Annotated in this window: 207 protein-coding genes, 1 tRNA gene, 4 pseudogenes and 1 riboswitch (2 of these 213 only partly in view); of the genes and pseudogenes, 108 read left to right on the top strand and 104 right to left on the bottom strand. The window is 65.0% G+C overall.

Annotated elements, in window-relative coordinates; all coding sequences use genetic code 11:
* From ACVISU_RS15725 to ACVISU_RS15705, 5 genes are all read left to right on the top strand, one after another.
* Positions 1–520 carry the final stretch of a CobW family GTP-binding protein gene (locus tag ACVISU_RS15725; protein ID WP_456707527.1) on the top strand. 524 nt of this gene lie to the left of the window's left edge, so 520 of the gene's 1044 nt are visible here — the last part of the coding sequence; its start codon lies beyond the left edge, outside the window; its stop codon occupies positions 518–520.
* Positions 520–1539, top strand: coding sequence for a WD40 repeat domain-containing protein (locus tag ACVISU_RS15720; protein ID WP_456707526.1), 1020 nt, complete (start codon positions 520–522; stop codon positions 1537–1539). The genes ACVISU_RS15725 and ACVISU_RS15720 overlap by 1 nt, the downstream gene beginning before the upstream one ends.
* Before the next feature lie 44 nt (positions 1540–1583).
* Positions 1584–2300 carry an MgtC/SapB family protein gene (locus tag ACVISU_RS15715; protein WP_050405783.1) on the top strand — a complete coding sequence of 239 codons (717 nt, stop codon included), beginning with the start codon at positions 1584–1586 and terminating at the stop codon, positions 2298–2300.
* An 81-nt stretch (positions 2301–2381) separates the two neighbouring features.
* Positions 2382–2714, top strand: coding sequence for a hypothetical protein (locus tag ACVISU_RS15710; RefSeq protein ID WP_456707525.1), 333 nt, complete (start codon positions 2382–2384; stop codon positions 2712–2714).
* A gap of 121 nt (positions 2715–2835) precedes the next feature.
* Entirely contained in the window at positions 2836–3576 is a 741-nt protein-coding gene (locus ACVISU_RS15705; RefSeq protein WP_456707524.1) for an acetoacetate decarboxylase, read from the top strand.
* A gap of 134 nt (positions 3577–3710) precedes the next feature.
* Here the strand turns inward: ACVISU_RS15705 and ACVISU_RS15700 are convergent, their stop codons facing one another.
* The 5 genes from ACVISU_RS15700 to ACVISU_RS15680 all read right to left on the bottom strand — a co-directional run bounded on the left by ACVISU_RS15700 (position 3711) and on the right by ACVISU_RS15680 (position 8665).
* A complete protein-coding gene (locus tag ACVISU_RS15700) occupies positions 3711–5153 on the bottom strand; it encodes a homospermidine synthase (RefSeq protein ID WP_157113305.1) in 1443 nt (480 codons plus the stop codon).
* 40 nt (positions 5154–5193) lie between these two features.
* A complete protein-coding gene (locus ACVISU_RS15695) occupies positions 5194–5583 on the bottom strand; it encodes a RidA family protein (protein ID WP_050405785.1) in 390 nt (129 codons plus the stop codon).
* A gap of 281 nt (positions 5584–5864) precedes the next feature.
* Positions 5865–6470 (bottom strand): GNAT family N-acetyltransferase, encoded by a 606-nt coding sequence (locus ACVISU_RS15690; protein WP_050405786.1) that lies wholly within the window; start codon positions 6468–6470, stop codon positions 5865–5867.
* A gap of 129 nt (positions 6471–6599) precedes the next feature.
* Positions 6600–7742 carry a type III PLP-dependent enzyme gene (locus ACVISU_RS15685; protein ID WP_353702580.1) on the bottom strand — a complete coding sequence of 381 codons (1143 nt, stop codon included), beginning with the start codon at positions 7740–7742 and terminating at the stop codon, positions 6600–6602.
* Between the two features lie 662 nt (positions 7743–8404).
* A complete protein-coding gene (locus ACVISU_RS15680) occupies positions 8405–8665 on the bottom strand; it encodes a hypothetical protein (protein WP_430641515.1) in 261 nt (86 codons plus the stop codon).
* Positions 8666–8796: 131 nt separating this feature from the next.
* Here ACVISU_RS15680 and ACVISU_RS15675 point away from each other — a divergent pair, with 131 nt between their 5' ends.
* The 3 genes from ACVISU_RS15675 to ACVISU_RS15665 are packed head-to-tail and all read left to right on the top strand — an operon-like array spanning position 8797 to position 12637.
* A complete protein-coding gene (locus ACVISU_RS15675; RefSeq protein WP_456707523.1) occupies positions 8797–10872 on the top strand; it encodes a M3 family metallopeptidase in 2076 nt (691 codons plus the stop codon).
* Positions 10873–10886: 14 nt separating this feature from the next.
* Positions 10887–11525, top strand: a complete 639-nt coding sequence (locus ACVISU_RS15670; RefSeq protein ID WP_050405866.1) for a DUF1007 family protein — start codon at positions 10887–10889, stop codon at positions 11523–11525.
* Positions 11522–12637, top strand: coding sequence for a nickel/cobalt transporter (locus tag ACVISU_RS15665; protein WP_456707522.1), 1116 nt, complete (start codon positions 11522–11524; stop codon positions 12635–12637). The genes ACVISU_RS15670 and ACVISU_RS15665 overlap by 4 nt, the downstream gene beginning before the upstream one ends.
* A gap of 149 nt (positions 12638–12786) precedes the next feature.
* Here ACVISU_RS15665 and ACVISU_RS15660 read toward each other — a convergent pair whose 3' ends face one another.
* Positions 12787–13185, bottom strand: coding sequence for an MAPEG family protein (locus ACVISU_RS15660; RefSeq protein WP_456707521.1), 399 nt, complete (start codon positions 13183–13185; stop codon positions 12787–12789).
* Between the two features lie 115 nt (positions 13186–13300).
* Between ACVISU_RS15660 and hemH the strand changes: the two genes are divergently transcribed.
* From hemH to ACVISU_RS15645, 3 genes are all read left to right on the top strand, one after another.
* Entirely contained in the window at positions 13301–14338 is a 1038-nt protein-coding gene (gene hemH / locus ACVISU_RS15655) for a ferrochelatase (protein WP_456707520.1), read from the top strand.
* 168 nt (positions 14339–14506) lie between these two features.
* The gene (locus ACVISU_RS15650) at positions 14507–15511 is read left to right on the top strand and encodes an SPFH domain-containing protein (protein ID WP_456707519.1); all 1005 of its coding nucleotides are present in this window, start codon (positions 14507–14509) and stop codon (positions 15509–15511) included.
* Positions 15512–15552: 41 nt separating this feature from the next.
* Entirely contained in the window at positions 15553–15999 is a 447-nt protein-coding gene (locus ACVISU_RS15645) for an NfeD family protein (protein WP_456707518.1), read from the top strand.
* Here the strand turns inward: ACVISU_RS15645 and ACVISU_RS15640 are convergent.
* Positions 15996–16331 (bottom strand): winged helix-turn-helix transcriptional regulator, encoded by a 336-nt coding sequence (locus tag ACVISU_RS15640; protein ID WP_050405793.1) that lies wholly within the window; start codon positions 16329–16331, stop codon positions 15996–15998. The genes ACVISU_RS15645 and ACVISU_RS15640 overlap by 4 nt on opposite strands.
* A gap of 98 nt (positions 16332–16429) precedes the next feature.
* Here ACVISU_RS15640 and ACVISU_RS15635 point away from each other — a divergent pair, with 98 nt between their 5' ends.
* On the top strand, positions 16430–16969 hold the full coding sequence (locus tag ACVISU_RS15635; protein ID WP_456707517.1) for a carboxymuconolactone decarboxylase family protein: 540 nt from the start codon (positions 16430–16432) through the stop codon (positions 16967–16969).
* Between the two features lie 47 nt (positions 16970–17016).
* Here ACVISU_RS15635 and ACVISU_RS15630 read toward each other — a convergent pair whose 3' ends face one another.
* Positions 17017–18027, bottom strand: coding sequence for a KpsF/GutQ family sugar-phosphate isomerase (locus ACVISU_RS15630; protein WP_050405795.1), 1011 nt, complete (start codon positions 18025–18027; stop codon positions 17017–17019).
* A gap of 144 nt (positions 18028–18171) precedes the next feature.
* Here ACVISU_RS15630 and ACVISU_RS15625 point away from each other — a divergent pair, with 144 nt between their 5' ends.
* Together ACVISU_RS15625 and ACVISU_RS15620 are read left to right on the top strand one after the other, a co-directional pair.
* Positions 18172–19962 (top strand): outer membrane beta-barrel protein, encoded by a 1791-nt coding sequence (locus tag ACVISU_RS15625; protein WP_456707516.1) that lies wholly within the window; start codon positions 18172–18174, stop codon positions 19960–19962.
* Positions 19963–20516: 554 nt separating this feature from the next.
* Positions 20517–21365, top strand: a complete 849-nt coding sequence (locus ACVISU_RS15620; RefSeq protein WP_456707515.1) for a tetratricopeptide repeat protein — start codon at positions 20517–20519, stop codon at positions 21363–21365.
* Positions 21366–21449: 84 nt separating this feature from the next.
* On the opposite strand, the gene ACVISU_RS15615 is transcribed toward ACVISU_RS15620, so the two are convergent.
* On the bottom strand, positions 21450–22907 hold the full coding sequence (locus ACVISU_RS15615) for a glutamate synthase subunit beta (protein ID WP_456707514.1): 1458 nt from the start codon (positions 22905–22907) through the stop codon (positions 21450–21452).
* Positions 22908–23045: 138 nt separating this feature from the next.
* Positions 23046–27809, bottom strand: coding sequence for a glutamate synthase large subunit (gene gltB, locus ACVISU_RS15610; protein WP_456707513.1), 4764 nt, complete (start codon positions 27807–27809; stop codon positions 23046–23048).
* 472 nt (positions 27810–28281) lie between these two features.
* Between gltB and ACVISU_RS15605 the strand changes: the two genes are divergently transcribed.
* Entirely contained in the window at positions 28282–29061 is a 780-nt protein-coding gene (locus ACVISU_RS15605) for a hypothetical protein (protein ID WP_456707512.1), read from the top strand.
* A 169-nt stretch (positions 29062–29230) separates the two neighbouring features.
* Here ACVISU_RS15605 and ACVISU_RS15600 read toward each other — a convergent pair whose 3' ends face one another.
* Positions 29231–29701, bottom strand: a complete 471-nt coding sequence (locus ACVISU_RS15600) for an Hsp20 family protein (protein ID WP_456707511.1) — start codon at positions 29699–29701, stop codon at positions 29231–29233.
* A gap of 221 nt (positions 29702–29922) precedes the next feature.
* Between ACVISU_RS15600 and ACVISU_RS15595 the strand changes: the two genes are divergently transcribed.
* Positions 29923–30870 (top strand): alpha/beta fold hydrolase, encoded by a 948-nt coding sequence (locus ACVISU_RS15595; RefSeq protein ID WP_456707510.1) that lies wholly within the window; start codon positions 29923–29925, stop codon positions 30868–30870.
* Positions 30871–30896: 26 nt separating this feature from the next.
* On the opposite strand, the gene ACVISU_RS15590 is transcribed toward ACVISU_RS15595, so the two are convergent.
* Together ACVISU_RS15590 and ACVISU_RS15585 are read right to left on the bottom strand one after the other, a co-directional pair.
* Positions 30897–31556: a hypothetical protein gene (locus ACVISU_RS15590; protein WP_050405801.1), complete on the bottom strand. Its 660-nt coding sequence runs from the start codon at positions 31554–31556 to the stop codon at positions 30897–30899.
* A gap of 61 nt (positions 31557–31617) precedes the next feature.
* Positions 31618–33417, bottom strand: coding sequence for an adenylate/guanylate cyclase domain-containing protein (locus ACVISU_RS15585; RefSeq protein ID WP_456707509.1), 1800 nt, complete (start codon positions 33415–33417; stop codon positions 31618–31620).
* Positions 33418–33654: 237 nt separating this feature from the next.
* Here ACVISU_RS15585 and ACVISU_RS15580 point away from each other — a divergent pair, with 237 nt between their 5' ends.
* Complete coding sequence (locus tag ACVISU_RS15580; RefSeq protein ID WP_456707508.1) at positions 33655–34290, top strand: LysE family translocator; 636 nt, start codon at positions 33655–33657, stop codon at positions 34288–34290.
* Between the two features lie 70 nt (positions 34291–34360).
* Here the strand turns inward: ACVISU_RS15580 and ACVISU_RS15575 are convergent, their stop codons facing one another.
* The gene (locus ACVISU_RS15575; protein WP_050405803.1) at positions 34361–35113 is read right to left on the bottom strand and encodes a sulfite exporter TauE/SafE family protein; all 753 of its coding nucleotides are present in this window, start codon (positions 35111–35113) and stop codon (positions 34361–34363) included.
* A gap of 90 nt (positions 35114–35203) precedes the next feature.
* Between ACVISU_RS15575 and ACVISU_RS15570 the strand changes: the two genes are divergently transcribed.
* Positions 35204–36097 (top strand): LysR family transcriptional regulator, encoded by an 894-nt coding sequence (locus ACVISU_RS15570; protein WP_050405804.1) that lies wholly within the window; start codon positions 35204–35206, stop codon positions 36095–36097.
* Positions 36098–36116: 19 nt separating this feature from the next.
* On the top strand, positions 36117–36764 hold the full coding sequence (locus ACVISU_RS15565; RefSeq protein WP_456707507.1) for a glutathione S-transferase family protein: 648 nt from the start codon (positions 36117–36119) through the stop codon (positions 36762–36764).
* 2 nt (positions 36765–36766) lie between these two features.
* On the opposite strand, the gene ACVISU_RS15560 is transcribed toward ACVISU_RS15565, so the two are convergent.
* From ACVISU_RS15560 to ACVISU_RS15550, 3 genes are all read right to left on the bottom strand, one after another.
* Positions 36767–37744 (bottom strand): Bug family tripartite tricarboxylate transporter substrate binding protein, encoded by a 978-nt coding sequence (locus ACVISU_RS15560; protein WP_456707506.1) that lies wholly within the window; start codon positions 37742–37744, stop codon positions 36767–36769.
* A 74-nt stretch (positions 37745–37818) separates the two neighbouring features.
* Entirely contained in the window at positions 37819–38598 is a 780-nt protein-coding gene (gene hisN / locus ACVISU_RS15555; protein WP_050405806.1) for a histidinol-phosphatase, read from the bottom strand.
* A 567-nt stretch (positions 38599–39165) separates the two neighbouring features.
* Entirely contained in the window at positions 39166–40053 is an 888-nt protein-coding gene (locus ACVISU_RS15550; protein WP_456707505.1) for an N-formylglutamate amidohydrolase, read from the bottom strand.
* Positions 40054–40358: 305 nt separating this feature from the next.
* Between ACVISU_RS15550 and cpdR the strand changes: the two genes are divergently transcribed.
* The gene (gene cpdR / locus ACVISU_RS15545) at positions 40359–40718 is read left to right on the top strand and encodes a cell cycle two-component system response regulator CpdR (RefSeq protein ID WP_016843340.1); all 360 of its coding nucleotides are present in this window, start codon (positions 40359–40361) and stop codon (positions 40716–40718) included.
* 79 nt (positions 40719–40797) lie between these two features.
* A tRNA-Val gene (locus ACVISU_RS15540) sits at positions 40798–40872 on the top strand.
* 257 nt (positions 40873–41129) lie between these two features.
* Here ACVISU_RS15540 and ACVISU_RS15535 read toward each other — a convergent pair.
* On the bottom strand, positions 41130–41966 hold the full coding sequence (locus tag ACVISU_RS15535) for a hypothetical protein (RefSeq protein ID WP_456707504.1): 837 nt from the start codon (positions 41964–41966) through the stop codon (positions 41130–41132).
* Positions 41963–43393 carry a putative bifunctional diguanylate cyclase/phosphodiesterase gene (locus tag ACVISU_RS15530; RefSeq protein ID WP_456707503.1) on the bottom strand — a complete coding sequence of 477 codons (1431 nt, stop codon included), beginning with the start codon at positions 43391–43393 and terminating at the stop codon, positions 41963–41965. Before ACVISU_RS15530 ends, ACVISU_RS15535 begins: the two co-directional genes overlap by 4 nt.
* A gap of 1228 nt (positions 43394–44621) precedes the next feature.
* Between ACVISU_RS15530 and ACVISU_RS15525 the strand changes: the two genes are divergently transcribed.
* From ACVISU_RS15525 to ACVISU_RS15510, 4 genes are all read left to right on the top strand, one after another.
* Complete coding sequence (locus ACVISU_RS15525; RefSeq protein WP_456707502.1) at positions 44622–45617, top strand: helix-turn-helix domain-containing protein; 996 nt, start codon at positions 44622–44624, stop codon at positions 45615–45617.
* Positions 45618–45954: 337 nt separating this feature from the next.
* Positions 45955–51147: a beta strand repeat-containing protein gene (locus ACVISU_RS15520; RefSeq protein WP_456707501.1), complete on the top strand. Its 5193-nt coding sequence runs from the start codon at positions 45955–45957 to the stop codon at positions 51145–51147.
* Positions 51144–51722: an invasion associated locus B family protein gene (locus tag ACVISU_RS15515; RefSeq protein WP_456707500.1), complete on the top strand. Its 579-nt coding sequence runs from the start codon at positions 51144–51146 to the stop codon at positions 51720–51722. The genes ACVISU_RS15520 and ACVISU_RS15515 overlap by 4 nt, the downstream gene beginning before the upstream one ends.
* Before the next feature lie 79 nt (positions 51723–51801).
* On the top strand, positions 51802–52485 hold the full coding sequence (locus tag ACVISU_RS15510) for a hypothetical protein (protein ID WP_063695287.1): 684 nt from the start codon (positions 51802–51804) through the stop codon (positions 52483–52485).
* A gap of 31 nt (positions 52486–52516) precedes the next feature.
* Here the strand turns inward: ACVISU_RS15510 and ACVISU_RS15505 are convergent, their stop codons facing one another.
* On the bottom strand, positions 52517–53257 hold the full coding sequence (locus tag ACVISU_RS15505; RefSeq protein WP_456707499.1) for an SDR family oxidoreductase: 741 nt from the start codon (positions 53255–53257) through the stop codon (positions 52517–52519).
* A 52-nt stretch (positions 53258–53309) separates the two neighbouring features.
* Complete coding sequence (locus ACVISU_RS15500) at positions 53310–53876, bottom strand: TetR/AcrR family transcriptional regulator (RefSeq protein ID WP_456710829.1); 567 nt, start codon at positions 53874–53876, stop codon at positions 53310–53312.
* Between the two features lie 186 nt (positions 53877–54062).
* On the opposite strand from ACVISU_RS15500, the gene ACVISU_RS15495 reads away from it, so the two are divergent.
* The 10 genes from ACVISU_RS15495 (at position 54063) to uca (ending at position 65981) form a co-directional block, all read left to right on the top strand.
* Entirely contained in the window at positions 54063–54935 is an 873-nt protein-coding gene (locus ACVISU_RS15495; RefSeq protein WP_456707498.1) for a helix-turn-helix domain-containing protein, read from the top strand.
* Between the two features lie 121 nt (positions 54936–55056).
* Positions 55057–56253 (top strand): CaiB/BaiF CoA transferase family protein, encoded by a 1197-nt coding sequence (locus ACVISU_RS15490; protein WP_050405817.1) that lies wholly within the window; start codon positions 55057–55059, stop codon positions 56251–56253.
* A gap of 65 nt (positions 56254–56318) precedes the next feature.
* Positions 56319–57062 (top strand): SDR family NAD(P)-dependent oxidoreductase, encoded by a 744-nt coding sequence (locus ACVISU_RS15485; RefSeq protein WP_456707497.1) that lies wholly within the window; start codon positions 56319–56321, stop codon positions 57060–57062.
* A gap of 4 nt (positions 57063–57066) precedes the next feature.
* Complete coding sequence (locus ACVISU_RS15480) at positions 57067–57711, top strand: glutathione S-transferase family protein (RefSeq protein ID WP_050405819.1); 645 nt, start codon at positions 57067–57069, stop codon at positions 57709–57711.
* A gap of 297 nt (positions 57712–58008) precedes the next feature.
* Positions 58009–58119: riboswitch (guanidine-I (ykkC/yxkD leader) on the top strand.
* A 78-nt stretch (positions 58120–58197) separates the two neighbouring features.
* Positions 58198–59271, top strand: coding sequence for a putative urea ABC transporter substrate-binding protein (locus tag ACVISU_RS15475; RefSeq protein WP_456707496.1), 1074 nt, complete (start codon positions 58198–58200; stop codon positions 59269–59271).
* Between the two features lie 32 nt (positions 59272–59303).
* On the top strand, positions 59304–60122 hold the full coding sequence (locus ACVISU_RS15470) for an ABC transporter permease (protein WP_050405821.1): 819 nt from the start codon (positions 59304–59306) through the stop codon (positions 60120–60122).
* Positions 60119–60952 carry an ABC transporter ATP-binding protein gene (locus ACVISU_RS15465; RefSeq protein ID WP_456707495.1) on the top strand — a complete coding sequence of 278 codons (834 nt, stop codon included), beginning with the start codon at positions 60119–60121 and terminating at the stop codon, positions 60950–60952. Before ACVISU_RS15470 ends, ACVISU_RS15465 begins: the two co-directional genes overlap by 4 nt.
* Positions 60949–61794: an urea amidolyase associated protein UAAP1 gene (locus ACVISU_RS15460; protein ID WP_456707494.1), complete on the top strand. Its 846-nt coding sequence runs from the start codon at positions 60949–60951 to the stop codon at positions 61792–61794. The genes ACVISU_RS15465 and ACVISU_RS15460 overlap by 4 nt, the downstream gene beginning before the upstream one ends.
* Positions 61791–62435, top strand: a complete 645-nt coding sequence (locus ACVISU_RS15455; RefSeq protein ID WP_456707493.1) for an urea amidolyase associated protein UAAP2 — start codon at positions 61791–61793, stop codon at positions 62433–62435. The genes ACVISU_RS15460 and ACVISU_RS15455 overlap by 4 nt, the downstream gene beginning before the upstream one ends.
* A gap of 3 nt (positions 62436–62438) precedes the next feature.
* Positions 62439–65981, top strand: a complete 3543-nt coding sequence (uca, locus tag ACVISU_RS15450; RefSeq protein ID WP_456707492.1) for an urea carboxylase — start codon at positions 62439–62441, stop codon at positions 65979–65981.
* A gap of 22 nt (positions 65982–66003) precedes the next feature.
* On the opposite strand, the gene ACVISU_RS15445 is transcribed toward uca, so the two are convergent.
* On the bottom strand, positions 66004–66231 hold the full coding sequence (locus ACVISU_RS15445) for a hypothetical protein (RefSeq protein ID WP_456707491.1): 228 nt from the start codon (positions 66229–66231) through the stop codon (positions 66004–66006).
* A 148-nt stretch (positions 66232–66379) separates the two neighbouring features.
* Positions 66380–66568 (bottom strand): hypothetical protein, encoded by a 189-nt coding sequence (locus ACVISU_RS15440; protein WP_157113308.1) that lies wholly within the window; start codon positions 66566–66568, stop codon positions 66380–66382.
* 380 nt (positions 66569–66948) lie between these two features.
* On the opposite strand from ACVISU_RS15440, the pseudogene ACVISU_RS15435 reads away from it, so the two are divergent.
* From ACVISU_RS15435 to ACVISU_RS15425, 3 genes and pseudogenes are all read left to right on the top strand, one after another.
* Positions 66949–67512: pseudogene (locus ACVISU_RS15435) on the top strand (chemotaxis protein CheB); the annotation flags it as partial.
* Between the two features lie 245 nt (positions 67513–67757).
* Positions 67758–67907, top strand: coding sequence for a hypothetical protein (locus ACVISU_RS15430; RefSeq protein ID WP_456707490.1), 150 nt, complete (start codon positions 67758–67760; stop codon positions 67905–67907).
* A gap of 238 nt (positions 67908–68145) precedes the next feature.
* A pseudogene (locus ACVISU_RS15425) lies at positions 68146–70683 on the top strand (CheR family methyltransferase); the annotation flags it as partial.
* A gap of 67 nt (positions 70684–70750) precedes the next feature.
* Here ACVISU_RS15425 and ACVISU_RS15420 read toward each other — a convergent pair.
* The 5 genes from ACVISU_RS15420 to ACVISU_RS15400 all read right to left on the bottom strand — a co-directional run bounded on the left by ACVISU_RS15420 (position 70751) and on the right by ACVISU_RS15400 (position 73781).
* Positions 70751–70966: a hypothetical protein gene (locus ACVISU_RS15420; protein WP_456707489.1), complete on the bottom strand. Its 216-nt coding sequence runs from the start codon at positions 70964–70966 to the stop codon at positions 70751–70753.
* 56 nt (positions 70967–71022) lie between these two features.
* Positions 71023–71361 carry a hypothetical protein gene (locus tag ACVISU_RS15415; protein ID WP_456707488.1) on the bottom strand — a complete coding sequence of 113 codons (339 nt, stop codon included), beginning with the start codon at positions 71359–71361 and terminating at the stop codon, positions 71023–71025.
* A 507-nt stretch (positions 71362–71868) separates the two neighbouring features.
* Positions 71869–72375: a hypothetical protein gene (locus ACVISU_RS15410; RefSeq protein WP_050405831.1), complete on the bottom strand. Its 507-nt coding sequence runs from the start codon at positions 72373–72375 to the stop codon at positions 71869–71871.
* A gap of 290 nt (positions 72376–72665) precedes the next feature.
* Positions 72666–72902 carry a hypothetical protein gene (locus ACVISU_RS15405; protein WP_157113309.1) on the bottom strand — a complete coding sequence of 79 codons (237 nt, stop codon included), beginning with the start codon at positions 72900–72902 and terminating at the stop codon, positions 72666–72668.
* Between the two features lie 261 nt (positions 72903–73163).
* Positions 73164–73781, bottom strand: a complete 618-nt coding sequence (locus tag ACVISU_RS15400) for a GNAT family N-acetyltransferase (protein ID WP_456707487.1) — start codon at positions 73779–73781, stop codon at positions 73164–73166.
* Between the two features lie 68 nt (positions 73782–73849).
* Here ACVISU_RS15400 and ACVISU_RS15395 point away from each other — a divergent pair, with 68 nt between their 5' ends.
* On the top strand, positions 73850–74764 hold the full coding sequence (locus ACVISU_RS15395; RefSeq protein WP_456707486.1) for a LysR family transcriptional regulator: 915 nt from the start codon (positions 73850–73852) through the stop codon (positions 74762–74764).
* A gap of 6 nt (positions 74765–74770) precedes the next feature.
* Here the strand turns inward: ACVISU_RS15395 and ACVISU_RS15390 are convergent, their stop codons facing one another.
* From ACVISU_RS15390 to ACVISU_RS15365, 6 genes are all read right to left on the bottom strand, one after another.
* Positions 74771–75466 carry an ABC transporter ATP-binding protein gene (locus ACVISU_RS15390; RefSeq protein ID WP_050405835.1) on the bottom strand — a complete coding sequence of 232 codons (696 nt, stop codon included), beginning with the start codon at positions 75464–75466 and terminating at the stop codon, positions 74771–74773.
* A complete protein-coding gene (locus tag ACVISU_RS15385) occupies positions 75466–76215 on the bottom strand; it encodes an ABC transporter ATP-binding protein (RefSeq protein ID WP_456707485.1) in 750 nt (249 codons plus the stop codon). The genes ACVISU_RS15390 and ACVISU_RS15385 overlap by 1 nt, the downstream gene beginning before the upstream one ends.
* Entirely contained in the window at positions 76212–77504 is a 1293-nt protein-coding gene (locus ACVISU_RS15380) for a branched-chain amino acid ABC transporter permease (protein WP_456707484.1), read from the bottom strand. The genes ACVISU_RS15385 and ACVISU_RS15380 overlap by 4 nt, the downstream gene beginning before the upstream one ends.
* Positions 77501–78448, bottom strand: a complete 948-nt coding sequence (locus ACVISU_RS15375) for a branched-chain amino acid ABC transporter permease (RefSeq protein ID WP_021078464.1) — start codon at positions 78446–78448, stop codon at positions 77501–77503. Before ACVISU_RS15375 ends, ACVISU_RS15380 begins: the two co-directional genes overlap by 4 nt.
* 135 nt (positions 78449–78583) lie before the next feature.
* Complete coding sequence (locus ACVISU_RS15370) at positions 78584–79822, bottom strand: branched-chain amino acid ABC transporter substrate-binding protein (RefSeq protein ID WP_050405838.1); 1239 nt, start codon at positions 79820–79822, stop codon at positions 78584–78586.
* A gap of 378 nt (positions 79823–80200) precedes the next feature.
* On the bottom strand, positions 80201–81463 hold the full coding sequence (locus tag ACVISU_RS15365) for a TetR/AcrR family transcriptional regulator (protein ID WP_456707483.1): 1263 nt from the start codon (positions 81461–81463) through the stop codon (positions 80201–80203).
* A gap of 81 nt (positions 81464–81544) precedes the next feature.
* On the opposite strand from ACVISU_RS15365, the gene ACVISU_RS15360 reads away from it, so the two are divergent.
* Together ACVISU_RS15360 and ACVISU_RS15355 are read left to right on the top strand one after the other, a co-directional pair.
* The gene (locus tag ACVISU_RS15360; protein ID WP_456707482.1) at positions 81545–82609 is read left to right on the top strand and encodes a ketopantoate reductase family protein; all 1065 of its coding nucleotides are present in this window, start codon (positions 81545–81547) and stop codon (positions 82607–82609) included.
* Between the two features lie 142 nt (positions 82610–82751).
* Complete coding sequence (locus ACVISU_RS15355; protein WP_456707481.1) at positions 82752–82946, top strand: hypothetical protein; 195 nt, start codon at positions 82752–82754, stop codon at positions 82944–82946.
* Positions 82947–83191: 245 nt separating this feature from the next.
* Here ACVISU_RS15355 and rnk read toward each other — a convergent pair whose 3' ends face one another.
* The 4 genes from rnk to ACVISU_RS15335 form a co-directional block, all read right to left on the bottom strand.
* On the bottom strand, positions 83192–83611 hold the full coding sequence (rnk, locus tag ACVISU_RS15350; RefSeq protein ID WP_063695288.1) for a nucleoside diphosphate kinase regulator: 420 nt from the start codon (positions 83609–83611) through the stop codon (positions 83192–83194).
* A gap of 138 nt (positions 83612–83749) precedes the next feature.
* A complete protein-coding gene (locus ACVISU_RS15345; protein WP_157113310.1) occupies positions 83750–83896 on the bottom strand; it encodes a hypothetical protein in 147 nt (48 codons plus the stop codon).
* Between the two features lie 10 nt (positions 83897–83906).
* Positions 83907–84437, bottom strand: coding sequence for a chromate transporter (locus ACVISU_RS15340; protein ID WP_050405842.1), 531 nt, complete (start codon positions 84435–84437; stop codon positions 83907–83909).
* Positions 84434–85000 carry a chromate transporter gene (locus ACVISU_RS15335; protein ID WP_050405843.1) on the bottom strand — a complete coding sequence of 189 codons (567 nt, stop codon included), beginning with the start codon at positions 84998–85000 and terminating at the stop codon, positions 84434–84436. The genes ACVISU_RS15340 and ACVISU_RS15335 overlap by 4 nt, the downstream gene beginning before the upstream one ends.
* 107 nt (positions 85001–85107) lie before the next feature.
* Here ACVISU_RS15335 and ACVISU_RS15330 point away from each other — a divergent pair, with 107 nt between their 5' ends.
* Both ACVISU_RS15330 and ACVISU_RS15325 read left to right on the top strand, forming a co-directional pair.
* Positions 85108–86025: a LysR family transcriptional regulator gene (locus ACVISU_RS15330; protein WP_456707480.1), complete on the top strand. Its 918-nt coding sequence runs from the start codon at positions 85108–85110 to the stop codon at positions 86023–86025.
* 284 nt (positions 86026–86309) lie between these two features.
* Positions 86310–86858: a carboxymuconolactone decarboxylase family protein gene (locus ACVISU_RS15325; RefSeq protein WP_050405845.1), complete on the top strand. Its 549-nt coding sequence runs from the start codon at positions 86310–86312 to the stop codon at positions 86856–86858.
* A gap of 57 nt (positions 86859–86915) precedes the next feature.
* On the opposite strand, the gene ACVISU_RS15320 is transcribed toward ACVISU_RS15325, so the two are convergent.
* Positions 86916–87911, bottom strand: coding sequence for a GlxA family transcriptional regulator (locus ACVISU_RS15320; RefSeq protein WP_456707479.1), 996 nt, complete (start codon positions 87909–87911; stop codon positions 86916–86918).
* A 75-nt stretch (positions 87912–87986) separates the two neighbouring features.
* On the opposite strand from ACVISU_RS15320, the gene ACVISU_RS15315 reads away from it, so the two are divergent.
* Positions 87987–88697, top strand: a complete 711-nt coding sequence (locus ACVISU_RS15315) for a DJ-1/PfpI family protein (RefSeq protein ID WP_456707478.1) — start codon at positions 87987–87989, stop codon at positions 88695–88697.
* A gap of 7 nt (positions 88698–88704) precedes the next feature.
* On the opposite strand, the gene ACVISU_RS15310 is transcribed toward ACVISU_RS15315, so the two are convergent.
* Positions 88705–89148 carry a hypothetical protein gene (locus ACVISU_RS15310; RefSeq protein WP_083992005.1) on the bottom strand — a complete coding sequence of 148 codons (444 nt, stop codon included), beginning with the start codon at positions 89146–89148 and terminating at the stop codon, positions 88705–88707.
* A 300-nt stretch (positions 89149–89448) separates the two neighbouring features.
* Here ACVISU_RS15310 and ACVISU_RS15305 point away from each other — a divergent pair, with 300 nt between their 5' ends.
* From ACVISU_RS15305 to ACVISU_RS15285, 5 genes are all read left to right on the top strand, one after another.
* Positions 89449–90513, top strand: coding sequence for an amidohydrolase family protein (locus tag ACVISU_RS15305; protein WP_456707477.1), 1065 nt, complete (start codon positions 89449–89451; stop codon positions 90511–90513).
* Positions 90514–90608: 95 nt separating this feature from the next.
* Complete coding sequence (locus ACVISU_RS15300; protein WP_456707476.1) at positions 90609–91721, top strand: amidohydrolase family protein; 1113 nt, start codon at positions 90609–90611, stop codon at positions 91719–91721.
* Between the two features lie 7 nt (positions 91722–91728).
* The gene (locus ACVISU_RS15295) at positions 91729–92142 is read left to right on the top strand and encodes a Rieske (2Fe-2S) protein (RefSeq protein WP_050405851.1); all 414 of its coding nucleotides are present in this window, start codon (positions 91729–91731) and stop codon (positions 92140–92142) included.
* A gap of 156 nt (positions 92143–92298) precedes the next feature.
* A complete protein-coding gene (locus ACVISU_RS15290) occupies positions 92299–92916 on the top strand; it encodes a glutathione S-transferase family protein (RefSeq protein WP_456707475.1) in 618 nt (205 codons plus the stop codon).
* A 61-nt stretch (positions 92917–92977) separates the two neighbouring features.
* Positions 92978–95053, top strand: a complete 2076-nt coding sequence (locus ACVISU_RS15285) for an FAD-binding oxidoreductase (RefSeq protein ID WP_456707474.1) — start codon at positions 92978–92980, stop codon at positions 95051–95053.
* Positions 95054–95095: 42 nt separating this feature from the next.
* Here ACVISU_RS15285 and ACVISU_RS15280 read toward each other — a convergent pair whose 3' ends face one another.
* Together ACVISU_RS15280 and ACVISU_RS15275 are read right to left on the bottom strand one after the other, a co-directional pair.
* Positions 95096–95452: a hypothetical protein gene (locus ACVISU_RS15280; protein ID WP_050401205.1), complete on the bottom strand. Its 357-nt coding sequence runs from the start codon at positions 95450–95452 to the stop codon at positions 95096–95098.
* 142 nt (positions 95453–95594) lie between these two features.
* Positions 95595–96170: a TetR/AcrR family transcriptional regulator gene (locus tag ACVISU_RS15275; protein ID WP_456707473.1), complete on the bottom strand. Its 576-nt coding sequence runs from the start codon at positions 96168–96170 to the stop codon at positions 95595–95597.
* Between the two features lie 124 nt (positions 96171–96294).
* Here ACVISU_RS15275 and ACVISU_RS15270 point away from each other — a divergent pair, with 124 nt between their 5' ends.
* Positions 96295–97278 (top strand): zinc-dependent alcohol dehydrogenase family protein, encoded by a 984-nt coding sequence (locus ACVISU_RS15270; protein WP_456707472.1) that lies wholly within the window; start codon positions 96295–96297, stop codon positions 97276–97278.
* Between the two features lie 36 nt (positions 97279–97314).
* Here ACVISU_RS15270 and ACVISU_RS15265 read toward each other — a convergent pair whose 3' ends face one another.
* From ACVISU_RS15265 to ACVISU_RS15255, 3 genes are all read right to left on the bottom strand, one after another.
* Positions 97315–98085, bottom strand: a complete 771-nt coding sequence (locus tag ACVISU_RS15265; RefSeq protein WP_050401208.1) for a COG4705 family protein — start codon at positions 98083–98085, stop codon at positions 97315–97317.
* Between the two features lie 75 nt (positions 98086–98160).
* Positions 98161–98559, bottom strand: coding sequence for a hypothetical protein (locus ACVISU_RS15260; RefSeq protein WP_050401209.1), 399 nt, complete (start codon positions 98557–98559; stop codon positions 98161–98163).
* A gap of 58 nt (positions 98560–98617) precedes the next feature.
* The gene (locus tag ACVISU_RS15255; RefSeq protein ID WP_456707471.1) at positions 98618–99403 is read right to left on the bottom strand and encodes a COG4705 family protein; all 786 of its coding nucleotides are present in this window, start codon (positions 99401–99403) and stop codon (positions 98618–98620) included.
* A 234-nt stretch (positions 99404–99637) separates the two neighbouring features.
* On the opposite strand from ACVISU_RS15255, the gene ACVISU_RS15250 reads away from it, so the two are divergent.
* A complete protein-coding gene (locus ACVISU_RS15250; RefSeq protein ID WP_456710828.1) occupies positions 99638–100300 on the top strand; it encodes a response regulator in 663 nt (220 codons plus the stop codon).
* Positions 100297–101601, top strand: a complete 1305-nt coding sequence (locus ACVISU_RS15245) for a sensor histidine kinase (RefSeq protein ID WP_456707470.1) — start codon at positions 100297–100299, stop codon at positions 101599–101601. The genes ACVISU_RS15250 and ACVISU_RS15245 overlap by 4 nt, the downstream gene beginning before the upstream one ends.
* Positions 101602–101648: 47 nt before the next feature.
* On the opposite strand, the gene ACVISU_RS15240 is transcribed toward ACVISU_RS15245, so the two are convergent.
* From ACVISU_RS15240 to ACVISU_RS15220, 5 genes and pseudogenes are all read right to left on the bottom strand, one after another.
* Entirely contained in the window at positions 101649–102497 is an 849-nt protein-coding gene (locus ACVISU_RS15240) for a substrate-binding domain-containing protein (protein WP_456707469.1), read from the bottom strand.
* A 40-nt stretch (positions 102498–102537) separates the two neighbouring features.
* Positions 102538–103236: an ABC transporter permease gene (locus ACVISU_RS15235; protein WP_456707468.1), complete on the bottom strand. Its 699-nt coding sequence runs from the start codon at positions 103234–103236 to the stop codon at positions 102538–102540.
* A gap of 186 nt (positions 103237–103422) precedes the next feature.
* The gene (locus tag ACVISU_RS15230) at positions 103423–103821 is read right to left on the bottom strand and encodes a hypothetical protein (protein ID WP_244521949.1); all 399 of its coding nucleotides are present in this window, start codon (positions 103819–103821) and stop codon (positions 103423–103425) included.
* A 102-nt stretch (positions 103822–103923) separates the two neighbouring features.
* Positions 103924–105055, bottom strand: a pseudogene (locus ACVISU_RS15225) (acyl-CoA desaturase).
* Between the two features lie 268 nt (positions 105056–105323).
* Positions 105324–105932 (bottom strand): TetR/AcrR family transcriptional regulator, encoded by a 609-nt coding sequence (locus tag ACVISU_RS15220; protein ID WP_456707467.1) that lies wholly within the window; start codon positions 105930–105932, stop codon positions 105324–105326.
* A 112-nt stretch (positions 105933–106044) separates the two neighbouring features.
* On the opposite strand from ACVISU_RS15220, the gene ACVISU_RS15215 reads away from it, so the two are divergent.
* From ACVISU_RS15215 to ACVISU_RS15180, 8 genes are all read left to right on the top strand, one after another.
* Positions 106045–106740, top strand: coding sequence for a PspA/IM30 family protein (locus ACVISU_RS15215; protein ID WP_456707466.1), 696 nt, complete (start codon positions 106045–106047; stop codon positions 106738–106740).
* A 56-nt stretch (positions 106741–106796) separates the two neighbouring features.
* Positions 106797–107072: a YiaA/YiaB family inner membrane protein gene (locus ACVISU_RS15210; protein WP_050405667.1), complete on the top strand. Its 276-nt coding sequence runs from the start codon at positions 106797–106799 to the stop codon at positions 107070–107072.
* A gap of 251 nt (positions 107073–107323) precedes the next feature.
* Positions 107324–108379 carry a hypothetical protein gene (locus tag ACVISU_RS15205; RefSeq protein ID WP_206600782.1) on the top strand — a complete coding sequence of 352 codons (1056 nt, stop codon included), beginning with the start codon at positions 107324–107326 and terminating at the stop codon, positions 108377–108379.
* A complete protein-coding gene (locus tag ACVISU_RS15200; protein ID WP_456707465.1) occupies positions 108376–109251 on the top strand; it encodes a HesA/MoeB/ThiF family protein in 876 nt (291 codons plus the stop codon). Before ACVISU_RS15205 ends, ACVISU_RS15200 begins: the two co-directional genes overlap by 4 nt.
* Entirely contained in the window at positions 109248–110447 is a 1200-nt protein-coding gene (locus tag ACVISU_RS15195; RefSeq protein ID WP_456707464.1) for a hypothetical protein, read from the top strand. Before ACVISU_RS15200 ends, ACVISU_RS15195 begins: the two co-directional genes overlap by 4 nt.
* On the top strand, positions 110444–111565 hold the full coding sequence (locus tag ACVISU_RS15190; protein ID WP_456707463.1) for a GNAT family N-acetyltransferase: 1122 nt from the start codon (positions 110444–110446) through the stop codon (positions 111563–111565). Before ACVISU_RS15195 ends, ACVISU_RS15190 begins: the two co-directional genes overlap by 4 nt.
* The gene (locus tag ACVISU_RS15185; RefSeq protein ID WP_050405671.1) at positions 111562–112557 is read left to right on the top strand and encodes a nitroreductase family protein; all 996 of its coding nucleotides are present in this window, start codon (positions 111562–111564) and stop codon (positions 112555–112557) included. Before ACVISU_RS15190 ends, ACVISU_RS15185 begins: the two co-directional genes overlap by 4 nt.
* Positions 112558–112638: 81 nt before the next feature.
* On the top strand, positions 112639–112845 hold the full coding sequence (locus ACVISU_RS15180; RefSeq protein WP_050405689.1) for a hypothetical protein: 207 nt from the start codon (positions 112639–112641) through the stop codon (positions 112843–112845).
* Between the two features lie 125 nt (positions 112846–112970).
* On the opposite strand, the gene ACVISU_RS15175 is transcribed toward ACVISU_RS15180, so the two are convergent.
* The gene (locus ACVISU_RS15175; RefSeq protein WP_050405672.1) at positions 112971–113822 is read right to left on the bottom strand and encodes an SDR family NAD(P)-dependent oxidoreductase; all 852 of its coding nucleotides are present in this window, start codon (positions 113820–113822) and stop codon (positions 112971–112973) included.
* A gap of 248 nt (positions 113823–114070) precedes the next feature.
* On the opposite strand from ACVISU_RS15175, the gene ACVISU_RS15170 reads away from it, so the two are divergent.
* Entirely contained in the window at positions 114071–115567 is a 1497-nt protein-coding gene (locus tag ACVISU_RS15170; protein ID WP_456707462.1) for an aldehyde dehydrogenase family protein, read from the top strand.
* Between the two features lie 384 nt (positions 115568–115951).
* On the opposite strand, the gene ACVISU_RS15165 is transcribed toward ACVISU_RS15170, so the two are convergent.
* Positions 115952–116335: a winged helix-turn-helix domain-containing protein gene (locus ACVISU_RS15165; protein ID WP_050405674.1), complete on the bottom strand. Its 384-nt coding sequence runs from the start codon at positions 116333–116335 to the stop codon at positions 115952–115954.
* Positions 116336–116436: 101 nt separating this feature from the next.
* Between ACVISU_RS15165 and ACVISU_RS15160 the strand changes: the two genes are divergently transcribed.
* Together ACVISU_RS15160 and ACVISU_RS15155 are read left to right on the top strand one after the other, a co-directional pair.
* A complete protein-coding gene (locus tag ACVISU_RS15160; protein WP_456707461.1) occupies positions 116437–117564 on the top strand; it encodes an alkene reductase in 1128 nt (375 codons plus the stop codon).
* Positions 117565–117667: 103 nt separating this feature from the next.
* The gene (locus tag ACVISU_RS15155) at positions 117668–118183 is read left to right on the top strand and encodes a GFA family protein (RefSeq protein ID WP_456707460.1); all 516 of its coding nucleotides are present in this window, start codon (positions 117668–117670) and stop codon (positions 118181–118183) included.
* Positions 118184–118219: 36 nt separating this feature from the next.
* Here the strand turns inward: ACVISU_RS15155 and ACVISU_RS15150 are convergent, their stop codons facing one another.
* A complete protein-coding gene (locus ACVISU_RS15150) occupies positions 118220–119704 on the bottom strand; it encodes a hypothetical protein (protein WP_456707459.1) in 1485 nt (494 codons plus the stop codon).
* Positions 119705–119970: 266 nt separating this feature from the next.
* Between ACVISU_RS15150 and ACVISU_RS15145 the strand changes: the two genes are divergently transcribed.
* A complete protein-coding gene (locus tag ACVISU_RS15145) occupies positions 119971–121635 on the top strand; it encodes a thiamine pyrophosphate-binding protein (RefSeq protein ID WP_050405677.1) in 1665 nt (554 codons plus the stop codon).
* Positions 121636–121865: 230 nt separating this feature from the next.
* Here ACVISU_RS15145 and ACVISU_RS15140 read toward each other — a convergent pair whose 3' ends face one another.
* The gene (locus ACVISU_RS15140) at positions 121866–123245 is read right to left on the bottom strand and encodes an LLM class flavin-dependent oxidoreductase (protein ID WP_050405678.1); all 1380 of its coding nucleotides are present in this window, start codon (positions 123243–123245) and stop codon (positions 121866–121868) included.
* 225 nt (positions 123246–123470) lie between these two features.
* On the opposite strand from ACVISU_RS15140, the gene ACVISU_RS15135 reads away from it, so the two are divergent.
* The 3 genes from ACVISU_RS15135 (at position 123471) to ACVISU_RS15125 (ending at position 127367) form a co-directional block, all read left to right on the top strand.
* The gene (locus tag ACVISU_RS15135; protein WP_456707458.1) at positions 123471–124856 is read left to right on the top strand and encodes a M20 family metallopeptidase; all 1386 of its coding nucleotides are present in this window, start codon (positions 123471–123473) and stop codon (positions 124854–124856) included.
* A 196-nt stretch (positions 124857–125052) separates the two neighbouring features.
* Positions 125053–126342 carry an MFS transporter gene (locus tag ACVISU_RS15130; protein WP_456707457.1) on the top strand — a complete coding sequence of 430 codons (1290 nt, stop codon included), beginning with the start codon at positions 125053–125055 and terminating at the stop codon, positions 126340–126342.
* 182 nt (positions 126343–126524) lie between these two features.
* The gene (locus tag ACVISU_RS15125) at positions 126525–127367 is read left to right on the top strand and encodes an IclR family transcriptional regulator (RefSeq protein ID WP_456707456.1); all 843 of its coding nucleotides are present in this window, start codon (positions 126525–126527) and stop codon (positions 127365–127367) included.
* Between the two features lie 29 nt (positions 127368–127396).
* Here ACVISU_RS15125 and ACVISU_RS15120 read toward each other — a convergent pair whose 3' ends face one another.
* The 3 genes from ACVISU_RS15120 to ACVISU_RS15110 all read right to left on the bottom strand — a co-directional run bounded on the left by ACVISU_RS15120 (position 127397) and on the right by ACVISU_RS15110 (position 130524).
* Positions 127397–128905 (bottom strand): tripartite tricarboxylate transporter permease, encoded by a 1509-nt coding sequence (locus ACVISU_RS15120; RefSeq protein WP_456707455.1) that lies wholly within the window; start codon positions 128903–128905, stop codon positions 127397–127399.
* Positions 128906–128911: 6 nt separating this feature from the next.
* Positions 128912–129397 (bottom strand): tripartite tricarboxylate transporter TctB family protein, encoded by a 486-nt coding sequence (locus tag ACVISU_RS15115; protein WP_456707454.1) that lies wholly within the window; start codon positions 129395–129397, stop codon positions 128912–128914.
* Between the two features lie 158 nt (positions 129398–129555).
* Positions 129556–130524, bottom strand: a complete 969-nt coding sequence (locus tag ACVISU_RS15110) for a Bug family tripartite tricarboxylate transporter substrate binding protein (protein ID WP_050405693.1) — start codon at positions 130522–130524, stop codon at positions 129556–129558.
* Between the two features lie 381 nt (positions 130525–130905).
* On the opposite strand from ACVISU_RS15110, the gene ACVISU_RS15105 reads away from it, so the two are divergent.
* The 7 genes from ACVISU_RS15105 to ACVISU_RS15075 all read left to right on the top strand — a co-directional run bounded on the left by ACVISU_RS15105 (position 130906) and on the right by ACVISU_RS15075 (position 136462).
* Positions 130906–131322, top strand: coding sequence for a hypothetical protein (locus ACVISU_RS15105; RefSeq protein WP_456707453.1), 417 nt, complete (start codon positions 130906–130908; stop codon positions 131320–131322).
* Entirely contained in the window at positions 131319–132182 is an 864-nt protein-coding gene (locus ACVISU_RS15100) for an alpha/beta fold hydrolase (protein WP_456707452.1), read from the top strand. The genes ACVISU_RS15105 and ACVISU_RS15100 overlap by 4 nt, the downstream gene beginning before the upstream one ends.
* Before the next feature lie 27 nt (positions 132183–132209).
* Positions 132210–133127, top strand: coding sequence for an amino acid ABC transporter substrate-binding protein (locus ACVISU_RS15095; RefSeq protein WP_456707451.1), 918 nt, complete (start codon positions 132210–132212; stop codon positions 133125–133127).
* Positions 133128–133279: 152 nt separating this feature from the next.
* Complete coding sequence (locus ACVISU_RS15090; RefSeq protein ID WP_050405685.1) at positions 133280–134011, top strand: amino acid ABC transporter permease; 732 nt, start codon at positions 133280–133282, stop codon at positions 134009–134011.
* 2 nt (positions 134012–134013) lie between these two features.
* Positions 134014–134706, top strand: a complete 693-nt coding sequence (locus tag ACVISU_RS15085) for an amino acid ABC transporter permease (protein WP_456707450.1) — start codon at positions 134014–134016, stop codon at positions 134704–134706.
* 18 nt (positions 134707–134724) lie between these two features.
* Positions 134725–135456, top strand: coding sequence for an amino acid ABC transporter ATP-binding protein (locus ACVISU_RS15080; protein ID WP_050405686.1), 732 nt, complete (start codon positions 134725–134727; stop codon positions 135454–135456).
* A 145-nt stretch (positions 135457–135601) separates the two neighbouring features.
* Positions 135602–136462, top strand: a complete 861-nt coding sequence (locus ACVISU_RS15075) for a D-amino-acid transaminase (protein WP_063695293.1) — start codon at positions 135602–135604, stop codon at positions 136460–136462.
* A 156-nt stretch (positions 136463–136618) separates the two neighbouring features.
* Here ACVISU_RS15075 and ACVISU_RS15070 read toward each other — a convergent pair whose 3' ends face one another.
* The 3 genes from ACVISU_RS15070 to ACVISU_RS15060 all read right to left on the bottom strand — a co-directional run bounded on the left by ACVISU_RS15070 (position 136619) and on the right by ACVISU_RS15060 (position 140369).
* The gene (locus tag ACVISU_RS15070) at positions 136619–137077 is read right to left on the bottom strand and encodes a carboxymuconolactone decarboxylase family protein (RefSeq protein WP_063695294.1); all 459 of its coding nucleotides are present in this window, start codon (positions 137075–137077) and stop codon (positions 136619–136621) included.
* A 36-nt stretch (positions 137078–137113) separates the two neighbouring features.
* A complete protein-coding gene (locus ACVISU_RS15065; RefSeq protein WP_456707449.1) occupies positions 137114–138724 on the bottom strand; it encodes an MDR family MFS transporter in 1611 nt (536 codons plus the stop codon).
* Positions 138725–139220: 496 nt separating this feature from the next.
* Positions 139221–140369, bottom strand: a complete 1149-nt coding sequence (locus ACVISU_RS15060; RefSeq protein ID WP_456707448.1) for an HlyD family secretion protein — start codon at positions 140367–140369, stop codon at positions 139221–139223.
* Positions 140370–140510: 141 nt separating this feature from the next.
* Here ACVISU_RS15060 and ACVISU_RS15055 point away from each other — a divergent pair, with 141 nt between their 5' ends.
* The 4 genes from ACVISU_RS15055 to mctP all read left to right on the top strand — a co-directional run bounded on the left by ACVISU_RS15055 (position 140511) and on the right by mctP (position 144411).
* Positions 140511–141422 carry a LysR family transcriptional regulator gene (locus ACVISU_RS15055; protein ID WP_456707447.1) on the top strand — a complete coding sequence of 304 codons (912 nt, stop codon included), beginning with the start codon at positions 140511–140513 and terminating at the stop codon, positions 141420–141422.
* Between the two features lie 187 nt (positions 141423–141609).
* Positions 141610–142581, top strand: a complete 972-nt coding sequence (locus ACVISU_RS15050; RefSeq protein WP_456707446.1) for a Bug family tripartite tricarboxylate transporter substrate binding protein — start codon at positions 141610–141612, stop codon at positions 142579–142581.
* Positions 142582–142724: 143 nt separating this feature from the next.
* Positions 142725–142910, top strand: a complete 186-nt coding sequence (locus ACVISU_RS15045) for a DUF3311 domain-containing protein (RefSeq protein WP_024581224.1) — start codon at positions 142725–142727, stop codon at positions 142908–142910.
* 10 nt (positions 142911–142920) lie between these two features.
* Positions 142921–144411, top strand: a complete 1491-nt coding sequence (mctP, locus tag ACVISU_RS15040; protein WP_456707445.1) for a monocarboxylate uptake permease MctP — start codon at positions 142921–142923, stop codon at positions 144409–144411.
* On the opposite strand, the gene ACVISU_RS15035 is transcribed toward mctP, so the two are convergent.
* Positions 144382–147855, bottom strand: coding sequence for an indolepyruvate ferredoxin oxidoreductase family protein (locus tag ACVISU_RS15035; protein WP_456707444.1), 3474 nt, complete (start codon positions 147853–147855; stop codon positions 144382–144384). The genes mctP and ACVISU_RS15035 overlap by 30 nt on opposite strands.
* 156 nt (positions 147856–148011) lie before the next feature.
* Between ACVISU_RS15035 and ACVISU_RS15030 the strand changes: the two genes are divergently transcribed.
* Positions 148012–148467, top strand: coding sequence for an Lrp/AsnC family transcriptional regulator (locus ACVISU_RS15030; RefSeq protein ID WP_456707443.1), 456 nt, complete (start codon positions 148012–148014; stop codon positions 148465–148467).
* Positions 148468–148580: 113 nt separating this feature from the next.
* Here ACVISU_RS15030 and ACVISU_RS15025 read toward each other — a convergent pair whose 3' ends face one another.
* Together ACVISU_RS15025 and ACVISU_RS15020 are read right to left on the bottom strand one after the other, a co-directional pair.
* Positions 148581–149078 (bottom strand): hypothetical protein, encoded by a 498-nt coding sequence (locus ACVISU_RS15025; RefSeq protein WP_456707442.1) that lies wholly within the window; start codon positions 149076–149078, stop codon positions 148581–148583.
* Between the two features lie 81 nt (positions 149079–149159).
* Positions 149160–149513, bottom strand: a complete 354-nt coding sequence (locus ACVISU_RS15020) for a hypothetical protein (RefSeq protein ID WP_456707441.1) — start codon at positions 149511–149513, stop codon at positions 149160–149162.
* Positions 149514–149705: 192 nt separating this feature from the next.
* On the opposite strand from ACVISU_RS15020, the gene ACVISU_RS15015 reads away from it, so the two are divergent.
* Positions 149706–150626 carry a LysR family transcriptional regulator gene (locus ACVISU_RS15015; RefSeq protein ID WP_456707440.1) on the top strand — a complete coding sequence of 307 codons (921 nt, stop codon included), beginning with the start codon at positions 149706–149708 and terminating at the stop codon, positions 150624–150626.
* Positions 150627–150651: 25 nt separating this feature from the next.
* Here ACVISU_RS15015 and ACVISU_RS15010 read toward each other — a convergent pair whose 3' ends face one another.
* The 3 genes from ACVISU_RS15010 to ACVISU_RS15000 are packed head-to-tail and all read right to left on the bottom strand — an operon-like array spanning position 150652 to position 153891.
* Complete coding sequence (locus ACVISU_RS15010) at positions 150652–151437, bottom strand: fumarylacetoacetate hydrolase family protein (protein ID WP_456707439.1); 786 nt, start codon at positions 151435–151437, stop codon at positions 150652–150654.
* Positions 151438–151449: 12 nt separating this feature from the next.
* The gene (locus ACVISU_RS15005) at positions 151450–152814 is read right to left on the bottom strand and encodes an LLM class flavin-dependent oxidoreductase (RefSeq protein ID WP_456707438.1); all 1365 of its coding nucleotides are present in this window, start codon (positions 152812–152814) and stop codon (positions 151450–151452) included.
* A 24-nt stretch (positions 152815–152838) separates the two neighbouring features.
* A complete protein-coding gene (locus ACVISU_RS15000) occupies positions 152839–153891 on the bottom strand; it encodes an Ldh family oxidoreductase (RefSeq protein ID WP_456707437.1) in 1053 nt (350 codons plus the stop codon).
* A gap of 401 nt (positions 153892–154292) precedes the next feature.
* Here ACVISU_RS15000 and ACVISU_RS14995 point away from each other — a divergent pair, with 401 nt between their 5' ends.
* Positions 154293–158408, top strand: a complete 4116-nt coding sequence (locus tag ACVISU_RS14995; RefSeq protein WP_456707436.1) for a bifunctional diguanylate cyclase/phosphodiesterase — start codon at positions 154293–154295, stop codon at positions 158406–158408.
* Here ACVISU_RS14995 and ACVISU_RS14990 read toward each other — a convergent pair.
* The 3 genes from ACVISU_RS14990 to ACVISU_RS14980 form a co-directional block, all read right to left on the bottom strand.
* Positions 158382–158756: a hypothetical protein gene (locus ACVISU_RS14990; protein WP_456707435.1), complete on the bottom strand. Its 375-nt coding sequence runs from the start codon at positions 158754–158756 to the stop codon at positions 158382–158384. The genes ACVISU_RS14995 and ACVISU_RS14990 overlap by 27 nt on opposite strands.
* A gap of 23 nt (positions 158757–158779) precedes the next feature.
* Positions 158780–159019, bottom strand: a complete 240-nt coding sequence (locus tag ACVISU_RS14985; protein WP_050403738.1) for a DUF2171 domain-containing protein — start codon at positions 159017–159019, stop codon at positions 158780–158782.
* 71 nt (positions 159020–159090) lie between these two features.
* Positions 159091–159561, bottom strand: a complete 471-nt coding sequence (locus tag ACVISU_RS14980) for a cupin domain-containing protein (RefSeq protein WP_456707434.1) — start codon at positions 159559–159561, stop codon at positions 159091–159093.
* 220 nt (positions 159562–159781) lie between these two features.
* Here ACVISU_RS14980 and ACVISU_RS14975 point away from each other — a divergent pair, with 220 nt between their 5' ends.
* Positions 159782–160381 (top strand): 3-keto-disaccharide hydrolase, encoded by a 600-nt coding sequence (locus ACVISU_RS14975; protein WP_050403736.1) that lies wholly within the window; start codon positions 159782–159784, stop codon positions 160379–160381.
* Positions 160382–160440: 59 nt separating this feature from the next.
* Here ACVISU_RS14975 and ACVISU_RS14970 read toward each other — a convergent pair whose 3' ends face one another.
* The 7 genes from ACVISU_RS14970 to ACVISU_RS14940 all read right to left on the bottom strand — a co-directional run bounded on the left by ACVISU_RS14970 (position 160441) and on the right by ACVISU_RS14940 (position 169613).
* Positions 160441–161943 carry a hypothetical protein gene (locus ACVISU_RS14970; RefSeq protein ID WP_456707433.1) on the bottom strand — a complete coding sequence of 501 codons (1503 nt, stop codon included), beginning with the start codon at positions 161941–161943 and terminating at the stop codon, positions 160441–160443.
* A 91-nt stretch (positions 161944–162034) separates the two neighbouring features.
* On the bottom strand, positions 162035–163141 hold the full coding sequence (locus ACVISU_RS14965) for a glycoside hydrolase family 5 protein (protein WP_456707432.1): 1107 nt from the start codon (positions 163139–163141) through the stop codon (positions 162035–162037).
* A 65-nt stretch (positions 163142–163206) separates the two neighbouring features.
* On the bottom strand, positions 163207–165525 hold the full coding sequence (locus tag ACVISU_RS14960) for an exopolysaccharide transport family protein (RefSeq protein WP_456707431.1): 2319 nt from the start codon (positions 165523–165525) through the stop codon (positions 163207–163209).
* 153 nt (positions 165526–165678) lie between these two features.
* Complete coding sequence (locus ACVISU_RS14955; RefSeq protein ID WP_456707430.1) at positions 165679–166431, bottom strand: polysaccharide deacetylase family protein; 753 nt, start codon at positions 166429–166431, stop codon at positions 165679–165681.
* Positions 166428–167246 (bottom strand): class I SAM-dependent methyltransferase, encoded by an 819-nt coding sequence (locus tag ACVISU_RS14950; protein WP_456707429.1) that lies wholly within the window; start codon positions 167244–167246, stop codon positions 166428–166430. Before ACVISU_RS14950 ends, ACVISU_RS14955 begins: the two co-directional genes overlap by 4 nt.
* Before the next feature lie 4 nt (positions 167247–167250).
* A complete protein-coding gene (locus tag ACVISU_RS14945) occupies positions 167251–168693 on the bottom strand; it encodes a lipopolysaccharide biosynthesis protein (RefSeq protein WP_456707428.1) in 1443 nt (480 codons plus the stop codon).
* Positions 168687–169613, bottom strand: a complete 927-nt coding sequence (locus tag ACVISU_RS14940; protein WP_456707427.1) for a DUF6492 family protein — start codon at positions 169611–169613, stop codon at positions 168687–168689. Before ACVISU_RS14940 ends, ACVISU_RS14945 begins: the two co-directional genes overlap by 7 nt.
* A gap of 418 nt (positions 169614–170031) precedes the next feature.
* On the opposite strand from ACVISU_RS14940, the gene ACVISU_RS14935 reads away from it, so the two are divergent.
* The gene (locus ACVISU_RS14935) at positions 170032–171000 is read left to right on the top strand and encodes a glycoside hydrolase family 26 protein (protein ID WP_050403728.1); all 969 of its coding nucleotides are present in this window, start codon (positions 170032–170034) and stop codon (positions 170998–171000) included.
* Between the two features lie 74 nt (positions 171001–171074).
* Here the strand turns inward: ACVISU_RS14935 and ACVISU_RS14930 are convergent, their stop codons facing one another.
* Entirely contained in the window at positions 171075–172163 is a 1089-nt protein-coding gene (locus ACVISU_RS14930) for a radical SAM/SPASM domain-containing protein (protein WP_456707426.1), read from the bottom strand.
* 402 nt (positions 172164–172565) lie between these two features.
* On the opposite strand from ACVISU_RS14930, the gene ACVISU_RS14925 reads away from it, so the two are divergent.
* Together ACVISU_RS14925 and ACVISU_RS14920 are read left to right on the top strand one after the other, a co-directional pair.
* Positions 172566–173561 (top strand): glycosyltransferase family 2 protein, encoded by a 996-nt coding sequence (locus tag ACVISU_RS14925; RefSeq protein ID WP_456707425.1) that lies wholly within the window; start codon positions 172566–172568, stop codon positions 173559–173561.
* Positions 173562–173566: 5 nt separating this feature from the next.
* Positions 173567–174871: an O-antigen ligase family protein gene (locus tag ACVISU_RS14920; protein WP_456710827.1), complete on the top strand. Its 1305-nt coding sequence runs from the start codon at positions 173567–173569 to the stop codon at positions 174869–174871.
* Here ACVISU_RS14920 and ACVISU_RS14915 read toward each other — a convergent pair.
* On the bottom strand, positions 174868–175959 hold the full coding sequence (locus ACVISU_RS14915) for a hypothetical protein (protein WP_456707424.1): 1092 nt from the start codon (positions 175957–175959) through the stop codon (positions 174868–174870). The two genes, ACVISU_RS14920 and ACVISU_RS14915, sit on opposite strands and share 4 nt — an antisense overlap.
* 191 nt (positions 175960–176150) lie before the next feature.
* On the opposite strand from ACVISU_RS14915, the gene ACVISU_RS14910 reads away from it, so the two are divergent.
* Together ACVISU_RS14910 and ACVISU_RS14905 are read left to right on the top strand one after the other, a co-directional pair.
* The gene (locus ACVISU_RS14910; protein ID WP_456707423.1) at positions 176151–177122 is read left to right on the top strand and encodes a cupin-like domain-containing protein; all 972 of its coding nucleotides are present in this window, start codon (positions 176151–176153) and stop codon (positions 177120–177122) included.
* A 27-nt stretch (positions 177123–177149) separates the two neighbouring features.
* Positions 177150–178340 carry a GNAT family N-acetyltransferase gene (locus ACVISU_RS14905; RefSeq protein WP_456707422.1) on the top strand — a complete coding sequence of 397 codons (1191 nt, stop codon included), beginning with the start codon at positions 177150–177152 and terminating at the stop codon, positions 178338–178340.
* A gap of 23 nt (positions 178341–178363) precedes the next feature.
* On the opposite strand, the gene ACVISU_RS14900 is transcribed toward ACVISU_RS14905, so the two are convergent.
* From ACVISU_RS14900 to ACVISU_RS14890, 3 genes are all read right to left on the bottom strand, one after another.
* Entirely contained in the window at positions 178364–179311 is a 948-nt protein-coding gene (locus ACVISU_RS14900) for a DUF5996 family protein (RefSeq protein ID WP_456707421.1), read from the bottom strand.
* Between the two features lie 160 nt (positions 179312–179471).
* Entirely contained in the window at positions 179472–180071 is a 600-nt protein-coding gene (gene wrbA / locus ACVISU_RS14895) for an NAD(P)H:quinone oxidoreductase (RefSeq protein ID WP_456707420.1), read from the bottom strand.
* 87 nt (positions 180072–180158) lie between these two features.
* Positions 180159–180857 (bottom strand): pirin family protein, encoded by a 699-nt coding sequence (locus ACVISU_RS14890; RefSeq protein WP_050403720.1) that lies wholly within the window; start codon positions 180855–180857, stop codon positions 180159–180161.
* A 124-nt stretch (positions 180858–180981) separates the two neighbouring features.
* Between ACVISU_RS14890 and ACVISU_RS14885 the strand changes: the two genes are divergently transcribed.
* The 3 genes from ACVISU_RS14885 (at position 180982) to ACVISU_RS14875 (ending at position 185162) form a co-directional block, all read left to right on the top strand.
* A complete protein-coding gene (locus ACVISU_RS14885) occupies positions 180982–181896 on the top strand; it encodes a LysR family transcriptional regulator (RefSeq protein ID WP_050403719.1) in 915 nt (304 codons plus the stop codon).
* A gap of 184 nt (positions 181897–182080) precedes the next feature.
* Positions 182081–184504 carry a Nal1-like putative serine protease gene (locus ACVISU_RS14880; protein ID WP_456707419.1) on the top strand — a complete coding sequence of 808 codons (2424 nt, stop codon included), beginning with the start codon at positions 182081–182083 and terminating at the stop codon, positions 184502–184504.
* A gap of 199 nt (positions 184505–184703) precedes the next feature.
* A complete protein-coding gene (locus tag ACVISU_RS14875; RefSeq protein WP_456707418.1) occupies positions 184704–185162 on the top strand; it encodes a hypothetical protein in 459 nt (152 codons plus the stop codon).
* A gap of 3 nt (positions 185163–185165) precedes the next feature.
* On the opposite strand, the gene ACVISU_RS14870 is transcribed toward ACVISU_RS14875, so the two are convergent.
* Genes ACVISU_RS14870 through ACVISU_RS14855 form a run of 4 tightly spaced genes read right to left on the bottom strand, consistent with a single transcriptional unit; the run spans position 185166 to position 188175 of the window.
* Positions 185166–185651 (bottom strand): YbaK/EbsC family protein, encoded by a 486-nt coding sequence (locus ACVISU_RS14870; RefSeq protein ID WP_050403717.1) that lies wholly within the window; start codon positions 185649–185651, stop codon positions 185166–185168.
* 20 nt (positions 185652–185671) lie between these two features.
* Positions 185672–186415, bottom strand: coding sequence for a haloacid dehalogenase type II (locus tag ACVISU_RS14865; RefSeq protein WP_050403716.1), 744 nt, complete (start codon positions 186413–186415; stop codon positions 185672–185674).
* Complete coding sequence (locus ACVISU_RS14860; RefSeq protein ID WP_456707417.1) at positions 186412–187254, bottom strand: dienelactone hydrolase family protein; 843 nt, start codon at positions 187252–187254, stop codon at positions 186412–186414. Before ACVISU_RS14860 ends, ACVISU_RS14865 begins: the two co-directional genes overlap by 4 nt.
* A gap of 36 nt (positions 187255–187290) precedes the next feature.
* Positions 187291–188175: an amidohydrolase family protein gene (locus tag ACVISU_RS14855; RefSeq protein ID WP_456707416.1), complete on the bottom strand. Its 885-nt coding sequence runs from the start codon at positions 188173–188175 to the stop codon at positions 187291–187293.
* Between the two features lie 482 nt (positions 188176–188657).
* Here ACVISU_RS14855 and ykgO point away from each other — a divergent pair, with 482 nt between their 5' ends.
* Positions 188658–188783 (top strand): type B 50S ribosomal protein L36, encoded by a 126-nt coding sequence (gene ykgO / locus ACVISU_RS14850; RefSeq protein ID WP_002718645.1) that lies wholly within the window; start codon positions 188658–188660, stop codon positions 188781–188783.
* Between the two features lie 103 nt (positions 188784–188886).
* Positions 188887–189543, top strand: a complete 657-nt coding sequence (locus ACVISU_RS14845) for a tetratricopeptide repeat protein (protein ID WP_050403713.1) — start codon at positions 188887–188889, stop codon at positions 189541–189543.
* 110 nt (positions 189544–189653) lie between these two features.
* Here the strand turns inward: ACVISU_RS14845 and ACVISU_RS14840 are convergent, their stop codons facing one another.
* Positions 189654–189830, bottom strand: coding sequence for a hypothetical protein (locus tag ACVISU_RS14840; protein ID WP_172803524.1), 177 nt, complete (start codon positions 189828–189830; stop codon positions 189654–189656).
* 364 nt (positions 189831–190194) lie between these two features.
* Between ACVISU_RS14840 and ACVISU_RS14835 the strand changes: the two are divergent.
* Both ACVISU_RS14835 and poxB read left to right on the top strand, forming a co-directional pair.
* Positions 190195–191179, top strand: a pseudogene (locus ACVISU_RS14835) (alpha/beta fold hydrolase).
* A gap of 83 nt (positions 191180–191262) precedes the next feature.
* Positions 191263–192999: a ubiquinone-dependent pyruvate dehydrogenase gene (gene poxB, locus ACVISU_RS14830; RefSeq protein WP_456707415.1), complete on the top strand. Its 1737-nt coding sequence runs from the start codon at positions 191263–191265 to the stop codon at positions 192997–192999.
* A gap of 115 nt (positions 193000–193114) precedes the next feature.
* On the opposite strand, the gene cycA is transcribed toward poxB, so the two are convergent.
* On the bottom strand, positions 193115–193507 hold the full coding sequence (cycA, locus tag ACVISU_RS14825) for a cytochrome c-550 CycA (RefSeq protein WP_050403710.1): 393 nt from the start codon (positions 193505–193507) through the stop codon (positions 193115–193117).
* A gap of 249 nt (positions 193508–193756) precedes the next feature.
* On the opposite strand from cycA, the gene ACVISU_RS14820 reads away from it, so the two are divergent.
* Positions 193757–195250, top strand: a complete 1494-nt coding sequence (locus ACVISU_RS14820) for an FAD-linked oxidase C-terminal domain-containing protein (RefSeq protein WP_456707414.1) — start codon at positions 193757–193759, stop codon at positions 195248–195250.
* A 289-nt stretch (positions 195251–195539) separates the two neighbouring features.
* Complete coding sequence (locus ACVISU_RS14815; protein ID WP_456707413.1) at positions 195540–196682, top strand: acyltransferase family protein; 1143 nt, start codon at positions 195540–195542, stop codon at positions 196680–196682.
* 53 nt (positions 196683–196735) lie between these two features.
* Here ACVISU_RS14815 and ACVISU_RS14810 read toward each other — a convergent pair whose 3' ends face one another.
* Positions 196736–197221 (bottom strand): putative quinol monooxygenase, encoded by a 486-nt coding sequence (locus ACVISU_RS14810; protein WP_456707412.1) that lies wholly within the window; start codon positions 197219–197221, stop codon positions 196736–196738.
* Positions 197222–197536: 315 nt separating this feature from the next.
* On the opposite strand from ACVISU_RS14810, the gene ACVISU_RS14805 reads away from it, so the two are divergent.
* Entirely contained in the window at positions 197537–198775 is a 1239-nt protein-coding gene (locus tag ACVISU_RS14805) for an FAD-binding protein (RefSeq protein WP_456707411.1), read from the top strand.
* On the top strand, positions 198772–200088 hold the full coding sequence (glcF, locus tag ACVISU_RS14800) for a glycolate oxidase subunit GlcF (protein WP_456707410.1): 1317 nt from the start codon (positions 198772–198774) through the stop codon (positions 200086–200088). The genes ACVISU_RS14805 and glcF overlap by 4 nt, the downstream gene beginning before the upstream one ends.
* 185 nt (positions 200089–200273) lie before the next feature.
* Here the strand turns inward: glcF and ACVISU_RS14795 are convergent, their stop codons facing one another.
* Complete coding sequence (locus tag ACVISU_RS14795; protein WP_050403705.1) at positions 200274–200621, bottom strand: hypothetical protein; 348 nt, start codon at positions 200619–200621, stop codon at positions 200274–200276.
* A gap of 437 nt (positions 200622–201058) precedes the next feature.
* Between ACVISU_RS14795 and ACVISU_RS14790 the strand changes: the two genes are divergently transcribed.
* Positions 201059–202048 (top strand): TorF family putative porin, encoded by a 990-nt coding sequence (locus ACVISU_RS14790; protein ID WP_050403752.1) that lies wholly within the window; start codon positions 201059–201061, stop codon positions 202046–202048.
* 176 nt (positions 202049–202224) lie between these two features.
* Here the strand turns inward: ACVISU_RS14790 and ACVISU_RS14785 are convergent, their stop codons facing one another.
* Positions 202225–203970 (bottom strand): ABC transporter ATP-binding protein/permease, encoded by a 1746-nt coding sequence (locus ACVISU_RS14785; protein ID WP_456707409.1) that lies wholly within the window; start codon positions 203968–203970, stop codon positions 202225–202227.
* A gap of 309 nt (positions 203971–204279) precedes the next feature.
* Between ACVISU_RS14785 and ACVISU_RS14780 the strand changes: the two genes are divergently transcribed.
* Positions 204280–205950, top strand: coding sequence for an L-lactate permease (locus ACVISU_RS14780; RefSeq protein WP_456707408.1), 1671 nt, complete (start codon positions 204280–204282; stop codon positions 205948–205950).
* A gap of 198 nt (positions 205951–206148) precedes the next feature.
* A complete protein-coding gene (locus ACVISU_RS14775; protein WP_456707407.1) occupies positions 206149–206565 on the top strand; it encodes an META domain-containing protein in 417 nt (138 codons plus the stop codon).
* A 19-nt stretch (positions 206566–206584) separates the two neighbouring features.
* On the opposite strand, the gene ACVISU_RS14770 is transcribed toward ACVISU_RS14775, so the two are convergent.
* The gene (locus ACVISU_RS14770; RefSeq protein ID WP_456707406.1) at positions 206585–207205 is read right to left on the bottom strand and encodes a hypothetical protein; all 621 of its coding nucleotides are present in this window, start codon (positions 207203–207205) and stop codon (positions 206585–206587) included.
* A gap of 334 nt (positions 207206–207539) precedes the next feature.
* Between ACVISU_RS14770 and ACVISU_RS14765 the strand changes: the two genes are divergently transcribed.
* Positions 207540–208118 (top strand): bifunctional transcriptional activator/DNA repair enzyme AdaA, encoded by a 579-nt coding sequence (locus ACVISU_RS14765; RefSeq protein WP_456710826.1) that lies wholly within the window; start codon positions 207540–207542, stop codon positions 208116–208118.
* A 12-nt stretch (positions 208119–208130) separates the two neighbouring features.
* Complete coding sequence (locus tag ACVISU_RS14760) at positions 208131–208598, top strand: PaaI family thioesterase (RefSeq protein WP_456707405.1); 468 nt, start codon at positions 208131–208133, stop codon at positions 208596–208598.
* A gap of 95 nt (positions 208599–208693) precedes the next feature.
* Here ACVISU_RS14760 and ACVISU_RS14755 read toward each other — a convergent pair whose 3' ends face one another.
* From ACVISU_RS14755 to ACVISU_RS14745, 3 genes are all read right to left on the bottom strand, one after another.
* Positions 208694–209158, bottom strand: coding sequence for an ester cyclase (locus tag ACVISU_RS14755; RefSeq protein ID WP_456707404.1), 465 nt, complete (start codon positions 209156–209158; stop codon positions 208694–208696).
* Between the two features lie 198 nt (positions 209159–209356).
* Entirely contained in the window at positions 209357–210556 is a 1200-nt protein-coding gene (locus ACVISU_RS14750) for a hypothetical protein (RefSeq protein WP_456707403.1), read from the bottom strand.
* A 106-nt stretch (positions 210557–210662) separates the two neighbouring features.
* Positions 210663–211139 (bottom strand): MarR family winged helix-turn-helix transcriptional regulator, encoded by a 477-nt coding sequence (locus ACVISU_RS14745; protein ID WP_456707402.1) that lies wholly within the window; start codon positions 211137–211139, stop codon positions 210663–210665.
* Between the two features lie 96 nt (positions 211140–211235).
* Between ACVISU_RS14745 and ACVISU_RS14740 the strand changes: the two genes are divergently transcribed.
* Positions 211236–211604 carry an antibiotic biosynthesis monooxygenase family protein gene (locus ACVISU_RS14740; RefSeq protein WP_050403696.1) on the top strand — a complete coding sequence of 123 codons (369 nt, stop codon included), beginning with the start codon at positions 211236–211238 and terminating at the stop codon, positions 211602–211604.
* Positions 211605–211649: 45 nt separating this feature from the next.
* Here ACVISU_RS14740 and ACVISU_RS14735 read toward each other — a convergent pair whose 3' ends face one another.
* The 3 genes from ACVISU_RS14735 to ACVISU_RS14725 all read right to left on the bottom strand — a co-directional run bounded on the left by ACVISU_RS14735 (position 211650) and on the right by ACVISU_RS14725 (position 214167).
* Positions 211650–211898 carry a hypothetical protein gene (locus ACVISU_RS14735; protein ID WP_456707401.1) on the bottom strand — a complete coding sequence of 83 codons (249 nt, stop codon included), beginning with the start codon at positions 211896–211898 and terminating at the stop codon, positions 211650–211652.
* Positions 211899–212020: 122 nt separating this feature from the next.
* Positions 212021–213667 (bottom strand): chaperonin GroEL, encoded by a 1647-nt coding sequence (gene groL, locus ACVISU_RS14730; RefSeq protein ID WP_063695299.1) that lies wholly within the window; start codon positions 213665–213667, stop codon positions 212021–212023.
* Positions 213668–213870: 203 nt separating this feature from the next.
* Positions 213871–214167 (bottom strand): co-chaperone GroES, encoded by a 297-nt coding sequence (locus tag ACVISU_RS14725; protein WP_018269780.1) that lies wholly within the window; start codon positions 214165–214167, stop codon positions 213871–213873.
* Between the two features lie 331 nt (positions 214168–214498).
* Between ACVISU_RS14725 and ACVISU_RS14720 the strand changes: the two genes are divergently transcribed.
* A complete protein-coding gene (locus ACVISU_RS14720) occupies positions 214499–215017 on the top strand; it encodes a hypothetical protein (protein WP_050403750.1) in 519 nt (172 codons plus the stop codon).
* A gap of 361 nt (positions 215018–215378) precedes the next feature.
* Here ACVISU_RS14720 and ACVISU_RS14715 read toward each other — a convergent pair whose 3' ends face one another.
* Positions 215379–216155 (bottom strand): protein phosphatase CheZ, encoded by a 777-nt coding sequence (locus ACVISU_RS14715; RefSeq protein ID WP_050403694.1) that lies wholly within the window; start codon positions 216153–216155, stop codon positions 215379–215381.
* Positions 216156–216466: 311 nt separating this feature from the next.
* Here ACVISU_RS14715 and ACVISU_RS14710 point away from each other — a divergent pair, with 311 nt between their 5' ends.
* Complete coding sequence (locus ACVISU_RS14710; protein WP_050403693.1) at positions 216467–217276, top strand: L,D-transpeptidase; 810 nt, start codon at positions 216467–216469, stop codon at positions 217274–217276.
* 225 nt (positions 217277–217501) lie between these two features.
* Here the strand turns inward: ACVISU_RS14710 and ACVISU_RS14705 are convergent, their stop codons facing one another.
* The 6 genes from ACVISU_RS14705 to ACVISU_RS14680 all read right to left on the bottom strand — a co-directional run bounded on the left by ACVISU_RS14705 (position 217502) and on the right by ACVISU_RS14680 (position 223606).
* Positions 217502–218329, bottom strand: coding sequence for a DUF2076 domain-containing protein (locus tag ACVISU_RS14705; RefSeq protein ID WP_050403749.1), 828 nt, complete (start codon positions 218327–218329; stop codon positions 217502–217504).
* 136 nt (positions 218330–218465) lie between these two features.
* Positions 218466–219308, bottom strand: a complete 843-nt coding sequence (locus ACVISU_RS14700) for a ChbG/HpnK family deacetylase (protein ID WP_456707400.1) — start codon at positions 219306–219308, stop codon at positions 218466–218468.
* A complete protein-coding gene (locus ACVISU_RS14695) occupies positions 219305–220351 on the bottom strand; it encodes a glycosyltransferase family 2 protein (RefSeq protein WP_050403691.1) in 1047 nt (348 codons plus the stop codon). Before ACVISU_RS14695 ends, ACVISU_RS14700 begins: the two co-directional genes overlap by 4 nt.
* Positions 220352–220490: 139 nt before the next feature.
* Positions 220491–221468: an ATP phosphoribosyltransferase gene (gene hisG / locus ACVISU_RS14690; RefSeq protein WP_050403690.1), complete on the bottom strand. Its 978-nt coding sequence runs from the start codon at positions 221466–221468 to the stop codon at positions 220491–220493.
* Entirely contained in the window at positions 221465–222625 is a 1161-nt protein-coding gene (locus tag ACVISU_RS14685) for an ATP phosphoribosyltransferase regulatory subunit (RefSeq protein WP_456707399.1), read from the bottom strand. Before ACVISU_RS14685 ends, hisG begins: the two co-directional genes overlap by 4 nt.
* A gap of 237 nt (positions 222626–222862) precedes the next feature.
* Entirely contained in the window at positions 222863–223606 is a 744-nt protein-coding gene (locus tag ACVISU_RS14680) for a 16S rRNA (uracil(1498)-N(3))-methyltransferase (RefSeq protein WP_456707398.1), read from the bottom strand.
* A 435-nt stretch (positions 223607–224041) separates the two neighbouring features.
* On the opposite strand from ACVISU_RS14680, the gene ACVISU_RS14675 reads away from it, so the two are divergent.
* Both ACVISU_RS14675 and ubiA read left to right on the top strand, forming a co-directional pair.
* Complete coding sequence (locus tag ACVISU_RS14675) at positions 224042–224776, top strand: hypothetical protein (RefSeq protein WP_050403688.1); 735 nt, start codon at positions 224042–224044, stop codon at positions 224774–224776.
* Between the two features lie 10 nt (positions 224777–224786).
* Positions 224787–225392, top strand: partial view of a 4-hydroxybenzoate octaprenyltransferase gene (gene ubiA, locus ACVISU_RS14670; protein WP_050403687.1) — the 5' portion only. 327 nt of this gene lie beyond the right edge of the window; the window shows 606 of its 933 coding nt (coding positions 1–606); the start codon lies at positions 224787–224789; the stop codon falls past the right edge of the window.

The raw sequence follows: 225392 nt of genomic DNA, 5'->3' as shown, positions 1-225392 counted from the left end.
CCGCGGCATCAATCCGTATGCAAAGCTGCACCGCACCGAGCGCTGCCAGGTCGGGCTGACCGACGTGCTGGAGCGCGGCGCGTTCGACCTCGATCGCATCCTGGAGATCGAGCCCGACTTCCTCGAGGCCGGCGATGATCACGATCATGACCACGATCATCATAACCATGACCATGATCACCACCATGATCACGGCCACGGCCTGAAGCACTATCACGACGAGGACATGCAATCGCTGTCGCTGCGTTCGGAGAAGCCGCTCGATCCGACCAAGTTCATGCCGTGGTTGCAGAACCTCGTCGCCACCGAGGGTCAGAAGATTCTGCGCTCGAAGGGCATCCTCGCCTTCACCGGCGATGACGACCGTTACGTCTTTCAGGGCGTCCACATGATGCTGGAGGGCGACCACCAGCGGAAGTGGAAGGACGGCGAGAAGCGCGAGAGCCGCGTCGTGTTCATCGGTCGCGAATTGCCTGAGCAGGCGATCCGCGACGGCTTCGAGCAGTGCATCACCACGTGATGAAAGAGTTCGACCCGGGCGAGGCCCCTTCTTCCATCGTTTCGATCACCGATCGCGTCAAGCAGCTTCCGCTCGGCGCGGCAGTCGGTTCGGTGCATTTCCTCGGCGACCGCGCGTTCTTCGTCGGCGCCGAGGAGAGCGTCGCAATCGCGACCATCGACGGTGAGATCACGCGGACGGAAACCCATTTCGGCGCCATCCTGTGCGCGGCTTCCGACGGCAAACGGCTCGTCACCGGCGGCGACGACGGCAAGCTGATCGCGATCGATGCCAAGGGCGAGATCTCGACGATTGCGACCGACGCCAAGCGGCGCTGGATCGACAATGTCGCCCTGCACAGCGACGGCACCGTGGCGTGGTCGGCGGGCAAGACCGCGTTCGTCCGCAATCCCAAGGGCGAAGATAAAACCTTCGAGGTGCCGTCGACCGTCGGCGGGCTGGCATTCGCGCCGAAGGGGCTGCGGCTCGCGATCGCCCATTACAATGGTGTGACGCTGTGGTTTCCGAACATGGCCGCCAACCCGGAATTTCTGGAATGGGCCGGCTCGCATCTCGCGGTGACGTTCAGCCCGGACAACAAATTCCTGGTCACCGCGATGCACGAGGCCGCGATGCATGGCTGGCGGCTCGCCGATAACCGGCACATGCGGATGAGCGGCTATCCCGGCCGCGTGCGCTCGATGTCGTGGAGCGCCGGCGGCAAGGGGCTCGCGACCTCGGGCGCCGATACCGTGATCGTCTGGCCGTTCACCAGCAAGGACGGCCCGATGGGCAAGGAGCCGGCGATGCTGGCGCCGATGCCGGCGCGGGTCGCAGTCGTCGCCTGCCATCCGAAGAACGACATCATGGCGGTCGGCTATGCCGACGGCACCGTGCTGATGGTCCGGTTCGAGGACGGCGCCGAGATCCTGGTGCGCCGAAATGCCGGCACGGCGGTGTCCGCGCTGGGGTGGAATGCCAAGGGCACGCTGCTGGCCTTCGGCACGGAAGATGGTGACGCGGGCATCCTGGAAATGTAAGAGATCGCTGCATCGTTCTCGGGCGAGGAAGAATCGGCAGCGTCATGCGATTTCTCACCACATTCCAGCTCGCCGACTTCATCGACACGCTGGTCAGCCTGACGTCAGCTTTTGTGCTGGGCACGCTGATCGGGGCCGAACGGCAGTACCGGCAGCGCACCGCGGGGCTGCGCACCAATGTGCTGGTCGCGGTCGGCGCGGCCGCCTTCGTCGATCTGGCGATGCATCTGGCCGGCGCCGACGGCGCGGTGCGGGTGATCGCCTATGTGGTGTCGGGGATCGGCTTCCTCGGCGCCGGCGTCATCATGAAGCAGGGCATGGACGTGCGTGGCCTCAACACCGCGGCGACGCTGTGGGCCTCGGCCGCGGTCGGCTCCTGCGCCGGCGCCGACCTCGTGGCGCAGGCGGCGGCGCTGACCGTGTTCGTGATCGCCGGCAACACGCTGCTGCGTCCGCTGGTCAACGCCATCAACCGCATCCCGCTGAACGAGAAGGCGTTGGAAGCGACCTACTACTTCAAGCTGGCTGTGACCCCCGAGGCGCTGCCCGACATGCGCGACCGCCTGGTCGAGAAGCTCGAGGCCGCGAATTATCCTGTCGCCGATGTCAACGTGGTCGAGGCCGGAGACGACTTCCTCGAGATCGTGGCGGAGCTGGTCTCGACCGCGGTCGACCCCAACGAGCTGAACGCCGTGGTGGTCGACCTGCAGCATCAGCCGGGCGTGCGGCACGTGACCTGGGAAATCAGCACCACGGATTGAGGAGAGGTTCCTGTAAGTCCTGCTCAGGAACCATGCGGCAGCCCGATCGTTGACCCTGCTAATAATGCGCAGGTGAACGAGATGGCTGCGGATCGGACCAGGCTGCGGAACGACGTGCTGATCGCCTCCACGATGGTGGTGGCGGGCGTTGCGATCGCCGCGCTGTCGCTGCACGCGATCAACGCCGCCCCGCCGCAGGAAATGGCGCAGGCAACCCAGCCGCTACAGGCGACGCCGTCGCCGGAGCCGGAGAAGACCGCGCCGCCAGCGGAGTCGAAGCCCGGCGGCGATCGGCCGACCACGCCCGCGCCGGAGCCGGCGCGTCCCGACGCCGAGGCACAGAAGGCCGGCGCCAAGCCGGTGTTGCCGCCGGCGCCGGCTGAGAAGACCGCCCCGCCGATCGAGAAGAAATAGCGGCTGCCGGTCGACGCATTGTGACGCGCATTTGACTGACGCTGCCGATTATACGGTCTCGCCTCTGTCATCCCCGCCCGCCATAATCTGCCGTCTTTGCCAACGACAGATGGGGCTTTTCATGAAGATCGAGGACGTCCGGCGCACCGCCTATTCGATGCCGCTCACCAACCCGTCGTTTCCGCCGGGGCCGTACCGGTTCTTCGACCGCGAATATTTCATCATCACCTACAAGACCGACCCTGAGGCGCTGGCGGCGGTGGTGCCGGAGCCGCTCGAGGTCGCCGAGCCTGTCGTGAAGTACGAATTCATCCGCATGCCCGACTCGACCGGCTTCGGTGACTACACCGAGACCGGGCAGGTGATCCCGGTCCGCTTCAAGGGCGAGCTCGGGGCCTATACTCACGCAATGTATCTCGACGACGAGGCCCCGATCGCGGGTGGCCGCGAGCTGTGGGGATTTCCGAAGAAACTGGCGCGGCCGAAGATCTCGGTCGAGAGCGACGTGCTGGTCGGCTCGCTGCATTACGGCTCGGTGCTCTGCGCCTCCGCCACCATGGGCTACAAGTACCGCAAGGTCGATCACGACACGGTCCTGAACGCGATGAAGGCGCCGAACTTCATCCTGAAAATCATCCCGCATGTCGACGGCAGCCCGCGGATCTGCGAGCTGGTGCGCTTCCATCTCGACGACATCGTGCTGAAGGAGGCCTGGACCGGCCCCGCCGCGCTCGGCCTGTTTCCGCACGCGCTGTGCGATGTCGCCCGCCTGCCGGTGCGCGAGGTGATCTCGGCGCTGCATTACAAGGCGGATTTGACGCTCGGCCTCGGCTCAGTGGCGTTCGACTACATGGCGCGCTGAGCGGATGTCATTCCCCGGTGCGCAATCGCGCACCCGAGGGCCTGGCCCTTCGGGCCAGCCCGGAATGACGCGAGCCGGCCCATCGCCGGCTACTGTGCATGGGGTTGTTTTCGAGATTTTTGCCGGAACGCCTCTCAGCGCACCAGAATGTTCTTGAACTGCCAGGGATCTGAGGTGTCGATGTCTTCCGGGAACAGGCCCGGACGATCCGTCAGCGGGGTCCAGTCGGTGTAGAAGCCCTTCACCGGTCCGAGATACGGCAGCTGGATTTCCAAGAGGCGATCGAAGTCCATCTCGTCGGCTTCGACGATGCCCTCGTTCGGGTTCTCCAGCGCCCACACCATGCCGCCGAGCACGGCGGAGGTCACCTGCAGGCCGGTCGCGTTCTGATAGGGCGCGAGCCTGCGGGTCTCCTCGATCGAGAGCTGCGAGCCGTACCAGTAGGCATTGTTGTCGTGGCCGAACAGCAGCACGCCGAGCTCGTCGATGCCGTCGACGATCTCGTTCTCGTCGAGGATGTGGTGCTTCTCCTGCATCCTGGCGGCGCGGCCGAACATCTCGTGCAGCGACAGCACGGCGTCGTCGCACGGGTGATAGGCATAGTGGCAGGTCGGCCGATAGATCGCCTTGCCCGATGCGTCACGCACCGTGAAGTAATCCGAGATCGAGATCGACTCGTTGTGGGTGACGAGGAAGCCATACTGCGGGCCGCGGGTCGGACACCAGGTGCGCACGCGCGTGTTGGCGCCGGGCTGCATCAGATAGATGGCCGCGCCGCAGCCGGCTTCGTGGGTATGCGCATTCTCCGGCATCCATTTCTCATGGGTGCCCCAGCCGAGTTCGGACGGCTGCACGCCTTCGGACAGGAAGCCTTCCACCGACCAGGTGTTGACGAAGACATCGGGCTCCTTCGGCGTCTTGGCGCGCTGGGTGTCGCGTTCGGCGATGTGGATGCCCTTGATACCGGCCTGCCGCATCAGGTCGGCCCATTCGGCCTTGGTCTTCGGCCTCGGCGCATTGAGCTTCAGATCGGCGGCGACATTGAGCAGCGCCTGCTTGACGAAGAAGGAGACCATGCCGGGATTGGCGCCGCAGCAGGAGACTGCCGTGGTCGAGCCGGCCGGACGCGCCTTCTTGGCGGCCAGCGTCACTTCGCGCAGCGCGTAGTTGGAGCGCGCTTCCGGGCCCTTCGAGGCGTCGAAATAGAAGCCGAGCCAGGGCTCGTTGACGGTGTCGATGTAGAGCGCGCCGACCTCGTTGCAGAGCTCCATGATGTCGGTCGAGCCGGTATCGACCGACAGATTGACGCAAAAGCCCTGGCCGCCGCCCTCGGTGAGCAGCGGGGTCAGCAGCTCGCGATAATTGTCCCTGGTCACGGCCTTCTGGATGAATTTCACATTGTGCTTCTCGCAATGCGCCTTGCGGCCCTCGTCCTTGGGATCGATCACGGTGACGCGCGACTTGTCGTAATCGAGATGCCGCTCGATCATCGGCAAGGTGCCTTTGCCGATCGAGCCGAAGCCGATCATGACAATGGGGCCGGTGATTTTCGCGTAGATCTGCGAGGAGGGGCTCATCATTTTCTCCAGGAGAGCGCCGAGCGGCGGATAGAGTGGATCAGGGGTTGCGTCGCTTTGCGGTGACTTCGATCTCGACCTTCATCTCGGGCCTGTAGAGTCCCGCGACGATCAGCAGCGTTGCGGCCGGGCGGATGTCGCCGAGAACTTCGCCGCAGACCGCGAAATGGGCATCCACGTCACTGCTGTCAGTGAGGTAGTAGGTCGCGCGGACGATGTCGGCCATCGCAAAGCCTCCCTCTTTAAGGGCAGCTTCGATGGTCTTGAAGCAGTTCCGTGACTGGCTCGTGACATCATCAGGCATGGTCATGGTGGTGTAGTCGTAGCCGGTGGTCCCCGCGACGAAGGCGAAGTCGCCGTCGATCACGGCTCGGCTGTAGCCGGCGGTTTTCTCAAAGGGCGAGCCGGTGGAAATCAGACGGCGGGACATGTAGGACCTCGACGGAAAAAGGTTATGCGCGGGGTTTACGGGCATTTTTGGCGCCCGCGCAACCCCCGCATTCTGACCTGGGATTCTGGCCTTGCGGCCGGCGCTAGTGGGACTGCTGCGTGGCGTCCGGTGGGGACGGCGGCGAGCCGGCCCAGCGCCGGATCAGGATGTCCCGGACGATCATGACCGAGATCAGGACCAGCATGACCGTGGTCACGAAACCGCGCCAACGCGGGCGCGCGCCATCGGTTGCGGGAAGGTTCTCTGCCCTGGCGCCGGCCTTACGCTGCGTGCGGCACGGCGAGCGGTGCCTTCCGGTTGCGGGTTGCCTTGCCCTTGGGCAGCGGTGCGCCGGTCGGCGTGATCATGCCCCATGCTCCGTCGAGCGCGCCGTCGACCAGCTCGAGGCCGAGCAGCCGCTCGCGCTCGAAAGTACCGGGCAGCGACAATCTGCCGGTCCTGGCGGCGGTGAAGCCATAGCGGGCGTAATAGGGCGCATCGCCGAGCAGGATCACCGCGCCGTGGCCGCGGGCCTTCGCCACGGCCAGCGCGCGTTGCATCAGCGCGGCGCCGACGCCGAGGCCGCGGCAGTCGTCGTCGACGGCCAGCGGCCCCAGCATCAGCGCGCTGCGGCCCCCCGCGCTGACGTGCCACAGCCGCACGGTTCCAACCAGCCGGCCGTCCTGGCGCACGGCCACAAGGCTCAGGCCTTGGGCGGGCGCGCGTCCGTCGCGCAGGCGCTGGCAGGTGCGGGCATGGCGGTTGTCGCCAAAGCAGGCATCCAGCAGCGCTTCGCGCGCGACGACGTCCGAGGTACGCTCCGCGCGGATCGCGAACGGGGCGGCTTTTCGGATGAGGGCAACGGGCGTGTTCCGTTTTGCAGTCATGGCACGTCAGTCCCCGCTTGCAACGGCATGTCGCACGCCGCGCAAGCGTCGTTCAGAAAAATCAAAAATGATCGGGAAGGAGCCGGCGGGGCCGGCTCCCGGTTCATCAGGCCTCGAACAGGAGGCGGCTTAGATGTGGTAGGTCTTCAGCGGCGGAATGCCGTTGAACGCCACCGACGAGTAGGTCGACGTATAGGCGCCCGTGCCTTCGATCAGCAGCTTGTCGCCGATCTCGAGCGTCACCGGGAGCGGATACGGCAGCTTCTCGTACAGCACGTCGGCGCTATCGCAGGTCGGGCCCGCGAGCACGCACGGCGTCATGTCGGCCCCGTCATGCGGGGTGCGGATGGCGTAGCGGATCGACTCGTCCATCGTCTCGGCGAGACCGCCGAACTTGCCGATGTCGAGATAGACCCAGCGCACCTCGTCCTCGTCGCTCTTCTTCGAGATCAGAACGACTTCGGTCTCGATGATGCCCGCATTGCCGACCATGCCGCGGCCCGGCTCGATGATCGTCTCCGGGATCTGGTTGCCGAAATGCTTGCGCAGCGCGCGGAAGATCGACCGGCCATACTGCAGGACCGGCGGAACGTCCTTGAGATACTTGGTCGGGAAGCCGCCGCCCATGTTGACCATGGTGAGGTTGATGCCGCGCTCGGCGCAGTCACGGAACACGGTCGACGCCATCGCGAGCGCGCGGTCCCACGCCTTCACCTTGCGCTGCTGCGAGCCGACATGGAACGAGATGCCGCACGGCTCCAGCCCAAGGCGCTTGGCAAGGTCGAGCACGTCGACCGCCATCTCCGGATCGCAGCCGAACTTGCGCGACAGCGGCCACTCGGCGCCGGCGCAATCATAGAGGATGCGGCAGAACACCTTCGCGCCGGGAGCGGCGCGGGCGACCTTCTCGACCTCGGCGGCGCAATCGACCGCGAACAGGCGAATGCCGAGCGCGAAGGCGCGCGCGATGTCGCGCTCCTTCTTGATCGTGTTGCCATAGGAGATGCGGTCAGGCGTCGCACCGGCGGCCAGCGCCATCTCGATTTCCGCAACCGTCGCGGTGTCGAAGCAGGAGCCGAGCGAAGCCAGCAGCGACAGCACTTCGGGCGCGGGGTTGGCCTTCACCGCGTAGAACACGCGGCTGTCCGGCAACACCTTCGCGAAGGTCTGGTAGTTGTCGCGCACGACTTCGAGGTCGACGACGAGGCACGGCTCGGTGTCGAGACCATCCTGGCGGCGGTTGCGCAGGAATTCCTGGATACGTTCAGTCATGGCACTCTCCAACGGCCCCAGCGACGGGATCCGCATCAACGTGACGTCGGGTACGAGCGCTTCGGCCACATCGCGCGATGGAGGCGCGTTGAGGCCAAGAGACTCAAACCAGACTGTGCTGCCGTGGATTGGTTGGGAGAGTTTCCCGCCCGCTCACCTGGCAATGAAGGACAAGCCTTTTCAGTAGCCCGCGCCGGCGTTGGACCGCCGGTAGAGACCAAAAAAGCCCGATCCGTCGTTGCTTTAAGTCGCGTCCCCCGTGGAGAGCGGGGTGCGCCGGTTCGCCTCCGGCTGCCAGTCACGGTTGCAAAGAGTGGCGAGACCTTCAACAAGGCATCCCTGGAGAGAGATGCTGGCCGCTTCGTGTCCTAACGGACGTAAGCGACCCTCGGTTCTTCCACCCCTTGGCGGCTGTCCGGCCTCTTGTCCGGATACCTACCGACTGACACACGACCACAGGCACGTGCGAAATTGGGCAAGGCAGGAAATAAGTCTTTTGAATTCGCGGCGCAAGAATTTTTTTGCGATAGCGACAAATTTCCCTAACGCGTGCTTGCGATCTCGCGCGCAGCAGGCGCTGAAGATGAACGGCCGTTAAGAATGACTAACGAAGCGTGTGCGTCTAAGCCCTGTGCCGCAGCGCTTTCTTGAATCGCTTCAGCTCACGCACGGCGCGTGAACGGCTCGATGCGCTGAGCTGCGCGGATGAAGGCGATCATGATCAGGACGCCAATGCCGAACAGCACGGCCTGCAGGATGTGCGCGCCGAGATCACCGAGCCCGAGCACGATCGCGAGCGCCCAGCCGCCGGCGAAGGCCGCGCCGAACACTTCGGCGCCGATCAGGATCGCCGCCGAGATGACGGTGATGACGCTCGGCCAGGCGATGGCGCGATTGGTCGAGGCGGAGGGCTGCATGGTCATGGAATAAGGTCCTGTTCAGGGGGCGCAATCTCTCCGAAAAGTGCCCATCTATCAAGCGCAAAAGGCCCAAAAATGCCGTATCGCGTGATATAGATTGGGCCGCATTTTCAAGGCGAAAAACGGGATATTCGATGTCAGAAGCCAGCGCAGAGGTTCAAACCAATCCCCTCCTGAAGGCGTGGCAGACGCCGCTCGAGACCCCGCCCTTCGCCGAGATCAAGCCGGAGCATTTCCTCCCCGCCTTCGAGCAGGCCTTCGCCGACCATTCGGCTGAAGTGGCTGCGATTACCCATGATCCGGCGCTGCCGGACTTCGACAACACCATCACGGCGCTGGAGCGCTCCGGCAAGCTGCTGTCGAAGGTCTCGGCCGTGTTCTACGACCTGGTCTCGGCGCATTCGAGCCCTGCGATCCTGGAGATCGACAAGGAGGTCTCGCCCCGGATGGCGCGGCACTGGAATCCGATCATGATGAACGCTGTGCTGTTTGGCCGCATCGCCATGCTGCACGAGAAGCGCGCCTCGCTCGGCCTGACCGGCGAGCAGATGCGGCTGCTGGAGCGCACCTACACCCGCTTCCGCCGTTCCGGCGCCGGGCTCGACGACGCCGCCAAGGCCCGCATGGCCGAGATCAACGAGCGTCTTGCCCATCTCGGCACCTCGTTCAGCCACCACCTGCTCGGCGACGAGCAGGAGTGGTTCATGGAGCTCGGCGAGGGTGACCGCGCCGGCCTGTCCGACACATTTGTGGCAGCGGCCAAGGCTGCGGCGGAAGAGCGCGGCATGGCCGGCAAGGCGATCGTGACGCTGTCGCGCTCCTCGGTCGAGCCGTTCCTGCAGAGCTCGTCGCGGCGCGACCTGCGCGAGAAGGTCTACAAGGCGTTCACGGCCCGCGGCGACAATGGCAACGCCAACGACAACAACGCGACCATCGTGGAGATCCTCAGGCTGCGCGAGGAGACCGCGAAGATCCTGGGCTTCCCGACCTACGCCGCCTATCGCCTCGAGGATTCCATGGCCAAGACGCCGGAGGCGGTGCGCGGCCTGCTGGAGCGGGTCTGGAAGCCGGCGCGGGCGCGCGCGCTCGCCGACCGCGACGCGCTGCAGGCGCTGATCACCGAGGAGGGCGGCAATTTCACTCTGGCGGCCTGGGACTGGCGGTACTACGCCGAGAAACTGCGCCAGGCCAAAGCCAATTTCGACGATTCCGCGATCAAGCCGTATCTGGTGCTCGACCATATGATCGAGGCCGCGTTCGACTGCGCCACCCGCCTGTTCGGCGTCACCTTCGCCGAGCGCAAGGACGTGCCGGTCTGGCACCCGGACGTCCGGGTCTGGGAGGTCAAGGGCCGCGACGGCCAGCACAAGGCGCTGTTCTACGGCGACTACTTCGCGCGGCCGTCGAAGCGCTCCGGTGCCTGGATGACCTCGCTGCGCGACCAGCAGAAGCTCGACGGCGACGTCGCGCCGCTGGTCATCAATGTCTGCAACTTCGCCAAGGGCGCCGACGGCGCGCCCTCGCTGCTGTCGCCGGACGACGCGCGGACCCTGTTCCACGAGTTCGGCCATGGCCTGCACGGCATGCTCTCCAATGTGACCTATCCGTCGCTGTCGGGAACCTCGGTGTTCACCGATTTCGTCGAGCTGCCCTCGCAGCTGTACGAGCACTGGCAGGAGCGGCCCGAGGTGCTGCAGCGCTTCGCCCGCCACTACCAGACCGGGGAGGCGCTGCCGGACGACCTGCTGAAGCGCTTCCTCGCCGCGCGCAAGTTCAACCAGGGCTTTGCCACCGTGGAGTTCGTCTCCTCGGCGCTGGTCGACCTCGAATTCCACACCCAGCCGGCGGCGGCGAGCTGGGACGTCCGCGCCTTCGAGCAGAAGGAGCTCGAGAAGATCGGCATGCCCGCCGAAATCTCGCTGCGGCACCGACCGACCCAGTTCGGCCACATCTTCTCCGGCGACCACTATGCGTCGGGTTACTACAGCTACATGTGGTCGGAGGTGATGGACGCCGATGCCTTCGGCGCCTTCGAGGAGGCCGGCGACATTTTCGATCCCGCGACTGCCAAGCGGCTGCTCGACGACATCTATTCGTCGGGCGGCTCGCGCGATCCGGAGGAGGCCTATGTCGCCTTCCGCGGCCGCGAGCCCGAGCCGGACGCGCTCTTGCGCCGTCGCGGCCTGCTCGAGACGCCTGAGGCGGCCTGACGGTGCGGCAGTCCGTGAAATGCCTGGTCGCCTGGCTCGTGCTTGGGGTGTCCGTCGTGCTCGGTACGGCGGCCGCCGAGGCCCACCCGCATGTCTGGATCGTGGCCAAAAGCGAACTGATCTATGCGCCCGACGGCACCATCACCGGCGTCCGCCACGCCTGGACCTTCGACGACATGTTCTCGACCTATGCGCTGCAGGGCATCGAGACCAAGGTGAAGGGCGCCTACAGCCGCGACGAGCTGGCGCCGCTGGCCCAGACCAACGTCGAGTCGCTGAAGGAATACGCCTACTTCACCTTCGCCAAGGGCGACGGCAAGAAGCAGAAGTTCACCGAGCCGGTCGACTACTTCCTCGAATACAAGGATTCGGCGCTGACGCTGCACTTCACCCTGCCGGTGAAGACGCCGTTCAAGGCCCGGCAGCTCTCGCTCGAAGTGTTCGACCCGACCTACTTCATCGACTTCCAGTTCGCGGAGAAGGAGCCGGTCAAGCTGGTCGGCGCCGCGGCAGAGTGCAAGATGCAGTTCGAACGGCCGAATAGTGACGGCACCGCGGCCGCGCAGAAGCTAGGCGAGCAGAATTTTCTCGATGGTGGCAACGGCAATTTCGGCATGATGTTCGCCAACAAGATCACGGTGGATTGCCCATGACGCTGATCGCCTCGCGCGTGATGCGTGGCCTTGCCGTGTCCGCTGCGGTGCTGGCGGCAGTGGCGGTGCTCGATGGCGCCGTTCATGCGCTGCTGGCGCAAAATCCGTTCGGCGCACCGCGGACAGCGGAGCCGCAGGGCGGTATCTTCGGCTGGCTGTTGGCAAAGCAGTCGGAGTTCTATCGCGAGATCTCGCAGGCGATCCGCGCCGCGAAATCCGACGGTTCTGCGGTCTGGACGCTGCTTGCGATCTCGTTCGCCTACGGAATCTTCCATGCCGCCGGCCCCGGCCACGGCAAGGCGGTGATCTCGTCCTACATGGTCGCCAATCGCGAGACCGCGCGGCGCGGCATCGTGCTGTCGTTCGCCTCGGCGCTGATGCAGTCGCTGGTGGCGGTCGCCATCGTCGGGATCTGCGCCTGGCTGCTCAATGCGACGGCGAAGACCATGTGCGGGGCGGAGAAGGCGATCGAGATCGCAAGCTACGCACTGATCGCGGGGTTCGGCGCCCGGCTGGTCTGGCTCAAGGGCGGCGGCTTCTTCCGTGCGCTCCAGCCGGCGCGGCCGGCGCTGGCGATGGCCGGCGCGCAGCAGCACGATCACGACCACCATGATCACGATCACCGCGGCCATGGCCATGATCACCATCATCGTCACGCGTATGACGATGATGGCCATCATCATGGCCACGATCACGGTCATGATGCCCAGCACGTCCATGACGAGCATTGCGGCCATTCGCACGGGCCGACGCCCGCCGAGCTCGCCGGTCCCGGCGGCTGGCGGCGCGGCCTCAGCGCGATCTTCACGGTCGGCATCCGGCCGTGCTCGGGCGCGATCCTGGTCTTGGTGTTCGCGCTGGCGCAGGGCCTGTTCTGGGCCGGCATCGCCGCGACCTTCGTGATGGGCCTCGGCACCGCCATCACGGTGGCGGCAATCGCGCTGGTCGCGGTGTCGGCGCGCGGCGTGGCCGAACGGCTGAGCGCAGCGCGCGACGGCGGCGGCATGGTGATCATGCGCGGCCTGGAATTCGCCGCCGCGGGCCTCGTGCTGCTGTTCGGGCTCGGGCTCTTGTTCGGCTACGTCGCGGCCGAGCGGGCGACGTGTTTGTAGAGTCCTTCGTCCCCGCCGTGCCCTGATCCGTCACCCTGAGGAGCGCGTAGCGCGTCTCGAAGGGTCGACGGCCACAGGCCGGGCCGTCGACCCTTCGAGGCTCGCAAGAGCTCGAACCTCAGGGTGACGGATAACGGGGAGGCGTGCGCTCAGCTCGTCAGATACCTCCTGATCGCCGGCAGCAGGAAGATCGCGATGTTGATCGCAAAGCCGATGCTCCAGAGGATCGAGCGCAGCGTCGGGCGGTTGCCGATATAGGTGAAGACGTAGGCGATCCGCACGATCAGGAACAGCACGGCGAGCTCGTCGATCAGCCGCAGCGGGCCGACGCGGAATTCGGCGAGCAATACGGCGAAAGCGAAGAACGGCAAGGCCTCGATGCCGTTCTGGTGGGCGCCGAGCGCGCGCGAGCGGATCGGGTCGTCGTAGAAATCGGGATCGCGAGGTTTCGAATTGTCGAAGCCGCGGATGCCGGACCATTTCACCGATACGATCGTCAGCAGCGAGAGCAGCAGCGTTCCGAAGACGCACCATTCGGCGATCGTCATGGTTCCTCCCCATTCACGCATGGGAACGTAGCCAACCGGCACTCGGCTTGACAAGGTTGGCGCAACGCGCGAAGCCCAAAGCCCCCAAGCGAAGGACTTTGAGCGCAAGGCCATCATGAGCACGGTGATCCCGTTCGAGAGCGCGAAGCCTGCCGCGGCGCCGAAGCCGGAGCGCGTCGGCGTGCTGCTGGTCAATCTCGGCACGCCGGACACGGCCGATGCCGCGGGCGTGCGGGTCTATCTGAGGGAATTCCTGTCCGATCCGCGGGTGATCGAGGACCAGGGGCTGCTCTGGAAGCTGATCCTCAACGGCATCATTCTGCGCGTGCGCCCGGCCCGCAAGGCCCGGGACTATCTGAAGATCTGGAACACCGAGAAGAACGAGTCGCCGCTGAAGACCATCACGCGCTCGCAAGCCGACAAGCTGGCGGAGGCGATCGCCGATCACGACCATGTCGTCGTCGACTGGGCGATGCGCTATGGCAATCCTTCGATCAAGGACCGCATCGAGGCGCTGGCGGCGCAGGGCTGCACCCGCCTGCTGCTGGTGCCGCTCTATCCGCAATATTCCGCGGCTACGTCGGCGACCGTCTGCGACGAGGCGTTTCGCGTGCTGGCCGGCCTGCGCGCGCAGCCGACCCTGCGGGTGACGCCGCCTTACTACGATGACCCTGATTACATCGAGGCGCTCGCGGTCTCGATCAACGAACATCTCGCGACATTGCCGTTCCAGCCCGAGATCATCCTCGCCTCGTTCCACGGCATGCCGAAGGAATATGTCGACAAGGGCGATCCCTATCAGGTGCAGTGCATCGCCACGACCAACGCGTTGCGCAGGCGGCTCGGGCTCGATGCCGGCAGGCTGCTCCTCACCTTCCAGTCGCGCTTCGGCAATGCCGAGTGGCTGCAGCCCTATACCGACAAGACGGTCGAGAAGCTGGCCAAAGACGGCGTGCGGCGAATTGCCGTGGTCACGCCCGGCTTCTCCGCGGATTGCCTGGAGACGCTGGAGGAGATCGCACAGGAGAACGCCGAAATCTTCCGGCACAATGGCGGCGAGCAGTTCGCGGCCATCCCTTGCCTCAACGACAGCGACGGCGGCATGGACGTGATCCGCCAGCTCGTGCTGCGCGAGCTCCAGGGCTGGATCTGATTGTTAACGATCCGTGACGCCGGATGCGGCTATTCGTGCGCATCTGGTAGTCCGGCAACCACTTCCTATGTGCTAGGTAGAACAACAGCCGGCTGAACCGGCGGAGCGGTCCTGCCGACCAATGCACGACCGCGCTGGCGACGGTCTCGCTGGGCCCTGGAGGACTTCATGACTGGCTTCGACGTTTTCGCGATCGTCTTTGTTCTTCTCGTCATCGTCACGCTGTTCGCCGGGATCAAGACCGTTCCGCAGGGCTATGACTGGACCATCGAGCGGTTCGGCAAATACACCCGCACGCTGTCGCCCGGCCTCAATCTGATCGTGCCGTATTTCGATCGCATCGGGCGCAAGATCAACATGATGGAGCAGGTGATCAACATCCCCGAGCAGGAGGTGATCACCAAGGACAACGCCACCGTCACGGTGGATGGCGTCGCCTTCTATCAGGTGTTCGATGCCGCGAAGGCGAGCTACGAAGTCGCCAATCTCAACCAGGCGATTACCGTCCTGACCATGACCAACATCCGCTCGGTGATGGGCTCGATGGATCTCGACCAGGTGCTGTCGCATCGCGACGAGATCAACGAGCGGCTGCTCCGCGTGGTCGACGCCGCGGTCTCACCGTGGGGCGTCAAGGTCAACCGCATCGAGATCAAGGACATCGTGCCGCCGGCCGATCTCGTCGAGGCGATGGGCCGCCAGATGAAGGCCGAGCGCGTCAAGCGCGCCGACATCTTGCAGGCCGAGGGACAGCGGCAGTCGGAGATCCTGCGCGCCGAGGGCGCCAAGCAGGGTCAGATCCTGCAGGCCGAGGGCCGCCGCGAGGCGGCCTTTCGCGACGCCGAGGCGCGCGAGCGTCTCGCCGAGGCCGAAGCCAAGGCGACCCAGATGGTGTCGGAGTCGATCGCCAAGGGCGACGTCGCCGCGCTGAACTATTTCATCGCCGACAAATACATCAAGGCGTTCGGCCAGCTCGCGGAGTCGCCGAACCAGAAGGTCTTGATGCTGCCGATCGAGACCTCGAGCGTGCTGGGCTCGCTGGCCGGCATCGGCGAGATCGCCCGCGCCACCTTCGGGGAGAGCGCGGCATCGGCCACGGCTGCGGCGCGGCGCGGCGGCTCGGTGCCGTCGGCAGGTCCGGCTCCGCCACCGCCGGTGCCGCCGCAGCGGTGAGGGTGTGACGGCGATTGCCCGCAAATGTGAGAGGTCACGTCATGGCCGAGATGTTTTCGACATTGGGTACCTGGAACTGGCTGATCTTCGCCTTCATCTTGATGGCGCTGGAGCTCGCGGCGCCGGGCGTCTTCCTGTTCTGGCTCGGGCTCGCGGCGCTCGTGGTCGGCCTGCTGTCGTTCGTGTTCACGCCGTCCTGGCAGATGCAGCTCCTGATGTTCGCGGTGTTCGCCGCGCTCGCGGTGCCGGCGTGGCGGCATTTTGCCAGAGGCGCGACCGAGGCGAGCAAGACCAATCCGTTCCTCAACCGCCGCAACGAAGCCTTGGTCGGCCGCGAATTCACGCTGGAGAAGCCGATCATCGACGGATTGGGCACGGTGCGGATCGACGATACGGTCTGGCGCGTCGCCGGCCCCGATGCGCCGGCCGGCAGCCGGGTGAAGGTGGTCCGCGCCGATGGCGCCAGCCTGACGGTGGCCGCGGTCTAGCTGCCAGCGTGCTTGCTCCAGCGCTCGGCGAAGCGGTTGAGCGGCGTGAATGTCGCAAACAGCTCTCTCCCGAGCGCGGTTAGGCCATAGCCATCCTCCGTCAGTTCGACGAAGCCCGCCTCGCGCAGCTCGGTCAACCGCGTCTGCAGGATCGTCGGCGAGGCCTCGTCGCAGGCGGTGCGCAGCGCGCGCGAGGTCAGCGCGCCCTCGCGCAGCTCCCAGACGATGCGCAAGGTCCAGCGCCGTCCGAGCAGGTCGAGAAGTGCCATGATCGGGCGGCCGGTCCGTGAGCCGCGGACGCCGGATTTTGCAGTCGGAACCTGCTTTGCCATGAACCCCTCATGATTTCGCTTGCGCGAATCTCTCTTGCGCCATTTGCTACAGATATTGTAGCGTATCGCTACAGTAAATGTAGCGACGAGATCAGCCCATGTCACGCATCGCACCGCTCGATCCGCCCTATGCGGCGGACGTTCAACAGCATTTCGACCGCATCATGCGCGGCAAGCCGCCGCTGGTGCTGTTCCGCATGATGGCGGCGCACCCGCGCGCCTGGGAGAAGTTTCGCGGCGGCAGCCTGCTGGACCGCGGGCCGCTGACGTTGCGGGAGCGCGAGATCGTGATCGACCGCACCTGCGCGCTCAATGCATGCGAATATGAATGGGGCGTGCACGTCACCGCGTTCGGCGCCGCCGCCGGGCTGTCGGAGCAGCAGGTCCACGCCACCGTGCGCGGTGCGGCCGATGCCGACTGCTGGTCGCCGGCCGAGCAGGCGCTGATCGCGGCGGTCGATGCGCTGCATGCCCGGGCGACGCTGGATGACGCAGAGTACGCGGCGCTGGCAGCGCATTATGACGAAGATCAGGTGCTGGAGATCATCCTGCTGTGCGGCTTCTACCGCACGGTCTCCTACCTCGCCAACGCGCTGGCGCTGCCGCTGGAGCAAACGGCGGCGCGGTTTCCGAGCTAGCCGTCATTCCGGGTTCACGCTTCGCGTACCCCGGAATGACAGCGAAGTTACGCCACGCCGGCGCGCAGCAGATCGTGCAGATGGATGATGCCGACCGGCTTCTTCGCATCGGTCACGATCAATGTCGTGATCTTCGAGGCGTTGAGCAGCTCCAGCGCTTCGCCGGCCAGCGTGTCGCGGCCAATCGTCTTCGGTGTCCTGGTCATGACCTCGTCGACCGACAGCGTCAGCAACTCAGGGCGCGTCAGCTGCCGGCGCAAATCGCCGTCGGTGACGATGCCGACGAGATGGCCGTGGCGGTCGACGATACCGACGCAGCCGAAGCCCTTCGAGGTCATCTCGACCAGCGCGTCCGACATCCTGGTGCCGAGCGGCTTCAGCGGCAGCGCCTCGCCGCTATGCATCAGGTCGCGGGCATATTTCAGCAGCGCGCCGAGCTTGCCGCCCGGATGCAGCACGCTGAAATCGGTCGAGGTGAAGCCGCGGCCTTCGAGCAGCGCGATCGCCAGCGCATCGCCGAGCGCCAGCATCATCAGCGAGGAGGTGGTCGGCGCCAGATTATGCGGGCAGGCCTCGCGGGCCTTCGGCATGGTGAGCTGCACGTCGGCCGCCTTGCTCAGCGTCGAGTCCTTGTCGGCGGTCATCGCGATCAGCGGGATGCCGAAGCGCGCGGCATAGGCGATCAGATTGCGCATCTCCGGCTGCTCGCCGGACCATGACAGTGCCAGGATCGCGTCGTCGGCGGTGATCATGCCGAGATCGCCGTGGCTGGCTTCGGCGGTGTGCACGAAGAACGCCGGCGTGCCGGTGGAGGCGAAGGTCGCGGCGATCTTGCGGCCGATGTGGCCCGACTTGCCGAGCCCGGTCACGATCAGTCGCCCTTTGGCTTTGCGGATCAGTTCGGCCGCCGCCGTGAACGCCGCGCCGAGGTCGGACTTGAGTGCCGCAGACAGCGCAGCGACGCCGCTTGCTTCGGCATCGAGGGTGCGGAGCGCCGACTGAACGGCGCCGTCATCGGGGCCGGATGATTTGGTCATCAGCGGTTTCGGTTTGGCCATTTCGGATTCCAGGGGAGGGTTTTGCACCCGGGCGTCTCCCTTAGCACGTTCGATTCCGCGATGCGACGCGGCCGACGATCCTCAACGGCCCATTAACCATAATTGTTTTAACTCCATTAACGACGTTTTTCGCCGCCCGGCGGGATGCGTACGTCAAGTGCATGGATTCGTTGGAGTATTCCCATCGTGTGGCGGCGGCCAGCAAGCGGCCCAAATCGGCGCGGACACTTCGTTCGCGTGGTTTTGCCATGCCTCTTGCTGACTTTTTCGCTGACCGCGATGACCGGGCTCGCCAATGCCCAGACCGTGACGCCGGATCTGTTCAGCCCGAACCGACAGAGCCAGGTGATCACCCAGGACTCGCCGCTGCGCCGGACCACGGCCGATGCCACTGATCCGCTCAACGGCTTGAAGCTGCCCGACGCCGATCCTGCCCGGCGTGCCGCGTCGTCGTCGACATCAACCACGGACCGTGTCGGACAGGTCCCGACCTACGGTCTTCCTGCCGCCAATGGCGCGGCGACATCAGGTTATGACTCGCTCAACCGGAAGCGCCTGAAGCCGAAATATTATCCGGGCCAGGCCAAGCCGAAGCCGCCGCCGGGGCCCGGCTCGCCGGCGCCCACGCCGCCGCCGCTCACCGCCGCCGGGCAGTTGCGGCTGTCGATCCCGCCGTCGGAGACCGCCAGCAAGCCGCCGCTGCCGCCGGCGATGGCCGGCACCATTGTCGGCCAGCCCCCGCGCAGGCGGCTCAAGCTCGACGACGATCCGTTCGGCGCGGTCGGCGATTACGCCGGCTCGTTCATGGTCAAGACCGCGGTCGAGGTGATGGCGGGCTACGACACCAATCCGGGCCGCTTGAACTCGCCGCAAGGCAAGGCGTTCTACGTGGTCGCGCCGGAATTCGTCGCGATATCGGACTGGGAGCGGCACGCCGTCGTCGCCGATCTGCGCGGCTCGTTCACCGGCTACGGCTCCCAGCTCACGCCGGTCGACGGCACGCCGCTGTCGGCGCCGCTCGACATCGACCGTCCGAGCTTCACCGGGCATATCGATGGCCGTCTCGATGTGTCGAGGGACACGCATCTGACGGGACAGGCCCGCCTGCTGGTCTCGACCGACAATCCCGGCAGCCCGAACGTGCAGGCCGGCCTCGCCAAATATCCGATCTACACCACGGTCGGCGGCACCTTCGGCATCGACCAGAATTTCAACCGCATGCAGGTGTCGCTCGGCGGCACCGTCGACCGCACCGATTACCAATGGTCGAAGCTCACCGACGGCACCTCGTCGTCGAACGACGATCGCAACTTCACGCAATATGGCGGCGTCGGACGTGTCAGCTACGAGCTCAATCCGGCGGTAAAGCCGTTCGTGGAGGTGCAGGGCGACAGCCGCTTCCACGATCTCTATCTCGACCGCAACGGCTACGCGCGCAATTCGTCGGGCGGTTACGTCAAGGCCGGTACGTCGTTCGAATTCACGCGGATTCTGTTCGGCGAAATCTCGATCGGCTATGCCAGGCGTGACTATGTCGACCCGCGGCTCAGCCCACTCGAGGGCCTGCTGACCACCGCCTCGCTGACCTGGAATGCGACGCCGCTGACCACGGCCAAATTCTATTCCGATACCCAACTCGGCGAGACCACGCTGCCCGGCACCTCGGGCGTGCTGTCGCGCACCTACACCGTCGAGGTCGATCACGACTTCCGTCGCTGGCTGACCGGCATCGGCAAGTTCACCTACGGTACGCTCGACTACCAGGGCGATAACCGCAACGACACGATCTACTCGGTGTCGGGTGACCTGATCTACAAGATGACCCGTAGCCTCTGGATCAAGGGCACGCTGCGCCGCGACTGGCTGGATTCCAACCAGCCGGGACAGAGCTCGGCATCGACGGTGGTGATGCTCGGCGTGCGGGTGCAGAACTGAGCGAACGGGCGGTGCGTCACGCAGCCTCAGCTTATCAAGCTATTTTGATCCGCGCAGCTGTTTGATTGCGAATGCAGCGTTGCTGCGTCGCAGCGCAGCAATAGATCTCCCACGCCACCTGTGATTCGACTAATAGCAGCTGGACAATCACACAACTACCGGTAAGACGCTTAGAGGAGCATTGTTGTATAGAGCGTCGTGAAGAGTACTTCCAGGTTTCGGCGCCGATACGAGAGGCAATTCGTCGAGATAAGCGTTTCGAGAAGTCGAATACCTGGAAGCAATCAATTGGAACGAAGATTTGCGATCATCTCGCCACATACAAGAACGACGAGCACGTCTCAGTTGCGCTAGTTGAAAGTGCTGTGTTGGCTGCCGTCAGAGGAGCCGCAGTACCACAAGCCATATCTCTACTAATCTTACCATCTCACCTTCTGACGATAGCGCGATCATTCTATGACAAACGGCAGTTGTCGGACTGTGTTGAGTTTTGTAGACGCGCTTTCCAAATGCGAGGGCGCCTTACCGTAGATGGGCAAATTGAAGTTCTGCGCTTGTGGGGTCTGTCGGCAATTCGCGCTAGGGCAACAGCAGAGTACGACGAGATTGTAGGAAAGCTGCGCAACTTTAATACCAGAGCGGCAAATAGAATTGCTTTTTTCCTCGAAGGATTTCATTCGCGGCTTCGCAATGACTGGGACGGTGCCGAGCAGAAGTTTCTCGAATGCTGGAAGCTGTCAAAAGATAATCAAAGTACAAACCGAGAGTTGGCCAGTCTTTATTGCAAGCAACGGCGATATTCTGAGGCAGAGGCGTACGCGCGCTCGGCCTATAAGATTGCGCCAACAAATCCGTTCATTATCGATATTATGACTGAAACATTGTTGGGGAAGGCTCAGCTCGGACTTGCAGTGGACCCCGATGAACTTAGTCGTCTGATGGCGGCTTTGAAGACATATGGTGACGCTCCGGGCTCTTCGTTCTTCCTGGTGAGGTTGGCCCAGGCGTTTGCTCGAGAACGAAAATATTCAGACGCCCTCAAGGCCATTGGCAGAGCAATCGATCGCACCTCCAATCTACTTCCGCCGTACTTCATTCGAGCTGATGTACTCTTGGCGATGAACGACCCAAACGGCGCTGAAAAGGATTTGGCAAAAATCGAACAACTTCTAGAGCAGGCTGGTGGCTTCTCGGAAGGCGATGAAGCTCAAGTGCACGATCTTGCCGTTCGTATCATGATCGAAAAGCGACAGTTCAGAGCGGCCAAGAACAAAATTGATACGTCAGCGTTTCTCCCCAAGAAGGTACGCCGGCGGCTGCTCAGTCGTCTCGCAAGAGCAATTGGGTTCAGCCCAGAATCGGCCGATCGCGAACTCCAAAGATGGGCTGCGAGCTTTACCTAGCGAGCGTTCTGTTCAATGCGTGAACGACGGTGCCGGTCGCCAAAACGACGTGCAAATTTAGGCTGCGGCTAGCCGAGCCGAGGCTTACCCCGGCAGGTCCGTCTTCCCCATCAGGAACGCATCGATCGCGCGCGCGCACTGGCGGCCTTCGCGGATCGCCCAGACCACGAGCGACTGGCCGCGGCGCATGTCGCCGGCGGAGAAGATCTTTGCGCGCGAGGTCTGGTAGTCGTGCAGCGAGGCGCGGACATTGCCGCGCTGGTCGAGATCGACGCCGAGGGTCTTGAGCAGGCCTTCGTGCACCGGATGCACGAAGCCCATCGCCAGCAGCACCAGTTCGGCGTCGAGCGTGAACTCGGTGCCGGGCAGCGGCTTGAACTTGTCGTCGACCTTGACGCAATGCAGCTTCGTCACCTTGCCGTCGGTGCCTTCGAACTTGGTCGTCAGCACCGCGAATTCGCGCACCGCGCCTTCGGCCTGGCTCGATGACGTCCGCATCTTCAGCGGCCAGTTCGGCCAGGTCACGCCCTTGTTCTCGTGCTCGGGCGGCGCCGGCATGATCTCGAGCTGGGTCACCGACTTGGCGCCCTGGCGGAACGAGGTGCCGATGCAGTCCGATCCGGTGTCGCCGCCGCCGATCACGACGACATGCTTGCCGCCGGCGAGGATGTCGGCGGCGCCGTTCAGCGGCTCGCCGGAGACGCGGCGGTTCTGCTGCGGCAGGAAGTCCATCGCGAAGTGGATGCCGGCGAGGTCGCGGCCGGGGATCGGCAGGTCGCGCGGGGCTTCAGCGCCGCCGGTCAGCGCCACGGCGTCATACTGCCTGGCGAGCTCCTGCGGGTCGATCGCACCTGGCGTCGCGCCGCCCACCGCCTTGCCGTAGTGGAAGGTGACGCCCTCGGCTTCCATCTGCTTGACGCGGCGATCGATGATGCCCTTCTCCATCTTGAAGTCGGGAATGCCATAGCGCAGCAGGCCGCCGGCCTTGGCGAACTTCTCGTAGACATGCACCTCGTGGCCGGCGCGCGCGAGCTGCTGCGCGGCGGCAAGGCCCGCGGGGCCGGAGCCGATCACGGCGACCTTCTTGCCGGTCTTCTGCGCCGCGATCTCCGGCTTCACCCAGCCATTGTCCCAGGCGCGGTCGACGATCGCGCATTCGATGGTTTTGATGGTGACCGGGTTGTCGTCGATGTTCAGCGTGCAGGACGCCTCGCACGGCGCCGGGCAGATGCGGCCGGTGAACTCGGGGAAATTGTTGGTCGAGTGCAGGTTGCGCGAGGCCTCTTCCCAGTTGCCCTGATAGACGAGGTCGTTGAAATCGGGGATCTGGTTGTTGACCGGGCAGCCCGGCGTGCCCGGCGCGGTCGAGCCGGTGCCGTGGCAATAGGGGATGCCGCAATTCATGCAGCGCGCGGCCTGGTCGCGCGTGTCCTTCTCGCTCAGTGGAATCACGAACTCGTTGAAGTTCTTGAGCCGATCGGCGACCGGCTGGTACTTGCGGTCATGCCGCTCGATCTCGAGAAAACCTGTGATCTTACCCATTGAAACCCGATGCCCCTGCATCTCAGTTGTCCGTCATTCCGGGCTGCGCCGAGAGACGCAGACCCGGAGGTCTCGAAGTGGCTTGGCGAGATTCCGGGTTCGCGCCGATGGCGCGCCCCGGAATGACGCCCGGTGATACTACGCGCCGATCGCGATCTTCGGCTCGGCGTCGGCGTTGGCCTTCATTTCCTTCAGCGCGCGGCGGTACTCCACCGGCATCACCTTGCGGAATTTCGGCAGCCAGCTCTTCCAGTCGGCGAGGATCTCGGCCGCCTTCTTCGAGCCGGTCAGCTTGGCGTGACGCGTGATCAGGACGTGCAGCCGCTCGACGTCGGACTCGAGCAGGTTCTGGAACACGTCGACCCGGCCATGCGCCTCGAGATCGCCAGAGTGGTGATAGGTGTCGGCGTTGATCATCTCCTCCGACAGCACCGGCTCGAGCTCGACCATCGACAGGTTGCAGAGCTTATCGAAGTCGCCGGCCTCGTCGAGGACATAGGCGATGCCGCCGGACATGCCGGCCGCGAAGTTGCGCCCGGTCTTGCCGAGCACCACCACGATGCCGCCGGTCATGTATTCGCAGCAATGATCGCCGGCGCCTTCGACGACCGCGACCGCGCCTGAGTTGCGCACCGCGAAACGCTCGCCGGCGATGCCGCGGAAGTAGCACTCGCCCGCGATCGCGCCGTACATCACGGTGTTGCCGACGATGATCGATTCTTCCGGCACGATGCCGGAGATCTTCGGCGGCTTGACGATGATGCAGCCGCCGGAGAGGCCCTTGCCGACATAGTCGTTGCCTTCACCCTCGAGCTCGAAGGTGATGCCCTTGGCAAGCCAGGCGCCGAACGCCTGTCCGGCCGTGCCCTTCAGGCCGACATGGATGGTGTCGAGCGGCAGGCCGGCATGGCCGTAGATCTTGGCCACCGCGCCCGACAGCATCGCGCCGGCGGAGCGGTCGGTGTTGTTGATCTCTTCCTCGATCCTGACCGGCGCACCGCGATCGAGCGCGGCTTGCGCCTTTTCGATCAGCCGGCGGTCGAGCACGGCGTCCAGATGGTGGTTCTGGCTCTCCGAGTGATAGATCGTCTGGCCCTTCTCCTCCTTCTGCCGCACGAACAGCTTGGAGAAGTCGAGGCCCTTGGCCTTCCAGTGCGAGACCAGCGCGGTCTGGTCCAGCATCTGGACCTGGCCGACCATCTCGTCGAACGTCTTGTAGCCGAGCTGGGCCATGATCTCGCGGACTTCCTCGGCGACGAAGAAGAAGTAGTTGATGATATGCTCAGGCTGACCGGTGAAGCGCTTGCGCAGCACCGGATCCTGGGTCGCAACCCCGACCGGGCAGGTGTTGAGATGGCACTTGCGCATCATGATGCAGCCCGCCGCGATCAGGGGCGCGGTGGCGAAGCCGAATTCGTCGGCTCCGAGCAGCGCGCCGATCACGACGTCACGGCCGGTGCGGAAGCCGCCGTCGACCTGGACCGCGATGCGGCTGCGCAGCCGCTGGCGCACCAGCGTCTGATGGGTCTCGGCAAGACCGATCTCCCACGGCGAGCCGGCATGCTTGATCGAGGTCAGGGGCGAGGCGCCGGTGCCGCCCTCGAAGCCTGCGATGGTCACGTGGTCGGCGCGTGCCTTGGCGACGCCGGCGGCAACCGTGCCGACGCCGACCTCGGACACCAGCTTGACCGAGACCTGGCCGTCCGGATTGACGTTCTTGAGGTCGTAGATCAGCTGAGCGAGGTCTTCGATCGAGTAGATGTCGTGATGCGGCGGCGGCGAGATCAGGCCGACGCCCGGCGTCGAGTGCCGGACGCGGGCGATCGTCGCGTCGACCTTGTGGCCGGGCAACTGGCCGCCTTCGCCGGGCTTGGCACCCTGCGCCATCTTGATCTGCATCATGTCGGAGTTGACGAGATATTCCGTCGTCACGCCGAACCGGCCCGAGGCGACCTGCTTGATCGCCGAGCGCATGCTGTCGCCATTGGGCAGCGGCTTGAAGCGGTCGGATTCCTCGCCGCCTTCGCCGGTGTTCGACTTGCCGCCGATCCGGTTCATCGCGATCGCGAGCGTGGTGTGCGCCTCGCGCGAAATCGAGCCGAACGACATCGCGCCGGTGGAGAAGCGCTTGACGATTTCCTTGGCCGGCTCGACGTCCTCGAGCTTGACCGGCTTGCGCTTGTCGTCCTCGGCGCTCTTGATCCGGAACAGGCCGCGCAGCGTCAGCAGACGCTCGGACTGCTCGTTGAGGATCTTGGCGAACGCCCGGTAGCGCTCCAGCGAGTTGCCGCGCACGGCATGTTGCAAGGTCGAGACCGATTCCGCGGTCCATGCATGGTCCTCGCCGCGGGTGCGGTAGGCATATTCGCCGCCGACGTCGAGCGCGCTCTTGTAGATCTGGCCGTCGCCGAACGCGTCGGTGTGGCGCCGCACGGTCTCCTCGGCGATCTCGCCGAGGCCGACGCCCTCGATCCGCGTGTGGGTGCCGGCGAAGTACTTGGCGACGAAATCGGCCTTGAGGCCGACCGCGTCGAAGATCTGCGCGCCGCAATAGGACTGGTAGGTGGAGATGCCCATCTTGGACATCACCTTGAGCAGGCCCTTGCCGATCGACTTGATGTAGCGCTTGACGATCTCGTAGTCGTCGAGCGCGCCGGGCAGCCGGTCCTTCATCGCGAGGATGGTCTCGAACGCGAGATAGGGGTTGATGGCTTCGGCGCCGTAGCCGGCGAGGCAGGCGAAGTGATGCACTTCGCGCGGCTCACCCGACTCCACGACGAGGCCGACCGAGGTACGCAGGCCGGTGCGGATCAGATGATGATGCACGGCGGCGCAGGCGAGCAGCGACGGGATCGGAATCCGGTCGGTGCCGGTCATGCGGTCCGACAGGATGATGATGTTGATGCCCTCGCGCACCGCGCCCTCCGCGCGCGCGCAGAGCTCGTCGAGCACCTGCTCCATGCCCGCCGCGCCGAATCCGGCGTGGAAGGTGGTGTCGAGCGTGCGCGACTTGAAGTGGGTCTCGGGAACGTCGGAGATCGAGCGGATCTTCTCGAGGTCCGCATCGGTCAGGATCGGCTGCCGCACTTCGAGGCGCTGCGTCGAGGCGACGCCCTGCAGGTCGAACAGGTTCGGCCGCGGCCCGATGATCGAGACGAGGCTCATCACGATCTCTTCGCGGATCGGGTCGATCGGCGGGTTGGTGACCTGCGCGAAGTTCTGCTTGAAGTAGGTGAACAGCTGCTTCGGCTTGTCCGACAGCGCCGAGATCGGCGTGTCGTTGCCCATCGAGCCGGCGGCTTCCTCGCCGGTGGAGGCCATCGGCGTCATCAGGATGTTGATGTCTTCCTGGCTGTAGCCGAACGCCTGCTGGCGATCGAGCAGCGGCAGGTTGGAGCGCACGCCCTTGGCCGGCGCATCCGGCAGCTCCTCGAGCTGGATCTGGGTGCGGTGCAGCCAGTCGCTGTAGGGATGGCTCTTGGCGAGGTCGGCCTTGATCTCGTCGTCCGGAATCAGGCGGCCCTGCTCGAGGTCGACGAGCAGCATCTTGCCGGGCTGCAGCCGCCACTTGGTGACGATCTGGTCCTCCGGAATCTTCAGCACGCCCATTTCGGACGCCATCACGATGCGATCGTCCTTGGTCACGAGATAGCGCGCGGGACGCAGGCCGTTGCGGTCGAGCGTCGCGCCGATCTTGCGGCCGTCGGTGAAGGCGATCGCAGCCGGGCCGTCCCACGGCTCCATCAGCGCGGCGTGATATTCGTAGAAGGCGCGGCGCTGCTCATCCATCAGCGGGTTGCCAGCCCACGCTTCCGGAATCATCATCATCACGGCGTGCGGCAGCGAGTAACCGCCCTGCACCAGGAATTCGAGCGCGTTGTCGAAGCAGGCGGTGTCGCTCTGGCCTTCATAGGAGATCGGCCACAGGCGGCTGATGTCCTTGCCGTAGAGCTCCGAATGCACGGAAGCCTGCCGCGCCGCCATCCAGTTGACGTTGCCGCGCAGCGTGTTGATCTCGCCGTTGTGGGCGATCATCCGGTAGGGATGCGCCAGCGACCAGGTCGGGAAGGTGTTGGTCGAGAAGCGTTGATGCACCAGCGCCAGCGCGCTGTCGAAATCCGCTTCATGCAGGTCGGGATAGTACTTGCCGAGCTGGTCGGCGAGGAACATGCCCTTGTAGATCACGGTGCGGCACGACAGCGAGCACGGATAATAGCCCGCCATGCCGCGGTCGCGGCGTTGATAGATCGCCTGCGAGATCGACTTGCGCAGGATGTAGAGCCGGCGCTCGAAATCGTCCTCGGTCTTGACCGCATTGTTGCGGCCGATGAAGACCTGCATGTGATAGGGCTCGGTCGGCTTCACCGTGACGCCGAGCGACGAGTTGTCCGACGGCACGTCGCGCCAGCCGAGCAGCTTGAAGCCCTCGTTCTTGATCTCGTCGGCGATGATGCTCTTGATCACGTTCCGCCACGCGGCATCGCGCGGCATGAACAGCGCGCCGATGGCGTATTCACCGGGCTTCGGAAGCTTGAAGCCGAGCTCGGCGGTCTTGCGCGCGAAGAAGGCGTGCGGGATCTGCACCAGGATGCCGGCGCCGTCGCCGGCGCGCGGGTCGGCGCCGACGGCGCCGCGATGCTCGAGGTTGCACAGGATGCTTAGCGCGTCGGAGACGATCTGATGCGACTTCTGGCCCTTGATGTTGGCGATGAAGCCGACGCCGCAGGAGTCCTTCTCCAGGCTCAGGTCGTACAGACCTTCGGCCTGCGGGCGCCAGGTGTGAAGCTCGGGGGTGTGCGGTCCAAAGGACGCATCATGCGCGGCATCGGCGGCTTTCGAGTCCGCGGTCGCCGACAGCATGCCTGCCACGATGGTTTCGCGCTCGAATTCCGACCCGCTCATGTGTCCTCTCCCTTTCGTAAGGGGCCTCACCGCATTTGGCGCACCTTGGACGTTGCGGCACCCACCGGGCCACCGCTCGTCCGCCGCGAGCCGCATTTTCCTAAATTCAGACGATGGGCGTTTCAACGTCCCCTGGGGGACGGCCCTGCCTGCAGCATTCTCGGAGCCCGGGGCGCCGAGGTTTCGTTGCAATCCCTATGCCGGAATGGCCTCGAAATTGAGACAGCCTTACTGTCCTAACATCGACCTTGCCAAATTTTTGTCTATCACACAAGCGCGAGGAAGTCCTCGCCCGCATGCTCGAAACGAACGGCTCGGCGGAGCCCGCCGCGCCCCTGATTCGAAGCAAACACGCCGTGATCTGGCCCAAGGAGGGACCAAGGACCGCCGGAATTCAAACTGAAATTTTGCCTGGCAAGCCGGCAAGAGAGCGGGAAGCTCCCAGGGGCGCGGCCAGACAGGAGTTACGGCGATGAAGTTGTTCACAGGTTCGGTAGCAGCCGCCGCTCTCGCGCTCAGCGCGGCCTCGGCCCAGGCGCAGCTGGTGACATCAGTCCGGATCGGCAGCCCGGCTCTCGTCAGGGTATCCGACATGAACGGGCCCTACGCCGCCATGCCCGAGGTTCCGCCGCCGCCGCGGTTCGGCCGCGTCCCGAGCCTGTTGCCGCCGGTCGAGGTCTACACCGTGCTGCGCGAGAACGGCTATCTACCCCTCGGCGCGCCCCAGCAGCGCGGCTTCGTCTACACGATCTCGGTGATCGACCAGGGCGGCGACGACGGCCGGCTGGTGATCGACGCCCGCGACGGGCACATCGTCCGCTTCACCCCGGCTTACCGGCTCGGCGACAATTACGAGGACGAGATGAGCGCGACCTACGGCCCGGTCGGCCCGATGCCGCGGGCGATCCAGGCGAGGGTGCCACGGCCGCCGCTCCCGATTCCGCACGTCGCCAGCCGCGTGCCGGTGCCGAAGCGGAGCCCGCTCTCGGCCAAGGCGCAGGCGCCTGCAGCGACCCAGGCTCTTGCCCCGGCAACCCAGGCGGCCGTCCCGCCGACCGTTGCGCCCGCCCAGGCAACCGCACCTGCGCCAGCCGAGCAGGCAGCGGCGACGCCCAAGCCGGGGGAGACCCAGACGGCGTCGCAGGCCGTTCAGCAAGCCGAAGCTCCGACCGTCGGTCAGGCCGCTGCACCGGCGCCCCCGCCTGCGATCCTGCCGACCCAGGAAATGCCGAAGGTGCAGGGGCTGGAGTGAAGTCGGTAGCCCGGATGGAGCGAAGCGTAATCCGGGACGGTGCCGCCGCGGCGGACAACCCGGGATTGCGCTTCGCTCCATCCGGGCTACGGCAGCCCGACACAAAAAACGCCCCGCTTTCCCGGGGCGTTTCGCGTTCAGCCAATATCTGCTGACGCGGGGGCATTGCTTAGGCCGCGACCTTCGAGCCGTCGACGACCTCCGGGGCCTTCTCGCCGCCGCCGATCGGAATGCTGCGGGGCTTCTTGGCCTCGGGAATCTCGCGGACGAGATCGACATGGAGCAGGCCGTTCTCGAGCGAGGCGTTCTTCACCTGCACGAAATCGGCAAGCTGGAAGACGCGCTCGAAGGCGCGGGAGGCGATGCCGCGATAGAGCACTTCCGAGCCGTTGCCGGAGTTCTCATTGGCGGATTTCTCGCCCTTGATCGTCAGCGTGTTCTCCTTCGCGACGATCGAAAGCTCGGCTTGCGAGAAGCCGGAGACCGCAACGCTGATCCGGTAGGCATTCTCGCCGGTGCGCTCGATGTTGTAGGGGGGATAGCCGGGGCTGCCGTCCGAGGTCACCTGATCGAGCAGGTTGAAGAGGCGGTCGAAGCCGACGGTGGAACGATAGAACGGAGTGAGGTCGTAGCTACGCATAGTATAGTCCTCCAATGAGCGACTGTTGCAGTTACCCGCCCGCCATCGGGCCGGGCTTAGATGTGTGCAGCCTCATGTTCCGGTTCCGAAACACTGGTAGCGGCCTGCATTGAGGTGATATGGGAGGAGTCACGTCGCGTTCAAGAGGCGGAAACCGCGCAGCTTTTTTCGGCGCCCGCGTGCTTGATCCCCACCCTGTCCCCGCCATTTCGGTCTCCTGCATGACGCTCGTCTCGATCCCTGCCAACCCGGTTCCGGACGACGTTGTCAGTGGCACCATCAAGACGCCTGACGGCGCCGAGCTGCGCTTCGCGCGCTGGGCGCCGCCGCCCGGCCGCAAGGGCACGGTCTGTGTGTTCGGCGGGCGCGGCGAGATGATCGAGAAATATTTCGAGACCGTGCGCGACCTGCGCGACCGCGGCTTTGCGGTGGCGATGATCGACTGGCGCGGGCAGGGCCATTCGTCGCGGCGGCTGCGCGATCCGCGCAAGGGCTACGTGCGCGACTTCGCCGACTACGAGGTCGATGTCGAGACCTTCGTGCAGCAGGTGGTGCTGCCGGACTGTCCGCCGCCCTATTTTGCGCTGGCGCATTCGATGGGTGGCGCCGTCATGTTGCGGGTCGCGCATGCCGGCAAGCGCTGGTTCGACCGCATGGTGCTGTCGGCGCCGATGATCGACTTGCCGCGCGGGCGCGTGTCGTTTTTTCCGAGCGCGCTGCTGCGGATCATGCGCCTCGCCGGGCAGGGCGGCCGCTACATTCCGGGCGGCAACGACGAGTTGGTCGGCCTCGCGCCATTCATCGGCAATCCCGTCACCAGCGACCCGGTGCGCCACGCCCGCAACGCGGCGATCCTGGAGGAAGACCCGACGCTCGGCATCGCGGCGCCGACCATCGCCTGGGCCGACACTGCGTTCACCGCGATGCGCACCTTCCGCGGCATGACGTACCCGACCGAAATCCGCCAGCCGATCCTGATGCTGGCGGCGAGCAATGACGAGGTGGTGTCGACGGCGGCGATCGAGGAGTTCGCCTATCATTTGCGCGCCGGCTCGCATCTCGTGATCGCCGGCTCCAAGCACGAGATCCTGCAGGAGCAGGATCGCTACCGCGGGCAATTCTGGGCGGCGTTCGACGCCTTCGTGCCGGGTACGCCGCTGTTCAAGTGAGCGATGGACTGGTGTGAGCTCGGGGTTCAGCCGTTGAGCAACGCGACGATGCGGTCGGGAAAGCGCTTTTCCACGAACAAGGTCCTGACCTCGGCGACGCTGAGATAGCGGTCCTTGCCTTCGCCCTTGCCCATGATGTCGAGCAGCACCGGCCATTCGCCGAGCATCAGCAGCGGATAGTAGCAGTGCAGGATCGCGTAGGATGGCGGATGCTCGTCCTTGGCGCGCTGGAAATTTGCCGCCATAAAGGTCTTGATCTCGGCGGCCGACAGCCCGCGTTCGACGCTGCCGTCGGGCGCCTTGTAGTCACTGCCGAAGGTGGCGAGCCGCGCGATCTCGTCCTCATGCACGACGGCATGCTGGTCGAGGATGCGCGAGCCGGCGCCGTGCTTGTCGAGCGGGCCGTTGCGCAACTCGTCGAGGATCGCGCCCTGCAACAGGCTGCGGATCTGGCTGAAGGGGCCGATGCCGTTGGCCATCTGCGCGACCATGAATATCTTGGCGCCGGCGTTCAGTGCCGGAAGGCCGGTCTTGCCGGTGGCGCGGTCGATGGTTTCGGTCAGCTTCGGCAGTGGCACGACATGACCGCCGACATAGGCGCCGGCGACCAGCGCGCGCAGGAACGGGCAGGGATTATCAGGGGAAACCTGCGGGGCGGGCGCCCCGCTTGCAGCCGTATCGGGCATCAATCCACATCCTGAAAAGCTTCAGCTTAAAAGGCATCCATCACCGGAGGATGAATTTCGCTCAGGAATCGACGGCGAATTTCGACGTGGATGCAACCAGAGCGAGTTTGCCGAAGGGGAGGCCGGCTTTCAAGAGGCCTTCGCGATAATGCGCGATGTCGGCCGGGTTCTTCCAGTGGAAATTGCGCAGGTGACGTTCGACCGTGAGGTCGGAATGGTTGGCGAGCAGCGCCTCGGCCGCCTGCGCGGCTTCGTCGGCGCGGCCGAGCTGGGCGAGCGCGGCGGCGCGCACGGCCAGGCACTGCAGATGGTTCGGGTTGAGATACAATCCCTCGCGCGACCACGACAGCGACGCGTCATATTGCCCAAGCAGATAATGGCTGAACGCATTCAGCGCGGCCCATTGGTAGCGCGGATCGCTGTTGCCGCGCTGGACCGCGGTCGAGAACAGATCGACCGCCTTGCGATGGTCGCCGATCACCATATGGCAGATCCCGAGCACGCCGCGGGCGCCCATGTCGTAGGGATTGAGCTCGATCGCCCGCTTGATGGCGTCCATCGCGGCTTCATAGTGGCCCTGCATCGCATGCAGATAGGCGAGCAGCGAAAATGCGAACGAGGAGCGCGGGTCGAGCCGCACGCTGCTCTCGGCGAGGCTCACCGACGAGGCCCACAATTCGCGGGTGCTCGGAATCCAGCCGAATTGGACACTCTGGATCTGGATCAGCGCGAGATAGGCGCGCGCGATCGACAGTGCGGGGTCGAGCTCGATCGCCTCCTTGAACAGCGCGATCGCGGTTTCGCAATCGTCCTTGGTCTGGTGATAATAGTGCGACAGACCCTTCAGGAAGCGGTCCCACGCCGTCAGTTCGGCGTTCGGCGAGCGTGCCGGTGCCGAGGCCTCGGCGCGGTAGATCTCCTGGGCCACCGCCGCGGAGAGGTTGGCGGTAATCTCGTCCTGCATCGCGAACAGATCGCCCATGTCGCGGTCGTAGCGGCCGGTCCACAGCTGCTCGCCCTTCTCGGGCGCGATCAACTCGGCGGAGACGCGGATCTTGTTGCCGGCGCGGCGCACCGAGCCCTGAATCAGATAGGTCGCGTCGATTTCGCGCGCGATCAGGCGGGTCGAGACGTTCTTGCCCTTGTAGGCGAAGGTCGAGTTGCGGCTCAGCACGCGGTAGAAGGATTGCAGCGACAGCGCGTGGATCAGATCCTCGGTCAGGCCGTCGGAGAAATATTCGTCGGCTCCGCCGCTCAGGTTGTCGAACGGCAGCACGCCGACGATCGCGGTCCGGTATTGCCCGGGCAGATGCGGGCCGTCGTCCGGCGCCTTGTCCTGGAGATCCGATCCGGCCGGCGCCCAGGTCCAGACATGGACCGGCTCGGCGATGTTCTTGAAACGGTGCGGCCCGGCATCGACCAGGGTGACGGCGAGTCGCCGTCCCGCCTCGGTGCGGGCTTTGTCCGACACTGCGATGCCGCCGGGCACGGCGACGGTCTCGAGGCGGACTGCGATGTTGACGTCGTCGCCGAACACCTCGTCCTCGTCGGCCATGACGTCGCCCATGTGGACGCCCATCCGGAAATGCATGGCGCGGTCGGCGGGCAGATGTTCGTTGCGCTCGGCCATCAGGGTCTGCATCGCGACGGCAGCCTCGATCGCGCCGATGATGCTCGGAAATTCCAGCAGGAAGCCGTCGCCGGTGTTTTTGACGATTCGGCCGCCATGGTTGAGGATGATCGGGTAGATCGCACTGCGGTGCGCCTTGAACGAGGCGTGCGTCCCCGCCTCGTCGACTCCCATCATGCGGGAATAGCCGGCGATATCAGCGCAAAGAATGGCAGCGAGCCGTCTTTCCATGTCTCCTGTGCCCTGGAATGGCCACTTAGCCGAGGTGACCGAATCCGATACTTACAAGACAGGCCGGGTCCGGCGGAAGCTCGGTTTACGTGCACCTATAATGCATAGTAGCAGGAATTGGCATGCGACCAACGGATCGTACAGTCCGTTTCTCTACTGAATTCGTGTGTCGCCGGGATGGCGCAGGTTGGGACCTTCCTTTCAGGGTCGTTACTTACATGGGTTAATGTGGCCGAGATGCTGGGAATTCACGAGCTTTGGCTGTTTGTCCTGTCCGGGCTGCTGCTCAACGTCACGCCGGGGCCGGATACCGCTTATATCATAGGACGCACGATTCAGCACGGATGGCGTGGCGGAGCCGCTGCGGCGATCGGTATCAGCTGCGGCTGCCTGGTCCACGTGCTGGTTGCGGCGATCGGGCTGTCGGCGCTGCTGATGGCGTCGTCGACCGCGTTCCTGGCCGTCAAGCTGATCGGCGCGGCCTATCTGGTGCTGACCGGGCTGCAGATGCTGCTGTCGCGCGCCAAGCCGGTCGCGGACACCGCCGGGCAGGACGGCGAGACCTCGATCTCGCGCGTGTTCTGGCAGGGAGCGCTGACCAACGTCCTCAACCCCAAGGTGGCCCTGTTCTTCCTGGCTTTCCTGCCGCAATTCGTGGCGGCGGACTCAGCCCACAAGACGCTCGCCTTCCTGGTGCTCGGGCTGATCTTCATCACCGGCGGTACGCTGTGGTGCCTCGGCCTCGCCGCCTTCGCGGCACGGGCTGCCGGCCGCATCCGGCAATCGACCGGCGTGATTGCCTGGATCAACCGCTCGCTCGGCGCGCTCTTCATCTATCTCGGCGTCCGCGTTGCCATGCTGGAGGTGCGCTAGCCGTCGCCAGAGCGTTTTCGAGCGAAGTGGCTACCGGTTCGCGTGAAGAAAACGCGTCAAACAAGAAGCGCTAGCCGTGGATCTTGAGCAGCGCGCTGCCCGCCAGATAGATGCCGAGCAGGATCATCGAGATCAGGAACCAGCGGCGGAAGACGTCTGGCTGCATCCGTGTGCGGACCGCCTGGCCGATGAACATGCCGGTGAACGACGCCACCATCGCCACCGCGCCCGGCAGCGCGGTGGCCGCCGTCAGCAGGCCCGAGGCCGTGAGGTTGAAGGCAAGCGCGATGGTCGCCGTGGTGAAGAAGACGCCGAGCGCCTGCACCAATTCGTCCCGCTCCATGCCGATCGCCTGCATGAACGGCATTGAGGGAATGACCTGGACGCCGGTTGCCGCCGAGATCAGCCCGGTGATGACGCCGACGATGCCGCCGATCCATTTCTCGTCGCGCCGTCTGACCTTGAAGTTGAATCGGCTCAGGCCGACGATCGCGTAGATCACCAGCAGCGCGCCGAGTACGACGGTTCCGTAGGCCGCGTACGGCCCGGTCAACAGCCCGGCATTGATCCAGATTCCGAAGACGGTGCCGAGCATCAGCGGCCACAGCCGCTTGAGGATGTCGCGCAGAAAGGGACCGACGAAGGTCTGCCAGATATTGGTGACGATCGCCGGCACGATCACGATCGCAATCGCCTGACCCGGCGCCATCGTGGTTGCCAGCAGCCCCATCGCGACCGTCGGCAGACCGAGGCCGAGAGTGCCCTTGACGAAGCCGGCGAGCAGGAAGGCGAAGGCGATGAAGATCAGGAGATGGTCGACCATGGCTGCACATTGACCGATCGTGCCGATCGGCACAATCTGGAGCTTACGGAGTTAGCCTTCGGATCACCCGAAGGCGGGCGGGGAAACGTCATGCGGTTCGACCTGATCGACTTGCAATTGTTCATCGCGGTTGCCGACGCGCGCAGTATCACGCAGGGCGCGGCGCGCGCAAATCTTGCGCTGGCCTCGGCCAGCGAGCGGATCAAAGGTCTCGAGGAGGCGCTCGGCGTCGCGCTGCTCAAGCGCGGCCGTCGCGGCGTCGAGTTGACGGCGGCGGGCGAGAGCCTGCTCGGTCACGCGCGGATCGTGATGCATAATGTCGAGGCTCTTCAGAGCGATCTCGCGGCCTATGCCAGCGGCGTCCGCGCCAACGTGCTGCTGCTCGCCAACACCTCGGGCCTGTCGGAGCACCTGCCGCGGGCGCTGGCGGCGTTCCTGCACGAACATCCCGATATCAGCGTCGACGTCGAGGAGCGCGAGAGTACCGACATCGCGACCGCGATCGCCAGCGGCGCCGCCGACCTCGGCTTCGCCGCCGAACACGCGCTGCCTGACAGCGTCGAGCGATTCCTGTTCAGCGAGGACCGCCTGATGCTGGTGGCGTCGCGGCGCAGCGATCTCGGCGGCCGCCGCCAGATCGACTTCCAGGAGGTGGTTGGCCGCGATTTCGTCGGTCTCACCGCAACGTCCGCGCTGCAGGTCCATATTTCCAGGCACGCGGCGAAACTTGGTGCGCGGCTGCGCTTCCGCGCCCGCCTGCGCGGCTTCGACGCCATCTGCCAGATGGTCGCCGCCGATGTCGGCATCGCGGTAATCCCGGAAACCGCGGCGCGGCGCTGCGCGGCGGCGATGCCGATCACGACGATCAGGATCCGCGACGCCTGGGCCAACCGCCGGCTGACGATCTGCGCGCGCAGCTTCAAGGCGCTGCCGCGAGCGGCCAAGCAGCTGGTGGAATATTTGCGGGCCGAAGCGCAGCGCTGACGAAGCCGGGGAGAGTGTAATGCTCAGGGTCTGGGGACGACGCAGTTCGTTCAACGTGCAGAAGGTGATGTGGCTGATCGGCGAACTCGATCTGGCACACGAGCACATCGATGCCGGCGGCGCGTTCGGCGGGCTCGATGCGCCGGCATTCCTCGCGATGAACCCGCATGGCCACGTGCCTGTCGTCAGGGATCACGATGCGACCGTCTGGGAATCCCACGCCATCCTGCGCTACCTCGCCGCGCGCTACGGCAACGGCCGCTTCTGGTCCGATGATCCTGTCATCCGGGCGCGGGTCGATGGCTGGATGGACTGGTCGCAGACCGCGCTGCAGCCGGATTTTCTCGGCGGCGTGTTCTGGGGATTTTTCCGCACACCCGAGAGCCAGCGCGACTGGCCGGCCATTCACAAGGCGCTCGCCCGCTGCGAGCGGCATTTTACCAAGCTCGAACGGCTTCTCGAGGCGACGCCGTTCCTGCTCGGCGAGACGCCGTCGCTCGCCGACATCACCGCGGGAACTTCGCTCTATCGCTATTTCGGGCTCGAGATCGCGCGACCGCCGCTGCCGGCGGTCGAGAGCTGGTATCAGAGGCTGCAGCAGCGCCCGCCGTTTCGTCAGCACGTCATGATCCCGTTCGAGGAGCTGCGTGGCCGGCTCGATTACTAAACCTACTTCGCCGTTATCACGCCGGCGTCCTGGATCACCTTCGCCCATCGCTTGATGTCGGCGGCGATGAAATCGCGGAAATGCTCCGGCGTGTCGCCGGCCAGCGTCAGGCCCTGCGCGGCGAGCTTTGCCTTGACCGCCGGATCAGCCATCGCATCGGTGGCGAGTTTGTTCAGCTTTGCGACGATCTCGAGCGGCGTTCCGGCGGGCGCGACCATGCCGTACCAGTTCTCGATGATCAGGTCGGGCATGCCGACTTCCGCCGTAGTCGGAACGTCGGGTGCGGTCGGAGCACGCTCGCGGCCGCCGAGCGCGATTGGCCGCAACGAGCCGGCCTTGATCTGCGGCAGGATCACCGGCAGGTCGAGGAAGGTCATCTGCACCTGCTGCCCCAGGAGGTCGTTCACCGCCGGCGCCGCGCCGCGATAGGGCACGTGGACGATGTCGATCTTGGCCGTCAGCTTGAACAATTCGCACGCCAGATGCGGCAGGCTGCCGGGGCCGGAGGAGGCGAAGTTGAGTTTGCCCGGCTGCGCCTTGGCGAGCGCGACCAGCTCGCTCATGCTCTTTGCCGGCACGTCGGTGGCGACCACCAGCATCTCCGGCACGGTCGCGACCAGCGTCACCGGCGCGAGATCATTCAGCGTGTCGTAGGCGACCTTCTCCATGCTCGGGCTGATCGCCAGCGCGCCGGCGCTCGCGATCGCAATCGTATAGCCGTCGGGCGAGGCCTTCGCGACCGCATCGGTGCCGAGCACGCCGCCCTGGCCGGCGCGGTTGTCGACGATAATCGGCTGCTTCACCAGTTCCGATATCTTCTGCCCGATCACCCGCGCGATGATGTCGTTCGGGCCGCCGGGCGGGAACGGCACGATCAGCCGGACAGGCTTGGCGTGGAACTCCTCAGCCGAAGTCGCAACGGGCGCGAGAAGCAGGAGAATGGCCGCCAGCAGCCTGCCGCACATCGTCATGTCGCCCATCCCTGACTTTTCTCGTTGCGGTCAGGATGGGCGCAGATCAATCGCCCGGCAACCGAAGAATCGGGCGACGAAGCTCAGGCGTTGAGCAGCTTCATCGCGGCTTCGTGCACGCGCGGATCGCCGGCTGCGATGATGCGGCCGCCAGCTTGCGCCGGCTTGCCGTCCCAGGTGGTGACGACGCCGCCGGCGCCGGTGACGATCGGGATCAGGCCGGCAATGTCGTAGGGTTTCAGCTCGGTCTCGATCACGAGGTCGAGATGGCCGGCTGCGAGCATGCAATACGAGTAGCAGTCGCCGCCGTAGCGCGACAGGCGCGCCGCGTGCTCGACGCGGCCGAAGCGGGCGCGGTCATCCGGATTCATCAGCAGCGGGCTCGTGGTGAAGACGGTCGCCTCCTTCAGCGAGGTGCAGCGCCGTACCGAGAGCCGCCGCCCGCCCGACGGCCCGGAGTAATTCGCCGAGCCGTTGTCGCCGGAGAACCGCTCGCCAATATAGGGCTGGTGCATCATGCCGAATACCGGCGTACCTTTGTGCAGCAGCGCGATCAGCGTACCCCAGATCGGAAAGCCGGCGATGAACGACTTCGTGCCGTCGATGGGGTCGAGCACCCAAACATAGTCGGCGCCTTCCCGCTCATTGCCGAACTCCTCGCCGACGATGCCGTGCTGGGGGAAGTTCGCCTTGATCAGCCGCCGCATGACCGCTTCGGCGGCCCGGTCGGCCTCGGTGACCGGATCGAAATCGTTCGAGCTTTTATTGTCGACCGACAGCGAGGTGCGGAAGAAAGGTAGAATGGTTTCGCCGGATGCGGTCGCGAGGCGGCCGATGAAGGCGGTAAAGTCGATGACCGTCACGGCGTGTCCCTGAAATGCGCAAACGTCGCGTTAGAAGCTGGATGCGATCTTGCCTAGCTCAATCCGATGCGGCGCGCACGATTAACAGAGTGTTATCCCAGCCCGATGACCCGGTTCCGGGACTTTCGATTTGGCTTCGATTCGAAAGTCTCTCTGGCTTCGCGGCGGATCACGAAGTTGCGAGTTCTGGTATACAAGCTATGCGCTGAACGCTGTCCGATCTCGATTTCTCGCGTAAGATATTGATATTCAACATCTTAATTTGGCCTTTCGGCCGTGTTGCAGTTTCGCCAGACTTACCAACATTACAGAAGAAATGTTTCGAAAGTTCTTGCGTTTTGTGCAGCGCGGTCGCATATTGTTGCGGTGCGGTAGCGCCTCGCGCTATCGCTGCCCTCCTTGGGCGTTTCCTCCCTAGACTTGGGCCGCTTGTTCATTCAAGCGGCCCTTTTTTCTTGGGGTCGTCTTTCCGCGAGTGAATTGAGAATCCAATTCGGCGTTTGTCGCGTCGCCAATTTGAATTCGAAGTTCATGCCTTCATCGTCACCACGGTGCCCGATGAACAATTTACTCCGCCGCCGCCTGGAACGGGCCGAGATCTCCGAACGGAATTTTCGCAAGCGCATCGGCAAGCGCCGCGAAGTCGGCCGCTACCTGGGCGAAGCGCGGTCCGCGCTCGCGTTGGCGCTCATCCATATAGACCGCGCGGTTGAGCTCGATCTGCACCGTGTGCAGGCCGCTTGCCGGATTGCCGTAGTGCTCGGTGATGAAGCCGCCGGCATAGGGCTTGTTGCGGCCGACCGAATAGCCGAGCGAACCCATGGTCTCCTCGACCAGGTCGGGCAGCAGCGGCGCGCAGCTCGTGCCGTAGCGGTCGCCGATCACGATGTCGGGCCGGCGCGGCTCGTCGCGCGATACCCCGACCGACGGCATCGAATGGCAATCGACCAAAATCATGGCACCGAACGCCTGGTGCGCCTTGTTGATCAGTCGGCGCAATGCACGGTGATAGGGCTTGTAGAGCACCTCGATCCGCCGCAGCGCCTCGTCAACGTCGAGCCGCTCGCGATAAATCTCCTGTCCGTCGCCGACCACGCGCGGGATGGTGCCCAGCCCACCGGCCACTCGCATCGAGCGGGTGTTGGCAAAGCTCGGCAGCCGCCCGGTGAACATGCGCGGGTCGAGCTCGTAGGGCTCGCGGTTCACGTCGACGTAGGAACGCGGGAAGTTGACCCGGATGATGGGAAAGCCGCGATCGCTCAAGCCGGCGATCAACTCGTCCATGAAGCTATCTTCGGAGCGGCGCAGCGACGCCACGTCGATTCGCGACGCCTCGAGGAATTCGGCCGGGTAGACCGAGCCAGAATGCGGGGAATTAAAGATGATCGGCGCGCGCCAGGCCTGCGGCTCAACGATCTCGAACGGGGGCGACAACTCGCCAGCAAATTCGGTCATTCCCTTGGCGCCGTCCCTTGCGTCCGCCTCGCCCCGCAAGAACTGATTCTGCCGGAAAAGCGGAGATTTATGGGCGGGCATTGTCGGTAATCGCGATCATTCTGCCAAGTGAAAAGAGTGTGGCGCCGCCTGGAACGCCTCTTAAAGGAGTGAAATGCCGCACAAGGTTGATTCGATGCGTGGTTCGGTCCACAAATGGCTGGCGCGCATTTGCCGCTGGCTTGACGCAAATTTCACCCGAAATTTACCCTCTGTCGGGCTTATTGTTCGGACTGCTCCTCAAGCCGGATTCGACGATCCCTGCCATGCCGAAAATTCTTCTCGCCGAAGACGACACCGATATGCGCCGCTTCCTGGTCAAGGCGCTGGAAAATGCCGGTTTCAAGGTCTCTCCGCACGACAACGGCATGTCGGCCTACCAGCGGCTGCGCGAGGAGCCGTTCGAAATGCTGCTCACCGACATCGTGATGCCCGAGATGGACGGCATCGAGCTGGCGCGCCGTGCCTCGGAACTCGATCCCGATATCAAGATCATGTTCATCACCGGCTTTGCCGCGGTGGCCCTCAATTCCGATTCGGAGGCGCCGAAAAACGCCAAGGTGCTGGCCAAGCCGGTGCACCTGAGGGAATTGGTTAGCGAAGTGAACAAGTTGCTGGCGGCCTGATTCGCCAAAAAACCTTCACTTTGTATCCTTGCCTGCCCCGTCCGGGTCCGTTATAGGGACCCGATCCAAACACGGCTTTGGGTGCGTAGCTCAGCGGGAGAGCACTACCTTGACATGGTAGGGGTCACAGGTTCGATCCCTGTCGCACCCACCATCCTTCGCTCGCGCGGCGAGAGAAGGATGCCACGCCGAAGCCCAAAGGGCGAAGGCGGGCCTTTGGCTGCGAGCTACGGCTCGGCAAGCTGCGCTTCGCCATCACGACGATGCGGGGGCAGCGCGGTGTCGTCACCTGCGCATGCGGTGATCCAATATTCCAGAGACGCTTGTGCTTGAGCCGAGAAGCCGCGGCATCTTCCGGCGCCGTCACTGCGTTCGCCGCGACGACATCGAGATTGTTGGCGCGGCGGTGATTCAGTGCTGCAGGTTCCTGCCGCTCCAGGGTGAGGGCCGTGCCGGCGCGGCCGCGGCGCCGACCAGCGGACGCCGATTCCAGTCCAGCACGGAGTCGCTGTGCAGCTGCTCGACGACCCACAGGAAATAAACCGAGGCGGGAATGCCGATCAGGTCGAAGACGAGCATCGATCCGCTGCCGTAAGTCGTGGCGTCGATGAGATGGATCAGCGCGCAGGAGAAGAAGACGCCCGCCAGCGCGGTCCCGGAGAGCGACCAGACGCCGGTCGCCAGATAGCGGCGCACCTGATGGTCAGCCAGGTACCAGCCGACCAGGCCGTAAGTCACGGTCACGAACACGTTGGCGTAGAACGTGGCCGAGGCAACGTCGATCCAGGTGCCTGGGAACGCAACGCGCGCGGCAAGATCGGCTGACGTGCAAAGGAACGGAATGTTTGCGCCGGGCTGGGCCATCGCCCAGGCTGCGAGCCAGCCTGCCGTGATGGCGAAGCCGCCGACCAGCAATATCGCGCGATGCGGCGAGAGGGTCATCATTCGCTCACCCTGACCACCCAATATCGTCTCGAACCGCAGGAACACGAATGTGAGTCCTGCCGGCAGCCCGAGCAGCGTGACGGCGAGCATCGACCCGGACACGCTTTCGCCCTGCAGCACCTGGAAGCCGTGCACCAGGTGATGCGGCCCGCAGCTTGCAGCCATCATCGAAAATCCGATGCCGAAGCGGGACCAGCCGCGGTATCGATGCAGGCTGACCGTTTCCCAGACCGACAACAGCCCGAGGCCCGCGTAAGCCAGTCCGATCGCCAGATTGCTGAGACCAATGACGAGATACATCATCGCGAGACCGTCGCCTTGGTGCCCATGGGCGCCCCGATGTGATCGAGGAATTCGTCGATGAAATAATGATGGCCGCGCCGAACCGGTCCTTCCACCGGCTGCGCAGCATGCAGCGCGCGTCCCGAACTCGGATGCCAGAGTGCCCTGGTCAGCATCGGCGCGATCTGTTCGGCGGCGACCGGCCGCGAAAAGAAATAGCCCTGGGCGACGTCGCACCCCATGCGGAGCAGCATTGCCGCCTGCTCACGCCGTTCCACCCCCTCGGCGATGGTGTGCTTGCCCATCGCGTAAGCCAGGCTCAGGATCGACGATACGATCGCCGTATCGCCCGGTTCGCTGCTGAGACCGTCGATGAAGCTGCGATCGATCTTCAGGACTTCGGCTGGCATGTCGCGCAGGCGCGACAGCGATGAGTGCTCGGTGCCGAAATCGTCGATCGCGACGAACACGCCGAGCTGCCGGATCTGATCGAGCACCTGGACGACCTCGTCCGGGGCGCTCATCATGACGCTCTCGGTGATTTCGAGACAAAGGGCGGTCGGATCGACGTGGGTGCTGGCGAGAACCTGGCGGAGCTCCTGGATGAAGGTCGGCTCCGCGATCTCGCGGGGCGAGACGTTCACGGTCATGGCCAGCCGGCAGCCCGGCATCAGCCTCGTCCACTGGGCGAGCTGGCGACAGGATTCCTGCAACACCTGCCGTCCGATCCTGACGATGAGCCCGCATTCCTCGGCGACAGGGATGAAGTCGGCGGGCGAGATGATGCCACGCTCGGGATGCCGCCAGCGCACCAGCGCCTCGACGCCGACGACACAGCCATCCTTCAGACGGACCTGCGGCTGATACTCGACGAACAGCTGCGATTCCCGCAGCGCCGCCCGCAAATCGGATTCGATTTGAACGCGCTTCTCGGCGCGGGCATGCAGCTCGTCGTTGAACTCGGCCAATCGCGCACGGCCGCGGACCTTTGCCGCGTAGAGGGCGGTGTCTGCCTCGCGCAGCAATTGTTCGGCGGACTTCGTGCCGGGCTTGCAATGCGCGAGCCCGACGCTTGCCGATACCACGACTTCCTTGCCGGAGAGCAGGATCGGCTCCGCCAGCGCGCTGAGGATCCGCTTGCCGAGGTCCACTCCGGAGCGGTCCGAGGCGCGCGGATGGAGAACCACCATCTCGTCGCCGCCGAACCGGCTCGCCGTATCTTCCGGTCCGAGACAGCCAAGGATACGCCGGGCCATCTCGGACAACACCTCGTCGCCGCTGCTATGGCCGAGTGAATCGTTGACGAGCTTGAAGTTGTCGAGATCGACGAACAGAACCGCGATCCGCGCGCCGTCATCGGCCTCGCGCGCCAGTTCAAGATCCAGCCGCTCGAGCAGCAGGCTGCGGGTCGGAAGGCCGGTCAGCTGGTCATGCGCGGCCGTATGCATCAGGCGTGCAATGACGCCGCGCAGGCGCTCGACCTCCGGGTTTGTTCCGACCGATGGAACGGCGGGATCACGCTCAACGTCCGAATGCTGTTCCCTGAATGCAGTCCCGAGTCGTATTGGGATATTCGGCCGCAGCCCAGCCATTCCCGTCCCCACTATCACTACAATATGCCGGTGATGGTAGGCAGTCTGGAGTTTGCAAAAGGTTGCGTGAAGGCTGCCCGCGACTTTTGCGCGGTCACGATTTGCAAGATGGTTACAAATCTACGACAGGGGCGCGGCCCATTTGTTGCGACTTTCGTCGAGCACCGAAGCAGCCGACATCTTCCTCGGATATCCGAATGCATATCCGATCTGCGTCGCCTGCCAACGGCGGCGTTCCATGACGAGGGCATTGCTCGATTGGATCGGGCAAGACAAGACCTAGCCGGGCCGCGCCCGATCGAGGAACGCATTGGTGTTGCGGGTGCCGGCGATCAGGCCCCGTGCCGCCGGCGCCGCGCGCGTGTTCATCGACGAAAGTAATGAGCCATTGTTACTTTCGTCATCTCGACGTTCAGACGCGAATGCCGCAACGTGCCACAACATGCGCACGCCTCGTGGGGCGCGCGTGCTCTGTTCCCATCGATCGCATTCACGTTGCGCTGTTGGAATGCCGCATGATTAGGCACGCGTGTTCTGGCGTTGTCGACGCGAATCCCGTGCGCGGGATTCGTGCTGTGTCATGTACCGTGCTTAGGTTGCTGCGCTCTCGCAACAGTCATCTCGTCTCAGCGCGAAGATCGAGACCATTCTCTGAAGTCTCCGCGACGATGCGTTGCCCGATCGCATCGCACGCATGCAATCTTGGATTTCCTTGCGGCGTGCGTTGCCGCCGCTCTGGTTCTCGCGCAGATTGTTCTCTAAATGAGCGAAGCCGACGCGGCGGTGAAACAACCGCAGCGGATCCGGCTATGACGCGACGATGATGAAGACCATGTGTGAGCACGACTGCCGCAGGACGCATCGGCCCTATCAGGAGCGGCCGGTGTAAGCGGTTGGCGTCCGTATCCGAAAATGCTGCTTCCTTGTCCGCCTGAAAATCGCCTGCCCGCCAGCGGCCGGCGACGCAACCTTGGGAATGCGCCTCCGTTGAAACGACGTTCGTCGCGACAACGGGGGACGAAACTACATGCAAGAAGACGACAATAGGCCAGGGAGCGCAGCGAAGCTCCTGGAACAAGTTCCCTTGCCGCGCGAACCTCGGAACATCAGGGACATCGTCCCGGCGGTACCGCGGCTTTTCACGACACGACTCTATCCGCCGTCGGAACAGTTCGAGGTCTGGAAGACGCGCATGGCCTCGCTGATCGACGTCGCGCCGCCCGATGGCTACAGTCCCGCACAGGGGTTCGAGGTGGAATACCTGACCTGCAACATGACCGACGTCGTCTTCACGTCAGGACGCGTTGCCGATCAAACGTTCGCGCGCGTCATCGAGCCCTCGCAGGGCGCGCCGGTCGATATCTGGTGGTTGTTCCGCCTGCGCTCCGGCGAGGCCCGCTTCGAAACCGCAGAGCGGCGGATTCATGCCGGACCGGGCGCGATGTTCCTGATCTCGCTCGACGACGATTTCCGCGGCAGCATCACCGGTTATGATGGCCTGGTGCTCGCCTTGCCGCGCCGGTCATTCGCAGACGTGGCCGATCAGCTCAACGACGCCTGCAACATCCTGCTCTCGGGCAATCTGATCGAACTGCTGTCCGACTATCTCGACAGACTAGAATCGCGCCTGGTCCTGATGTCGCCGGAGGAGCTGAAACAGGCAGGGCGAGCGACCGCGCAGATGATCGCCGCATGCATCCAGCTGTCCTCGGACCGGCTGGATCAGGCGCGCGGCGCGATCGAGTCGGTGCTGTTCGAGCGTGCGCGTCTTTATATAGAGACGCATCTCGGCGACTTCGATCTGACGCCGGATCGCATTGCGCAGCAATTACGGATCTCGCGCTCTGCCCTCTACCGTGCATTCGAGAGCGTTGGCGGCGTCGCCGGCTATATCCTGCGCAAGCGGTTGCGTGCAGCACACGCAGAACTGGTCGCATCCAACGACAGGCAGGTGCAGGAGATCGCCTATCGGCACGGCTTCAAGCTGGCGTCGGATTTCACGCGCGCGTTTCGCCGCGAGTTCGGCGTCAGTCCGCGCGAGATGCGTGAACGCGTGCGCCGCCGGTCAACTGCCGGTTGAAATTTTTTGCAATACCACACGGTGCATCCAGTAAATCATTCAACTTGTGAGACGATCTGCGCGTTATTTGGACGGCCTGCTGAGTGACGTTGGTGAATATCTGTCTATCATTTTTGTCTATGACGACTCGGGGGCACATTGGTGGGGCAGTCGAGCGGGCGCTGGGTGGCAAGATGCGCTCGTTGAGTTCGACACATCATCGGTCAGGACAACAAGGCAGGCGCGCGTTGCGCTGTCTTCATATCGTCACATGCGCTCCCAAAGGACGCGCATGTCGACACGGTCCGCGGCCCAGCACCCCCGACGTCTGGACAAGATGTCACAAAGGGGTCGCACCATGGTTGTCGCACGCAACTCAACCGAATCGCTGAAGAGTCAGGGCCGCTCCGGCTTCGTCCGGAGCTGGGTCGCGTCGAGCGATGCGGGCAGCCGTTCGCTGCGGCGGCGACTTCTCGCCGTGCTGCGTCAGTCCCATCGGACACTCGGTGTCAAGCGCGACCGGCTGGGGCTCGGTTCGCTGGGTGTCGGCGGAGTGGTCGGCGCGCTGCTTGTCGCCATCGGAGGCATGACTCCGCAGGCGGCGTTTGCGCAGGTTGCGATCGGAAATGGTGTCTTGAGCAACCCCGCCAACTGCACCAACCCCACTGCTGCAACCGCAGGCAGCACGGCCATGGGTTGCGGCGCCAATGCTGCCGGCGCTAACGCAACCGCCATCGGCACCGGCACCAATGCAAATGGGCAGAACTCGCTGGCAATCGGCGATGCCAATACCGCGACCGGCGATGGCTCGATCATCGTGGGCTATGCTAATTCTGTGAACGGCCTGAATGCGATCGGCATGGGGGTCTTTGCTAACGCGACTGGCGTCAATGCTCTGGCTATCGGCGGGAACGCGCACGCCACCGGCGCCGGATCGAGCGCCTTCGGCGTCAACACCACAGCAAATGGGGCAGCTGCGACCGCCATCGGTAACGGCTCGAGCGCTTCCGGCGGCTCCTCGCTAGCCATTGGATTTAGCGCTGCCGCATCATCCCCAAACGGCTCGGGCACGGCCATCGGAACCAGCGCCAAGGCCAACGCGGGAACCGGCGGTGGTTCGCCGATCGCGATCGGCGTGAATGCGAATGCCAGTGGGACCGCACCGAGCGGCTTCACGTTCGAGGCCGTCGCGCTCGGTACCGGCTCCACCGCGACAGGGGCGTGGTCGACCGGCGTTGGTTCGAGCGCTTCTGCGACCGGCACCGGTGCCAGCGCCCTCGGTACCTCCGCCACCGCTTCGGGCAATCAAACGACTGCGCTCGGAAACGGCGCGACCGCCTCCGGCCAAGGTGCGAACGCGTTGGGCTACACCGCGAATGCGTCGGGCGCAAACGCGATTGCCATTGGCTCTTCCGCTGCGGGATCGGGAACGAGCGCATTTGCCGGAGGCAATCTCGCCACCGCATCCGGGAATTTCGCCGTTGCTTTGGGTAACCAGGCGCAGGCGCTGGCCGCGGGGGGCGCGGTTTCGATCGGATCGGGTGCAATCGTCGGCGGCACGGCGACGGGCGGTATCGCGGTCGGCAATAATGCGAGCTCCACCGGTGTTTCTGCTGCCGCTCTCGGCGTTGGGGCGTCCGCATCAGGCGGAAATGCCTCTGCCCTCGGCACCCAGGCCCAAGCGACGGGCACTTATGCAACTGCAATTGGCTCCGGCGGGACTACGGTGTCGACGCGGGTGATCGCCTCAGGCGCCGGATCGGTAGCGCTCGGCGGCAATTCGACGGCCGGCGCCAATGCTTCCGGGAATAACGCCATCGCCATCGGCGGGCAGGCGGCTGCCAGCGCCGTCAGCGCGATTGCGCTCGGCACCAATGCCGCGGCCAGTTCGACAAATGCCGTTGCGGTGGGCACCAACTCGGTGGCAACCGGCGGTCAGGCCGTCTCCATCGGCGCGAACAACACCGCCTTCGGCAACGGTGCAGTCGCGATCGGCGATCCCAGCTATGCCAGCGGCACCGGCGCCTTCACCGGCGGCGCCAACAACATCGCCAACAGCGACGGCACGGCCAGTGCAACCGCCGCCAACCAGGCCAACGGCGCGGTTGCGATCGGCAACAACAACAAGGCGATCGGGCAGGGTTCGGTGGCGCTCGGCAATGGCTCCACCGCAGGCGCTGCCGGTCTTGCCGGTAATATCGCACTGGGCGACGGCGCCACGGCGGCGGCAAAATCCGGCGATATCGCGCTCGGCTCCGGCAGCGTCACCGTCGCCGCGGTCGGCACGCCAAATGCGGTGATCAACGGCATCACCTATTCGGGCTTCGCCGGCACCACGCCGGGCTCGACGGTCAGCGTCGGCGCGGTGGGCGCCGAGCGCACCATCACCAACGTCGCGGCCGGGCGGATCAGCACGTCGAGCACGGACGCCATCAACGGCTCGCAGCTCTACAGCGTCGCCAATACGCTATCGAGCCAGATCACCGCCGGCGCGATCCACGATTACAGCGTCAACAGCGTGAGTACGGGCACCGACACCAACTACAACAATGCCGGAGCCACCGGCGCCAATGCGCTTGCGGCGGGGGTGAGCGCTGCGGCGTCCGGCGGGGACGCCGTCGCGGTCGGACACATCGCCAAGGCGACCGGCCAATTCAGCACGGCGATCGGACCCAATGCCCAGGCCTCGGCCACGTCCAGCACTGCGGTCGGCCAGAATGCAGCGGCCTCCGATGCTCAGGCGACCTCTCTCGGTGTCAATTCGAGTGCCGGTGCCGCGAATGCACTCGCGCTCGGCGCCAACGCCAACGCGAGCAATGCCGGCGCTATTGCGCTCGGCTCCGGCAGCGTCACGTCGGCCGCTGTCAACACGCCGAACACGTTGATCAACGGCACCACCTACAGCTTCGCCGGGACGACAGCGCTCTCGACCGTCAGCGTCGGCGCGCTTGGCGCAGAACGCACCATCACCAACGTCGCTGCGGGACGCCTCAGCAACTCTTCGACCGACGCGATCAACGGCTCGCAGCTGTTCGCCACCAACCAGGCGGTCGACAGCCTCGCAAATACCGTCAACAACATCAACGTCGGGGGCGGCATCAAGTACTTCCATGCCAATTCGACGCTGGCGGATTCCTCTGCAGTGGGCACCGACTCGGTTGCGATCGGCCCGGTGTCGACAGCGACCGGCACCAATGCCATCTCGGTTGGTAACGCCTCGGCGGCCAGCGGCAACAATGCGATCGCCGCCGGCTACCAATCTACCGCATCGGCGCTCGATGCAGTGGCGTTGGGATACATATCCAAGGCGACAGGCCAATTCAGCACGGCGATCGGACCCAATGCCCAGGCCTCGGCGACGTCAAGCACGGCGATCGGCCAGAATGCGGCGGCCTCCGACGTTCAGGCGACCTCCCTCGGTGTCAATTCGAGTGCGGGAGCTGCGAATGCGCTCGCGCTCGGCGCCAATGCCAGCGCCGCGAACGCCGGCGCTGTCGCGCTCGGCTCCGGCAGCGTCACTGCCGCGGCGGTTCAAACCGGCAGCATGGTGATCGGCACCACCACCTATAGCTTCGCCGGCACCACCCCGCTCTCGACGATCAGCGTCGGCTCCGTCGGCAACGAACGCACCATCACCAATGTCGCGGCGGGACGAGTCAGCAACGGCTCGACCGACGCGATCAACGGCTCGCAGCTGTTTGCCGCGACTTCGGCGATCGACAGCCTCTCGACTGTCGTCAACAACGGCCTGACGCATTATTACAGCTACAACGACGGCGGCACCCAGCAGGCCAACTACAACAACAACGGCGCGACCGGGGCCAACTCGATGGCGGCCGGCGTCGCCGCGTCGGCAACCGCAGCCAATTCCACCGCGCTCGGCTTCAACACCCAGGCGGCGGTCGATGGCGGCGTTGCGATCGGTTCGGGCTCGATCTCAAACCGCGCGCTCGCGCCGGCGTCCGGCACGATCGGCGGCACCATCATTCCCTACAACACCACCGATCTCGCGTTGCTCGGCGCGGTGTCGGTCGGCAATGCGACGAGCTATCGCCAGATCACCAATGTGGCTGACGGCACCCAGTCGAGCGACGCGGTCACCGTGCGGCAGCTGACCGGCGCGCTGACCTCGTTTGCGACCACGACGACGAAATACTTCCACGCCAACTCGACGCTCGCCGACTCGCTCGCGGTCGGCAACAATTCCGTCGCGGTCGGACCTGCGACCGTGGTCAATGGCGACAACGGCATCGGCATGGGCAATGGCGCGACCGTGGCGCAAACCGCGCCCGGCGGCATCGCGATCGGCCAGAATTCGGTGTCCAATTTCGCCGATTCGATCGCGTTCGGAACCAATGCGGCGGCCAACGGCATCCAGTCGGTGTCGATTGGCGCTGGAGCGCAGACCACCAACCCGACCAGCGTCGCACTCGGCCCGAATGCCAAGGCGACCGCGCAGGCCGGCGACGTCGCGCTCGGTGCCAATTCGACCACCTCCACCGTGGTCAAGACCGCCAGCACCACCATCGCCGGCACCACCTACGACTTCGCCGGAACCGCACCGACCTCGACCGTCAGCGTCGGCAGCGCGGGTGCCGAGCGAACCATCACCAATGTCGCCGCCGGCCAGATCAGCTCGACCTCGACGGATGCGATCAACGGCTCGCAGCTCTGGGCCACCAACACCTCGCTTGCAGCCCTTTATACGACGGTCAGCAATATCTCGACCGGCGGTGGCGGCGTGAAATATTTCCACGCCAATTCGACCGCGGCGGATTCCATTGCGACCGGTGCGGAGAGCGTCGCGATCGGACCGCGGTCGGTGGCGAGCGGTGCCAATGCGATCTCGATGGGCAACGGCTCGGCCGCGTCGGGCGACAATTCGGTCGCGATCGGCGCCGGCGCCAAGGCAACGGCGGCCAACTCGCTGGCGCTCGGCGCGAACTCAACCACCACCGCCAATCTGAGCGATGCCGCCTATACGCCCGTCGTCGGCAAGAGCGTCGCGGGGGTTGCGACCGGCGAAGTGTCGGTCGGCTCGGCCGGCGCCGAACGCCGCGTCACCAATGTCGCCGCCGGCTCGGCCGCGACGGATGCGGTCAATGTCAGCCAGCTGCAGGCGGTTGCCAGTAGCTCGATCCGCTACGACACCGATGCCTCCGGCAACACCACCAACAAGGTGACGCTGAACAGCGGCAATGGCGGACCGGTGACGATCAGCAACGTGGCGGCGGGTGTCGCCGGCACCGACGCGGTCAACGTCAACCAGCTCAACAGCGCGTTCCAGCAACTCAACGGCCAGATCGGCGAGGTGCGGCAGGACGCCTGGCGCGCCGCCGCGATCGGCATGGCTGCGGCATCGCTGCGCTATGACGACCGGCCCGGCAAGATCAGCGCATCGGCCGGTGGCGGCGTCTGGCGCAGCCAGGGCGCGCTCGCCTTCGGTATCGGCTACACCAGCGAGAACGGCAAGCTGCGCACCAACGCGGCGGCAACCACCGCCGGCGGCGACTGGGGCGTCAGCGCCGGCGTGAGCCTGACGCTCAATTGACGCTGACGGCGACGAGGCGGCTGGCGTGTCTGGCTTTTGCGATCTGGCTCGGTGCGGCGGCGAGCGCCGCCGCACAGGGCGCGCCGCCAGCTGCCTACAGCGTGAAGCCGTCCGACGTCGTGGTGCCGGAAGGCGAGACGCTCGGCGAGTTCAGGCGGATGATCCAGCCGTTCAAGAACTGGACCCTGATCTGCGACGAGAGTCTCAAATCCAAGCGCCGCGTCTGCAACGTCACGCAGTCGATCGTCAACGCGCAGGGCGCGGTCGCCTTCAACTGGTCGCTGATTGCGACCGCCGACGGCAAGCCGCTGATGGCGATGCGGATTCCCGCAGCCGCTGGCGTCGGCGCGCAGATCGAGCTCGCGATGGGCGATAGTCCCAACCGCATCGTCGCGCAGACCGATCGCTGCGACGCCAATTTCTGCTTTGCCACGGTCGCGATCGGCAATGTGCTGAGGCGGCACATCCGGGCGGCGACGCCGTGCCTTGTGTCCTATCAGCTTCCGCAAGCAGGGCCGATCGTGCTGGAAGCGCCGCTCGATGGACTGTCCGGTGTGCTGGCGAAACTGAAATGAAGCGAGGTCGGACATGCGGATGAGGAATTCCGGCATCCGGCTCGAAACTGAAGTGCGAAGTGAAAAGGACGGATTGTCGATGCGGCGCACCCTTGGATTGATCTTTGTTGCGGTCGTCGTGGCCGCGCTCGGTGCTGCCGGCGTCGTGGTCTACGCGCAGCAAACGCAACCTGCACCCTTGCAGCCGGCCGCACCTGCACCGGCCAAGAAGCCTGCCGCCGCTGCGAAGCCACAGCCGCACAAGTCGCAGCCGCGCCCGCAGGAGGCGCAGACGCCAGCGGCAGCCGCGGCATCCGTTCCACAGCAGCAGGCGGGGCAGCAGCCGACCGTGTTCGACGATCATGCGCGGCAGGGCAACATCGCGACCTGCGCCAATCTGTTCGGGCTGCTCGGCCGCGGTCTTGCGACCAACTCCAACTACACCGCGCAGTCGCAGTGGGATGCCAAGGCCGGCAATTCGCATTCGGTGCAGTCGCTGGTCGCACTCGCACCCAACCAGGCGCCGCAGGGCAGCGCTGCCCAGCGCGCCGCCGGCATCGTGTTTGCCGCGCCGGTCGGGTCGTCCTGCGAGGGCAATCTGGTGCGGGTAACGCCGAGCGCGGAAAGCTGCCCGACGGTTGCAGCCGAGCTCGCCAAGCTCAACGGGCAAAGCGGCGCGCTCGGTGACCTCGCGACGATCGCGCTGCCGAACGGCGCGCAGGTGGTGCTGATTCCGTTCGGCAACGCCTGCGTCGCGGTGACCGCGCTCCGGGTCGCCGGATAGCGCGGCGCTGTCGCATCGTGACGGCGTTCGATCAGAGAACGTAGCCGCCGTCGATGGTGATGCTGGTGCCCGTGATCAGGCTCGCGCGGCTGCCGGCCAGGAAGCAGACGGCCGATGCGACATCGTCCGGACTGTTCAGGCGGCGCAATGGAATCCTCTCCTTCAGCCAATCGGCCATGCCGGCGGTCATGTCGGTTTCCGTCGGTCCCGGCTGCAGATTGTTGACCGTGATCTGCCGCGGGGCCAAATCGAGTGCTGCGGTCTTCACGAGTGACGCGACCGCGGCCTTCGTCATTGCATAGGCGCTGCCGCCGGCGGCGCCGGTCCTGATTGCCGTATTGCTCCCGATGGTGATGATCCGCCCGCCGTCACGCATGGCGGCGGTGGAGGCCTGCATCGCCAGGAACACGCCGCGAATGTTCACATTGAGCAGCAGATCGAGATCGTCGGGATTGAACGACTCGATCGATCCGAGGCGAAGCACGCCGGCATTGATGACCGCGACGTCGAGCAGTCCGAGTTGATCGGTGGCCTCCGCGACGGCGCGCTGGATCGCGGCGGGATCGCCGCTGTCGGCGTGGATCGCGATTGCCTTGCCTCCCGCTCCGGATACTGCGTCGCATACCTCGCGCGCCTTGTCGGGCCTGCTCACATAGGTGAGGGCGACCGAGAACTTCTCCGCCGCGAGGCGCTTGGCGATCGCGGCGCCGATCCCCCGGGAGCCCCCGAATATGAGGGCGGTGCCTGGGTTCTCCGATACTGGGTCAGTCATTTCCGTGCTTCCTTTCTTATTGGAATGTTCATTCCAGAATAGGCCAAAAAAATTACACGAGGGCCCGCATCGCCAACTGTCCGAGTGCCCGCAGCCGCCGCTGTCCGGCGCCACCACGGGCGGCGATCCGGATGCCTGCGAACGATGCGTGGAGGAATTCGGTCGCGCTCGACGGATCGATTTCGGCTGCCACGTCTCCCTGCGCCTGAGCTTCGCGGATTCGCGCCACGATCGCTTTGCTCAGCGCGCGTCCCGCATTGTCACGAATAGTCGCAAGCTCGGGCTTGCCGGTGCCGAATTCGCAGATCGAATTGACGCCCAGACACGCCTCCGCTGCGTCATCCACCACGCGCTCGACCATGGCGCGAAGGCCGTCGACCGCGCGCGGCTGGCTTGCGAGGGCTGACAAATGTGCCGCGGTCTCTCGGGCGGCATAGCGCTGCACTGCGGCGAGATACAGCTGCCACTTGTCGCCGAACGTGTCGTAAAGGCTTTGCCGGCCGATGCCGAGCGTTCGCACTAGCATTTCGGCCGACGTGCCCTCGTAGCCGTGTGCGCGGAATACGCCGATCGCGGCATCGAGCGCCTCTTCTGTAATGAACTCCTTTGGTCGTGCCATTGTTTGGCAATGACAGATTTGGAATGATCGGTCAAGAACCGCTGGCATCACGGTCGCATGCGCAATCCTCCGCAACTGCCCGCTAACATCTTGGCGATCAGCCATCAAAGGGCTGGATTTTCTGCTCTGGATCGTCAATTCTGATTTGGAACTTACCATCCGTGCCAAACGCGGAGGAGATGTCCCATGGAGGAAGCGCGTCCGGAGCGGTTTGTCCGCGAGGTCGGCGGTGAGTTGGTGTCGTCCGTCATCGCGCGGTCGGAGCCGATCAGGGTCGAACTGCTCAGGCGGACCTCGCGGCCGCGCATGAACTGGCACTTCCGGCAGCCTGAACTGACGTTGTTCTGGTTCCGCAACGGCTGCTCGCGGTTGCAGGCCACGATCGACGGGCGTCCGGTCGAATATGAGTTCTCCAGGGCGGCCAACCTCGCGCTGTTCCCGGCCGGTACCGAGATCGAGGGCGAGTGGTCGGTCGGCCCGGCATTCGACTATGTCGTCGTTTTCCTCGACCCGAAATTCGTGCAGAGCCGTCTCAACGGCTTGATCGAAACATCAGCGATTGCGTTCGGCCATGACCAGCTCTGCCGCGGTCTCTCCGAGCTTTGCCGGGAAGCGGCCACGCCGGACAATCTGTTCGATCTGTTCGCCGAAGGCTGGGCCAGCCAGGCGCTGGCCCATATGGCGCGGCTCTCGCGCGTTGCAGAACCCGCGAAGGCGCCGAGCCGTGGCGGACTGCCGGCGCTCAAGCTGCGGCGGATCGAAGAATTCGTCAGGGCCAATCTTGGCGAGACGATCTCGTTGTCGGCGCTGTCAGATGTTGCCGGTCTCAGCAAGCGGCATTTCCTGCGCGCGTTCCAGGAGAGCATGGGCACCAGCCCGCATCGCTATGTGCTTGGCCTGCGCATCGAGGTCGCCAAGCGCCGCCTCAGCGACACCGACGAGAGCCTGACCAGCATCGCGTTGGCGTCGGGGTTCAGCCACGCCCAGCATTTCTCGTCGACGTTCAGGCAAGTCACGGGCGTCAGTCCGTCGGTATTCCGGCAGCAGGGCCGGGCGTGAGTTTCGGCGCTTTTTTGCAAGTCGAGGCGCTTTCCAGCAAGCGCCGGCGGGCCCGTCCATCGTATGCCGAGGTTGCGCGCAAGGCTTGGTCGCGTCCGCGCATTGGAGAAGGAAGCAAAGCATGCCAGGGCCATTGGCGGGAGTTCGCGTACTTGATCTGACCGGTGTCGTTTCCGGTCCGTTCGCGACGATGTTCCTAGCCGATCAGGGCGCGGACGTCCTGAAAGTCGAACCGATCGGCGGCGACATCACCCGCCGCAGCCGGGCCAATGTCGACAAGACCGGCGAGTTCTCGGCGCTGTTCATCTCGTCGAACCGCGGCAAGCGTTCGCTCTCGATCGACATGAAGACCGATGCCGGCCGGGACGTGCTGAGCAAGCTGGTGATGCAGTCCGACGTGCTGGTGCAGAATTTCCGGCCCGGCACGATGGAACGTCTCGGGCTCGGTCCGGACCAGGTGCGCAGGAAGAATCCGCGGCTGATCTATGTCTCGATCAGCGGCGTCGGCGAAGACGGGCCTTACGCCAAGAAGCGCGTCTACGATCCGATCGTGCAGGCCCTCTCGGGCTTCTGCGATATCCAGGCGCAGCCGGTGACCAACCGTCCGCAGATGATCCGGACCATCGTGGCCGACAAGACCACGGCGGTCTATGCCGCGCAGGCGATCACCGCGGCGCTCTACGCGCGGGAAAAATCCGGCAGCGGCCAGCACATCCAGGTGGCGATGCTCGACGCGATGATCGCCTATCTCTGGCCGGAAGGCATGATGCAGTACACGGTGGTTGGCCGGGAGCAGGCGACGGCGGATCCGAACGATCGTCCCGATCTCGTGTTCCAGACCTCGGACGGATACCTCACGTGCGGAACGATCTCCGACTCCGAATGGCAGGGCTTCTGCAAAGCTACCGGCGACCCGGAGCTTGCCAGAGATGAACGCTTCGCCACGCCAGCGTCGCGCTCGGTCAACGCGACGGCGCGCATCAACAAGATGCAGGACTATATCGGCAGGCACACCACCGCCGAATGGCTGGCTCGGCTCGATGCGGCCGACGTGCCCTGCGCGCCGATCCTCAGGCGCGGCGAAATCATTGCCAACGAGCAGGTGGTCGCTCGTGGGCTGATCGCCGAGCTGGAACAGCCCGGCGTCGGCACCGTGCGGCAGCCGAAGCCTGCGGCGCGGTTCGAGGTCGACGCCGCCGCGATCGGCGGCCCGGCCCCGCGCATCGGCCAGCATACCAGGCAGGTACTGCGCGATCTCGGTTACGGCGAAGCCGTCATCGCAGAGATGATCGAGCAGAAGGCCGTGCGCGCGGTCTGAGCGACCACGCGACGCAACGTCACCATTGCTGAACCAAAACAACCGCCGTCGGTGGGAGATGCCCTATGGCCCAGACGAACAAGACTGCTTTGCTGGTCGGCGCGGGCGATGCGATCGGCGCCGCGGTGGCGCGGCGCTTCGCCGCCGGCGGCTACACCGTCTGCATCGCGCGGCGCGAAGCGGCAAAGTCGGGCGCGCTGGTGGAGGAGCTGACCGGTGCCGGAAGCCAGGTGCATGCGTTCAGCGTCGACGCACGGCGCGAAACCGAGGTGCAGGAGCTGTGCGAGCGGGTCGAACGCGAGATCGGGCCGATCGAGGTCTGCCTGTTCAATGCCGGCTCGAACGTCAAGAAGGAGCTGCACGAGACCAGCGAAAAGCTGTTCTTCAAGGCCTGGGAGCTCGCCTGCTTCGCCGGCTTCCTGGTCGGGCGCGAGGCGACACGGCATATGCTGCGGCATGGCCGCGGCACCATGCTGTTCACCGGCGCGACCGCGAGCGTGCGTGGCAGCAGCGGCTTTGCGGCGTTCGCGTCCGCCAAGTTCGGCCTGCGCGCAGTCGCCCAGGCGATGGCGCGCGAGCTCGGGCCGAAGAACATCCATGTCGCGCATCTGTTGATCGATGCCGGCGTCGACAGCCCGGCCATCCACCAGCGGATGAAGGCCGCCACGGGCATCGATGCGACGGCGATCCCGCCGGATTCCTTGACGCGCACGTCCTCGATCGCAGAGGCCTATTGGTTCGTGCACCAGCAGAGCCGGGACGGCTGGAGCCATGAACTCGATCTGCGTCCTTCCGTCGAGAAATGGTGACACCATGCCGGAAGCGTTGACGCTATGGGGGATAGGGACATCGCGGACGATCCGGGCCCATTGGGCATTGCACGAATTGGGGCTGGACTATCACTGCAAGCCGATCCTGCCGCGTTCGGGCGAGACCAAGACTCCGGAATACACCTTGCTCAATCCGCGGCAGAAGATTCCCCTGCTGCAGGACGGCGACTTCACGATCGGGGAGAGTGCGGCGATCGTCGCCTATCTGGCGCGCCATTACTCCAACCCGAATGTCTCGCTCGTTCCCATCGAGGAGCGCGATTTCGCGCGATGGCTGGAATGGTGCTTCTTCATCGTGGCCGAGCTCGACTCGACCAGTCTCTATGTGATGCGCCGCCATGACGTCCAGGGCCTTGCCCATATCTACGGCCACGCTCCTGATGTGGTCGTGAAAGCGGCCGAGTATTTCCGCCAGCAGCTGCGGCACGTTGAGGTCGCCCTGTCGGACGGCCGGCAATATCTGATGGGCGATCAGTTCACCAGCGCGGATATCCTGCTGACGACCTGTCTGGTGTGGGCGATCGATTACGGTGTCGGGGTCTGCGAGGTCGCAACGCCGTATCTCGACCGTGTTACGTCGCGGCCGGCCTACAAGGAAAGCGTCGCCGTCAACACCATGAAGAAGTGACCGGCCACCCGCGTCAGAGCCTGGTCCGCGCCGGACCGCCGACATCGCATCGCGGCGTCAGGCCGTAGCGGCCATGCAATCCGCGCCAGAGAGCAGTCAAGAGCCTGCGCATCGAACATCCCCTCGACATCAGCGATAGCAGGCATCCTGCTGACGCCCACGACGGAATGACAGAGCCAATTCTGGGCAGGCCTGCGTAGTTTTTAAGCAGAGCGTTCGCGCGGCCACGCCACGCGCGCCGAAATCTCATGAGATTCAAACCCCGGTGCTGTGGCACGCCTCGTGCATCAATGGCGCTGAGTTGGCCGCTAGGGTTCCGACCTTGAGACACAAGGTGCTGGTCCGAGAGCAGCCGCTTGCGGGGGAGACATCCCCGCAGGTGCACGGCGGGATAAAAGCCCGGGAGACCTCGTTAGCCAAGGGATTGGCGGAGCGATGGTCTTTTCGCCAGTCCCTTTTTGTGAAGTTTCGCAAGAGGGATCGGCAATGAACAAACTCGTTTTCTTCCTCCGCTCTGTTGTCACCGGCTGCGCGATCGTGCTCGCGGCCGCATCCGTCGCCGACGCCGCACCGAAGAAGAGCTTCAAGGTCGCCTGGTCGATCTATGTCGGGTGGATGCCGTGGGGCTATGCGGCCGACACCGGCATCGTCAAGAAGTGGGCCGACAAATACGGCATCACGATCGAGGTCAAGCAGTTCAACGACTACGTCGAATCGATCAACCAGTACACCGCCGGCGGCTATGACGCCGTCACCATCACCAACATGGACGCGCTATCGATTCCCGCCGCCGGTGGCGTCGACACGACAGCGATCGTGATGGGCGATTTCTCCAACGGCAACGATGCCGTGATCCTCAAGAACAAGTCGGATCTCGCCGCCATCAAGGGACAGACGGTCAACCTGGTCGAATTCTCGGTGTCGCACTATCTGCTGGCCCGGGCGCTCGAGACCAGCAAGCTGAGCGAGAAGGACGTCAAGGTCGTCAACACCTCAGATGCCGATATCGCCGCCGCCTACAAGACGCCCGACGTCAACGCGGTCGTGACCTGGAATCCGATCGTGACCGAAATCCTCGGCTCGCCCGACGCCAAGAAGGTATTCGACTCCTCGCAGATCCCCGGCGAGATCATGGATCTGATGGTGGTGAACACGGCGGTCGCCAAGGATAATCCGGATTTCGCCAAGGCACTGGTCGGCATCTGGTACGAGACGCTGTCGAAAATGACGGCGAACGATCCCGCCGCGAAGGCTGCGAAGGAGGCGATGGCCAAGGCTTCCGGCACCGATCTCGCCGGCTTCGACAGCCAACTCTCGACCACCAAACTGTTCGACAAGGCAACCGACGCCGAAGCGTTTACGCGCAGCAAGACAGTCGGGGCGACCATGGATCGCGTCCGCAAGTTCCTGTTCGAGAAGGACCTGCTGGGCAAGGGCGCGAAGTCAGCCGACGCCGTCGGCATCGAGCTCGCCGACAAGTCGGTGCTGGGAGACAAGTCGAACGTCAAGCTGCGCTTCGACTCGACTTTTATGGATGAAGCCGCCAAGGGCAAGCTCTGAGCGCTTAGTGCCGCCACAAGCAGGAGCCGAGGATGCGACTTGTGAACATACGGCCGGGACGGCAGACGCGATTCTATCTGCTCGCGCTGCCGTTCCTGTTGGTCGCAATCGCCTACTTCGCCGGCTCCAGCGCGCGGCTCGCGCAAAACCCGAACGACAAGCTGCTGCCGGCGCTGCCGAGCATGGTGCAGGCCGTCAAGCAGATGGCGTTCGAGGTCGACCCCCGCACCGGCAGCTATCTGATGGCCTCCGACACCGTTGCGAGCCTCGGGCGGCTGGGGTCGGCGCTGGCGATCTCGACGGTGGCGGCGCTCATCCTCGGCATCGTGATCGGACTGTTGCCCGGCGCCAATGCCCTGCTCGGGCCGTTCGTGTCCGTCACCTCGATGGTGCCGCCGCTGGCATTGCTCCCGATCCTGTTCATCGTGATGGGATTGGGCGAGAACTCCAAGATAGCGCTCATCGTGATCGGGACGCTGCCCTGCATGATCCGCGATCTCGCCATGAAAGTGCAGGAGTTGCCGCGCGAGCAGATCGTCAAGGCGCAGACGCTCGGTGCCTCGACCTGGCAGATCGCGCTACGCGTCGCGATGCCGCAGACCCTGCCGCGCCTGATCGACGTGCTGCGCCTGCAACTCGGTCCCGCATGGCTGTTCCTGATCGCGGCGGAGGCGATCGCATCCGACTCCGGGCTCGGCTACCGGATCTTCCTGGTGCGGCGCTATCTCGCGATGGACGTCATCATTCCCTACGTCGCCTGGATCACGCTGCTGGCGTTCCTGATCGATGTCGGCCTGCGCGTTCTGCAGCGCAGGCTGTTTCCCTGGTTTGCGTCGGTGAGGGCGGAATGAGCGCGATCCGGTTCGACGACGTCTGGAAGGAATATGGCGATCACATCGTGCTCGAACGCATCACGATGGAGGTTGAGCCGCGTGCTTTCATTGCACTGGTCGGACCGTCCGGCTGCGGCAAGACCACGCTGCTGCGGATGCTGCTCGGCGAGGAGCAGCCGAGCCGCGGCCAGATCCTGGTCGACGGCAAGCCGTTGCCCGGCGAGCCGGATGCCGATCGCGGCGTGGTGTTCCAGCGCTACTCGGTGTTTCCGCATCTGACGGTGCTGCAGAACGTATTGCTCGGCCGCGAACTGCGCGACGCCAAATTCTCCGCTCGCTTGTTCGGCGCCGCGCGCCGCGCCGCCATGGACGACGCGATGAAACTCCTGGCCGAGGTCGGGCTCGCCGGCCAGGAGAGCAAATATCCATCAGCATTGTCCGGCGGCATGCAGCAGCGCCTTGCGCTAGCCCAAGCGATCATGCGCGAGCCAAAAATCCTGCTGCTCGATGAGCCGTTCGGCGCGCTCGATCCCGGGATTCGTGCCGACATTCACCTGTTGATGAAGCGGCTCTGGAACGAGACCCATCTGACGGTCGTGATGGTGACGCACGACCTCAGCGAGGCGTTCGGGCTCGCGACCCGTGTGATCGCGCTGGAGCGGCAGCGCAATCGGCCCGAGGAGCGCGAGCGCTACGGCGCCACGGTGTCGCGCGACCTCGAGATCTTTCCGCGCCGCAGCGCCGAGCTGCGGTCACCAGTTCAACCAGCTCCGATCGGGACGACCCGGTCAGACCAGGAGCATCAGCCGGGACGGCCCGGCGCTCTCGTCTTGAAGGAGCACCCATGATCCTCACAGAGGAACAGAAGGCTGAGGTCACGGCGCATACAAAGCGCTACAACGAGCTGAAGGCGGCCGGACAGGAGCACGCGCCGCGCGCGCTGCCACAGCCGACGGCGCGCGACGCCGCGCCGATCGCGACTGACGCGATCATTCATCGCGAGGTGATTCCGGCCGGCTGGTACTGGACCACGTGCCTGAACCGTGGCGATACGCTGCGCATCGTCAATCCGTCGGGGACATCGGCCGTCAGCCTGCTCGCCTGGAATGCCGCCGACCCGACCGAGCGGCTCAACCACGCCGACACCATCAAGGTGCAATGGGCGGCGCGGCTGCAGAAGGGGCGTGTGCTGCTGTCCGACATGGGGCGGGCGCTGCTCGGCATCACCGAGGACACCAGCGCCGCGCACGATGCGGTGGTCGGCGGCTCGACCGCGGCGACCAACCTGGCGAAGTACGGCGACGGAAATTTCCGCAATACGCGTGACAATTTCCTCCTGGCGGCAGCCAAGCTCGGGCTCGATCGCCGCGACGTCCATCCCTGCGTCAGCTTCTTTGCGCCGGTTGCGATCGATGCGGACGGCAAGTTTGTCTGGTCCGACGCGCGACGGCACAAGGGTGATTTCGTCGACCTGCGCGCGGAGATGGACCTGCTGATCGCGCTGTCGAACTGTCCACATCCGCTCGACCCGGCCAAGACCTATCCGCAGGCGAGCGTCGAGATCGTGCGCTATCGTGCCGGTGCACTCGCGGCCGACGATTTGTGCCGCACCGCGACGGCCGAGGCGATCCGCGCCTATCAGAACAATGCGCTGTATTTCGGCGAGACGAGCGAAGGAGCGGTGCGATGACCACGCAATCCGCCGAGACCCGCGGCCGCATCGTTCTCGACGTCGAAATCCCCGCGCGCAAGCCGTGGTCCGCCGTCATCCGCAAGGGGCAGACGCTGAGGATCACGGATACCCATGGCCAGCAGGCGGTCGATACGCTGTTCTATCGCGCCGACGACTTCGGCGAGCGCTACAGCGGGCAGGATACGCTGCGCGCGCAGGGCTCGGCCTATGTCGGGCTCGGCACCAGGATCATGTCCAACGAGAGCCGGGTGATGCTGCGCGTCACGGCAGACAGCTGCGGCCTGCACGATACCTCGGCCGGTGCCTGCTCCTGCGAGAGCAACACCGTTCGGTTCGGGCACCAGACCCGCTACCAGCATGCCTGCCGCGAGAATTTCGTGATCGAGGCCGCCAAATACGGCATGTCGAAGCGCGACATCGTGCCGAATCTGAACTTCTTCATGAACGTGCCGATCGATCCCACCGGCAATTTCACTGTGGTCGATGGCGTCTCCAAGCCCGGCGATGCAATCGAGCTGGTCGCCGAGATGGACGTGCTGTGCCTGATCTCGAACTGCCCGCAGATCAACAACCCTTGCAACGGTTTCTTCCCAACGCCGGTACAGGTCACGATCTACGACGTCGAGCCGGAGGCGTGACGCATGTTCAGCAAGGTCCTGATTGCCAACCGCGGCGAGATCGCCGGACGGATCGGAAAGACATTGCGCCGCATGGGCATCTCTTCGGTCGCGGTCTATTCCGACGCCGACCGCTTCACGCGGCCGGTGCTCGAGGCTGACGAGGCGGTGCGCATTGGCCCGGCGCCCGCCGCCGAGAGCTACCTCAACGTCGATGCGATCATGGCCGCGTGCCTTGCGACCGGCGCGCAGGCGGTGCATCCCGGCTACGGCTTCCTGTCGGAGAACCGCCGCTTCGCCGAGCGGCTCGCCGAACACGGCATCAAATTCATCGGGCCGCGGCCCGAGCATCTCGATGCCTTCGGCCTCAAGCACCGCGCGCGCGAGCTCGCCGAGCGCAGCGGCGTGCCGCTGCTGCCGGGCTCCGGCCTGCTGGAGACCATCGAAGAGGCGGTGCAACAGGCGGAGGCGATCGGCTTCCCGGTGATGCTGAAGAGCACGGCGGGCGGCGGCGGCATCGGCATGCAGCTCTGCCACGACATGGCGACGCTGCGCGAGCGCTTTGAGTCCGTGCAGCGCACGGCGCGCGCTAGTTTCGGCGATGCCCGGGTCTATCTTGAGCGGTTCGTCGCCCGCGCGCGCCACATCGAGGTGCAGATCTTCGGCAACGGCAAGGGCGACGTGGTCGCGCTCGGCGAGCGCGATTGCTCGCTGCAGCGCCGCAACCAGAAGGTCTTCGAGGAGACGCCGGCGCCGGGGCTGTCCGACGATATCCGCCAGCGGTTGCATGCGGCCGCGGTATCGCTCGGCAAGGCCGTGGCCTACGAATCCGCCGGCACGGTGGAGTTCATCTACGACGTCGAGCGCGAGGACTTCTACTTCCTCGAGGTCAACACCCGTCTGCAGGTCGAGCATCCCGTCACCGAACAGGTCACCGGCGTCGACCTCGTCGAATGGATGATCCGGCAGGCGGCCGGCGAGGACGTGCTGGGCCAGGCCAGCACGCTGACGCCAAAGGGCGCGGCGATCGAGGTGCGACTCTATGCCGAGAATCCGAGCGCAGGATTTCGCCCGAGCGCGGGCCGGCTGACGCGGGTCAGCTTTTCGCCGGACGCGCGGATCGACGGCTGGATCGAGACCGGCGCCGAGGTGTCGCCGTTCTACGATCCGATGCTGGCCAAGATCATCGTGTCGGCCGAGACGCGCGAGGCCGCGATCGCAAAGCTGACGCAGGCGCTGGACGACACGATCGTCGCCGGCATCGAGACCAATCTCGACTATCTGCGCGCCATCGCGGCGTCGGATGTGTTCCGGAGCGGGCAGGTCGCGACCAGCGTGCTCGGCGCATTCGCCTATCGTCCCTACACCATCGACGTCGTCGCGCCCGGTGCGCAAAGCGGCGTGCAGGAATTGCCCGGCCGGCTGCATCTCTGGCATGTCGGCGTGCCGCCGAGCGGGCCGATGGACGAGCGGTCGTTCCGCCTCGCCAACCGTGTGGTCGGCAATCCGGAGGTAACGACCGCGCTGGAGCTGACGGTCAACGGGCCGACTTTGCGCTTCAACACCGATGCGATCGTCGCGTTGTCCGGCGCGCAAATGAAGGCGTCGCTCGACGGTATTGATCTCGCCTACCACGAGCCTGTCGCGGTGCGTGCGGGCCAGACGCTCGTGATCGGCAGCATCAAGGGCCCGGGCCAGCGCACCTATCTTGCTGTGCGCGGCGGCATCGATGTGCCCGAGATTCTGGGTTCGCGTGCGGTGTTCGCGCTCGGCGCCTTCGGCGGCCACGCGACGGGCTCGCTGAAGGCCGGCGACGTGCTTCATATCGGCGCGAAGACGCAAGGCCTTGCGGCGCCGCGGCGCGCCACGGTGGACGAGCGGCCGGAGCTGACTTCGGCGTGGCAAATCGGCGTGGTCTATGGCCCGCACGGCGCGCCGGACTTCTTCCTCGATGAGGACATCGAGACGCTGTTCGCGGCGAGCTACGAGGTGCACTTCAACAGCGCTCGGACCGGGGTGCGGCTGATCGGGCCGAAGCCGCGCTGGGCGCGGGCCGACGGCGGCGAGGCCGGGCTGCATCCGTCGAATATCCACGACAACGCCTATGCGGTCGGCTCGATCGACTTCACCGGCGACATGCCGATCATCCTCGGGCCCGACGGCCCGAGTCTCGGCGGCTTCGTGTGTCCATCGGTCGTCGCGCGCGACGAGCTCTGGAAGGTCGGCCAGCTCCGGCCCGGCGACACCGTCCGCTTCGTGCCGGTGAAACGCGACGATCCGGTCGCCGGCCCCACGGTGCTGCGTGCGCCCGAACTCGGCTCGGCCATCGTCGGGCGCAATGATGATGGCCCGATCCCGGTGGTCTACCGCCGCGCCGGCGACGACAATCTGCTGGTCGAATACGGCCCGATGGAGCTCGACATCGCGCTGCGGCTGCGCGTGCATGTGCTGGCGCAGGCGCTGGAGGATGCGAAGCTCGGCGGCCTGATCGATCTGACGCCCGGCATCCGTTCGTTGCAGGTCCATTATGACGGCACCGCGTTGCCGCGAACCAAGCTGCTCGATGTGCTCAGGCGGATCGAGCGCGAACTGCCTGATGTCGATGCGATGCGGGTGCCGAGCCGCACCGTGCATCTGCCGCTGTCGTGGCGGGATCCGCAGGCCGAATTGGCGATGCGCAAGTATCAGGAGCTGGTCCGTGCTGATGCGCCATGGTGTCCGTCGAATGTCGAGTTCATCCGCCGCATCAACGGGCTCGGCAGCGAGGACGACGTTCGCCGCATCGTGTTCGATGCGGATTACTTCGTGCTCGGCCTCGGCGACGTCTATCTCGGCGCACCGGTGGCGACCCCGCTCGATCCGCGGCATCGCCTGGTGACCACGAAGTACAACCCGGCGCGGACCTGGACGCCGGAGAACGCGGTCGGAATCGGCGGCGCCTATATGTGCATCTACGGCATGGAAGGGCCGGGCGGCTACCAGCTGTTCGGACGCACCATCCAGGTCTGGAACACCTGGCGCACGACGCGGGTGTTCGAGCCCGGCCATCCCTGGCTGCTGCGGTTCTTCGACAAGATCCGCTTCTTCCCGGTCGACGCCGACGAACTGCTGGACGCCCGCGCCGCATTCCCGCACGGGCAATACGACATCAGGATCGAGCAGGGCGAATTCTGCTACGCCGACTACGCGAAGCAGTTGACCGAGACGCATTCGTCGATCGCAGCATTCAAGGCGACCCAGCAGGCCGCGTTCGATGCCGAGCGTCAGCGCTGGCGCGAGATGAAGCTCGATGAGGTGCCGGCGGAATCGATTGATGCGGGTGTCGCCGCGGCGGGCATTCCCGACGGCCAGATCGGCGCCTTTTCCGAAGTGCCCGGCAACATCTGGAAGATCCTGGTTGAGGAGGGTGCCAAGGTTGCGGCCGGCGATGTGCTCGCCATCATCGAGTCCATGAAGATGGAGATCTCGGTGCACGCACCCGCTGCGGGCCGCATCGTGTCGGTGCCGGTGAAACCCGGCCAGACGCTGCGCGCGGGCGACGTCGTGGCGTTGCTCATCGAATCGTGACGTCCCCGGGGCCAACTGCCGGTCAATTCCCGGTCGCGCCGCGAACATTAAGGTTTGCGGTATCGCGGCGCGCCGAACCTTCATTGCGGCCTGGTGCGGTCCAGACCCTTGGCACGTCAGCATTCAAGAGTTCGCAGGATTCCTTGATCCTGAGGTATGAACGTTGCAGCGCCTCTTGGGTCAGGGCGTCGCTTCTGCGCCGCCGCGCGATCACCCGCGCGACCTGCCAGGCAATCCACTCGTCAGGCATCGGAGCGTTCCTTCTCCAGATCGGCTGCCTAGGTCTATGCCGGGAACAGATGTCACGCCATCCGTCGTTTCAGCATCGCTGGAGCGGTAGCCTTGGCCTCCACGCTGTTGTCGCCGTGCCCGCCTGTGCTCGAGATCCGGCGCGCAGGTCAGGTCAGCTTCACTGTCGCGTGGCCATGCTTGCCCTCCCTTGGAAACGGTTCGGAGGTCTTTCGGCCGAGGAACGTATCGTTGGGCGCCTTGAGCAGGTCGCGGGCCTGTCGGATCAGTTCGCGTGTGTGGGCCGTAATGGCAGCATCGGCTTCATCAAGATGATAAATCGGTACGCGGCCGGACATCGGCGTCTCCATCGCTAGCAGGCGGGAGCGCGCTCGGTCTCTCAGCCACCGACGCCTACGGACAAAGCCTCAGCCGGTGAGGGATTGACCGTAGCACGAAGGGCTCGAACGATGAAGCCGCCGCTCCCGGACGTTCCACGATCGAGCGGAGCGATCTGCGTCACACACGACGGTGCGGGCGCGCACGGTTCGGTCTCGCCTTTCCCACAACGGACCCGCTTCGACGATGAGGACGTGACGTCAGGAGCCAGCGCTCGCGTGATCGTTCGACGAGATCAGATATCCGGCACCGGCCTCGCCTCGGCTTGAATCCATCGCAAAACAGGAACGGAGGACGAAAGCTCGCTTTGTTGCAAACGACATCAACAACGATGGGTTCCATGCCCGATCGCGATATCATCGTCATCGGCGGCTCCGCCGGGGCAATTGCACCCTTGAGGCAAATCCTCGGGCGATTGCCGCCTGCCCTGCCGGCCGCAATCTGCATTGTGCTGCACATGCCGGCCAATGGGATCGGCATTCTCTCGACGGTCGCGGGCGCGGCCGGCAGGCTGCAGGTCCGGTAAGCGGAAAGCGGCATGGTGATCGAGAACAGCCAGGTCTATCTGGCGGGGCCGGACCGTCATCTGCTGGTCCTGGACGGCCATCTGATGCTCGATCGTGGCCCGTGCGAGAACCTAGTGCGGCCGGCGATCGACCCGTTGTTTCGCTCGGCCGAGCGGCACTATGGACCTCGGGTGATCGGCGTGGTGCTGAGCGGGCGGTTATCCGATGGGGCCGCGGGCCTGCAAGCGATCAAGCGTTGCGGCGGGATCACGCTGGTGCAGGATCCCGCGGACGCTATTTCCAGCGAAATGCCGCGCCGGGCGCTGCAAGCAACCACGGTCGATCTCTGCGCTCCAGGCGCCCGGCTTGGCGACGCCTTGCTCGATCTGGTCCGGGAGCGGTCGATCGCGATTCCATAGGGCGCGCACGCGCTTGCCGTCGCATAGCGTGAAGATCCGGATATGATCGGGCAAGTCATGCTACAATGAATTGATCCGACGCGACCGGCGCAGAAGGAACCGTGATGGCTGGCGCTGAACATGCGAACTGGGCCGAGCAGTTGCGGTCGGAACGGGCGCTTCTGGTCAAGGCGGAGGTCGATATCGAGGAGGGCTGGAAGCGCCTTCGCAGCTAGCAGGATTTGGTGCTTTGGCTGCGGCGGGCCGGCCACGACACCAACGAGGCCGAGCGTCTGGCCAGCCTGCTCAAGCAGACCTTGATCGAGTGGGAACGACATCGGACCCTGATTGCGCAGCGGGTCGCATATCTCGAAGGACAGGTCACATCTTCCTAAAGGCGCGATGGGACGAGTTTGGGCCGGAGCGCAAGGAGGCCTGCGAACTCCCGGAAGGCAGTCTCCTGGCTTGGCTGTTGGCGCCATGACTTCTCCGTTCCTGGAGGGCGACCGCGCGTCGGGTCGAGTTTTTCAGGAAATTGGATAATGCCTACGTATCCCATTGGGATGGAACTGAACTCTGCTATCAACATGGCTAGGGCGAGGCGCCTACAGGTCAACGAGAGTCGTTGCGATCATGGATGATGTTGGTCAACCGCAGAGCGGAGACGAAGAGCGCCAGTCAAAGGTGCCGCTGATCGTCGGCGTCGGTGCGTCCGCCGGGGCCGTGGAAAGCATCGGGCGGTTCTTCTCGAAGCTGAGGCTCAGTCCTGACCAGGCAATCGTGCTTGTGCTGCAGTACCGGGCTGCCATCGAGGACACCCAGCTGCACCAAGCATTGCAGCGATCAGAAGGCGCGAAACTGTGCGAGATCAACGATGGCCAGATCGTGGAGGGCGGCGCGATCCACCTTTGTCCGCCCGATATGATCACCACGATTCATGGCGGCCGTTTCACGGTCCGGCGCGCCGAGCAGCAGCGCGGTGAACGGGCGGCCATCGACAGTTTCCTGGTGTCGCTGGCGGAAGACCGCGCCGAGCAATCGATCGGCGTCGTGCTGGCCGGCACGGGAGGCGACGGGACGCTCGGGGTCGCGACCTTGAAGGATCATGGCGGTCTGGCGATCGCCTAGCGCAGCGCCGACGGGCAGTCCGCGCCGTACGACGATAGCAACTCGGCCGCAGCCATTGCGGATTTCGTGCTGCCGCCCGAGGATATTCCGGAACATATCGACGTCTACGCCCGCCACCTGCGGCGGCTCGAGAAGAAGCAGGGGTTCGACGAGGTGCTGGCGGCGGCCGCCAGCTCGCTTGCACGCATTGCGGATATCCTTCGCAACAAGACCGGCAACGATTTCCACGGTTACAAGCAGAACACCGTCCTGCGTCGCGTCCAGCGTCGCTTGCAGGTGGTGCAGATCGACAATATTTCCTCTTATGTCGATTTCCTGAGGAATGACAAGGACGAGGCGCAGCATCTCTTCAACGACCTTCTGATCGGCGTGACGGAGTTTTTCCGCGACAAGAAGGAGTTCGATATCCTGGAAACCCAGGTCATCCCGAAGATCTTCGAGGGAAAGGGCGCTGGCCAGCAGGTGCGCATCTGGGTGCTCGGTTGCGCCACCGGTGAGGAGGCGTACTCGATCGGCATCCTTCTGCGCGAACATATGGCCAGCCTGGATGCGGCGCCGCAGGTGCAGATCTTCGCGACCGATATCGACGGCCGAGCGCTCGCCACCGCGCGCGTCGGGCGTTATCGCACCAGCATTGAAAGCGACATGATTCCGGAACGATTGGCGCGCTGGTTCGTGCGCGAGGGCGACACGTATTGCGTCGTCAAGGAGCTGCGCGAGATGTGCATCTTCTCGCAACACAACGTCACAAAGGATGCGCCGTTCTCCAAGCTCGACCTGATCTCGTGCCGCAATCTCCTGATCTATCTCAATGCCGAGCTGCAGAACCGCGTGATCCCGCTGTTTCACTTTGCGCTGCTCCCGGATCGTTTCCTGTTCCTGGGCAATTCCGAGAACGTCACCCGGCACCTGAAGCTGTTTGCGCCGGTCGATCGGCGCGCGCGTATCTTCAGAAGGCTAGAGACCGGAACGCGGCTGCCACCGGAATTTCCGATCACGACGGCGGCCGGACGGGCGGCGATCGACGCTCCGCCCCCGCGCTCCATCGGCACGGATGTCGGTCTCGAGCGCCGCGCCCAGCGCATCGCCGAGCGCTATGCGCCGGCCTACGTGATCACCGACGGGCATTTTCACATCCTGCATTTCTCCGGCCGGACCGGCCGGTACATCGATCCGACGGCAGGCGCAGCGACGCTCGACCTGTTGCATCTCGTGCACCGCGATCTCAGGCTGGAGCTGCGCACCGCGCTGAGCCGCGCAGCGGAAACCAATGAAGCGGCGCAAGCTGAACAGGTGCAGCTCGGCGTCAACGGGCATCGCGTCCTGGTCGACATCACGGTCGAGCCTGTCCAGGACGGCCTCGCCGGCCAGCGCAATTTCGTCGTCCTGTTCAAGGATGGCCCGGTCCGGTCCGACGAGCGCGCGGAGAGCAACCCCAACGCCCTGGTCAGGACTGAGCATGTCGAGCGGCTGGAGAGCGAGCTGCGCGCCACCCGCGAACGGCTGCAGGCCACGATCGAGGAGCTTGAAAGCACCAACGAGGAGCTGAAGTCCTCCAACGAGGAATATCAGTCGCTCAACGAAGAGCTGCAATCCGCCAACGAGGAGCTAGAGACCTCGCGCGAGGAATTGCAGTCGGTCAACGAAGAGCTGACGACCGTCAACGGCGAGCTGGCGCACCGCGTACAGGAGCTCACTCGCGCCACCAGCGACCTGAAGAACTTCCTCGAGAGCACGCAGATCGCAACGGTGTTCCTGGACAACGAGCTGAAGGTGATGAACTTCACTCCGGCGATCACCCAATTGCTGCATCTGGTCGAGACCGATGTCGGCCGGCCCATCGCGCACATCAAAGCGCGTATTCCGATCGAGGAACTCTACGACGATGTCCGGCGCGTGCTGCGGACGCTGGCGAGCGTCGAACGCGAGCTGACCGCGCCCGACACCGGCACGCGCTACATCGTGCGCATCCTGCCCTACCGCAGCATCGACAATTTCATCGCCGGCGTCGTGATCACCTTTATCGACGTCACGGCGATCACGTAAACTGAGGAAACGGCTCCTCGCCGGGCTGCACCTCCGGACGGCAACAGGCCCGGCGCGATCGGCCTTACTTCGTCAGCTCGCCCAGAATGCGCTCGACGTCCTGTTCGTGCAGCGCTTGCGTGATCCGCAATGTGTCGAGCACCTTGCGGGCCTCGGTGGTATCGTGCCCGTCCCGGTCAAGTTCCGCGATCAGGTTCTCCTGCCGGGCAACATGCTGCCTGCCCTGGGCGGCGTGCCGCTCTGCGAGGGCGAGGTGTTGCTCGAGGATCACGCGGTCCATCTCGAACTACTTTTCAGTTGAATCCCGATACGATTCACCAAGCGGAGACCGGCAGCTCAAAGCGAGCTTTCATTTGCCTTGCGGCGCATCTGGTGACAGCAGCCTTCGACAAACTGCGTGAGCGCGTCGAAATTGACGAGCAGCCTTTCGGCCTGCATCCGATCGGTCGAGCCCGGAGCAAACGCATTCATCAGCCGCCGTTGACGGTCCGCGCGTTGCCGGCATGCAGCGGCCCTGCTTTCGGCAAATTCGAGCTGCTCTCTTTGGTGGCCCAACTTGTCTTCCTCGGCGAGCAGCAGCTTGGTGATCATCGTCCTGGTGTCGCCCGGAACATCCGGATCCTTCAGCAGGCCCAGATAATGATCGATGTTCGCCTGCGCGATATACTTGTCCATGTAGGCGCCTCCCACGAGTCGCAGTTCAGATTGGCGAGCTCTGGCCGGATGCGGACGACGACTTCCCGGATCATCAATCGAATTGTGTGACGAATGGACACGCAAGGTGCGCTCGATCTCAGCCAGAAGCTGACGAAGCTCGTCGGTCGAAAACGCCTGGAGAGCCTTGCGGACCCGTTTCCCAAGGTTTTCGGGAAACGGTTGCCGTCGTCTGCCATGTGTTCGCCGATCGACTGTGCCGGGGACTAGGTTCCACGCTAACATAGGGCCGGTGAGGTGGCAAAATTCGGATGGTGCCGGCCCGTACAAATACGGGGGCAATCTCGGTGGTCGAATTCCGCCTCGGCAACACCAATCTTCTGGCACGATTTGTACAGTTGAACGCGCGAGCGACGTCCTGACGCGCCCGCTTCGGACCAATAGCCGATGCCGTGGCGCAGCCGGGCGGTTATCGCCCGATGTCCGATCCGCCCAAGGCCCCGCGCGAAGCCGGTTGACCGTACGCGCTCATTGGCCGCCCGGCTCGATCCGCATCGCTGCGCGCTTGATGATGGGCGGAAGAGGATGGCTCAAGATTGCGCGGGATAGCCGCAACCGCTCCGCCGTCCGTGCGAGCATGTTGCGGGTGAACTGATTGGTCAGTTGCAGGTGCGCCTGCCGTTCGCGAAGCCACTCCCGGGCAACCTCGATCGGTCTCTGGTCGGTGCGAGCTGCAGAAGCGGACTGGCGATCCTCCGATACGGTCGTTTCAGGGACTGCCCTGGCTGTGGGGCTACGCTGCAGTCCCTTCAGTCCGATTGCACGCAGGCGTTCGCGCCGGGTCGTCGCGAGCGGCTGGCGGCAAGCGCTCACAAAGCCTTGATCCGCTATCCAGCTATCGTTCTCGGGTTTCGAGAGGTTGTCAGTCTCCGGCGACAGCTCAGCCCACGGCGGATGCTTGGAAAGCAAAGCGAGGCGGGCCTTGATCGCGGTCTCGGTTCGCCCGAACGCGTCAGCCAGCAGCCGGGGATGCATTCCAGAGGCACACGACCTCAGCAGCTCTCTGTCATCGTCCGCGGACCATCGGGCAAATCTCTTGCTCTTCGAAATCGGCTTTCTCCAGACACGCCGTCAGCGCCAGCCAAGAGCGACAAGGCATTAGAGCTGAGCCGAAGCGTCGAGGTCAAGTGCGGGGTGGCCTTCCGGAAGACGCGGCCGACGCTGTCCTCAAGACGATCATCAGAGTGCCTGGTTGGCTTGATCTTGATGCACCCGCCACGAGAGGCAGAAGGCTTGAATGGGCCCTGACGCGCAGAGCCCGTTGCCTATTTGGCGGACGCGCTGCCTTCGACACGTCGAAGCAGCTTTCGCAACAATATTTGCTCGTCGGCAAAGCTCGCCACGCAGCCGTGACTCTTTGCGAAATTTCGCAATCGAGCTACCGCCACATCGTTATCGCCGAACAGCCGCCTGTAATCGTGCCGCGTCAGGTGGTGGACGGCACCATCGTGAAGACGGCGCAGCTCTTGCTCCAGTTCAGGTAGCGTGAAATTCGTTCGCATCTCGCAACCCTTTCGGATTTCGAGCATGGATATCAGGTGGTTGGTATTGCCTATTGATCCGGATCAACAGCCCGGGCCCAAAGGCATCCGTGGACCATGATCGGCAATGATCCGATGGGCACGCGTGTTCTGCTCGGGAAGATGTCGCGATGCGATGCTCCGGCGCTCGGTCGAGCCCGCGACGGGGTGTTACCATCCTTTCGCTGTTGGGATGAAGATCGTCCCCTGATGCTGCCCCGCGGCGCCTCACGCCTCATTGCGCTATGGCGGACGATCGGACGGAAGCCGACAGCACCACGCCTCATTGGCAAGGAGCCGGCGCTGTCGGTCGGCGATGACAGGCCATCCGGAGCGTACCACGCTGAGGACCGCAGCATCGGCGGAAGGACCTTCGTCGCAAGCAAAATAGGCGCGAAGCCGTCCCTCACAGCGGAAGCCGAGGCCGGCGTAAAGCTCGAGCGTACGCCGCAAGCGCCAATCCAGATGCACCTCGGCCCGCTCGACGGCGAGCACCTCGAACGCGTACCGCGTCATGAGATGCGCGACGTGGCTGATGAGCACGACCTCGTCCAATCGTCCGCTGCTCCAGATCGGCGCTAGCGTCGCCCGCTTCTCCTGCGGCTCGTGCGCCGCGACAGCAGTGAGGCCAATGATGTCGCCCGATCCAGCGTCCTCGATCGCGAACGCGGCCGTGACGTTCGCGCAGCTCAGCGTGGCTGCCAGGCGCGCGGCCACCGCCTGGCTGGAGCCGCCGCGATCGAGCTGCCGAAGCATGCCGGCGTCGCCGAGTGGCTCGACCCGCGAGATCCCGGAGCAGTCGATCCTGGTCAGCAGGATGCGGTCGGTGGCCAAGGCGGCATGGCTGTCTGCGAATTGCATGCCCTATTGACGCATCGAACCAGCATGCCGTCAAATGACCGGATTGGCAGTTCATATGCGGATTGGTCATGTCCCTGAATCCAAGACACGTCGACCTGTTTCGCGAGGTCGTGCGTCACAACGGAATCACCAAGGCGGCGCTGAGCCTGCGGATCGGGCAACCCTTCGTCAGTCGCGCCATCGCGCGGCTGGAGCGCGAGATCGGCTTCGCGCTGTTCGAACGCGGGCGCGGCGGCGTCACGTTGACGCCGGAAGGCGAGATCTTCCTGCACGAGGTGGAGCGCAACCAGGCCGGGCTGAAATATCTGGCGCGTGCGGCGCGCGGCATTCGCGCGCGGGGCAGCGGGACGCTGAGGATCGCCTGCCTTCCGGCATTCACCTATTCGTTGATGCCGCTGATCGTCAGCAGCTTCTCCAGGAAAAACCCCGGCATCATGCTGTCGGTCGCCGTGCACAGCCCTGAACGGGTCTGGAGCCTGGTTGCTGCGGGCCAGTGCGACGTCGGGTTGGCGCGGCCCCAGTCGGGTTTTGCAGCGGTCGACGACGAATTGCTGATGACGACCGACGCCATCTGCGTGCTGCCGCGTCAGCACCGGCTGCGATCCAAGCGATTGATCATGCCAAAAGACCTGCACGGCGAGGCGATGATTGCGCCGGCCCCGGGCGCGCCGCATCGAACGCGCCTCGAACGCGCCTTCGAGGACGCCGGGGCCGGGGTCAGGACGGTGGCGGAGATTCAGTACAGCATGCAGCGCTGCGCGCTGGTTGCGCAGGGGCTGGGCTTCTCGATCGTCGATCCCGTCGTGGCGCGGGATTTTGCCAGCACGCGGATCGTGCTCAAGCCGTTCGCGCCGCGGCTGGAACTCACCACCGTGCTGCTGTTTCCGTCGCAGCGGCCGCGCAGCCGCCTTGCGCTCGAATTCTGCGACCTGGTTCGTGCCGAGACCGCAGAATTCAGGAAGCCCGCCCGCGTGCCGGTTTGACGAGCCTCACACCTCGAGCCATTCCTCGCGGACGGCGGCGTTCGCCTTGAGCTGATCGGGCGTGCCTTCGAACACCACGCGGCCGTGGCCCATGATGTAGACGCGGTTCGAGATCTTCATCGCGATCGACAGCTTCTGCTCGACCAAGAGGATAGCGACGCCGGCTTTCGCGATTCGCGCGATCAGCTCGCCGACCTGTTGCACGATCAGCGGCGCGAGGCCTTCGGTCGGCTCGTCGATCATCATCAATTCGGGATCGCCGAGCAGGGTGCGGCAGGTGGTCAGCATCTGCTTCTCGCCGCCCGACAGCACGCCGGCCGGCGTGTCGGCGCGGCGGGCGAGGTTGGGGAACATGTCGAGCATCTCCTGCAGCCGCCACTTGCCGGGGCGGCGCGGGTCCTTGATGCCGAGGATCAGGTTCTGGCGCACCGTCAGGCTCGGGAAGATGTCGCGATGCTCCGGCACATAGCCGAGCCCGAGCCGGGCGATCTTGTGGCTCGGCAGGCCTGCGATGTCCTGGCCCTTGAAGCGGATGGTGCCGTGCGGCGGCACCTCGCCCATGATCGCCTTGACGGTCGTGGAGCGGCCGACGCCGTTGCGCCCGAGCAGGCTGACCACCTCGCCGGCGGCGATGTCGAGATCGACGCCCTGCAGGATGTGGCTCTTGCCGTAATAGGCGTGGAGATTCCTGACCTCGAGCATCAGTCGACCTCCTCGCCGAGATAGGCTTCCTTGACCTTCGGATTGCCGCGGATTTCCTCAGGCGTGCCTGAGGCGATGATGTGGCCGTAGACCAGCACCGAGATGCGGTCGGCGAGGCCGAACACCACGCTCATGTCGTGCTCGACGATCACGAGCGTGCGTCCCTCGGTGAGGCGGCGGATCAGCGCGACGGCGCGCTCGGTCTCGGCGTGGCTCATGCCCGCGGTCGGCTCGTCCAGCATGATGACGCTGGCGCCGCCGGCGATCGTGATGCCGATCTCGAGTTCGCGCTGCTCGGCATAGGTGAGCAGGCCCGCCGGCACGTCGCGGCGATGGCTGAGATGGATGTCGTCGAGTATCTCAGCGGTGCGCTGCTTCACCTCGGGCAGGGTGTCGACGTTCTTCCAGAACGCGTAGCGGTGGCCGGTCGCCCACAGCACCGCGCAGCGGACGTTCTCCCACACCGTCATGCGGGCGAACACGTTGGTGACCTGGAACGAGCGCGACAGGCCGCGCCGGTTGACCTCGAACGGTCTGAGCCCCGAGGTGACTTCGCCGTTGAGGCGGATCTCGCCCGAGGTCGGCTTGATGTGGCCGGAGATCAGGTTGAACGTCGTCGACTTGCCGGCGCCGTTCGGGCCGATGATGGCGTGACGCTCGCCCTTGGCGACGCTCAGATTGAGGTCGCGGATGATCTGGACGTTGCCGAAGCTCTTCTCGACGGCGTTGACTTGGATGGCGGCGGTCATGCCAGATACCCCCGATCACGGGCCACCGTCGCGGCGCGATCCCAGGCTTCGGCGACGCGCCGCCAGGTGATGCGCGCGACTAGGAAGCCGCCGACGAGCAGAACCGCAGCAGTTACCCAGGTCGTCGGCGCCGTCGCGGCGAACGGGATGCCGAGCAGATTGATGGCGTCGCCGCCGGAGAAGCGCGCGACGGTCTCGATGGTCAGGATGATGCCGAGCGCCAGCGCCAGTGTCGGGATCGCCGCGACCAGATAGGACGGGATCACGGTGCCCAGCGTGCCGGCGCGGATCAGCGGACGGTGCTTCATCAGGATGCCGGCGATACCACCGGGTGCGAACATCACGATGCAGATGAAGATGATGCCGAAGTAGAGCTGCCAGACCGAAGTGACGCTGGTCAGCCCGAGTTGCAGATAGGTCACCAGGATGGCGCCGAGGATCGGACCGAAGAAATAGGCGGTGCCGCCGATGAACGCGGAGAACAGCACGAGGCCCGATTGCGTTGCGCCAAGATAGGCCGAGTTGGCGATCTCGAAATTGATCGCGGTCAGCCCACCGGCGATGCCGGCGAAGAAGCCGGCGAACATGTAGGCGAGATAGCGCACCACATGCGGATCGTAGCCGATGAACTCGACGCGCTCCGGATTGTCGCGCACCGCGTTGCAGATGCGCCCGAGTGGCGTGCGGGTCAGCGCGTACATGGCGATCGCCGAGATCATCACCCAGAATGCGATCAGGTAATAGACCTGGATCTGCGGCCCGAAGGTCCAGCCGAACAGCGGCATCAGCGAGGTGCGGTCGGTGGTGACGCCGGACTCGCCGCCGAACACGCTGCGCAGGATCAGCGACGACGAGGCGACCAATTCGCCGATGCCGAGCGAGATCATCGCAAACACCGTGCCGGCGCGCTTGGTCATGACCCAGCCGACCACCAGAGCGAAGGCCATGCCGCCGATGCCGCCAACCAGCGGGATCACCGGCAGCGGGATCGGCCAGTTGTGGCTCGCGACCGCATTCATGACATGCACGGCGAGGAAGCCGCCGAGGCCGTACTGCACCGCGTGTCCGAACGACAAGAGGCCGGTCTGGCCGAGCAGGATGTTGTAGGACAGCGCGAAGATGATCGCGATGCCGATCAGGCTGAACGACGTCAGCGAGCCGCCGGAGGAGAACACCAGCGGCAGTACGACCAGCACAGCCGCTGCGAGCAGCCAGATGCCATAGAAGCTCAGGGCGCCAGTGGACTCTTCTTTAGCCGCGGCGGAGGTGGGGATAGCGGCGTTGCTCATGACTCGCGCGTCCCCAACAGGCCCATGGGGCGGAAGATCAGGACCAGCACCAGCAGCAGATAGGGCAGGATCGGTGCGATCTGCGCGATCGTGACGTTCCAGATGTCGGTCAGCGGCGAGGGGCCGAGGCTCGGATCGAGCGGGCCGAACACGCTGGCGAGCGAACCATTGAGCGCGACCGCAAAGGTCTGGATCAGGCCGATCAGGAGCGAGGCGATGAAGGCGCCGGGCAGCGAGCCGAGGCCGCCGAACACGATGACGACGAACAGGATCGGGCCGAGCAGCGCGGCCATGTCGGACTGCGTCACCAGCGAGGGACCGGCGATGACGCCGGCGAGGCCCGCCAGCGCGCTGCCGACGCCGAACACCAGCATGAAGACGCGGCCGACATTGTGGCCGAGATGGCCGACCATGCTCGGATGGGTCAGCGCGGCCTGCACGATCAGGCCGACCCGCGTCCGCTTCAGCGTGACCAGCAGCGCGATGAAGATCACGACCGAGACCACCAGCATGAAGATCTTGTAGGCGGGGTAGTTGGTCGAGAACACGGTGAAGGCCGGAAAGTCGAGCGCTGCCGGAACCCGATAGTCGACCGGGCTCTTGCCCCAGATCATCGAGACGATTTCCTCGATGGCGAAGGCGAGGCCGAAGGTCAGCAGCAGCTCGGCGACATGGCCGTGCTTGTGGGTGTTGCGCAGGCCGTAGCGCTCGACGCCCATGCCGACCACGCCGACCAGGAGCGGTGCGATCACCAGCGCCGGCCAGAAGCCGATCCAGCGGGTGAGCTGAAAGCCGAAGAACGCGCCCAGCATGTAGAAGCTCGCATGCGCGAAGTTGAGCACGCCCATCATGCTGAAGATGACGGTGAGCCCGCTGGACAGCAGGAACAACAGCATGCCGAACAGGACGCCGTTGAGCGTCGAGATAACGATGAGCTCAGCCACGGCGCACCCGCTTGAGACTGGAACGGTTCACGTGATCAATAACCTGTCGATGAAATGAGCCCCGACACCACGACGCTGCCGGCAGGCGAACGCCTCCGCAACCCTGTGGTCGCGGAGGTGCCTTGCGGCGGCCGATCAGGGCCGCTTCATGTTGCAGGTGGTCGGAAGCATCGTCTTATCGGTGTCGATCTTGGAGACGATGTGCCAGCCCCAGCCGGTGTTCTCTTCGTCGAATGGCTCCTTGGCCTTGTCGGTCAGTGAGCCGAACGAGGAGATGTAAATCGGCTGGAAGAACTGGTGGTCGTCCTTGCGCATGAAGCCTTCGCCGCCGTCGAACACGTCGAACTTCATGCCCTCGAGGGCGGCCGCGACTTTCACCGGATCGATCGAATTGGCTTTCTCGGCGGCGGCCTTGAACATCCGCATCTCGTTGACCGCGCGCGGATACCACACGGAAATGCCGGTCTTGGCGCGGAAGTCCTTCTCGAAATCCATCGCCGCCTTGTTGCCGGAGTTCGGGACGCCTTCGCTGATCTGGAACACCTGGTTCTCGAGGCCGGTCTGCTTGATCGCGGTCGGCCCGCCGGCACCGCCGGCGTAATAGGTGTACCAGTTGACCTTGAGGCCGGCGTCGGCCGCGGCCTTCAGCAGCAGCGCGAAGTCCTGGCCCCAATTGCCGGTCACGACAGTGTCGGCGCCCGAGGCCTTGATCTTGGCGATGTAGGGCGAGAAGTCGGTGACCTTGAGCATCGGGTGCAGTTCGTCGCCGACCAGCTGGATGTCCGGCCGCTTTTCGCCCAGCATCTTGCGCGCCGTTGATCGCACCGACTGGCCGAACGAGTAGTCCATGTTGATCAGGTAGACCTTCTTGATGGACGCCTGGCCTTTCATGTAGTTGGTCAGCGCTTCCATCTTGATGTCCGAGTTCGCGTCCCAGCGGAAGTGCCAGTAGCTGCACTTCTCGTTGGTCATGCTCGGATCGACCGCGGCGTAGTTGAAGTACAGCACTTCCTTGCCGGGGTTGCGCGAATTGTTCTTGGTGACGAAATCCTCCAGCGCCGCACCGACCGACGAGCCGTTGCCCTGGGTGATGTAGTGGATGCCGGCGTCGACCGCCTTCTGCGCCTGCACCAGGCTTTCCTGCGGATTGGTCTTGTTGTCGAGCGGGACGATCTCGACCTTGTGGCCGAGGATGCCGCCCTTGGCGTTCAATTCGTCGGCGAGATACTGAAACGTCTTCAGGCCTCCTTCGCCAACGCTGGCGCCGCCGCCGGAGAGCGGATCGATATAGCCGATCTTGAGGGTTTCCTGCGCGGACGCCGCGCCTCCCAACACCGTCAGCGCTGCCGCGGCGGCAACGATCAGCCTATGCATCCTGCGTTCCTCCCTTGCTTGTGTTTCTTGATCTTGAGCGATCGAGGCCGTCTCATAACCCCAATTGCCGCGCCTTCGCAACTTTCGCTTTGAATACTGCGTAAAGTTTTAGCGGGGCGGTACCATGATGTTATAGGCTATTTGGCGTCGAGAGGCGGCCAAAATTTGAACTGGCAGTAAACTTTTGGATGAGACTCATCCTTGTTCGCGGTTCCGAACCAGCGTCCTTTCGTCTCTAAACCTCCCCTTGAAAAGGGGAGGTCGCTTCGCTCGTCAGAGCGAAGCGGGTGGGGTTCTTCTCTCCGCATACAGCGTCGGCTGCGGCCGACCCCCATCCCGGCCTTCCCCCTTTCAGGGGGAAGGAGAAAACCGGGATTGCTACCGATGCCGACACGGCTTGAGACCCGCGAGAAACAACCGCGCGAAATGATCTGCGATCTGGGTTGGTGACCAGTCTCGCCTGGTCTTGAACCAGATCGGATACCAATGGCCCATTCCGGTCAGGATGCGCTCTGCGAAATAGGTATCGATGCGGCGGAAGCGGCTCTCGTCGATCCAGCGCTGATAGCTGTCCTGATCCCGCCGGATCGTCGCCAGCACATCTGCGACATAGGCTTTCCGGTCGGCCTCGTTGAGATAGTTGATGTTGTGGTAGGTGGCCTTCGGGCCGCACGGCGTGTCGTGCAGCATCAACAGCAGGCGGATCCGCTGCACGATATGATCGAAGGCGCCGAGGCTGTGCTCTTGCAGGTGCTCGCGAATGCTGACCTCGCCGGCGAGCCCGCGTCGCAGGCACGCCAGCAGCAGGCTCTCCTTCTCACTGAAGTGATAGTAGATGCCGGCGCGGGTCATGCCGGCATCCGCGGCGATGCTCTCGAGCGACGTGCCCGACGCGCCTCTGCGGTTGAAACTGTCGGAGGCAATCGACAGCATCCGATCGAACTTCGCGGCCCGCTTGTTAAACGCCGCGCGAGCCTCGAGGAAAGGCGCGATGCTGAGCGGCTCGGGCATCTCGGGCACTGCGATCCCGCGCCGGTAGACGCCATGCGTGATGATGTCGTCGATGGCATCGATCGCCTGCTGGCGCGTGTAGTAGTCGCGTTCGGACAGCCAGAACGGCACCCAGTCCAAAATCGAGATCAGCGCCACCGCCGTGAGCAGCGGTTCGTCGCAGGCGATCGAGCCGTCGGCCACGCCCCGCTGCAGAATGTCCGCAAGCCGCGCGGCGTTCTGCCAGCGCCCGGCATGAACCTCGCTGCTGTAGGGCGCAGCCAGCGCGTCGATATCGGTGAACAGGATCATGCGTTGGCCCTCGGGCCGCAGCCGGCCGCGCACGAAGCGCCTGACGATCTCGAGCCCGTCGATCCCGGGTTCGGCGGCCGCCTCGATCTCGTGCCGGTAGATCGCAAGTCCCCGCAGATAGCAGTGGAAGATCAGATCTTCCTTGTCGCGGAAATAGTGGTACAGCGCGCCCGGCACGGCCTGCACCGACGCCGCGACCTGCTCCATCGTCACATTCGCATAGGAGTGGCGGGCAAACAGCCGGGAAGCCGAGACGAGGATTTCTTCAGCCCGATCCGTCGGGTCGGCGGCGACTTGCAAGCTCGGATGCCCTTCCTGATCGCGGAACGAAGCCCGCACGCGAGATAATCCCCTTGGCAGCGGCTTGTCGATCTGCAATAGACGTTGGTATACCATACACCAGCGGCTTTTGGAGAGAGCATGGCGCGCAACATTCTGATCCTTGGGGCTTCCTACGGCTCCCTGCTGGGGACCAAGCTTCTGATGGCGGGGCACAACGTGTCCCTGGTGTGCCGCAGGAACACCGCCGACCTGATCAACCGCGAGGGCACGGAGGTCCGCATCAAGCTCCGTGACGAGAAAGAGCATCGCTCGATCTTCTCGCGCGACCTGCCGGGCAAGCTCGACGCCGTCACACCCGCCGATGTCGACGTGTCGCGCTACGACATGGTCGGCCTTGCGATGCAGGAGCCGCAATACACCAACCACACCGTTCGCGTGCTGATGATCAAGATCGCGGCGGCGAAGCTGCCCTGCCTGTCGATCATGAACATGCCGCCCTTGCCGTACCTGAAGCGGATCCCCGCGCTCGCCGGCATGGACCTCGAGGAGGCCTACACCAACGCCCAGGTCTGGGAGCGTTTCGAGCCGGGCCTCGTCACGCTGTGCTCGCCGGATCCGCAGGCGTTCCGTCCGCCGGAAGAGAAGGCCAACGTGCTGCATGTCGGCCTGCCGACCAACTTCAAGGCCTCCGTCTTCGCCGACGACAAGCACAACAAGGTGCTTCGCGAGCTCGAAGCCGATATCGACGCGGTGACGCTCGACGGCCAGGACGTTCCGGTCAAGCTGAAGGTGTTCGATTCGCTGTTCGTGCCGCTGGCGAAATGGTCGATGCTGCTGACCGGCAATTATCGCTGCATCACGCCGACCGAACCGCAATCGATCCGCGACGCCGTGCACAGCGACCTGACGCGCTCGCAGGCGATCTATGACCATGTCGATGGCATTGCGCGCAAGCTCGGCGCCGATCCTGCCGATCAGGTGCCGTTCGCGAAATACGCCAAGGCGGCGGAAAGCCTGCTCAAGCCGTCATCGGCGGCCCGCGCGGTCGCCGCCGGCGCACCGTTCATCGAGCGCGTCGATCTCCTGGTGAAGCTGATCTCGCACCAGCTCGGCACGCCGAGCGCTGAGATCGACCGCACCGTCGAGACCGTCGACCAGAAGCTGAACGAGAAAATCGTGCAGGGCGGCTCCGGCGCCGAGTAACCGAATGGCGTGTTGGCGGGGGCGGGACGCGCCCTCGCCATGCATCGGCGATCGGCAAGGCATGCAATCGCGGCTACCGAACGCATGGCTCGGCCCGGCCGGTTGAGCTAGGCTCGCGCAGTTGCGATTGGGAGCCACCGACATGCCGATCAAATCGCTTCCTCTCCTTGCAATTTATAGCGACCTCGACCGCGCGCGCGACATTCTGCGCGCCTGGCAGCCGCTCGACCATCTTTCCCCTGACGATGCCGAGATCGTCGTGAAGGCGATTGCCGAAGGCATCGCGCGCGGGCGCCGGCACGGCCTCGAGATCGGGCAGTGCGGTCTGGCGGCTTAGGTGTCTGCGCTTGTCGTTGCGAGTCGGTGAGGTGAGCACACTGGTCAGGCTCCCTCTCCCCTTGTGGGAGAGGATGGGGAGGGGTGGCCCCGGACGAGATCATTGATAGGGTCACTAACCGCGCAATTGCGTATGCATGTTGCTGTAGTCAATTCGCAGAGTGTGTGCCGTGTGGCACTCCTCTCCCTAACCCTCTCCCACAAGGGGAGAGGGAACCCTGCCGCCGGTGGCTCCCTTACACGCCGCTAGCTCTGCTGCTTCACGGCCAGAATCGTCACCGCGCGCGTCTGGTGGCTCGGCGTCTGGAAATCGATCGTCTGGCCGACCGAAAGCCCGATCAGCGCGGCGCCGACCGGCGTCAGCACCGAGATGCGCCGCAGCGCGATGTCGGCTTCGTGCGGGTACACCAGCACGACTTCCCTGACGTCGCCGGTCTCGTCGTCCCGGTAGCGCACGCGCGCGCCCATGCGGACCACGTCCGGGAGTTCGGAATCGTCGGCGACGACCCGGGCGCGGTCGGTCTCACGGGCGAGGAACTGGGCCACGCGGGGAAACACCGCCATGCTGGAATCGGCCAGCGCGCTGAGGCGCTGCGCCTCGCTCGCGGTGATCACGATCGGCGGCAATGCGGCAGCGGTGAAGTCGTTCTGAATGGTTCGGGTCATATCGATGATCTCAGCGGTTGATCGCAGGCGCGGCGCCGCCGGCGCGCGGATGTCTCGCGCGACGCGACAGGCCGAATGATTTGATGGGTTATGAATTGACGACGACGAGAATCCGGACGGCGCGCGATCGCCGGCCGGCTAAGTGCCTGCGTGCAGACGTCCGGCGCGCAAACCGAGGCGCGCAATACGGGTGTCGATGCTCAAGGTGTCGATCATGGCACGATCAACATAGCCGCTGATGACGTCGCATCCATTGCGGCGAAAGCGCGCATGCGCCATCGCCAACAGCCTGTCGTCAGGGCTGGCCGATGCCGGTGAGGCCGAGCACTGCGCCGGCGGCGAGCGCGAGCAGCGGATGGATCCGGGTCGTGGTGGTCGCGATCGCGACGCCGGCCGCGATCAGCACCGTACCCCAGCCCGAGACCGATGCATGGGTGATGACGATGGCGCTGGCGGCGACGAGGCCGGCGGTGACCGGCACCAGCCCGGCCTGCACCGTGCGGCGCCACGGCCGGTCCTTGAAGCGTTCCCAGAGCCGCAGCGCGAAGCCGGTGACGAGCGACGACGGCCCGAACTTGGCGAGCGAGGTCACCAGCACACCCGAGAAGCCGGCGACGTGCCAGCCGACCAACGGCACCACCATCATGTTCGGCCCGGGCGCGGCCTGCGCCAGCGCGAACAGCGCGGTGAACTCCTGGGCCGTCATCCAGTGATTGACGTCGACCACCTGACGCTGCATCTCCGGCAGGATGGTGTTGCCGCCGCCGAAGGCGAGCAGCGAGAGCTCGGCGAAGATCAGTGCGAGCGTGACGAGGGTTGCGGTCATGACGCCTGCCTCGATCGGAGGAAAATGCTGAGCGGCGCGAGCGTCAACAAGGTCGGCAGCAGCGGCAATCTGAACACCGCGATCGCCAGCACGCAGAGCGCGCCGATGAACAGGCCGAGCACATCGCGCCGCAACGGCCAGGCGATCTTGATCGCGGTGGAGATCAGGAGCCCGGCTGCCGCAGCGGCGAGGCCGCCGAACAGATGACGCACCACCGGATCGTCGGCGAAGCGGCCATAGATCACGCCGAGGCCGATCACGACCGCGGTCGGCACCGCGATCAGGCCGAGGATCGAAGCGAATGCGCCGGGAATGCCACGAAACTTCAGCCCGACTGCCACCGACATGTTGATGATGTTGCCGCCGGGCAGGAACTGGCAGAGCCCGAGCAGGTCGGTGAACTCGGCACCGGTCAGCCAGCGGCGCTTCTCCACCATCATGTGACGCGCCAGCGGCAACACGCCGCCGAAACCGGTCAGCCCGAGAATGAAGAAGCCCGTGAACAACTCGCCGACGTCAGGTGCGTCATGCTTGGCGGTCCGTGCGGCGGGTATGGCGTCCATCGGCGGGGCGGCTCCGGTTCGTTGTTGACCCGACTTTAGTTGGCCGCGTGCCAAATATCCAATATATGGATAAGGGAATTCGCATATCTATCACATATGGATCGCCGATGATCGAGCTGCGCCATCTCCGCTATGCCGTCGCGGTCGCCGAGGAGGGCCATATCACCCGTGCCGCCGCGCGGCTCGGCATCCAGCAGCCGCCGCTGAGCCAGCAGATCCGCGCGCTGGAAGCCGCGATCGGCGCGCCGCTGTTCCGCCGGCAGCCGCGCGGGGTCGAGCTGACCGCCGCCGGGCGCGCTTTCGTCGCCAAGGCGCGCACGATCCTGCGCGACACCGAGCTCGCGGTGGAAGCCGCACGCCGCGCGAGCCGCGGCCAGGAAGGCCAGCTTGCGATCGGCTTCACCTCGTCGGCCGCCTTCCATCCCTTCGTCACCGGCGTGATGCGCGAAATGCGCGAGCGCGCGCCGGCGATCACGCTGTCGCTGGAAGAAGCCTCGACCGGCGAGCTGATCGAAGCGGTCGCGGCCGACCGCCTCGATGCCGCTTTCGTGCGTTCGCCGAGCGAGCGGCTGGAGGACCTCACGATCATGCACCTGCTCGACGAGGAGATGCTGGTGGCGCTGCCGGATCATCATCCACGCGCCCGCAAGGACCCGCGCCGGCGGATCTCATTGACGTCGCTCGCCGACGAGTCGCTGATCCTGTACCGCCGCCCGACCGGACCGGGCCTCTATGACAGCATCATCGCGGCCTGCCGCGCAGCGGGCTTCAGCCCGAAGGTGGCGCAGGAGGCGACGCGGATGGTGTCGACGCTGAGCCTCGTCGCGGCCGGGCTCGGCATTTCGATCGTGCCGGAATCGATGGCGCGGCTGGAGACCGCAGGCGTCGCCTATCTCCGCCTCGACCGCGCCACCGGCCTCGTCGCCCCGCTCGCACTGGTGCGCAAGAAGGGCCCCGCCGGCGGCACGCTCGGCCGCCTGCTCGCCATCGTGACACGGCGGGTGAAGGACCGCGTCGGCGTCTAAGCGGCACTTGCAACCGTCATTGCGAGGAGCGACAGCGACGAAGCAATCCATCTATCCGTTGCGCGGAAACATGGATTGCTTCGCTTCGCTCGCAATGACAGTGGAATATCAGCGTGCCCGGCACTGCCACCGGGATGGCGCGGAATGTGGGGAGTTTGGCGAACGCGTGCGCCGGGGCGCGACTAGATAGCCTGCATCGAACTCGCTCGCCCGCATATCGATCGCAACGGCTCAGTTGCGTCCGGCGGCCTCGGGTTCAATCACCACAGTGAAAGGCAGTTTCAATGGCACGTTTTCCTGTCCATACGCTCGACTCCGCACCGGAAGCCTCAAAACCCGCGTTGCGTGACGTCGAGGCGCGGTTCGGCATGATCCCGAACCTTGCGGCGACGATGGCGACGTCGCCGGTGCTGATCCAGAGCTTCATCGGCATCTTCGACAAGGTGCATGGCGGCAGCTTCACCGAGCAGCAGATCCAGACGGTGCTGCTCACCGATGCGGTGACCAATGGCTGCACCTGGGCGGTCGCACTGCATTCCGCGCTCGGCCTGCAGGCCGGCCTCGATCCAGCCGACGTCGATGCGATGCGTGCCGGCCGCTCGCCTGCCGACAAGACCCTCGGCGCGCTCTCGACTCTGGCGCGGTCGCTGATCGAAAAGCGCGGGCGGCTCGACGACGAGGAGATTGAACGCTTCCTGGCGGCCGGGTTCTACAAGGACCTCGTGCTTGAAGTGATCACCATCGTGGCGGCATCGACCATCACGAACTACACCGGCAGCGTGACCAATCCGCCGCTGGAAGCGGGATTGCAGGCGCATGCCTGGAAGGGCTGACCCGGTTCTCTCCCGGGCGTCAATCATTGCACGTCGACCCTGCGGCCGGCGTGTGGTTCAGCGCGCAAATCTGGCGCGGTAATCCTGCGGTGTGGTCGACAGGACGCGCAGGAAGCTGCGGCGCATCGTCTCCTCGGACCCGAAGCCGCAGCGCTGCGAGATCCGCTTGACCGGCAGGCGCGTCTCCGAGAGCAAATGCCGGGCGCCCTCGACCCGCAATCGCTCGATCGCGCGTGCCGGCGTCAACCCGGTTGCATCAGCGTAGTGCCGGCTGAAGCTGCGCTCGCTCATGCCGGCCTGCTTCGCCAGCGTCGACAGCGAGAGGTCGTCGGCCAGATGGCCGCTGATCCAGTCATGCAGCGCGCCGAATCTATCGTCCGTCGTTTGCAGCGACAGGATTTCGCTGAACTGCGCCTGTCCGCCCGGCCGCTTGAAGAACACCACGAGATAGCGCGCGACGGCGAGCGCCGCCGCGCGGCCGAGGTCCTCCTCCAACAGGGCGAGGGCGAGATCGATGCCGGAGGTGACGCCGGCCGACGTCCAGAACGATCCGTCGCGCACGAAGATCGGATCGGACTCGACGCGAACAGCGGGAAAGCGCTCGGCGAGTTCCGAACAGAATTGCCAATGCGTCGCGGCGCGACGGCCATCGAGAACGCCCGATGCCGCAAGCAGGAACGCGCCGGTGCAGACCGATGCGGTGCGGCGTGCCTGCCCGGCGCGTCCGCGCACCCAGTCCACCAGGACGCGATCGGCCGCCGCTGCGTTGACGCCGTCGCCGCCCGGAATCACCAGCGTGTCGACCGCAGTGCCGATGGCGGGCAATGGGTGCACGGCGAGCCCGACACCGGCCGATGCCTCGATCGTCGGGCCATCCTTGGCGACGACGCGGACCTCGTAAGGTTCGGCGTTGCCTGCCCTTGCCGCCAGCGCATTGGCGGATGCGAACACCTGCAATGGCCCGGTGACATCGAGCAGTTGCACCGCCGGATAGGCCAGCACTTCGATCAGGCGGCGGCCGTTTGGCGAGAAACGTGGGCTGGTTGGCGTCATCGCCGAAGCGTGCCGCGCTAGATTTGCTTTGTCCATAGTGCTGGGAAAGTTCACGCGAAGTTTGAGGGAAGTGCGATGATTGCTCACGATGTCCACTTGCGGATCGGATCACTGCTGTTCGAAGGCGTCGATCAAATCGATTTGACCGGCCCGTTCGAGGTGCTGTCGCGGATTCCGAATTCGACCTACCGCATCTACGGCAAGACCGCCGAGCCGGTCCGCGACATCAAGGGATTGCGGCTGACGCCCGATGCGACACTGGCCGAGGCGCCGCCGCTCGACGTGCTGCATGTGCCGGGTGGCTTCGGTCAGCAAGCCCTGATGGAGGACGCGGAAGTGCTCGGCTGGATCAGGCGGCAGGCGGCGGGGGCATGCCGCATCTTCTCGGTCTGCACGGGTGCGCTGATCTGCGGAGCGGCGGGCCTTCTCAAGGGGCGCAGGGCGACGACGCATTGGGCGTCGTTCCATTTGCTGCCGTTCTTCGGCGCGACGCCGGTGAACGAACGCGTGGTGGTGGACGGAAGCTTTGTCTTTACCGCCGGAGTCACGGCAGGCATCGATGGCGCTTTGCGGCTCGCGGCCGAATTGCGCGGCGACGATGCCGCGCGCGCGATTCAGCTCTATATGGTGTATGCGCCGGAGCCGCCGTTCGACAGCGGCACGCCGGAAACAGCGCCAGCCGAAATCCTGCAGCAGTCGCGCGAGTCCGTGCGCGCGATCACGGCGCAGCGGGAGGAAACCGCTCGCCGCGTCGCCGCGAGGCTCGGTGTCGTCGTCGGAGCTTGAGCCCGGACTAATTCCCCGGCTCGAAGCTGCAGTCGGCGCCGCCGCCGGCCTTGTCCTTGATCACCTTGGGATCGAGCGTGCAGGACAATTTCGACAGCGCCTCGTAGATCGTGCCGGCGGCGCCGTCGCCGGGAACGCCGGCCAGCGCCACGGTCGCGTAGATTGCGTTGGCCTCGCTGCCCTTCACGGTGTGGGTCTTGCTGCCGAAGGTCAGCGCGCAGGAGCGCGAGGTGATGTCGACATTGCTGGCGCGGCAGACCACCTTGTCGGCGATGACGGTGATCTTCTTCGTGATGCGGACACTGCTGTCGCCGCCAAAGAACGCGGCGACCGCCTTCTTCTCCCTGGCCGGCAGCCGCGAGTACGGCGCCACGACGCCGGCGAGCGCCAGCGCGACCGAGCCGGAGGTGGTTGCGGGCGCGGCCCATGCGGCGGACGAGGCCAGCGACATTGAACATGCGAGGATCGTCAGTCGGCCAAGGCTCATTCCAAGTCTCATTCCCATCTCCTGTATCCGCTCTTTCCGCGCCGCGAAATCGCTAGCATGTCTGACGACGCGCATGGGTGATGCCGTTCACACGCGATCCCGCAACTTCGCGTGAGGGCCGCTGCGCGCACAGGGCAGGGCGGCCCCGCGTGGACCCGCTTGCAGGATCGCGCCATCGGCGGCACAGTCCGATCCGCGGCAGCGGTGCCGCCAACAAGCAAGACAAGACGCTCAATCCGGGGAACGGAACTTCTAGGGAGCATCATGGCGGCCACGCGCATCGACTGCGACATCCATCCCGCGGTGGGGGGAACGCGCACCACGCTGCTGCCTTACCTCAGCGATCACTGGAAGGAACAGGTGGTCAGCCGCGCCATCGACGGGCTCGACCTCAATTCCTACCCGCCGTCGATGCCGCTGTCCGGCCGTGCCGACTGGCGGCCGGCCGACGGCCGCAAGCCGGGCAGCGATCTTGCCATGGTGCAGCGCGGCGCATTCGACCAGCTCGGCGCCAGCCATGCCATCTGCAATGTCGTCTACGGCGCGCAGGCGGTGTTCGATCCCTACATGGCGGCGGACTTCTGCAAGGCGATCAACGACTGGATCGCGGCCGAATGGCTTGCCAGGGACACGCGGCTGCGCGCCTCGATCGTGGTGCCGATCCAGGCGCCGGATCTCGCCGTCGAGGAGATCGAGCGCCGCGCCGGCGATAACAGGTTCGTCTCGGTGCTGGTGCCCTCGCAGGGCGAGATGCTGCTCGGGCGGCGGCACTATTGGCCGATCTATCAGGCCGCGGAGAAACACAGGCTGCCGATCGCGATCCACGCCGGCAGCGCCTATCGCGGCGCGCCGAGCTCGATCGGCTGGCCGTCCTATCGCTACGAATATTATCTCGCCGAGGCACAGGCGTTCCAGGCGCAGACGCTGAGCCTGATCTATGAGGGCGTGTTCGGGAAATATCCGGGATTGACCGTGGTACTGATGGAGTCCGGGGTTAGCTGGTTGCCCGCCTTCATGTGGCGCGCCAACAAGACCTGGCGCGGCGTACGCGTCGAGGTGCCATGGGTGGAGCGCGAACCGGCCGCGATCATCCGCGACCATTTCCGCGTCACCATGCAGCCGTTCGATGCGCCGATGGACGCGACGGGCGTTGCCGACATCATCGACCAGATCGGCTCCGACAAGATGTTCCTGTTCGCATCCGACTATCCGCACTGGCAGTTCGACGGCGACGATCCGGTCCCGCCGTATTTGCCGAAGAGTCTTGTCGAGCGGATGTGCGCTGACAACCCGCTCGAAACCTTTCCGCGTTTGAAGCTTGATGCGTGAGGCATGATGCGATTTGACGCCACATCGATGGTGCCACACCTCTCCCCGATGGGGAGAGGTGACGGCCACACCGGCTCAATTCAAAGGAGGATCGCATGAGTGACGTCATCGACCGCCCGATGCTCGATCAGGAGAAGACCGCCGCGACGCGGCTCAAGATCATCGATTGCGACATCCATCCGAGCATCCATTCGCATAGCGACCTCAACGAGTTTCTGCCGAAGCGCTGGCAGCAGCATCTCAAGGAATACGGCAGCCATCTGCGCACGCCCTATATCGGCACCACGCCGTATCCGCGCTCCTCGCCGCTGATCGCGCGGCGCGATGCCTGGCCGCCGACCGGCGGTGTGCCCGGCTCCGATCTCGATTTCATGCGCAAGCAGCACCTCGATCCCTTTGATGTCGAGTTCGGCATCCTGCAGGTGCTCGATCTCTTCATCTTCTCGCAGCAGAACCTGGAATTCGGCGCTGCGATCCAGCGCGCCATCAACGACTGGCAGCTCGCGTTCTGGGCGCACCGCGATCCCAGGCTGAAGGCCTCGATCCTGGTCGGGCAGGACGGCTCCGACCTCGGCCTTGCCGAGATCGACCGCTGTGCGAAGACCGGCGAGTACATCCAGATCAACGTCTCGCCGCGCGCCAACGAGCCGCTCGGCCGCCGCCGCTACTGGACGATCTATGAGCGTGCGCAAGAGCTCGATCTGCCACTCGGCATCCATGTCGGCGGCTATGGCGGGCATGCGCCGACCGGCGGCGGCTGGCCGTCCTATTATTGCGAGGAGCATCAGTCGAACGCCCACACGGTGGCCTCGAACCTCACGAGCCTCGTGCTGGAAGGCGTGCCCGAGCGCTTCCCCAAGCTGAAGATCGTGTTCATCGAGGGCGGCTTCGGCTGGATCCCGGCGACGATGTGGCGGATGGACCAGCACTTCGAGCGTTTCCGCAGCGAGGTGCCGCATCTGAAGCGCAGGCCGAGCGAATATGTGAAGCAGCATTTCTGGTTCACGACCCAGCCGATCGACGAGCCCGATGAAGCCAGGCACCTGCGCCAGCTGATCGAATGGGTCGGCATCGACCGGCTGCTGTTCTCGTCGGATTATCCGCACTGGGACTATGACGACGCGCGCTACGCCTTCAAGACACCGCTGACCGAGGCCGAGCGGCGCAAGATCTTCAACAGCAATGCCCACGCGGTCTACAAATTCTAGGACACCGATGGCCCGTCACATCGTCGCGCGCACCAGTGAGATTCCCGCCGGCGGCAACAAGGTGTTCGGCCTCGAGGGCCGCGACATCGTCGTGTTCCACGCCAATGGCGCGTTCTTCGCGCTGCTCAATCGCTGTCCGCACGAGGGCGCGCCGCTGGAGAAGGCGGCCTGCGTGGCGCGCCTCACCTCGCCGGAGCCCGGCATCTATCAGCGTGACCGGGTCGGCGAGATGCTGCGCTGTCCGTGGCACGGCTGGGAATTCGACATGCGCAACGGCCAGTCGTGGTTCGATCCCAAGCGGTTCAGGATCCGCTCCTATCCGGTCGCGGTCGAGAGCGGCGCCGAATTGCAGAAGGGGCCGTATGTCGCCGAGACGTTTCCGGTGCACATCGAGGATGATTACGTGATCGTCGAGGTGTGACCGATGCTCGGGATGAGCCCGGTCACGACGTTCGAGCCGTTATTGCTATATCTGCAATAATGAAGTTCCGTTGGCGATCATTATAATATCCGGTGCAATGAGCCACCTTGATGTCGCGGTGGGGATGACCCCGCCCACGACATCAGGAACGGCATCATGAAGCTCTATCACTTCGCACTCTCCGGCCACGCGCATCGCGCCCGCCTGTTCATCTCCCTGCTCGGCGTTCCGCACGAGCTGGTCGACGTCGACCTCGGGTCCGGCGCGCACAGGACGCCGGAGTTCCTCGCGCTCAATCCGTTCGGCCAGGTGCCGGTGCTGGATGATGACGGCACCATCATTCCCGATTCCAACGCGATCCTGGTCTATCTCGCGACCAAGCTCGGCCGCACCGACTGGCTGCCGCAGGATGCCAAGGGCGCCGCCATGGTGCAGCGCTGGCTGTCGGTTGCCGCCGGCGAACTTGCCTACGGTCCCGCGGCGGCGCGGCTGATCACCGTGTTCGGTGCCAAGCACAATCCGGACGACGTGATCGCGCGCGCCCACGTGCTGCTGAAGCGGCTCGAGGCCCATCTCGCCGATCGCGACTTTCTGGTCGGTGCGCAGCCGACGATCGCCGATGTCGCGCTCTACAGCTATCTGTCGAGCGCGCCCGAAGGCAACGTCGATCTCTCCGCCTATGTCAGTGTCAACGCGTTCCTGCGCCGGATCGAGGCGCTGCCGGGCTTCGTGCCGTTTGCCAAGACGCGCGCCGGTCTGGCTGCGGCTGCGTGATGAGTCGACCGGGCGTGCCCCGCGGGCGCGCCCGTCCAAACCCGAAGGGGAGGGCGAGGCGATGAGCGACAGGCGAACCAAGGGCAAGCTCGCGACCTGGCATGAAGGCGAGCTGGCGATCCAGCAGAAGGTCGGCGTCGCCGAGAAGATGGCGGCCGTCGGCCGGCGCGCGGTGCGCGACTTCATGCCCGACCAGCATCGCGAATTCTTCGCCCAAATTCCCTTCATCGTGGTCGGCAGCGTGGATCGCAGCGGCGATGTGTGGGCCTCGGTGCTGGCCGGCCGGCCCGGCTTCATCGCCTCGCCGACGCCGCGCAGCCTCGAGATCGATGCGCGGCCCGACTCCGGCGATCCCGTGGGCGAAGGCATGCGCGAGGGCGATGCGATCGCGTTGCTGGGCATCGAATTGCACACGCGCCGTCGCAACCGTGCCAACGGACTGCTGCGTGCATCGTCGGGCAGCGCGCTCAGCTTCGAACTCGACCAGAGTTTCGGCAATTGTGCGCAATACATCCAGCTGCGCGATTTCGCCTTCGTGCGCGAGCCGGACGCCGCGTTCACCGGAGAGGTCGAGCAGGGCACGACGCTCGACCAGGCCGCGCGCGAGGTGATCACGGCCGCGGATACGTTCTTCGTGGCATCCTATGCCGAGCGAGAGGATCGTCGCCAGGTCGACGTCTCACATCGCGGCGGCAAGGCCGGCTTCGTCCGCGTCGCCGCCGACGGCACGCTGACGATCCCCGATTTCGCCGGCAATCTGTTCTTCAACACGCTCGGCAACATCCTCGTCAACGGCAAGGCCGGGCTGCTGTTCGTCGATTTCGACACCGGCGACATGCTGCAATTGACCGGCGACGCCGAGGTGATGCTGGACTCGCCCGAGACCGCTGCATTTCAGGGCGCCGAACGGCTCTGGAGTTTTCGCGTCCGTCGTTTGGTACGCAGGCGCGGCGCGCTGCCGCTGCGCTGGGCGCTCCGCGCCGAAGGCTGGTCGCCGAACGCGCTGATGACCGGCGATTGGGTGCAGGCCGCCGACCGCATCCGGGCCGCCGAGCGCGCGACGCAATGGCGTCCGTTCAAGGTCACTGACATCGTCGACGAGAGCCGTTCGATCCGCTCGTTTCATCTGCAGCCAGACGATGGCGCAGGGCGGCTGCCGCACCAGGCCGGGCAGCATCTGCCGATCCGCCTCGCATTGCCCGGCGCCGACAAGCCGGTCATCCGCACCTACACGCTGTCGGTCGCGCCATCGGACGGCATGTACCGCATCAGCGTGAAGCGCGACGGGCCGGTGTCGCAGCATCTCCACGACCACCTGCATGTCGGCGATGTCATCGAGGCGCGCGCGCCGGGCGGCGGCTTCACGATCGATGCGCGCGAGAAGCGGCCCGCGGTGCTGCTCGCCGGTGGCGTCGGCATCACGCCGATGCTCGCGATGTTGCGTCACGTGGTCTATGAAGGGCTGCGCACCCGCAGCATTCGGCCGACCTTCCTGTTCCAGGCCGCGCATGCGAAAGCGGACCGCGCTTTCTCAGGCGAATTGCAGCAACTGGCCGATGCGGCCGGCGGTGCCGTGCGGATCATCCGCGTTCTCAGCGACGTCGATGGCGCCGAGCAGGGTGTCGATTACGACGCCGCGGGACGGATCGACATGGCGCTGCTGTCGCGAATCCTGCCGTTCAACGATTACGACTTCTACCTGTGCGGGCCGCCGCAATTCACCCAATCGCTGTATGACGCGCTGCGCGGCTACAACATCGCCGACGGCAGGATTCACGCCGAGGCATTCGGCCCATCGTCGCTGGTGCGGAAGCCGGACCTGGTCACGACGGCGCCGCCGCGTCGGCTGGCTGCGTCCGCGCCGGTCCCGGTCGCCTTCACCGCATCGATGAAGGAAGCACGCTGGACGCCGGGGCAGGGAACGTTGCTCGAACTCGCAGAAGCGCGCGGCCTCAGCCCCGCGTTCAGTTGCCGGGAAGGCAATTGCGGTAGCTGTCGAACCCGGCTGCTGGCAGGCGCCGTGACCTATGTGAAGGAGCCGACCGCCGAGGTCGCCGATGATGAGGTGCTGATCTGCTGCGCGGTGCCGGCGAAGCCGGAGGCCGATGGTGAGGATCGCATCCAGCTGGATCTCTGATCAACGCGGCGCGCCGGCACACGCGGTGTCCTCGCTGACGCTTCAGCCCATGCTGCCCGGCATGAAGCAGCGCGGCCGCGGATGACCATTCAGGTAGTAAGGCCAGACCATGGTGTGGCCGGCGCGGTTCGGTCCGGAGACGACGGCCTCGTCGGGAACGTCGACCCATTCGCCCTCGAGGCGCACCCGGTAGTGGCCGTCCCTGGTGTCCCAATCGGCGTCATCGACGCGCGTCGCGTCGCTGCCGTCGCAACAAGGCCCCTTGCCGCTGTGCAGGTTCTCATACCAGCCGTTCAATTCCGGGTGGTCGTGATCATGCGCCTGGGACGGACCGATCGCCGGCATCGACAGCAGGGCGGTGAGTATCGTGAGCGTCATACGCCAAGACGAATTGTTCATCTGGTTCCCAATCCCGGAAGCCCATGTCAGCCAATCCGGAAATGGTCATCGAGTTCAATCCGTCAATAAATGATGGATATCATATAAATCAAATTCGTGAGAGGCGCGGCGGCTCCGCAGGAAGGCCCCGCTGCCGGTAAACTCAGGCGAGCAGGCCCATCACCTGGTCGATCACGGCCTTCACCTGTTTCGAATCCGGCCGTTGATGCGCGAGCGCCAGCAGCCCGGCATGCACCACCATAATGGTGTGCGCGGTAGCGTCGGGGTCGAAGCCCTTCCGGAACTGGGCGCGGTCGGCGCGCAGCCGCGCGCGCAACAGCTCCTCAAGCCGCCGGTTGTAGCGCTCGATGCTCTTGCGCAGGTCGGCCTGGTCGAGCGAGCCGTCGGTCGCGGAATTGATCGACAGGCAGCCGCGCTGGCCTTTCTCGCCCGAGCAATAGGGGATGAAGCCGGTGAGCCACCGCCTGATCGCCTCGCGGGCGGGTACAGGCTGGGCCAGGGTGCGCTCGGCCCAGCCCAGAATGCCGTCGTGATAGCGGTCGAGCACTTTGAGGAACAGCGCGTTCTTGTCGCCGAAGGCTGCATAGAGGCTGGGTTTGGCGACGCCGCTCGCCGCCGTGATCTCGTCGAGCGAGGTCGCCTGGAAACCCTTCTGCCAGAATACCTGACGGGCGATTTCCAGGACGTCGTCCGGATCGAAGCTGCGCGGCCTTGCCATACCTTATTTTATGTACTCCTGCGTCGGATGTGAAGCCTTCACCTTGCCGGGAAGGCATTTGCGGCCATTGACGTGATCCACGTTCTGTACTTAGTAGTACATAACGAAATCGGGAGATCGTGCCATGAAGGCGGTTCAGGTCGTTGCGTTCGGACGTGCCCAGGATGTGGTCAAGCTCAACGAGGTGCCCGACGTCGGCAGCCCGGGTCCCAATGAAGTCGTGGTCGCGGTGGAGGCCGCGCCGATCAACAATTCGGATTTCATGATCATCGCCGGCCGCTACGGCTATCTGCCGACGCCGCCGGCCACGCTCGGCATCGAGGGCGTTGGGCGGGTGGTCGCCGCGGGATCGCAGGTCAAGAACCTGAAGGAGGGCGATCGCACGCTGATCCCGTTCACGGTTCCGACCTGGACCGAACGCGTCAGGTTCGCCGCGTCATGGCAGCGGCCGTTGCCCGACAATGCGGACATCCGACAACTCTCGATGATCGGCGTCAATCCGGCGACCGCCTATCTGCTGCTGACCGATTTCGTGAAGATCCCCCACGGCGGCTGGGTGATTCAGAACGGCGCCAATTCGGCGACGGCACGGGCGGTGATCGCGGTTGCCAAATCACTCGGGCTCAAGACCGTCAACGTCGTCCGGCGCGAGGAGGTTGTCGACGAGGTCAAAGCGGCCGGCGGCGATGTCGTGCTGGTCGACGGACCGGATCTCGCCAAGCGCGTCGCCAGGGAAACCGGCGGGGCACCGATCCTGCTGGCGCTCGATGTCGTCGGTGGCGCGTCGGCGCTAAACCTGATGAACTGCCTGGCGCCGAAGGCCGTGCTCGTCATCTACAGCGCGATGAGCGGACAGCCGTTCTCCGGCTCGGCCTTGAGCGTGATTTTCAAGGAAGTGTCGGTGCGCGGCTTCTGGCTCGGCCATTGGGGCAAGGCTGCGACCGACGAGACGCTGGCCAGGATGTACGACCACCTCGTGCCGATGGTCGCGTCCGGAGCGATCACTGCACCGGTCGTCGGGACATATGGTCTGGAAGGATTTTCCGAGGCGATCGCCCAGGCCGCGGCCTTCAGAGGGAAGGTCATCTTTACCCCCGGCAAGGCCTGATCGACGCTTCGAGCAGGTCCTGCCGGGGCGGGCCATTCACGCGTGCTTTCCGGCCCGCTGCGGCAGGATGAAGACCAGCGCGGCGATCGCACCGGCAAGGGCGATCGACGCCGTATAGCGGCTGAGCGCAAGGCCGCCGTGATCCAGCGGCTTGTCGAGGAAATCGCCGACGGTGGCGCCGAGCGGCCGGGTCAGGACGAAGGCGATCCAGAACAGCACCGTGTGCGACACCCGCGTCCAGAGATAGGCGGCGGCAACGATGGCGATGCCGGCGGCGAACACGATGGCGCCGCCGCCATAGCCGAGGCCGGTGGAATCGGCCATCCAGTCGCCGAGCGCGGTGCCCAGCGTCTGCGAGAACAGGATCGTGACCCAGTAGAAGGTTTCCGCCGCCCTGTTGTCGATCGACGCGATCGAGACCGTTCCCATGGTGCGATGCCATACAACAAGCGACGCAACGAGTAGTCCGGCGAGCAGCGACGAGCCGCCGAGATATCCGATCCCCAGCGAGCGGTCGACGAAATCGGCAAAGGTCGTGCCGACCGTCGTCGTCGCGATGATCACTATCCAATAGAGCAGCGGATGAAAGCGCTTCGCCGCCATCTGCGCCGCGACGGCAACCGCGAACACGACCGCGAAGATCGCGGTGCCGACGAGATAACCGAGATTCATCGACATCGTGACGGCGTCGCCGCCGGTCTCGCCGAGCGTCGTGGCGAGAATCTTGATGACCCAGAAGCCGAGCGTGACGGCGGGGACCTTTCCCAGGCGCTCGTCCGTGGCGGTGTCGCGCAATGATAATTTCATGGGGTTGTTCGCTCCGAGAGAACGGGTCGCCGGCGGACGATGCCGCCGGCGGGTGGTCGAAATACCGGATGGAGATCAGGCCTTCATCGAGTCCATGATCGACAGTAGCTCGGCGAGCGCTTTCCTGCATTTGGCGGCATCCGGATTGGTTTCACGCACCGCCTCGAGCGCACGATCGATCGCCTTGTCGACCGTGTGCCAGTCCGCGGCGGCGCGCGGTTTCAATCCGGCTTCCGCTTCGTCCCATTTGGTCTCGAGATCCTTGATCCGCGCCTTGGCACCGACGAGGTCGCCCTTGTCGACCAGCGCGGCGACATCGGCGGCGATGCTGCGGAACCGCGTCAGGTCGCCGAGCCCGGCGGCGGCCGCCTGCGTGTGCGGCAGCAGCCTGAGGCCTGCGTTGGCATCGGGGAGCGGCTGGATGATTGCGAGCGCGACAATCGCCGTCGCCAAGCTGAGTGTCGTCTTGTTCATCGTGGTTCTCCTGTGTGGGGTTGGTTCGGTTGATGTCCCGTCGGGGCGCATGTTGAATTCACGCGCCGGGCGACGCCTCGGGCCTTCTGCCGGCGTCGCCTTCGAACGATAGCCACGCGACCAGCGCGACGATCACGGTCAGGAAGGCGAGGCTCGTGTAGATCGTGCCGAAGCCGAGCCCGCCATACTCTCGGGCCTGGGACAGCAGGTCGCCGAACGATGCGCCGAGCGGGCGCGTCAGGATGTAGGCGAGCCAGAACGTCAGCACCGCATTGGCGCCGAGCGCATAGGCCGCCGCGATCGCCGCGATCAGTGCCGCGAACGCGACCACCCCGACGTTGAAGCCAAGGCCCAGCGCTTCGGTGGCAAGATCACCGGCAGCCGTGCCGAGCGCGAATGTGAAGAGGATCGCCGCCCAGTAGAACCATTCGCGCCGCGTGGTTACGATGCTGTGGATCGACAGCGTCCGCTCGACCGCGAACCAGATCGCGAAGGTCGCGGCCAAAGCGATCGCGAATGCGGCCGTGCTGACGTAGAGGCTGATCTCGAGCTTGTCGGTCAGTGCATCGGTGATCTGCGTCCCGACGATGCTGACGAGCACGACCGTCAGCCAGTAGACCGATGGCACGTAACGGTCCATCCGCAACTGGATGGCCAGCACTGCGGCAAGCAGCGCAATCATGAGCAGGCCGGTCACACCGGTGCCAAGGCCGACATGGACGGCGAGATAATCGGCGCCGGTCTCGCCGACCGTGGTCGACATGATCTTGATCAGCCAGAAGACGAGGGTGACTTCGGGAACCTTGTTCAGCAAGCTGCGGCCGATGGGTCTGATATCAAGCACGGTGTGAAGCTCCGCTTTGACAGGGTCGGCGGTTCCGCCGGGTTCGAAAGCGAGCGTGCACGGCGAGACTTAGCCCCGGCTTAGGTGGGCGGAGCGGTCGCCATTTGGGCTCCGAAGCCCTAAGCCGCGGCTAAGTCGAAGCTGATATGATCGCGGAAGCGTCGCCGGCTGATCGGTGCGACGCCGTTTCGCCGGGGCGTACTCCCGGTGCGGATCGGGATGGATCGCCAGGCGATGCGGGCGCTCGTGGTCGAGGACGACAGGATGATCGGGGCCGCCGTCGTCGAGGCGCTGCGGGATGCCGCCTATGCGGTGGACTGGGTGCGCGACGGCGATCTCGCCATCGAGGCCAGCCGCAGCGAGACCTACGACATCGCGCTGCTCGATCTCGGCCTGCCATCGACTGATGGTCTCGATGTTCTCAAGGCGATCCGGGAGCGCGCCTCGCGCCTTCCGGTGATCATTCTCACCGCCCGCGATGCGCTGGACGACCGCATCCGGGGGCTCGATCTCGGCGCCGACGACTACCTGGTCAAGCCGTTCGAGATCGCGGAGTTGCTGGCGCGGATGCGCGCGGTGCTGCGGCGCGAGGGCAGTGGGGCGCCGCCGGTTCTGACCAACGGCGCGCTTCATCTCGACCCGGCCACGCGGGAAGCCATCTTCTGCGAAGAAAAGGCCGTGCTCAGCGCGCGCGAGTTCGCCCTGCTACAGGCGCTGCTGATGCGGCCGGGGACGATCCTGTCCCGTGCCGAGCTCGAACGCCAGATCTACGGCTGGCGCGAGGAGGTCGAGAGCAACGCGGTCGAATTCCTGATCCACGCCGTGCGCAGAAAACTCGGCGCTGCGGCGATCAGGAACGTGCGCGGCGTCGGGTGGATGGTGGATCGTTCGAGATGATGAGATCGCTGCGCGGACGCCTGTTCGTCGGACTTACCGCGATCATCCTGCTGACGGGCGCAATCGGCGGACTCCTGGCCTACCGATGGGCCTACAGCGAAGCGATCGAGATGCAGGACTCCGTCCTGATCCAGATCGGCAGCTTCGCGCTGAGCGCTCCGATCCGGCAGAGCCGGCCCGTCACCGGCGTCGACGCGGAAGCCGAGGTTGCCGTCGTCGAGCTCGGTGAGGCGCCGCGCGGCTCCCCCGACGAGCGCCGGCTGTGGGGACTGAAGGACGGGCTGCACAATGATGTTTATCACAGCCAGCCGGTCCGCGTGCTGCTTCGGACCCGGTCGGACGGTAGCCGCTTTGCGGTGACGCAGCAGACCGAGATCCGCACCGAGATCGCAGGCGACATGGCGGTGCGGACGCTGTTGCCGATCGCCGCGCTGGTGCCGTGCCTGCTGCTGATGACGGCTTTCGTGATCGCCCGATCGTTCCGGCCGATGTTGCGCCTCGCCGGTGATCTCGATGCGAGCAGGGTGGATGACGTCGGTGCGTTGCCGGTGACGGGCGCGCCGAGCGAGCTGCAGCCGTTCCTCGGCTCGATCAACGGCTTGCTGGAGCGGGTGCGCGTCATGATGGACCAGCAACGGCGCTTCATCGCCGACGCTGCCCATGAGCTTCGCACGCCGGTCACCGCGCTCAGCCTGCAGGCGGAAAATCTCGCCTCCCTCGACATGCCCGCGGAGACGCGCGACCGGCTCGATGCGTTGAACAGCGGCATGCGGCGCACCAAGCATCTGCTCGAGCAGCTTCTGGCGCTGGCGCGTCAGGACGCCGCGCCGTCCGTCGTGCGTGCGGCGGTGGAGCTGGACAAGATCGCAAAGGGCGTCGTCGCTGATCTGCTGCCGGAGGCGGCAGCGCGCAGCATCGATCTCGGTTTCACGACGGTCGAGGTCGTCGCGGTGAACGGTGATGAGCTGTCGCTGATCTCGGCGATCCGGAACCTGGTCGAGAACGCAATCAAGTTCACGCCCGATGGAGGCACTGTCGATCTTGCCGTCGTGAGGGAGGATCGAATGGCGGTGATCGAGATCGAGGACACGGGGCCGGGCATTCCGCCACGGGATCTGGCGCGGATCGGCGAGCCGTTTTTTCGCGGCGGCCAGCCGAGCGGAGAGGGGGCGGGGCTCGGGCTCTCGATCGTGAAGCGCATCGTCGATCAAGCCGCCGGTTCGATCCTGTTCGAGAATGTGACCGGCGCCGGGCGCTCGGGCCTGCGCGTGAGGGTCAAGCTGCCGGTGATCGCCGGGTGAGGCCTGGGGCGTGCCTACGGGACGCGACGGGGCCGCTCCCTGTCTTCTCAAGCATTGGGATCGTTCGCATTGGGATAGAACAGCTGCTGGCCGTTGATCTTATAGCCGGCGATCGCGTTCTGTCCCTCCGGTGAAATCAGAAAGTCGATGAAGCGCTGGCCGGGTTCCTTTTTCACCGTGGGATGCTTGACCGGATTTACCAGCATCACTCCGTACTGATTGAACAGTCGCTTGTCGCTTTCAACCAGGACGGTCAGGTCGCCGCGATTTTGGAACGCCAGCCATGTGCCGCGGTCGGACAGCACATAGGCGTTTGACGCTGAGGCCATGTTCAGCGCCGCACCCATGCCCTGGCCGATTTCCTTGTACCACGAGCCGCGGTCGTTCACGATGTCGATGCCGGCCTCCTTCCAAAGCTTCAGTTCGGCAATATGGGTGCCGGAATGATCGCCGCGGGAGACGAACGGCGCAGCTCTGGTCTTGATGGTCTGCAGCGCCGTGAGGACATCCTTGCCCTTGATGCCTGCCGGATCGCCCTTCGGACCGATGACGACGAAGTCGTTATACATCACGGGATAACGCTTCACGCCAAATCCCTCCGCAAGGAACTTCTCCTCCGCGGATTTGGCGTGAACGAACACCACGTCGGCATCGCCGCGACGTGCCGTGTCGAGCGCCTGACCCGTTCCTTGTGCCAGCACCTTCACCTCGATACCCGTCTTCTGCTTGACGATCGGCAGCAGGTAGCCGAACAGCCCGGAATCCTGGGTGGACGTCGTCGACGCCACGACAATCGAATGATCTTCCGCCCAACTCGATTGGGGGAAGGTCTGCGTACCAAGCACGACAAGCGCGATGATTGCGAGGATGCGAAGTGACCCGAACCAGTGCTTCATGCCAGCGATCTCCCTCTGAACAACAGTTCTTCTTGGTGCTTCAGCGACCTGTCAGGATGCGTCCGATCAGGAAGCTCAGCCCGCTCACGGTCATCGAGAGGATGATGAGGATGATGCCGAGCGCAAGCGCGAGGCTCAACTCTCCCTTGCTCGTCTCCAATGCGATGGCAGTGGTCATGGTGCGCGTATAGCCGTGCACATTGCCGCCGACGATGATGATCGCGCCGACCTCGGCGATCGCCCGGCCGAACGCAGCGAGAAACGCGGTCAATAGCCCGTCGCGCCCGATAGCCATGAGCGGCAAGGTGGCACGCAAGCGCGAGGCGCCATCGACGAGAAGGGCATCGCCGTAGCGAGCCCAGACATCCACCATTATCCGGTGCACCAGCGCAATGACGATGGGGATGCCGAGAATGGCCTGCGCAATCACCATGGCGGTTGGCGTGAACAGAATCCCGAGTGCCCCCAATGGCCCCGATCGTGATAGTAAGAGATAGACGGCAAGCCCCACCACGACCGGCGGCAACCCCAGCAGCGCATTGGCGACAACGATCAGCGCAACTCTGCCCCGGACCCGGTAGATGGCCAGCGCCGTCCCCAACGGCGCCCCGATCGCGAACGCAACGAGGCTTGCCGTCAGGCTGACGCCGAGCGAGAGGCCGACGATCTGGCTTAGCTCCGGATCAAAACGGCTGATAAGGCTGGCTGCCACGTCCAGCGCTTGGGTAAAGTCATTCATGCTCTCTTACTAAGACAGAGCTCGGCAAATAAGCAAAATCATCGAGGTTTGAGACCCGCCCCGCTTACCGGTGATCAAGATGGCGGCCAGAGGTCATCGACCGCGGCCGCGCCGCCGTCTATCCGCTGGTCGGTGAGATCCTCGTCGCTCGCAAGCGCGGCAGTCCAACGGGGGGGGGGGCGGCGATCACTTGATCGTGGCGTGCACGGTGATGACCGAGGTGCCGGAGGCCTTCGGTCCCTGACCTGTTGCCTTGATGGCAAACGTATCGCTGCCCTTGTACTTGGCCTTCGCCCGGTATTCGAAGGTCGACGCGTTGATTTTCTTCAATTTGCCGTAGGCCGGCTTCTGCGAGATCGACGAGTCCGTCACCGTGCCGCGGATCCCGATCGGGATCTGGCAGCTTTCGCCTGCCGCGAGGTCGATATCGCCGGTCGAGTTCTCGCCCCAATCCGCCAATGTCACCGACATCGAGCATTCCGGCACGGCCTGCGCCGACGAAGCCGGCGTGATACCTGATGCGGCGAGGATGAGTGCCAGGGCGACGGCTCCCGACAATCGCGTCGTAACGATGCTCGTTCTCATGCAAGGCCCACTGCTGAAGGTTTTCGGCAAGGGAATCCTGCAACGCCGGAGCAGGGCTGGCAAGGACTTGCCTACACCATGGAGCCGTGAGGCTGCAGAACGCTACCGCTGGCTCGCTTGAGCTTTCGAATTTGCGCTGGCCAGCGGCAGGGGAACGGCCAGCAGAAGGCAAACCGATTCCACCAGAAGTTCATGGGCACGATCGACGATGTCGTCCAACGAGCTCGTCTTCGCGAACATGGCCTGGGCCTCCGCCAGCAACCGCTCACGCGTCGGGATGCTGGGCAGGTGCAGGTCGGCACGGTGCTGCAACAGAACAAGTGCTTCCCGCACCGACAATCCGGTTTCGTGAACCGAGGATCTGATCGCCTGCGCAATGTATTCGGGATTGAAGCGGGCGGCGAGCTGCTCGGCCGTTCGCTTGATCACGCGCGATCCCAGGCGCTGCTCGTTGCGGAGAACCTGCGCGGGCGGCGCCTTCAGATCCCAGACGATTCCGAACCAGGACAAGGCCACCAGAACATAGTAGGTCGCATCGATCTCCCACCAGCAAGCCCTGCCGCGCACTGCTTTGGTAGGCGTGATGATTGTTGTGCCAACCCTCACCCATGGTAACCAGCGCCAGCAGCCAATTGTTGCGGGAATCGTCGCCCGTCACATACCGCTTGCGACCGTGAACATGGGCCAGCGAGTTGATGCAGAACGTTGCGTGATACAGCAGCACGGTGCTCCAGAAGAAACCGGCCAGAAGTCCCGGCCACCCGGCAATCAGGAAGCACAGGACTGCGACCACAACGGCCGGCAAAATCTCGAATTTGTGCAGCCACATCAACTCCGGATACGCGGCAAAATCAGCGACTTTCGTCAGATCGGTTGCATCGTGCTGCCGATAGAAGATCCAGCCGAGATGACTGTACAGGAAGCCCTTGTGCCGGGGTGAATGCACATCTTGCTCGGTATCGGAATGAAGATGATGATGCCGATGTTTCGCAGCCCACCAGAGCACGCTTTTCTGGGCGCTGCTTTGGGCCAGGAATGCAAGGATGAACTGGAACGCCCGGCTGGTCGCATAGGCTCGATGCGAGAAGTAGCGATGGTATCCGGCCGTGATCGCAAACATCCGCAGCCAGTACAGGGCGACGCAAATCGCAATCGCCGGCCATGAGACGCCCGACCAGATCGCGGCCAGACATCCGATGTGGACCAGCAGGAACGGGAGGACCTGCGGGTACATGATGTCGTCGTGCTGCGGAGCTGGATCGATATTGGTGGACACGCTCGCGACCTCGATTGCTTCAATGCGCGGGCCGCCCGGCCAGCAGATGCTCAAATGCCGGCTCTGGCGGCATTGCACGCGGTAATAAGTAGAACCCCGCGATCGGTAGACAAGTCGCGGGGTCGCGAAAACCAGTGGCTCTGCTAGTACATCAATTGTCAAAGCAGCATGGCGCCTATTGCCGCACTTGGGGCGCGCGCCGATTTTCCGCTGATTGGGGGCTGCCCTAATCCTTCTTCGCCGTCAGGCCGTCGACCATCGCGCGCGTCAAGGTCGAGATCTCGCTGCGCAGCGCGCCGATCGGCACCGCGATCAGCTTGTGCTCGAGCCCGAGCGCGACCATGCCGTGCACGGCGGAGAACAGGCTGCGCGCGGTGACGCCGAGCTGGGCCGGCGTGCGCTGCGGAAACAACGCGGCGAGCGGTTTGTAGATGTGGCGGAACAGCTCCATCTGCTCGGTGATCGCCCATTCCGGCACCGGCTTGCCGGGCTGCATGCGATGCTCGAACAGCGCGCGCCACAATTCGAGATTGTCGGCGGCGAAATCGCAATAGGCGACCGCGATCCGCACCAGCAGCTCGCGCGGAGCCGCCGCGCCGCCGATCTCGGCCAGCGACAGCGAGGCATCGAGCCGGGCCAGGGTGCGCGAGCCGACGCGCAGGATCAGCTCGTCGACATCCTCGACCAGATTGTAGACGCCGCCATTGGCGATCCCGATTTCCTGGGCCAGTTCGCGGGTTTTCAGGCCGCCGAGCCCCTTTGCCGCAATCGCCCGTTCCGCCGCCTCGATCAGCGCTTCGCGCAGCTTTGCGCGTCGTTCCAATGCCTTGGACATATTTCATCCGTCCTTAACCGTACGCTTGAGCGTCGCTCAAATAATTCTTGAGCATCGCTCATTATGTGGTACAAGAGATTCATGAGCGATGCTCATAACAGGGAGTGGCCAAATGTTCAAAACAGTTTTGACGATTTTCCGCGGCAGCGTGGCGGCAGCCGAGGAGGAACTGCAGGATCGGACCGCGCTGGTCGTGCTCGACCAGCAAATGCGCGATGCCGCCGCCGCGGTCGACCGCTCGAAACGGACCCTGGCGCTCGCCATCGCCGGCGACCAGCAGGAGGGCCGGCGGCTCGAGGCGACCAACGCCCGGATCGCCGATCTCGAGGTGCGCGCGACGGCGGCGCTCGAGGGCGGCCGGGAAGACCTCGCCCGCGAAGCCGCGCAGGCGATCGCCAACCTCGAAGCCGAACGCGACGCCGCGATGACCGCGCGCACGCTGTTCGGCACCGAGATCACCCGGCTCAAGCGCCACGTCGCCAATGCCGAGGCGCGCATTGCCGAGCTGGATCGCGGCCGCCGCCTCGCCCGCGCCTCGGAAGCGGTGCGTTCGCTGCGCCGGAGCGGCATCGAGGCGGCGCGGCCCTATGAGTCGACGCTGCCGGAAGCGGAAGCGACCCTGAAGCGGCTGCGCGAGCGGCAGATCGAGATCCAGGCGGCGGACGATGCGCTGTTCGAGATCGACACCGCCTCGGGCCCATCAGCCACCGCCGAAAAGCTCGCCGAGCAGGGCTTCGGCCCAAGGATGAAATCGACCGCCGACGACGTGCTGGCACGCTTGAGAGCCAAGCGCCCGCCTGCCGCCTGAGAACGCGAGCCTGAAAGCAAGCCAACTTCAAACCACCTGTCATCAAGGAGACGACCATGAACCAGACGATCCAACCCCACAGCAGCGGCTGGGTGACATTCACTTACGCGTCCTTCGCAGCCTCCGCTTTCCTCGTTGCCGTCGGCGTGTTCTTCCTGCCGATCGATCTCTGGATGAAGGGCTACCTCACAATGGGCGTCGTGATGCTGATCCAGACCTGCGTCACGCTGACCAAGACGATCCGGGATAACCACGAGAGCGGCAAGCTCGTGAACCGCATCGAGGACGCCAAGGCCGAACGCCTGTTGATGGAAGTGTCCAAGGCTGGGTGAGACGGCGGCCCAATTCCCTCCGCGTCATTGCGAGGAGCGCTAGCGACGAAGCAATCCATCGTGCCGTGTACGCGGAGGGATGGATTGCTTCGCTTCGCTCGCAATGACGGTGTGGATGGACCGTAGGCCGCTTACGACCAACTTGTTCCGTTTCCGGAACGCCTTGTTTACCCTGCGGCAAACAGCGCCAGGTTGCACTCATGGCTCTTTAACAGGCGAGAGTGCAGAGATCGCGCCCGAGGGACAGAGAAATGGCGTCCACCGACAATCCCACGCCCGCGTCGCGCGGCAGCTCAGGCCTTGCGAAGGCGCGCGCGGCCTTTGACGGCTTGCGCAGCCATGGCGGCTTCTGGCTGAAGGCACTGTCGCAACCGACCATCGATCTCACCTTGCGCACCCAGCCCGGCCAGCGCACCCGCATCGTCGAATCGCCCGGCCTGTCGCTGCCGAAGGATGAACTCGACGCGTTGGTCGCGCAGTTGCGCATCGTCGCCGCCAAGACGCTGCCCGAGGAGAGCCTGACTTATGGCATCTTCTCCGGCGAGCCCGAGCGGCTGTCGCGAGCGATCATCACGTTGATCTCGGAGGAAGACAGCGGACGGCCGATCGCGTTCAACGCGCTGTCGGTGATGGACGTGCCGCTCGACGGCGAGCCCATTGAAGTCACCCATCTCGGCCTCGTCATGGTCGATCCCGATGTGCGCGGGCAGGGCCTGTCCTGGGTGCTTTACGGCCTCACCGCGCTGGTGCTGTTCGCCCGCGATGGCTTGCGGCCGAAATGGATCTCCAACGTCACCCAGGTGCCGGCGGTGGTTGGCATGGTCAGCGACACCTTCTCGGACGTGTTCCCGTCGCCGCTGCCGGGCGCGCGGCAAAGCTTCGCGCATCTGCAGCTCGCGCGCGGCATCATGGCAAGGCATCGCGCGGTGTTCGGCGTCGGCGAGGAGGCCGGCTTCGACGAGGCGCGTTCGGTCATCACCAACGCCTATACCGGCGGCTCGGACGCGCTGAAGAAGACCTTCGAGATCGCGCCGAAGCATCGCAATGCCGTCTACAACGAATTTTGCGAACGCGAGCTGGATTACGGCCGTGGCGATGATGTGCTGCAGCTCGGCCGCATCGATCTGGCCGGCGCGCGCCGTTACATCATGAGCGAGGTGCCGTCGGGCTCGCTGCCGGCGCTGCTCGCGGCCTCCGCGATGCTGGCGCTGCAGCGGCTGGTGCTGCCGGTGGTGTACTGGATGGACGACAGCCGCGCCTTCGGCACCTTGCGGCCGCGCCGGCAGGACAACGGGGCGGTGCGATGAATTTCGATTATTACTCGTTCACCGGCCGCAACATCGGCTTCATCGACGAGCACGAGCAGCAGCTGCTGCGCCAGGCGCGGGTGTTCGTCTGCGGCGTCGGCGGCATGGGCGGCGCGGCCTTCATGGCGCTGGCGCGCGCCGGAATCGGCAAGTTCGTGATTGCCGACATCGACCGCTTCGAGGTCTCCAATCTCAACCGCCAGGTGTTCGCCTTCGCCGACGAGGTCGGCCGGGAGAAGGCCGCGGTCGCCGCCGAGGCCGCCAGGCGTATCAACCCGACCATCGAGGTCGAGGTGCTCGGCCAGAACTGGACCAGTGAGCTCGCCGGGATTGCCGAACGCTGCCCGGTCATCGTCAACGGCATGGACGACATCGCCGCCGGCGTGCATCTGTACAGGACCGCCAAGCGAGCCGATGCAACCGTGATCGATGCTTATATGTCGCCGCTGCCGTCGGTGATCGTGGTGCGCCCGCATGATCCCAGGCCCGAAGAGCGCCTCGGCTTTCCGACGCTGACCAAGGACTGGACCGAGATCACCGAGGACGACCGTCGCGCCGCGATGCGGGCCGAGATCGAGCACGTGATGCTGCATTCCTCCTCGCGCAACTATGTCGACCTCGCGATCGCCGGCGAAGTCGCGGCCGGCCGCCGCAGCCGGATGTCGTTCGCGCCGATGGTGATCTCGACCGGCATGTTGATGGCCTATGAGGCGGTCGCGCTGATCCTCGGCCGCACCTCCGGCACCGATTGCCGCGGCTGGTTCCTCAACCCGCATCGACCGGCGATCGAGAAGCCGCGCAACGCGCTGGTCGCCGCCTTGATGCGCCCGCTGGTGCGGCGGGCGATCGATCAATTGACGGGCGTTGCATGACCTCGGGGGTGATCGCCGATTCCATCGTCAATCTCTGCGGCGCCATCGGCGTCGCAGTGGCGATGATGACGTTCTACCGGCGCGATCCGAGGAGCCCTTTGACGCGCCGGCTGCTGCTCGCACTCGGCGTGATCGCGCTCCTGTTCCTCGACCGCGGTTTGGCATGGTGGAGCGGCAGCTGGCTGCTCGATCGTCTCTCGGTGATCCCGGCCGCGCTGATTCCGCTCGGCGCGCTGATCGTCACCGAGGGCATCCTGCGCCGCCACGCGCCGCGCGCGGTCAAGATCGCTGCGCTCGCGGGCGGCATCCTGCTCGGCCTCGGCGGCCTGTTCGGGCTGCAACGTTTTGTGATGCCTTATGCAATCACGCTGGCGCTGTTCCAGCTGGTCGGCTTTGGCACCTGCGCGCTGCTGCTGGCGACGCGCGACCGCGCCTCGCTGATGGCTTCGGAAAACCGCAGCATCGGCCGCATGGCGGTCGGGGCGCTGGTGGTGATCCCGTTCATCCTCACCGATTTCCGCACGCTGTTTCCGGACATCCCGGTGCGGCTCGGCGCGCTAGGTGCGTTGCTGACGGTCACCGTGATGCTGATCGCCGGCGGCGGCGCCGAAACGCGCCGGCATGGCCTTGCGATGATGGCGCTGCGGCTGATCTCGTCGGGCCTGCTCGGCCTCGCCGCCGCGTTCATGGCGCCTGACGTCGATGCCGCCCAAATGGTCCGCTTCGTCGCGGTCGCGATCGCCGGCGTGCTGACCATCGGGCTGATGACGGATGCGCTGCGCGCGCTGTTCGAATCGCAGGAGCCCGGCGTGCTCAACTCGGTCGCGGCCTCGCCGGCGCAGACAAGGGAGCAGTTGATCGCCGAGCTCGCACGGCATCCGATCTTCGAAAGCGCGCGGCGCTTCCGCGAAGACGAGCTTGGACCCTACGATCCGCCGCTGCTCCGCGACTTCCTGTCAGCGAGGCGCGTGCTGCGCCGCTCCGAGGCGCCGTGGGGGCTGGCGCCGACCGCCCCCGCCGCCGAGCGCATGGTCTCGCTGATGACGGCCAATAATGCGTCCCACGCCATCGTGCTTGCGCATGATCCGCTCGACCTGATCGTGCTCGCGGTGCCCGTCACCGCGGCCGACCCCGCCACCGAAACCGCGCTGGCGCTGGTGCGGCGGCTCTTGGCGCTGACCCCGGAGGCCAAATGACGATCGAGATCCGGGAGGGCGACCGCAAAGCGGCGTTCGGCGCCGCGCTCAACGCCTATGGGCCCGACAGCCTCTACGTGCCGCCGCTGTGGAGCGATTTCGACCGGATGTTCGATGCCGCGAAGAACCCGTTCGTCACCGAAGGCCACGGCCGCTATGCGCTGTTTTCGGCGCATCGCGACGGCCGCCCGGTCGGCCGCATCGCCGCCTCGATCCACGATGCCTCCAACCGCAAGCACGGCACCCGCCACGGTGCGTTCGGCTTCTTCGACTGCGTCGACGATCCCGAAGTGGCCGATGCGCTGTTGCGCGCCGCCGAGCAATGGCTGTCGGCGCGCGGCATGACCCGCATCGCCGGCAATTTCAATCTCACGGCGATGCAGCAGATCGGGGTGATGACCGACGGTTTCGACCATGCGCCGTTCACCGACATGATGTGGTCGCCGCCGCATATCGCGCGCCACCTCGAGCGCGCCGGCTATGTCGCGACCTTCCCGATGACGACGTTCGAGATCGCGCTCGACGGCGGCAAGCCGGAACAGCTGCTCGGCGACAAGCAGCGCGCGGTGCTGGCCGACAAGGATTTCGTCTGGCAGCCGATCAAGCGCTCCGCCTTCAAGGTGCGGCTGGAGGATGCGCGCCTGATCCTGAACGACGGCTTTGCCGACAACCCGATGTTCGTGCCGCCGACGGCCGCCGAATATCTGTTCCAGGCCGGCGACATGATGTGGATCATCGACAAGCGGATTTCGACGGTGGTCTATCATCGCGGCCGGCCCGCCGGCGCGATCATCGCGATCCCCGATCTCAACCCGCTGATCAAGGCGATCGGCGGCCGCATCGGACTGACAGCACCGTTCAAGTTTGTAAAACACCGCATGCTGAACACGCGCGCGGTGCTGATCTATCAGTCGGTCTGTCGCGACCTGCACAATCGCGGCCTCAACGGCGCCATGCTCTACCGCACCGCGCTGGCGTTGCAAGAGGCCGGCTACCGCACGCTCGGCGGCACCTGGATATCAGACATCAACGCGCCGTCGCTGCGCCAGGTCGAGAAGGCCGGCGCCACGCCGCTGCACCGGCTGCATCTGTTCACCAAGCGGCTGGCCGCGGCATGAGCGAGCCGACGCCGGATCTGCTGCGCGAGCTGGTGGCGGAGGCGCGGCTGGCGCCGAGCGTCCATAATATCCAGCCGACCCGCTGGCGCTTGCTCGGCGACGGGCGGCTGGCGCTGGTCGACGACACCTCGGTGCGCACGCCGGTCGCCGATCCCGCGGGGCATGATGTGCTGGTGTCGCACGGTGCGGCGCTCGAGGGCATGAGCCTTGCGCTCAACCGCCGCGGCCTCGCGATCACGGCGATGACCACGATCGAGCAGCCGTTGTCGGCGCAGTTTACCGCGCTGTGCAGCTTTGCAATCAGGCAAGGTGTTGCGACCGATCCGCTGGCAGGCCATGTGGCGCATCGGATGTCGTGGCGCGGCAAGTTTGCGGCGTCGCCGAATGAGGCCGCGCCGCTGGTGCAGCTCGCCGTCGCGCGTGACGATCTGATCTGTATCGGGGATCGCCGGGCAATTGCCGATATCGGAGAGTGGGCGGACCAGGCCGAGTTCTCCTTTCTGCACGGCGACGACTATCGGGCCGAATTGCTCGAATGGATGCGGTTGTCGGGCGACCATCCGCACTATCTGCTGGACGGTCTCAATCGCGACGCACTCGCCATGAATACGGTCGAGGCCGCCATCGCCCGCTACGTGCTCGGCGGCCTGTTCAAGCCGCTCGATCGTCTCGGCCTCGCCGCATCGCTGCTGTCGGACAGCGCCAAGACCGCCTCGGCCGCGGCGATCGTGCTGTTCTGTCGTCCGGTCGGTGAGGATCCACTCACGACGGGGCGGCATTTCTACCGCAGCTGGTTGGAGATCGATCGCGCCGGGCTCGCGGCGTGCCCGATCTCGGCGCTGGCCGACCACCCTGATTTCAACGATCGGCTGCGCAAGCTCGGCAGGATCGGCACCGATCGTCGCCTCGTCAACGTGTTCCGCGTCGGCTGGCCCTCAAAGCCGCTGAAATCCCGGCATTTCCGGCTGCCGGTCGATCGGCTCATCGTCTAAAAATTAAGCTGCAATCCCCGCTGTCAAAGCTTCACGCGGTCGTGCTATGACGCCGCCCGCTAACCAATGACCGGTGGGATGATGTCGAAGCAATCGCTGCGCGAGGAGGCCGAGCGCCTGATCCGCGAGACCATGGAAAAGCGGAACCTGGTCATCAAGCAGGGCACGACCCGGATCGAGGCCATCTGCGGCAAATGCGGCGCGCCGAACCGGGTGCAGGCGGAAAAGGGCCAGACCCGCGTCAAATTCACCTGCAAGAACTGCAACCACAAGCAGGAAACGCTCTGAGCGGGCGACTTGATGGTTGCTACGACGTTCCTCGTCATTGCGAGCGCAGCGAAGCAATCCACCCTTCCGCGTATGCGGTACTATGGATTGCTTCGTCGCTTCGCTCCTCGCAATGACGGGGGGATTTACTTCCCCTTCACGAAGGCGGCGAACGCGTCGCCGTAGTCGGGATGCCAGCGCGACAGCGGCGGGCGGTTCTCGACGATGTCGCCGGCGGCCCACAGAATGCGGCGTTCGTCGAGCGCGCGCGGCACGTCGTTGTCGGGGCAGAGGATGTAGAAATCGCCGGCGGTGAGGTGCTCGATCATGAAGTCGACGGTCTGCTCCGCCGTCCAGGCGCCGGCCGGCTTCTCGGTGCGGCCGCGTGCGGTCAGCCCGGTGAATACGAATCCCGGGATCAGCAGATGCGCCGAAATCCTGCAGCCGTCGGTGTTGCGCAGCTCGTGCTGCAGCGCTTCTGTGAATGCCTTTACACCGGCCTTGGAGACATTGTAGGCCGGATCGCCCGGCGGCGTAGTGATGCCCTGCTTGGAGCCGGTGTTGATGATCAGTCCCGGCCTGCCGCGCTTGATCATGTCAGGCGCAAACGCCTGCGTGCCGTTGATGACGCCCCACAGATTGACGCCCAGGATGCGTTGCCAATTGTCCGCGGGCCCGAACATCGCGCTGCCGGGCTGGATGCCGGCATTGTTCATCAGGAGGTCGGTGCCGCCGAATTTTTTCGCGACGGCGGCTTCAAGGCCTGCGACCTCGTCGGCGCGGCTGACATCGACCGCAGCCGTCATGATGTCGGCGGCGCCGCGGGGCGCGGCAGATGACAGTTTTGCAGCAGCCGCCTTCAGCCGGTCATCACCGAGATCGGCGATGCAGACCTTCATGCCGGCTTCGGCAAACCGCGTAGCTGCGGCAAGCCCGATGCCGGATGCGCCTCCGGTGATCACGGCAACATGATTGGCTGATATCACGGGATGGGGCATCGAAGCTCTCCGGACACATCTGTGGCTGAGGTTGGCATCGCGTTTTCAAGCGAAGCGGTTCCCGGTTCGCGTGAGGAAACGCGGAGAACCCTATCTATCATACTGCACGCATCGCGCAGGCGCATGGGAGGTTTTCATGCGCGGCGCACTCGACAACGCCGGCTCCGCTTTACGGTTTCGCAGCCGCGCTGTAGAATCGTCGATATAACGCTTCCAAAAGACCTCAGCCGACGACAGGGAGTGCAAACATGGCTGTTTCGCAGGCTATTCCGATCACGCGCCATCCTTATGCCGATGGCTCCTACAAGCAGATGCTGATCGACGGCAAATGGGTCGACGCCGCCTCCGGCAAGAAATTCGAGACGCACAATCCCGCCACCGGCGAATTGCTCGCCTCCGTCGCCGAGGGCGATGCCGAGGACATCAACCGTGCGGTCGCGGCGGCGCGCCGCGCCTTCGAGGGTCCGTGGAGCAAGGTCAAGCCGTTCGAGCGGCAGAACATGCTGCTCAAGCTCGCCGAACTGGTCGAAGCCAATTTCGAGGAACTGTCCCAGCTCGACACGCTCGACATGGGCGCGCCGATCAGCCGCACCCGCGGCAACCGGCTGCGCGCGCTCGGCATGCTGCGCTACTACGCCGGCCAGGCCACCGCGATCCACGGCGAGACCATCGAGAACTCGCTGCCCGGCGAGATCTTCTCCTACACGCTGAAGGAGCCGATCGGCGTGGTCGGCGCCATCATCCCCTGGAACGGGCCGCTGACCGCCTCGATCTGGAAGATCGGTCCTGCGATCGCGACCGGCTGCACCGTGGTGCTGAAGCCGGCCGAGGAATCGCCGCTGACCTCGCTGCGCATCGGTGAGCTCTGCATGGAGGCCGGCATTCCGCCCGGCGTCGTCAACGTCGTGCCGGGCTATGGCGAGACCGCGGGCGCCGCGCTCGCCAATCATCCCGACGTCGACAAGGTCGCCTTCACCGGCTCGCATCTCACAGGTCAGTCGATCATCCGCGCCTCGGCCGGCAACCTCAAGCGCGTCTCGCTCGAGCTTGGCGGCAAATCGCCGGACATCGTGTTCGCCGACGCCGATCTCGACGCCGCGGTGCCGGGCGCGGCGATGGCGGTGTTCGCCAATTCCGGGCAGATCTGCAGCGCCGGCACCCGGCTGTTCGTCGAGCAGAAGGTCTATGACGAATTCGTCGGCCGCGTCGCCGAGTTCGGCAAGAAGTTGCAGGTCGGCAACGGCCTCGATCCCAACACCCAGATCGGGCCGCTGGTGTCGAAGGATCAGCTCGATCGCGTCTCGGGCTATCTCGACATCGGTCAGAAGGAAGGCGCCACGGCGCTGGCCGGCGGCGGCCGTCTCACCGAGGGCGCGCTGTCGAAGGGCTATTTCGTGCAACCGACGGTGTTCGCCAATGTGCAGGACAACATGCGCATCGCCCAGGAGGAGATCTTCGGCCCGGTGATCTCGGCGATCTCGTTCAAGGATCCGGACGAGCTGATCAAGCGCGCCAACGCCACCACCTTCGGCCTCGGCTCCGGCGTCTGGACCACCAATGTCAGCAAGGCGCACCAGGTCGCCAAGGCGCTGCGCGCCGGCTCGGTCTGGGTCAATTGCTACCAGGCGATGGATCCCGCGGTGCCGTTCGGCGGCTACAAGATGAGCGGCTACGGCCGCGAGTCCGGCAAGCAGCACGTCGAAGAATACCTCAACGTCAAGGCGGTCTGGATCAAGACGGGTTAGCGCACGATGAGTTAGGTCGAGCCGGCCGCGGCGGTGTGTCACCTCTCCCTTGGGAGAGGTCGGCGCGCAGCGTCGGGTGAGGGGTTACGATCTCTCGTTAGCGCCGCGGCCCTCACCCGATTTGCTGCGCAAATCGACCTCTCCCCGTCGGGGAGAGGTGAAATGAATCCGCGGCTCGGCTGATTCAACCAAAAATCATCGCGCTCTTGCGCCGCAAGGCTCTCGCCCCGGCGCTCGAATATTTTTCGGAATATTAGAAATATACCCCTGAGTTGCCCGACGCGTCAAGTGCCTTGTCGCACGCCGGTCGCTCGCCGGCTACTGTGCATGGGGTTGTTTTCGATATTTTCGTAAGCGCCGTGTGGCGGCCGCCGGTTCTCGCGTTTACCGGCCCGCAGCCTTCTTCGGCTTGCCGATGTCGCTGCGCAGGGCCTCGAGATCCTTGCGCACGGCGATCGCCGCATCGCGCTCGATCTTGCGGTAGCGCGCCACCAAGGAGAGGCCGAACGGGGTCAGCACCGCGCCGCCGCCGTTCTTGCCGCCGGTCTGGCGTTCCACGGCGGCCTGGCGGCAGATGCGGTTGATCTCGTCGACCAGGTCCCAGGCGCGCTTGTAGCTCATGTCCATGGCGCGGCCGGCGGCGGAGATGGAGCCGCATTCCTTGATCTGCTCGAGCAGCAGGATCTTGCCCGGTCCGATGCGGTCTTCGGCATCGAGATCGATGCGGACGCTCAACGAGGGGAGCGATGTGGCGCTCGTTTTCGACATGGCAAGCCTGCTTGTCTGTTCGCTAGATTGCCACTACCTGCTTTTGCGAACAAGATGAACCCGTGACATAACGGGCATCACAAAGAATAATCGGGGTAGGCATGAGTTCTCCATCGCTGTTTTCGCCGCTCAAGGTCGGTCCGTATGAGTTGAAGCACCGTGTCGTGATGGCGCCGCTGACGCGGATGCGGGCGGCGCGGCCGAGCCTCGCGCCGCGGCCGATGAACGCGGAATATTACGCGCAGCGCGCCACGCAAGGCGGGCTGCTCATCGCCGAAGCCTCGCCGGTGGTCGCCACCGGCTTCGGCAATCCCGGCGTCCCCGGCATCTACAGCGAGGCCCAGATCGCGGGCTGGCGAGAGGTGGTGGATGCGGTGCACGCAAAGGGTGGGCTGATCTTCCTGCAACTCTGGCACGTCGGCCGCGTCTCGCACTCCTCGTTCCAGCCGGATGGCGCGCTGCCGGTGGCGCCGTCGGCGGTCGCGATCCCCTCCGAGTTCAAGTGCATGACGGCGGACGGCAAGTTGGTCGACTACGAGACGCCGCGGGCGCTTACGACCGGCGAGGTCGCGCTGATGGTCGAGGCCTATCGGCAGGGCGCGAAGAACGCGCTCGCCGCCGGGTTCGACGGCGTCGAGATCCATGGCGCCAATGGCTATCTGATCGAGCAGTTCCTGCAATCGCGCAGCAATCTGCGCACCGATCAGTATGGCGGCTCGATCGAGAACCGGGTCCGCTTCCTGCTGGAAGTGACGCAGGCGGTCACCGAAGTGTGGGGCGCCAACCGCGTCGGCGTGCGGCTCTCGCCTTACGGCATCGCCAATGGCAGCGGCGAGGCCGACCCGATGCCGCTCTACAGCCACGCCATCCAGGCGCTGGACAAGTTCGGGCTTGCCTATCTGCATTTCATCGAGCCGCGCGCCTCGGGCACCGGCCGCGCCGAGGTCGACTGGCAGAACGTGCCGTCGGCGATGGTGTTGTTCCGCCCGATGTGGAGCGGTGTCCTGATCACCGCCGGCAACTTCGTCGGCGACAGCGCGCAGAGCGCGGTCGCCGAAGGTCATGCCGATGCGATCGCGTTCGGCCGCTACTTTATTTCCAATCCGGACCTGCCGCACCGCCTGCAGCGCGGCTATCCCCTGACCAAGTACAACCGCGCCACCTTCTATGCCGGCGAGGAGAAGGGCTACACGGACTATCCCGTGCACGACGAGCTGGCGCAGGCGTAGACGAGCGCGTCATTGCGAGGAGCGAAGCGACGAAGCAATCCATCGCTCCGAGCATGCGGATGAATGGATTGCTTCGCTTCGCTCGCAATGACGGAGCCATCGGATGTTTCCGGACGACGAGTTCGAACCGACCAAAAAGCCAAAACCGGTGGCGCTGGCGAAGCCGGCGGCCGGGCAATGCCTGTGCGGCAAGGTCCGGTTCGAGATCGACGTACCGGCGCGCTGGGCCTGGCACGACCACACCGCCGCGAGCCGCCGCGCGCACGGCGCCGTCTATGCGACCTATGTCGGCAGCTGGAAGAAGCGCTTCCGCATCACGAAAGGCGAAAGCGAGCTGTCGCGCTACGAGGATGCCGCGACCAGGACCGCGCGCAGCTTCTGCGGCAATTGCGGCACCCCCGTCATCTACGAGCGCGCGCGGTCGCCGCACATGGTCAACATCCCGCGCGCGCTGTTCTCGGGGCGCACCGGCCGGCAGCCGCTCTATCACATCGCGATCGAGGAATTGCAGGAATGGGCCTACACCGGCGAGCCGCTGGTGCCGCTGAAGGGCTATCCCGGCGTGGTTTGGCAGCGTTCGAAAAAGAAGAAGCGCAGCGAGCGGGAGGGCATGTTCTAGAGCGTTTTCGCTGGTTCGCCTGAAACGTGGGCCGCGTCAGTGCTTCACGTAGATGGCCTCTTCCGATCCCGCGTATTCCTCGGTCCACCCTCTCTTGTCCACGAGGAACCTCTTCAGAGGCTCGTGCGCCTTCACCCAGAGCACCGTATCGATCTTGTACTTGGCGAGCACGGTGTCCCAAGCGGTCTCGTCGACCTCCCATTTGCTCAGAGTGAAATAGTCGCGCAGCAGCTCGTCGGGGTAGGCGGTAGCAGACCGGCCGTCGACGAATACCGGCACCGCACCCCGTGTGTAGAAGATCAGGAGCCCGCCGACGTTCCAGTGGTTCAGCAGCCGCGCATGCGGGAAATGGGTCTGAAGATAGCGCGCGTCCTGCTCCGAGAGCAGTTGCGGCATCGCGAGCGCCGGTCTGACGTGCATCAGCGTCAGCGGCAGCGCGCACATTCCGACGATGCCCGCAACCAGGAGCGAGCGTTGGACCTTGAGATCGTTCAGTTGCTTGGGCAGCAGTCGGTCGATGTGAAGCGCCAGCGGTACCGTCGCGAACATGAAGAAGAACGACATGTACCGGTACTGATAGAATCCCAGCAGCAGGAACAGCCAGGACAGCAGCCGCGACTCCAGAGGAGCGGACGAGGCGGCCGGGTGGCGGAGCTCAAACGCCGCAAATATCGCGATGTAGACGATGCCGGGAATGCTGCCGGGCACGCTGAAGTTCGCAGAATAAGACCACCACTCGGTGATGTTCGCCTGCGCAAAGTGGCCGAGCGTGGTCGTGACACCGGCGTAGATGTGCCAGCCAAGCGGATTGATCAGGATTGCGACAAGGCAGCCGGCCGCTGCAAAACCGTAGATTCTAAGACCGGCCCAGTCCCGCTTGAGCACGCACGCAGCGCCAAAAAGGCCGATGATGAAAAGCCCGAGCACGAAGCCGCCATGCAGGTTGGCCCAAAGCACCATCATCGCCGGCAGCAGGAACCATCGGGTTCGCTTCAGGCACTCTGCGTAGAAAACGACGCAGAACAACATGGTCGGGGTGTTCGGCGAAGCGGCGAGATAGGAATTCGGCGCGGTCACGAAAGCAGGATACAGCAGGCACGCGGCGAGAACGGAAATGCAAACTGCAAGTGTCGAGGCGCTGCTGCGCAGGCAGATCGATGCAAGATATCCGGTGATGACGGCGCCACATGCAAGGACTGACAGCGTGAGACCGACATATCCCGTGTATTGAAACATCACGCTGGCGATCACGTCCCAGAGCCAGGACAGGTTGTACCATTGCCTGTCGCCGAGGGTGAACGACCATGGATCCTGAAAGGGGACGTTGCCGCGTTCCCTGATCAGGTCTCCGGCGGCGAGGTGCCATCCGAGATCCAGGTGGCCGAGCAGGAGCGGCCCGTTTGCCAGGTAGTACACGGACGTGACTGCGATCAGGAAGACATAGAGTCCCGGCTTCTCGAGCCCGATCGTTCCCGGTCTTCTATCGAGCCTGGTTCCGCTCCAGGTCGTCAGCGCGTCCATGACTGAGCCCCCGCGGTCGAAGCGAGCCGTCTGCGGGCCCTGCATGCTTTTCTGTGTGTTTGATGAAGGCAAAGCACCTTCGCTTTAGGCCACTCTCGCTAAAGTAGCGTTAAAGTCGGCCGCGCAATTCGATGGCTCCCGTTGGGAGAGCCAGGCGCGCGCCAGCGGAATGCGGCCATGACCGGCCGCTCGATTGCTCCCGAGGCGCAAGTTTGGTCATCTCCGCCGGCGCCGTCGGCCAATGCGCTGGCAGGCCTGGAGGGAACATGAAGAATCGCATTACCGGCCGCTCGGCATTCCTGGCGCTGCTGAAAGACGAGGGTGTCACGCATCTGTTCGGCAATCCCGGCACCACCGAGTTGCCGATCATGCATGCGCTGAAGGATCATCCCGACCTCACCTATGTGATGGCGATGCAGGAGAGCCTGGTGGTTGCGATGGCCGACGGTTTCAGCCGCGCCTCCGGCAGGCTGGTCGCCTGCAACGTCCATGTCGCGCCCGGCCTCGGCAATGCGATGGGCTCGCTCTACAATGCGAGCTTCACCGGCACGCCGTTGATCCTCACCGCCGGTCAGCAGGAGCAGGGCCACGGCCTGACCGAGCCGGTGCTTTATGGTCCGCTGGTGCAGATGGCCACGCCCTTGGTGAAATGGGCGGTCGAGGTGACGCGGCTCGAAGACCTGCCGCGCATCGTGCGCCGCGCCGCCAAGATCGCGACCACGCCGCCCACCGGACCGGTGTTCATCTCGCTGCCAGGCGATATTCTCAACGCCGAGGCCGGCATCGAGCTCGGCCGCACCACCCGGGTCGACACCCGCGTCCGGCCGTCGGAAGATTCCTTGAAGGCGCTGGCCGCGCGCATCCTGAAAGCCGAGCGTCCGGTGATCGTCGTCGGCGACGAGATCGTCAAAAGCGATGCGCTACGCGAGGCGGCCGATCTCGCCGAGACGCTGGGCTGTCCGGCCTGGCAATCCCCGACGCCTTATGGCTCGCATTTTCTGTCTGAAAGCCCGAGCTTCATGGGCGCGATCGCGCGGCTGCAGAAGGTCGCCCGCGATGTATTGGCGCCGCATGATCTCCTGATCGCGCTCGGCGGCGATCCGCTGCGGATGTCGGTCTACAGCGAGGTCGATCCGCTGCCGGACGGGCTCTCGATCGTGCAGGTCGGCCTGGTCGACAATGATCTCGCCAGGAACTACGGCGCCGAGATCGCGGTGAAGGCCGATGTCAAGGAGACGCTGCGCGCGCTGGTCCCGGCACTGAAGGAGCTCGGCGGCGACGCGCTCGAGACGCGCGCCAGGCAGGGCCTCGCGGCGCTGTCGAGCAAGAATTGGGCAGCAAAGCGCAAGGCGCTGGTCGAGCAGATCTCGAAGGCGAGCCAGAAATCGCCGATCGATCCGGACTGGCTGGCGCTGCAGGTCGTGGAGGCGATGCCGGACAATGCGATCCTGGTCGACGAAGGCTTGACCTCGTCGCGGCAGATCCTCGCGCTGCGGGCGCATCGCGACCGCTACGGCTATCACGCGCTGGCGTCGGGCGGCATCGGCTGGGGCCTGCCGGCCGCGGTCGGCGTCAGCCTCGCCAATCCGCAGCGGCCCGTGGTGTGCTATTCCGGCGACGGCTCGTCGATGTATTCGATCCAGTCGCTGTGGACAGCGGCCAACCACAAGCTGCCGCTCAACTTCGTCATCGTCAACAATGGCGGCTATCGCATCATCAAGCAGCGCCTGCTCGCCTTCCATGGCGACGACAATTATGTCGGCATGGACTTCATCGACCCGCCGGTCGATTTCACCGGCGTGGCGCGCTCGCTCGGCCTCGAGGCGATCAAAGTCGCCGACCCGCAGGAGCTGAAGGGCGTGCTGAAGTCGGCGTTCAGCCGCCCAGGCGCGAAGCTGATCGAGGTGATGGTGAGCAATGCGGTGAATTGAACGTAGGACGTCAGTCCGTCACCGTCATCCTGAGGAGCGCGCACTTGCGCGCGTCTCGAAGGATCGACGGCCACCGGCCGGGCCGTGCATCCTTCGAGGCTCGCTCCGCTCGCACCTCAGGATGACAGGGCTATTCGCGTCATTGCGAGGAGCGAAGCGACGAAGCAATCTATTGGCCCGCGTACGCAGAACGATGGATTGCTTCGCTTTGCTCGCAATGACGGCGGCAATCACTCCTTCGCGCTCTTCACCCGATATCGCCCCGCAGGATGCGTCGCATCGAGCCTCGCGCGTCCTTCGCCGAACAGCTTCTCGCGCAGCGTGCCCTTGGCATACTCCCGCTTGTAGCGGCCGCGCTTGACGAGCTCCGGCACCAACATGTCTGCGATATCCTCGAAATCGCCGGGCGAGATCGCAAACGCGACGTTGAGGCCGTCGACGTCGGTGTCCTCGAACCATTGCTCGATCTTGTCGGCGACCTGCTCGGGCGAACCGACCACCACCGGTCCGGCGCCGCCGATGCCGACATGCTCGGCGACCTCGCGCACGGTCCAGACCCGGTCGGGATCGGCGCGGGTGACGTTGTCCATCGCGGAGCGGCCGGCGTCGTTCTGCACGTGCCGCACTTCCTGATCGAGCGAATAGGTCGAGAAGTCGACGCCGGTCCAGCCTGACATCAGCGCCAGCGCGCCCTCATGGCTGATGTGGCTGCGATACTCGGCGTATTTCGCTTTCGCCTCGGCTTCGGTCGGCGCCACCACGACGCACATCATCGAGAACATCAGGATCTCGGCGGCGTTGCGGCCCTTTTCGGCGGCGAGCGCGCGGATCGCCGAGACCCGCGGGCCGATCACCTTGGCCGACGGACCCGACATGAAGACGCATTCGGCGTGCTCGGCGGCGAACTGCCGGCCGCGCGGCGAGGTGCCGGCCTGGTAGAGCACCGGCGTGCGCTGCGGCGACGGCTCGGACAGATGGATCGCGTTGAGCCGGTAGTTAGCTCCTTCGTGCTGCACCCGATGCACCTTCTTGGGATCCGTGAAGATGCCGCGCGCGACGTCGCGGATCGCGGCGTCGTCCTCCCAGCTGCCTTCCCAGAGCTTGTAGACCAGCTCCATATATTCGTCGGCGAGCTCGTAGCGGTCGTCATGCGCGGTCTGCTTGTCCTTGCCGGCGCCACGCGCCGCGCTGTCGAGATAGCCGGTCACCACGTTCCAGCCGACCCGGCCGCCGGTGAGGTGATCGAGCGTCGACATTCGCCGCGCGAACGGGTAGGGCGGTTCGAAGGAGAGGTTGCTGGTGACGCCGAACCCGAGATTTTCGGTCACGGCGGCCATCGCCGGGATCAGCATCAGCGGCTCGTTGGCCGGGGTCTGCGCCGCGTTGCGCAGGGCCGCATCCGGATTGCCCGCATACACGTCGTAGACCCCAAGCACGTCGGCGAGAAACAGGCCGTCGAACCGACCGCGCTCCAGCGTCTTCGCCAGATCGGTCCAGTAGGACAGCTTGTTGTAGTCCTTGGTGCGGTCGCGCGGATGGGTCCACAGCCCCGGTGATTGATGCGCCACGCAGTTCATGGCGAAGGCGTTGAGCCGGATTTGTTTTGTCATTGCCGAAACCTTGAGCGCCGCTGATGACGGCCCGGTCAGATGCCGGACGTCTCCCTGTCAACTTGTTGCGACTTCCCACGTTTTGGCAAGGCCCCCTTCGCGATTCACACCCTTCCGGTGGCGCGCCGATCCCGATAGGTTGCCGGCCACCAGAGCATGACCGGGCTGTGCAACGCAGCGATCTGGCCGGTTAATGCCAAGACGCGACCTGACGAAGGAACAATCATGGCGACACGGGCCGACGCAATCGCAAACGTGCGAGAGCATTTTCAATCGGGACAGTTCTTGCAGGAGCTGGACCGCAGGGTCGGCTACCAGACCGAGAGCCTGAACGCCGACAAGGCCGATGCGCTGCGCGCCTATCTGGTCGAGAATTTGCAGCTGGCCTTTGCCGAGCTCGATTTCAAGACCCGGCTGATTGAATCGCCGACCGGCCGCGGGCCGTATCTGATCGCCGACTACCAGGAGGACGCCGCGCGGCCGACCGTGCTCACCTACGGCCACGGCGACGTCGTCGACGGCATGGTCGGCGAATGGCGCGACGGGCTCAATCCCTGGCAGACCACGGTCAAGGGCGAGCGGGTCTACGGCCGCGGCACCGCCGACAACAAAGGCCAGCATTCGATCAACATGGCCGCGCTGCGCGCAGTGAAGCAGGCCCGCGGCGGCAAGCTCGGCTTCAACGCCAAGTTCATCATCGAGACCGGCGAGGAGATCGGCTCGCCCGATCTGCGCGAGGTCTGCGAGGCGCATCGCGAGGAGCTGAAGGCCGATCTGTTCATTGCCTCGGACGGGCCGCGGCTGTCAGCGGAGCGGCCGACCATCTTCCTCGGCTGCCGCGGCGGCAACCGCATCCATCTCGACGTCAATCTGCGCGAGGGCGGCAACCATTCCGGCAATTGGGGCGGCGTGCTGGCCAATCCCGCGACCATCCTGGTCAACGCGATCGCGAGCCTGGTCGACGGCAAGGGCCGCATGAAGCTCGAGATCCTGAAACCGCCGCCGATCTCGAACCGCGTCCGCGCCGCGCTCGCCGATGTCGAGATCAAGCCGACGGCGGACGAACCTCAGCTGGCGGAGGATTGGGGCGAGGAGGGCCTGACCGCGGCGGAACGGCTCTACGCCTGGAACACGCTGGAAGTGCTGGCGATGTCGGCGGGCAACATCGACAAGCCTGCCAACGCCATTCCCGGCAAGGCGAACGCGGTGCTGCAGCTCCGCTTCGTCGTCGGCACCAGGTATCTCGAAGTGATCGATGGGGTGCGCGATTATCTGCACAAGAACGGCTTCCCGATGGTCGAGGTCTCCGGCGCGCAGCGCTTCGGCGCCTCGCGCACCGACATGGACAGTCCGTGGATCGACTGGGCCGCGAACTCGATCCGCTCCACCACCGGCAAGGCGCCGGCGGTGCTGCCGAACTTCGGCGGCTCGCTGCCGAACGACGTGTTCTCCGAAGGCCTCGGCCTGCCGACGATCTGGGTGCCGCATTCCTATCCGGGCTGCTCGCAGCACGCGCCCGACGAACACATCCTGTTGCCGGTGACTGAGGAGGCGCTGACCATCATGGCCGGGCTGTTCTGGGACCTCGGCGAGGCAAAGCACAAGGGGTGAGCCGAGCCGGGCTCGCTTGTTCCCCGTCATCTTGATGAGGAGCGCGCTCTTGCGCGCGTCTCGAAGGATGCGCGGTATCAGCAGGGCCGTCGACCCTTCGAGACGCGCTTCGCGCTCCTCAGGGTGACGGGGAAGAGGCCTACGACCGGGCATGACGAGCGGAGCGCTGGCGGAGGACGCCGGCAAGGAAAACCGAATGACTCTATCAACTTCGGCCGACGCGCAGCACGCAGCCACGGTCGACAAGAAAAACATCACCCGCCTGATTGTCGCGACCTCGGTCGGCAATGCGCTCGAATGGTACGACATCTCGGTCTACGCCTATTTCGCGGTCTATCTGTCCAAGGCGTTCTTTCCGGCCAACGATCCGACCATTTCGCTGCTGCTGACCTTCGGCAGCTTCGGCCTGTCGTTTTTGATTCGCCCGATCGGCGGCATCGTGCTCGGCGCCTATGCCGACCGGCACGGCCGCAAGGCCTCACTGATGCTCTCGATCGTGCTGATGACATTTGGCACCTTGGTGCTGGCGCTGATGCCGACCTTCGAGACCATCGGCATCCTGGCGCCGATCGCGGTGATGCTGGCGCGGCTGGTGCAGGGCTTCTCCGCCGGCGGCGAGTTCGGCTCCTCGACCGCGTTCCTGGTCGAGCACATGCCGGAGCGGCGCGGCTTCGTGGCGAGCTGGCAGTTCGCCAGCCAGGGCGTCAGCGGCCTGCTCGGCGCGGGCTTCGGCGCACTCCTGACCTCGCTGATGAGTCCCGAGGATTTGCAATCCTGGGGCTGGCGGCTGCCGTTCCTGTTCGGCGTGCTGATCGGGCCGGTCGGCATCTACATCCGCAACCATGTCGACGATGCGACGCCGCCGCCGGCGGCCGGGAAGCAGGACTCGCCGGTCAGGGACGTGCTCGCGCGGCAGAAGCTCGCCACGATCCTTGCGATCGGCGCGCTCGCGGTGTCGACTGCGGTCAACTATCTGATCGTCTATATGCCGACCTATGTGGTGAAGACGCTGAACCTCGCGCCCTCGGTCGGCTTCATCGCCGCATTCGCCGCGCAGACCGCGGTCGCGCTGCTGGCGCCGATCGCAGGCCTGGTCTCCGACAAGATCGGGCGCACCACGCACATGATCCTGTTTGCGCTGCTGCTGCTGGTCTCGATCTTCCCGGCCTTCCTGCTGCTCACGGGCAGGCCGACGCCTGTCATCATCCTGCTCGGCGTGCTCTGGCTCGGCGTGCTCAAGTCGCTTTACTACGGGCCGCTCGCCGCGCTGATGTCGGAGTTGTTTCCGCCGGCGACGCGCGCGACCGGGCTCGGTCTCAGCTACAATATCGGCGTCACGGTGTTCGGCGGCATGGGCCCGGCGATCATGACCTGGATTGGCGGCTTTGCGCTGATCGGCGAACTTGCGCCGGGATACTATCTCACCGCGGTCTGCATTCTCAGCCTCGCTGCGCTGTTCACGATCCGGAAGATGCGGTTGGCCTGATTTCGCGAAACGAAATTAAGATATCCCGCTTGCTGCAAGGCAGCGTAGTTGTCGAAATCATAGTTTCATCTGACGAAAGTATACGGTGTCCGGCGCGCGTCATCCGTTTTAGGATGCCGTCCCCGGGCACCTCCCCTCGTCGTACCCGGTCAGGATTTGGATGAGGCAAGGAAGACCAGGGCATGAACGCCTCCACGACTGCGACCGCACGGACCAGCCGCAAGAGGCCGCCGGAGCCAGGCCAACCCGACAAGTTCAACGCGATCCAGAAGGTCTGCGCGATCCTGCGCGTGCTGGCGCAGCGCTCGCCGCTGCGGCTGACCGACATCGCCGACACCACTTCGCTGAACAAGGCGACCGCGCTGCGCATCCTCAACTCGCTGATCGAGGAAGGTTTCGTCAGCCGCGTCGCGGGCGCCAAGACCTACGAGCTCGGCCAGGAAGCGCGGGTGATGGCGGTCGGCGCGCGCCGCTCGGTCGACATCGCCGAGCTGGCGCAGCCGAGCCTGCTCCGGCTGTCGGAGCGCTCCGCGGATACGGCGCTGTTGTCGGTGCGCTCCGGGGTCGAGGCGCTGTATCTGGCGCGCTCGGTCGGCAGCCATCCGCTGCAGCCGAACTATCTGCAGATCGGCAGCCGCCGCCCGCTCGGGGTCGGCGCCGGCGCGCTGGCGCTTCTGGTATGGCTGCCGGACGCCGAGATCGAGGCCGTGATCGAGGTGATCATGCCGCGGCTGGCAAAGTCGCCGCGCATCACGCCGAAATTCCTGCGCGAGCGGATCGCCGTGGCGCGCAAGGCCGGCCACACCGTGCTGCTCGACGCCGCGTTTCCCGGCATGGGCGGCGTCGGCGTTCCCGTCCGCGACGATGCCGGCGAGGTGGTCGCCGCGCTCTCGATCGGCGCGGCCACCGACCGCATCCGCCGCCGCGAAAGCGAGCTCGCCGACATGCTGAAGAAGGAAGCCCAGGTGCTGGCCCGTGCGATGGCCCAGGCGCCGAAGGCCGGGCGGGGCGTGAAGGCGGGTTGAAATGGTGCGGCGGAGAGGGGGTGCAGCAGCTACGCCCCCTCGTCCAGCGCCACCAACTCGCGCTTCCTGCGCAGCGACGGCAGCAGCGGGCCGACCAGCAGCGCCAGTGCGAAGGCGAGGCAGATCGCCGAGATCGGCCGCTCCACGAAGGTCATGAGGTCGCCTTGCGAGAGGATCAGCGACTTGCGCAGATTGTTCTCCAGCATCGGCCCGAGCACGAAGGCCAGCACCAGCGGCGCCGGCTCGTAGCCGAGCTTGCGCATGAAGTAGCCGATGACGCCGAACGCGATCATGACATGGACGTCGAACACGTTGTTGCTGGAGCAGTAGACGCCGATGATGGTGAACAGGATGATCAGCGGGAACAGCACGTTGTAGGGTAGCCGCAGCAGCTGCACCCACATGCCGATCATCGGCAGGTTGAGCACCAGCAGCATCAGATTGCCGATATACATGCTGGCGACGATGCCCCAGAACAGCGTCGGGTTCTGCGAGATCATCAATGGTCCCGGCTGCAGGCCGTGGATCACGAAGGAGCCGAGCAGCAGCGCCATCACCACATTCGGCGGGATGCCGAGCGTCATCAGCGGAATGAAGGCGCCGCCGGCCGCTGAATTGTTGGCCGATTCCGGCCCCGCGACACCCTCGATCGCGCCATGGCCGAACCGCTCGGGATGCTTCGAGAGCCGCTTCTCCAGCGCATAAGAGGCGAACGACGCCACCACGGCACCGCCGCCGGGCAGGATGCCGAGGAAGAAGCCGAGCACGGTGCCGCGCGCCACCGGCCCGCCGCTGGCCTTCCAATCCTCCTTGCTCGGCAGCAACTGGGTGATCTTGGTCTTGATGATGTCGCGCTTGATCGCCTGCTCGGTGTTGAGCAGCACCTCGGCGACGCCGAACAGGCCCATCACGACCGGCACGAGGCCGATGCCGTCGATCAGCTCAATGCGACCGAAGGTCAGCCGCGGCTGCGCGGTGATGCTGTCGAGCCCGACCAGGCCGAGCACGACGCCGATGCAGGCCATCAGCAGCGCCTTGGCCATCGAGCCTTGCGTCAGGAAGGTCAGCACGACGAGGCCGAGCACCATCAGGCCGAAATATTCGGCCGGACCGAACGCGATCGCGACGCTGGCGAGCGAGGGCGCCACCAGCATCAGGGCGACCAGCGAGAAGGTGCCGGCGATGAAGGAGCCGAATGCGGAGATGCCGAGCGCGGGGCCGGCGCGGCCCTGCTTGGCCATCTGGTGGCCGTCGATGCAGGTGACGACGGAGGCGGCTTCGCCGGGAATGTTGACCAGGATCGACGTGGTCGAGCCGCCATACATCGAGCCGTAGTAGATGCCGGCCATCATGATGATGCCGGACTCCGGCGTGCCTGATAGCGTGACCGGCAGCAGCAGCGACATCGCCGAGATCGGACCGATGCCGGGCAGCACGCCGACCAGCGTGCCGATGAAGACGCCGATGAAGCAATAGAGCAGGTTGACCGGCAGCAGCGCGACGCCGAGGCCGTGGGCGACATTGACGAGAGTATCCATGGCAGCTCAACCGATCTCGAACAGGCCGCTCGGCAACTGGATCGCGAGCAGGTGCTTCAGCACCCACCACATCCCGAGCGGGGCAAGGATGGACAGCGGGATCGCGAGCGACCAGCGTACCGGATCGATCACGCGGAGTAGCAACAGCATCAGCGGGATCGCCGACAGCAGGAAGCCCAGCGGCTCCAGCGCAAAGGCGAACGCGGCGAGGCAGACGATGACGAGGACCGGCTTGCCCCAGCGCGCATTCTCCCAGCGCGAGGCGAAGGTCGGACCGCCCTCGGTGACCGCCGCGACGATGATCGAGATCGCGAACACGCACATCAGGATGCCGGTGTAGAACAGCACATAGCCGGAGCCGGGATCGTTGATGGTGCCGAGCTTGAGCTTTAAGCCGGACCAGATCACGAAGCCGCCGAGCGCGAGCCCGATCAGGCCGCCCCAGAGCTCGGAGTTGTTGAGGCGAAGTTTGACGTCGGTTTTGTCGCTCATAGGGAATGCTCTCGTCACGTCGCAAAATTGGGCATGAGCTATCCCCGTCATTGCGAGCGAAGCGAAGCAATCCATTTCACCGCGTATGCGGAAGGATGGATTGCTTCGTCGCTTCGCTCCTCGCAATGACGGAGAGAGGCTTCGCGGTCAGCCCAGTCCTACTTCTTCGCCAGTCCGAGCGTGTCGATCACCTTGCGCTCGGACTCGGTGACCTCGACCACGAACTTCCTGTAGTCCTCGGTGTTCTTGTAATTCGGCACCATGTCGTATTTGGCGAGCGTTGCGATCACGGCCGGGTCCTCGATCGCCTTCTTGAAGGCGTCGTGCAGCTTGGCGACGATCTTGGGATCCATGCCCTTGGGGCCGGCGATGCCGAACGGCGAGTCGTAGACCATGGGGTAGCCGAGCTCTTTCAGCGTCGGCACGTCCGGATAGTTCGGCGAGCGCGTGCCGGTCCACACCATCAAGAGCCGCAGCTTGCCGGCGTCGACCAGCGGCCGCCAGCCGGTGGAATCCGCCTGCAGCATGGTGTGCTGGCCGAGCACCGCGGCGTTGGTCTCGGCGCCGCCCTTGAACGGCACCTGGGTCAGCTTGATCCCGCCGGCCATCAGGGCGATCTGCTCCATGCCGATATGCAGCGAGGTGCCGGTGCCCGGCGTCGCATAGGTCACCTTGCCGGGATTCTTCTTGGCGAAGTCGACCACGTCCTGCCAGGTCTTGAACTGCGAGTCCGCATTGGTGGTGACGCCGAAGGTGTAGCCGGTGAGGTGGACGATGTAGGAGAAATCCTTCGCCGGATCCCACGACACCTCCTGCATCAAGGGCAGGCGGAACACGGTGATCGGGATCTGCGCGATGGTGTAGCCGTCGGGCTTGGCGCCGGCCGCCATGGTCGCGGGGCCCACGGTGCCGCCGCCGCCCGCCTTGTTGTCGACCGCGATCGGCTGGCCCAGCACCTTCGAGGCGCTCTCGGCGATCGCGCGCATCGAGATATCGGTCGAGCCGCCCGCCGGCCATGGCACGATCAGCGTGATCGGCTTGGTCGGATACTCCTGCGCTTGCGCTGCGACCGACGCCAGCATGCCGGCGGCGGCGAGCAGGACCATCAAGCGATTGCGGTGCGACATCTCGATCTCTCCCGTGTGGCCGCGTTCGATCGCGGCCATGTCTTGTTTAGTGTTGGCGATGATCGTCCCTGTCGTCGCAGGGACGCGATGCGCATTGGACAGAACGCGGCGGGCAACGGAAGAGCGAACGCGCCGGCTGCGACAATTGGCCTGCCACGGTCAGGCGCAACCTGCCGAGCTGCGGAATTCAATCGGTCTTTGGTCTGACGGAGTGGCGGCTATTGGCAGCTCCCGGCAGCATGCGGGGAGGGCGCGCCCTGACCGGCAAGCCGGGTTTGGTCAAGCGTATAATCCAGGGAACTCAAGGGCATCGGTGCCTTGCGGGATCGCTCCCTTCCGGTCATCATGGGGCGTTCGCCGCAGGAAAAACTTCCCCGCCAGATGACGCTATCGCCCGACGCCACCGACGACGCTGTGACGACGGCGTTTGCCGGCATTCCCGCATTGCTCGACCAGGCGCCTCTCTTGGTCTCGCGCGGGCGGCTGCTCGATTGCGACTGCCTGCTCGGGCCGATGGCGCGGCCGTTTCACGCCGCGATCCGCGCGGGGCGCATCGTCGAGTTCGTACCCGCCCCTCGCCTGATGCGCTCGTGGCGCTTTGCCTATCGCGCGACGCCGCAGGCCTGGGCCGCCTATTGGCAGGCCGAACCGAAACCCGGCTGGCACGATCTGCTGGCGCTGACCAAGCGCGGCGAGGCGGTGCTGGAGGGCGATCTGCATCCCTTCATGGCGCATCTGCAATACTTCAAGGACCTGCTGGCGCTGCCGCGGCAGCATTTCGCGGCGGCTGCATCATGAGCGGCACCATCACGAACGGCCATATCGAGCCGATGGTCGGCCGCTACGTCCACGTCGAGATCGGCGGCGAGCTGCACCGGATCTATTTCGAGGAGAACGGCAAGGGCATTCCGCTGGTCTGCCTGCACACCGCGGGATCCGACGCGCGGCAGTGGCGGCATCTGCTCGCAGACGCGCAATTTGCCGAAAATTTCCGCGTCATTGCCTTCGATATGCCCTGGCATGGCAAGTCGAATCCGCCGAAAAGCTGGTCCGGCGATGAATACCAACTCACCACAGCGCGCTACACCGAGACCATCCGCGCCTTCTGCCGTGCGTTGCGGCTGGAGAAGCCTGTCGTGATGGGCTGCTCGATCGGCGGCCGTATCGTGCTCAACCTTGCGATCGAACATGCCGCCGAGTTCCGCGCGCTGATCGGGCTCGAGGCCGCCGATTTCCAGGCGCCCTGGTATGACACCGACTGGCTGAACCGCCCCGACGTTCACGGCGGCGAGGTCTGCGCCGCGCTGGTGTCGGGGCTGATCGCGCCGCAGAGCCCGGCGCCTGCGCGGATGGAAACGCTGTGGGCCTACAAGCAGGGCGGCCCGGGCGTGTTCAAGGGCGACCTGTATTTCTATCGTGTCGACGGCGACCTCCGCGGCCGGGTCGCGTCAATCGATACTAAAGTATGCAGGCTCTATCTCCTCACGGGCGAGTATGATTTCTCCTGCACGCCTGAGGACACGAGGCGAACGGCAGCGGCAATAGGGGGCGCCAGCGTCACGATCATGGAAAAGCTCGGTCATTTTCCGATGAGCGAGAATCCGGACCAGTTTCGCCGCTATATCGCACCCGTCCTCGCCGACATTCTCACGCAGTAGATTGACGTTCCACGAAGGAGTAGACGTATGACATCCAAATATCTGATCGGCTTCGCGCTCGCCGCCGCGCTCGGCGTGAGCCAGGCGCAGGCCGAGGAGCTGACGGGGACGCTGAAGAACATCAAGGACACCGGCGCGATCACGCTCGGCTACCGCGATTCCTCGATCCCGTTCTCCTATCTCGATGACAATCAGAAGCCCATCGGTTATGCGATGGATATCTGCTACAAGATCGTCGATGCCATCAAGAAGGAGTTGAAGCTCGACAAAGTCGAGGTCAAGCTTAACCCGGTGACCTCGGCGACGCGTATTCCGCTGATGGCCAACGGCACCGTCGACCTCGAATGCGGCTCGACCACCAACAATGCCGAGCGCCAGAAGCAGGTTTCCTTCACCAACTCGCACTTCCTGACTGCGAGCCGCTACGTCACGAAGAAGGCGAACAAGATCAACTCGATCGACGATTTGAAGGGCAAGACGGTGGTCTCGACCGCCGGCACCACCAACATCAAGCAGCTCACCGAAGCCAACGTCGCGCGTGGGCTGAGCATAAACATCATCCCGGCCAAGGATCACGCCGAGGCCTTCCTGATGGTCGAGACCGACCGCGCGGTCGCCTTCGTGATGGACGACATCCTGCTCGCAAGCCTCGTCGCCGGCTCGAAGTCGCCGGATGACTACGTGATCTCCAAGGACGCGTTCTCCAAGCCGGAGCCCTACGGCATCATGCTGCGCAAGGATGACGCGCCGTTCAAGAAGGTCGTCGACGCCGCCACCGCCGCGCTCTACACCAGCGGCGAGGGCTTGAAGATCTACGACAAGTGGTTCACCCAGAAAATCCCGCCGAAGGGCCTCAATCTCAATTCGCCGGCTGGACCGGAGATGAAGAAGCAGTTCGCCAAGCCGTCGGATTCGCCGGATCCGGATGCGTATCTGGTGAACTGATCGCAGTGCTGCACATGACCCGTCGCCGTTCGGCGGCGGGTCCGGAAGACAAGCGTGTCCGGCCATTTTGGAGGAGAATGGCCGGACATTTGCATAGACGCCGCCCGTAATGTCGGCGTAATGCGTGATCGGCGCGAGAGCGCGGGAGACCCGTGAACTACAATTGGAACTGGCACATCTTTCTCGAGCCGAACCCGATGGGGACCGGCACCTATCTCGACCTGTTGCTGTCGGGACTGGTGGTCACCGTCAAGGTGTCGGTGCTCGCCTGGATCATCGCGCTGGTCACCGGCTCGGTGATCGGCGTGCTGCGCACGCTGCCGTCGCGGACGGCGTCATGGATCGGCTTCTGCTGGGTCGAGTTCTTCCGCAACATGCCGCTGCTGGTGCAGCTCTTCCTGTGGTTCTTCGTGCTGCCGGAATTGCTGCCGAAATCCGCAGGGCTGTGGCTGAAGCAATTGCCGAACGCGCCATTCTGGACCGCGGCGATCGGCGTCGGCCTGTTCATGTCGGCACGCGTCGCCGTGCAACTGCAGGCCGGCATCACGTCGCTGCCGCGTGGGCAGAAGCAGGCTTCGACCGCGCTCGGCCTCACCACGGTGCAGACCTATCGCTACGTGCTGCTGCCGATGGCGTTCCGCATCATCCTGCCGCCGCTGACCTCCGAATTCCTCAACACCATCAAGAACAGCGCGGTCGCCATCACCATCGGCCTGATCGAATTGACCGGCCAGGCGCGCTCGATGCAGGAATTCTCGTTCCAGGTGTTCGAGGCGTTCACCGCGGCGACCGTGCTCTATCTTCTCCTCAATTTCGTCGTGGTCACCGCGATGCGCTACCTCGAGCGCTACGTCGCGATCCCCGGCTACATCACGGGCAAATGATGATGCTCGGCAATTTCGATTTCGACGTCATCCGCCGCGCGCTGCCCTATCTGTTCTTCGAGGGCATGCGCTTCACGCTGACCCTGACGGCACTCGCCGCGTTCGGCGGCCTCGTGTTCGGCACCCTGATCGCCCTGATGCGGCTGTCGAGCTACAAATGGCTCGGCCGCATCGCAGGCTTCTATGTCGACTTCATCCGCTCGCTGCCGCTGGTGCTGGTGATCTTCTGGTTCTACTTCCTGGTGCCTTACATCGGGCAGTGGCTGACGGGCGCGTCGCGGCCGATCACGGTCGGCGCCTTCGCCTCCTCGCTGATCACCTTCATCGCGTTCGAGGCGGCCTATTTCTCCGAGATCATGCGCGCCGGCATCCAGTCGATCTCGAAGGGGCAGCCGGCGGCGGCCAGCGCGCTCGGCCTGACCTACGCGCAGTCGATGCGCTACGTCGTGCTGCCGCAGGCGTTCCGCAACATGCTGCCGGTGCTGCTGACGCAGACCATCGTGCTGTTCCAGGACACCTCGCTGGTCTACGTGCTGTCGATCCCGGATTTCCTCGGCGCCGCCAGCAAGGTCGCGCAGCGCGACGGCCGCCTGGTCGAAATGTACCTGTTCGCCGCGCTGGTCTACTTCGTCATTTCCTGTGTCGCGTCTTTCGGCGTCCGCCGCCTGCAGTCGGGGATCGCCATTGTTCGCTGAACAACAAGCTGAGCCATCATGATCGAGATCAATCACGTCAATAAATGGTACGGGCCGACCTTCCAGGTGCTGAAGGACTGCACCACCAGCGTCGCCAAGGGCGAGGTGGTGGTGGTCTGCGGCCCGTCCGGCTCGGGCAAGTCGACCCTGATCAAATGCGTCAACGCGCTGGAGCCGATCCAGGGCGGCGACATCACGCTCGACGGCGTCAAGGTCAACGATCCGAAGACCGACCTGCCCAAGCTGCGCTCCCGCGTCGGCATGGTGTTCCAGCATTTCGAGCTGTTCCCGCATCTGCGCATCATCGACAATCTCTGCCTCGCGCAGGAGAAGGTGCTGGGCCGCAAGCATGACGATGCCATGACCAAGGGCATGAAGCTGCTTGAGCGCGTCGGGCTGAAGGACCATGCCAAGAAGTTTCCCGCGGAATTGTCCGGCGGCCAGCAGCAGCGCGTCGCGATCGCACGTGCGCTGGCGATGGACCCTATCGCGATGCTGTTCGACGAACCGACCTCGGCGCTCGACCCGGAAATGATCAGCGAGGTGCTCGACGTCATGGTCGACCTCGCCCGCGAGGGCATGACCATGATGGTGGTGACCCACGAAATGGGCTTTGCCAACAAGGTCGCCGACCGCGTCATCTTCATGGACCGCGGCGAGATCGTCGAGGATGCCAAGAAGGCCGACTTCTTCGGAACGCCCCGCAGCGACCGCGCGCAGAAGTTTCTGTCGAAGATCTTGCAGCACTGAGAACGGGCGCGCCGGTCCTTCCAGGTCGTCGTTCCGGGGCGCGCCTCTTGGCGCGAGCCCGGAATGACGTCGGAGAGGGTTTTCCCCCGTTAACAATTTGCGTATACGAAGGCCTGAAACCCGCTTCGTCCGCAGGAGAACTCGCGTGGAAAAGATCGCTTACGTCAACGGCGCGTTCGTGCCGCATTCGGAGGCCAAGGTCTCGGTGTTCGACCGCGGATTCCTGTTCGCCGACGGCATCTACGAGGTGGCGGCGGTGCTCGAGGGCAAGCTGATCGACAACGCCTCGCACCTGGCGCGGCTGAAGCGCTCGGTCGGCGAGATCCAGCTCGCGCTCCCAGAGACGCTGGAGCGGATCGAGGAGATCCAGAAGGAGCTGGTCAAGCGCAACGACCTCGTCAACGGCATGGTCTATCTCGAGGTCACCCGCGGCGCCGACAAAGGGCGCGACTTCGCCTTTCCGAAGGCCGACGTCAAGCCGACGCTTGTGATGTTCACCTCGGAAAAGGACATCATCAACGCGCCGTCGGCCAAGACCGGCATCAACGTCATCACGGTGCCCGATATTCGCTGGGAGCGGCGCGACATCAAGAGCGTGGCGCTCCTGGCACAGGTGCTGGCCAAGCAGGCGGCGGCCGCGGCCGGCGCCGGCGAAGCCTGGATGATCGAGGACGGCAAGGTCACCGAGGGCGGCTCGTCCTCGTCCTTCATCGTCACCCAGGACGACGTGATCGTGACCCGGCAGAACGGCAACGAGATCCTGCCCGGCTGCACCCGCAAGGCCGTGGTCAAGCTCGCCGAGGAGCGCCAGTTGCGCATCGAGGAGCGCGCCTTCACGGTCGAGGAGGCGCTCGCCGCCAAGGAGGCCTTCATCACCAGCGCCTCGGTGTTCGTGCAGGGCGTGGTCGCGATCGACGGCAAGACCGTCGGCAGCGGCAAGGTCGGCCCGATCACCGACCGCCTGCGCGAGATCTATGTCGAGTTCGCCCGCGCGACGGCGGTTTAAGGCACTCGCGCCACGCTCCGCGCTGTCATCGTCCGGCTCGACCGGGCGATCCAGTATTCCAGAGGCCGCGGTGCTTGAGCCGAAGGGCCGCGGCGTACTGGATGCCCCGCACGAAGCGGGGCATGACAGCGGAGTAAATGGCGGACAGTATCATCCTCACGCCGCGACCTTCACCTTCACCGGATGCACCGCGCGGAAGCCGATCGCGATCCGGTTCCAGGCGTTGATGGCGCCGATCAGCGTGGTCAGGTTGACCAGCTCGCCGTCGGTGAACTGGGCGCGCACCGCCTCGTAGTCGGCGTCGGGTGCATGGGTCTCTGCAACCAGCGTCAGCGCTTCGGTCCAGGCCAGTGCCGCGCGCTCGCGCTCGCTATAGAGCGGCGACTCGCGCCAGGCGTCGAGCAGATAGAGCCGCTGTTCGGTCTCGCCATGCTTGCGCGCGTCTTCGGTGTGCATGTTGATGCAGTAGGCGCAGCCGTTGATCTGCGAGGCGCGGGTCTTGACCAACTCGATCAGCGATTGCTCGAGGCCGCTCGCCGTGATCTGGCTTTCGACCGCAACCAGCGCTTTGATCGTCTCGGGAGCAGCCTGGTAGAAATTCATGCGGGGTTTCATGGTCGTTCTCCTTGGTTATGGGGACAGTGAAAAGGGCTAGTGTGCGCCGCCGCCGCCAGCGAGCTGGCCCGGCTTCTTCAGGAACAGCGTCGCCACCAGCGCCACGATCAGCGCCGCGCCGAGCAGATAGAACGTGTCGCTGAAGGCGAGGATGTAGGCCTGCTTCTGCACGACCTTGCCGACCGCCGCGATCGCGCGGTGGGTCGCGTCGGCGTGATCGGAAACGCCGTGGTTCAGGAAATACTGGGTCAATCCCTCAATCCGGGTTCGGGTCGCCTGTTCCAGCATCGAGACTGACTGCATCAGCACGTTGGAGTGATACTGTTCGCGCTTGGTCAGCAGTGTCTGCAGCGCGGCAATGCCGATTGCGCCGCCGAGGTTGCGCATCATGTTGAACAACGCCGACGCCGATCCGGCATTCTCCGCCTCGATTCCGGCGGTCGCAACCGCCGACAGGGGCGCGAATGCCAGCGCCTGACCGACGGCACGGACGACGTTGGGCCAGAGCAGCTGATCGGCGGCATAGTCGTTGGTCATGTAGATGTTCATGAAGTTGGAGCCGGCGAACAGCGCAAATCCGATACCGATGACGATGCGGGGATCGAAGCGCTGCATCAGCTTCGGCACCAGCGGGATCAGCACGAGCTGCGGCAGTCCGGTCCATGCCAGCACCATGCCGATCTGCTCGGCATTGTAGCCCTGGATGCGCGACAGGTACTGCGGCAGGATGAACACCGAGCCATACAGCGCAATGCCCATCAGGAAGTTCGCCAGCATGCCGAAGCCGAAATTGCGGCGGGCGAGCAGGCGCAGATTGAGCAGCGGCTTCTCGACGGTGAATTCGACGATCAGGAAGGCTGTCAGCGCCACGGCCGCGATGACAGACAGGCGGACGATGAAGGGCGAACCGAACCAGTCGTCCTTGTTGCCCTCTTCCAGCACGGTCTGCAGCGCGGCGAGGCCGATCGCCATGGTGATGATGCCGAGCCAGTCGCCCTGGCGGATCAGCGACAGCTTCATCGGGCTCGGATCGAGCGAGACATACAGCATCGCGATCATCACGGCGCCCGGCACCAGATTGACATAGAAGATGTACTGCCAGCCCCAGTTCTCGGTGAGGTAGCCGCCGATGGTCGGGCCGATCGCCGGCGCGAATGTCGCCGACAGCGCGAACAGCGCCAGCCCGATCGGCTGCTTTGCCTTCGGCAGCAGCGTGATGATCAGCGTGAACGCCATCGGAATCAGCACGCCGCCAGTAAAGCCCTGCACGGCGCGCAGCGCGATCATCTGCGGCAGGTCCTGCGCCAGCGCGCAGGCCGCCGAGAACACCAGGAACAGGAACGCATTGGTGAGCAGATAGAGGCGCACCGAGAACACCCGGGCGAGCCAGCCGGACAGCGGGATCACCACGATCTCGGCGATCAGATAGGAGGTCGAGATCCAGCCGCCGTCATCGATGCCGGCGCCGATGCCGCCCTGGATGTCGGCAAGCGAGGCGTTGACGATCTGGATGTTGAGCACCGCCATGAAGGCGCCGAGCGTGGCGCCGACCACCGCGACCCAGGTCTTGGTCGGGATCGCCGGTGTCGCAGGCGCGGCGGGATTGGGAATGGGGACGGCGTTAGCTGTGGGCTGAAGTGTGGTCATCGGGGTCGTCCTTACTGACCCGTACAACATGTATTAGGCGGCCGGTTTCGATAATCCGGAAAGGAGTGGAAGGATTGTCCGGCACAGGTTGATAATCGGGATGCCTAGCCGCTCCGGCATTCGTGGGGCGGCCAGCATCTCGACACGATGGCTGGTCTCAGCCCTGTCGATAGGTGAGGCGAGCCGCTGGATTGGCTCCCTCTCCCCTTGCGGGGGACGGCGGGGAGAGGGGTGGCTCCGGGCGCTGACAGGCAGGGATCCAGGCAAGCCGCTTCAATCCTGCTGCACGCGTCACTCTCGAAAGCGTCTTCGCAAAGCAACAAGCTTCAGTGCGAGATCGCCCCTCTCCCCAACCCTCCCCCGCAAGGGGGGAGGGAGCCCTGCCGTCGGCGGCTGCGGCACGAAGGAGAAGCGAGCAGGATGGAGAATACAAAAACGCGATCGACCACCGTTGCGGTGATCCATCGCGTCAAGCCAGTTGAAGAAGTGCTTTGCGCTAACCGCCGTTTGCCCGCGCCGCCGAGGCCAGCCGCCGCTTCTCTTCCCGCTCGGCCAGCACCGTCGCCTTGGTGTTGACGGTCGGGATCGCCGACATGCCGGGCCGCAGCAGGCCGGTGAGGCTGTGATCGTCGAGCACGATCTTGACCGGCACGCGCTGCACGATCTTGGTGAAGTTGCCGGTGGCGTTGTCGGGCGGCAGCAGCGCGAATTCGAGGCCGCTGGCGGGCGACAGGCTGTCGACATGGCCCTTCAGCGTGGTGCCGTGAAAACTGTCGACGGTGAGCTCGACCGGCTGGCCGTTGCGCACATGCGTCAGCTGCGTCTCCTTGAAATTGGCGACCACATAGACCGCATCGAGCGGCACCACCGCCATCAGCTGCGTGCCGGCCTGCACATATTGCCCGACGCGGAGCGTGCGGGCGCCGACCGTGCCGTCGACCGGCGCAGTGATCCGTGCATAGGACAGGTTCAGCTCGGCCTGCTGCTCGACCGCACGGGCGCGGTCGGCCTGCGCGACAGCCTGGGCGCGCTGCGTGGTCAGCACATCGAGCTTGCGCTGCGCCGCCGACAGCGCCGACTTCGCGTGCTGCAACTGCGCCGTGTTGGAGCGCAGCGCCGCGTCGGTCTGTTGCGCGCGTTGAATGGTGCCGGAGCCGGACTTCATCAGCCCGTCGTAGCGGCTCTGCTCCTCCTGGGCGAATTTCAGATTGGCCTCGGCGGCGGTGACGTCGGCGATGCTCTGGTCGATGATCGGTTGCTGCAATTCGAGCTGGGCATCGAGGTTGCGCACCGAGGCATCGGCCGCGTTGACGTCGGCCTTGGCTTGGCCGAGCGCGGTGCGGTAGTCGCGGTCGTCGATCTCGGCCAGCAGCTGGCCGGCCTTCACCGGCTGGTTGTCGGTCACCAGCACGCGGGCGATGTAGCCCGACACTTTCGGCGCGATGATCGTGGAGTCCGCCTTCACATAGGCGTCGTCGGTCGATTCGAGATAGCGGCCGGTGGTGACGTAGTCGTAGCCAAAGTCGGCAGCGACGGCGATCCCGAGCATTGCGGCGAGCCCAAGCGCGACCCGCTTGACCGTCTGCCGGGATGGGTGGAGGCCGATTTTGGCAGATTCTTCAGTAACATAGGTCGTGGTCGACATGATCGTCTCCTGGCCGAACATTCGCGTCCTTCCAGAAAGGGCGCAGGCTGCACCCCTAGATGCAATGTCCTGCCCGCTGTGATAATCCCGATAAAACTGGAAGCATTATCAAGCCAGCGCTGATAATCCGGACCTTGTTACATGGATCGCCTGACCAGTCTGACCGCCTTCGTCCGGGTCGTGGATTCCGGCGGCTTTTCCGCGGCCGGCCGCAAGCTCAACATGTCCACGACGATGGTGAGCAACCACGTCCAGTCGCTGGAGGACCGGCTCGGTGCCCGGCTGCTCAACCGCACCACGCGCAAGGTCAGCCTCACCGAGGTCGGTCAGGCCTATTACGACCGCTGCGTCCAGATCCTCGCCGACATCGAGCAGGCCGACGAGGTCGCGGGCGCGCAGCAATCTGTGCCGCGCGGCACGCTGCGCATCTTCACCAACACCCATCTGGTCCAGTTCCTGTCATCGACGGTGGCCGAGTTCCTGGCCACTTATCCCGAGGTCAAGGTCGACCTGATGATCGGCGAACGCTCGGCCGACCTGATCGACGAGAATTTCGATCTCGCCGTGCAGATGATCCCGCCGCGCGATTCCGCGCTGATCGTGCGCCGCATCGCCACCTGGCGCCACGTGCTGTGCTGCTCGCACGACTACGTCGCGGCGCACGGCAAGCCGGAACAGCTCGCTGATCTCACGACCCGCAACTGCGTTCGCCATATCAACTACCCGTTCGGGGACGAGTGGCACTTCGTCGACCGCAAGGGCGCGCCGGCGGCGGTGAAGGTGACGGGCAATCTCGTCTCCAACAGCGGCGAGACGCTGAAGCTCGCGGCGCTCGCCGGCGTCGGCGTGTTCCTCGCGGCGGGCTTCCTGGTCCGGGACGAACTCGAATCCGGCAAGCTGGTCCGGCTGCTGCCCGAATACCGGCCGGTCGAGCTCACGATGAACGCGATCTACCCGCACCGCCATCATCTCTCGGCGAAGGTCCGCGTCTTCATCGACCTCCTGGTGCGTCACGCCACCGAGCAGCAGAAGCTGATCAATCCGTATTCGTGAGGCAGTGCAGCCGTCATCGCGAGGAGCGGAGCCACGAAGCAATCCATCCTCCCAGCACGCGAAATGATGGATTGCTTCGCCTCGCCCGCAATGACGATCTGCCTACGCTTCGCGGTATCATGACCGCCCGCCACCCCTTGCATGGCGTAGGCGTGTATGAAGGGCACGTCATTTGCCGGGGCCTGCCATGCCGCTTCGTGTCCTGACCGCCATTCTGTTCGCGCTTGCAGCAAGCGTTCTGCCGCACGCCCCCGTACATGCCTCTTATCCCGATCATATCGTGAAGATCGTGGTGCCGTTCGCGCCGGGCGGCGGCACCGATGTCGTGGCGCGCACGCTGGCGCAGGAGATGCAGAAGGATCTCGGCGTCAGCGTCATCATCGAGAACAAGCCGGGGGCGGGCACCATCCTCGGCACGCAAAGCGTCGCGGCGAGCCCACCCGACGGCTACACGCTGCTGATGGCGACCTTCGCCAACGCGGTCAATCCGAGCCTCACCAGCAAGCTGCCCTATGACGCGCACAAGGACTTTGCGCCCGTGGCGCTGGTGGCGCGCTCGTTCAACGTCGTCGTGGTCAATCCTTCCTCGCCGATCAAGTCGATCGCCGATCTGATCGCGGCCGCGAAGGCCGATCCGGAAAAACTGTCCTACGGGACCTATGGCACCGGCACCTCGGCGCATCTGGCCGGCGAATTGTTCAAGCATATGGCGGGTGTCAATCTTACCACCGTGCCCTACAAGGGCGCGGCGCCTGCCATCACCGATCTCTTGGGCGGCCAGATCCAGGTGATGTTCACGACGGTGGCCAGTTGCGCGTCGCTGGTCGAGGCCGGCCAGCTGCGTGCGATCGGGGTGACCTCGGCCGAGCGTTCGCCGTCCTTCCCGCAATTGCCGACGGTGTCGGAAGCCGGTGTGCCGGGCTATTCAGCGGAATCCTGGTACGGCCTTTACGCACCTGCGAACACGCCGCCCGAGATCATCGACCGCCTCAACAAATCCGCGGCCAAGGCCGTGCAGTCGGAAGCCTTCAGGAAGCTCAGCGTCAATGAGGGGCTCGTGATGGTGGCAAAGCCTCCGGCCGAGCTCGACCGCTACTTTGCCGGCGAGCAGGCGCGATGGCGCAGCCTGATCCAGGATGCCGGCATCAAGGCCGAATAGGCGGCATGCGTCAGGTGACGATCACAACTTTTTGCGTCGCATTGCCGTAACTGTGATTCTAGACGCAACGAAATGAGTTCCTGGATCGTTGAGGTCAGCGGAACTTCCCGCCTTGAGCTATTCAGCCCATTGAAGAGTAGGCCATGTGGATTCTGTTGCTGCTGCCGTTCATCGGCTTGCTGTGGGTGCCGTTCTATAATTTCGCCGAACCGTCGCTGTTCGGCTTTCCCTTCTTCTACTGGTACCAGCTCGCCTGGGTGCCGATCTCCTCGCTCTTGATCTGGCTGGTCTATCGCAGCCGGCAGCCTGATGCCGACGAGCAGCGGTGAGGGGACAGCCATGACCGATCATATCGCCTGGGTGGCGCTCTCCGTCTTCATCTTCTTCTTCGCCCTCGTCACCGTGATGGGCTTCCTCGCCGCGCGCTGGAAATCCGGCCCGGTCAGCGAGCATCTCGACGAATGGGGTCTCGGCGGCCGCCAGTTCGGTACCTGGATCACCTGGTTCCTGGTTGGCGGCGACTTCTATACCGCCTACACCGTGATCGCGGTGCCGGCGCTGGTCTACGCAGTCGGCGCCTACGGCTTCTTCGCGCTGCCCTACACCATCATCGTCTATCCCTTCGTATTCGCCGTGATGCCGGTGCTGTGGAAGAAGGCGCATGCCAACGGCTACGTCACCGCCGCTGATGTCGTCCACGGCGCCTATGGCTCGCGCGCGCTTGAGCTCGCCGTGGCGCTGACCGGCCTCGTCGCAACCATGCCCTATATCGCGCTGCAGCTGATCGGCATGGAGGTCGTGATCAAGGCGATGGGCCTCACTGGCGAGCTGCCGATCATCGCCGCCTTCGTGATCCTCGCGCTCTATACCTACAGCTCCGGTCTGCGTGCGCCGGCACTGATCGCCTTCGTCAAGGACATCATGATCTACATCGTGGTGCTGACGGCCGTGGTCGTGGTGCCGTCGAAGCTCGGCGGCTATGGCGCGGTGTTCTCGGCCGCCAACGACGCCTTCACGGCGAAGGGCGGCGCCACCGGACTGACGCTGAAGCCCGCGCAGTATCTGCCCTATGCGACGCTGGCGCTCGGCTCGGCGCTGGCCGCCTTCATGTATCCGCACACGTTGACCGGCATCTTCGCCTCGAAGTCGGCGGACACCATCCGCAAGAATGCGATCCTGCTGCCGGCCTATACGCTGCTGCTCGGTCTGATCGCGCTGCTCGGCTACATGGCCTATGCCGCAGGGATCAAGGTGACGTCGCCCAACGACGTGGTGCCGATGCTGTTCAAGACCCTGTTCCCGGAATGGTTCGCGGGCTTTGCGTTCTCGGCGATCGCGATCGGCGCGCTGGTGCCGGCCGCGGTGATGAGCATCGGCGCCGCCAACCTGTTCACCCGCAATGTCTGGAAGCACTACGTCAATCCGGGCATCTCGCATGCCGGTGAGGCCTCGGTGGCGAAGATCACCTCGCTGGTGGTGAAGGTCGGCGCCCTGGCCTTCATCCTGTTCCTGCCGACGCAATATGCGCTCGACCTGCAACTGCTCGGTGGTCTCTGGATCGTGCAGACGCTGCCGGCGCTGGTGTTCGGCCTGTTCACGCTTTGGTTCCGCGCCGAGGGTCTGCTGCTCGGCTGGGCGGTCGGCATCGGCTGGGGCACCTACACGGCGTGGAGCAACGGGCTGAAGCCGCTCGCCAGCATCTCGCTCGGCGACGCTACATACACCTTCTATGTCGGTCTTGGCGCGCTCCTGCTCAACATCGTGGTGGCGGTGATTGCGACCGTTGTGGTCGGCGTGATCTCACCCGCCAAGCGCGGTGCGGCGGCCTGAGCCGTCGTGCGTATCTGACGGGGCGGAGGTGAGAAGCGCGGTCAGCAGCGCCACCTCCACCTTGGTCTTCTCGATCGCGGCGTCCTTCACCGGCCCATAGCCGCGGATCTCCATCGGCGCCTTTGCGATGGCTGTGAGATCGCGCAGCCGCGCGGCATCGAGCTTGCCGAGCATGGTCTCGACCAGCGCCTCGTACCAGGTGATCAGCTCGCGCTCGGCGCGCCGCTCCGCGGTGTAGCCGAACACGTCGAATGGCGTGCCGCGCAGTCCCTTGAGACTCGCGAGCAGCCGCAGCGGCGCTTGGATCCATTGCCCGAACGCCCGCTTGCGCGGCCGGCCGCGCGCATCGCGCCGCGCTGGCAGGAAGGGCGGCGCAAGGTGGTACTGCACCGTGAAGTCGCCATCGAATGTGCGCCTGAGCTCGTCGAGGAAGCCCGACTGCATATGCAGCCGCGCCACCTCATATTCGTCCTTGTACGCCATCAGCTTGAACAGCGACCGCGCCACGGCGTCGGTCAATGTCTCGCTGCCGAGCGCCGCTTCGGCGCGGCGGACGCGATCGACCGTGGCGCGGTAGCGCGCGGCATAGGCCGCGTCCTGATAGCCAGTGAGGAAATCGGCGCGCCGCTCGATCTTCTGCTCCAGCGTCTCCGGTGCGCCGGCTGCACCGTCGGCCTTCGGCAAAAACTCCGGATCGGCAAACGCAATCCGGCCCCAGGCCAGCGCCTGCTTGTTGCGCTCCACCGCGACGCCGTTCAGTTCGATCGCGCGCGTCAGCCCCTCCAGCGACACCGGCACGAGGCCCTGCTGCCAGGCGAAGCCGAGCATCATGATGTTGGCATAGACGCTGTCGCCGAGCAGCCGCTCGGCCAGCGCGTTGGCGTCGATGGTGGTGAGGTTGCCCGGCCCGATCACCCGCTCGATGGCGCGCAGGCGAGCCGGCGAGGCGAGGTCGGCGTCGCGGAAGCGCACCACATCGCCGGTCGGCATCTCCGCGAGGTTGACCGCGGCGCGCATCCCCTTGCGGTAGGTGCCGGAGGCCTTGGCCGACGAGCTCACCACGAGATCGCAGCCGATCAGCGCATCCGCGGCCCCCTGGTCGATCCGCACCTGGTGCAGCGCTTCGGGCAGAGCCGCCAGCCGCAGGAAACTCAGCACCGGGCCGAACTTCTGCGCGAAGCCGGTGAAGTCGAGCACCGAAACGCCGCGGCCCTCGAGATGTGCGGCCATCGCGACCAGCGCGCCGACCGTGATGACGCCGGTGCCGCCGACGCCGGTCACCAGCAGATCGTAGGGCTTGTCCAGCGGCGCGAGTTCCGGCGCCGGCAGTGCCGCGGCGCGCGCCAGCGGATCGATCATGCTCGCATTCTTCGCCCGCCGCTTGCCGCCCTCGATCGTCACAAAACTCGGGCAGAAGCCGTTGAGGCAGGAAAAATCCGTGTTGCAGGTCGAGAGGTTGATCTTGCGCTTGCGGCCGAACGGCGTCTCTTTCGGCTCGACGCTGAGGCAGTTGGATTCCACCGAACAGTCGCCGCAGCCCTCGCAGACGAGATCGTTGATATAGGCGAAGCGCGCCGGGTCTGCGATCGTGCCGCGCTTGCGCCGCCGGCGTTTTTCTGTGGCGCAGGTCTGCTGATAGATCAGCACGGTGACGCCTGATATCGCACGCAGCTCGCGCTGCACGGCGTCCATCTCCTCGCGCGGGTGGATGGTGACGCCGACGGGCAAATCCGCCGGCGAGAAATGCTTTGGCTCATCCGACACCAGCGCAATGCGCGCGACGCCTTCAGCGCGGACGGAGTGCGCGATCGCCTGTACGCTGACCGGGCCGTCGACCGGCTGGCCGCCGGTCATCGCCACCGCATCGTTGAACAGGATCTTGTAGGTGATGTTGGCCTTCGCTGCGATCGCCTGGCGGATCGCCATCGAGCCGGAGTGATAATAGGTACCCTCGCCGAGATTCTGGAATACATGGCTATTGCCGGTGAATCTCGACGATGCCGCCCAGTTGACGCCTTCGCCGCCCATCTGGATCAGCGACGAGGTCTCGCGGTCCATCCAGCTCGCCATGAAATGGCAGCCGATGCCGGCCAGCGCCTTGGATCCCTCGGGCACCTTGGTCGAGGTGTTGTGCGGGCAGCCCGAGCAGAAATACGGCGTGCGCGCGGCACCGGGCACTGCAATCGTGCGATCCTGCTCCGGCCTGAGCGCAGCGACGCTGCGAGCGAGCTGCAATTCCGGAAACATCGGATCGAGCCGCCGTGCCAGCACGTCGGCCAGCATGCGCGGCGACAATTCGCCGGTCCAGGAGATCAGCCGCGCGCCGCTCTCGTCATGCTTGCCGACCATCCGCTCCGGCTTGGCGCCGGGATAGTCGTAGAAATATTCCTTGAACTGGCTTTCGATGATGCCGCGCTTCTCCTCGACCACGAGAATCTCGCGCTTGCCCTTCACGAACTCCATCGCGTCGTGCAGTGCGAGCGGCCACACCATACCGACCTTGTAGATGTCGATGCCGAAGCGGCGGCAGGTAGCCTCATCGAGGCCAATCAGCCGCAGCGCCTCCATCAGATCAAGATGCGCCTTTCCTGTCGTGACGATGCCGTAGGTCGCATCCCTGACGTTGTAGATGCGGCGGTCAATCGGATTGGCTTTTGCGAAGGCGTAGACCGCGTGCTTCTTGGCCTCCAGCCGCTCCTCGATCTGCGGGCCCGGCAGATCCGGCCAACGATAGTGCAGGCCACCGGGCGGCGGCGAAAAGTCCGGTTGGATGAAGCGCCGCGGGGCAGGCAGTTCGACCGAAGCGCCGGATTCGACGATCTCCGAGATCGCCTTGAAGCCGACCCACATGCCCGAGAATCGACTGAGCGCATAGCCGTATTCGCCGAACGCGAGATATTCACCGACATCGGCCGGATGCAGCGTCGGCATGAACCAGCTCATGAATGCGACGTCGGACTGGTGCGGCATCGACGACGAGACGCAGCCATGGTCGTCGCCGGCCACGACCAGCACGCCGCCATGCGGCGAGGAGCCATAGGCATTGCCGTGCTTGAGCGCATCGCCGGAGCGATCGACGCCGGGGCCTTTGCCGTACCACAGCCCGAACACACCATCGACCTCGCGATCCCGTTGCGTCTCGACCTGCTGCGAGCCGAGCACGGCGGTGGCGGCAAGGTCCTCGTTGACCGCGGGGAGGAATTCGATCCGGCTCTCCTTCAGCAGATCGCCGATCTTCCACAATTCGAGATCGACGCCGCCGAGCGGTGAGCCGCGATAGCCGGAGATGAAGCCCGCGGTGTTGAGGCCGCTCGCACGGTCGCGCCTGATCTGATCGAGCGCGATGCGCACGATCGCCTGCGTGCCGGTGAGGAAGACGCGGCCGTATTCCCTGCTGTAGCGCTCGGAGAGCTGGTAGGCGTCGAGCAGCGGCGTCTGGCCCATGACTGACCCCTCCGGGAATCGCGATGTCTGATGGGGCAAGGCTACGCCCGAGAAGTTGGTAGGTCTTACCTATCTATTCAGATGACAATCCATAATCGGTAGAAAATTGCTGTGAGTCTCATAATTTGGTAGAAAGTACCAAATCGGAGCCGCATGATGGTCGAAGAGCAGGACGAAAAAATCCTCGCCGAACTGCAGAAGGACGGCCGCGCCACCAACCAGCAGCTTGCGGAAACCGTCGGGATGTCGACCTCGGCGTGCTGGCGGCGGGTCCGCGCGCTGGAAGAGGCCGGCGTCATCTCGGGCTATTCGGCGCTGGTCCCGCGCGAGCGCGCAGGCTTTGCGACCTCGGCGATCCTGCACGTCTCGCTGGAGCGCCACGACGTCAAATTCGTCGACGAGTTCGTTGCGCGGGTGATGCAGCGCCGCGAGGTGCTGGAATGCTTCGCGACGACAGGCGATGCCGACTACCATCTGCGCGTCGTCGTGCGCGACATGGACGCCTACAACAGATTCCTCGACGAGTTCATGTTCCGCATTCCCGGTATCCGCCATGTCCGGACCAACGTGATCCTGAAGGAGATCAAGACCGGCGTGGCGCTGCCGTTCTAGTTCGTCATTCCGGGGCGTGCGAAGCACGAGCCCGGAATCCATTCCACTACATGCTATGCGGCTTGATGGATTCCGGGTTCTCGCTTCGCGAGCCCCGGAATGACGAGAGGGCGCTACGCTTCCGCCCACTTGGTCCGCATCAGGATCATGAACACCATGACATGACTGACCAGCAGCAGCGGCACGTAGAGCGCCGGAATATAGATGCCGGCGCCGAACAGGCCGGGATCCGCATTCTTCGTCGCGCCCATGAAGTAGGCGTTGAGAAGATCCAGCGTGCCCCAGATGTTGAACAACCAGACGATCGGAATCGCCATTAGCCAGCGCCACGACAGTGCCGCCATCGCGAGCAGCGCGAGCGCCGCGGCGGTCAGATCGCCCCAACCGACGGCGCTGGCAAACAGCGGGTTCACCTCAGGCGATACGAAGCCCGTGACCATGAAGTTCATCCCGAGGAATCGGAAGGCATGAAACGCCGCAAGCAGCCGGAGCGCCTCATGGCGCGGCCAGGTGCGGAGCGCCGGCCAGACATAGGTGGCGGCCACCACCGTACTCGCCAGAAATGCTCCGGCGACGCTGAGCAGGAATGGAATGTTGAGACTGATTGGCACGGTCGGCTCCTGTCTGACTGGCGATCCGGCCGGACCCGGCGATCGGGGTCCGTCCTCGGCGAGGCACTCGGGGTTCGACTCTTAGGGCTTGGCGAGCAGCAGGCGCAGCGGCAGCAGCGGGCCGACCGCGATGTAGTCGTGGTCCATGATGTCCAGCTTGGACAACGGCAACCCCTCCATGATCGCGTGCGCCTCGGATGTATCCCTGGCATCGAGCAGGAAGACGACGCCGCGGCCGTCGGATCGCGAATACCATTCGCGCACCTTGCCGTTGAGATAGAGCTGCACGGTCTGCCGGATCTCATCGGGCATCACGGCCATCACCTGTTCGCGGGTGACGCCGGCCTTGACGGTCAGGATCACCATCACGCCGGTGGTGATGGTGGAGGGGACTTCTGCCTGTGTTTGGGCCTGAGCAAGAGAGGGAGCGGTCATGGAGGTTAGGCCTGTCGAAGTGAGGGTGAGGGCAAGCAAGGTGTGACGGATCGTTTTCATCGGTCGCAGGTCTCCGTTCACGACTGTCGTGGTGATGTCGCGTGGAGCACCGCGCGTCGCGGTGCTGCTGCCTGTGGCTCCGATGTAGGGCGGCTTCCCGCGGGCGACTATTCGCGATAATGTTGACAGGCCATGAAGCAGAACTTCACAGTCAGGCAGGGCGCGCTCGATGGCGTCGAGGCGTTCCTCAGCGTCGCGGCGCACCGCAGTTTTCGCCGCGCGGCCACCGAGCTCGGCGTCACGCCATCGGCGATCAGCCAGGCGGTGCGCGCGCTCGAGGCGCGGGTCGGCGCCCTGCTGTTCATCCGCACCACCCGCAGCGTCGGAATGACCGAGGCGGGCGAACGATTCCTGGCGCGCGCAAGGCCTGCGTTCGAGGAGTTGGTTGCCGCGAGCGGGGCCGCGCGCGAACTCGGGCAGAAACCGGCCGGGCTGTTGCGCCTGACCGTGCCGCGCTCGGTGGTGCCGATCCTGCTGGAGCCGCTGATCGCCTCGTTCTGCAAAGCGTATCCCGAGATCGAGGTCGAACTCGCCGCAAGCGAAGAGCTGGTCGACCTCGCGGCCGGCGGCTTCGATGCCGGCATCAGGATGGGCCAGTTCATCAACCCGGACATGGTCGCGGTCCGCCTGACCAGGCCGTTCCCGTTCGCGATCGTTGGCAGTCCGGACTATCTCGCGCACCGCGGCCGCCCCAAGCGCCCGGACGATTTACGCGGGCACGCCTGCCTCAGGCTGCGGCGATCGAACGGCGGGCTCGCGCCGTGGTCGCTGAACGACAACGGCCGTTCGATCGAGCTCGCCGTCTCGGGCTCCTTCATCGGTCACGACTTCCCGACGCTGGTCGGCGCGGCCATCGAGGGCGTGGGCCTCGCGCAAGTCCCCGCACCGCTGATATCAGGCGCCGTGAAAGAGAAGAAGCTGGTCCGCGTGCTCGATACCTTCGCGCCGACCACGCCCGGAGTGTTTCTCTACTATCCCGGCCACCGTCAGATCCTTCCGAAGCTGCGGGCCTTCATCGACCACGTGAAGAGCAGATCGGCGGCGGCGCGCTGACGGGTTTAGGACACCGCGGCGTGCCTCACACCTTCTCCTTCACGAACCTGTTCCGCAATGTCCCGATGCCGGTGATGTCGATCTCCACCACGTCGCCGTCCTTCAGGTCCGGCGAGGCGCCGTCGGTGCCCATCCAGATCACGTCGCCGGGCGACAGCGTGAAATATTTCGATAGCTCGACGAGGAACGGCACGATGCCGAAGATCATCTCGTTGGTGCGGAAGCGGCCGGTCTCTTTGCCGTTGACGCGGATCGCGGTCTCCATGCGATCGAGATCGACATCGGTCTCGATCCACGGGCCCATCGGCTTGAAGGTGTCGGCATTCTTGGACCGCCACAGCCCGCGGTCGGCCTTTTGCCAGCTGCGCTCGGAGACGTCGTTGCCGATGGTGTAGCCGAACACGCAGTCCATCGCATTGGCTTCGGTGAGGTGCTTGGCTTTCTTGCCGATCACGACGACGAGCTCGCCCTCGTAATGGATCTTCTCGGTCGCGCTCGCCGGGATCACGACATTCTCGTCATGGGCGATCAGCGCGTTCTGCGCACGGTAGCCGATCTCGGGACGATCGGGCACGTTCGGCACCGTGCCGGCCTTGTCGGCAGCTTCCTTGAGATGCTTCAGATAGTTCAGCCCGACGCAGTAGAAGGTGCGCGGGATCAGCGGCAGCTCGATCTTGACGTCGTTCAGGGCGTGGGTCTTCGCGGTCCTGCTCCATTCACCGAACGGATCGCCGTTGACGGTCGTGACGGTGTCGCCCTCGACGAGGCCCCAGGAAGTCGTGCCCGCGGCGGTGAATTTCAGCCAGCGCATGATGATGTCCTTCTATTCCGCGGCCTGCGCACGGGTCTTCCAGGCGCCGGCCGCCGGGCGCTTCAGCCCGAGATTTTCCCGCAACGTCGTGCCGGCGTAGTCCTTGTGAAACAGGCCGCGCTTCTGCAACTCGGGCACCACGTGATCGACGAAGTCGGCGTAGGAGCCCGGCACATAGCTCGCCGCGACGACGAAGCCGTCGCAGCCGCGACCTTCGAACATTTCCTCCAGCCGGTCGGCAATCTCCTTCGGGCCGCCCACCATCGCGTCCTGCACCTGGCCGCGGCCGGAGAAGGTGATGAAGTCGCGGGTCGAGGGATTGGCCTTGCCGGAGGTGCGAAGCACGCCGTCGCGGATGCCGAGCATGCCTTGCATGCCCTGCAGTTCCTCCGTGGTCAGCGGCTCGTCGATCCCCTTGGCTCCGAAGTCGAAGTTGAGGCCTTCGGCGAGCAGCGACAGCGCGTCGATCTCGAGCGGCAGCTTCTGGATCAGGGCCATGCGGTCCTCGGCCTCGGCCTTGGTCGCGCCGGTGACCGGCGTGATCAGATTGCAGAGGAACATCTGCTCGGGATCGCGCCCGGCCTTGGCGGCTTCGCCCCGGATCGCGTCATAGCCCTGCTTCGCATTGGCGAGGTTGCGCGCCGCGGTGAAGATCACCTCGCCCCAACGCCCGGCAAAGCGCTGGCCGCGGCCGGAAGCGCCGGCCTGGATCACGACGGGATGGCCCTGCGCCGAGCGCGGCACCGTGAACGGGCCGCGCGAGGTGAAGAACGTGCCCTTGTGGTCGAGCCGCTTCACCTTGGTCGGATCGGCGAAGCGGCCGGATGTCTTGTCGATCACCAGCGAGCCGTCTTCCCAGGCGTCCCAGTGGCCGAGCACCACCTCCATGAACTCGTCGGCGCGATCGTAGCGCAGATCGTGCTCGAGATGCTGCTCGCGGCCCATGTTGAGGGCTTCGCCGTCATTGACCGAGGTCACCACGTTCCAGGCGGCGCGGCCACCTGTCATCAGATCGAGCGTGGCGAAGCGGCGGGCGACGTCGAACGGCTCGAAATAGGTGGTGGACGCAGTCGAGGCGAGGCCGAGCCTGGTGGTCACCATGCCCATCGTGGTCAGCACCACGATCGGGTCCATCTTCACGCAGCGGATGCCGTATTCGACGGTGTGGGCGTGATCATTGCCGTAGCGGTCGGGCATTGCAAGGCGATCGTCGAAGAACGCCATGTGGAATTTGCCGCGCTCCAGGATGCGCGCGATCTCCTGGTAGTAGTCCGCCGACATCGAATCGTCGCGCGACTCCGGGTGGCGCCAGGAGCCCGGCAGGTTGGTGCAGTTCTGCGCCTGCAAGAAGCCAACCAACGCCATTTGCCGTGTCATGTCGTTCTCCTGTGCCTGAATGCGTCAGCGAAGATCGAGGTCGTCGGTCAGCTTGTAGTCGGCGGCGAGCGCCTTGAGCTTGTCCCAGGTGGCGTCCTCGATCTCGATGCCGTCCTTGCGCCGCTGCTGCTCGCGGATGAATTCGACCTCACCCGGATAAAACACGCCGCGGCTCCCTTCCGAAGGCGGCGTCGATTTCAGGTAGCGGGCGAAGTCGGCGACCTCCTTCTTGAAATCCTGCAAGGGGCGGAATGCGGCGACGTTGAACACCGCCATGAAGCAACCGTCGTTGTGACGGCCGGTCGGCTCGACGCCGAAGCCGAGGCCGGTCAGCAGGCCGCACAGCACCTCGACCATCGCGGCAAGGCCACTTCCCTTGTAGCCTTCGCTGCCGCCGAGCGGTAGCAGCGCGCCGCCCTTGCGATAGTCTTTTGGATCGGTGGTGTCGCGCCCTTCGGCATCGATGATCCAGCCTTTCGGGATGCTCTCGCCGCGCGCCACGGCAAGCTGAATCTTGCCGGCCGCGACCGCCGAGGTCGCCATGTCCAAATAGAACGGCGCCTCGAGATCGGAGGGCACCGCGATCGAGAGCGGGTTGGTGCCGAGTCGGGCCTCGCGGCCGCCGAACGGCGCGACGTGCTTCGGCGAGCGGCCGGAATCCGCGGCCGCAATTCCGATCATGCCTTCGCGCATCGCCATCATCGGGTAATGCGCGAGACGGCCGACATGACTCTGCCGGAAAACGGTGCAGGCCGCGACATTGGCGGTCTTCGCCTTGTTGATGGTCATCTCCATCGCCTTGGCGTTGACGTGGAAGCCGAACCCCCAATGGCCGTCGATCACGGTCGTGGTCGGCGTCTCCTGCACGATGGTCCATTTCGCGCCGGGCACGATATGGCCGGCCTTGATGCGGTCGATATAGGTCGGGATCGCGATCACGCCGTGGGAGTCATGGCCGGCGAGGTTGGCGTTGACGCAGCCGGAGGCGACCGCATCGGCCTCCTCCTCCGATGCGCCGGCGCCCCGGAGCAGCGCCGCGCCGATGCGCGTGAGACGGTCGGCCTGGACGATCGGCATGGGATTTTCCTCGCGGTCCGCCCGCGTGATGCGCGGGTCTTGCTTGCTGTTGTCAGGCTCATGCTCTCAAAGCGCAGCTTGCCGAGCAAGGGCGGAAAATCCGGTCCGCCATACCGCCAGCAGAGTGCTCCCGGCGATATTTTCACCGAGTGAAACGGGTGCGGTCGCGATGCGGAATTTGGGCGCCGCGGCGGGACGACCAAGACGGCAGTCCGTGCCTTTCGGCGCTCCGCCTCAACCTGGCACACTGACGTCCGTAATATCCCGGAAAACGCTCTTCGGCATTCGTCAGCCGTTTACTTTGTCTCACAACTTGCCGGATGCGCTAACCGCCACTTAGGCCTCTCGCGGGCAATGTTCCCCGGCAGTTGAAGGGGGTGGCCCTGGGGCCTTCAGGGATCGTGCAGTCGAGCATCGGGCGTACATTCGCGGCGTTGAATGCGACCAACGAAGCGATCCTGTACGCGAAATCACCAGAAGAATTGTACGGAAAGGTCTGCGAAGCCGCGTTCTCGAGTGGGAGCTTCCTGGCCGCGACCGTCTTTTTGCTGGAGCCCGATACCGGTCGGCTGCTGTTCGCGGCCGGTTGCGGCGACGATGTCGCGCGCCTGCGCAGCATCACGATCTCCGCCCTCGCCAACACCCCGGATGGGGAGGGCGTGGCCGGGCGGGCGTTCCGCGATCAGAGCGCCAGCGTCAGCAACGACTATGTCAACGATGCCCGTTCGTCGGCCTGGCGTAGCGGCCTCGCGGCAGCTGGCGTTGGTGCGGCGGCGGCGATGCCGTTGGTCTGCAACGGCCGCAGCGTCGGCGTCTTCATGGTGACCCGGCGCGAGGTCGACTCGCTCGGCGAGGAGATCGTGTCGCTGCTGGAGCGCATGGCCGCCAACGTGTCTTACGCGCTCGACAATTTCGACCATGAAGCGTCGCGCAAGAGCGGCGAGCGGGCGATGCGCCGGCTCAACCGCATGTTCGGCGCCATCAGCGCAACCAACGAGGCGATCCTTCGCGCCAAGACCGAGCACGATCTTTATCAGAGGGTGTGCGATGCCGCGGTGTTCAGCGGCAAATCCTTCGCGACCGTAGTGCTGCTGGCCGAGCCCGACACGCACTGGCTCGAGCCGGTCGCAGGCACCGGCGAGGCGCTCGACCTGATCACGCAGACGCGCTTTTCGACCGACCCGGACAATCTCTACGGCAAGGGCATCTGCGGCGAGGCGTTCCGGACCAAACGGCCGTGCATCGAGCACGACATTCCGGTATCGGCGGGCGCCGCACAGACGGAAGCCGGTGGCGGCGGCCTGATGGCCTGCGTCGCGCTGCCGCTCACCCGGTTCGGCAGGAGCATCGGCGTCCTGATCTTCTTCATCGGCAATTCCTGGGCCCGCGACGAAGAGATCATCGCGCTGCTGGCGGGCATTGCCGAGAACGTCTCGGTTGCGCTTGACACGTTCGGCCGCGCCACCGAGAAGGCCAAGGCCGATGCCGAGCGCGAGCGGCTGTCGCGGATGTTTGCGGCGCTGAGCGCGACCAACGAGGCGATCATGCGCGCGCGGTCGCGCCTCGAGATGTTCGAGCTGGTCTGCGCCGCGGCAGCGCATGGCGGCGGGTTCAACTCGACCAGCATCCTGATCGCGAAACCTGGCGACGACTTCCTGGAGATGATGGCGGTCGCGGGGCCGACCGCCGAGAATGCGCGCCGTCTCAACGTCTCGCGCAGCGAGGCGCGTCCGGAAGGACGCGGGGTTTGCGGCAGGGCGTTCCGCTCCAGGCGTGCCTGCGTCAACAACGATTTTCTGGGCGACGTCGCCAACAGCCCGTTCCGCGACGTCATCGACCGCGAGGATGCGCGATCGGGCGCGGCATTTCCGTTGATCGTCGACGACGATCCGGTCGGCGTGATGCTGTTCATCTCGGCCAAGCGCAACACCTTCTCGGCCGAGTTCGCCGAGCTGCTGCAGCGGCTCGCCGACAACGTCGCCTATGCGCTCGGCAGCTTCGATCGCGCCGACGAGAAGGCGCGCACGGAGGAGCAGAAGGAACGTCTGAGGCGGATGTTCGCGGCGCTGAGCGCGACCAACGAGGCGATCATGCGGGCGAAATCCCGCAGCGAGCTGTTCGATCTGGTTTGCGATGCCGCCGCAGTCGGCGGTCAATTCATCTCGGCCACGATCAGGCTGGTGCGGCCGGGCGAGGTCTTCCTGGAGAACGTGGCTGCTTCCGGCCCCGATCGGGTACGCGCCCGCGAAGTCCAGCTGTCGGCCGATGCGACGCGTCCGGAGGGACAGACGCTGACCGGCGTTGCGATCCGCACTCGCAGGCCCTGCATCAGCAACGATTATCTCAGCGACTTCGGCCCCGAATCGCATGTCTATCCGGTCGTGCGCGACAGCGGCAGCAAGTCCGGCGCAGCCCTGCCGCTGCTCAAGAACGGCGAGGCGATCGGCGCGCTGGTGTTCCTCTCCGGCGAGTTCAACACCTTCAGCCCGGAGATGATGGCGCTGCTGCAGCGGCTCACCGAGAACGTGTCGTTTGCACTGGCCAATTTTGATCGCGCCGACGAGAAGGCCCGGGCTGACGAGCAGAAGGAGCGGCTGTCGCGGATGTTCGCGGCGTTGAGCGCGACCAACGAGGCGATCATGCGGGCGAAGTCCCGCACCGAGCTCTACCAGCTGGTCTGCGAGGCGGCAGCGACCGGCGGCAAGTTCACCTCGACCACCATCGCGCTGGCGCAGCCCGGAAGCGACTATCTCCGCATCGTCGCGATCGCGGGCCCGGCGGCCGACGGCGCGAGCCAGGTGACGCTCTCGACTAGCGAGGCGCACCCCGAGGGGCGCGGCGCCTGCGGCAGGGCGTTCCGGTCGGGCAAGGCCTGCATCATCAATGACTATTTTGCCGATACGGAGACCGCCGCTTTCCATGAGCGCGCTCGCCTCGATGGAACGCAGTCCGGTGCCTCGTTCCCGCTGATCGTCAACGGATCGGTCGTCGGCGTCATGATCTTCGTCGCGATCGAGAAGGATACGTTCACGCCGGAATTCGCCGAGCTGCTGCAGCGACTCGCGGACAATCTGGCGTTCGCGCTCGAGAGCTTCGACCGCGCCGACGAGAAGCACAAGGCCGATGAGCGGATCGAATATCTCGCCTCGCATGACAGCCTGACCAATCTGCCGAACCGCGAGACCTTCAACGAGATGCTGCGTCACGCGATCTCGGCGGCGGATCGCCATCGCCGGCCGCTCGCGGTGCTGTTCATCGACCTCGACCGCTTCAAGGTGATCAACGACTCGCTCGGCCACGACGCCGGCGACATGCTGCTGGTGGCGATCGCCGAGCGGCTGCGCGGATCGTTGCGTGCAAGCGACGTGGTGGCGCGGCTCGGCGGCGACGAATTCGTGGTCATCCTGGAGGACACCGCCGAACGGCACGACGTCGAGCGGATCGCCGGCGATCTCCTGGTCGCACTCAGCCAACCGATGCAGCTCAGCGGGCATGAGTGCCACACCACGGCCTCGATCGGGATTGCGACCTATCCCACCGACGGCTCCGACGTGCAGACGCTCACCAAGAATGCCGACATGGCGATGTATCTCGCCAAGGAGGACGGCAAGAACGGCTTCCGCTTCTTCTCCAACGAGGTGAGGGCGCAGTCGATCGAGCGCCTAACGATGGAGAGCGCGCTGCGCCGCGCGCTGGAGCGCGACCAGTTCTCGCTCGAATATCAGCCCAAGGTCGACATGGCGAGCGGACAGATCAGCGGCGTCGAGGCGCTGCTGCGCTGGAGCCATCCCGAGCTTGGCAATGTCTCGCCGGGGCAGTTCATTCCGCTCGCCGAGGAGATCGGGCTGATCGTGCCGATCGGCCGCTGGGTGTTGAAGGCGGCCTGCGCGCAGAACATGGCGTGGCAGCACCGTGGCCTCAGGGCGGTGACGATGGCGGTCAACCTTTCGCCGCGGCAGTTCGGCGATCCGAACCTGCTCGACGACATCGACGCGGCGCTGGCGGCGAGCGGCATGTCGCCGGCGCTGCTGCAGCTCGAGGTCACCGAAAGCATGGTGATGCGCAACGTGACGCGCGCGGTCCGCGTGCTCGACGCCATCCAGAACCGCGGCATTCGGCTTGCGATCGACGATTTCGGCACCGGCTATTCGTCGATGTCGCTGATGAAGCAGTTCCCGATCGACACAATCAAGATCGATCGCTCCTTCGTGCGCGATTTGCCTGATGATTCCGAGGACGTCGCGATCGCGCAGGCGATCATCAGCATGGGCAAGGCGCTCGGCATGACCATCGTGGCTGAGGGCGTCGAGACCTCCGAGCAGCAGGAGTTCCTGCGCGCGCATGCCTGCGACGAGATGCAGGGCTTCCTGTTCTCGAGGCCGCTGCCGCCGCGGGATCTCGCCGAGTTGCTGAAGAAATCGCCGGTGCTGACGTCGCCGCCGTTGCAGCCGTTGCTGGACAGCGAGACGACCAATGAGGCCGGGCCGGATCTAGGGTGGAAACGCGCTGTCGTCTGACGGCTGCACGGGCAGATCGCGGACGTCGGAATCGGTCGATGCGATCAGGCGCGAGAAATCATAGGGCCAGGACGGGATCGCCTGGCCGGCCAGGGTCCGGCGCAGCGCCGCCGACGCCTCCGCAAAGCTCGCCCCGTCGGCCAGACGGAACCGACGGCACCAATTCGACGGCAGCGGTTCGGCGGTATCGCGCATCTCGAACGCCGGTCCCCACCACCATGCCGGCGCCGGCGGCCGTTCCGGTTCGGCAATGGCGCGCCATCGCGCGAACTCGTCGGCAATGCGGGCAAATTGCAGCTTGGCGGCGGGATGCATCGAAGGCCCTTCCTCGAAGCCGGATGATAGCATCCCACGCACCTCGCGCAACGCGGCTATTGGCGACCGTGCTGCCAATGCGCCGTGACGTCGGAGCCCGATTTGTTGAGGTGGACGTGCTGGTCGACATGATCGACCCAGGACAGCGGAATGAAATGGTGGTGCTGACCGTCGGGTGAACTCTGCTTGGTCAGCTTGATCTTGTCGGTGCCTTCCATGTGGTCGACCTTGCCGACCGTCTTCTTGTCCGACGAGATCACGTCCATATGTTCCCGAATGTCGGCAGCTGTTGCCATGCGTTATCTCCTCGTCATGATGATGAGGGGTGAAACGCTGGGTGGATGGAATGGTTGCTAGCCGCGTGCGGCTACTTCTGTTCCACCTCGGTCGCGGTGGCCGGGCCTTCGCCCATGATCAGCAGCACGGCGTCCTCGTCCTTGGCGCCGTCCCAATGCACCTGCTTGCCGAAATGGGTGACGAAGCTGCCCGCCGGCATTGCCACGGTGCCATGATCGGGATCGAATTTCGGACCCGAGCCGACCCACCAGGTGCCCTTGAGCACGACGATGTAGCAGTCGTTCGGGTGGAAATGCGGACGGCTGAAGTGATTGCCCTTGGTCCATTTGGTGTAGACCATGTAGAAGCCCGGCTTCGAGGGATCGCCGACCACGACGGCATTCTGCGCGCCGCGCGCGTCGACCGCGCTCCAGGGAATCTGGTCCGGCAGCTTGTAGGTGACGGCGGCCGGATTGAGCTCTGCCGCGGCGCTGACGCTCAGCGTGCCCGCAAGGGCCAGCGGCATCATCAGGTATCGCCAGGACCGGTTCGACGCCGCCATCGTATCCTCCGAGATCGGTTCGTTCGGGCGACTACCGCGCCCGTATCTCGCATGATGCTAAGCGCTCCCGCTTGCGCGGGACAAGACGCGCCCGCGCATGTCTGCTCTCAAGATTGCGGCATCGGGTCGTGACACAACGCAGTTGCAATATGAAAAACGCATTTACGACGCCGCGGACGATGATAGGTTGCGCGCCAACCAAAAAGACGGGAGGATAACTTTGAAGAAGCATCTGTCGATACTGGCGGCGGGACTCGTGATCGGTGCGGCCGCGCTGCAATTCTCCACTGCTGCATCGGGCGATGACGGCTGGGTCACGCTGCTCGACAGCTCCAGGAAGGGCGACTGGGACGAGGTCGGCAAGGCCAACTGGGCCATGAAGGACGGCGCGCTGGTCGCCGACAAGCTCGATGGCAAGGATCTCTCTTATCTCGTCAGCAAGACCCAGTACAAGGATTTCCAGATCCGGGCGGAGTTCTGGACCGACGAGGACGCCAACAGCGGCGTCTTCATCCGCTGCGAAGGCAACAAGGTCATCGACTCCAAGGTCTGCTACGAGGTCAACATCTTCGACAAGCGGCCCGACCCGACCTACGGCACCGGCGCGATCGTCGACGTCGGCAAGGTCGATCCGATGCCGAAGGCGGCCGGCAAGTGGAACGTCTACGAGATCATGGCGCAGGGGCCGCATTTCGTCGTGACGCTGAACGGCCAGAAGACCGTCGACGCGCAGGACACCAAGCACGCCAGCGGCTACATCGCGCTCCAGTATGGTTCCGGCGTGGTCAAGTTCCGCAAGGTGCAGATCAAGCCGCTCTGACAACGCAAGCCGAGGAGAGCCCGGCCGCGCCGCGGCCGGGTTTGATCGCGTGTCATGTGCTATCCGTGGGGGGCCGTCAGATCTTCGCCTTGCGTGCGCAAATGATGACCGAGCACGAGCCCGGTCATGCACAACAACAGCCCGAGCGCCGCCGGCGCAAATAGCGCCTCCTCCTGGAAGATGCCGTTCACCAGCACGACCATCGTGCCGAACGCAGCGAGCCCTTGAATGAGAATTCCGGACGAGGCGTAGAGGCGCCAGGCTTTCAGCGCCACCGCAAAGAAGAAGCCGAGCGGGACCACCGCGCCGATCCCCATCTGGTAGAGCAGGACGCCGACGGCGCTCTCGACCGCGCCGTCCATCGTGCCGGCGGCTTGCGCGGCGTTCCAGTCGATCGAGAAGTAACCTTCGGAGAGATTGCCGCCGACGCCGAGGCCACGGCCGATCGGGTTGTGCAGGAAGCCGTCCCAGCCGCCCATGAAGCCGATCACGTGAAAGTCGCCGATCTGCAGCCCGATATGGATCGCCGCGATGGCGTACACCACGAGTCCGACCAGTGCGAGGGCAAGGGTGATGGTGGCGCCGAATAGCCAGGTTGCCGTCCAGGCCAGGGCCACGAAAATGACCAGGATGAGCGCGCCCTTCACGCTGCAGAAGATCAAGAGCGGGATTGCGGCCAGCGCCAGCCAGCGATATCCGACCGCGAACAGGAACAGGATGGAAAAGGCGATCCCGTAGCCGAAACTGATCGGGCTCATATTCGGTCCGAAGATGCGCAGGATCGACGACAGTCCGAGATCCTCGAACAGCGGGCTGTTGAGAAAGCTGAAACGGAAGCGGTCGATCAGATCGACCGGGACATTGCCGGTTTGGCGCATCTGGGCTTCCCAGGATCCGGAGCGAGTCGCCTTCAGTTCGTCGAAATGCCAGAACGTGTAGCCGTTGGTGATTTCGAGCCAGAAATCGCGAAACAGCAATTCGACATAGCCGCAGACGATCAGCAGCGTGGCGACGGTCGCCAGGAAGGGTGTAATGCGAAGCTCGAAGGTTGCGGCGGTCAGCAACGAGAGCTGAAACAGAAACAGCGGAAACGCGATGTTGCGCAGATAGACGAGTGCCGCATGCGTGTCCTGCGTGGCGCCGAGCAGGAAATACATCCCCACGACCGCGAGGGTCATCAGCCCCCAATTCATGATCCGGTCGATCTCGGGCGAATGCTTGCGCTCGCGCAGCATGTATAGCGCCAGCGTCACCAGCCACATCACCGCGCAGATCAGGAAATTGTAGCCCTTGACGAAATCCATCTCCTGCTCGGTCGTCATGGTGGACGACAGGATCGAGACGAACAGGTTCTGGAAGAAGATGATGAAGACGGCGATCGACGGCGCATAGGCCGGGGCCGCGAGCACGATGGAGCAGCCGATCAGGCTTTCCACCACGATAGCGAGCCCGGCATTGGCAGCCTGCATGATCGGAGCGAATGCGATCGATGCCACGGCGATGCCGAGCGCAGGAATGAGGTCGCCGGCCAACAGCGGCCGCGGGGCTATGTCTGCTCGCACAGGCTCTGACCTAAATGACCGGATGGGGGCGTGCCGCACCCGCATCGTCGATCTAGCCGCGCATTGTGAAAGAACCGGTTAACCAGATCGGTTAGTGCGTTCCGAGCAGCGCCCTCAGCACGTCGCGGTCGGCCTTGCCGGTAGAGGAGTCGGCGAGGCCAAAGCCCTGCGAGAGCTCCCAATGGGTCCAGCCCCAGCACTGCTGCCGTGCGTAGGCGGTGACGCCGGCGAGCCAGCGCAGCCGGCTGTCGCGCGGCGCGCCGGCCTTCAGCACCCCGAACTCATTGATGATGATCGGGCGGGAATACTGCCGCTGCCAGGCAGCCGCGGGCTCGAGCCACTGGTCGATGCCGCGACCCGGGATGGCGCGGTCGACCATCGCGAGCGCCCTGGGCTTGTTCAGCGCGGTCAGCTGCTCTCGCAATTGTTGAACCCTGGGATCGCCGGCACGGGCCGGATAGGGCAATCCAACGACGTCGTGGAGCGGCTCGTTCGGGTCCCAGTGGGCCTGATGGGTGAACACCATCGGATCGTAGAAGTGGATGGCATAGACGACGTTCGGATCGTCGAGCGGCGTGAAGCCCGGCAGCGAGTCCGCACGCTGCCAGTTGACCGGACCCGTGATCAGCGTGGTCTGCGGCAGCAATTGGCGAATGAAGCCGGCCAACTCCCGGACCTCGCGCTGCCACTGCGTGGCATCGACCTCCGGCTCGTTCAGGAGTTCCGCAAACACTCGATCGAAGGGATATCGCTCCATGACCCGCGCGAGCGCGGTCCAGGCGCTCTTCATTTCGGCCATCGCGCCGGCCGGGTCGTCCTTGTGCAGCGCGTTGAAGTCCTGACCCGAATGCAGGTCGATCGACACGGCATAGCCGAGTGCGAGCAGGGCTTTCAACGCGGCATCGACGGTTTGCAGCCGGCTGTCGATCTCCGCCTTCGCAGCGAAGCGCGGCATGACGAAGTCGGCGGGCACCGGCAGCCGGATGTGGGTCAGGCCGGCCTTGCGCAGTTCGAGCAGCAGGCTGCGCGGCGGCGCCGACCGCGGATCGACGATCCAGCCGTCGGCACTGACGCCGCGCGACAACGCCTTGATCCGGTCCGCGGGGACGCCTTCGATCAGGGCGGGGCAGGCCCGCGCGGCGACGGACAGCAGAATGGATGCGGTGGCGATGATGGCGGGGATCGATAGCCGGGCCATTGGACGATCAACTCGCGATCAATGTTGCAGCGGCGACGCCGAACGTGGCGCGGCTGGTGCGTCGCTCACGCATACTGCCTGTCGTGTTGCCGACTTGCGACGCTGGACTGGAGTTCGTTGAGAACGACACCGGCGAGCTTGCGCTCGGCGCCACCGAGCGCGGTGATGATGTCTTCCATCGACGCGTTGATGTCGCGATCCACTGGCAGTGCCGCGATCAGTCCGTCGGCCATGTCGAACAGCCGTCGTTCATCCGCACTCCACGGCATCGGCGGCCCGTCCATGATCACGAGGTCGTGGCTGCCGGCGGAGCGCGCCTGCGCGATCGCCTGCTGGATCGCCTCGCCGGCCTTGGCGGGATTGCCCTTGATCGCCGGCAGTATGGCAATGCCGTTTGCGGTGTTGATGGCGCGAGACGCCTTGCTGCCGATGGTGAGCCGGTCGAGCCGGCTCGGCCTGCTCCGGAGGGGATGCCCGGCCCTGTCGGTCAGGGCGTGGACGGTTGGGTCAGCGTCGATCAGCAGGACGCGGGCGCCGTCGCGTGCGGCAACGAGCGCGATGTTGAGCGCGACAACGCTGCGGTCGGGATCGTCGACGGTGCCGAGCACGGCCAGCACGGGGACGGCGTTCGGAGCGGTGCCGGTCGCCAGCACCGCATGGATCTGCCGGATCGTGTTGGAGAACGGCCCGAGCGCCGAACTGGTGCGCAACGTCGGCCAGCCGAACCGCGTGACGTCGGCGGGATTGTCGCCGGTCAGGATGCCGCCAAGCGTGCGCATGACATCGGATTCCTGCAGCTCGGCGATCAGCGGCTTCTCGATCACCGGCTTGTCGATGAGAGCGGCGGCCGGCTGGATCGCGGGCGGTGCCTGCACGGCCGGCTTGGCCATCGCGGTGATGGGCTGCCGTTCCGGCGCGGCATCGTGTTTCGGTTGGAGCCTGGGACGGATCGGATCGGCGCCGGGTGCCAGCTGGCCGGCCGCAACGATCCACGCCGCGGCGGCGAGCCCGCCAAGCATGAAGCCGATCATCGCGAGCAGGGTCATCGGCGGCGGGAAAGTGCGCTGCTGCGGGATCGTCGCATCGCCAATCACGCGCGCGCTCGAGGTGTTGAGGCTCTCCTGCTCCTCGGTCTCGCGCGAGCGCTTGAGGAAGGACTGATAGACGTCGCGGCTGGCATCGACCTCGCGCTCGAGTTCGCGCAGCCGCACCGACGCCTGGCTCATCTGCACGCTCTGGTGCTTCTGAACTTCGAGCGCCTTGTTGAGCGAGGCTTCATAGTCGCGCGCCCGGGTCAGATCGTTCTTCGCGGATACCGCAAAGCGATCGATCTCTTCCTTGATGGTCCGGCGCAGGTCCTCGACCTGCTGGTCGACCTGGCGCAGCGCCGGATGGCGCGGCCCGAGCTCGCCCTGCAGCTCGGCCTGCCGCTTCTTGGCATCGGCATATTGCGAGCGCAGGTTGGCGATGGTCGGCGACTGCAGCGCTTCGGGAATTGCGCCCGCGTCCATCGCTCCGCGCCGGCTGGCTTCGATCTGGTCAAACTTGGCCTGGGCATCGAGTGTCAGCGCCCGCGCCGCGGCCAGCCGCTGGTTGCCGACCGAGAGCTGCTGGTCGGTCAGCAGATTGTCCTGGGAGCCGACGAAGTTGTTCTGCGCCTTGTAGGTCGCGAGCGCCTCTTCGGCGTTGCGCAGGCGCTGCTGCAGCTCCTTCAGCCGGCCGGACAGGTCGCGGGTGGCGCGCCGCGCGGCCTCCGCCTGCGACTGCTTGGACTCGGTGAGATAGGCCTTGGCGATCGCATTGGCGAGCATCGCCGCCTTGACCGGATCGTGCGACCACACGTCAATGTCGACGATGAAGGTGCGATCGGTCTTCTTGACGTTGATATGGCGGTTCAGCGTGTCGAGCGTGTTCATCTCGATCTGCTGTTGCTGCTCCGCCGTCGTACGCGGCTCGATGCCGAACAGGCCGAGCAGCGCGGCGAGCAGGCCGCGGCTTGCGGCGCCAGCGCCGAATTCGGGATCCTTCACCAGATTGGTGTCGCGGATCACCTGCAGCAGTACGTTGTTTGATGTGATCAGGCGCGACTGGCTCTCGACCACCATCGAGAGTCCGGAGACATCCTGGGCGCGCGGGGTCAGCTCGCGCTCGACCAATTGCAGCTCGCGCGGATCGACATAGAGCTGGGCGCCGGCGGTATATTTCGGTGTCAGGCTCTTGCCGATCGCAACCGCGATGCAGGCGCAGAGCAGCGCGGCCGAGACGATCGCGACCCTGCGCGCCCACAACAGGCGGACCAGCTCAAGCAGGTTGAAGCCGGCCGGGATTGCGGCCCGGCGCGGCTCCGGTTTGGCCCGGTCGATCGGCTGGTCATAGCTAAGCATCGACCCCAGCTTTCGTCTGAATGGCCGCACGCATCGGCTGAGGAGCACTCTTTCGGGCCACGCAACGCGCACGAGACGACGCGAAAAACACGCAACACGAAAAATTAACCATACTCATTCGCCAACTATTCACCAGAAAGGCAAACAAAGGGTTTAAGCGCGGGCGCATCGGAACGCCTCCGCCATCGTCAGGACCGGGACATTGCGCCGCGCCGCCGCCTCCAGCGCATAGGTCATCAGATCGGGCGTGCAGCCATAGAGGCTCGGTACCTCGGCTACGTCGTGGCTGTAGAAAATTAACCAGCCGTTCACCTTTGCCGCTTCCGCGAAGGCCATGTCGATCCGGTCGCGCGACATCTGGCGGTCGATCAGCGGCATGGCGCGGAGGAACTGCAGGTCGACCTCGCCGCTGTTCACGCCGGGCACGATGCTGCGGCAGGTGCGGAATTCGGACCTCAACAGGTGCTTCCGCGCGTAGGAGCCGTAGCCGAACGGGTAGGCGAAGCTCTCGACCGGCATCGTCGGATCGAGCGAATGGAAATAGGTCCGGTTACGCGCGATCTCCGCGGCCAGCGATCTCTCGTCGAGGTCGCAGGCGCGGCGGTGCGAGAAGGTGTGGCAGCCGATCTCATGGCCACGGCGATGCAGCGAGACGACGTCGTCGGCGCTGCCGGTGGTCCAGTCGGGTGCGTCCAGTCCAACCAGCCCGCCCGACACGTAGAACGTGCCGCGAGCGCCGTAGGACTCCAAAATGTCGGCGCCGAATGTCGCCGCGCTTTTCGGCAGGTCGTCAAAGGTGAAGGTCACCATCGACGTGGCATTGTTCAGGCGAAAACGCTCGACCTGCACATGCATCGCCAGCCGGTGGCTGACCTTGACCCTGGCTTCCGACCACAATGCGTTCATGAGCCAAGTTTCCGCAAGATCACGTGGTAGTCGCCGTGCCGGACGTCGATCTTGCCCGGCAATAGCGTGTTGATCGCCTTCGCGCCCGCGTCGATCAGCGCGGCCAGCAGCGGCTTGCGTCTGCGCATCTCGGGATAGCGCGGGCTCTCGTATTTCTTCCGATAGATCACCTGCAGCCCGTGGCCGGCCGCGAACGCCTCGAGGTTGCCGAGAGTCACCAGCGGATGGAAATGGGTCGGGAACGGCGCCTCGCCCGGCAGTCCGGCGTGCTTCTCGCCGCGCACATGCCGGTAGAACCAGACGTGGAACCAGTGCGGGGAGTATTTCGTGACGATGCCCGACAGCGACTTCGGGTTCGGTGCGCCGATCAACAGCAGCCCGTTCGGCTTCAGCGCCTCGCAGAACCCGCGCAGCACGGCCTCCACGTCGGGGATGTGCTCGATGACGTTGTAGCAGATGATCAGGTCGAAGCGCTGCCCTGGCGGGAAGCGATAGGTCTGGATGTCGCCGAGGATGGCTTCCTGCGCATAGCTGTTGTTGCGGATCTGATCGGCGTCGATGTCGACGACGGTCACATGCGAACGGCGCAGCACGCCCAGCGGCAGATAGCTGGTCGAGCCGCCGCCGGCTTCGTAGATCGCGAGCCGACCGGCCGGCAGCCGGGCCTCGAGGATGCTGTGAACCGTGAGCAGGCTCCGCTTGGCTTCGCCGGGCGGCAGGGCCAGCAGTGATTCCGGATGGATTTCAGCGGGGACGGGCATCGTGAGTTCGGTGAGCGGGGCGGGACGCGTAGCAAGCGCGAGGGATCTGTTCATCGGCTCATCCAACGTTGCTGTTTGCGGATCTGGTGTGGAACATGACAACGCCCCGCTTCAGCCTGCCGCGCAGCCGCGCGATGTCGAACAGCCAGCAGAGCGCGGCATAAACGACGAGCCCGGCCGCGATCAGCACGATGCTGGCAGGGAGATCGGCGAGGGCGAGGATGCGGTCGAGTGCGCCGACGGTGAGCGCCATCGCGAGCGCGGCGATAGCGATCAGCGCGAGCCGACCGATCGGGATCGGAATCCGGAAGGCAAAGCGGCTCAGGACCAAGGCGCAGACAAAGCCCGTGGTGTCGGCGCCGAGCCGCGCCCAAGCTGCGCCGACCGTCTCGTAAAGGCTGACCAACCCGTAGGACAGGATCACGTTCGCGGCGATGATCGAGGCGGTGTTGATCAGGTAGAAGGAGTTGCGTCCCGACAGCAGGAAGCTCGCATGCAGATATTGCTGCGTCAGCACCTGGAACAGCACGGCGATCGCGATGACCGGCATGATCTCGCTAGCAACTGCGCGGAAGGCGGGACCGAGGACGATGTTGGCGACATGCGGGGCGATCAGCGCGAAGCCGAGGCAGGCCGGCAGCGTGACGCCGGCAAGCAGCTCGAAGCAATCGGCGAGATGGGTCCTGACCGCGGCGTCGCCCTGCCTGGCATGGATCTGCACGGCCATCGGAAAGAACGCCGCGGCCATGCTCATCGCCGGCATCATCAGGGTCTGGCGCACCAGGTCGAGCGCCGCGACATATTTGCCGGCATCGGCGGCGCCGACCAGGTTGGCGATCATGAAACGGTCGGTCACGCTCGAGATCGCGAGCAGCGTCAGCGACAAGGTCAGCGGCAGGCCGGTGCGGGCAAGCGACCGCAGGTCGGCCTGGTCGAAGGTGACGACGGTGCCGCGCCACCCGCTGCGCGATTGCAGGAGCACGGCGACGAGATAGGCTGTGGCGGCCGCGAGCAGCAGCAGCACGCCGGTCGGGCTGACCAGCGCAACCGCGACCCCCAGGCCGAGCAGGGCGGCGGCGCGGACCAGCGTCGCCTTCATGACCGAAAACGCCTTCAGCCGTGCACGCAGCAGATCCTGCGTCAACTCGAACAGGCCGATTGCAACAGCGAGGACCACGGCCGCGAGCGCGGCGGCGGCATCGAGCCCGACGTGGCGGGCCAGCAGCCAGGCGATCGGCGCGGTGAGGCAGCAGATCAGATAGCCCGACACGACCAGGCCGCGGACGTCGGTGCCGTCATTGCGGGCGTGGCCGCTCAGGATCAGGTTGCGAAACCACCCGACCAGGAAGACCGATATGACCGAGGCGAAGCCGACGCCGAGCAGATAGATGCCATAGTCATGCGGCGCGAACAGCCGCGTGAAAATGAATACGCTGAACAGTCCAAGCAGTGCCGAGAGCACGTTGGCGGTCAGGTTGATGCTGGCCTGTCCGATCAGCATGACGCGGCGAACTCCGAAAGCGTCCCGGCCGCCGACGACGCCAGGATGGCGTCGCTCTCGGCCACGACCTCGCGAATCGTCGCGACCGGCGTCCCCGAGAACGACGCGATCGAGAACGCAACGTCGTCCCTGTCGGCGCGCAGCAGCAGCCGGGTGAGTTCGTCTTTGCTTAGAGTCGGATCGTCCCAGTAGCTGACGCATGGCGTCTTCGGCACGTCGGAGTGACGCAGTGCGGCGGACTCGTCGTTCTCGACGAAGAAGCCGTACAGCAGATATTCTGAGAACTCGCGGGTCCGGCACAGCGCCTCGATCCAGCTCATCCCGGAGACGGCCTCGATGCGCTCAGTGAGCGCACGCGTGGTCTGCTTGTCCCAGAAGATGATGTGTCCGATGAAATCCGGTGCCGGGAACGGCGGCGTCGGCAGGCCGATCAATTGGTGGCTGGTCTCGAGCCAACGCGAATGGCGCGGCTGGTCGGCGGTTACGGCATCGGCCGTCTTCAGCAGCGGGATCGTGTTCGGATGCTGGAAGCGCGAAAGGTCGAAATCACGGAAGAACACGATGTCGGAATCCAGGATGCAGAACCGCTCATAGGGCAACGCGATCGTCGCCGCGATCTTCAGGATCTGCTGGACGTGCCAGCCGTTCACCGGCTTGGTGCGCAGCGACCACCAGAACTGGCGGCGCTTGCGCTGGATCATGCGCGGCAGCGGCCGCAGCCAGTCGGGCAGGAAGGACGAGGCCGGAATGATGATGCGGCGCTCGCTGGCCAGCGGCGCGAACAGCGGCAGGTCGCAATCCGGCACCAGCAGATAGTGCCTGGAGAACGATGTGACGTGACGATCCACGCTCTCGCAGAGCAGCGTGCAGATTTCCAGATCGCGCCCGTAGGTCGGGGTCAGCAACGCGACAGGGTTCATCTCGTAACTCTCTCCGGCGACACCGTTTCACGGCGGCACATCGCAGCCGCCAGACTTGTCCTGAACCCGAGTTCAGCAAGATCAGTGCCGGAGAGATTTGATGGCCCTATCGGCGGCGTTGATGGTTAAGCAATGGTAAATGATGGCCCGCCGCGGTCGGTAATGGATCGACAATCATCGCTCGGTTGCGCGATTTTGGCGCTGGACCGGGATGTTGCCTGGATATTGCAGTGCTGCCGTCTCGAATGCCGACGAGGTCGGCGCAGGTGAGTGCACATGCGGATTCGGTGGCATTTTCGGCGGGTCAGCGGCGCGGCCAAACGGCCGACTGCAACATCAGTCCATTTCGAGACATCCGCGCTGGCCGCGCTGTGTGCTTTTGGCACGCGCGCCGCGAGCGAGCCGACTGGAGCGCGGGATGCCAACTGATCACGGAATCACGCGGCGAGGTGCCCTCGCATTCGCGGCGCTTGCGCTGAACGGACTGTCGACCGCGCGGGCCGCGCCACCGGCCCGATCGCAGCTCGGCACGGGTTCGGCACGGTTCGCCGGCGCCTTCGTCAATTGGGGCGAGACCGGCCGCGAGCAAGTGCTGCAGGCCTGGGAGACATGGCTCAATCGGCCGCGGTCGTCAGTGCTCGGCGTCGACTTCTACGGCCAGAGCAGCTGGGACGACTTTCACAAGCTCGATTGGGTGCCGGGGCTCTGGAAAAAGCTGAATCCGGCGCGCAATGTGGTGTGGTCGGTGCCGCTCACCATGGCCGGCACGCCGCTTGCCGATGTCGCGGGCGGCCTGCACGACGCCGAGTTCGGGGCGGCCGCGCGCGCCATCGCAGCGGCGCATCCCAAAGCGATCATCCGCCTCGGCTGGGAGATGAACATCTCCAGCTCGGGCTGGTTCGCCAAGGGGCATGAAGACGACTACATCAGGGCGTTCCGCCGCGTGGTTGGAATCTTCCGCCGACATTCCCGCCGTTTCAAGTTCGACTGGTGTCCGGGCTGGGGTGCGCAGGACATGCCGGCCGACGCCGCCTATCCCGGCGATGACGTCGTCGATTTCATCGGCCTCGACGTCTACGATTTCAAATCGGCCGGCAGCGCGGCCGAGCGCTGGACCAATTCCTGCCTGAAGGCTCCGTTCGGCCTCGAATGGCAGCAGACGTTTGCAGCGAAGCACGGCAAGCTGATGAGCTATCCGGAATGGGGCGTCGGCCAGTCCGGCGACAATGCGTTTTTCGTGCAGCAGATGCACGACTGGTTTGCCGCCAATCAGGCTGCGATCGCCTATGCGGCCTATTTCGATGTCGACGGTCTGTGGCCAACGCAGATCGACAACGGCCAGTTTCCCGAATCGGCCAGCCTGTTCCGAAGGCTGTTCGCGGGCTGAACTCAATGCGATCGAGCAAAAAGCCCGATCGGTCCCACGAACCTACCGGGCTTTGTTGCCTTTCTCTCGCTGCGTCAGGCGGCCTTGGTGTTGGTTAGCAGCGTCAGGCCCATCTTCAGCTTGTCCTGCAGCGTGCGCTGCGCAAGGCAGGTGAACAGGCAGAGCTTGTCGCAGGCGACGGTCTCCTTGCGGCGGACCCGGGCTTCCTCGCTGTACCAGATCTCACGTGCGGTCTGGGTACGCACGTTGCCGATCGGCTTGAAGAACCAGCACGTTTCCAGGCGGCCGTCGGAGCGGATGAAATAATTGCGCATGCCGACCCGGCACGGCATCACTTCCTTCGGCGCCTTTTCGCGGCGGAAATGGTTCGGCCAGGCCCGCAACACGGCCTCGCCGTTGAGGATCGGCGCGCCGTCGCGCTTCATGCGCAACAGCTCGTCGCGGACCTTGATGAGATCGTCCAGCTCGCTCTCACCGATCCACAGTTCGTCCTCGACCTCCTGCGTGCCTTGCTCGACCGGCTGGAAGCTCAGCGCGGTAGCGCCGATCTCTTGGATCCAGTCGACCATTTCGGGCAGGCGGCGGAAGTTCAGCCGATGCACGACCGGCTTGATGATGATCGGGAAATCCAAGCCTTCGACACGGCGCTGCTCGGCGACGTTGCGGATGCCCTGCACGATGTTGTGCAGCGAGTTCTCGACGCCGCGCGAGTAGTCGTGGATCGCCGGATCGGTGGAATCGATCGAGATGTTGATGTTGAACGGGCGCGCCGCGACGGTTTGCGCCACGATCTTCTTGTTGAGGTAGGCGCCGCCATTGGTGGTGACGCCCCAGTGGATGTCGTTATCGCGGCAGAACCGCAGCAGGTCGAGAAAGCCCTTCTTGATGTAGGGCTCGCCGCCGGCGAACTCGACGTGATAGGCGCCGATGAATTGCTTCAGGCTCGCGAGCGCGCGCTGCCATTCGGCGATCGACATCTCGTCGCGATAGTTCGGGCGGCGCCAGTAGTCGCAGTAGCGGCACTTGTAGTTGCAGCGTTCGACGACCTCGGCGAAGATCGCGGCCGGGCGGGTGACGTCGCGTCCGGTACGCAAATAGAGCTCTTCCGAGAGGGCGTTGCGGACATGCTTGGTGCCGAGCGAGACGAGGTCGAGCGCTTTCAAGGTGAACCTCTGGCAGTGTTTTGCGTTGTTGCGATCGGAACGATCGAAAATTATGGGGTGATCAGCAAATTGAATGCCAACTGGAGCGTAAAGCACGCTTCACGCGCGCGTGACGGCTCTTAACCCTAAGGATCAGCTAACAGCGTGGCGCCGATGGTGAAGCCGCCTGCCGCACTGTCGCATATGCCTGCAAATCGCTTCGTTCGACTTCAAATTAACCTTGCGACGAAGTTGCGGTAACGCGGGTCTCCTGTGGAGCGGATTTTGCCATGAGGTCGCCGTAACGTTCGCGCCGCGTCCGTATTGCCACCGGTGTCGGTCACTTTGGGACGGCCCTGTCCCATTCCGATCCGTGCCGGGACGATGCGTCGTGCGAATCGCGATTGCCAGGAGGGCATGGAGATGTCGACCAAGCTTGCTGTAGCCGACCGCGCCTGGGTCACCAACTCGCCCGCGCTGGATTGCTCCATCGATACCGTTATCTGCATTCCGAGCTTCCGGCGCCCGAAGCACCTGCGGCTGACGCTGGAGTCCGTGGCGGCGCAGCGCACCGAGCGCAGCTTCGCGATCGTCGTGGTCGAGAACGATGCGGCGCACTGCGAGAGCGCGCCGGTAGCGGCCGAGTTTCTCAATTCCGGCAAGCTTCGCGGCGTCTGCGTCGTCGAGCCGCGGCAGGGCAATTGCCAGGCGATCAACGCGGCATTCGAGACCGCGCTCGAGACCTTCCCGAACGCGCAGAACTTCCTGATGATCGACGACGACGAGGTCGCCTCGCCGGATTGGCTGGAGCGGATGGTGCAGGCCGCCGAGACCTCCGGCGCCGAGATCGTCGGCGGGCCGGTGTGGCCGAACTTCGATGACAAGCACAAGCGCAGCCTCAAGCGGCATCCGGCGTTTGCGCCCGCCTATCATACCAGCGGTCCGGTTCCGGTGATCTATGGCTGCGGCAATTGCCTGATCGGGCGCGCGGTATTCGAAAGGCTCGGCCAGCCCGCCTTCGACCTGCGCTTCAACTTCCTCGGCGGCGGCGACCACGATTTCTTCGCACGGGCGCGCCGCGCCGGCTTTCGGTTCTTCTGGGTTACGGACGCCATCATCAGCGAGACCGTTCCCTCGACCCGAACCAGTCTCGGCTGGATCGTGCGGCGCGGATTGCGGATCGGCGCGATCAACTATCACATCGAGCGCAAGGCGGCGCAGACAATGTGGTCGCGCGCGGCCGTCAAGGCCAAGATGTTCGGCCTGGTGCCGTTCTCGCTGTATCGCTTCACGCGCATCGTGCTGCGCGAGCATCAGGCGGTGATTGCGATGCACCCGATGGTGGTCGCGGTCGGCAGCGCGCTTGCCGTACTCGGCATCGAGCCGCAGCCTTATGCGGCTTCCAAGATCGCCCCGTGAGTGAGATGTCTGTCACCGCGGAAGGCCGGGCGCTGATCGCCGAGGTTGCGCGCCGGCCTGTGATGGATATCGTCCGAGGTGCATTCTTTGTCGGCATCTTCCTGCTGGTCTGGATATCGCTGCGGCCGTTCGCGGATCTGAGCGGCTTCCATGTCGGCGACGTCGTCACCGGCAAGGATGCGGTGCTGTACGCGCTGTTCGGCGTGCTGATGGTCGCGATGCTGGCTCTGACCTTGCGCGACAATCTGCCGGCGCTGAAATCGCTGCTGACGCCGGCCTTCCTGCTGTTCGCCGGCTGGACCTGCGTCACCGTCGTGCTGTCGTCCGATCCTGCCACCTCGCTGCGCCGCCTGACGCTGTCGGTGTTCGTCATCGTGGTAACCGCGACGCTGCTGCTGCTGCCGAAATCGCAGGGCGAATTGATGCGCTGGTTCGGCATCGCCGCCCTGGTGCTGCTGGTGACGTGTTACCTCGGCGTCTTGCTGGCGCCGCATCTGTCGATCCACCAGGCCACCGATCCGCAGGAACCGGCGCTTGCCGGCAACTGGCGCGGCGCGTTCGGCCACAAGAACGTCGCGGCCGCGATGATGGCGATGCTGATCTTCATCGGCATCTATCTGATGCGGGCCGGCGGCTGGCTGTCGGGCATCGCGGTGACCGGGCTTGCCGCGGTGTTCCTGTTCTTCACCGCCGGCAAGAGCGCGATCGTGCTCTGCCTCGCCGTGCTGATGCTGACCGCGCTGATGCCGGTGATCCGCTCGCTGTCGGGCCGCGCGCTGCTGCTGTTGACGCCGCTGCTGTTGCTCAACCTGTTCAGCGTCGGCACCGTGATGAGCGATACGCTGGCGGCGATCGCCGACCGGATGCCGATCGACACCTCCTTCACCGGCCGCGCCGACATCTGGGCGTTCGCCCTCGAATCGCTGCACCAGCGGTTATGGACCGGCTACGGCTTCGAGTCGTTCTGGGGCACTAGCGCGATCCAGAACCTGCAGGAAGGCAAGGAGTGGGCGGGCTACGCCTCGCACAGCCACAATGGCTATCTCGATACCGCGCTCGGGACCGGCCTGCCGGGTCTCGTGCTGCTGATCGCGGCGGTTGTCGTCAAGCCGCTGCGCGACTTCCAGGCCGCGGATCGCGGCGGCAATGATGCGCCGCTGACGATGCTGTTCCTGCGCATCTGGCTGTTCGGACTTTATCTGTCGTCGATGGAGAGCTTCTTTCTCGATCGCGCCGATACGATCTGGGTGACGTTCCTGATCGCGGTATTCGGGCTGCATTATCTGGCCCGGTTCCGGATGCGTAGCTAGAGCTGCGCGCGGACGCCGTTGGCGACATCCGTCCACCAAGCGTCGAAATCGAACGGCACGGGGACGGTCGGCCGCTTCAGCGCCGTGACGATCCGGTCGGCATAGCCGGCACTGTCGGCGTCGCGCGGCACCAGCAGGATGGCGCCGCGGTCGATCAGTTCCTTGAAGCGCGGATGATGGTCGAATTCGTCCGGCAGCGCCGGGCCGGTGACGATCAGCGGCCGGCCGGACTGCACGCAGGCCAGGATGCTCGACCGCCGGGCGGTCAGGCCCTCCGCCAGCGAATAGCAGAACACGTCGATCTCGCCGAGCAGGCCGAATACCTCGTGGTCGGAGGCGACATAGCCGGAGACGATCACATCGCCCTTGAGCCCCAGCTCGGCGACGCGGGCATAGAACTTCTGCTCGATATTGTCGGTGCCGCGGATGAAGGAGCCGACATAGACGATCAAGGGCTGCAGGCCCCGCTGCTTCAGGATCGCGCCGATCTCGAGCAGCCCGTTCGGCTGCTTGCCGGGATAGATCGAGCCGAAATGCCCGACGATGAGCTGGCCGTTGCTGCGTGCCGCGACGAGCCGCTGCAGCAACATCGAGTCCGCGAAGCCGGCCGGCGCCGCGATGTTCGGCGGCAGCGGCGCCAGCACGCATTTCCGCACCATGCCACGCATGATCCGGTCGTCGGCGAGTTCGCGGCGTACCAGCGGCGAGAACATCACAATGGCGTTGGCGAACCATAGCGCGGGAATATAGGTCAGCCGGCGGATGCCGTTGAGGCCGGCCCATTCGTGCTGGATCAAGACGACCTTGCGGCGCCGCAGGCGGGCGAACAGCAGCGCGAGCAGCGGCCGCACGATCACGCGCTTCCAGGCCACGATCGGGAAGTTACAGACCACGCTGTCCGCGCTGCCGACCGCGCGCCAGATCTCGCTGATCCTGCCATCGGTCTGGGTCAGGGTTAACGCCGTGGTCGCGCCGGGCTCGATCTTGTCGATCGTCTCCTGCAAAAGGCGAGTGAATTGCCCGACGCCGCAGTGCATCCGCGGCCCGGCGCCGAGGAACAGCGCGCGATATCGGGGTGGTACAGTCATTCAGTCCTGTCGGCCACGGCGGCCGGCTCCGGAAACGTCGCGGTTAGCCATATCGGCGAGACATTAGCTTTGCGTAACCCCGCGCGCGTGTGCGACGGCACCGTTCTTGCCAATCCCTGCTCAAGAGCAGCCAGATCGTCCCGGAACGGGACATCGAATGCAGCGAAACGGCGCAGCCAGGAGCGCGACCAATGACGACGGGCAAGATCTTTGCGAACTGGGATGACAACCATTCCAGGCTCTGGAGCCATCAGCCGATCCGGCTCGAGCACACCATGCACGAGCAGCCCGCGTTCTCAATGGACGATCTCGCCAAGCTGATCGAGCACTATCCGCGCGAGCATTACAGCCTGGTCAAGACTGGCGCCAAGGGATCGAGCCGGGTCTGGCGCGAGGGCGAGATCGGCAGGTTGCGCGGCCATCAGGTGATCGAGGCGATTTCGCGCGGCGGTCTGTGGCTGAACCTGCGCAACGTCACCGCGATCGATCGGCGCTACCGCGACATGATCGAGCGGATGTTCGGCGAGATCGCGGCCAAGGTTCCTGGCTTCGATGCGCCGACCCATCAGGCCGGCATCCTGATTTCGTCGCCCGATGCGCAGGTCTATTACCACGCCGATCTGCCGGGGCAGGGCCTGGTCCAGATCGCCGGCCGCAAGCGGGTCTACATCTACCCCGCCACGCAGCCCTTCATCCGGCCCGAGCATCTGGAGAACATCGCGCTGTTCGACGTCGAGGTCGATATCCCCTACGAACCCTGGTACGACTGGCATGCGCAGGTCATCGATCTCGAGCCCGGCCAGATGCTGAACTGGCCGCTCAATGCGCCGCACCGTGTCGAGAACCTCGACACCGTCAACATCTCGATGACGATCTCCTATGTCAACGACGACATCCGCCGCGCCCAGATCCTGCATCTTGCCAACGGCATGCTGCGGCATCGCTTCGGTTACACGCCGCGCAGCCGCAGCATCCGCGGCCCGACCTTCTTCGCCAAGCAGGTGATGCAGAAGCTGCTGCGCGACGGCAAGTGGGTGAAGCGCGAACGTGCCGTGCGGCGCGCAATCGACTTCCGCCTCGACGAGAGCGATCTCGGCAAGATCGTCGACCTGCCCAGGGACCCGCCCAAGGACCCGTCCAATGCGGCGTTGCAGGCGGCGTAAGCCAGCTTGCCGGTAGCAGGTGCTGAAATGACGGTCTTGACGACAGCGGTTGAGAAATTCGGGGCGCGAGTCGCCTCCTATGCGGTCGGCTATCGCGTCGAATTGGTTTCCGATTGGGCGCAGGCGGTCGCCCGCTGGGGGACTTTCGAACCGCTTACCGCGTTCCAGCATCCGCAATGGTATGCGTCCTGGTACCGCGCTTTCGCGTCGACCGACGGCGTCGAGCCGCTGATCGCCCTTGTCAGCGATGCCGCGACCGGCGAGCGGGCGGCGCTGCTGCCGCTGATCCGTCATCGGCTGGGCAGCCTGCGCATCGTTGAATTCGCCGACCTCAACCTCACCGATTTCAACGCGCCGGTGCTCGGGCCGGCTGCGCCGCGCGACGACGTCGCCGCATGGCAGTTCTGGCGCGATTTGCAGGCCGCGCTGCGCAAGGCGCAAGGCGGGGCCGATCTGATCAGGTTTCGCAAGATGCCGATCAAGCTCGCGACGCGATCCAACCCGCTGGCGCTGCTCCACGGCATCGGGCCGTCGGTCGTCAACGGCAATCTCCTGACCATCGGCGACGACCACGACGCCTGGCGCTACGAGCTGAGCCGGAAGGTTCGCAAGGAATTGGGACGGAGCTGGCGCGTGTTTGCGCGCGAGCGGTCCGCATCATTCAGGATCGCCACAGATACCGACGAGGCGCTGGGCCTGCTGTCCGTCACGGAAGCGCAGCAGGACGCGCGGCTGAACAGCCTGGGGCTCAACTACGTGCTCGACAATGCGGACTGCGCCGCCTTCTATCGCGACCTCGTGCGCGAAGGCACCGCGCGCGGCTATGCCGTCATGACCGCGCTTGCGACCCACGACGAAGTCGTGGCGACGCTGCTCGGCATTCGCACCGGCTCGCGCTACGTCATGATCCGCATCAGCAATGCGGGCGGCAAATGGTCGGCCTGTTCGCCGGGCCGGCTGATCGTCGATCGCACCATCGCAGCGCTGCACAAGGATGGTGTGCGGGAGTTCGATTTCTCGATCGGCAATTACAGCTACAAGCGGCGGTTCGGACCGCAGCGCACGCCACTGGTCGACCTCAGCGCACCCTTGAGCTGGCGCGGGCAGCCTCACGCGCTGCGCGACCGCGCCGTGCTGGCGCTGCGTCACTATCCCGAGCTGACCGCGCGGCTGAAACGGGCGCTCGGCAAGGCGACGCCCTCGCGCGAAGACGATTGAACGAAGGGCGCGGCGCGCCGGCCTCAGACCCCTCTGACCACGCCCGGCTGGCCCGGTGTGCACTCCAGCGCAGCACGGTCCCAGTTCGCATTGATGGCCGCGGCCTCATAGCTTGATTGCAGGAATTCGAGCAGCGCCCTGTCCGGGTCCGCAGCCATCCGCACGGCGTCGTAGGGCAGGATGAATTCGCCGAGCGCCTCGCTGAAGAACGCAGCGTCAGGTCGCACCGGCATGCTGCGATAGCCCGCAGGTTCCGGATAGGCATAGGAATAGAAAGCGGGATAATCAATCGCGCCGCCGCCCGGCCAGAAGCCGGCGCTGCTGACCTCGTGCGAATAGGCTTCGTGCGCCACCTCGTCGGGCAAATGCGGTACGCCGCCGGGATGCCGCGGTGCCGTCCTGCCCGAGAAGCGCGTCACCGCGAGATCGAAGCTGCCCCAGAAGAAATGCACCGGGCTCGCCTTGCCGAGAAAGCCGGTCCGGAATTGCTTGAACACGCGGTCGCAGTTCACGAGGATCTGGTGAAAACGGCGCACGGCGTCCGCATCGTAGGCGGCATGTTGCGTGTCCAGCGAAAACCGGATCGGCTCGGGGATTTCGTTCGGCGTCTCGTCGATGACGACATTGACGCCGAGCTCGCTCAGCTTCGCCATGATCGCCGCGTAGAAGCTCGCGACCGATTGCCCGGCCAGCGCGAATTGCCGCTCGGCGCCGTCGCTGGTCGAGATGCGCAGCACGTGATCGATGAAATTGAAGTCGACCTGGAACGTGCGGTCACCATCCGGGATCGGTGAGGTTGTCAGCCCGCGTGCCGTGACATAGAGCGTAACGTGCCAGGAGTGATTGAGCCAGGGCGATTTCGCCAGCCGGATCTTGCCGACGATCTGGGTGAAGAGCTGGAGCGTGGCACAGGTGTCGCGCCACTCCGCCGTCGGCAGTTCCGGCCAGCGGGTCTTCGGTGCGTTGGTCATGGCAAACCTCAGGGCTGCGCCGACAAGGAGCCTTGCGGCATATCACGAAAATAGTCGCGATGAACCTCGGGAACCGTTGCGGTCGAGGGGGCGGCAATCGTCACCGAGTGCCGCCCTGTCGAGCATCTATCCAGCCGGATGTGGAACTCGGCCGTGCAGTTCAGCCGTGCAGCTTCTTCGCGGCCTCCGCGATGGCGCGGCCCTGATAGCGCGCGCCGGCGAGTTCGTTCTCGCTGGGTTGGCGGCTGCCGTCGCCGCCGGTGATCGTGGTGGCGCCGTAGGGCGCGCCGCCGGTGACCTCGTCGAGCTTCATTTGTCCGGCAAAGCCATAGTTCAGGCCGATCACGGTCATGCCGAAATGCAAGAGGTTGGTGATGATCGAGAACAGCGTGGTCTCCTGGCCGCCATGCTGGGTCGCGCTCGAGGTGAAGGCGCCGCCGACCTTGCCGTTCAGCGCGCCCCGGGCCCAGAGCCCGCCGGCCTGGTCGAGGAAGTTCGCCATCTGCGAGGCCATGCGGCCGAACCGGGTGCCGGTGCCGACGATGATCGCGTCATAGTTGGCGAGGTCGTCGATTTTGGCGATCGGCGAGGGCTGGTCGAGCTTGTAGTACGAAGCTTTGGCGACTTCGGCCGGCACCAGCTCGGGCACGCGCTTGATGTCGACGGTAGCGCCGGCTTCGCGCGCACCTTCCGCGACGGCATTGGCCATCGCTTCGATATGACCGTAGGCGGAGTAGTAGAGGACGAGAACCTTGGCCATGATGGCCTCCTTCTGGGGTTGAGGTAAGGGAAGATGATCGGGGAGGGGCATGCGCGGACATCCGTCCGCACATGCAGAGTGAGGTGATCAGGCCGCGTCGACCAGCACGAGCTCGGCATCCTCGAGCGCGATGATCTTCAGCTTGGCTTCATCGCGGATCGCGGCGCCGTCGCGTGTGTTGACGCGGACACCGTTGACCTCGATGCTGCCGGCCGCCGGCACCAGATAGAGGTGACGGGCCTTGTCGGCGGCGTATTCCGCGCTCTCACCGGCCTTCAGCGTGGTGGCGAGCACCCGCGCATCGGCGCGGATCGGCAGCGCGTCGTTGTCGCCGGCGATGCCGGAGGCGATGGTGACGAGCTTGCCCGAGCGGTCCGCCTTCGGGAACGGCTTCGAGCCCCAGGTCGGCTGGCCGCCCTTCGTCGTCGGCTCGATCCAGATCTGGAAGATCTTGGTCTTGGACGGCTCCAGATTGTACTCGGAGTGACGGATGCCGCTGCCGGCGCTCATCACCTGCACGTCGCCGGCTTCGGTGCGTCCCTTGTTGCCGAGCGAGTCCTGGTGCGTGATCGCGCCTTCGCGAACATAGGTGATGATCTCCATGTTGGCATGCGGATGCGCCGGGAAGCCCGAGTTGGGCGCGATTTCGTCGTCGTTCCACACGCGCAGCGCGCCGTGGCTGACATTGGCGGGATCGTAGTAGCTCGCGAACGAGAAGTGATGTTTGGCCTTCAGCCAGCCGTGGTCGGCGCCGCCAAGCTCTGCGAATGGTCTGAGTTCGATCATGTGTTACTCCGCTTGATAGTTGGTTTCGATCTCGTTGACCCCTTGGATATGCCTCCGGCTGTGGTATAGAAATAGAAACTATTGAAACTCATTGTTTCCAAAATTGGTAATCGGGGCAGCTGCCATGTCGAAACTTCCGGACTTCGAGGCGCTCGCGATCTTCGCAAAAGTCGTGGAGTTACGGTCGTTTGCGGCGGCTGCGACCGAGCTCTCACTGTCCAAGGCGACCATCTCGAAAGCGGTCAGCCGGCTGGAGGAGCGGCTCGGCGCGCGGCTGTTCAACCGCACCTCGCGGCGTCTGGCGCTGACCGATGCCGGCCAGAAACTGTCGGAGCGCGCCGCGCGGCTGCTGGCCGACGGCGAGGCCGCCGAGAGCGAGGCGCTGGCGCAATCGACCACGCCGCGCGGCTTGGTGCGGTTCGCGGTGCCCATGAGCTTCGGCATCAAGACCGTGGCGCCCCTGCTGCCGGAATTCATGGAGGCCTATCCGGAGGTCGCGATCGATCTGCATCTGAGTGATGCCACCGTCGATCTGATCGGCGAAGGCTTCGATGCCGGCCTGCGCATCGCACGGCTGCCGGATTCCTCGCTGATCGCGCGACGGCTGTGCGGCATGCCGCGCTACACGGTGGCGGCGCCGTCCTATCTGAAGCGCTACGGCCGGCCGACCCATCCGATGCATCTCGCCGAGCACAAATGCTTCGGCTACGCCTATCTCTCGACCCAGGGCGTCTGGCACTACACCAACGCGTCTGGCGAACAGGCGAGCGTGCGTCCCGCCGGCCAGTTGCGCGTCAACAATGGCGAGGCCGTGATGCCCGCGCTGCTCGCCGGCCTCGGCATCGCCGATCTGCCCGACTTCATCGTCGGCGACGCGATCGCGCGCGGCGAGGTCGAGGTGATCCTGAAAGGCTGGAAGCAGCCCGAGGGCGCCGTGCATCTCGTCACCCCGCCCGGCGGCCCGCGTCCCGCCCGCGTCGAGGTGCTGGCGGATTTCCTCGCCAGCCATTTCGCCAAAGGCCGCGGCCAGCGGAAATAACGGGCCGCTCATCCGAATAACGGACGTCCGCACGCAGGCCGTAGGCCGCGTGACCCGTCACATTCGTGTCATCCCTTTTAAATTGTATAAACTGTGTGAACTAACCCATGATCGTGGGCCGCCGCGATCGTCTATTTCTGTGTCCTGAACCTGTTGCCGCTAAGCGCATTTTGGGAGGGATCAGATGATTGATCTGACCAAGCACGATTTCACGTCATTGTCGGTGAAGGATCTGCTCGATGCCCGCGAAGCCTATCATGTGCATCTGGCCCATCTGCAATCGGTCTACGCCACGGCGATCGGCCGCTATCTGATCCGGGACAGCGACCGCAACGCGACCGAACGGCGGCACCATTCCAAGCCGCAGGCGCTCGGACCGCGCACGCTGTTCAATTCGTCGGTCAAGGACTGGTCATGGCCCTGCATTCTCGTCTTCGTGCGGGATTGGATGAAGCGCTCGGATTTGAAGAACCATCCGGAGAAGCAGGACCAGCTGGTGCCGCCGTTCCTGTATCTGCCGGACGGGCGCGTCGTGCCGACCTGCGTCGTCAAGGTCGATCCGAACGAGGGCAGCCCCGGCGTCGTCGATCCGCCGGTGTTCAAGAGCGATCTGGTCGGCGGCGGCTTCCCCGTCCAGACCATGATCCAGGGCAAGATCCACCGCGGCTCGATCGGTTGCCTCGTCACCAATGGCGAGACCGTGTTTGCACTCTCCAATCGCCACGTGGTCGGCGCGGCCGGGCGCGAGATCTTCGCCGGCTTCAAGAACACGGACCGCCGCCTCGGCATCAGCGATGCGCTGCAACTCGGCAAGCGCGCGTTCAGCGACGTCTATCCCGGCTGGCCCGGCGCGCGCGTGGTGGCCAATCTCGATGCCGGATTGATCCGCGTCGACGACGTCAAGGGCTGGACCGCGCAGGTCTACGGCGTCGGCCAGGTCGGCGACGTCGTCGATCTCAATGTCGGCACCTTCCGCCTCGAGATCATCAACCAGCCGCTGATCGCCTTCGGCGCCACCAGCGGATTGATGAAGGGCAAGATCATTGGCCTGTTCTATCGCTACAAGACCGTCGGCGGCATGGAATATGTCAGCGATTTCGTGATCGGCCCGCGCGACGGCGATACCCCGCTCAACAACTATCCCGGCGACTCCGGCACGGTCTGGTTTCTCGACGATCCGGACGCGAAGAAGAACGCCAGCGGCGCGCGCATCCTCAGTCCCCTGGCGCTGGAATGGGGTGGCCAGGAATTGTTCGGATCAGGCGGCAAGGTCCCGATGCAGGTTGCGCTCGGCATCTGTATGGCGACGCTGTGCCGCGAGCTCGATGTCGAATTGATCGGCGACTGGAACGCCGGCCACACCGAGTATTGGGGCGAATGGGGACACGTCAAGATCGGCGCCTACGCCACCGGCTTGATCGATGCGAAGTTGCCCAAGCTCTCCGCCATGATGGACGCCAATTCCGACAATATCGGCCTCGACGACAAGCTGCTGGCCAATCTCAAGCCGTATCAGCGCGGCGCATTCGCGCCGCTGGCCGACGTCGCCGACCTGGTCTGGCGCTTCACCCGGCACACCGACGAGAGCAACCATTTCGCCGACATGGATAGACCGGGCAAGGATGGCAAGACGCTGCTGGATCTTTGCGCCGAGTCCACGCGCAACGTCGATCCAAAGGTCTGGAACGACTATTACGAAGGGATCGGCGAGGACCGCCGCGGCGCGTTGCCGTTCCGGATCTGGCAGATCTTCGACGAAATGGTCGAATACGCCGCTGCCAACAAGAAGCTGGAATTCGTCTGCGCCGCGGGGATCGTCGCGCACTACATCGGCGATGCCTGCCAGCCGCTGCACATCTCGCAATTTCACCATGGCCTCGACCCGAACGACAAGAAGCACGCCAAGGTGCACAGCGTGTACGAGACCACGATGATCGGGCGCCACGGCAAGGACCTCATCAAGATGATCCCCGAAGCGCGGACCAGCGACGTCGCGGAGATCGCTGCGGGCGCCACGCCGACCGGACGCGACGCTGCGGTCGCCGTGGTCGCGCTGATGCAGCGAACCGTGAAGCGGCTGCCGCCGATGACGATCGTCGACCTGTTCAACTCGCACATGGGAAGTGGCCAGGTCGACGTGATGTGGTCGAAGCTGAAGGATGCGACGGCGGCCTGCATGCAGGACGGCGCCAAGACGCTCGCGAGAGTTTGGGAAGCGGCCTGGCGCGCCGGCGCAGGTGAAGATCGCGGGCAAGGCGGCAAGTTCGACCAGGGCAGCTTGAGCAAGCTCTACAACGATCCGAGCTTCCTGCCGGCATATCCGCTCCAGCAGCTCACGCTCGATGCCGACGACCACATCGTTCCGGTCGGGGGAAGCGGCGCGCGGCGCCGGAGTGCGTCGACGGCGCGGCGCGCGAGCCCGCAGGCCGCAAAGAAAGCAGCGAAGAAGACAGCTAAGAATTCGGCCAGGAAGGCGGTCAGGAAGGCGGGGTCGCGCAAGCGTCCACCGGCAGCCGCTCCGGTCCGCCGCGCAGCCGCCAGCAAGAAGACAGCGACCAAGCGCGGCGCGGCCAGGAAGCGGTCGGTTGCAAAGACGCGCAAGCGCTAGCTTTTTGAATCAGGCTGAACCGGCCTCGCGGCAAACTGCTGCATCTCTCCCGCTTGCGGGAAAGGAGACGCGGCGGAATTTTCAAGAATTTATTGCAGACGACAGCGCGCGCTTGAGCGCGGCGGTGAAGAAGCGGCAAGGTCGAACAGGGAACCTGTGTCGATCGGCAATCACATTTAGTTGTCTGCACGAACGATCCTTGGCCGCATTTATTTTCCACGTTGAAGCAATCGCCGCGCGGAACCCGCCTGCGCGGATCAAATTGAACTCCAATCGAATGAAGGCATTGGGCATGCAGACGCAGCGGATTGTCCTGAGATTAGCGATCGCGATCGGCGGCCTTGGCACGGCCGCGCCTGCGCTATCGCAGGAGTATCGTGGCACCTGGGAACAGCAGATGGCTTGCACGCCTGACGTGATGCGGCTGTGCAGCGATCAGATTCCCGACACCAACCGGATTGTCGCCTGCCTGCGGCAGAATACGGCGCTGCTTGGCAGTTCTTGCCGGGCGGTGTTCGAGTCCAATGCGCAACAGCAGGCCCAAACGCAGGGGCGCGCGCCCCAGCCGCAGACGATGCAGCGGCCGCACGTGCAACAGCAGATGCGTCCAGGCTCCGTTGCGCCACCGCGGCCGGCGCCTGGCGACGACGAAGACTAATCTCTAGGAACCGACGTCTGCCTGAGACCTGACCTCGCAGACATCGACCCATTCTGCGGCGGTGAGTTCCGCCATCCGGTCGGGCGTGATGCGCACCGCGCTGTGGGTCGAGCCTGCGGCCGGCACCACGATGTCGAATGCCTTCAGCGACACATCGCAAAAGACCGGCAGCGGCGTCTTCAGTCCGAACGGACAGACGCCGCCAACCTCGTGGCCGGTGATATCGGCGACCTCGTCGAGGCCGAGCATCTTCGGCTTGCCGCCGAACGCGGCCTTCACCTTCTTGTTGTCCATCCGGGACGTTCCGGCCGTGACGATCAGCACCACACGGTCACCGACCCGCAGGCTCAGTGTCTTGGCGATCCGCGCCGGCTCGACGCCATAGGCCTCCGCCGCCAGCGCGACGGTCGCAGAGCTCACAGCGGATTCGATCACGGAGATTTCGGGCGCCTTCTCGGCGAAGAAGGCGCGGACGGAGGCGAGGCTCATACTGTTCAGGACCTTGCTAGTCAGGATCTGGCAGACACCAGGGCAGGAAGTTCAGACAGGCCGTGGATCCGATGATCGGGCACCACGCCGAGCTCGTCCATCTGGGTACGCAACGCCCAAAACATCGTCAATGGGGCAACTGTCTCGCTTTCGACGCAGGCCAGCGCCATCGCCTCCGGCGTCACCCGTTCGATCCATGCGACATTGAGTCCAAACGCCTTGGCGCCGCAGGCGTCCCACGGATTGGACGAGATGAACAGCACCTCCGCAGGCGGCACGTTCAGCACCTCCTCGATCAGCGTGTAGGCTTCCGGTGCCGGCTTGAACACCTTGTGGGCGTCGACGCTGATGGTCGCATCGAGCAGGCGATCGAGGCCGGAATTGCGCACCAGCGCATTCAGCATGCCAGGGCTGCCGTTGGAGAGGATCGCGAGCTTCTTGTCCTTCATCGCCTCGAGCGCAGCGACGGCATCCGGATACAGCGCAAGATGCTGGTACTTGTCGATGATGCGCCCGAAGGTCGCCTCGTCATATTGCAGGCCGAGGCAGCGCAGCGTGTAGGCGAGGGAATCGCGGGTCACGGTCGCAAAATCCTGGTAGCGCCGCATCAGCGTGCGCAGCCAGGAGTATTCGAGCTGCTTGATGCGCCAGATCTGCGTGATGATGTCGCCATAGCCGGGGAACGCGTCCTCGGTGATTTCGGCGACCGACTGAACGTCGTAGAGCGTGCCGTAGGCGTCGAAGACGATTGCTTTGATGCTCATTGAGTTTTCTCTTGCCCGCCAATGGTCGCATACAAGAATTTCCTGAGAGCGTCGATGGACTGATCGCGGACCTGCTCGTTGAATTCGAGGTGATGACCGAGCAGCTGCCCCGGTATGCGATATTGCGGCTCGTCAAAATCGTGATGGGCGCCGGGATAGACGATCAGTTCGATCGGATAGCCAAGGCCCTGCTGCCGGGAGATGCCGTCATCGTCGCGGCCCTGCGCCAGGTTCCGGCACTCTTGCGCGGACGTCCAGTCGTCGAGTTCGCCGACCATGATCAGGGTCGGCACGGTCATGTCGCCCTTGATGCCGAGGCAGCGTGGATAGAAGGCGACGGCGGCGCGGAATTTTTCTGTTGCGTTGACCTCGATTGCGCCGCGCTCGACCGAGAGCAATGCGAGCCATCCGCCCTGTGAAAAGCCGACCACGGCAATGCGTCTGGGATCGACCAGGGATTGCCGGGTCAGGAAGCTCAGCGCGCGATAGGCGTCGTGAACCGTTGCGGCCGGAACATCGCCGGTGCAGGTATTGCTGATGCCGCGTGGGCCGAACCGGTCTACCGTGAGCGTGACATAGCCCCAGGCCGCGAGCCGCTTGCCCCAGCGCTCGTCGAGTTCCCGCCACTGCCCGCTGCAGCCGTGGAGCAACACCACGGCGGGCAGGGGACCCGGTCGCTCCGGCCGCCGCAACAGGCCTTGCAGCGGTTGCGCGCTCGCAAGCGGGCTCTCGAACTCGACGAAGGCGGCCGGCTGCTCGGCGGCGGCGGCGCAGCCCGGCACTGCGCTTGCGATCGCGAGCGCGGCGAGGAAAGCGGCAAGTCCGGTGAAGTTCGCCATGAACCACCTCCGAAGCTTGCCGCCGACAATACTCCCTTAAATCCCCAAAATCTTGCGCGCGTTGGCCTTCAGGACCTTGGGGCGGATCTCCTCGCGGATGTCGAGCTTGGCGAAATCTGCGAGCCAGCGGTCCGGCGTGATGACCGGCCAGTCGGAGCCGAACAGCATCTTGTCCTGCAGGATCGAGTTGATGTAGCGCACCAGGATCGGCGGGAAATATTTCGGCGACCAGCCGGACAGGTCGATGTAGACGTTCGGCTTGTGGGTCGCGACCGACAGGGCCTCTTCCTGCCAGGGGAAGGAGGGATGCGCGAGGATGATCTTGAGGTCGGGAAAATCGGCCGCGACGTCGTCCATGTACATCGGGTTGGAATATTTCAGCCGCATCCCCATGCCGCCCGGCATGCCCGAGCCGACGCCGGTCTGGCCGGTGTGGAACAGCGCAATCGCACCGCCGTCATTGATCGCCTCATAGAGCGGATAGGCCATGCGGTCGTTGGCGTAGAAGCCCTGCATGGTCGGATGGAATTTGAAGCCGCGGACGCCATAGTCCTCGATCAGCCTGCGTGCCTCGCGGACGCCGAGCTTGCCCTTGTGCGGATCGATCGAGACGAACGGGATCAGCACGTCGAGATGGTCGGACGCGATCTCCAGCATTTCTTCGTTCTTGTAGCGGCGGAAACCGGTCTCGCGTTCGGCGTCGACCGGAAAGATCACCGCGGCGATGTTCTTGGCGCGGTAGTAGGCCGCAGTCTCCGGCACGGTCGGCGGATGCTTGTGCGGCGACCTGAAATAGTCAGCCATCTGCGCCTGGAAATCGTCATAGCCGTCGTCGCCATGCATGCCGCACGGCTCCTCGGCATGGGTGTGGATGTCGATCGCGGTGACCTTTTCGATGTCGGGCAGTTTGAGCTTGGGCATTCGGCTTCCCCGGCGGCGTGTTTGTTGGTGATGGAAAATAATTATATGATATAACAATTTTCGCAAGCGGTCTGAGTTGATGGAAGGCGCGGTGGCGGCGCGAACCCGGTTCGGGCACGAAGTCGTCCCTGGGTGCGGGGTGCATCCGGCGCGTGAGCCCGCTTCGCCGGCCAAGAAGCCACCGTTAGAGCGCTGCGACCGGACGGGGCGATGGCGCGGATATCGCGGCGGTCGTCCGTTTCTGATGTGATCTCAATAACGTGACGGGGATGGCCAACGTCGGTTCCAGGCCGGGATATGGCCGAAAATCGGCCCATCTCGGTTGACATTTAACGGTCCGATGGCTTAGAACCCGGCCGTCCCGCGCGGTAGGCCGCTTGTCGGGATAATCCCATTTCGCCAACTATTGGCTTTTTGCCGACGATTGGCATTGATCAGGTACGGCCTCCAACGCGGGCCTTTCGAAGTAACAGGATTGTCCCATGAAGGTCCGTAACTCGCTGAAGTCGCTGCGCGGCCGCCATCGCAACAACCGTCTGGTCCGCCGCAAGGGCCGGGTCTACGTGATCAACAAGGTCCAGCGCCGCTTCAAGGCGCGCCAGGGTTGATCCGGCGCGGGTCGGCCGATTGCGCCGATCCCAACACATCATTTCACAGGTCTTTGACGCCGTGCTGCTTTGCAGCGCGGCTTTGTGCGTCTAGACTTCGGTCATGGGATTCAACCTCCTTCGGCCCACCAACCGCCGGCTGGCGATCCTGATCGCAGCCCTTCTGGCCGTGCCCGTCGCGGCCGCCGCCCAGGACGATCCGCACGTGGTCCCGCCGCCGAAGGCGCAGAAGAAACTGCCGGAAGCCCCGACCAAGCTACCGAAGGTTCCGGCCGACCGCACCCGCGGGCTGGATTTCCTGTTCGGCGCGCTGAAGGCCGCGCCTGATGAGGACAGCGCCCGCCATGTCGAGGCGCGGATATGGGCGCTATGGCTGCAAACCCCGAGCGATACCGCGGCGCTTTTGATGGTGCGCGCCAAGGCCGCGCTCGACGCCCAGAATGTCGATGTCGCCCTGAAGCTTCTGGACGCGGTGATCAAGCTCCGGCCCGACTATGTCGAGGCCTGGAACCGGCGCGCGACCATCTACTACCTCAAGAACGACTACGTCCGTTCGCTTGGAGATCTGCAGCAGGTGTTGACCCGCGAGCCCCGCCATTTCGGCGCGCTGGCGGGTGTCGGCATGATCATGCAGGACATGGGCGACGACAAGCGCGCGCTGGACGCCTTCCGCAAGGCGCTGGCGGTCGATCCCTACCTCGAGAAGGTGCCGCAGATCGTCAAGCAGCTGACCGAGAAGGTCGAAGGCCGCGACATCTGATTGCCTTGAACTGAATGCGTGCGATGGATCGCGATCGCGGGCCAATGGCCGCGATGGGCACGTCGCTCGCGAACCTGATGCTTGCTCGCGACACGGTCCGGCGCAGGAGACTAGTGCAGTAACTTGCCGCGTGACGCGCTGTCCTGGGCGACAGCGGCATAGAATTGCTGAAGCTCCGCCTCCAGGTGCTCATTCACCAGCAACAATGCCTTCAGGGCGCCGCGCAGGTCGCCATTGCAACTCGCCACGATCTGATCGATGGCCGCATCGCTAGGGTCGGAAATCATGGTACTCCTCCGATTACTTCCCGTTGAACACGTCGTGCGGACGCAGGTTCCTGTGGATTCAGTGTACAAGCCAAGAGACATCCCGAGCCCGTCGCGGTTTCGATGAAGCCTCGCCTCTGATGGCGAAATTGCCACGGGCAATCTATGGAATTACTAATGACGCAGGGATAAACCCGCTATCCACAGGCTGGGGGCATTGTGGACAACTCCGCGCTCCGCCGCGGGCCGGAAATCGACAATTGGCTTTCCGAACAAGAGCATGCCCGGGCAGGGGGCAAATCGACGCGAAACCAAGCGTTGGCTTCGTCGTAATGTTCAGGTGCCCAACACACTTCAGTTACCCAAGACCCTTCGGATACCCTCGATGTTGACCGCAATCATTGCGCTGGCGGCCACAGGGCTGTGGCTGGCTCTGGTGACGCAAATCGGCGTCATCTTCATTCAGGGAGCCTTTCCGCCTCGGGGCCGCATGGTCGATGTGACCGGCGCGCGGCTACATGTGGTCGAGCTCGGCCCGCGCGATGCCGCGGAGCCGCCGGTCGTGATGCTGCACGGCGCAAGCTCCAATCTGCGGGCGATGCAGCCGCTCGGCGAGCGCATTGCGAAAACGCGCCGGGTGATCCTGATCGACCGCCCGGGCCATGGCTGGAGCACGCGCGAGCGCGCTGAGGATTCGACGCCGGCGATTCAGGGCCGGATGATCGCCGAGGCGCTCGCCAGGCTCGGTATCATCAGGGCGACCGTGGTGGCGCATTCCTGGGCCGGCGCGCTCGCGCTGCGCATTGCGCTGGATCATCCGGAGCGCGTCGCCGGTCTCGTGCTGCTCGCTCCCGTCGCCTATCCATGGCGCGGCGGTGCCGGCCGCTACAACGATGTGATCTCGACGCCGCTGATCGGGCCCTTGCTGGCGCACACCATCACGTTGCCGCTTGGCTATCTCGTCACGCCATCAGGCGCGCGCGGCGTGTTCGCACCGCAGCCGATGCCGGACGATTTCGTCCGCGACAGCGAGACGTTGCTCCTGCTGCGGCCGCGCGAGTTCATCGCCAATGCGCGCGACCTCGTCACCGCTGAAGGCCGCCATGGTCGAGCAGGCGCCGCGCTATGCGGAGATCACGGCGCCGCTGTCGATCATTGCGGGCGACGTCGACGCAACGGTCACGACCCGCATCCATTCGCGGCCGCTTGCCGCCACGGCGCCGAACGCCAAGCTCATCGTGCTGCCGGGTGTCGGCCACATGGTGCAATACGCGGCGCCCGATCTCGTGGTGTCCGAGATCGAGGCGATGGCCGGCCGGATGGTCCAACCGGCAGCAACAGCGGACAAGATTGCGCCCGCGAATCTGTGATCCGGTGAGGCTTGCGCGGTTGCAGCCTGCCGAACATCATGCGGCTGCGCGGCCAGACAGATCTTACCCAAAGGACAAGCCCCATGCGGATCGACAACATCGCCGACCTCATCGCCGAAACCCTTGCCCAAGCCGGGGTGAAGCGCATCTACGGTGTCGTCGGCGACAGTCTCAATGGCTTGACCGAGGCCCTGCGCAAGCGCGGCACGATCGATTGGCTGCATGTCCGCCACGAGGAGGTCGCGGCGTTCGCTGCGGCGGCCGAATCCCAGATCACGGGAGACCTTGCGGTGTGCGCGGGCTCCTGCGGCCCGGGCAATCTGCATCTCATCAACGGCCTGTTCGACGCGCATCGCAGCCGCACGCCGGTGCTGGCGATCGCGGCACAGATTCCGTCGGCCGAGATCGGCGGCGGCTATTTCCAGGAGACCCATCCGCAGGACCTGTTCCGCGAATGCAGCCATTATTGCGAGCTGGTGTCGGATCCGGCGCAGCTGCCTTACATGCTGGAGAACGCGATCCGCGCCGCGGTCGGCAAGCGCGGCGTGGCGGTGCTGGTGCTGCCCGGCGATGTCGCGATGCGACCGGCGCCGAAGCGCGACATCGCGCCGAACGCCGGCCTGCTGCCGCCCGCGCCGGTGGTGCGCCCGGCCGACGCCGAATTGAATGCGCTGGCCGCGCTGCTCAATGGCGCGAAGCGCGTCACGCTGTTCTGCGGCCGCGGCTGCGCCGGCGCGCATGACGTCCTGCTCAAGCTCGCCGAGACGCTGAAGAGTCCGATCGTGCATGCGCTCGGCGGCAAGGAATATGTCGAATACGACAATCCCTACGACGTCGGCGTGACCGGTTTCATCGGCTTCTCCTCCGGCTATGCCGCGATGCATGGCTGCGACGTGTTGCTGATGCTGGGCACCGACTTTCCCTACAAGCAGTTCTTCCCGACCGGCATCAGCATCGCCCAGGTCGATCTGCGCCCGGAAAATCTCGGCCGCCGCTGCAAGCTCGATCTCGGCATCGTCGGCGACGTCGGCGAGACCATCGCCGCGCTATTGCCGAAGCTCAACCTGAAGAGCGAGCGCAAATTCCTCGACGCCAGCCTTGGGCACTACAAGGACGCGCGCGCCGGGCTCGACGATCTCGCCCGCGGCAAGCCGGGCCAGAAGCCGATCCATCCGCAATATCTGGCGCGGCTGCTCAGCGAGCAAGCCAGCGAGGATGCGGTGTTCACCGCCGACGTCGGCACGCCGACGATCTGGGCTGCGCGCTATCTGAAGATGAATGGCCGCCGCCGGCTGGTCGGCTCCTGGGTGCACGGCTCGATGGCCAACGCGATGGCGCATGCGATCGGCGCGCAGGCGGCACAGCCGGGGCGTCAGGTGGTGTCGATGTCCGGCGACGGCGGCTTTGCCATGCTGATGGGCGATTTGATCACGCTGACCCAGGCGAAGTTGCCGGTGAAGGTCGTGATCTTCAACAACAGCGTGCTTGGCTTCGTCGCGCTGGAGATGAAGGCCGCCGGCTTCATCGAGACCGGGGTCGACCTGAAGAATCCGGATTTCGCGGCGATGGCCCGCGCCATGGGCATTCACGGCGTCAGGGTGGAGGATCCTGGCGAGCTCGAGGGCGCGATCCGCGACGTGTTCACGCATGACGGCCCGGCGGTGCTCGACGTCGTGACCGCGACGCAGGAATTGTCGATGCCGCCGACCATTACGCTGGAGCAGGTCAAGGGCTTCAGCCTATGGGTGCTGCGCGCCGTGATGAGCGGGCGCGGCGACGAGGTGGTCGATCTCGCCAAAACCAATCTGTTGCCGCGCTGATCGCGGCGGCGGCGCAAATCGAAAAGCCAGAAGGGGATGGCGATTCGAGGAAACGCATCCCCTTCCAGCTCCGCCCTGGCATTGGCGCAGGGCGGACGACGTCCGATACCGCCGATTACTTCTGCTTGCCGTCCTTGTCGAATGACGACACGTAGGCCCACAGATTGTTGGCCTCGGTCTCGTTCTTGATGCCGGCGAAGGCCATCTTGGTGCCGGGGATCTTGGCCTTCGGGTCCTTGATGTATTCGAGGAAGGTTTCCTTGTTCCAGGTGATGCCGGAATTCTTGTTGGCATCGGAATAATTGTAGTCCGGCGCGGTGCCGGAGTGGCGGCCGTCGAGGCCGTTGAGCTCGGGGCCGACCTTGTTCTTGGCGCCTTCGCCGATCGCGTGGCAGGCGAGGCATTTGTTGAACGAGGTCTTGCCGGCAGCGGCATCCTGCGCCAGCGCGGAGGATGCGGTGGCCAGCGATGTGACGACCGCCAGCGCGCTCAAGGTCTTTAGGTTCATGGGGTTCTCTTCGTTTCGTCCCGGGGGGTAGTGATCGTTTGTGGCATGTCCGGCTTGGACAGGACAAGCCACGAAACTTTGACAGGTTTCATGACCGCCCGCTTGTCCGAGAGAGAACTCGTCCTTGCGGGGCGGGGCAATGGGACCTTCGGCCGGGCGCCCGAAACAAGGCGACTGAAACAGGTGCAGACGTGTTTGATTTGTCGTAACAAATCGGCAAAGGGCAAAAGCCCGTCCGAGGGAACATCGATGTCCATCATGATGCCGGCGGCCGATCAGGCTGTACTTGCGCGCCGCGCCGAGATCGTGGCCGCCTTGCGCGCAATCGTCCCCGGTGAGGGCGTGATCGACAGCGCCGCCGAGATGCTGGCCTATGAATCCGACGGCCTTACCGCCTATCGGCAGCCGCCGATGGTCGTGGTGCTGCCCGATACCACCGAGCAGGTCGCAAAGGTCCTCAAATATTGCCAGGCGCAGGGCATCAAGGTGGTACCGCGCGGTTCCGGCACCTCGCTGTCCGGCGGCGCGTTGCCGCTCGCCGACGGCGTCTTGCTTGGGCTCGGCAAGTTCAAGCGGATTCGCGAGATCGACTTCGACAACCGCGTCGTCGTCACCGAGCCTGGCGTCACCAACCTTGCGATCAGCCAGGCGGTTGCTCATGCCGGCTTCTATTACGCGCCGGATCCGTCGTCGCAGATCGCCTGCTCGATCGGCGGCAATGTCGCGGAGAATTCCGGCGGCGTGCACTGCCTGAAATACGGCATGACCACCAACAACGTGCTGGGCTGCGAGATCGTGCTGATGTCGGGCGAGATCCTGCGCATCGGCGGCAAGTCGGCCGAGAATGCCGGCTACGATCTGATGGGGATCATCACCGGCTCGGAGGGGCTGCTCGGCGTCATCACCGAGATCACGGTGCGCATTTTGCAGAAGCCGGAGACGGCGCGCGCGCTGATGGTCGGTTTCGCCGAGGTCGAGGCGGCCGGCGAATGCGTGGCCGCCATCATCGGCGCCGGCATCATCCCGGGGGGCATGGAGATGATGGACAAGCCGGCGATCCACGCCGCGGAAGCCTTCGTCCATGCCGGCTATCCGCTCGATGTCGAGGCGCTGCTGATCATCGAGCTCGACGGACCCCAGGTCGAGGTCGACGAGCTGATCAAGCGGGTCGAGGCGATCGCGCAGGGCTGCGGCTCGACGTCCTGCCAGATATCGACCTCAGAAGCCGAACGCAATCTGTTCTGGGCCGGCCGCAAGGCGGCATTCCCGGCGGTCGGGCGCATCTCGCCGGACTATCTCTGCATGGACGGCACCATCCCCCGTGGCGCGCTGCCGAAGGCGCTGGCGCGGATTCGCGAGCTCTCGGAGAAATACGGCCTCGGCGTCGCCAACGTGTTCCACGCCGGTGATGGCAATCTGCACCCCCTGATCCTCTACGATGCCAACAAGCCGGGCGAGATCGAGAAGGCCGAGGCGTTCGGCGCCGACATCCTGCGCTGCTGCGTCGAGCTCGGCGGCGTGCTCACCGGCGAGCACGGCGTCGGTATCGAGAAGCGCGATTTGATGCCGGAAATGTTCACCGAGATCGACCTCAACCAGCAGCAGCGCCTGAAATGTGCGTTCGATGCCGCGGGCCTGCTCAACCCCGGCAAGGTGTTTCCCACCCTGCACCGCTGCGCCGAGCTCGGCCGCGTCCATGTCCACGCCGGCAAGCTGGCGTTTCCGGATATCCCGCGGTTCTAAAGCATGATCCGGAAAAGTGCGAAGCGGTTTTCCGAAAAGATCATGCTCAGTCAAAGAGCTCAAAGCGCGATGACGCTTCAACCTAATCACATCGCGCGTTAGGGCGATCGGTACATTTCGATCGATCGCGCTAGCCGGCCGATAACCTTAACCGATGCTTGCCGCGACGGCCGTGGCAAGCCGTTACGATGCCGTTGCGCGTCGCCGCAATTGCGGCGACCGCCCGTTTACACGGCCTTCAACTGTTCCTCGGTATTTTCCCGAGATGTATGTCTTCGGGAACACATCGATGCCCAGCCTGGCTGATCAACTGGCGCTTTCGCGCAATCGGCCCGCGGGTTTCGACTACATGCGGGTCGTGCTGGCGGCGACGATCATCGGGCTGCACAGCCTGAACGTGTCGCTCGGGCTCGGCGAGGCGCTGCAGGTCCAGAGCAAGCTTCGCATCGGCGTCGCGATGATCCTCGCACTGTTCTTTGCCCTCAGCGGCTTCCTGGTGACGGCGAGTCTCTTGAGGTGCAAGAGCTTGATTTCCTTCCTCGGCCTGCGCGTGCTTCGGATCGGACCCGCGCTCGCGGTCGAGACGACGCTGTCGGCGGTCGTCATCGGCTCGGTCTTCACCGAACTGCCGTTGGCGCAGTACGTCGCCGACCCGAAATTCCACGCCTATTTTCTCAACATCGTCGGCGACATCCATTACGAATTGCCGGGCGTGTTCCTCAATAATCCGCTGCCGCGCCTCGTGAATTGCCAGCTCTGGACGGTGCCGTATGAGCTGTGGTGCTACGTCATCCTGGCATTGCTCGCGGTGACCACGATTGCCTTCAACCGGGTGGCGTATCTCGCGTTCATGGTGATCGCCCAGATCGGGCTGATCGGCTACGACATCTATCGCTGGGACGTGGTGCCGATCCAGCTTCGCCCGCATCTGCTGGTGTTTTCCTTCCTTGCCGGCGTCGGCTTCTATCTCTGGCGCGACAAGGTGCCGTACGACCGGACCGTCTGCCTGTTCGCGCTGGTGCTGTGCGCCGCCGGCATGGCCACCGGACGCGGCGACGCGCTGGCTCCGGTGCCGGCCGCCTATGTCGCTTGCTATTTCGGTCTGATGAACCCGCGGCGGAGCTGGATCGTGGCGTCGGGCGACTACTCCTACGGGCTCTATCTCTACGGCTTCGTCATCCAGCAATGCGTGGCGGCTTTCGGTCCGCCGGCGCAGCCCTGGTACCTGAACCTCCTGATCAGCCTGCCGCTCGCCTTCGGCATCGCGGTGGCGTCCTGGCATCTCGTCGAGAAACACGCGCTTCGGCTCAGGGCGCAGGTCGAACAGATCGAGGCGGCGGTGCTCTCCCGGATTTCGATCGCAGCCTTCTGGCGCAAATCTCCCGAGCGGATCGAGTTGGGACCGGCGCTCGGCGGCCGCGCGTCGGTCTGATATCGCGCCGGAGTGGAGGGCCTGCATCGCAAGCCCTCCCGCGGCGCCATTACTCACAGCAATGCGTATTGCGTCCGTTCGCGCTTGGCGAGCAGCGGCAGCGCCTGCTCGGCGATGTAGGTCTTGAAGTAGGCGCTCTCTGAATGCGCCTTGAACGCCGCTTCGTCCTGGAACAATTCGTAGAACAGGAATTGCGCCGGATTGTCCTTGCCGCGGCCGATCAGGAACAGCTTGGTGCCGGGATCCTTCTGCGCCTCGGGCAGGAAGCTGCCGAGAATTTCCGCGACCTTGTCGGCCTGGCCTTCCTTGGCTTCCCATTGCGCCACGATCAGAAGGCCTGATGTGTTGATCGCATCGCTGATGGTTCTCGTGCTCATCGCATAGTGCTTCATTTGCATTCCTCCGTTGCTTTGCTCCGATCGAGCTTGCGATCCGGCGAAGGGCGAGATGCCGGCGATCGTCATGATCGCGGCGAACGAGCCGATGGCCGATCGTCGGGTGAGCATCATCGTCGTGGTCGTGAGTTGCGAACGCTTCATGTCGCCTCCAGATGATTTGCGCCAACCGACGTGCCGGCCGAACCGCACCGCGAGAGATAGTGGATCGTTCGATGAACTCGGTTAGGCGACGGTCGAAATGTCGATGTCGTGAAAATGATTCGACATTGGTCGAAGTGTTGCGTCTCCGCCTTCGCAGGACGCGCGATGTGGGCAAATCCTCGAGCTGGGTGGCCCGACCGCCATTCCCACCACTGCCGGCCGCCAAGCCCCGCTCCCGGGGCCATTCCGTCGGCGTTGCGGCGGTGGAGTTTGTCGCATTTGATTTCGGCGCTAAACTTCGTTACCGCCTAGCGGGTGGAAACGCTGAAAGTCAGAGACATCCAGGACGTTGAAGAGGTGGTGCGCGCCGCTGTCGCCAGCGAGCAGCCGCTTGAGGTCATCGGTCATGGATCGAAACGCGCCATCGGCCATCCGATGGCGACCAACGCGGTGCTCGACGTCTCGGTGCTGAACGCCGTCAGCTCCTATGAGCCGAACGAGCTGATCATCACCGTGCAGGCCGGCGCGCCGCTTGCCGACGTGCAATCCCTGATCGACGCCAAGAACCAGCAATTCGCCTTCGAGCCGATCGACACGTCCGTGCTGCTCGGCACCGCGGGAGCCGGCACGATCGGCGGCATGATCGGCGCAGGCCTTGCCGGTCCGCGCCGCATCAAGGCCGGCGGCGCCCGGGATCATCTGCTCGGGGCGCACGCCGTGTCCGGGTTCGGCGACAGCTTCAAGACCGGCGGACGGGTGGTGAAGAACGTCACCGGCTACGATCTCTGCAAGCTGCTCACCGGTTCCTGGGGCACGCTCGCGGTCATGACCGAAGTGACGCTCAAGGTGATGCCGAAGCCGGAAGCCGAGCGCACCCTGGTGCTGCGCGGTCTCGACGACGTCGCCGCCAACAAGGCGATGACGGCGGCGCTGGGGTCGCCCTTCGACGTGTCGGGCGCGGCGCATCTGCCCGGTTCGGCGCTACGGTCCGCAACCGGCGCGCTGGCCGGCGTTGCTGCCGCCGGCCAGCCGGTCACGCTGGTGCGGCTCGAAGGGATTTCGGCGTCGGCGGCGCACCGGGCGGCGTCGCTGAGCCAGACATTGTCGTCCTATGGACCGGTCGACAGCCTCGCTGACGACGCCTCGGCTGCGATCTGGAGCGCACTGCGCGACGTGGTGCCGTTTGCTGCGAACGGCGCGCTCGGGGACTGGCCGGTGTGGCGCATCGTTTGCCCGCCGGCCTCAGGCGGCGCGCTCGGCCAGGCGCTGTCGCGCTCAACCGGCGGCGATGTGATCTACGATTGGGGCGGCGGGCTGATCTGGGCCGCGCTGCCGCAGTGTGCCGACGCGCAGGCCGCGCTGGTCCGCCGCCAGGTCGAGGCGGTCGGCGGGCACGCCACCCTGATCCGCGCTACCGACGAAGTGCGCCGCTCGGTCGATGTGTTCCAGCCGCAGCCGCCCGGGCTCGCCGCGCTCGGCGAACGTATCAGGGCGAGTTTCGATCCGAGGTCGGTCCTCAACCGCGGCCGGATGATTCGAGGCGGGATTGCATGAAGACCGAGTTTTCCCTGGCACAACTCGCCGATCCCGACATCAAGGAAGCCGACAAGATCCTGCGCGCCTGCGTGCATTGCGGCTTCTGCACCGCGACCTGTCCGACCTATGTGCTGCTCGGCGACGAGCTCGATAGTCCGCGCGGCCGCATCTACCTGATCAAGGAGATGCTGGAGAAGGACAAGCCGCCGACGGCGGACGTGGTCAAGCATATCGACCGCTGCCTGTCGTGCCTCGCCTGCATGACCACCTGTCCGTCGGGCGTGAACTACATGCACCTCGTCGACCAGGCCCGGGTCAGGATCGAGCGGGATTACCAGCGGCCGCTGACCGAGCGGCTGCTGCGGTCGGTGCTCGCCTACGTGCTGCCGCGGCCGGGCCTGTTCCGGATCAGCATGATCCTGGCCGGGTTCGCCCGTCCGTTCACGGCCGTGCTGCCGACGCCGTCGGTCGGTGCGGCGAGCCCGGGCCTGCTGCGGCGGATCAAGGCCATGCTGGCGCTCGCGCCGCGCGGCCTGCCGCAGCCCGGTCCGGCTGCGGGAACCGTGTTTGCGGCGATCGGCCGTCGGCGTGGGCGGGTCGCGCTGCTGCAGGGCTGCGCCCAGCAGGTGCTGGCGCCGCGCATCAATCAGGCCGCGATCAACGTGCTGACCCGGCACGGCGTCGAGGTGGTGCTGGTCAAGGACGAGCAATGCTGCGGCGCGTTGACCCATCACATGGGACAGGACGGGGACGCGCTGGCGCGCGCCCGGGCCAACATCGCGGTGTGGCAAAGGGAAGCGGACAGAGAAGGGCTCGACGCCATTCTGGTGACGACCTCGGGCTGTGGGACAGTTGTCAAGGACTACGGCTACCTGCTGCGCGAGGACAAAACATTCGCCGATCCTGCCAAGCGAATCTCCGCGCTGGCAAAGGATATCACCGAGTATCTCTCAACTCTCGAGCTCGCACCTTCAACGCAGAAAGGCGACGTCACCGTCGCCTATCACTCGGCTTGTTCGTTGCAGCATGGGCAGAAAATCACTCAACTTCCGAAAGAATTGCTTTCCAAGAATGGATTCGTGGTGAAAGATGTGCCTGAGAGCCATTTGTGTTGCGGTTCGGCGGGGACCTACAACATTCTCCAGCCCGACATTGCGAGCAGATTGCGCGATCGCAAGGTCGCCAATATCGCGCTTGTCAAACCGGACATGATCGCTGCGGGCAATATTGGCTGCATGGTTCAGATTGCCGGCGGTACGTCAGTTCCTGTGGTGCACACGATTGAGCTTCTCGATTGGGCGACAGGAGGTCCCCGGCCAGGATTGAATTGATCGACTGCCATTCGAGCATGATCCGGACCCCAGCCTTGCCCTGACGCAAACTGAAGGACCGGCGCTTCCCTGCCACAGACGCGAAGCGATCACGCGGCCATCATGCTCGACAAGCGAAGTGGAGGGTGCCTCTTCCCGAGGTGCGGCCAACGACCGGCAAGCGATCACTTCAATACGCGGTGGACTCAGATCAGCGGCAACAGGAGGACCACGATGGCGAAGTCGAAGAAGGCGAAGAAAAGCAAGAAGGCCAAAAAGGCCAAGAAGGCGGTAGCAGCGAAGAAGAAGTCCGCGAAGAAGTCGGCCAAGAAGGCCGCGAAGAAGTCTGCAAAGAAATCGGCGAAGAAGTCAGCCAAGAAGACCGCCAAGAAAGCTGCGAAGAAGGCTGCTCCGAAGAAGGCCGCGAAGCCGGCTGCGAAGAAAGCCGCCAAGAAGAGCGCTCCGAAGAAGGCCGCCGCGCCGAAGCCGGCCGCCCCGGCCGCAGCACCGCCGGCACCCGAGCCTGCGCCGCAGCCGGCCGCGAGCTGGGCCACACCGAGCCACGAGCCGGCGCCGAGTTGGGGGACCTCCGAGGGCGAGCACCACTGACCGAACCAGCAACGGTTGACCTGATCGAAGCCGCAGCGGACGCCGCTGCGGCTTTTTCCGTGCGGGTGGTCCGTAGTATTGCGGGGGCACGATTCGGGTCGCCGCCGACTGCAGCATGCCGAACTGTTGCTCGAATCCGATCTTGCTCGCCGCTCAACCGGCGCGGGAACCATGAATCTTGTGGTGCAAATGCAACACCCGTCAACCAACGTGTGGCTAGGCGGCTGGAACGCCTAAAAAGTCGGCAGATGCATGTCTTTTCGCCTTCACGGTACCGTGCACGGGCCTCAGATTGAGCCCACGCGATTTAGTCGCAGTCCGTTATCGCGCGCCCTGGGGGCCACCGGAGCTGGGCTGTCTGGAAAAGTAGATGGGGATCGTCATGAAGAAACTGGCTTTGTTAGCAACGGCGCTAGCAATGATTTCGAGCTCGGCAATGGCAGCTGACATGGCGGTGAAGGCCGTCAAGGCGCCGCCGCCGGCTCCCTTCGATCCCTGGGACATCGCCTTCGGTGCCGGCATCCTGAGCGACTACGTCTTCCGCGGCGTCACCCAGTCCAACCACAATCCGTCGGTCACCGCCTATTTCGAGCCGCGCTACAACGTCAACAAGGACCTGCAGCTCTACATCGGCACCTCGACCGAGAGCATCTCGTTCGCCAACCGCGCCGCGGCTGAAGTCGACGTCTACGGCGGTATCCGCCCGACCTTCGGCGCCTTCGCCTTCGACATCGGCGTCTGGGGTTACCTGTATCCGGGTGGAACCTGCTACTACGGCGCGCCGTTCGACACCGCCGGCAAGGCGCTCGGTGCCGAGTGCGCCCTCAACTTCCTGCCGAACGGCAACGTTATGAAGAAGGACGTCTCGTTCTTCGAAGTCTATGGCAAGGCGACCTGGACCATCAACGACAACTGGGCGTTCACCATCAACGAATACTACTCGCCGAACTTCCTGAACACCGGAGCCTGGGGCAACTACTCGTCGATCATCGGCAAGTACACCGCGCCCAGCACCGTGTTCGGCACCAGCGGCGTCGGCATGTATGTGTCGGGTGAGTTCGGCCGGCAGTGGCTCGGCACCTCCGACAGCTTCTACGGCGTCCCGGCGTTCCCGAACGGCATCAAGTACGCCGACTACAACACCTGGAACATCGGCATCGGCTTCACCTACAAGGTGTTCACGCTCGATCTGCGCTACTCCGACACCGACATGTCGAAGGGCAATTGCAGCGCCTTCACCAGCGACTACACCGCAGGCGGAACCACCAACGTCACCCCGATCAATCCGGGCGGCACGGGCTCCAACTGGTGCGGCGCGGCCGGCATCGCCAAGCTCTCGGTCGACCTGACGGCGATGTCCAACCTGAAGTAATTTCCTCATCCGAGGATCGCGGGGGGCGGCAGAGCAATCTGCCGCCCCTTTTGTTTTGCGGATTCGTGTGATGACGAGAGTGAAGCGGCAGACGAGCTCCACCTCCCCCGCAAGCGGGAGAGGGAGCCGAGTGCCTTCCGGGCTCGCTATTCGAATTCGCGGCTGAGTTCGCTCGCCTACGACGCCGCGGCCTCGACCTTGTCGCGCAAGGTGAAGCGGTCGCCGTCGCGGACCAGCGAGACGTTGCGCTGGTGGAAGGCGTCGAGCGTCGCGCGGTGGCCGATCGAAACCACCGTGGTGTCGGGCAGTTTCTCGGCGATCAGTCGGTACAGCGCGGCCTCCGACGGCTCGTCGAGCGAGGCCGTCGCCTCGTCCAGGAACAGGAACTGCGGCGCATGCAGCAGCGCGCGGGCGATGCCGAGCCGCTGCTGCTCGCCGAGCGACAGCATCCGGTTCCAGTGTGCCTGTTCCTCGAGTCGCGCCGCGAGCTGCGGCAGTCCGACAGCGGCGAGGGTCTCACGGACCCGTCCCGCATCGTAGCTCGCAGCCTGGCCCGGATAGACCACCGCATCGTGCAGCGAGCCGATCGGCAGATAGGGACGTTGCGGCAACATCATCAGGCTGGCATTGGCCGGGATCTCGACCGCGCCGCGACCGAACGGCCAGATGCCAGCCACCGCGCGGAACAGCGTGGACTTGCCGGCGCCGGAGGGGCCGGTGACCAGGGTGCGTTCATTGTCGCGGAGGCTGAAGCCGTCAGCCGCGAGCAGCGGCTTGCCATCCGGCAGGGTGACCAGGAGATCGTCGAGATCGATGGTGTCGCCACCACCTGCAGGTCTGACGTGGATAATGTCCTGCCGTTGCGCGAGCGCATCGCCGCCGCGGATCGAGTTCTCGAAGCCATCGAGACGCGCGACCACCGATTGCCATTCGGCCAGCGTCCGGTAGGCCGTGATGAAGAACGACAGTGATTCCTGCACGCTGCTGAAGGCGGACGCGGTCTGCATCATGCCGCCGAGCTGGATCTTGTTGGCGAAATAGGCCGGTGCGATCAACACATAGGGGAAGATCACGGCGGCTTGCGAATAGGTCGCGGTGAACGCGGTCAGCTTCTTGGTTCGCTGCATGATGTCGAGCCAGTTTCCAACCACGAAACCGAAGCGATCGAGCAATCGCGTACGCTCGGCCGGTTCGCCGCGGAGCAGTGCGATCTGCTCGGCGTTCTCGCGGGTGCGCACCAGGTTGAAACGGAAATCGGCCTCGAACCGTTGCTGCCGGAAATTGAGGTCGACCAGCGGCCTGCCGATCACATGGGTCAAAACCGTTCCGAGGATCGCGTAGATCAGCGCCCCCCATACCAGATAGCCGGGAAAGGCGATGTCGTTGCCGAACAGATGCAGCGGCGCCTGATTGGACAAACCCCACAGGATGACCACGAAGGACGCAAGCGTTACGACGGAGCTCAACAATCCGATCCCGAGCGTCAGGGTCTGCTCGACGAAGCGCTGGGTGTCGTCGGCGATACGCTGGTCCGGGTTATCGGCGGCATCGCCGAGCAACTGCATGCGATAGTGGTTGGCATCGTGCAGCCAGCCGCCGAGATAGCGCGTGGTCATCCAGCGCCGCCAGCGGATCTGCAGCCATTGATTGAGATAGAGCTGGTAGACCTTCAGGCCGATCCAGAATGCCGCGAGCACGCAGAAATAACCGATCTGATAGGTGAAGACCGCCTGATCACGCTCCTGCAGCGCGTTGTAGAAAACATTGTTCCAGCGGTTGAACAGCACGGTCAGGAAGACGCTGGCGAGCTCGATGATCACCACCGCGGCCAGAAGTCCGCGGCCTGCCCATTTGTCGTCGGAGTTGAAATAGGGCGAGGCGATGCGCCACACCGTTGCGAGCGTCGAGCGAATGTTTTTCACAGATTATCGTCTCCGGGGAAGCGGCCGCAACGGCCTGAAGAATCGGGACAATCGCAGTGCACCTCGACTAAAGTCGTAGGTCTGGCATGCAAGCGTTGGCTTGTCCCGGCAAGCGAGTCAACCCTAGCATGACGACAACGGCGAGGGGCGGGGGACCTTCGATTTTTCGCGAGGATGTGAGCGATCCTTACCGATCGTTCATTCGCGAGCCGGGGCTGCAATCTTTCCGACGGACTCCCGCAATCGCACCAGCGCACCTGCTGCACGCAAGGCGAGGGCGCTGCATAAGAATGTGGGAAGGATCCCGAGATGAGCACCTGGAATCAAATCTACAATCCGCTCGGCAATGCGGGGCTGTCGACGCTGGCCGCCGCCATTCCCGTGGTCACGCTGCTGGTCTTGATCGCCAGCGGCAAGGTGAAGGCGCATATCGCGGCCATCATCGCCGTGATCGTGACCAACCTGATCACGATCTTCATCTTCACGATGCCGGCCGGCATGTCGATCCGCGCCACCCTGCTCGGCGTGGTCACCGGGTTCTTCCCGATCGGCTGGATCGTGCTCAACGTCATCTTCCTCTATCAGGTCACGGTGAGATGCGGGAAGTTCGAGCTGCTGAAGCGCGCGGTCGGCGGCGTCACGGAGGATCGCCGGTTGCAGCTTCTCCTGATCGCGTTCTCGTTCGGCGCCTTCTTCGAGGGCGCCTCGGGCTTCGGCACCCCGGTCGCGATCACCGGCGCGGTGCTGATCGGGCTCGGCTTCTCGCCGCTCGCAGCCTCCGGCCTGTCGCTGATCGCCAACACCGCGCCGGTCGCCTATGGTGCGCTCGGCACGCCGATCCAGGGCCTCGCCTCGGTCACCGGGCTCGATCCCTATATCCTCGGCGCCATGGTCGGCCGGCAGCTGCCGCTGTTCTCGCTGATCGTGCCGTTCTGGGTGGTGTGGGCCTTTGCCGGCTGGCGCGGCATGAAGGAAATCTGGCCGGCGATCCTGGTCACCGGCGTGTCGTTCGCGGTGCCGCAATTCGTGATCTCGAACTACATCAATCCCTGGATCGTCGATATCGGCGCCTCGCTGATCTCGATGGGCGCGCTGATCCTGTTCCTCAAGATCTGGCAGCCGCGGCAGCTCTGGCTGTCGCCTGCGCTGCGCGGCCGCGATGAATCGGCGGCGACGATGGCGGCCGCACCGCCGCTCGACAAGACGCCGCTGACCCAGGGCGAATTGTGGAGCGCGCTGCTGCCGTGGATCATCGTCTGCATCCTGATGCTGATCTGGGGCAATGGCGCCTTCAAGACCTGGGCGAATGCCAACTTCGTCTGGAACTATGCGGTGCCCGACCTCGACAAGCTGATCTTCAAGGTGCCGCCGGTGGCCGCCAAGCCGACGCCGGAAGGCGCCGTGTTCAGCTTCACCTATCTGTCGTTCACCGGAACCGGCATGCTGATCGCCGCGATCATCTCGGGTCTCTTGATGGGCTTCTCGCCGGCCAAGCTGATCGCCGAATATGGCCGCACCATCCGCCTCTGCGCGATCTCGCTGATTACGATCTCGGCGATGCTGGCGATCGGCACGCTGACCCGGCTGTCCGGCGTCGACGCCACGCTCGGTCTCGCCTTCGCGGCGACCGGCGTGCTCTATCCCTTCTTCGGAACCTTGCTCGGCTGGCTCGGCGTGGCGCTGACCGGATCGGACACCGCCTCGAACGTGCTGTTCGGCAATCTGCAGAAGATCACCTCCGAGCAGCTCGGCCTGTCGCCGATCCTGATGGCGGCGGCGAATTCCTCGGGCGGCGTGATGGGCAAGATGATCGACGCGCAATCGATCGTGGTCGCCTCGACCGCGACCAACTGGTACGGCCACGAGGGTTCGATCCTGCGCTACGTGTTCCTGCACTCGATCGTGCTGGCGTGCCTGGTCGGTCTGTTCGTGACCCTGCAGGCCTATGTCTACCCGTTCACGGAGCTGGTCTTGAAATAACGAGGCGAGGCGTCGCCCAAACCAAGATCCCCGCGGGTGCGAGCCCGCGGGGATTTTGCGTTTCAAGCGCTTTTTCACGCGCCGCCGTTCTGGCCAATCGCAGCCGCGTCCCATACAAGGGCGGCGTCAGAGCATGATCCGGAAAAGCGGAAGCCGGTTTTCCGACTAGACATGCTCAAAAGCGATCCTGGGAATGGCATGATCTCGATGAAGCGGATTCTGAACGGCGGCATGGCCGCGTTGGCGCTGAGTGCAACGGCCCTTGCCGCGGTTCCAGTGCAGGCCCAGGAAGAATTCCCGTTCGGCTTCGTGATGACGCTCGATGCCGCGCGCATGCCAGGCTCCAAGCGGATTCCCTCGATCGAGGTCGGCGACAATGGCGAGGTGATCCTCGAACTGTGGTGCGATGGCGGCAAGGGCCAGTTCTCGGTCGCCGGCAACACCATCGTGTTCGTTCCCGGCGCGATGGAGAACCGCAGCTGCGCGCCGGATCGGGCGCAGGCCGACAAGGATCTGCTGGCTGCGCTCGGCGACATGACGAGCTGGAAACGGCAGGGCGATCAGGTCACGTTCATCGGCAGCAAGCAGCTGCGGTTCGTGATCAACAGCAACTGATACATCGAGGGGCGGCCGCTCAGGGCGTTGCGACCAATCCGCTTGCGGTGGCGACGATCCAGCGATTGCCCCAGCGCACGATGGAATCGACCCGGCCGAGGCCAGGGACGACGTCGCCGCGCGCGGCCATCTTGACGCCCTCCGGCCCCTCGAGCACGGCGGTGCCGTCGCGGACTTCGACCACCGACCATCCGGGAATCGTGCTCGGGCGGGTCTCGGGGGCTGCTGCCGCGGGCTGCTTCGGCCCCAGCGCCATGGCTTGCGCGTTCAGCGTCGTCGGCGCGGCACCGAGCATCTGCGGGCGTGGATTGGCGACCGATTTGGGGATGCTGCCGGTAACATCGGCGTTGGAGGCGCTCCGGCGCGGGCTCTCGCTCTTTCGGCTCGGTGGCGCCTCCGCAAAGTGCTGGACAGGCGCTTCCTTCTGGGCCACCGGGACCGCGGCGGGAGCTGTAAAGTCGCTCCAGTTGGCGCCGCCGGTCCATCCCAGCACGAAGCTTGCGGCCAGTGCGGTGGCTGCCAGCAGGGCAGTGCCGATCCGGTCGGCGAACGGCTCCCGCAGCAGCAGGGCGGCATCATGGTTCTCGCCTGAGACGTCCCAGAGGTCCGCGGTCTGCGCCGGCGAATGACCCTCCGTCACATCCGTTGGCCAGATGCTCGAAGGACTGATCGGCTCGCGGTCTTGCATGGCGTGACCCGTGTTCGGTGACGCAAAGGATGATCCTCGAAACTAAATCGAGCCTTAATTTTCGGTGACCGAACTGCGGCAGCACGAAGTCTTTTGGTCGCAGGGCCCCGTAAATCGACGGGCATAGGCGAGCGGAAGCGATGCCGTCCTTTGGGCGATCACCACAAACAAGCCCGCGATGAAGCGTCCAGAGGGCGCCACGTTGCCCGGCCTGCAGCGGTCGTTTCCGGACGCCGTCTCCGCAAAGCGGGTCGTCGCGGCGCGCAGACGTCGCTATAGCGGATGCATGCTCGACTTCGCCGCACAATACGCTGCCTTTCAGCGCCGCGATCCGGCCTGGGACGGCATCGTGTTCGTCGCGGTCCGGACCACGGGCGTGTATTGCCGCCCGGTGTGCCGGGCGCGCACGCCGCTCGCCCGCAACGTGCGGTTCTATGGCAGCGCCGCGTCGGCCGAGCGCGCCGGCTACCGGCCCTGCCTGCGCTGCCGTCCCGAAGCGGCGCCGTTCTGCCCGGCATGGAAGGGCACCAGGTCCACGGTCGAGCGCGCGCTGGCGCTGATCGAAGCGGGCGCGCTCGACCGCGGCAATGTCGCTGCGCTGGCCGATCGGCTCGGCATCGGCGCACGGCATCTGTCGCGTCTTTTTGACGAGCATCTCGATGCATCGCCGCTGCAGGTCGCGCTCTCGCTGCGCGTGCAGCGCGCCAAGCGCCTGATCGACGGCAGCAATCTCCCGATCCGTGTGGTGGCGCAGCGCGCCGGCTTCTCCAGCGCGCGTCGCATGAACGCCGCATTCGCAACGCTCTACGGCCGCTCTCCGGTCTCGCTGCGACGGAAGCGGCTGGCAAACCTCATGAAGCAATAATGGAGATCAGCAATGGCCAAGAGCTACGGCACCGTCAGTGCCGGACAGAAACTCAAGATCAGCGGCCTCGCATTCGTCCAGGGGCTCGCCTCTGGCGTGCTGCCGCTCAACACCATCGCGCGCACGCTCGGCTATGACGTCACTGAAGCCGAGCACGGCCGCGTCGTCGTCACGCACGTGCCGACCGATGCGCATCTCAATCCGGCCGGCACCGTGCATGGCGGCCTGACCGCGACGCTGCTCGACAGCTGCATGGGCCTTGCGGTGCAGTCGACGCTCGACGCCGGCATCAGCCAGACCACGCTCGAATTCAAGATCTCGCTGGTGCGTCCGATCACGCCGGACACCGGCCCGATCCGGGCCGAGGGGCGGGTGCTCAATTGCGGCCGCCGCGTCGGCACCGCCGAAGGCAGGGTCACCGACGCGAAGGGGCGGTTGCTCGCGCATGGCACGACGACGTGCCTGATCTTTCCGGCCTGACTCGGAATACCGGGACAGACTGAGCCGGCACTACACCCGGAGATGCAATGCCGGCCCAGAAGCGTTGGACTGTGTCTAGTCGGCGAAGCGTCGGTTCAACCCGCGTAGCCACTCTGTTCGGGCAGGCGGATGAGGCCAAGTTGCAGCATGGCGGTCAGCGCGTCTTCCTGTCCGAGCTCCTCGGCGATCCGTCCGTCGCGCACCCGCAGCACGGTGGTGCCGGCGAACGTCATCTTGCGGCCGGAGCCTGCGGGCAGCGAGCCGAGGCGGAAGTCGCTGAAGGCAGGCCCGGTGTGCGTGCCGCCACCTTCCCAGCGGCCGACGACGAGATCGCCTTCCGCGACGAGGTCGCCGACGCCCCAGAAATTGAGATCCGGAAACGCTTCACGAAACTCGGTGATGAATCGCGTCACCGCAGCGCGGCCCTTCTTCGGCTCGTGCATCGGGTAGTGCACGACGATGTCTGGGGTCGCGAGCTCATCGATGATGCGCGGATCCCACGGGTTTCCCCAAAAGCCCTTGAACCAGCGGCCGACCACGTTCTTGTTTTCCTCTGACATCGGATCGTCTCCATGTGCGCGTTGCCGGCATCGCGGCCGGCGCTGTGTCGATGCGCGCATTAGGCAACTTGAGACGTGTGCCGTGCCACCCGATTCCAGATCGGGCGTCTTGTCGGACTTCAGGAGAAATTCCGCTGTGTCGATATGACGTTTGGCGCTGCTTACCGAACTCCGTCGAGCAATCGGGAAGCGGGTGGATCACCGCCACACCGACTTGTCGGCGTCCCAGCGCTGGCCCTTGAACTCCTTGAGCAGCGCGTCGATCGCGCCGTTGTCGTCCTTGGCTTCGCTGCCTTCCTCGTCGCTGCTGGAATCGTCGGACAGATTGAGCTTGGCGCCGGCGCTGTCGTCCGACGTCGAGACAGTGGGGCTCGAGACCCACAGCATCAGTTTGTCGGAGCTGCCGGGCTTGTCGGGCGAGACGAGGGCGGTGATTTCGTAATTCTGGGTAAGGCCGAGCGCAGGATAGATCGCGCTCGGCCGCTTCAGCACCAGCTTGAGCTTGCCGGTGTTCGCGTTCCAGGTCGCGGACGCCGGCTTTGCCGCGAGCGTCTTTGCCAGCACATTGGAAATCGCAGTCGCGAGCTTGTCCTTGTTGATCTTGTCGCCGTCGCGCCAGTCGGCGGCGGCGAAGCGGATGGTGCGGTCCATCTCCACCACGCCACTGGTCCAGCCGGCTGCCGTCACGCCGGGCGCCGATTTCGCCTTGGCGAGCAGCGCGCCGGCGTGCTCGGGATCGACGGTGAGGTTGAGGGTCTGCTCGCCGGAGCGCATTGCATCGCAGGTTACCGCGAGGCTGGAGGTGCCGACCTCGACGGCCTCGCCCTTCAGGCTCTTGAGGAAATCGGCCGCCGCGTCGAGCTTCACCCGCACCCCGATCGATTCCGGCGAGACGTCGGTAAAATCCTTCGGCTGCGGCGTGATGCCGTCCTCGGTGGCCTGGTTGTCCTGGAATTCCTTCTCGCTGAGATCGGAATTGTCCGTCGATGCCACTTCGGTCACGGTCTGGCCGATCGTGATCTGGCCGCGGAACTCAAAACTGTCGCCGCTCTGCTTGCGGTTCAGCTTGACGGTGACCGGCTGCTTGTCGGCAACGCTCGTGGTGGTGCCGGTGAGCGTCTGGCCGTTGATGGTCAGGTTGGCGACGAAGCGGTCCTTGCGCTCGGAGCTCTTGTCGGCGGGATAGCAGACGTCGAGCACCGCCGCAGTCACGGTCTTGCCCTGGCGGGTTTCCTTCAGCACCACGTCGGCATTGCCGTCCATCAGGCCGTCGATCGCGGTGAAGTAGCGCGTCTCGGGGCCGCCCGTCGGCGCGGGCTTCGTTTGCAGCTTCATCTGGGCGAGGGCAGGTGCCGAAATGACGGCAACACCGAGCAGCAGGAGCGGGAGCGCGCGCATACGATAAGTCCTCGAAGGGCAGAATCGGTTCCGTCGTAACTAGCAAACCTCCGTGTCATTGGCCAAAAAAGAAGGCCGCCTAACGGCGGTGCTTCCATAATCGTCGTCATGCGCGGTCGTGCGGTTCCTGGCCGCTCTCCAGCCTGCTGCGCAGCGTGCTGACGACGCGACTGACGGTTTCGATGTCCTTCACCGGCAGCCCATCGGCGAGGCCGTTCACCCAGGGCAGTTGCAGGCGCATCGCCGCGTCGAAGGTTTGCCGCCCCTTCTCGGTCAGCACCACGAGCTGGGCGCGGCGGTGATGCGGGTTGGTCTCGAAGGTGACGAGCCCGTCCCGCTCGAGGTCGTTGACGATCCGCTGCACGTTCTGTCTGGCAGCGCCGAGGTCGCGCGCCAGCCACGCCACCGGTTGCGGGCGCTCGGTGGCGACGATGGCGCCGAGGATCTGCCAGCGCGCGCTGGTCAGGCCAAGTCCGGCCACCATCCGGTCGCCGGCGGTGAACAGCAGGCTGTTGAGCCTGAACAGGTCGAGAATCAGGTCGCTCAGGGCTTCGCCCGCCGGCGTGCGCTTGGTTTGGGGCATTCGTCACCATAAGTTGATAGTGACATCATGATGTCAAATTACTATGTATCCATCTGATCGAAGTGACATCATAGCACCATATCAACGGAGCCAGCCATGCCGCAGATGCGCCCCCTCGACCCCGCATTCCCGATCGACCGCCAGCTCTCGGTCGAGGCCAGCAACATCGTGCTCGTCAACCTCTTCACGCTCGATGCGGCCGACGAGGATATCTTTCTGAAGGCATGGCAGGCCGACGCCGCCATCATGAAGCGGCAGCCCGGCTTCATCTCCACCCAGCTGCACCGCGCGCTCGGGGACAGCCCGGCCTATCTGAACTACGCAATCTGGGAATCCACCGCGGCCTTCCGCGCCGCCTTTGCGAACCCCGAGTTCAGGGCCAAGCTCGCGGCCTATCCGGCCTCGGCGGTGGCGTCGCCGCACCTGTTCCAGAAGGTCGCGGTGCCGGGCGTGTGCGTGGCGTAGCAGGCTGCCGGAATTATCGCCTCGTCGCAGTCGGATCGCCCAACCCTAGATCACCATCAGAATGCCGAGCGTGGCGAGTGCGGCAAGAAACGATATGTCCAGAAATCGCAGGGGCGATTTTGGGCGACGACCCGCGGCACCGGACATGACGTAGTAGAGGCCATAACCCGCGCCGAGCACGACAAACGTCAACGTTTGCTTGAACCAGAACGTCAGGACCACCGCAAGATCGTCGATGCTGTCTTGGGCATAGGCGCCGAGCGCGAGCACCGCGCCGATCGCGTAGAACAGCACCAGCGTAGGGATTTGGCGTCGCGGGACATGGGATGATCTTACGTCTCGATCGTAATTGAACCGCAAAAAAGAAGGCCGCCCGGAGGCGGCCTTCGATCGCGATGCGAATGTGCTGACCGGGCTCAGAATCCGCCCATGCCGCCCATTCCACCCATGCCGCCACCGCCCGGCATTGCCGGCGCAGCGTCCTTGGGCAGTTCGGCGACCATGGCTTCGGTGGTCACCAGGAGGCCGGCCACCGAGGAGGCGTCCTGCAGCGCAGTGCGCACCACCTTGGCGGGGTCGATGATGCCCTTGTCGACCATGTCGACATAGTCCTCGGTCTGGGCGTCGAAGCCGAAGGTCTCCGACTTGTTCTCGAGGATCTTGCCGACCACGATCGAGCCCTCGACGCCGGCGTTCTCCGAGATCTGGCGGACCGGAGCTTCGAGTGCCTTGAGCACGATGTTGATGCCGGCCTGGACGTCGGCATTCGGGTTGGTGAGACGGCCGACCGCCTTCTTGGCGCGCAGCAGCGCAACGCCGCCGCCCGGCACGATGCCTTCCTGCACCGCAGCGCGGGTCGCGTTCAGCGCGTCCTCGACACGGTCCTTCTTCTCCTTGACCTCGACCTCGGTCGCGCCGCCGACCTTGATGACGGCAACGCCGCCGGCGAGCTTGGCAAGACGCTCCTGCAGCTTCTCACGGTCGTAGTCCGAGGTGGTTTCCTCGATCTGCGCCTTGATCTGGCCAACGCGGGCGTCGATGTCCTTCTTCTTGCCGGCGCCCTTGACGATCGTGGTGTTCTCCTTGTCGATCACGATCTTGCCGGCACGGCCCAGCATGTTGACCGTGACGTTCTCGAGCTTCATGCCGAGGTCGTCGGAGATCAGCTGACCGCCGGTCAGGATCGCGATGTCCTCCAGCATCGCCTTGCGGCGATCGCCGAAGCCCGGCGCCTTGACGGCGGCGACCTTGAGGCCGCCGCGCAGGCGGTTGACCACCAGCGTCGCCAGCGCCTCGCCCTCGACGTCCTCGGCGAGAATCAAGAGCGGACGGCCCGACTGCACCACCGCTTCCAGCACCGGCAGCATCGACTGCAGGCCGGTCAGCTTCTTCTCGTGCAGCAGGATGTAGGCATCCTCGAGCTCGGCGGTCATCTTCTCGGCGTTGGTGATGAAGTAGGGCGACAGGTAGCCGCGGTCGAACTTCATGCCCTCGACGATGTCGACCTCGGTCTCGAGCGACTTGTTCTCCTCGACGGTGATGACGCCCTCGTTGCCGACCTTCTGCATCGCCTGCGCGATCATCTTGCCGATGGCGGCATCGCCATTGGCGGAGATGGTGCCGACCTGGGCGACTTCGGAGGAGGAGGCGACCGCCTTGGCGCGCTTCTCGATGTCCTTGATCACGGCGGCGACCGCGGTGTCGATGCCGCGCTTGAGATCCATCGGGTTCATGCCGGCGGCGACCGACTTGGCGCCCTCGCGGACGATGGCCTGCGCCAGCACGGTCGCGGTGGTGGTGCCGTCGCCGGCGGTGTCGTTGGTCTTGGAAGCGACCTCGCGCAGCATCTGCGCGCCCATGTTCTCGAACTTGTCGTCGAGCTCGATCTCCTTGGCGACGGTGACGCCGTCCTTGGTGATGCGGGGCGCGCCGAAGCTCTTCTCGATGACGACGTTGCGGCCCTTCGGGCCGAGCGTCACCTTCACGGCATTGGCGAGCACGTCGACACCGCGCAGCATGCGGTCGCGGGCGTCTCCGGCGAATTTTACGTCCTTGGCAGCCATTGATTTGAACTCCTGGAATGTCTGTGAATTGCTTGCCGTCTGTTGACGCTCGTCATCGCCGGGCAAAAGCACGAAGTGCGTCTTCGTGCTAGGTGACCCGGCGATCCATCGTTTTGGTAAGATTCTTCGGAAGCGTGATGGATGCCCGGGTCAAGCCCGGGCATGACAGCTGAGGGCGCGGCGGCCCTCGGAGATGCTGGCGCTTACGCCAGCACGCCCATGATGTCGGACTCCTTCATGATCAGGAGCTCCTGGTTGTCGAGCTTGACCTCGGTGCCCGACCACTTGCCGAACAGCACGCGGTCGCCGACCTTGAGGTCGATCGGGATCAGCTTGCCGGCCTCGTCCCGGCCCCCCGGGCCGACGGCGACGATCTCGCCTTGGGACGGCTTCTCCTTGGCCGAGTCCGGAATGATGATGCCGCCCTTGGACTTCTCCTCGGCATCGATACGCTTGACCACGACGCGGTCATGCAGTGGGCGGAAGGTGGATTTAGCCATGACGTTTCCTCTTGAAGGTCCTCTTGGAGGCTCGGTTTCAGGTCCGGTTCATCGAGACCGGCGTTGAATACCGGCCCGGTCGGCGCCAGGCAGGACGCCCGGCGCATTTAGCAATCGTGGTGCAAGAGTGCTAATTGTGCGCCGGGAAATATGGCTTGGCGCAGTTTCTGTCAAGCAAACGGGTTAAGGCCTTGGTGAGGCCAATATAGGATGGTGGACCGGAAACCAAATCGTAGCGATGACGTAATTTTGTCAGACGTCATTGCTCCGCCTTAAGTTTTACGCTTGGCTGCATGACGGGTGCGGCCGGGAGATAGTTCGGGGGATGCATATGATCAGGTCACTCAACGCGCGATTGGTCGCACGGTTCGCGGCTGTCTCGGCGCTGACGACGCTTTTGGGGGCGTGCGGCAGCATGAGCCTGCCGTCGCTGTCGTCGAATCCCGAACCGGGGCCGGTCGAGCCGGGGGTGGCCCCGGAGATGCCGGCGAGCATCCGCGCCGACGAGATCGTCGGCCGCTGGGGCCTCGCCTCGTTCCAGAATCCCGCCGACCGCGCCCGCACCGAGGCCGCCGCGCGCGGCCAGTGCAAGCAGCCTTACGTGATCGGCGCGGGCCAGAACGGCGGCGTCATCATGCATCTGGCCGACCAGGCCACCCCGCAGGAACTGCGGCTGAAGGGTTCCCCCAGCGGCAAGAACTATATCGGCCCGCCCGGACCTGTGCCCGGCGAGCAGGACCGTGAGATCCTCTCGTTCGACGGCCGGGTCATGATCACCCGCTTCGTCGACAAGGACGCCGCCACCCGCTACGGCAACATGGTCTATGTCCGCTGCGCCCCGAGGGCGTAACGGCGGGCTTCGAGCTATCTACGGATCTAGCGCCCCGCAGGCGGTGCACCAATCCCCCTGTGGGAGAGGTCGGATTGCATCGTCAGATGCAATCCGGGTGAGGGTCTCTCTCCGCGAGTCCCACTCTGGTCCGAAAACGCCGAGACAACCCCTCATCCGGCGCTTCGCGCCACCTTCTCCCACAGGGGAGGAGGGAACGGGCGGTCATTGCGAGGAGCAAAGCGACGAAGCAATCCATCCTGCCGCATGTGCGGAACGATGGATTGCTTCGCTTCGCTCGCAATGACGGCCGGACAGGCTGTGGCCCAAACAAAAACGCCGGCCCTTGAGGCCGACGCTTTTCGTTCTCGTTCGACAAGCCTCAATTGAACATTGCGTCGATGTCGTCCTGCGAGGCGTGGCCGGCGTCGCCGTCGAGCTTCGGGCCGTTGAGCAGGCGGGCGTCGCCCTCGCGGGTGTCGACGATCGGCGTCGCATGCGACTTGATGGCGTCGACGCCGCCCCAGATGTTCATCATCTCGTTGATGTGCTGTTCGATGAACTTCATCGTCTGCATCACCTTGCTGATGCGCTGGCCGGTGAGGTCCTGAAAGTTGCAGGCCTCGAAGATCGAGACCACGCGCTCCTGAATATCTTCGCTGAGCCGCTTCTGCTGATCGGGCGTGACGTTGTTGGCGAGCGCGGTCGCGGCCTGGTCGATCGCCTCCACCGCCTCGAGGATCAGCTGGGTGGCCTGTTCGGTGCCGCCGACCACGGCGCCGAGCTCGCCATTGACCTTGGCCATCTCCTCGCCGTTGAAGCTCTTGCCGTGCAGCACGGCGATCTCGCGTTTGGTGCGGCTGATCGCGTCGTGGATCAGGTCGAGCTCGACCTTGAGCTTCTCGCATTGTTCGACCTGCGCGCGGTAGGTCTCGAGCAGTGCGTGCGTCTCGGCGACTTCGCGGGCGACCGCGGCATCGACGCTGTCGCCGGTGCGCTGCGCCGGCGTCGCGGCCATCTGGGCGCGGATCGAGCGAAGCTCCGCCATGATCTCCCGATGCATCGGACCGAGCTCGGCGCTGCCGGCAACTTCCGGCTCCGGCATCACGACTTCGCCCATCGCCTGCTCGACACGAAAACGCTTGCGCTTCACTGACATGATTTTCATTCCCGCCCCTTCACTGCCGTCCGTTCTAGCGAGAGGTGATTTAACGTCAGGTTCACGCGGGAACAGTTTGCGCCGCCCGTGCGCAACCGCTGCGATACCGGCGATTAACCATGTCGCCGCGGCGTTCACGCAAAATAAACGCTGTCAGGCAAAACCGCGCCGCAGTGTCGAGATGGTGAATCGAAACGGCCGATCCGTTTACCAAACCGATGCGGTTTTCATTGCTTATTGACCACGTGCAACGGGGCTTGTGCGCTCCGTCCACGTCACACGTCACGACGAAACCAGTACAGAGTACGTCGATGTTCAGGAAAACCACGCTTGCGCTGCTCGCCGGCGCCTCTTCGCTTGTTGCCCTTCCGCATCATGCCATGGCGATCGACGCATCGGCTCAGCCCGAGCCCACCGTGATCTACGCCAACCAGGGCGCACCGCAGCCGCCGATGCGCACCGCTTATGTGCAGCCGCAACGCTCCAACCTGGGCGGCGGCTTCATCGAATTCCTGTTTGGCGATGCGCCGTCGTCGCAGGGTTATTCTCCGCAGCCGAGGTATCAGCAACAGCCCGGTTATTACGGCAACCGCCAGGAGCTGCCGCCGATGGATCCGCAGCAGCAGATGATCCGCCAGCAGGAAGAGGCGGCCGGCGATCCGACGCAGCGTCCGTTCGATCCGCGATACGAAAAGCAGCTGGTCGATTACAGCGGCAAGGAAAGCGCCGGCACCATCGTCGTCGATACGCCGAACAAGTTCCTCTATCTGGTGCAGGGCGACGGCCGCGCGCTGCGCTACGGCATCGGCGTCGGGCGGCCCGGCTTCACCTGGGCCGGCGTCAAGACGATCTCGGCGAAGAAGGAGTGGCCGGCCTGGACGCCACCGCCGGAAATGCTGGCACGCCGTCCCGATCTGCCGCGGCACATGGAAGGCGGCCCGGAGAATCCGCTCGGTGCCCGCGCGATGTATCTCGGCTCCTCGCTCTATCGCATCCACGGCTCCAACGAACCCTGGACGATCGGCACTAACGTCTCGTCGGGCTGCATCCGGATGCGCAATGAGGACGTGATCGACCTCTATGGCCGCGTCAATGTCGGCGCCAAGGTCGTCGTGATGTGAGAGGTGCGTCAACCCCCCTTGCAAAGGGGAGGTCGCTTTGCTCGTCAGAGCAGAGCGGGTGGGGATCTGGTCTCTCCATGAGCAGCAATGCGTGTGGCTGACCCCCATCCCGACCTTCCCCCTTTCAGGGGGAAGGAGAACGGCTGCATCCGGGGCTACGGATTGTTCAAGACAAAACGGCCGCTCGATGGAGCGGCCGTTCGTGTTCAGGCGACATGCGTACGCTTACGCGTAGTTGCTGTCGTCGCCGCCACCATCATCGAAGCCGCCGTCGTCATTGTCGAAGTCGTCGGCGTCTTGATCATCGTCACTGTCCCGATCGGCCTGCGCCTGGTCGAACGCGCTGGCGCGCGAGCCGCTGTCGCGATTCGAGCCGACATCGTTGATCCCGGCGTCACGGGCAAGATCGCTCGACGACTGGTCACCGCCCCAGGGGCGCGAACCGCCGCCGAAGTTGCCCGCATCGGCCAGCGACTGGTGGCCGCCGCCGCCCATCATGCCGCGGATGCTCGACAGCAAGAGCCCGCCGCCGACCACGCCGGCCGCGGCCGCAGCCGCAGTGCCGAGGAACGAGCCGCCACCGCCACCGGGCGCGCCGCCGAAGGCCGAGGGCTGCGGGCCGCCGTATTGGGGCTGACCATATTGCTGCGGCGGCTGGCCGTAGCCGCCGGCCTGCTGCATCGCCTGTCCCGAGTTCCAGACCGGGCGGCTGCCGCCGATATCGGGCGCGCGCACCGGCGGCACCGAGCCGTGCGGCTGCTGCTGGCCCTGTCCGAAGATCGCATCGCGCATCGAATCGAGGAAGCCGCCGCCCTGCTGCTGTGCCGGCTGCTGCTGGGCGACCGCGGCCTCGAGCTGCTGGATGCGGTCGTGGGCGCGCTTCAGCGCCTCGTCCTGCACCAGCGCGGTCTGCACCAGCGCGTAAACCGCATTCGGCGCGCTACGCAGGCCTTGCATGATCGCGGACATGGCCTCGCTGTCGCGCGGGGCATTCTCCAGCTTGGCGAGCCGGTCGAAGAGATCGTCGATCAATTGGCGTTCTTGCGGTGTCATGGCGTTCTCCATCGCGTCGCTCGAATCGGCGCGCGGCTGATGTAGGACGGGCTTTGTGGCGCAAGGAGTGGGGGCCCGAATTAAATTTATGTATGCGACAATACGACCGGATGAACCTCGTTAGGCCGATGTAACTTTATCCGAGTGTAACTTTATTCAGGGCCAGCAGGGCGGGGAAATCGTCGCCTGCGAGATAGGCATGCTCGGTCTCGCGCTGCGTCGTCAGCGGATCGAGGCTCTTCAACGTTTCATCGACGAAGCCGGGATGGCACATCACCAGCCCATCCTCGGGCAGGCCGTCGAGGAAGCCGCGCATCAAGCCTGCGAAATCGGTCTCGCGTGTGAAATCATAGGCGCCGGCGAAGGCCGGATTGAAGCGCAGGCCCGATCGCTGGGCCTTGATCCGGAATTGGGTGCTGAGCACGTTCAGCACCAGCGCCTTCGGCGCCGCGAGCTGGCGTGCGAGGGGACCTTCGCGTCCGCACTGCCGCACCCAGGCGCCCGGCGCGCGCTCCTTCACGGCGCGCAGGAAGCCGTCGCGCACCTGCGGGAACAGCTGCGCGTGCTGATGGCCGTCGACGAAATCGGGCGCGCGGCCGAACAGATCGTGGAAGGCGTCGAGCTGCGCCAGCACTTCGGCATGGACCAGCTCGGCGTCGAGCCGATGCATCAGCCCGGCACGCAGCAGCCGCGGGAACGGCAGGAACATGTCGCCGTCGAGCGGGCGGAAATGCATCGTCAGCGGCCGGAACGGCGCGGTCAGCGTCACATGCAGCCCGATCGCGCAGCGCAGGCTCTTCGCCACCGATGCCGTCAGCGCGGCCGCCGCCTCGCGGCCGATTGCTGCCGTCACCATCATCACCGATGTCGCATTGAGGCGGCCGCGTTCGATCAGATCGCGGATCGCGCGGTTGACGCCATCACTCAAGCCATAGTCGTCAGCACACAGCCAGATCCGGCGCGGCGCAGCGTCGCTCATTCGGCGGCGGTCCGCTCGGTGGCGCTTTGCGCCGCGCCGCCGTCGGCGTGCTTCTCGGTGTGCTCGGCGACGAAGTAGATCGGCCGTGCCTTCAATTCGGAGAGGATCTTGCCGATATATTCGCCGACGATGCCGATCATGATCAGCTGCACGCCGCCGATCGTCATCACGCCGATCATCAGCGAGGGATAGCCGGGCACCTGCTTGCCGGTGGTCAGCACTTCCCACAGGATCGAGAGGCCGAACAGGAAGGCTGCGCCGGCGAGCAGCGCGCCGAGCAGGCTGGCGAAGCGCAGCGGCGCCACCGAGAACGAGGTCAGGCCCTCGATCGACAGGCCGATCAGCCGGCCGGCGTTGAAGGTGGTGACGCCATGCGCGCGCGGCGCCGGCTCGTAGTCGACGCGGATCTGCCTGAAGCCGATCCAGCTCGCGAGGCCCTTGAAGAAGCGGTTGCGCTCCGGCAATTGCCGCAAGGCGGCTGCCGCGCGCGGCGACAGCAGGCGGAAGTCGCCGGCATCCTCGGGAATCTGCTGCCGCGCGCCCCAGTTGATCAGCGCGTAGAAGCCGCGCACCGCAAGCCGCCGCAACGCCGATTCATTGTCGCGATGCGCCTTCGCCGTGTAGACCACATCAAAGCCGTCATCGATCCAGTGCGCGACCAGCTGCTCCACCAATGTCGGAGGATGCTGGCCGTCGCCGTCCATGAACAGCACCGCGCCGCGGCGGGCATGGTCGAGGCCGGCCATCAGCGCCGCCTCCTTGCCGAAATTGCGCGACAGCGACACCACCTGCAGGTCGAGCCCGTCGGCAGGCAGGCCGCGCGCGATCGCCAGCGTGTTGTCCGCGCTGCCGTCGTCGACATAGACCACTTCGCAATTGAGCCCGTAGCGGGCGCGCAGCGAGCCGGCGAGGTCGATCAGTCGTTGGTGCAGCGCCGCAAGCCCGGCGGCCTCGTTGTAGACGGGCACGACGATGGACAGACCCTGCGCGGCGGCGGTCTTGGCGGTTGTGGTCAGGCTGGAGACGTCAGAGCCCAGCATCATCGGTCAGGTTCCGGAACTAGAGCGCTTTCCGGCGAAAAGAGCTTCGCCTTCGCGTGGAGAAAACGCGTCACGACAAGATATCATGAACACAATATGGTACCGACGGCCGGCTGTCGCCAACATGAACGGCGACACCGGCTCATTGGCGCAGGAACGCCTCGAGCCTGGCGAACAGCGGGTTCTCGCGGTCGAACACATAGTCAAGCGACACCACCGACACGGTCTCGGCGCCGTGCTCGCGCAGGAAACTGCCGAGCGCGTAGAGCTTGCCGGGTGGGCAGTGCAGCGTCAGCATGCCCGACGAGGTCGGGCTGCCGAACGGGGCGACCACGCCGAAGCGGGTATGGGCTTCCGACAGCAGCGCGTCGTTGCAGCCGGCAAAGCGGGTGCGGACCTCGCGGTATTTGCTGGCGCGGGCGCGCGCGGCGATGTGGTCGAGGATGACGCGCGCAGTCTCGCGGGCGCCGGTCGACCAGTCGGCATCGCGGGAGGCGACGAGGTTGGCCTGGCTGCGCAGCATCACACCGTCGTCGAGCACCTTGAGCCCGTTGGCGGCGAGCGTCGCGCCCGTCGTCGTGATGTCGACGATCAACTCGGCGGTGCCGGCCGCGGGCGCGCCCTCGGTGGCGCCGGCGCTTTCGACGATGCGGTAGTCGCCGACGCCGTGCTTCGCAAAGAAGCCGCGTGTCAGGTTGATGTATTTGGTCGCAACCCGCATGCGGTGGTTGTGCTGCTCACGGAAGCCGCTCGCGACGTCGTCGAGATCGGCCATGGTGCGGACGTCGATCCAGGCCTGCGGCACCGCGACCACGACATTGGCATAGCCGAAGCCCAGGCCTTCGATCATCAGCACGCGCTTGTCGGCATCGGGAATGCTCTCGCGCACCAGGTCCTCGCCGGTGACGCCGAGATGCACCGAGCCGCGCGCCAGATTGGCCGCGATCTCGCTCGCCGACAGATAGGCGATCTCGACATTGTCGACGCCGGCGATGGTGCCGCGATAGTCGCGCGCGCCGCCGGCTTTCGACAGGGTCAGCCCGGCGCGGGCGAAGAAGCTTTCGGCATTTTCCTGCAGACGTCCCTTGGAAGGAACGGCGACGACGAACGGCGTGCTCATCGGGCGCCTCCGCCGGCCTTGCCATGCCGGTTCATCGCCTCGATCCAGACCGAGAAGCCGACCGCGGGGATCGGATTGGCCGAGCCGAGCTGCGACATCAGCCCGTCATAGCGGCCGCCCGCGACCAGCGGCTCGGCGCCGTTGCCCCTGGCGTGCAGTTCGAACTCGAAGCCGGTGTAGTAGTCGAGGCCGCGGCCGAATGCGGTCGCGAACCGCGTCTTGCGGATATCGATGCCGCGTGCGGCCATGAAGCCGACCCGGCTCTCCAGCTGGTCGATCGCGGCGGCAAGATCGAGCCTGGCGTCGGCGGCCAGCGCGCGCAGCTGCGCGACCGCGTCGTCGGGATCGCCTGATATGGCGAGGAAGCGCTTGATGGTGGCGAGCGCATCGCGCGGCAGTGCGCCACCCTTCAGTGTCGATTGCTCGAGGAAGCGATCGGCGATCTCGGCGACCGTTCGTCCGCCGACATTGGTGGTGCCGGCGATCGACATCAGGTCGGTGACCAGCGCCAGCGCCGCTTTGCGGTCGGAGCCGGCCAGCGCTGCGAGCACGCCCTCATATTCGTTGCGGCCGGGCGCGGTCGCCAGGGTCAGCTGCTCGATGTCGTCGGTCAGCGAAACCTTGCGGTTGAAATCCTTGATCAGCCGGCGTCGCCACACCGGGTAAAGCTCGAGTGCATCGATCAGCGCGTTGAACAGCGCGACGTCGCCGGTGCGGATCTCGACGTCCGTCAATCCGAACGCCGTGGTCGCCTCCAGCGCCAGCGCCAGCATCTCGGCGTCGGCCGCGGCGCGGTCCTGCCGTCCGAAGGATTCGATGCCGGCCTGCAGGAACTGGCTCGGCGCTCCGTCGCGATAGCGGAACACCGGGCCGAGATAGCTGAAGCCGGCCGGCTGGCCGGCGCGGGGCGAGGCGAGGTAGTCGCGCGCCACCGGGATCGTGAGATCCGGGCGCAGGCAGAGTTCCTCGCCGCTCGGGTCGGTCGTCAGATACAGGCTCTTTCGGATGTCCTCGCCGGACAGGTCGAGGAACGGCTCGGCCGGCTGCAGGATCGCGGGCTCGGACCTGAGATAGCCAGCCTGCGCGAACGAGGCCAGCAGCGCATCCGCCCATAAGGCGGATCCGGCGGCGGATCGTGGTGCGGCAGCTTGGCTCATCTCGACGTCCAAAGGTTGCGGATTCGGGGTCCGCACGGGTTCCAAGGGTGGTTCGGGCAGCCCTTACCATGGCCGTATCACGGTTTCGACAGCGATCAGCCAAGTGGCTTAATGATTGCGTGCGTTAACGATTTTACGACGGCTTGGCTAGGGAAAGATGCTTCCCCTCAGCTTTCAGGTCCCGTCGTCCTTGAGGCTCGCTCCGCGCGCCTCAGGAGACGGAACGGGGGCTGCTTTTCACTGCCAATCCCCGAGCGCCGCCTGCACCAGCGCCAGCGCCGCGACGGCGGCGGTGTCGGCGCGCAGGATACGCGGGCCGAGGGCGAGGCGGAGGATGCTGGGCTGGCGCAGCAGCAGGGCGCGCTCCTCCTCGGCAAAGCCGCCCTCGGGGCCGATCAGGATGTCGATCCCGGCGTTCGCGCGCCTTGCCGCCTGCAGCGCCTGCACCGGGTTCGCCACTTCGGCGGCCTCATCACAGAACACCAGCAGCCGCGCCGGATCGCGACCCGCGAGGAAACGGTCGAGCGGGAGGGGATCGGCGACCTCGGCGAGCGAGATGATCCCGCATTGCTCGGCGGCTTCGACCACGTTCGCGCGCATCCGCTCGCCGTTGACCCGCGACACCTGGGTAAAGCGCGTCAGCACCGGCACCAGCCGTGCCGCGCCCATCTCGACCGCCTTCTGCACCATGTAGTCGAGCCGCGCATGTTTCAGCGGTGCGAACACATAGGTCAGGTCGGGCAGGCGGTCCTGCACCCGGGTCTGCGCCGTGATCGTCAGCGTGTCGGCCCGCTTGCGGCCGGAGATCTCGGCCCGCCATTCGCCGTCGCGGCCATTGAACACCAGCACGCTGTCGCCGGCATTGAGCCGCAGCACGTTGCCGAGATAGTTGCTCTGGTCGCGCTCCAGCGGAACAGAGGTGCCAGCACCGAGCGGGGCATCGACGAACAGGCGGGGGCTGCGAAAATCGTGGTCAGGCATATTCGATGCGGCTCAGTGCTGTGGGCAAGTTTACCAAACTGAGCGCCCCCGTAATGGTGCGGACTCGTCAGGAACTCACCGGCCCAGTAAGTACGAGGTGTCGATACATTGCTTCTGTCACCAAGTCTTATTTGAAATCCAAGGGGTCGCTTGCACGCGGCCCCTTTTGCCTTTCGGCCAACCCCGCGCGCCGCGCGAGGCATGACTGAAAATCGTGTTCAGGCAGACTTGATGGTCCGGTTTTACCGCTGCTCGCCACCTAAAGGCTTCAAATCGGGGAACAATTTAATGTGGCCGGTGTGGCCCTACGCCGCGCTGTCGCCCAAATCCACGGGTTGTTAAGGGCTCCCAGGAATCGTAAAACGCCCCCAAATTTCGTTGCTTCGTTTTGTTGCGCTGGGGTTGCCTGGACCTTTTGCCGGAGAAACACCCTCGATGATCCGCCGACTGATCGTGCTGACCGTTGCCGCGACCGCCCTGTCCGCGGGGAACGCCGCGGCCCAGAGCGCCTTTCCGGCGCCGCTGCCCAATCAAGGCCAGGCCGGCACTGCGTCCGATCCCGCGTTCCCGCCGGTGAACGGCGCGCGTGCAAGCCCGGGCCGGGCAGGCACCGCTTCGGATCCTGCGTTCCCGCCGGTCAACGGTGCGCCGGCGGCCAGGATCGGCGCGACGCCATCGGCATTCCCGACCAATGGTGCAGCCCCGATTGCCGGCGGCGGTCTGTCGTCGCCGCCGCCCCCGCCCGGTGCCGGCGGGGCAGGTGATGCCTGCATGAAGGATTTCGTTCCGCTGCGCGAGGAGACCGAGAAGCGCGGCAAGGCGATCAAAGCGGCGAGCGACCGGCATGCCAGCCCCCAGGAGGCCTGCAAGCTGATCGGCAATTACAGCCAGGCCGAAGTCAGGATGATCAAATACGTCGACACCAACGCGTCGAAGTGCGGAATCCCGCCGCAGATCTCCGAGCAGCTCAAGACCGGCCACAAGAATACCGAGGCGTTGCTGAAGAAGGTCTGCAACGTTGCGGAGCAGGCGGCGGCGCAGCCGCGCGGGCCCGCGGGACCGTCGCTGAGCGACGTGCTCGGCTCGTCCGCCTCGCTGCCGGAAGCGACCCCGACCAAGAAGGGCGGCAGCACCTTCGACACGCTGAACGGCAACGTTCTCACCCGTTGATGGATCCGTCATGAGCGATGTTTCCGCCCGCGTTGCCGACTCCACAGGCAACTGGGTGGATACCCATGCGCCGGTCTGGTCGCGGCCCTATCTGCGGCTTGCGCGCTACGACCGGCCGATCGGCTCCTGGCTGTTGTTGATGCCGTGCTGGTGGTCGGCGGCGCTCGCCGCCGGCGTCGCACATGATGTTCGCGCGCTGCCGCTCGTCGTGCTGCTGTTCTTCATCGGCGCCTTCGTGATGCGCGGCGCGGGCTGCACCTGGAACGACATCACCGATCGCGATCTCGACGCCAGGGTTGAGCGCACCCGGTCGCGGCCGATCCCGGCCGGGCAGGTGACGGTGACGCAGGCTGTGGTCTTCATGGTGCTGCAGGCGCTGATCGGGCTTGCGGTGCTTTTGCAGTTCAACCGCTTTGCTGTCATGACCGGCATCGCCTCGCTTTTGATCGTCGCGATCTATCCGTTCATGAAGCGGATCACCTGGTGGCCGCAGGTCGTGCTCGGCCTCGCCTTTTCCTACGGCGCGCTGATGGGTTTTGCGGTGACGCTGGAGCGCATCGATCCGGCCGCGATCGCGCTCTACGCCGGATCGATCGCCTGGGTGATCGCCTACGAC

The sequence above is a fragment of the Bradyrhizobium sp. USDA 4452 genome, assembly GCF_054063575.1.
Note: the sequence above shows the minus strand (reverse complement) of the source record. Positions and strands in the feature narration are given on the sequence as shown.

Coding starts and splice junctions, on each gene's coding strand:
- ACVISU_RS15720 (WP_456707526.1), top strand. CDS start 520: ATGAAAGAGTTCGACCCGGGCGAGGCCCCTTCTTCCATCGTTTCGATC.
- ACVISU_RS15715 (WP_050405783.1), top strand. CDS start 1,584: ATGCGATTTCTCACCACATTCCAGCTCGCCGACTTCATCGACACGCTG.
- ACVISU_RS15710 (WP_456707525.1), top strand. CDS start 2,382: ATGGCTGCGGATCGGACCAGGCTGCGGAACGACGTGCTGATCGCCTCC.
- ACVISU_RS15705 (WP_456707524.1), top strand. CDS start 2,836: ATGAAGATCGAGGACGTCCGGCGCACCGCCTATTCGATGCCGCTCACC.
- ACVISU_RS15700 (WP_157113305.1), bottom strand. CDS start 5,153: ATGAGCCCCTCCTCGCAGATCTACGCGAAAATCACCGGCCCCATTGTC.
- ACVISU_RS15695 (WP_050405785.1), bottom strand. CDS start 5,583: ATGTCCCGCCGTCTGATTTCCACCGGCTCGCCCTTTGAGAAAACCGCC.
- ACVISU_RS15690 (WP_050405786.1), bottom strand. CDS start 6,470: ATGACTGCAAAACGGAACACGCCCGTTGCCCTCATCCGAAAAGCCGCC.
- ACVISU_RS15685 (WP_353702580.1), bottom strand. CDS start 7,742: ATGACTGAACGTATCCAGGAATTCCTGCGCAACCGCCGCCAGGATGGT.
- ACVISU_RS15680 (WP_430641515.1), bottom strand. CDS start 8,665: ATGACCATGCAGCCCTCCGCCTCGACCAATCGCGCCATCGCCTGGCCG.
- ACVISU_RS15675 (WP_456707523.1), top strand. CDS start 8,797: ATGTCAGAAGCCAGCGCAGAGGTTCAAACCAATCCCCTCCTGAAGGCG.
- ACVISU_RS15665 (WP_456707522.1), top strand. CDS start 11,522: ATGACGCTGATCGCCTCGCGCGTGATGCGTGGCCTTGCCGTGTCCGCT.
- ACVISU_RS15660 (WP_456707521.1), bottom strand. CDS start 13,185: ATGACGATCGCCGAATGGTGCGTCTTCGGAACGCTGCTGCTCTCGCTG.
- hemH (WP_456707520.1), top strand. CDS start 13,301: ATGAGCACGGTGATCCCGTTCGAGAGCGCGAAGCCTGCCGCGGCGCCG.
- ACVISU_RS15650 (WP_456707519.1), top strand. CDS start 14,507: ATGACTGGCTTCGACGTTTTCGCGATCGTCTTTGTTCTTCTCGTCATC.
- ACVISU_RS15645 (WP_456707518.1), top strand. CDS start 15,553: ATGGCCGAGATGTTTTCGACATTGGGTACCTGGAACTGGCTGATCTTC.
- ACVISU_RS15640 (WP_050405793.1), bottom strand. CDS start 16,331: ATGGCAAAGCAGGTTCCGACTGCAAAATCCGGCGTCCGCGGCTCACGG.
- ACVISU_RS15635 (WP_456707517.1), top strand. CDS start 16,430: ATGTCACGCATCGCACCGCTCGATCCGCCCTATGCGGCGGACGTTCAA.
- ACVISU_RS15630 (WP_050405795.1), bottom strand. CDS start 18,027: ATGGCCAAACCGAAACCGCTGATGACCAAATCATCCGGCCCCGATGAC.
- ACVISU_RS15625 (WP_456707516.1), top strand. CDS start 18,172: ATGCGTACGTCAAGTGCATGGATTCGTTGGAGTATTCCCATCGTGTGG.
- ACVISU_RS15615 (WP_456707514.1), bottom strand. CDS start 22,907: ATGGGTAAGATCACAGGTTTTCTCGAGATCGAGCGGCATGACCGCAAG.
- gltB (WP_456707513.1), bottom strand. CDS start 27,809: ATGAGCGGGTCGGAATTCGAGCGCGAAACCATCGTGGCAGGCATGCTG.
- ACVISU_RS15605 (WP_456707512.1), top strand. CDS start 28,282: ATGAAGTTGTTCACAGGTTCGGTAGCAGCCGCCGCTCTCGCGCTCAGC.
- ACVISU_RS15600 (WP_456707511.1), bottom strand. CDS start 29,701: ATGCGTAGCTACGACCTCACTCCGTTCTATCGTTCCACCGTCGGCTTC.
- ACVISU_RS15595 (WP_456707510.1), top strand. CDS start 29,923: ATGACGCTCGTCTCGATCCCTGCCAACCCGGTTCCGGACGACGTTGTC.
- ACVISU_RS15590 (WP_050405801.1), bottom strand. CDS start 31,556: ATGCCCGATACGGCTGCAAGCGGGGCGCCCGCCCCGCAGGTTTCCCCT.
- ACVISU_RS15585 (WP_456707509.1), bottom strand. CDS start 33,417: ATGGAAAGACGGCTCGCTGCCATTCTTTGCGCTGATATCGCCGGCTAT.
- ACVISU_RS15580 (WP_456707508.1), top strand. CDS start 33,655: ATGCTGGGAATTCACGAGCTTTGGCTGTTTGTCCTGTCCGGGCTGCTG.
- ACVISU_RS15575 (WP_050405803.1), bottom strand. CDS start 35,113: ATGGTCGACCATCTCCTGATCTTCATCGCCTTCGCCTTCCTGCTCGCC.
- ACVISU_RS15570 (WP_050405804.1), top strand. CDS start 35,204: ATGCGGTTCGACCTGATCGACTTGCAATTGTTCATCGCGGTTGCCGAC.
- ACVISU_RS15565 (WP_456707507.1), top strand. CDS start 36,117: ATGCTCAGGGTCTGGGGACGACGCAGTTCGTTCAACGTGCAGAAGGTG.
- ACVISU_RS15560 (WP_456707506.1), bottom strand. CDS start 37,744: ATGGGCGACATGACGATGTGCGGCAGGCTGCTGGCGGCCATTCTCCTG.
- ACVISU_RS15550 (WP_456707505.1), bottom strand. CDS start 40,053: ATGACCGAATTTGCTGGCGAGTTGTCGCCCCCGTTCGAGATCGTTGAG.
- cpdR (WP_016843340.1), top strand. CDS start 40,359: ATGCCGAAAATTCTTCTCGCCGAAGACGACACCGATATGCGCCGCTTC.
- ACVISU_RS15535 (WP_456707504.1), bottom strand. CDS start 41,966: ATGATGTATCTCGTCATTGGTCTCAGCAATCTGGCGATCGGACTGGCT.
- ACVISU_RS15530 (WP_456707503.1), bottom strand. CDS start 43,393: ATGCATACGGCCGCGCATGACCAGCTGACCGGCCTTCCGACCCGCAGC.
- ACVISU_RS15520 (WP_456707501.1), top strand. CDS start 45,955: ATGGTTGTCGCACGCAACTCAACCGAATCGCTGAAGAGTCAGGGCCGC.
- ACVISU_RS15510 (WP_063695287.1), top strand. CDS start 51,802: ATGCGGCGCACCCTTGGATTGATCTTTGTTGCGGTCGTCGTGGCCGCG.
- ACVISU_RS15505 (WP_456707499.1), bottom strand. CDS start 53,257: ATGACTGACCCAGTATCGGAGAACCCAGGCACCGCCCTCATATTCGGG.
- ACVISU_RS15500 (WP_456710829.1), bottom strand. CDS start 53,876: ATGGCACGACCAAAGGAGTTCATTACAGAAGAGGCGCTCGATGCCGCG.
- ACVISU_RS15495 (WP_456707498.1), top strand. CDS start 54,063: ATGGAGGAAGCGCGTCCGGAGCGGTTTGTCCGCGAGGTCGGCGGTGAG.
- ACVISU_RS15490 (WP_050405817.1), top strand. CDS start 55,057: ATGCCAGGGCCATTGGCGGGAGTTCGCGTACTTGATCTGACCGGTGTC.
- ACVISU_RS15485 (WP_456707497.1), top strand. CDS start 56,319: ATGGCCCAGACGAACAAGACTGCTTTGCTGGTCGGCGCGGGCGATGCG.
- ACVISU_RS15480 (WP_050405819.1), top strand. CDS start 57,067: ATGCCGGAAGCGTTGACGCTATGGGGGATAGGGACATCGCGGACGATC.
- ACVISU_RS15475 (WP_456707496.1), top strand. CDS start 58,198: ATGAACAAACTCGTTTTCTTCCTCCGCTCTGTTGTCACCGGCTGCGCG.
- ACVISU_RS15470 (WP_050405821.1), top strand. CDS start 59,304: ATGCGACTTGTGAACATACGGCCGGGACGGCAGACGCGATTCTATCTG.
- ACVISU_RS15465 (WP_456707495.1), top strand. CDS start 60,119: ATGAGCGCGATCCGGTTCGACGACGTCTGGAAGGAATATGGCGATCAC.
- ACVISU_RS15460 (WP_456707494.1), top strand. CDS start 60,949: ATGATCCTCACAGAGGAACAGAAGGCTGAGGTCACGGCGCATACAAAG.
- ACVISU_RS15455 (WP_456707493.1), top strand. CDS start 61,791: ATGACCACGCAATCCGCCGAGACCCGCGGCCGCATCGTTCTCGACGTC.
- uca (WP_456707492.1), top strand. CDS start 62,439: ATGTTCAGCAAGGTCCTGATTGCCAACCGCGGCGAGATCGCCGGACGG.
- ACVISU_RS15445 (WP_456707491.1), bottom strand. CDS start 66,231: ATGCCTGACGAGTGGATTGCCTGGCAGGTCGCGCGGGTGATCGCGCGG.
- ACVISU_RS15440 (WP_157113308.1), bottom strand. CDS start 66,568: ATGTCCGGCCGCGTACCGATTTATCATCTTGATGAAGCCGATGCTGCC.
- ACVISU_RS15420 (WP_456707489.1), bottom strand. CDS start 70,966: ATGGACCGCGTGATCCTCGAGCAACACCTCGCCCTCGCAGAGCGGCAC.
- ACVISU_RS15415 (WP_456707488.1), bottom strand. CDS start 71,361: ATGGACAAGTATATCGCGCAGGCGAACATCGATCATTATCTGGGCCTG.
- ACVISU_RS15410 (WP_050405831.1), bottom strand. CDS start 72,375: ATGCATCCCCGGCTGCTGGCTGACGCGTTCGGGCGAACCGAGACCGCG.
- ACVISU_RS15405 (WP_157113309.1), bottom strand. CDS start 72,902: ATGCGAACGAATTTCACGCTACCTGAACTGGAGCAAGAGCTGCGCCGT.
- ACVISU_RS15400 (WP_456707487.1), bottom strand. CDS start 73,781: ATGCAATTCGCAGACAGCCATGCCGCCTTGGCCACCGACCGCATCCTG.
- ACVISU_RS15395 (WP_456707486.1), top strand. CDS start 73,850: ATGTCCCTGAATCCAAGACACGTCGACCTGTTTCGCGAGGTCGTGCGT.
- ACVISU_RS15390 (WP_050405835.1), bottom strand. CDS start 75,466: ATGCTCGAGGTCAGGAATCTCCACGCCTATTACGGCAAGAGCCACATC.
- ACVISU_RS15385 (WP_456707485.1), bottom strand. CDS start 76,215: ATGACCGCCGCCATCCAAGTCAACGCCGTCGAGAAGAGCTTCGGCAAC.
- ACVISU_RS15380 (WP_456707484.1), bottom strand. CDS start 77,504: ATGAGCAACGCCGCTATCCCCACCTCCGCCGCGGCTAAAGAAGAGTCC.
- ACVISU_RS15370 (WP_050405838.1), bottom strand. CDS start 79,822: ATGCATAGGCTGATCGTTGCCGCCGCGGCAGCGCTGACGGTGTTGGGA.
- ACVISU_RS15360 (WP_456707482.1), top strand. CDS start 81,545: ATGGCGCGCAACATTCTGATCCTTGGGGCTTCCTACGGCTCCCTGCTG.
- ACVISU_RS15355 (WP_456707481.1), top strand. CDS start 82,752: ATGCCGATCAAATCGCTTCCTCTCCTTGCAATTTATAGCGACCTCGAC.
- rnk (WP_063695288.1), bottom strand. CDS start 83,611: ATGACCCGAACCATTCAGAACGACTTCACCGCTGCCGCATTGCCGCCG.
- ACVISU_RS15340 (WP_050405842.1), bottom strand. CDS start 84,437: ATGACCGCAACCCTCGTCACGCTCGCACTGATCTTCGCCGAGCTCTCG.
- ACVISU_RS15335 (WP_050405843.1), bottom strand. CDS start 85,000: ATGGACGCCATACCCGCCGCACGGACCGCCAAGCATGACGCACCTGAC.
- ACVISU_RS15330 (WP_456707480.1), top strand. CDS start 85,108: ATGATCGAGCTGCGCCATCTCCGCTATGCCGTCGCGGTCGCCGAGGAG.
- ACVISU_RS15325 (WP_050405845.1), top strand. CDS start 86,310: ATGGCACGTTTTCCTGTCCATACGCTCGACTCCGCACCGGAAGCCTCA.
- ACVISU_RS15320 (WP_456707479.1), bottom strand. CDS start 87,911: ATGACGCCAACCAGCCCACGTTTCTCGCCAAACGGCCGCCGCCTGATC.
- ACVISU_RS15315 (WP_456707478.1), top strand. CDS start 87,987: ATGATTGCTCACGATGTCCACTTGCGGATCGGATCACTGCTGTTCGAA.
- ACVISU_RS15310 (WP_083992005.1), bottom strand. CDS start 89,148: ATGTCGCTGGCCTCGTCCGCCGCATGGGCCGCGCCCGCAACCACCTCC.
- ACVISU_RS15305 (WP_456707477.1), top strand. CDS start 89,449: ATGGCGGCCACGCGCATCGACTGCGACATCCATCCCGCGGTGGGGGGA.
- ACVISU_RS15300 (WP_456707476.1), top strand. CDS start 90,609: ATGAGTGACGTCATCGACCGCCCGATGCTCGATCAGGAGAAGACCGCC.
- ACVISU_RS15295 (WP_050405851.1), top strand. CDS start 91,729: ATGGCCCGTCACATCGTCGCGCGCACCAGTGAGATTCCCGCCGGCGGC.
- ACVISU_RS15290 (WP_456707475.1), top strand. CDS start 92,299: ATGAAGCTCTATCACTTCGCACTCTCCGGCCACGCGCATCGCGCCCGC.
- ACVISU_RS15285 (WP_456707474.1), top strand. CDS start 92,978: ATGAGCGACAGGCGAACCAAGGGCAAGCTCGCGACCTGGCATGAAGGC.
- ACVISU_RS15280 (WP_050401205.1), bottom strand. CDS start 95,452: ATGAACAATTCGTCTTGGCGTATGACGCTCACGATACTCACCGCCCTG.
- ACVISU_RS15275 (WP_456707473.1), bottom strand. CDS start 96,170: ATGGCAAGGCCGCGCAGCTTCGATCCGGACGACGTCCTGGAAATCGCC.
- ACVISU_RS15270 (WP_456707472.1), top strand. CDS start 96,295: ATGAAGGCGGTTCAGGTCGTTGCGTTCGGACGTGCCCAGGATGTGGTC.
- ACVISU_RS15265 (WP_050401208.1), bottom strand. CDS start 98,085: ATGAAATTATCATTGCGCGACACCGCCACGGACGAGCGCCTGGGAAAG.
- ACVISU_RS15260 (WP_050401209.1), bottom strand. CDS start 98,559: ATGAACAAGACGACACTCAGCTTGGCGACGGCGATTGTCGCGCTCGCA.
- ACVISU_RS15250 (WP_456710828.1), top strand. CDS start 99,638: ATGCGGGCGCTCGTGGTCGAGGACGACAGGATGATCGGGGCCGCCGTC.
- ACVISU_RS15245 (WP_456707470.1), top strand. CDS start 100,297: ATGATGAGATCGCTGCGCGGACGCCTGTTCGTCGGACTTACCGCGATC.
- ACVISU_RS15240 (WP_456707469.1), bottom strand. CDS start 102,497: ATGAAGCACTGGTTCGGGTCACTTCGCATCCTCGCAATCATCGCGCTT.
- ACVISU_RS15235 (WP_456707468.1), bottom strand. CDS start 103,236: ATGAATGACTTTACCCAAGCGCTGGACGTGGCAGCCAGCCTTATCAGC.
- ACVISU_RS15230 (WP_244521949.1), bottom strand. CDS start 103,821: ATGAGAACGAGCATCGTTACGACGCGATTGTCGGGAGCCGTCGCCCTG.
- ACVISU_RS15220 (WP_456707467.1), bottom strand. CDS start 105,932: ATGTCCAAGGCATTGGAACGACGCGCAAAGCTGCGCGAAGCGCTGATC.
- ACVISU_RS15215 (WP_456707466.1), top strand. CDS start 106,045: ATGTTCAAAACAGTTTTGACGATTTTCCGCGGCAGCGTGGCGGCAGCC.
- ACVISU_RS15210 (WP_050405667.1), top strand. CDS start 106,797: ATGAACCAGACGATCCAACCCCACAGCAGCGGCTGGGTGACATTCACT.
- ACVISU_RS15205 (WP_206600782.1), top strand. CDS start 107,324: ATGGCGTCCACCGACAATCCCACGCCCGCGTCGCGCGGCAGCTCAGGC.
- ACVISU_RS15200 (WP_456707465.1), top strand. CDS start 108,376: ATGAATTTCGATTATTACTCGTTCACCGGCCGCAACATCGGCTTCATC.
- ACVISU_RS15195 (WP_456707464.1), top strand. CDS start 109,248: ATGACCTCGGGGGTGATCGCCGATTCCATCGTCAATCTCTGCGGCGCC.
- ACVISU_RS15190 (WP_456707463.1), top strand. CDS start 110,444: ATGACGATCGAGATCCGGGAGGGCGACCGCAAAGCGGCGTTCGGCGCC.
- ACVISU_RS15185 (WP_050405671.1), top strand. CDS start 111,562: ATGAGCGAGCCGACGCCGGATCTGCTGCGCGAGCTGGTGGCGGAGGCG.
- ACVISU_RS15180 (WP_050405689.1), top strand. CDS start 112,639: ATGTCGAAGCAATCGCTGCGCGAGGAGGCCGAGCGCCTGATCCGCGAG.
- ACVISU_RS15175 (WP_050405672.1), bottom strand. CDS start 113,822: ATGCCCCATCCCGTGATATCAGCCAATCATGTTGCCGTGATCACCGGA.
- ACVISU_RS15170 (WP_456707462.1), top strand. CDS start 114,071: ATGGCTGTTTCGCAGGCTATTCCGATCACGCGCCATCCTTATGCCGAT.
- ACVISU_RS15165 (WP_050405674.1), bottom strand. CDS start 116,335: ATGTCGAAAACGAGCGCCACATCGCTCCCCTCGTTGAGCGTCCGCATC.
- ACVISU_RS15160 (WP_456707461.1), top strand. CDS start 116,437: ATGAGTTCTCCATCGCTGTTTTCGCCGCTCAAGGTCGGTCCGTATGAG.
- ACVISU_RS15155 (WP_456707460.1), top strand. CDS start 117,668: ATGTTTCCGGACGACGAGTTCGAACCGACCAAAAAGCCAAAACCGGTG.
- ACVISU_RS15150 (WP_456707459.1), bottom strand. CDS start 119,704: ATGGACGCGCTGACGACCTGGAGCGGAACCAGGCTCGATAGAAGACCG.
- ACVISU_RS15145 (WP_050405677.1), top strand. CDS start 119,971: ATGAAGAATCGCATTACCGGCCGCTCGGCATTCCTGGCGCTGCTGAAA.
- ACVISU_RS15140 (WP_050405678.1), bottom strand. CDS start 123,245: ATGACAAAACAAATCCGGCTCAACGCCTTCGCCATGAACTGCGTGGCG.
- ACVISU_RS15135 (WP_456707458.1), top strand. CDS start 123,471: ATGGCGACACGGGCCGACGCAATCGCAAACGTGCGAGAGCATTTTCAA.
- ACVISU_RS15130 (WP_456707457.1), top strand. CDS start 125,053: ATGACTCTATCAACTTCGGCCGACGCGCAGCACGCAGCCACGGTCGAC.
- ACVISU_RS15125 (WP_456707456.1), top strand. CDS start 126,525: ATGAACGCCTCCACGACTGCGACCGCACGGACCAGCCGCAAGAGGCCG.
- ACVISU_RS15120 (WP_456707455.1), bottom strand. CDS start 128,905: ATGGATACTCTCGTCAATGTCGCCCACGGCCTCGGCGTCGCGCTGCTG.
- ACVISU_RS15115 (WP_456707454.1), bottom strand. CDS start 129,397: ATGAGCGACAAAACCGACGTCAAACTTCGCCTCAACAACTCCGAGCTC.
- ACVISU_RS15110 (WP_050405693.1), bottom strand. CDS start 130,524: ATGTCGCACCGCAATCGCTTGATGGTCCTGCTCGCCGCCGCCGGCATG.
- ACVISU_RS15105 (WP_456707453.1), top strand. CDS start 130,906: ATGACGCTATCGCCCGACGCCACCGACGACGCTGTGACGACGGCGTTT.
- ACVISU_RS15100 (WP_456707452.1), top strand. CDS start 131,319: ATGAGCGGCACCATCACGAACGGCCATATCGAGCCGATGGTCGGCCGC.
- ACVISU_RS15095 (WP_456707451.1), top strand. CDS start 132,210: ATGACATCCAAATATCTGATCGGCTTCGCGCTCGCCGCCGCGCTCGGC.
- ACVISU_RS15085 (WP_456707450.1), top strand. CDS start 134,014: ATGCTCGGCAATTTCGATTTCGACGTCATCCGCCGCGCGCTGCCCTAT.
- ACVISU_RS15080 (WP_050405686.1), top strand. CDS start 134,725: ATGATCGAGATCAATCACGTCAATAAATGGTACGGGCCGACCTTCCAG.
- ACVISU_RS15070 (WP_063695294.1), bottom strand. CDS start 137,077: ATGAAACCCCGCATGAATTTCTACCAGGCTGCTCCCGAGACGATCAAA.
- ACVISU_RS15065 (WP_456707449.1), bottom strand. CDS start 138,724: ATGACCACACTTCAGCCCACAGCTAACGCCGTCCCCATTCCCAATCCC.
- ACVISU_RS15060 (WP_456707448.1), bottom strand. CDS start 140,369: ATGTCGACCACGACCTATGTTACTGAAGAATCTGCCAAAATCGGCCTC.
- ACVISU_RS15055 (WP_456707447.1), top strand. CDS start 140,511: ATGGATCGCCTGACCAGTCTGACCGCCTTCGTCCGGGTCGTGGATTCC.
- ACVISU_RS15050 (WP_456707446.1), top strand. CDS start 141,610: ATGCCGCTTCGTGTCCTGACCGCCATTCTGTTCGCGCTTGCAGCAAGC.
- ACVISU_RS15045 (WP_024581224.1), top strand. CDS start 142,725: ATGTGGATTCTGTTGCTGCTGCCGTTCATCGGCTTGCTGTGGGTGCCG.
- mctP (WP_456707445.1), top strand. CDS start 142,921: ATGACCGATCATATCGCCTGGGTGGCGCTCTCCGTCTTCATCTTCTTC.
- ACVISU_RS15035 (WP_456707444.1), bottom strand. CDS start 147,855: ATGGGCCAGACGCCGCTGCTCGACGCCTACCAGCTCTCCGAGCGCTAC.
- ACVISU_RS15030 (WP_456707443.1), top strand. CDS start 148,012: ATGGTCGAAGAGCAGGACGAAAAAATCCTCGCCGAACTGCAGAAGGAC.
- ACVISU_RS15020 (WP_456707441.1), bottom strand. CDS start 149,513: ATGACCGCTCCCTCTCTTGCTCAGGCCCAAACACAGGCAGAAGTCCCC.
- ACVISU_RS15015 (WP_456707440.1), top strand. CDS start 149,706: ATGAAGCAGAACTTCACAGTCAGGCAGGGCGCGCTCGATGGCGTCGAG.
- ACVISU_RS15010 (WP_456707439.1), bottom strand. CDS start 151,437: ATGCGCTGGCTGAAATTCACCGCCGCGGGCACGACTTCCTGGGGCCTC.
- ACVISU_RS15005 (WP_456707438.1), bottom strand. CDS start 152,814: ATGACACGGCAAATGGCGTTGGTTGGCTTCTTGCAGGCGCAGAACTGC.
- ACVISU_RS15000 (WP_456707437.1), bottom strand. CDS start 153,891: ATGCCGATCGTCCAGGCCGACCGTCTCACGCGCATCGGCGCGGCGCTG.
- ACVISU_RS14990 (WP_456707435.1), bottom strand. CDS start 158,756: ATGCTATCATCCGGCTTCGAGGAAGGGCCTTCGATGCATCCCGCCGCC.
- ACVISU_RS14985 (WP_050403738.1), bottom strand. CDS start 159,019: ATGGCAACAGCTGCCGACATTCGGGAACATATGGACGTGATCTCGTCG.
- ACVISU_RS14980 (WP_456707434.1), bottom strand. CDS start 159,561: ATGGCGGCGTCGAACCGGTCCTGGCGATACCTGATGATGCCGCTGGCC.
- ACVISU_RS14965 (WP_456707432.1), bottom strand. CDS start 163,141: ATGGCCCGGCTATCGATCCCCGCCATCATCGCCACCGCATCCATTCTG.
- ACVISU_RS14960 (WP_456707431.1), bottom strand. CDS start 165,525: ATGCTTAGCTATGACCAGCCGATCGACCGGGCCAAACCGGAGCCGCGC.
- ACVISU_RS14955 (WP_456707430.1), bottom strand. CDS start 166,431: ATGAACGCATTGTGGTCGGAAGCCAGGGTCAAGGTCAGCCACCGGCTG.
- ACVISU_RS14950 (WP_456707429.1), bottom strand. CDS start 167,246: ATGAACAGATCCCTCGCGCTTGCTACGCGTCCCGCCCCGCTCACCGAA.
- ACVISU_RS14945 (WP_456707428.1), bottom strand. CDS start 168,693: ATGCTGATCGGACAGGCCAGCATCAACCTGACCGCCAACGTGCTCTCG.
- ACVISU_RS14940 (WP_456707427.1), bottom strand. CDS start 169,613: ATGAACCCTGTCGCGTTGCTGACCCCGACCTACGGGCGCGATCTGGAA.
- ACVISU_RS14935 (WP_050403728.1), top strand. CDS start 170,032: ATGCCAACTGATCACGGAATCACGCGGCGAGGTGCCCTCGCATTCGCG.
- ACVISU_RS14925 (WP_456707425.1), top strand. CDS start 172,566: ATGTCGACCAAGCTTGCTGTAGCCGACCGCGCCTGGGTCACCAACTCG.
- ACVISU_RS14920 (WP_456710827.1), top strand. CDS start 173,567: ATGTCTGTCACCGCGGAAGGCCGGGCGCTGATCGCCGAGGTTGCGCGC.
- ACVISU_RS14915 (WP_456707424.1), bottom strand. CDS start 175,959: ATGACTGTACCACCCCGATATCGCGCGCTGTTCCTCGGCGCCGGGCCG.
- ACVISU_RS14910 (WP_456707423.1), top strand. CDS start 176,151: ATGACGACGGGCAAGATCTTTGCGAACTGGGATGACAACCATTCCAGG.
- ACVISU_RS14905 (WP_456707422.1), top strand. CDS start 177,150: ATGACGGTCTTGACGACAGCGGTTGAGAAATTCGGGGCGCGAGTCGCC.
- ACVISU_RS14900 (WP_456707421.1), bottom strand. CDS start 179,311: ATGACCAACGCACCGAAGACCCGCTGGCCGGAACTGCCGACGGCGGAG.
- wrbA (WP_456707420.1), bottom strand. CDS start 180,071: ATGGCCAAGGTTCTCGTCCTCTACTACTCCGCCTACGGTCATATCGAA.
- ACVISU_RS14890 (WP_050403720.1), bottom strand. CDS start 180,857: ATGATCGAACTCAGACCATTCGCAGAGCTTGGCGGCGCCGACCACGGC.
- ACVISU_RS14885 (WP_050403719.1), top strand. CDS start 180,982: ATGTCGAAACTTCCGGACTTCGAGGCGCTCGCGATCTTCGCAAAAGTC.
- ACVISU_RS14880 (WP_456707419.1), top strand. CDS start 182,081: ATGATTGATCTGACCAAGCACGATTTCACGTCATTGTCGGTGAAGGAT.
- ACVISU_RS14870 (WP_050403717.1), bottom strand. CDS start 185,651: ATGAGCCTCGCCTCCGTCCGCGCCTTCTTCGCCGAGAAGGCGCCCGAA.
- ACVISU_RS14865 (WP_050403716.1), bottom strand. CDS start 186,415: ATGAGCATCAAAGCAATCGTCTTCGACGCCTACGGCACGCTCTACGAC.
- ACVISU_RS14860 (WP_456707417.1), bottom strand. CDS start 187,254: ATGGCGAACTTCACCGGACTTGCCGCTTTCCTCGCCGCGCTCGCGATC.
- ACVISU_RS14855 (WP_456707416.1), bottom strand. CDS start 188,175: ATGCCCAAGCTCAAACTGCCCGACATCGAAAAGGTCACCGCGATCGAC.
- ykgO (WP_002718645.1), top strand. CDS start 188,658: ATGAAGGTCCGTAACTCGCTGAAGTCGCTGCGCGGCCGCCATCGCAAC.
- ACVISU_RS14845 (WP_050403713.1), top strand. CDS start 188,887: ATGGGATTCAACCTCCTTCGGCCCACCAACCGCCGGCTGGCGATCCTG.
- ACVISU_RS14840 (WP_172803524.1), bottom strand. CDS start 189,830: ATGATTTCCGACCCTAGCGATGCGGCCATCGATCAGATCGTGGCGAGT.
- poxB (WP_456707415.1), top strand. CDS start 191,263: ATGCGGATCGACAACATCGCCGACCTCATCGCCGAAACCCTTGCCCAA.
- cycA (WP_050403710.1), bottom strand. CDS start 193,507: ATGAACCTAAAGACCTTGAGCGCGCTGGCGGTCGTCACATCGCTGGCC.
- ACVISU_RS14820 (WP_456707414.1), top strand. CDS start 193,757: ATGTCCATCATGATGCCGGCGGCCGATCAGGCTGTACTTGCGCGCCGC.
- ACVISU_RS14815 (WP_456707413.1), top strand. CDS start 195,540: ATGCCCAGCCTGGCTGATCAACTGGCGCTTTCGCGCAATCGGCCCGCG.
- ACVISU_RS14810 (WP_456707412.1), bottom strand. CDS start 197,221: ATGAAGCGTTCGCAACTCACGACCACGACGATGATGCTCACCCGACGA.
- glcF (WP_456707410.1), top strand. CDS start 198,772: ATGAAGACCGAGTTTTCCCTGGCACAACTCGCCGATCCCGACATCAAG.
- ACVISU_RS14790 (WP_050403752.1), top strand. CDS start 201,059: ATGAAGAAACTGGCTTTGTTAGCAACGGCGCTAGCAATGATTTCGAGC.
- ACVISU_RS14780 (WP_456707408.1), top strand. CDS start 204,280: ATGAGCACCTGGAATCAAATCTACAATCCGCTCGGCAATGCGGGGCTG.
- ACVISU_RS14775 (WP_456707407.1), top strand. CDS start 206,149: ATGATCTCGATGAAGCGGATTCTGAACGGCGGCATGGCCGCGTTGGCG.
- ACVISU_RS14765 (WP_456710826.1), top strand. CDS start 207,540: ATGCTCGACTTCGCCGCACAATACGCTGCCTTTCAGCGCCGCGATCCG.
- ACVISU_RS14760 (WP_456707405.1), top strand. CDS start 208,131: ATGGCCAAGAGCTACGGCACCGTCAGTGCCGGACAGAAACTCAAGATC.
- ACVISU_RS14755 (WP_456707404.1), bottom strand. CDS start 209,158: ATGTCAGAGGAAAACAAGAACGTGGTCGGCCGCTGGTTCAAGGGCTTT.
- ACVISU_RS14750 (WP_456707403.1), bottom strand. CDS start 210,556: ATGCGCGCGCTCCCGCTCCTGCTGCTCGGTGTTGCCGTCATTTCGGCA.
- ACVISU_RS14745 (WP_456707402.1), bottom strand. CDS start 211,139: ATGCCCCAAACCAAGCGCACGCCGGCGGGCGAAGCCCTGAGCGACCTG.
- ACVISU_RS14740 (WP_050403696.1), top strand. CDS start 211,236: ATGCCGCAGATGCGCCCCCTCGACCCCGCATTCCCGATCGACCGCCAG.
- groL (WP_063695299.1), bottom strand. CDS start 213,667: ATGGCTGCCAAGGACGTAAAATTCGCCGGAGACGCCCGCGACCGCATG.
- ACVISU_RS14725 (WP_018269780.1), bottom strand. CDS start 214,167: ATGGCTAAATCCACCTTCCGCCCACTGCATGACCGCGTCGTGGTCAAG.
- ACVISU_RS14720 (WP_050403750.1), top strand. CDS start 214,499: ATGATCAGGTCACTCAACGCGCGATTGGTCGCACGGTTCGCGGCTGTC.
- ACVISU_RS14715 (WP_050403694.1), bottom strand. CDS start 216,155: ATGTCAGTGAAGCGCAAGCGTTTTCGTGTCGAGCAGGCGATGGGCGAA.
- ACVISU_RS14710 (WP_050403693.1), top strand. CDS start 216,467: ATGTTCAGGAAAACCACGCTTGCGCTGCTCGCCGGCGCCTCTTCGCTT.
- ACVISU_RS14705 (WP_050403749.1), bottom strand. CDS start 218,329: ATGACACCGCAAGAACGCCAATTGATCGACGATCTCTTCGACCGGCTC.
- ACVISU_RS14700 (WP_456707400.1), bottom strand. CDS start 219,308: ATGAGCGACGCTGCGCCGCGCCGGATCTGGCTGTGTGCTGACGACTAT.
- ACVISU_RS14695 (WP_050403691.1), bottom strand. CDS start 220,351: ATGATGCTGGGCTCTGACGTCTCCAGCCTGACCACAACCGCCAAGACC.
- hisG (WP_050403690.1), bottom strand. CDS start 221,468: ATGAGCACGCCGTTCGTCGTCGCCGTTCCTTCCAAGGGACGTCTGCAG.
- ACVISU_RS14685 (WP_456707399.1), bottom strand. CDS start 222,625: ATGAGCCAAGCTGCCGCACCACGATCCGCCGCCGGATCCGCCTTATGG.
- ACVISU_RS14680 (WP_456707398.1), bottom strand. CDS start 223,606: ATGCCTGACCACGATTTTCGCAGCCCCCGCCTGTTCGTCGATGCCCCG.
- ACVISU_RS14675 (WP_050403688.1), top strand. CDS start 224,042: ATGATCCGCCGACTGATCGTGCTGACCGTTGCCGCGACCGCCCTGTCC.